Raw genomic sequence first — 171,946 nt, 5'->3', positions numbered from 1 at the left:
GTCACACTCTTCGCTCGACTCCCGAACGAGACGGCACGAAACGATCAGAAGATCATGTCGGGCTCATCACCACGGGGCTTCGAGGTGGAGTACCCATCCTAGACCATGAGGTCCTGTTCTCTCTAGGAGAGGTTTGGGATGGATTTGGTTCTCCGCTTGAGGGGGCTGGGAGGCCTTCCGGTCTCTCGCTCTTCCCTGTGGGGCGAACAAGTAATAAGTTACGCGGCGCTCCGGAGTCGGGCAAATCTGGCCCGCATCCCGGGCGTGTCGCCTGTGTTTCCGGGCGAACGCGAGAGGCCGCCCTCCCTCGTCGGGGTGGGCGGCCTCGGGAGACGTCGGTCGTCAGGAGACGAACACGCCGGCCATCGTCTTCTTGCCGCGTCGGAGGACGGAGACACCGCCGGGCAGCGATCCCGTGATGACGTGTGCCTCGTCGACGACTTTCACACCGTCGACGGAGACACCGCCCTGCGAGATCGCGCGTCGCGCCTCGCTCGCACTGGAGACCAGACCGGTGTCCAGAAGCGCTTGCACGACCGGGATCTCGCCGGCCGTCGCCACGTGCGGCAACTCCTCGAGCGCGGAGCGGAGCGTGGGCGCGTCGAGCGAGGTGAGATCCCCCTGCCCGAACAGCGCATCGGAAGCGGCGGCGACCGCAGTCGCGGCATCCACCCCGTGCACCGTCGTCGTCACCTCCATCGCGAGACGACGCTGGGCCGCGCGCCGGAAGGGTTCGTCGGCGACAAGGCGCTCGTACTCCTCGATGTCGGCGCGCGTCAGGAACGTGAACACCTTCAGGCGAGCGATGACGTCGGCATCATCCGTGTTGAGCCAGAACTGGTACATCCGGTACGGGCTGCACATGTCGGCATCCAGCCATACCGCGTTGCCCTCGCTCTTGCCGAACTTCGTCCCGTCGCTGTTGGTGATCAGCGGCGTGCCGATGGCGTGCACGGACGTCCCCTCGACGCGGTGGATGAGATCCGTACCGCTCGTCAGGTTGCCCCACTGGTCGCTGCCGCCGGTCTGCAGGACGCAGCCGTACTGCCGGTACAACTCGAGGTAATCCATCCCCTGCAGGATCTGGTAGCTGAACTCGGTGTAGCTGATGCCCGCATCCGAGTTGAGTCGTGCGGCGACGGCATCCTTCTTCAGCATCGTGCCGACCCGGTAGTGCTTGCCGACCTCGCGGAGGAAGTCGATCGCGCTCATCGGAGCGGTCCAGTCGAGGTTGTTGACCAGTCGCGCGGCGCTGTCGCCCTCGAAGCTCAGGAACCGTTCGACCTGGCCGCGCAGACGCTCGACCCACTCGGTGACGGTCTCGCGCGTGTTGAGCGTCCGCTCCGCCGTGGGCCGCGGATCGCCGATGAGGCCGGTGGACCCGCCCACGAGCCCGAGCGGCTTGTGTCCGGCGAGCTGCAGACGCCGCAGGAGGAGCAGCTGCACGAGGTTGCCGAGGTGCAGGCTGGGCGCGGTCGGGTCGAAGCCGCAGTAGTACGTGATCGGCGCTCCGGAGAGGAGTTCGCGAAGCGACGCTTCGTCGGTCGACACGTGCACGAGACCACGCCAGACGATCTCGTCCCACACATTCGCGAAGGACGGGTCGTTGGCGGGCGCGAGAGCCGTCAGTTCGGCACTCGATACGGATTCAGACACGCCCTCCAGGCTATCAGCGGGGCTCCGGCCGATCAGTCCGGCGACACCTCGTCGTACAGGCCGATGATGTTGCCCTCGGAGTCCCGCAAGTACACCCACCGCGAACGCTCATCGAGGGGCTGGATCTCGCCCATCTGCTCCCCGCCCGCGGCGACCGCGAGCGCGACGGTGTCTTCGATGCGGTCGACCGTGAAGACGACGGTGGGATGCGGCAGCACGCCCCGCACGTGCAGATCGCCGTTCGTCCCCTCGCCGTCGGGCTGCGTGATCGTCCCCATGTCGTCACCCCAGGGGGTGTAGTCGAAACCGAGCACGTCCTTGTAGAAGGCCTGCGCCCTCGGCATGTCGTCGACCGGGATCTCGAAGTGTTCCATTTTCGCCATGACCAGAGGCAAGCAGACCCCGGCATCCGCGGCAAGGGCTCAGGCGGCGGTGCCCCACCACAGGAGGAACGCCGCGCCGAGGGCAGTGACCCAGCTGACGAGACTGCCGATGAGGAAGTACTCCGCTCGCGTGCCGAGGTCGGTGTCTCGTGAGATCTCGGGGAAGCGCACGATCCCCTTCGCCGCGAGCACGGCGGCCAGGAGCGTGAACGCGCCGGTGACCGTCAGCGCGAACACGAGGACGCGCTCGAGCGGACCGATCAGACGCCCGCCCTTGAGCGCGGTGGGCGCATCGGGGGCGACCTCCCCGCCCCGGAGGGCGGCCCGGACGACGACGTTGCCGGACTCGGTCAGGAAGACGAGCGAGCCGAGCACGAACACGCCGACGTCGAGGCTCACGGCGCCGAGCGGTGACGTGACAGGCCACAGTTCGCCGAGAGGCCCCTGATCTTCGCGCACCCCTTGGAACGCGACCGCGCCGAGTGTCACGAGTCCCACCGCGACGAGCGGCCACAGCCCCGCACGGCCGCCGGCGGAGCCCGGAGTGGCGAGGATCCACATCGCGGCGGTCCCGGCAGCGACGAAAGCCCATACACCGGCATCCGCTCCCGACGCCACGATCAGCACAGCGAGCACGGCGACGACGAAGAACGCTGCCCGTCCGCGAGCCGGCGCGTGGAGTCGGATGAGATCCGCCAGACCCACGCCCAGGAGGACGATCCCGGCACCGATCATGCGAGGTCCTCGCGCAGGTCGGCGAAGCCCGCGACGAGAGCGGCCGAACCCGCACTCGCCAGAGCCTGAGACACGGCAGGCTGCGTGATGCCCTCGGCATCCGCCAACTCGCGCTGGGTGCGACCGAGGCACCGGCCGTAGGTGAGGCGGCGAGCGCGCTCGCTCATCGACGCGACGAGTTCGTCCCTCGCGAGGAGGTAGGCGTTGGCGAGTGCCATGCGTTCGACCATGGCGGCATCCTCCCCCTGTGCTGCCGCAACACGCGTGCGCGCGTGCGGCACGGCGCGGTCTTGCAGCCGATGCGCCTCGTCGATGGCCGCCCGGGCCGCCCACCAGCCGGGCCCGTCCGTGATGTCGCCGCCGACGGGATCGACGGCGCCGACACCCAGCCCGAATCGCAGTCCGATGCCCTCCGGCAGATGCAGCTGGATCAGCAACAGCGACGTCAACGCGGCGGCGAGTCCGGGGAACACCGCCTGGAACTCGTCGCCGACCGTCGGCTCGAGAGGGGACTCGGCCACGGGATGATCGTCGTGCACCTGGCGCGACGTATCGATGATCGCTCGCTGCGCGCCGGCACGGTCGGCGAGGGTACGGGATCCGACGATGTCGGCGATCACCGCGACGCGAGAAGTCATGCCCCGCAGACTACGTCGGTTATGACTCGGTATCAATAAGCTTTTTGCTTATTTGAGACGGGGCATAAGAACAATCGGGTCAGAGTTGCAGACTCCGAGCGAGCTCCTGAGCCCGCGCGACGAGATCCGCCCGCTGCTCGGCGACCCGGACGGGCGCGGTTCCCCCCGCGCCGTCGCGACTCGCGACCGAGCCCTCGACGGTCAGGACGTCACGGACTGCGGGATCGAGATGCGGCGACACCTCTGTCAGGAGCGCGTCATCCGCCTCCTCGAGTCCGATCCCCCGCTGCTCGCACGCCTGGACCAGTGCCCCCGAGATCTCGTGGGCGTCGCGGAACGGAACGCCCCGCTTGACGAGCCAGTCCGCCACGTCGGTGGCGAGGGAGAACCCCTCCGGCGCGGAGGCCACCATGCGGTCGGTGTGGAACCGCAGCGTCGCGATCATGCCCGCGAACGCCGGGAGCAGGACCTCGAGAGTCGTCACCGAGTCGAAGACGGGCTCCTTGTCCTCCTGCAGATCGCGGTTGTAAGCGAGCGGAAGAGCCTTCAGGGTCGCGAGGAGTCCCGTGAGGTTGCCGATGAGACGACCCGACTTGCCTCGCGCGAGTTCGGCGATGTCGGGGTTCTTCTTCTGCGGCATGATGCTCGAGCCCGTCGAGAAGCCGTCGTCCAGACGCACGAAGGAGAACTCCCGCGTGTTCCAGATGATGATGTCCTCGGCGAAACGCGAGATGTCGACCCCGATCATCGCGGTCACAAAGGCGAACTCGGCGACCACGTCGCGTGCGGACGTGCCGTCCATCGAGTTCTCGGCCGGACGAGCCAGTCCCAGATCCTGCGCCACCGCCTGCGCATCGAGACCGAACGTCGCGCCCGCGAGCGCTCCCCCGCCGTACGGCGAGACGGATGCCCGCGCGGTCCAGTCGCGAAGACGCTCGAGGTCGCGGACGAGAGGCCAGGCGTGCGCCTGCAGGTGATGGGCGAGGAGGACGGGCTGAGCGTGCTGGAGATGCGTGCGTCCGGGCATGATCGCGGTGGGGTTCGCCTCGGCCTGCGCGACGATCGCGTCGATGACCCTCAGCAGGTCCCGCGCGATGACCCGCGAGTGATCGAGGAGATACAGACGCACGAGCGTGGCGATCTGGTCGTTGCGGCTGCGACCTGCGCGGAGCTTGCCCCCGAGTTCGGGGCCCACCTCCCGGATCAGAGCCGCCTCGAGGGCGCCGTGCACGTCCTCATCCGATTCGGCGGCGACGAGGTCGCCCGAGCGCACGGCATCGCGCAGGGCGTCGAGGCCCGCGTGCATCCGAGCCTCCTCGTCCGGCGTGAGGTATCCGGCGGACGCGAGTGCACGCGCGTGCGCGTGCGAACCGGCGAGATCGTATTCGGCGAGCGACCAGTCGAAGTGCGTGGAACGGCTCAGCGCGACGAGCTCCGGAGAGGGGCCCGTCGCGAACCGCCCGCCCCACAGTGCACCCTGATTCGTCGCCTCGCTCTTGCTCTCGCTCACGAGACCACCCTATCGGCGCCGGATGCCTCCTCCCGAGGCACCAGCCGGCGCGACAGCGACGCGAGCGCCCGCTCGAGCGGGCCCTGGCCGAGGGTCGCCGCCCACGCGGAGCAGAGGAGCACGGCGCCCAGGCAGAACCACCAGAAGAGACCGAGGTCACGGAACGCCCGGAGGTCGGTGGTGTCCCCGAAGACGGCGAGAGCGACGAGCGCCCACGCGAGGACCTGACCGACGTACGCCGTCAAAGGCATCGATCCGACGGCACGCAGCGGCGCCACGAGCCAGGTCACCGGCGTCCGGCAGAGCAGCAGACACGCGCCGATCACCGCGACCGCAAAGCCGCCTGACGCGATGACCTCCACGAGGCCGCCGCTGTGGGCCTCGGCGGAGAAGACCGCTTCCTCGTAAGAGCCCGGCGCGACGCCGCCGGCCCCGACGACGGTCGAGAGGCCTCCCCCGACGACCACCGCCGCCACCCCCGAGGCCAGGATCGTCACCTGGATCGATGCGCTCCCGAGATCCGATCGCCCCAACGCCATCCCGGCGACCACGAAGGCGATCCAGAGGGGGAACGGGTAGGCCCACCCCGTGAGGAAGAAGAGCGTTCGGCCCGCGTCGGACCCCCAGACCGGCAGACCGTCGATGAGCGGCAGCACCCACGGCACGGCCAGGGCAACGGATGCCGCGATCGCCCAGAGCGCGCGAGCGGAGAGGGCGAGCAGCGGAACGGCGAGGAGGAACAGGATCCCGTACGCCTGCAGGATGACGTAGATCGGGACGCCCGTCTGCGTGAGCAGCAGACCCACCGCCCACACGGCGCCCGCACGGACGGCGAGTCGACGTCGGTCGACCCTCAACAGTCCGCCGCGGTGCGGCATCCGTCCACCCGTCATCAGCGCGATCGAGACACCCGCGAGGACGGCGAAGAGGATCGAGGATCGCCCGTTGACGAGATCGATCCACGTCGACGGGTCGGACAGCACGACGTCCTGCTCGATCGTCAGGAGATGCGCCGCGAGCATGCCGAACACGGCGAGCGCCCGGGCGAGGTCGATGCCGTGGAGCCTGGCGGGGCCGTTCCAGCTCCGCCAGGCATCCCTCACTGCTGTCGCAACAGCCACACCAGCAGCGCCTTCTGCGCGTGCAGGCGGTTCTCGGCCTCGTCCCAGACGACGCTCTGCGGTCCGTCGATCACGTCCGCGTCCACTTCGTATCCGCGGTCTGCGGGGAGGCAGTGGATGAAGACGGCGTCCTCCTGGGCCAGCGCCATCGTCTCCTGCGTCACCTTGTAGGAGCCCAGGTCCCGCAGGCGCGCGGTCTTCTCCTCTTCCTTCCCCATCGACACCCACGTGTCGGTCACGATGACGTCCGCACCGGCGGCTGCCTCGTTCGGATCGGTGAAGAGGGTGAGGGACCCGCCCGTCTCAGCGGCGCGGCGGTCGGCGTCGGCGACGACGTCCTCGCGGGGTGCATAGTCCTCGGGCGAGGCGATGCGCACGTGCATCCCCGCGGTGACACCCGCCAGCGCGTAGGAGTGGGCCATGTTGGAGAGCCCGTCCCCGAAGAAAGCGAGAGTGAGACCCTTCAGCTCGCCCTTGTGCTCGCGGATCGTGAGCAGGTCGGCGAGCAGCTGGCAGGGGTGGAAGTCGTCGCTCAGCGCGTTGACCACGGGGACGCGCGTGTCCCTCGCCATCTCCTCGAGCCCGGCCTGCGCGTAGGTGCGCCAGACGATCGCGGCGACCTGGCGCTCCAGCACCCGGGCGGTGTCGGAGGGGGTCTCCTTGCCGCCGAGCTGGCTGTTCGCGGTCGAGATGATGAGCGGGGAGCCGCCGAGGTCTGCGATGCCGACGGCGAACGACACGCGCGTCCGGGTCGAGGACTTGTCGAAGATGACGGCGACGGTCTGCGGACCCGCGAGCGGCTTCTCCTTCCAGCGGTCGGCCTTCAACTCGAGCGCGAGGTCGAGGATCTCGGCCTGCTCAGCGGGGGTCAGGTCGTCGTCGCGCAGCAGGTGGCGGGTCATGCTGAGGCCTCCGAGGTGTCGTGGGTCGTGTCATCGAGAATGAGGGCGTCCTCGACGGTGGCGAGGGCCCGGGCGAACAGGGTCTGGAACTCGTCGATCTCGACGTCGCCGATCGTGAGGGCCGGAGCGAGACGGATCGTCGAGTCGTTGGCGGCGTTGACGATCAGGCCGTGCTGCTGGGCAGCGGCGACGACGGCTCCGGCGACGGGATGCCGGAGCGCGACACCGATCAGCAGCCCCTGGCCGCGGCATCCCTCCACCAGAGGGGAGCCGATCGCGCCGACCGCGTCGCGGACCTGGCGGCCGCGTTCGGTCGCCGCATCGACGAGGCCGGCGTTCTCGATCTCGTCGAGGACCGCGGACGCCACGGCGGTCGCGAGCGGATTGCCGCCGAACGTGGATCCATGGGTGCCGGGGTAGTAGAGGTCGCTCGCGGCACCGAAGGTGATGAGCGCGCCGATCGGGATGCCGTTGCCGATGCCCTTGGCGACCGTGATGGCATCCGGGGTGATGCCGGCGTGCTGGAAAGCGAACCACGCTCCGGTGCGCCCGGCGCCGGTCTGGATCTCGTCGATGATCAGCAGCGCGCCGTGACGACGGGTGATCTCCCGCGCGGCGACGAGGTAACCCTCGGGCAGCTCGAGCACCCCCGCCTCGCCCTTGATCGGCTCGACGAACAGCGCCGCGACGCGGTCGTCGATGGCCTCCTCGAGAGCCTCGATCGTCGAATCGAGGAACTCGACTCCCGGGACCATGGGCTCGAAGGGCTGCTGCATGGCGGGCTTGCCGGTCAGGGCGAGCGTCCCCATGGTGCGGCCGTGGAAGGCGTTCTTCAGCGCGAGGATGCGGGGGCGGTCGCTGCCGCCGTGCAGCCGCGCGAGCTTGAAGGCGGCCTCGTTGGCCTCGGCGCCGGAGTTGCCGAAGAAGACCCGGCCGGAGTCCCCCGTGCCGGCGAGCCGCTTCAGCCGAGCCGCGAGCCCCAGCTGGGGCGGCGTGGCGAAATAGTTCGAGACGTGCCCCAGGGTCGCGGCCTGCTCGGCGACGGCGTGCACGAACACGGGGTGGGCGTGACCGAGGGAGATCACGGCGATGCCGCCGAGGAAGTCGAGGTAGCGCGTGCCTTCGTCGTCCCACAGGTGCGCGCCTTCGCCGCGCACGAGCAGAGCGAACCGGTCACCCGAGTTGAGGACGAGGTCGCGTGCGGCGTCGTCCTTCCAGCTCACCGTCGTCTGCACGGTCATCCCGCCACCACCTCTGTTCCGATTCCGCGTTGTGTGAAGAGTTCGACGAGCACTGAATGCGGCTGGCGCCCGTCGATGATCGCCGCACGGTCGACGCCGCCGTCGACCGCGTCGAGGCAGGCCTGCATCTTGGGGATCATCCCCGACTCGAGGCTCGGCACCAGGGCGCGCAGCTCCGTCGCCGTCAGGTGCGAGACCAGCGAGTCGCGGTTGGGCCAGTCGGCGTAGAGGCCGGCGACGTCGGTGAGGATGACGAGCTTGACCGCGCCGAGAGCGACGGCGAGCGCCGCAGCCGCGGCATCCGCGTTGACGTTCAGGGAGCTGCCGGGCTGATCGACGTCCGGCGCGATCGACGAGACGACCGGCACCCGATCAGCGGCGAGGTGGTCGAGGATCGCCGTCGGGTCGACGCCGACGACGTCGCCCACGTGCCCGAGGTCGTGCTCGGCTCCGTCGACGACGACACCGCGACGGCGGCCCCGGAAGAGTCCGGCGTCCTCCCCCGACATCCCGGTCGCGAACGATCCGTGCGCGTTGATGCGCGACACGAGCTGCGGGTTGATCTGCCCCGCGAGGACCATGCGGACGACCCCGATCGCCTCGGTGCTCGTGACGCGGTAGCCGCCCTTGAACTCGCTGGGGATCGCGAGGCGGTCGAGCATGGTCGAGATCTGCGGTCCACCGCCGTGCACGACCACGGGCTTCACCCCGACGTGGTGGAGGTACGCGATGTCCTCGGCGAAGGCGGCCTGCAACTCCTCGCTGACCATCGCGTTGCCGCCGTACTTGATGACGACGATCTGATCGCGGAAGCGCTGGAGCCAGGGCAGGGATTCGACGAGGACCGCGGCCTTGCCGGCGGCCTCTTCGGGCGTGGTCTGCTGGATATCGGTCATGACGAGTAGGCGCTGTTCTCGTGGACGTAGTCGTGCGTGAGGTCGTTGGTGAGGATCGTCGCCGCGGCCCGGCCGACCCGCAGATCGACGAGGATGTGCGTCGCGCGCGGAGTCAGGTCGACCTCCTCGCGGGGGCGGTCGGGACCGCCGGCCGTGCAGACCCGGACCCCGTTGAACGACACGTCGACGTCGTAAGGGTCGAAGGCGGCATCCGTCGTCCCGATCGCCGCCAGCACGCGCCCCCAGTTGGGGTCGTTGCCGAAGATGGCGGCCTTGAAGAGATTGTTGCGCGCGATCGAGCGGCCGACCGTGACGGCATCCTGTTCGTTCTCGGCGCCGACGACCTCGATCGTGATGTCGTGGCTCGCACCCTCGGCATCCCCCTGCAGCTGCGCGGCGAGGTCGAGGCAGAGCTCGGTGAGGGCCAGCGCGAACGCGGCCGGCTCGGGACGGATGCCGCTGGCTCCGCTCGCGAGGAGCGTCACCTGGTCGTTCGTCGACATGCACCCGTCGGAGTCGAGCCGGTCGAAGCTGACCCGCGTGGCCTCGCGGAGCGCGGCGTCTGCGGCCGCGGCATCCAGGTCGGCGTCGGTCGTGATGACGACGAGCATCGTCGCCAGGCCCGGGGCGAGCATGCCGGCGCCCTTGGCCATGCCGCCGATCGTCCAGCCGTCCTGCGAGACGACGGCGCGCTTGGGACGGGAATCGGTGGTCATGATGGCGAGGGATGCCGCGTCTCCCCCGTCGGCGGAGAGGGCGGCGACACCCTTCGCGACACCGTCGAGGACCTTTCCGCGGAAGACCTCGTCACCGGTGCCGATGAGACCGGTCGAGCAGACGAGCACGTCACCTGCGCCGATCCCGAGGAGCTCGGCGGCCTTCTCGGCGGTCTGGTGCGTCGTCTGGAACCCGAAGGTCCCGGTGAAGCAGTTCGCTCCCCCGGAGTTGAGGACGATCGCCTCGACCACGCCGTCCCCGATGACCTGTTGCGACCACAGGATCGGGTTGGCCTTGGCGCGGTTGGTCGTGAAGACGGCCGCACCGACCTTCTTGGGCCCGCGGTTCACGACGAGGGCGACGTCGTTCGCGCCCGTCGACTTGAGGCCTGCGGCGACGCCGGCCGCCTCGAATCCCTGTGCTGCCGTGACGCTCACGGTGCCACCCCGTTCACGCTCAGGCCCGTCGACTCGGTGAGACCGAGGGCGATGTTCATCGATTGGATCGCGGCACCGGCGGTGCCCTTCACGAGGTTGTCCACGGCGGCGACGACGACGACGCGTCCGGCGGCCCGGTCGATCGCGAGTCCGAGGAGCGCCGTGTTGGCGCCCAGCACGTCGGCCGTCCGCGGGAACGACCCCTCGGGCAGCAGGTGCACGAACGACTCGTCGGCGTACGCCGATTCCCACGCGCCCCGGATCTGCGCATCGGTGACACCGGGCGCAATGGGGGCCGTCGAGGTGGCGAGGATGCCGCGGGCCATGGGGACGAGGACCGGCGTGAACGAGATGCGGATGTCCGTCTCGGCCGGAGCGGCGGCGGCGAGCGCCTGCCGGATCTCGGGGATGTGCCGGTGCGTGCCGCCGACCGCGTACGGGTTGGCGGTGCCGAGGATCTCGGACGCGAGGAGGTTCGTCTTGAGGCTCTTGCCCGCCCCCGAGGGTCCGACGGCGAGCACCGTCACGATGTCGCCCGGGTCGATGACGCCGGCGGCGACACCGGGGGCGAGGCTCAGGGAGACGGTGGAGGCGTTGCACCCGGGCGCCGCGATGCGCCGCGCGCCGACGAGGGCGTCGCGCTGCTTCGCGGTTCCGGTGGGGAGTTCGGGGACCCCGTAAGCCCACGGCTCGGAGAACGCACCCCCGTAGAACGCGTCCCACGCGGCGGGGTCGGTGAGCCGGTGGTCCGCCCCGGCATCGATGACGAGAGGAACGCCCTCGAGCATGTCGGTGTACTGCGCGGACTGACCGTGCGGCAGGGCGAGGAAGACGACGTCGTGACCGGCGAGGATGTCGGGGGTCGTGTCCTGCAGCGTCAGGTGCGCGAGCGACCGGAGGTGCGGCTGGTGGTCGATGAGGGGCTGTCCGGCGTTGGAGTGCGCCGTGACGGTGCGGATCTCGACGTCGGGATGCGACGCGAGGAGGCGGAGGATCTCTCCACCCGCATAGCCGGAAGCGCCGGAGACGGCGACCGAGAAGGTCATGGATTCAACCTTATTGTCTGGAGTGAGCGGGGCCGAAGACGGCGACACCTGCGGCTCGATCCGCCGTGCGCGGAGAGCGGGAGGGGTCGCCTAGCGTCGGCGGTCGCCCAGACGTCGACGCGCGCGGACCACCGTCGAGACGGTGAGGGTCGCGGGCGAGGACATACCGCGACGGTAGCGCCGCGGCATCCGTCGTCGCAAATCGAGCTCAGCGCCCAGGCGGGAGCGCATCGATGAGAGCGAGCTCCTCGGCGCGTTCGAGACCCGCTGCGCGGGAACGGGCGACACCGCGTGCGCGCTCGTCCGCGAGGACGCGGTCGACCGTCTCGGAGAGGGGACGGATGCCGCCGCCCGCCGCCCGATAGGCGGCACCGCTCCGCGCGGCGAACCCGGGTACGTCGGCCGGGAGCCACAACGGGAGCGACCGGGGCCCGGACCAGAAGGCGACGCCGTGACGCTCGAGCCAGTCGGTCGGCGCGGCGTGCATCTCGCCGGTGTGGCCGGCGGTCTCCCGCGCGACGGTGAGGACGTCCGCGAGGGGGTGCGAGTGACCGACCGCATCGACGACACCGTCGAACCCGCGCGCCCCCGATGCCACGACGAACGAGACCAGGTCGTCCACGTCGATCACCTGCGCGCGCAGCTCGGCGGCCTCGGGGACGAGGACGGGCTCCGCCCCGGCGGTGGCGAACCGCGCCGGCCAGTAGCCGAACCGATCCGTCGGGTCTCCGGGGCCCACGATGAGCCCCGGACGGACGATCGCCACGCGGGCGCCGAGCCCAACGGCAGCCTGCTCGCCGGCGACCTTGGCGCGGGCGTAGTCGTCCGGGTCGTCCTCGCCGAGAGGCTCCACCAGGCCCGCGTCCTCGTCGGCGCCCGGGGTGCTCGCGTCGGCATAGACGGACACGCTGGAGATGTACGTCGCGTGCGCGGCACGGTCACCGAGCGCGGATGCCGCGTGGGCGACGTGCGCCGGGACGGAGGAGACATCGACGATCTCATCCCAGTCGGTTCCGGCGAACGTGCGATACGCGTCCGGTTCGGCGCGGTCGAGCACGACGAGCTCGGCACCCTCCGGTGCCGTCCGACCGCCGCGACCGCTGACCGTCACGCGGGCGCCGCGGTCGAGCCAGGCCGCGGCGACCCGCCGGCCCACCCATCCGGTGCCGCCGAGGACGAGGACGCGGTCGCTCATGTCGTCGGGAGGGACCGGATGCGGTCGAAGAGCTCGGGTCCGGAGCGGTCGAAGGTCCGCCCACCCAGGAAGACACCGAGGACGGCGGCACCGGCTCCGACGATGAGGCCGACCGCGAGGGTCGCGAAACCCCAACCCGCCGGGCCTTGGACCATGCCGGTGACCGCGATGACGAGGACGGGGAGCGACAGCACGCCGATCACCGCCCACACGACGAAGACGAGGAGTCCGCTGACGAAGGTCTGGCCGGGAACGCTCTTGAACGGACTGTCCCCCGGCGCCGCAACGGGCGCGATGATCATCGCCGACGTCACCGCCGACACCCCGTATCCGACCAGGAGGACCCCCAGGGATGCGCCGAGCACGAGTGCAAGACGCCCGGCATCCCCACTGAGGACGCAGCTCACGATCGAGACGATGACGACGAGAGGGATGCCGAGGCTCGCCGCGCCGAGGAGACGTCCAAGACGGTCGTCTCGGCCGCGGATGCCCGTCGCGAGGACCGTCGCGTACGCCGTGCCGTCGTAGGAGATGTCGGCGTATCCACCGATCGCGAGCATGAAGGCCACGAGGACCGGGGACGCCGCGAACCCGAATCCGTCGACGCCGCCGATGAAGGCGAACAGGATCGGGAAGATCGGGACCACGAGCAACTGCCGGAGGTACCGCGGGTCGCGGAGCCACGCGTTGAGCGAACGGGCCCACGTCGCACCGACACCGCCGGTGGGCATGACGCCGAACAGACCGAGCTTGCCGGCGGCCACCTGCCGGCTCGACTGCCGCGGCGGGGCGGATGTCGACCGGTCGACGGCGCGGGACCAGGCCCACCCGAGGACGGCGAGGGTCGCGAGTGCGATGGCCACCCGAGCGAGCGCGAGCACTCCCTCGCCCGCGGCGAGCGCCGGCGCCACACCCCAGGCGGCGCCGAGCGGCGTCCAGGGCAGCACGGCGGCGGCGGCGCCGAAGCGATCGCCCAACGACCCCGTCCCCCCGTCGAGAAGGGCGAGGATGCCGGTGATGAGCGGGCCCGAGAGCATGATGACCACGAGCACGATCGTCCCGATGAGCTCCCGACCGCGCCGATTCCCGCCCATGCCGCCGGAGAGCTCTCCCACGAGTCGCGAGGCGACGACGCAGATCGCGACCCCGATGAGCGCGGCGGGGATGCCCGCGAGCGCCGCCAGCGGCCAGCGCAGCCACAGGATGACGGAGATCAGGGCGACGAGCGTCGTGACGACGCCCGGGATGCCGGTGATCCCCGTACCGGCGAGCGCGAGCATCGTCTGTCGTCGCGTGAACGGGAAGGGGGCCAGGCGACGCGCATCGATCGAAGTGTCCATGCCGGTCGCGACGATGGGGGCGACGACCCATCCGAGGATCAGTGCGCTCCCCCCGAGGATGCTGACGCTGGCCGCGGCGTCGAGGGAGCCGAAGATGCTGAGCGAGATGATGCCCGCCGTCACGGAGGCCAGGATCCCGAGACCCCACAAGGCGCCGAAGATGAACCCGACGAGCTGCCAGGGCCGTCGGGCGAGCGTGTTGAAGAGCGCCCGGTACCGGAGCTTCAGGACTGTCGCAACCACTGCGGCCCCTCACTCGTGTGACGGCCGCCGACGAGCTCGACGAAACGGTCCTGCAGGGTCTGCCCCGCGCGGACCTCGTCGACCGTACCCGCGGCGAGGACCCGTCCGGCCGCGATGACCGCGACGTGGTCGCACATGCGCTGGACGAGGTCCATCGAGTGGCTCGAGACGATCACCGATCCGCCCGACGCCGTGTACCCGCGCAGCACGTCTTCGATGTTGGCGGCCGAGACGGGGTCGACGGATTCGAACGGTTCGTCGAGGACGAGCAGTCGTGGTGCGTGCACCAGTGCGCACGCGAGGGCGACCTTCTTGGTCATACCGGCCGAGTAGTCAGCGACGATCGTCCCGGCCGCGGGGCGCAGATCCATGAGGTCGAGGAGGTCGGAGACACGGGGCGCGATCTCCGGGCGCGGAAGCCCGAACATCATCGCCGTGTAGGTGATGAGCTGCTCCCCGGTGAGACGGTCGAAGAGCCGAATGCCGTCGGAGAGGTTGCCGATCACGCGCTTGGCAGCGACCGGGTCGCGCCACACGTCGATCCCGTGCACCCAGGCGCCGCCCGCATCCGGACGCAAAAGCCCCGTCGCCATCGACAACGTGGTGGTCTTGCCCGCCCCGTTCGGGCCCACGAGGCCGTAGAACGAGCCGGACGGTACGACCAGATCGATGCCGGCGACCGCCGGAGTCGACCCGAACTGCTTCACCAGGCCGGAGAGATGGAGGGCGGGGACGCTCTGTTGCTCGCTCACGCGGCGAGCCTAGCGAACGGGCGTGTCGCGATGTCCACCCCACGTGGCAGGGTGAGGGGATGCTGCGCACGCTCGCCGTCTCCGGTTACCGATCCCTCCGCGACATCGTGCTGCCCCTCGAAGCGCTCACGGTCGTGACGGGTCCGAACGGCTCGGGCAAGTCCAACCTCTACCGCGCGCTGCGTTTACTGGCATCCGCTGCGCGCGGCGACCTCGTCGGAGCCGTCGCACGCGAGGGAGGTCTGCCGTCCCTGCTGTGGGCGGGACCGGAGGAAGGTGGCGATCAGGGCACCGTGCGTCGGGGCCCGATCGCGGTGCAGCTCGGGTTCGCGTCGGACGAGCTCGGATACCTCGTCGACCTCGGCATCCCCCAGATCTCCCAGGAGAGCGTGTTCGCCCGTGACCCCGAGATCAAGCGGGAGCAGGTCTTCGCCGGCCCCCTGGCCAAGCCGGCGACCCTTCTGATCGACCGGCTCCGAACGCAGACGCGCGTTCGGGACGGCGCGTGGGTGAGTCTCGACCAGAAGCTCGCTCCGTTCGAGAGCATCATCACGGACCTGGCCGACGGCGACACCGCCCCGGAGCTGCTGGGGCTCCGACGGATGATGAACGGCTGGCGCTTCTACGACCACTTCCGGGTGGATGCGGACGCCCCCGCCCGCCGTCCCCAGGTCGGTACGCGGTCGCCGCTCCTCGCCCACGACGGGTCGAACCTCGCGGCGGTCTGGGCCACGGTCCACGACATGGGCTTCGGGCATCACCTCGATCGCGCCGTCGACGACGCGTTCCCCGGCAGTCGCGTGCGCGTCGAGGCGACCGACGGCGTGCTGCGACTCACCGTCAGGCAGTCGGGGCTCCTGCGACCCCTGGACGCGGCCGAACTCTCGGACGGGACCCTCCGTTACCTGCTCCTGTGCGCGGCGCTCCTGCCCGCCAGGCCCGCACCCCTCACGGTCCTCAACGAGCCGGAGTCGAGCCTTCACCCGAGCCTGCTCGAACCGTTGGCGCATCTCGTGCGGGCGGCATCCGAGCAGACGCAGGTCATCCTGGTGTCGCACGCGTCCGGGCTCGTCGACGCGATACCCGATGCCAACCGGGTCTCTCTCGAGCGGTACAGCAACGGCACGGCCGTCGAGGGACGGGGCCGATTGGACGGCCCGCCGTGGAACTGGGGCAAGCGCTGAGCAGCCCCCTCGACGGATAGCGTTACGGGATGCCGCCACTCGCCGTCCCCGGTCCGATCCCGACGCGCTCCGGGCCCGTCACGGGCCTCCGCGACGGCGACGTCATCCGCTACCGGGGAATCCCCTACGCGACCGCCGCCCGCGGGGAGGCGCCCGTGGCGGCGCCGGCCGGACGCGCAGTGCTCAGCGCGGTGACCCCGGCGCCTGCCTGCCCGCAGCCGTCGTCGCGGATCCTCGACACCCTCCTGGAGGGCGCCCTCGACGGTGTGAGCCAGTCCGAGGACTGCCAACGCCTGTCGATCACGCTGCCGGCGGACCTCGATCCCGGTGAGGTCGTTCCCGTCATCGTCTGGTTCCACGGCGGCGGATACACGACGGGTGCCGGCGACCTCGAGATCTACGACCCCCGCGCGCTCGTCGTCGAGCAGCGCGTCATCGTCGTCGCCGTGACCTCGCGGTTGGGGCTGCTGGGGTTCGGCGGCGGCGGATCCGGCCCGAGGCATCCGCAGGACGGACCGCCCGCCAACCTGGGCCTGCTGGATCAGATCGAAGCGTTGCGCTGGATCCACGCGTCGATCGGCGCGTTCGGTGGGGATCCGACAACCCTCACCGCGATGGGCCAGTCCGCGGGCGCCGACGCGATCCTGCATCTCCTGATCAGCGAGGGGGCGCGCGGACTCATCCGCAGGGCCATCGTGCAGAGCCCGCCCCTCGGCGTCACCGGCGGACGGGAGCGCATGTTCCGAGCGATGGCGCGCGTGACGCGGGCGCTCGCCCCCGACGCCGCGACCGATGCGGTGCTGCGGCGGCAGTCCGGGGCGGAGCGCGCCTCCTGGCCGTTCGGCATCCGTTCGGGGCTTCCGTGGGGTCCGCGCTACGGTCACACTCCCCTTCCGACCGAAGCGCAGCGGGATGCCGCGTGGCAAGCCGTCGCATCGGACGTCGACCTGCTCATCGGCACGACGCGCGAAGAGATCGCGATGTACCTGCCGGCGCTGCCCGTGGTCGCGCCGCTCCTGCGGGCTCCCGTCCTGGGGCGCGCTCTCCGAGCGCTGCTCATGCGCGCGATGGTGGGGCCGCTGACCCGCGTCGTCTACACGCGGCCCGTGCGGGCATTCGTCGATCGCCACCGAGCGGCGGGCGGTCGCGCCGTGCGGTACCTGCTGGAGGCAGCACCCGCGTCCAGTCCGATCGGAGTCGGACACACCGTCGACGTCCCGCTGGTGCTCGGAACCCGCGATGCCTGGACGCGGACGAGCCTCGTTCCGCCCGACGCCTGGGCCGAAGTCGACGCGCGCGGGCGCGCGGTGCGGCGTGTCTGGGCTGACTTCGCGCGGACCGGCACCGTCGCACCCGACGCGGATGCCGATGCCTGCGATATGCGCTTCGATCGCGGCTGACCGCAGCACACCCCGCAGGGTGATCGGGTCAGTCGCGGATCGCGGCTCCATGCCGCTCGGCCGCGACCGCGACGCCCGCGAGCTTCGCGTCCGTCGCCTCCGCGGCGGTCAGCGTGCGGTCGTCGGCACGAAAGCGCAGGGCGAACGTGAGGCTCTTCGAGCCGTCCGGCAGACCGGTACCCCGGTAGTCGTCGACGAGGCGGATGTCCTCGAGGAGGGGGCCGGCCCCGTCGACGAGCGCGTCGCGCACCGCGCCGGCGGCGAGGTCGGCGGCCACGACGAGCGAGACGTCCTGCGTCGCGGCCGGATAGGTCGCGAGCGAGGGCGCGGCATCCGGTGCTGACGTGAGTGCGAGCACCGCGTCGAGGTCGAGCTCGGCGACGAAGGCACGGCCGTGCAGGTCAGCGGCCTCCGCGACGGCCGGGAGCAACTCGCCGACGTAGCCGACCTCGGTGTCCCCGACGAAGAGCGAACCGGCGCGTCCGGGGTGGAGCGCCGCACGCTGGGACTGGCGGACCTCGATCGCGACCCCGGCCGCCGCGGCGACCGTCTGGACCGCACCGAGCGCATCGGCGAGGTCGAAGGCGACCGCCGACTGGCCGGGGCGCTTCACCAGGGCGTTGCCGTGCAGCAGGACGGCGACGTGCCGGGGCTGCGGCGGGATCGATGCGTGCAGTGCGGCGAGCGTGGCCTCATCGGGCAGCTGCGCGAGCGGCGGCACGGTGGTGGTGCCGTACTCGACGCCCTCGACCGGTGCGAACACCGTGCCGGTCTCGAAGAGGGCGACGTCGGTGAAGCCACGGGAGACGTTCCGGTGCGCGATCTGCAGAAGACCGGGAAGAAGCGAACGCCGCAGGAAGGGCGCCTGACCGTCGAGCGGGTTGGCGAGCCTGATGGAGGGCAGGTGCTCTCCCGCCGCCGAACCGTGCAGGTCGTTCTGATCCTCGGTCGTGAACGGGAACGCGACAACCTCGACGTGACCGGAGGCAGCCAACGCGTTTGCGACGCGACGACGTCCGCGCTGCGCAGCCGTGAGACCGCGTCCGGAGGGAGGCGTCGGGAGGATGGACGGGATCCGATCGAGCCCGTGCAGGCGCGCGACTTCTTCGGCGAGCGTCCATCGGTCGGTGAGGTCGGGGCGCCAGGAGGGCGGGATGACCTCCCAGCCGCCGTCGGCGTCGATGACCTCGCACCCGATGGTCTCGAGCGCGCCGACGATCTCGTCGGTCGTGTAGTCGACGCCGATGAGGCCGCTGACGAACGACTCGGGGAGGTCGACGGACGGGACGAAAACCTCGGCGAAGAGTGCGCCGCCCGTGGTCGTGTCGAGCGTGCCGCCGGCGAGTTCGACCATCAGGTCGGCGACGCGGCGTGCCGCGACGAACGGGATGAGCGGGTCGACGCCGCGCTCGAAGCGCCGGGACGCCTCGCTGGGCAGCTTGTGCCGACGCGCCGTGCGGGCGATCGACACCGGGTCGAAGATGGCCGCCTCGATGAGGACGTTGCGCGTGGCATCCCCCATCTCGGTCTTGCCGCCGCCCATGACGCCCGCCAGGCCGATGGGGCCCGACTCGTCGGTGATGAGCAGGTCCTCGGCGTCGAGGGTGCGCTCCTTGCCGTCGAGGGTCGTGAGCTTCTCCCCTGCCGAGGCGCGGCGGACGGTGATGCCGCCGGTGAGCGTGTCGAGGTCGTAGCCGTGGATCGGGTTGCCCAGTTCGAGCATCACGTAGTTGGTGATGTCGATCAGGATGCCGAGCGAGCGGATGCCGGCGAGCGACAGACGCGCGGTCATCCAGGGCGGCGTCGGCCGGGACCGGTCGACGTCGCGGACGATGCGCACGACGAATTCGCTCGCACCGGGCTTGCCGTGGATGGGAGCCGCATCGTCGACGGTGATGTCGAACCCGCCGGTGGGCTGCTCGAGCTCCTCGAAGGGGCGCAGGCCGGGGTCGATGAAGCGGGCCCGGGTCGCGTGTGCGTACTCGCGTGCCGCACCGCGGATCGAGAGCGCGTACCCGCGGTCGGGCGTGACGTTGATGTCGACGGCGACGTCGTCGAGGCCGAGGAGGGCGATCGCGTCGGTCCCGACCTCGGGGTCGAGGCCGAGTTCCGTCAGGCGGAGGATGCCGGAGTGCTCCTCCCCCAGGCCGAGTTCCTTGGCGGAGGCGATCATGCCGTCCGAGACATGGCCGTACGTCTTCCGCGCCGCGATCGGGAACGGGCCGGGCAGGACTGCCCCCGGCAGCGTCACGACGACCTTGTCGCCCTCGAAGAAGTTGCCGGCGCCGCAGACGATGCCGCGGACGCCGCCGTTCGCCTCGCCGACGTCGACCTGGCACCACCGGATGGTCTTGCCGTTGGACTGCGGCTCGGCCTCGAACGAGACGACGCGTCCGACGACGATCGGACCGGTGAGGTCGAACGCGTGGACGTCCTCCTCCTCGAACCCGACGGAGACGAAGGAGGCGAGGACATCCTCGGGGGTCGTGCCTTCGGCCACATCGACGTACTCGCCGAGCCAAGAGAGCGGGACGCGCATCAGACCACCATTCCGAACTGCTCGCTGAAGCGGACATCGCCCTCGGCCATGTCGCGCATGTCCTGCACATCGCTGCGGAACATCAGCGTCCGCTCGATGCCCATGCCGAAGGCGAAGCCCGAGTACACCTCGGGGTCGATGCCGGCGGCGCGGAGGACGTTGGGGTTCACCATCCCGCATCCACCCCACTCGATCCAGCGCGCGCCACCGGGGAAGGTGGGGTGCCAGAGGTCGAGCTCGGCGGACGGCTCAGTGAAGGGGAAGTAGTTGGTGCGGAACCGGGTCTTCGCCTCGGCACCGAACAAGACCTTCGCGGCGTGGTCGAGGGTGCCCTTGAGGTGCGCCATCGTGATGCCCTTGTCGATCACGAGCCCCTCGAACTGCGTGAAGGCAGGGAGGTGCGTCGCATCGAACTCGTCGGTGCGGTAGACCCGGCCCGGGCAGAGGATGTAGATCGGCACGTCGCGCTCGAGCATCGAGCGGACCTGCACCGGGCTCGTGTGCGTGCGCATGACGAGGTGGCGGGCGACCGGGTCGACGAAGAACGTGTCCTGCATCTGCCGCGCCGGGTGATCGGGCGCGAAGTTGAGGGCGTCGAAGTTGAACCACTCGTGCTCGAGTTCGGGTCCTTCCGCGATCTCCCACCCCATGCCGACGAAGAGGTCGGCGATCTCCTCTTGGAGGAGGGAGATGGGATGCCGCGCCCCGACCCGTCCGCGCGGGGCGACCGCCGTGATGTCGACGCGTTCGGCTTCGAGCTTCGCTGCGGTCTCGGCGGCGGCTAGCTCGGCCTCGCGAGCCGCGAGCGCCTGGTTGACGCGACCGCGAGCCTGACCGACGAGCTTGCCCGCCGCGGCCTTCTGGTCGTTCGGCACGTTCCGCAGCTGCGCGTTGAGCCGCGCGAGCGGGGAACCCTCAGCGCTGTGCGCGGATCGGGCCGCTTTGAGGGCAGCCGTGTCGGGTGCGGCGGCGAAGGCTGCCAGCGCGTCAGCGACGGCGGCATCCACCGCCTCGGGGGTGATCTCGGGTGCGTCGGACACGAGAGACGAGTCTACCGGCGGGCCGGAGTGCGGCCCGCCGGTGAGTCGTCAGATCCCGTGGGAGTCGAACTTGCCGGCGCCTTTCTGCGCTGCGATGAGCTCGGTGTCGGTGGTCTCTGCAATCGGTCTGGCCGGCGCCGCCACTGCGGTGCTCGGCGATCGCCGAAGCCGCTTCTCGACGCGATTCGCGACGAGCGACAGCAAGAGGCACAGGACGATGTAGATCGCCGCGACGATGAGGGTGGCGGGGACGATCGGCGATCCGTACGTCGACTGCGACCCGATGAAGCGCGCGTAGAAGAGGAGCTCCTCGTACGTGATGATGTAGCCGAGCGCGGTGTCCTTCAGCGTGACGACGAGCTGGGCGATGATCACCGGCATCATGGCACGCACGGCCTGCGGCAGGAGTACCAGCCGCATGACTCCGCTCTTGCGCAGTCCGATGGCGTATCCCGCCTCCTTCTGCCCCCGAGGCAACGACTCGACGCCGGCACGGATGACTTCGGCGAGAACCGACCCGTTGTAGGCGATGAGCGCGATCACGACCGCCCAGTAGGGCTCGAGGCGCACACCGGCGGCAGGCAGGCCGTAGTACAGGAGGAACATCATGACGAGGACCGGGATCGCCCGAAGGACCTCGATGACGGCGGTGAACGGAGCCCTCACCCACGCGTGATCGGAGAGGCGCCCGATCGCGAGGACGAATCCGAGGACGAGCGCGCCCGCAGCCGCCGCGCCGAACGCGAGCAGCGTGTTGCCGGCGGCCTTGGCGACGTTGATCCACACGTTGGTGAACGTGAACGCGTACCACTTCTCCCCGGTGAACTGACCCGTCGCGACGAGCCGCCAAACGAAGAAGCCGATGACCGCGGCGACGAGCAAGACCGTGACGCCCGCGATGATGCGGTTGCGGGCGATGGCCTTCGGACCGGGGACGTCATAGAGAACGCTGCTCATCGCGTCACCTTCCAACGGAGCTCGAGTCGTCGCTGCAACCACGACAGCAGGAGCACGAGAGCGATGAAGATGATCATCACCCAGAGGATCACGACCATCTGGCTCTCGCCTCGCTCACTCAGGTAGGCGCGGATTGAACCGAGGTTCACGACGGAGAAGCCGGCGGCGACCGTCGTGTTTTTCAGGAGAGCGATGAAGACGCTCATCATCGGGGGGATCACGGAACGGAACGCCTGCGGCATGACCACGAGCGACATGACCTGTCCGAACCTGAGCCCCAGCGCACGCGCGGCCTCGGCCTGACCGACCGGAACCGTGTTGATGCCGGACCGGATGGTCTCGGCGACGTACGTCGCGGTGTAGATGCCCAGAGCAGCGATGCCGAGCTGGACGGGGTCGATCCGCAGCTCGAGGAGCGGGGGCAACGCGAACGCGAATCCGAAGAAGACGAGGGTGAGCGGAGTGTTCCGGATGGTGTTGACGTAGAGCGTGCCGACCGCACGGGCGATCGGTACCGGGGAAACGCGCATCGCCCCGACGGTGATGCCGAGGACCAGCGCCAATGCGCCGCCTCCGAAGAACAGGATCAGGGTGCCGACCAGGGCATCGCGCCAGAGGTCGAGGTTGTCGGTGATGACGCCCACAGGCGTTCCTTCCGGTGGATCGGGATCGGGGGCGGCTCGTGCCGCCCCCGATCGTCGTCAGTTCTCGACTGCAGGCTGAGTCGCAGTGATGCCTGCGGGCGCGAGGTGCTCGTCGAACAGCGCGGTCCAGACATCCCCACCGTCGGTGAACAGGGTGTTGATGTGATCCTTCAGCACCGTGTCACCCTTGGGCAGACCGACTCCGTAGTTCTCCGTGCTGAACGGCTCGCCGGCGATCTTGAGCTTGTCGGGCTGCTGCGCGACGTATCCGGCGAGGATCGCCTCGTCCGTCGTGATGGCGTCGACCTGCCCCTGGAGGAGCGAGTCGATGCACTGGGAGTAGGTGTCGTACTCACGGGTGTCACCCGGGCTGTACTCGTCACGGATCCGCTGGAGCGGCGTCGAGCCCGTCACCGAGCACACGACCTTACCGGCCAAGTCGTCGGGCCCGGTGATGTCCGTGTTGTCCTTCGCAACCAGCAGACCCTGCCCCGTGACGAAATACGGACCGGCGAAGTCGATCTGTTCCTTGCGAGAGTCGGTGATGGAGTACGTGCCGACGTAGTAGTCGATGTCGCCGTTCACGAGCGACTGCTCACGGTTGGCCGACGGAATCGACTTGTACTCGATCTTGTCCTCGTCGAATCCGAGAGATGCGGCGATCCAACGCGCGATGTCCACGTCGAAGCCCGTGCGCTCGCCGGATGCCGCATCCTCGTAGCCGAGGCCCGGCTGGTCGCTCTTGACGCCGATGACGACCTTGTCCCGCTCGCTCATCGCGTCGAATGTCGGGCTACCGTCGAGCTTCACGTCGCTCGCGACCTCCCAGAGGGCCTTGGTGTCGTCGTCTCCGCCGGCAGCGCCGCCGGGTGCGGTGGGGCTGCCGCTGTTGCAGCCTGCGAGTGCGAGTGCCGCGATCGCGATGCCGGCGAAGGCGCCGGCAAGTCGTGTCTTACGCATGTGATCCTCCTGGTTTCGTGTCGTTCGTCGTTCGTCGCGCCGGTGCAGGGCGCGGACGTCTCAGTGGGTGATGAGCTTGGAGAGGAAGTCCTTCGCGCGGTCGCTCTTCGGGTTCGTGAAGAACTCCTGCGGCGTCGCTTCCTCGACGATCAGCCCGTCGGCCATGAAGACCACGCGGTCAGCAGCCTTGCGGGCGAAGCCCATCTCGTGGGTGACGACGATCATCGTCATCCCGTCCTGGGCGAGGCCGACCATGACGTCGAGGACCTCGTTGATCATCTCGGGGTCGAGGGCCGAGGTCGGCTCGTCGAAGAGCATGACCTTCGGCTTCATCGCCAGGGCGCGAGCGATCGCGACGCGCTGCTGCTGACCACCCGAGAGCTGGGCGGGGAGCTTGTCGGCCTGGTGGCCGACGCCCACGCGGTCGAGGAGCTCACGGGCGAGCTTCTCGGCAGCCGCCTTCTTCATGCCCTTGACCTTGATCGGGCCGAGCGTGACGTTCTCGAGGATCGTCAGATGCGAGAACAGGTTGAACGACTGGAAGACCATGCCGACATCGGCACGGAGCGCCGCGAGCGCCTTCCCTTCGGCGGGGAGATCGGCGCCGTCGATCGTGATCGACCCGCTCGTGATCGTCTCGAGCCGGTTGATCGTGCGGCAGAGCGTCGACTTGCCCGACCCGGACGGGCCGACCACGACGACGACCTCGCCGCGGTTGACCGACAGGTCTATGTCGGTGAGGGCCTGGAAGTCGCCGTAGTGCTTCTGCACGTTCGTCAGGACGACGAGCGGCTGGCCGCGGCGGACGTCGATGTTCGACGTGCGCGGCGCAGGATCGGCAGCAGGAGTGGTCATGCTCCGACCCTATGGGGGATGACGCCCGGAGACCCGCCTGGTTGCGCGGGGTTTACAGTTCCGTAATCATTCGGCGTCAGTTGCCCGCACGCTGGGCGAACGCCGACTCGTACAGGCAGACGCTCGCGGCGGTCGCGAGGTTCAGCGATTCCGCTCGACCGTAGATCGGCAGTCGCAGCGACAGGTCGACCAGCGCCAGTGCATCATCGTCGAGGCCCCGGGCTTCGTTTCCGAACACCCACGCGGTCGGCTCGGCCAGAGTCGCGCGGTGGGCGACGAAGTCCTCTCCCCCGACGTCGGCAGCGACGATCCGCAGGCCCGCCGAGCGGGCACGGCCCGCGGCATCCGCCAGTTCGATACCGACGGCCACCGGAAGGTGGAATAGCGAACCGGTCGTCGCGCGGACGACCTTAGGGTTGAAGGGATCGACGGTACGACCGGTGAGGATGACCGCGTCGGCACCGACGGCATCCGCTGCTCGGATGATCGTGCCGAGGTTGCCGGGATCGCGCACCTCCTCGCAGATCACGATGAGCTTCGGGTCATCGGCGAAGATGTCGCGCACCGACGTCGGCACCTGCCGGGCCACCGCGATGATGCCCTGCGGGGTCACGGTGTCGGCCATCGCCTCGATCACCGCCTCGCTCGCGAACTCGACATCGACGTCCGCGTCGGATGCCGCATCGCGAATGTCCTGGTGCTTCTCCCATGCCGACGGAGTCGCATACAACTCGATGAGCGTGTCGGGCCGCCAGACGAGGGCCTCCCTCGCCGCCTGCGGACCTTCGAGCAGGTAGAGCCCGGTCTCTTGACGGGCTGCACGCTTGGTCAGCTTCGCAACAGCGCGGACACGCGGCGATCGGGGGTTCTCGAGCACGTTCTCAGTGTAGGGCGCGGGTACGGCGGGCACGCGAAAGGGCGCCCTCCGAAGAGGACGCCCTTTCTGAAAGGTGACGCGGTCAGGCCTTGGGGGCGTTGACGTCAGCCGGCAGCGCAGCCTTGGCGGTCGCGACGAGCGACGCGAAGACGGCGGGCTCGTTCACCGCGAGCTCGGCGAGCATGCGACGGTCGACCTGGACACCCGCGAGGCCGAGGCCCTGGATGAAGCGGTTGTACGTGACACCGTTCTGGCGGGCAGCGGCGTTGATGCGCTGGATCCAGAGGCGACGGAAGTCGCCCTTGCGCTTGCGACGGTCCCGGTATGCGTAGACGAGCGAGTGGGTGACCTGCTCCTTCGCCTTGCGGTAAAGGCGCGAACGCTGTCCGCGGTAACCGGAGGCGCGCTCGAGGATGACGCGACGCTTCTTGTGGGCGTTGACAGCCCGCTTGACTCTAGCCATTTCTTCTACTTCCTAAATCTGCGTCGGCGATCAGATGCCGAGGAGCTTCTTGGCGACCTTGGCGTCACCCTTGGCCAGGACCTGCTCCTGGTCGAGGCGACGGGTACGACGGGTCGCCTTGCCCTCGAGGTTGTGGCGCAGGTTGGCCTGCTGCTTCATCAGCTTGCCGCTGCCGGTGACCTTGAAACGCTTCTTGGCACCCGAGTGGGTCTTCTGCTTCGGCATATCTCTTCCTTCGTTGGGGATCCCGCGGACGGGAGTCTGTGGTGCGCTTACTCCGCCGGAGCGGAAGCGGGGGTCTGTTCGTCGTCGGCCTGACCACCGCGCGCATCGCGCGCTGCTTGCTTGGACGCCGCGCGAACGGCGTTCTGCTCGGTCTTGACCTCGGACTTGTTCTTGTGGGGCGCGACGACCATGACCATGTTGCGTCCGTCGATCGTGGGGTTGGATTCCACGGTGCCGAACTCGGCCACATCCTCGGCGAACTTGCGGAGGAGACGGACACCCTGCTCGGGGCGCGACTGCTCGCGACCGCGGAAGAGGATCATCGCCTTCACCTTGTCGCCCGCCTGGAGGAAGCCCTCGGCGCGCTTGAGCTTGGTTATGTAGTCGTGCGCCTCGATCTTCAGACGGAACCGGACCTCCTTGAGGACGGTGTTCGCCTGATTGCGCCGCGCTTCCTTGGCCTTCTGCGCAGCCTCGTACTTGAACTTGCCGTAATCCATGATCTTGACCACGGGGGGCTTCGAGTTCGGGGCTACCTCGACGAGATCGAGGTCGGCCTCCTGGGCCAGGCGCATGGCCACCTCGATGCGGACGACGCCGACCTGCTCACCCGCGGGTCCGACGAGGCGGACCTCGGGGACGCGGATGCGGTCATTGGTGCGGGGATCGCTGATGCGGAACTCCTCTTCGTGCGGTGGACGGCCTCCGGTGACACGGAAAATGTGTCGCCGGGCGGAAGATCGTCACGTCCACCCCGCACGATGCATGCATCGGCGTTCTGTTCTGCACCCTGGACAACCTCGACGAGCGAGGCGGAGTGCGAGACCCGGTAGCCTAGAGCGGCAAGCGCGGGTGGGATGTGATCCTCTTTCGACACGGAGCAGAACACTCCGGTGCCCGCAGAAGTCTAGCAGAGAGCAGCACGTGAGTACTATTCCGGCCGACCACAGTGATCACGACCCCGAGCGCCTCTCGCGCTGGGAAGAACAGGAGCGGGTCGCACAGTCCGCCACGCGCGACATCGCGGACGTCCCGGCCGTCGAGGTGATCACCACCACGTCCGTTCACCTCATGAGCGCCGCCGCCGTGAAACTCGGTCTCGCCGACGACCCCGACCAGCAGAAGGACCTCGACGAGGCACGGAAGCTCATCAACGCACTCGCCGGCCTCATCACGGCGGCAGCCCCCGAGGTGAGCGACATGCACGCGCGCTCGCTCCGTGACGGGCTGCGGACGCTGCAGCTCGCGTTCCGCGAAGCATCCTCGATCCCCGACCCGATCGGCAAGGGCCCGGGCGAGAAGTGGACCGGTCCCGTCAACTGACACCGATACGAAGGGGGGATGCCGTGCGGCATCCCCCCTTCGTTCGTATCAGGCGCGGACGAGTTTGACCGTCAGGGCGTCCACGAGGACGGCAACGCGATCGTCCGCCGCCCATCGGGATGCGAGTCGCTGCAGGATGGCGTCGAGCGCGGGCTGATCGAGACCGTCGACGAGGTGCAAGTTGACGACGAGCTCAGGCCCCCGCAGACGCGAGTGGGGGTCCCCCGTCGCGACCGACAGATCCAGGACACCGAGCTCGGTGCCGATCGACTCCTGCAGGCCGGCGAAGACCTCCGGCGACACGTGCGGAGCCTCCCACGGCAGTCCCTGCCCGATCGCCCACACCGCGGGACGACGCAGGACGAACTCCGTTTCGCTGCCGGGGTCGATGACGATGAGATCCGTGTCGTCCGCCGCGGCCGAGAGCGCGGTCCGGATGCCGTCGGCGGGGACCGGGCGGGCCGCGGCATCCCATCGCGACATCGCTGCGACCGACGTGAACACCGGCAGCACGCGACGGCCGTCGGGAGCGGCGACCGTGACGATCGAGAGTTCCTGCGTCTTGTCGACGATCAAGCCGGTCGGCCCGACGCCCTCCTCGCCCTTCTCGGCGACCAGGGGGATGAGGAGGCGAGCCGTCCGGTAGGCGTCGACCACGGCTCCCGCCGAGCCCTCACCCGCGTGGAAGGCGGTCAGCGCCGCGAGCAGCGCCGGATCAGCGCTGCCGTCGTCTCCGCTGTGGGGGTTCGGCTGGAAGCTCCGCCCCTCCCAGGGGACGCCGGCGGAATCGGCCGCGCCCCCCGAGTGGGGGTCAGTGTCCGGCGACATCCAGCGCCTCGGCCAGCGTGAACGCGCCGGCGTACAGGGCCTTCCCGACGATCGCGCCCTCGACGCCCAGCGGGACGAGTTCGCGGAGCGCCGCGATGTCGTCGAGGCTCGAGATCCCGCCGGATGCGACGACGGGCTTGTCGGTGCGGACGGCGACCTCGCGCAGTAGCTCGATGTTCGGCCCCTGCAGCGTGCCGTCCTTCGTCACGTCGGTGAGCACGTAGCGGCTGCACCCGGCATCCTCGAGACGGTCCAGGACCTGCCACAGGTCGCCGCCGTCACGGGTCCACCCGCGGGCTGCGAGGGTCGTCCCGCGGACGTCGAGCCCGACGGCGATCGCCTCGCCGTAGCGGAGGATGACGTCGGCCGCCCATTCGGGGTTCTCGAGAGCCGCGGTGCCGAGGTTGATGCGGGTCGCACCGGAGTCGAGCGCCGCGTCGAGGGATTCGTCGTCACGGATGCCGCCCGAGAGCTCCACCTTCACGCCGCGGAGCGATTTGATCACCTTGCGCAGCAGTGACGCGTTCGAGCCGCGACCGAAGGCCGCGTCGAGGTCGACGAGGTGGATCCACTCCGCGCCCTGGCGTGCCCACTCCTGCGCTGCGTCGACCGGGTCGCCGTAGCTCGTCTCGGTGCCGGCCTCACCCTGCGTCAGTCGGACGGCCTTGCCGTCGGCGACGTCCACAGCGGGCAGCAGGGTCAGTTCGGGCGTGGATGCGAATTCGTTCATGGCTCCGGGTGGGATGGGGTGCACGCCGGGCGCGCGCACAAGGGGACAGGTTACTCCGACGCAGGGAGCGAGGAGATCCAGTTGGAGAGCAAGCGGATGCCGGCGGTCCCCGACTTCTCAGGGTGGAACTGCGTCGCCGAGAGCGGGCCGTTCTCGACGGCCGCGAGGAACGGCCGGCCGTAGTCGCACCAGGTCAGCACCGGCTCGCGGAACGGCTTGATGACGTCGAGCGTCCAGTCCTGCGCACCGTAGGAGTGGACGAAGTAGAACCGCTCGTCCTCGAGACCGGCGAACAGCGTGGAGCCCTCGCCCGTGCGGACGGTGTTCCACCCCATGTGCGGAAGCACCGGCGCCTGGAGTTCGGTGACCGACCCCGGCCACTCCCCCATCCCCTCGGTGTCGACCCCGCGCTCGACGCCGAGTTCGAACATGACCTGCATCCCGACGCAGATGCCGAGCACCGGCATCCCGCCCGCCAGGCGGCGACCGATGAGCTCGTCACCGCGACTCGCGCGGAGTGCGGACATGACCGCGGAGAACGCGCCGACTCCCGGGACGAGCAATCCGGCCGCGTCCGCGATGAGGCCGCGATCCTTGGTCAGTCGCGCATCGGCGCCCGCCTCGATCAGCGCTTTGACCGCCGAGTGGACGTTGCCGGAGCCGTAATCGAGAACCGCGACGACCGGTGCTGCGGTCACAGGGCGCCCTTCGTGCTCGGGATGCCCTGGACGAGCGGATCGAGCGCCTTCGCCTGACGGAAGGCGCGCGCGAACGCCTTGAACTCGGCCTCGGCGATGTGGTGGGGGTCGCGTCCGCCGAACAGCGTGACGTGGACGGTCAGACCCGCGTGGAACGCGATCGCCTCGAACGCGTGGCGGACGAGCGAGCCGGTGAAGTGGCCGCCGATGAGGTGGAACTCGTACCCCTCGGGCTCTCCGGAGTGAACCAGGTACGGACGCCCGCTGATGTCCACGACCGCCTGGGCGAGTGCCTCATCGAGGGGAACGAGGGCGTCGCCGTAGCGGGAGATGCCCGCCTTGTCGCCGAGCGCCTGACGGATGGCCTGCCCGAGGACGATCGCCGTGTCCTCCACCGTGTGGTGAGCGTCAATGTGCGTGTCGCCCGTCGCGCGGACGGTCAGATCGGTGAGCGAGTGTTTCGCGAAAGCCGTGAGCAGGTGGTCGAAGAACGGCACCGTCGTGTCGATCGTGCTCTGGCCGGTGCCGTCGAGATCCAGCTCGAGCTCAATCGTCGACTCGCTGGTCGCACGCCGGACGGAGGCGGTGCGGGACGCGGGGGTGCTCATGCGTCGAGTCTATCGACGCGCGGCATCCGTCCCGCCGCCCGATGTCGCGGTGCGACTCAGAGCGAGGCGAGCGCCTCGAGGAATGCCGTCGACTCCTCTTCGCTGCCCGCGGAGACGCGAAGGGTGTGCGGTAGCCCGACGTCCCGGACGAGGATGCCGCGGTCGTACAAGCCCTGCCACGTGGCCTGCGGGTCATCGACGCCGCCGAAGAGGACGAAGTTCGACCAGCTCTCGTATGGCGAGTACCCGAGGGCGCTGAGGGTGGCGGAGATCCGGTCGCGCTGGGCGACGATGTCATCGACCATCCGGAGCATCGTGGGCGCGTGCCGCAGGGCAGCGGTCGCAGCCGCCTGCGTGAGCGCGCTCAGGTGGTACGGCAGGCGCACCAGCCGGAGTGCGTCGATCACCGCAGGGTCGGCGGCGAGGTACCCCACCCGCGCACCGGCGAAGGCGAAGGCCTTGCTCATCGTCCGGGAGACGACGAGACGCTCGCGCCCGTGGAGAAGAGTCAGCGCCGAGGGCTCGTCGTGCGGCGCGAACTCCTGATACGCCTCGTCGACGATCACGATGCCCTGGGACGCGTCGTAGACCGCCTCGATGACATCGAGGGAGAGGGGCGTGCCCGTCGGGTTGTTCGGCGAGCAGAGGAACACGACATCGGGCTGTGCACGCTCGACCTGCTCGGCGGCGTCGGCCGCGGTGAGCGTGAAGTCCTCGCCGCGGGAGCCGCTGACGTACGTGGCGCCCGTCGCCCCCGTCAGCAGCGGATACATCGAGTACGTCGGCGAGAACCCGAACGCCGTCCGCCCCGGGCCGGCGAACGCCTGCAGCAGGTGGTGGAGGACTTCGTTCGACCCGTTCGCCGCCCAGATCTGCTCCGGTTCGAGACCGTGGCCGAGGTAGTCGGCGAACCCCTCTCGTAACACCGTGAACTCGCGGTCGGGGTACCGGTTGATGTCGCGGAGCGCCTGAGCGACAGCATCCAGGATGTCGTCCGCGACGTCTTCGGGAACAGGGTGGGTGTTCTCGTTGACGTTCAACGTCACCGGGAGGGAGGCCTGCGGGGCTCCATATGGGATCTGACCGCGCAGGTCGTCACGGAGGGGTAGGTCGTCGAGACTCGCACTCACCCCGCCATCGTAGGACGTCACGACGCCTTATTCGGCCGCCTGAGCACTGTAGGAGGCGGGGATCGCGAGGGACTCGCCGGCGTCGACGGCAGTGGACGGGAGGGCGTTGAGGCGGACGATCTCGTCGATGACGTCACGCGGGTCGCTGTCGGGTGCGATGTCCTGGGCGATGGTCCACAGCGAGTCGCCGGGCAGAACGGTCACGGTGCTGAAGGAACCCGCGGGCGTGCCCGCATCGCCACTGGCGAGTGCGCCGCCACCCGAAAGGATGCCGACACCCAGGGCGACGACGGCAGGCAGAGTCGCAACGGTCATGAGGACGCGGCGCCCACGCGTCGTGAGACGCAGACGGGTGCGGACAGCGACCGGACGGGCGGGGGTGATGGTGGTGATCGAGTTCATGGTGTCCTCCTCGGGGCAACCCCGGTCAGATGAGATCTTCGCCCCCGCCCATCGGCCGGGACGGGCGGGTGCGAAGTTCTCTTCCGAATCTATCTTCGATATTCGTACACTGTCAAGAGAGCGGTTATCCGCAGATCGATCGAAGACGACACGCGGTCGGCTACGGGACGATCCCATCGACACCGGATACGGTTTCGATGAACAGAGCCCATCACCAACCTCCGACATTCGAAGGCGAGTGCCCCCGGCTCGACGTCCGACGCCCGGAAAACCGGCGGGGACGCAGGGCCGTGAAAGGAACGACATGAGCGACAAGCCGCAGACCCGCCGGCGCAAGAGCCTGAGCGACAAGCAGCTCGCGATCCTCGAGGTGATCCAGCGGTCGATCGCTCGCTACGGGTATCCGCCGAGCATGCGTGAGATCGGGGATGCGGTCGGCTTGAAGTCGCTCTCGAGCGTCACCCATCAGCTCAATCAGCTCGAGCTGAGCGGGTACCTCCGTCGCGATCCCGGCAAGACCCGGGCTATGGAGGTCCTCATCGACCTCCCGGGCGCCGCGGGGGAGAACCCGGCCGATGCCGCGCCCGCCGTGGGCGACGCCGCCATGGTCCCCCTGGTCGGACGCATTGCCGCGGGGGTGCCGATCACAGCCGAGCAGCAGGTCGAGGAGATCTTCCCCCTTCCCCGTCAGCTCGTCGGCAAGGGCGACCTGTTCATGCTGAGGGTGTCGGGGGACTCGATGATCGACGCCGCCATCTGCGATGGCGACTGGGTCGTCGTGCGCTCGCAGGCGGATGCGTCCAATGGTGAGATCGTCGCGGCGATGCTCGACGGCGAAGCCACCGTCAAGACGTTCCGCCAGCGCGACGGACACACCTGGCTCCTCCCCCGCAACTCCGCGTTCGAGCCGATCCTCGGCGACGACGCGGTCGTCCTCGGGAAGGTCGTCGCTGTCCTTCGAGCCGTGTGATCCGGGTGGGCGCCACCGCGTAGCGTGAGGGCATGACGACGGTCGCTCCTTACGGTTCGTGGATCTCGCCCCTGTCCGCTGCGGACGCCTCCGCCGCTGCGCCGCGTTACGACGGTGCACGTTTCGTGGCCGACGAGGTCTGGTGGGGAGAGTCGCTGCCCGATCAGGGCGGTCGCTCGTCGATCCGGCGCTCGGTCGACGGCGAGGTCGAGGATCTCCTCCCCGCCCCGTGGAGCGCGCGCTCCCGCGTGCACGAGTACGGCGGCGGGTCGTGGACGACCGATGAGAACGGCCGGCTCTACTTCGTCGAGAAGTCCGATCAGCGCGTCTGGTCGCTCCGCAGAGGAGAGGAGCCGACGCCGCTCACCCCCGACGACCCGCAGGCCCGTCACGGCGGCCTGCGGTGGCAGCACGGGGTGCTGCTCGCGATCCGGGAAGTGCACGACGGCACCCCCGTGCCACGGCGATCGATCGTGTCCATCCCCCTGGACGGCGGCGAGGCGCGCGAGATCGTCGGGGGAAGCGACTTCCTCGCGCAACCGGCACTGTCGCACGACGGCAGGCACCTCGCCTGGGTGGCGTGGGACCACCCGGAGATGCCCTGGGACCGCACGCAGATCCGGGTCGGAGACCTCGCCCACGGCACCGTGACGACCTGGCGCCCGATCACGTCCGGCGAGACAGCGGCACTTCAGCCGGAGTGGGATGCCTCCGGCCGGCTCATCTGGCTCGACGACCCCTCGGCCGGTCCGAACGCCGGTCGGTGGAACCTGTGGCGGCGGGACGTGGCATCCGATCTTCCGGCGGAGCCGATCGCCCCCGCGGACGCCGACACCGGAGGCGGACTGTGGGTGCTCGGCGTCCGGTGGTACGCACTCCTGCCGGACGGCGGGATCGTCGCGGTCCGGACGCACGGCGCCGACGAGGTGGTGCGCATCGACGCGGAGGGGACCGCCCGCGCGACCGGCATCCCCGTCCGATCGCGCGCGGTCGTCGAGGATACCCTCGGATCCCGCGTGCTGGTGTCGGGGATGGCGCCCGGGGTCACCGGCATCTGGCAGCTCGACGAACACGGCGACGTGACGCTCGTCGTGGGCTCGCGCTCCGACCTCGGCGACGAGTGGATCCCCCCGGCGCGCCCCTTCACGGTGCACAGCCGCCACGGCGACGTCCACGCGTTCGATCACCCGCCCACCAACCCGCACCACACGGCGCCCGAGGGCGAACTTCCGCCGTACATCGCCCTCGTGCACGGCGGCCCGACGGCCCACGTCGGCGGTGTGGCCGACAGCCGGATCACCTTCTTCACGAGCCGGGGCATCGGCGTCGTCGAGGTGAACTACGGCGGCTCGACCGGCTACGGGCGGGCCTATCGCGATCGGCTCCGCGGGCAATGGGGCGTCGTCGATCGCGACGATGTCGCAGCCGCGGCATCCGGTCTCGCCGCGGAGGGACGAGCGGATGCCGCGCGCCTGGCGATCGCGGGGAGCTCGGCCGGCGGCTGGACCGTGCTCGCGGCCCTCGTCGGCACCGACGTCTTCGCCGCGGGGATCTCCCGCTACGGCGTCGGAGACGCGCGCCTGCTCGCCACCGACACCCACGACTTCGAGGCCCGCTACCTCGACGGTCTCATCGGGCCGCTCCCCGCGGCGGAGGCGTTGTACCTCGAGCGCTCACCGCTCAGCCACACGGAGGGCTTCCGCGTGCCGGTCCTGCTCCTGCAGGGATCGGACGACGCGGTCGTGCCGCCGACGCAGGCGGAGGCCATCCGCGACGCCCTGGCCGAACGCGGCGTGCCGCACGCCTACGTCCTGTACGACGGCGAGGGGCACGGGTTCCGACGAGCGGAGACCGTCGTGCACGCGCTCGAATCCGAGCTGGCCTTCCTCGGTCAGGTGTTCGGCTTCGAGACCCCCGGGGTCCCCGCGATCGCGCTCAGCTGAGTCCGAGCCGATCGGTCAGCGCGCGTACGGCGCGAGCTCGGCCGCCAGCCGCTCCGACACATGGGCGTGGACGGCGGTGCCGCCCTCCTCGTGACGGGTCGACAGGATATGACCGGACTCGTGGACGGCGCTGACGAGATCGCCGCGGTCGTACGGGACGAGCGCGTGGACCTCGACGGCCGGCAACGGCAGAGCGTCCTCGATCGTCGCGCGCAGCTCGACGATGCCTTCGCCGGTGCGCGACGAGACGAAGTGCGCCTTCGGCTCGAGGCCGCGCAGCACGAGGCGCGTGTCGGGGTCGATCAGGTCGGCCTTGTTGAAGACGACGATCTCGTTCGTCGAGCGCGCCCCCACATCGCCCATGACGTCGCGGACGGTCGCGAGCTGTGCGGCCGGGTCGGGGTGCGACCCGTCGACGACGTGCACGATGACGTCCGCGTCGCCGACCTCCTCGAGCGTCGAGCGGAACGCCTCGACCAGCTGGTGCGGGAGGTTGCGGACGAACCCGACGGTGTCGGTGAGCGTGTAGACCCGACCGTCGGCCGCCTGCGCGCGACGGACGGTCGCGTCCAGGGTCGCGAACAGCGCGTTCTCGACGAGGACGCCCGCGCTCGTCAGCTTGTTGAGCAGACTCGACTTGCCGGCGTTCGTGTACCCGGCGATCGCGACCGACGGGATCGTGTTGCGCTTGCGCTCGGCACGCTTGGCCTCACGGGCCGGCTTGAAGTCGCGGATCTGACGGCGCAGCATCGCCATGCGCGTGCGGATGCGTCGGCGGTCGAGCTCGATCTTCGTCTCACCCGGACCGCGCGAGCCCATACCGGCGCCGCCGGCGCCGACCTGGCCACCGGCCTGTCGGCTCATCGAGTCACCCCAGCCGCGCAGGCGCGGAAGGAGGTATTCGAGCTGGGCGAGTTCGACCTGCGCCTTGCCCTCTCGGCTCTTCGCGTGCTGGCTGAAGATGTCGAGGATGACGGTGGTCCGGTCGATGACCTTGACCTTGACGACGTCCTCGAGGGCGCGTCGCTGGCTGGGCGCGAGCTCGGTGTCGGCGATGACCGTGTCGGCACCGACGGCGACGACCAGGTCGCGGAGTTCCGCCGCCTTACCGCGGCCGATGTACGTCGCGGGATCGGGATGCGGACGACGCTGCAGCACGCCGTCGAGGACGACGGCCCCGGCTGTCTCGGCGAGTGCGGCGAGCTCGCGCAACGAGTTCTCGGCATCCTCCGTCGACCCCTGGGGGTAGACGCCCACGAGCACGACGTTCTCTAGCCGCAGCTGGCGGTACTCGACCTCGGTGACGTCCTCGAGTTCGGTGGACAGCCCCGGGACGCGGCGGAGCGCGGCGCGCTCCTCGCGGTCCCACTGGTCGCCGTCCGTGTCGCCGTAGGCGACGGTGCTCTCGTCCTGCAGCGCCTGTGCGGCGCCGAACACGCGCACCCCCGAACGCGACTCCGCTCGCGCCAGCACGCGGTCTACCGGGTCCACCGGCTCGTCCGTCGCGGCAGGGGTGGTGGTGTCTGTCATGTGATCCTTTCGCGGCCTCGCGGCCATCCGTGAACTCTAGCTTCCCGCGGCTTCCACCGCCTCCGCTACGCTCGTCGCATGGGGAGCGACCATTACTTCAGCGCGTCCCCGTCCAGCTCCGAGAACCTCCGCCGCATCCGTGTGTCCCTCGCCGGTCGCGACGTCGAGGTGACGACAGCGGGCGGGGTCTTCAGTCCCGACCATGTGGACGGGGGGACGGCGGTGCTCCTGGCGAACACGCCTCCGCCCCCGGGGGGCGGTCATCTTCTCGATCTCGGATGCGGCTGGGGTCCCATCGCGCTGTCGCTCGCCATCGACGCGCCTCACGCGACGGTGTGGGCCGTCGACGTCAACGAGCGAGCCTTGGACCTCGTCCGCCGCAACGCTGCGGAACTCGGCCTCGATAACGTCAACGCCGTGCTGCCCGAAGATGTTCCGAGCGACGTCGCCTTCCGCACCATCCGGTCCAACCCGCCGATCCGTGTCGGCAAGGATGTCCTGCACGGACTGCTCGAGACGTGGATTCCCCGGCTCGCCGAGCGCAGCGATGCCTGGCTCGTCGTGCAGCGCAATCTCGGTTCCGATTCGCTGCAGCGGTGGCTCGCGGCATCCCTCGACAGAGGCTATTCGGTCACCCGTGCCGCGACCGGGCGAGGATTCCGGGTGCTGAAGGTCCGCCGGCACGGCACGCCCGCGACGGGGACGATCACCCTCCCCTGAGCGACGTCAGGCGAGCGTGATCTCGCCCGAGAAGACGAGCGACGCGGGACCGGAGAGCAGGACGCGCTCACCGGCATCCGTCCGCACGACGCGCACCCCGAGACGGCCGCCGGGGACGTCCACCGTCCACCGGTCCGGGGCACCGGCCCCCGCCCAGTGACGCACGGCCAGAGCGGATGCCGCTACCCCGGTCCCGCACGAGAGCGTCTCCCCGACGCCCCGCTCGAACACGCGCATCCGGATCGCGCCGACGCCGTCGGTGATGAGGGGTTCTTCGGGGACGACGAACTCGACGTTCGCGCCGGCTGCCGGGACGGGGTCCAGGATCGGCTGGACCGTCAGGTCGAGCCCGTCGAGCTCGGCGATGCTCGAGAGGGCGACGACGACATGGGGGTTCCCGACGTCGATGCCGAGACCGGGGCGCGCGATCTTCAGACCGTGCGCCCGCACGAGGACCTCGTCGGAGGTCGGACGCCACAGGCCGAGGTCGACTTCGAATCCGTTGTCGGCGAGCGTGACGGTCTTGGTTCCGGCGCGTGTGCCGATGCGCAGGGTCTCGCCGGCGCCGAGCGTCGCGTAACCCGCACTCAGGAGGTACTTCACGAAGACGCGGACACCGTTGCCGCACATCTCGGCGATCGAGCCGTCGGCGTTGCGGTAGTCCATGAACCACTCGGCGTCGGGAGTCTCAGAGCCCGCAGCGATGGCGGCTGAGCGGACGACCCGCAACAGCCCGTCGGCTCCGATCCCGAAGCGTCGGTCGGTCAGCGCGGCGATCTGCTCGCCGGTCAGATGCAGCGACCCGTCGGGGTCGGCGACGACGACGAAGTCGTTGCCCGTCCCGTGGCCCTTCGTGAATGCGATCGTCGACACCCGCCCAGTCTAGGTGCGGGTGGATGCCGCTTCGCCGGTCAGCGCGGCGGAGTCGACCCCGCTGCGCGGAGTCCCGCATCCATGAGATCGAGGGACCACGCGACGCTGTCCTCGACATCGATATCCATCCGGAAGCCGTGCGCGGCATCCAGGACAGCGAACCCGTGGAGCACGCTCCGGAGCATGCGGATGGCGTGGACGTGCTCCTGTCTCGGCAGTCCGTAGCTGTCGAACACTCCGCCGAGGGCGTCGAGACTGTCGTGGAGCGCGATCGCGAGCGGGTCGTCATCACCGGACGGCTCGGCGGCGGCGGTCGCGGCATACCGACCCGGGTGCGCCTGTGCATAGCGCCGGAAGGCGACAGCGACGTCGGTGAGGGCGGCGCCGCGGTGTTCCGACAGCGTCGCACGGAACACCCCCGCGAGGTCCTGCGCGGCCAGGGTCGCCACCCGATGGGTGAGCTCGACGAGCCCGCCCGGCACATGCTTGTAGAGCGACGGCGGACGGACGCCGACCCGCTCCGCCAGCGCCGTCATCGTCAGGGCGGCGAGCCCCTGCTCGTCGATGAGGTCGGCTGCGGCGCGCGTCACGGCGTCGACGTCGAGGCCGGCCCTAGGCATCCGCCGCCCCCGTCCCGATCGAGAAAGCCGATCGCAGGAACGGGACGGCGAGGTCGACGACCTCCCCCGGCCGTTCGACGTGCGGGTAGTGTCCGGCACCCTCGATGACCGCCAGCCGGCCGATGCCGGGCCTAAGCGCGGCGATCACCCCTTCTCCCTCAGCCCGCGGGTCCGCCCAGTCCGGGTCGGCCGTGCCCATCACCACGAGGACCGGCACGGTCACGTGCGGGAGCTGCTCCCCCGCATCCGCGGGACTCGTCTGCCCCATGGCCCGGAGCGCGGCCATGCGCGCGGGATCGGCGAGATGACGGGCGATGCCGGCCTGCTCCTGCGCCCAGTCGGCGGGCTTCTGCGGAATGGCGAGGTCGAGGTAGCGGAGCCACGCGGGCACACTCCCGCGGAGCATCATCGTCGCCAGGCGGGTCATGCCCTTCCGATGACGGGCGTGCCGGATCAGGCCGACCGGGTCGAATCGCTGCGCGCGGGTGAACGGGGCGAGCTCGACGACCCCGACGACGTCGTGCGGGGCGCGCGCTGCCGCGACCGTCGCAGCACCTCCGCTGATCGACTGGCCGACGATGACCGCGGGACCGCCGAGATGACGGATGACGGCGAGCAGATCACCGGCTATGTCGCCGCGGCTGTAGCTCGCCCACGTGGCACTCGACTCGCCGCATCCGCGGATGTCGACGTTCGCCACGCGGAACCCAGCCTCGACGAGGGCCGGCACGACGAAGCGATAGGAGCGCCGGGAGTCGCCCATCCCGTGTGCCAGAACCACGAGTGGACCGTCCCCGACCACGTCGAACGCGATCTCCCCGCCTTGCACCTGGATCTTCTCGACCATCGGCGTCTCCTTCGCATCGTGTTCGATACGAGAAGGCTACGGCTATTAGCTTTAGCTTGTCAAGGATTCGAGGAGGTGGATGCCGGGGGTCCCGGCATCCACCCACCGAAGGCCGGGGTACCTCTTGAACCACGAGACCTGACGCCGCGCGTACCGGCGCGTGAGCGCCTGGGTCTCGGCGACGGCCTCTTCTTCGTCCATCCGGCCACCGAGCTGCGCGAGTGCCTGCGCGTAACCGATGGCGCGAGGCGCGGTCGGACCGGACTCGAGACCCCGGGCCCGGAGGCCCTCGACCTCGGCGAGCAGACCGTCCCGCCACATCCCCCTGACCCGCTCATCGAGGCGCTCGACCAGCTCTGCACGGTCCAGGTGGACACCGACGAGTTCGGTGGCGGGATGCCACAGCACGGGCGCCTCCGGGAGCGCAGCGCCGTGGGTGTCCGCGCCCTGGAGGAGCACCTCGAGAGCCCGGACGACACGCCGACTGTTGCGCGGATCGAGGCGATCTGCTGCTCCCGGATCGAGGTCGCGGATCCGCTCGATCAGCGCCGCGGCTCCGAGCTCGTCGAGATCCGCCTCGAGCCGGGCGCGCAGCGCCGGGTCGCGGGGCGGGAAGCGGAAGTCGAAGACCACGCTCGACACGTAGAGCCCTGAGCCCCCGACGAGGATCGCGTCGGCCCCGCGATCGAGGATGCCGCGGATCGTCGCGCGCGCCCTCTCCTGGTAGACGGCGACAGCGACGTCCTCGGTCACATCGAACTCGTCAAACAGATGATGCGGGATGCCGCGCCGCTCTGCCAGGGGGATCTTCGCGGTCCCGATGTCCATGCCGCGGTAGAGCTGCATGGCATCGGCGTTCACGATCTCCGCCGCGCGGCCGCGACGGATCAACTCCTCGGCGAGGTCCAGCGACAGCGACGTCTTACCCGTCCCGGTCGCTCCGACGATCGCCCACAGGCGCTCCGCGCCCACGAGGTCAGAGTCCGGGCGTCGCGGTGCGGATCATCGGCAGGCCGAGCGACACGGCGCGCGGACCGGCGTCACCGGTCGGGGCCGGGACACCGCAGGAGTCGGCCTGCGCACGATCCCACGCGTCCCCGGCGCGCGTGCGGCGGATGCGCAGCGGCGCGCCGTCCGGGCTGTCGGCGAGGAGGTGGAACGGCGCGGCGTGCGTGACGACCGTCGTGACCACGTCGCCGGGACGCGGCGTCGGGGAACCCTCGGGCACCTCGAAGTGGACGAGGCGGTTGTCCTCGGCGCGGCCGGTCAGGCGGCGGGTCGCGGCATCCTTCTTCCCCTCACCCGTCGAGACGAGAACCTCGACGGTGCGCCCGAGCTGGGCCTGGTTCTCCTCGAGGGAAATGCGCTCCTGCAGGGCGACGAGGCGGTTGTACCGCTCCTGGACGACCTCCTTGGGGACCTGATCGGGCATCGTCGCAGCGGGTGTCCCCTCGCGGATCGAGTACTGGAAGGTGAAGGCCCCCGCGAATCGCGCCTGCTCGACGACGCGCATGGTGTCCTCGAAGTCCTCGTCGGTCTCGCCCGGGAAGCCCACGATAATGTCGGTCGAGATCGCCGCGTGGGGCATCTTCTCGCGCACGCGGTCGAGGATGCCGAGGAACCGTTCGCTGCGGTACGACCGCCGCATCGCCTTGAGGATGCGGTCCGACCCGGACTGCAGCGGCATGTGCAGCTGCGGCATGACGGCAGGGGTCTCCGCCATCGCGTCGATGACGTCGTCGGTGAACGCAGCGGGGTGCGGGCTCGTGAAGCGCACGCGCTCGAGGCCCGGGATCTCGCCCGCCGCGCGCAGGAGCTTGCTGAACGCCTGGCGGTCGCCGAACTCGACGCCGTAGCTGTTGACGTTCTGGCCGAGGAGGGTGACCTCGATCGCGCCGTCGTCGACGAGCAGACGGATCTCGTTCAGGATGTCACCCGGGCGGCGATCCTTCTCCTTGCCGCGCAGGCTGGGGACGATGCAGAACGTGCAGGTGTTGTTGCACCCGACGGAGATCGAGACCCAGCCGCTGTGCGCCGAGTCGCGCTTGGTGGGGAGCGTCGACGGGAACACCTCGAGAGACTCGAGGATCTCGAGCTCCGCCTCGCCGTTGTGCCGCGCCCGCTCGAGGAGGCTCGGGAGCGAGCCCATGTTGTGGGTGCCGAAGACGACGTCGACCCAGGGTGCCTTCTGCTGGACGGCGTCCTTGTCCATCTGGGCCAGGCAGCCGCCGACGGCGATCTGCATGCCGTCGTGCTTGTCCTTGCGGCTCTTCAGGTGCCCGAGGGTGCCGTAGAGCTTGCCCGCGGCGTTGTCGCGGACGGCGCACGTGTTGATGACGACGACGTCAGCCTCGACTCCCGCGTCAGCACGGATGTAGCCGGCCGACTCGAGGGAACCGGACAGACGCTCGGAGTCGTGGACGTTCATCTGACACCCGAAGGTCCGTACCTCGTAGGTGCGGGAGCGGCCGTCGGCGGTGACGGCGGCGTCTGACGGGGCGATGAGAGTGGGGGCAGCGGAAGGGCTGGTCATGATCAGGCCATTCTACGAGCCGCGTCGCCTCGGGACGCCCCGGGCGGTGTCAGCGCAGGAGCGAGCGGATGCGGGCCGCAGAGATGGCGCTGAAGGTGACGGCGACGGCGACGAGAACGGTGACGGCGAGCCACACGGGGACGACGCTCGAGCCGACGAAGAGATCGATCCCGTAGATCTCCTTGAGGTCCCTGATGGCGCCGGCGTCCCCGCCGGCGAGAGCGGCGATCGTCTCGTCGGTGAACGGCAGGCGCAGGAGCATGGCTCCTTGGGCGAACGGGAGGGCGTTGATGGTCGACGCGACGCCATCGGGGAGAGACCCGACCGGGATGTAGGAACCCGCGACGAATCCGAGGACGGTACCCACGACCGTCGAGAACGCGGAGTAGGCACCGGTCGTCTTCAGGAAGGAGGCCCCGAAGGCTCCGAGGGAGGTGAAGGCGACGCAGCAGAGCACCATCGCACCGATCGCCCGCAGGATTTCGAGAGGACCGAGCCACGCGCCGCGGACGAGTCCGAGTTCGAGCACGGTGAGGATGAGGATGATGCCCGACATGACGACCGCGACGGACACCGAGGACAGCAGGTAGCCGAGCACCAGCTGCGATCGCCGGATGGGGGCGACGAGGAAGTCGGCGAACCGGCCCGAGGCGCGATCGTCCACGAACACGGAGATCGCTCCGATCCCCGAGGTGACGGTCGTGAGCAGGACGATGCCCGACAGCATCCAACTGTCGACGAAGGCCTCGATGTCGGCGCGCGATGCGCGCGGGAGGGTGCGCTCGAGACCATCGACCTGCAGCCGGGAGAGGAAGAGCGTGTAGAGGAAGAAGAGGATGAGCCCGCTCAGCAACGAGAAGAAGACGTTCATCCGATCGCGGAAGAACAGGGTCAGATTGCGGCGCACGATGGCCGCGATGATGCTCATACGGCGTCCCCGACGAGCTCACCGCGGCCGGTGAGGGCGAGGAAGACGTCGTCCATCCGACCGTGCCGGAACTCGAAGTCCAGAACGTCCTCGTCGTGCTGCGCCAGCAAGGTCCGTGCCGCCCGCGCGTCGGGCACCTCGATCGTGAGGATGTCGCCGTCGCGAGTCGCGGTCAGTCCGCCTCGGGTGGCGAGGGCGGACAGCGTGTCCGGATCTCGTGTGGTGACGGTGAGCACGCTGCGACTGTGGCGTGCGCGTAGTTCTGTGGGCGTCCCGCTCGCGACGACGCGGCCCGCGTCGATGATGGTGACCTGATCCGCCTCTTCGGTCTCGGCCATGTAGTGGGTCGTCAGGAAGACGGTGAGACCCCGCTCGGAGCGGAGCCGATCGATCGCCGCCCACACCGCCACACGACTCGCGGGGTCCAAGCCCGCGGTCGGCTCGTCGAGGAAGAGGATCGACGGCTCGTGCATGAGCGCACGGGCGATGTCCGCGCGGCGACGCTGTCCGCCCGACAGCCGGCCGTAGGGACGGTCGAGGAACTCGTCGAGTTCGACGAGGAGCGAGAGTTCGTCGAGTCTGGCAGCGAAGCGCCGACGGTCGATGTGGGAGAGCGTGGCTCGCAGGGCGAGGTTTTCGCGGACGGTCAGACCGTCATCGAGCAGTGACCGCTGGAACACGACGCCGATCCGCGACCGCACCCGTTCGCTCTCTGCCGACACGTCGTACCCCGCGACGCGGACCGTCCCGGCGTCCGCTCGGAGCAGCGTCGTGAGGCATCCGATCGTCGTGGACTTCCCGGCACCGTTCGCTCCCAGGAAGGCGAATAGCTGGCCGTCCGGCACCGCGAAGGAGACCCCGTCGACTGCGGTGACGGTCTTGTAGGACTTCACGAGACCGTCGACCTCGATCGCCATGCGCACACTCCTCCGGCCGCGCCGGGCGCGGGTAGGGCGAGTCTGTCAGATGGACGCAACCGTGGTCACGGTTCGAAGCGAACCCCATGCCGCGGGGGTGCGCTCGCCTCGTCGAGCGCACGACGCGCCACCGACAGGGCGACGGAGCCGTACCCGCGCCGGGCCAACTGACCGGCGAGGCGCCGGAGGGCCGTATCGCGATCGAGCCCTTCGAGCCCCCGCGCCTTGGACCGTGCGAACTCGAGAGCCCTCTCGGCCTCATCGTCGGGAAGTTGATCGAGCGCCTCGTCGATCACGTCGCGAGGGATGCCGCGCTGCGCCAGGCCCTGCGCGATCGCCATGCGACCCTGCGCCTTGCGGGACGTCGCTTTGTCGATCAGCTGCTCGGCGAGGGCGGCGTCGTCGAGGTACCCGAGCGAGACGAACCGATCGATGATGCCCTCGAGCTCGGCCTCGTCGAGATCGTGCTCGCGGAGCACCGACCGCGCCTCGCGAAGTGAGAGGGATCGCGTCCGGAGCTTGCGCAGGAGGATCCGCTCAGCCACGGCTGCGGGCGCATCCTCACCCGCCGGAGCCACGACGGGCACGGTGCCCGTCGCCGGGTGAGCGGCACGGGCCGCGGACCTCTCGGATGCCGCACGCTCGGCGATCCACGTCGCATGCCACGGCTGCGGATCATCGCCGTTTCCGGTGGCCTCGCCCGCGTCGGCCGTGGCCTCCGTCCGGCGTCCGAAGAGCGGGATGACGGGGGCGAGCGAGTCCCGCTCGCCCCCGTTCGAATCCGTCATGATCAGGCCGGGCGGCGAGCCGTCAGCTCGTCCGACACCGCGGCATCCTCGGCGACGGCCTTCGGCTGGCCGATGCCGAGCTTCTGCTTGATCTTGTTCTCGATCTCGGCAGCCACATCGGTGTTCTTCAGCAGGAAGTTGCGCGAGTTCTCTTTGCCCTGGCCGAGCTGCTCACCCTCGTACGTGTACCAGGCACCCGACTTCTTCACGATGCCGTGCTCGACACCGAAGTCGATGAGGCTTCCCTCTCGCGAGATCCCGACGCCGTAGAGGATGTCGAACTCGGCCTGCTTGAAGGGCGGCGCCATCTTGTTCTTGACGACCTTCACGCGGGTGCGGTTACCGACCGCCTCGGACCCGTCCTTCAGGGTCTCGATACGGCGGATGTCCAGTCGCACCGAGGCGTAGAACTTGAGCGCCTTACCACCCGCGGTGGTCTCGGGCGACCCGAAGAACACGCCGATCTTCTCGCGGAGCTGGTTGATGAAGATCGCCGTAGTCTTCGTCTGGTTCAGGCCACCGGTGATCTTGCGGAGCGCCTGGGACATCAGGCGGGCCTGGAGACCGACATGGGAGTCACCCATCTCACCCTTGATCTCGGCCTCGGGGACGAGAGCGGCGACGGAGTCGATGACGACCAGGTCGATGGCACCGGAGCGGATCAGCATGTCGGCGATCTCGAGCGCCTGCTCACCGGTGTCGGGCTGCGAGACGAGGAGAGCATCGATGTCGACGCCCAGCTTCTCGGCGTAGCCGGGATCCAGCGCGTGCTCGGCGTCGATGAAGGCGGCGATACCGCCGGCCCGCTGCGTGTTCGCGATGGCGTGGAGCGTGAGGGTCGTCTTACCCGAGGACTCGGGACCGTAGATCTCGACGACGCGGCCGCGAGGGATTCCGCCGATACCCAGGGCGACGTCGAGGGCGATCGATCCGGTCGGGATGACCTCGACCGGCGCGCGCTCGTCGCTTCCGAGTCGCATGATCGACCCCTTGCCGAACTGGCGGTCGATCTGGGCGAGGGCCGATTCGAGGGCCTTCTCGCGGTCTGCAGGTGAGGGCATGTCGTACTCCTTGATACTCGCGGTTCCGTCGCCCGTAGGCTGTCGCGCTCCTCACCGACGGATCGGATGCTGCGACAGGGCGTGGGTGTCATCTGACGACATTCACGTTAGGAGGGGGCTCCGACATCGCTGCCGGATCCGGCCCTTACGTGAACGACGTCTCTACGACACCCGTTGTGCAGGAGACTACGCCCGCATCGAACGCATCTTCGATACGACACGCCGACTCACCGGCGTGGATCGAGCCTTCCCGCGCCGTAACGGCGGTCCACGGGGACGTCCGTCTCGGCGCACAGGGCATACCAGACATCACGCGGAGCGACACCTGCGGCCAAGGCCTCGCGGGCAGTCCGATTGTCGACGCCGGTCAGCACCAGGTCCGAGACGAGGGACGCGCCTCCCGATCCGAACTCGTCGGCGACGGCGCGATCGAATTCGCTGTGACGCATCGAGCGGTCAGCGCAGCGACAGCTCGGGGGCCGGGACCTCGTCGCCCAGGGAGGCGAGGTCGTCGGGAACGACGTCGGAGAGGGAATGCAGTCCCTCGAGCACCGAGATCCGCTCGCCGACCTCGCGCATGATCGCGGAGATCGGGACGTCGAGGGCCTCGGCCACGGCGGCGAGGATCTCGCTCGAGGCTTCCTTCTGACCGCGCTCGACCTCGCTGAGGTACCCGAGTGCGACGCTCGCCTTGCCGGAGACCTGTCGGAGGGTGTGACCCTTTTGCAGCCGGAAGTCGCGGAGGACGTCACCGATCTCTTGACGAACCAGGATCATGCGTGGGCCCTCCCTCAGCTGCGATCCACCGAATCCCTTGCGGGGGAACCACGGTACAACACGTTGGATGTCACCCTAGACCCCGCGTGCTGGGGAATGAGTGGGAATTACCGAGTCGTAACGCGCTCGGAACAAGGCCTATTCCCGGCTCAGAGCGCTTCCACCGCGAGGGCGATCGCACGGGCCGCTGCGGCCGTCCGGATCTCGTCCCGATCGCCCTCGAGCGTGAGGGACTCGACCCGCGAACCGAGCGGGGTCGAGACGGCGATGTGGACCGTGCCGACGGGCTGGCCGTCCGAGGAGACCGGTCCGGCGATCCCGGTCGTGGCGATCCCCACGTCGGCAGGCTCCCCCTCGCCGACGACACGACGGATGCCGTCCGCCATCTGGCGGGCGACACGGGGGTGGACCGGACCGTGCGCCTCGAGGAGGGTCCCGTCCACGCCGAGCAGCCGCTCCTTCAGATCCGTGGCGTACGCGACGATCGCGCCGCGGAACACCGAGGACGCCCCCGGGACGGACACGACGGATGCCGCGACCAGACCCCCGGTCAGCGACTCGGCGACGCCCAGAGTCCAGCCCAGTTCCCCGAGCCGTTCGACCAGTCGCTCCGAGTCCGATCGAGGACCGCGGGACACCGCGGTCTCCTCGAGCTCCTCCGGCAGTTCGCTGACGGTGCGGCGCATCATGCTCGGCGCGACGTGCGGGAACGGATGGCCGTGACGACGTAGTCGAGACCACTCGCAACGGTCAGCAGAACGGCGATCGTCATCGTCACCGTATTGACGACGTGGATCCACTCCCCCACGACCGTCCACAAGGGCAGGAGGGCGAGGGAGAGGGCGACGGCCTGGGCGAGGGTCTTGAGCTTGCCCATCCACGCAGCCGCCACGACGTGGTCCGTCGCGACCACGAGGCGATGGACGGTGATGCCCAGTTCGCGCACCAGCACCAGCACGACCACCCACGGCGGGAGTTCACCGAGGATCGAGAGGACCACGAACGCGGCGCCGGTGAGCACCTTGTCGGCGATGGGGTCGAGCAGCTTGCCCAGATCCGTGACGATCTCATGGCGACGCGCGAGGTAGCCGTCGATCCCGTCGGTCGCGATCGCGACGATGAACAGGACGCCTGCCCACCAACGGAGCGCGCCGTCCGATCCGCCGTCGGCGAGCAGAAGCCAGACGAACACGGGTGCGCAGAGGATGCGCACGATCGTGATGGCGTTGGGCAGCTGCCTCGGAATCGTCACGTCTTGAGCCTACCGAGCCCCGCAGCCGACGTCAGTCGCGGCCGGTGAGACCCCAGGCATCCTCATCGCCCTCGGACTCGACGACCTCGTAACCCTCGAACTGCTCCGTCACCGCGTCCGGCCCGTAAGGGTCGGTCGCGACGGCCGCAGCCGCAGGGGCGGCGGCGGGCGCGGCATCCTCCGGCGGCTCCTCTCCGCGCAGGCGCGCGAGAACGGCGGGGAGCTCGTCGGGCGTCACAAGGACGTCACGGGCCTTCGAGCCCTCGGAAGGGCCGACGATCTCGCGCGCCTCGAGGAGGTCCATGAGGCGTCCGGCCTTGGCGAAGCCGACCCGGAGCTTGCGCTGCAGCATCGAGGTCGAGCCGAACTGAGTCGTGATGATCTGCTCGGCAGCCGCCAGGAGGAGCTCGAGGTCGTCACCGATGTCGGCGTCGATCTCCTTCTTCTCGATGACCGCTTCGACATCCTTGCGGTACTCGGGACGCGCCTGGTTCTTGACGTGGTTGACGACCTTCTCGATCTCTTTCTCGGCGACCCATGCCCCCTGCACGCGGACCGCTTTGGAGGCACCCATCGGCAGGAAGAGACCGTCGCCCTGACCGATCAGGCGATCGGCTCCGGGCTGATCGAGGATGACGCGCGAGTCGGTGACACTCGTCACCGCGAAGGCCAGACGCGAGGGCACGTTCGCCTTGATGAGACCGGTGACGACGTCGACCGACGGACGCTGCGTCGCCAGGACGAGGTGGATGCCGGAGGCACGGGCGAGCTGCGTGATGCGGACGATCGAGTCCTCGACGTCGCGGGGCGCGACCATCATGAGGTCTGCGAGCTCGTCGACGACCACGAGGAGGTACGGGTAGGGCTTGAGGACGCGCTCACTGCCCGCGGGGAGCTGGATCTCGTTGGCGACGACCGCCCTGTTGAAGTCGTCGATGTGGCGGAAGCCGAACGACGCGAGGTCGTCGTACCGCATGTCCATCTCCTTCACGACCCACTGCAGCGCCTCGGCCGCCTTCTTGGGGTTCGTGATGATCGGCGTGATGAGGTGTGGCACCCCGGCGTACGACGTGAGCTCGACGCGCTTCGGGTCGATGAGGACCATGCGGACGTCCGACGGCTTCGCCCGCATCAGAAGGCTCGTGATCATGGAGTTCACGAAGCTCGACTTACCCGAGCCGGTGGAGCCGGCGACGAGCAGGTGGGGCATCTTCGCGAGGTTGGCGACGACGTACCCGCCGCCGACGTCCTTGCCGATGCCGATCGTCATGGGATGCGTCGCCTGCTGCGCGTTCGGCGAGCGGAGGACGTCGCCGAGGGTGACGATCTCGCGGTCGGTGTTCGGGATCTCGACGCCGATGGCGCTCTTGCCGGGGATCGGCGCGAGGATGCGGACCTCGTTGGAGGCGACGGCGTAGGCGATGTTGTTCGTGAGCGCCGTGATGCGCTCGACCTTGACCCCCGAGCCGAGCGAGATCTCGTACTGCGTCACGGTCGGGCCGCGGGAGAACCCGGTCACCTTGGCGTCGATGGAGAACTGCTCGAAGACACCCATGATCGCGCGGACCATGGCGTCGTTGGCCTCGGAGCGCGCCTTGTGGGGCGTCCCCGCCGCGAGCGCGTCAGCGGAGGGCAGGCGGTAGTCGGCGGCATCCGGATCGACGGAGTCGAGGTTCGCGGCCACGAAATCGGGCAGCGGCGGAACCGGCGGCGCCTCGGGCACGGCGTCGCGCTTGCGGCCGGGCGTGCGGGGAGCGGCGGGCGCGATGATCTCGGTGACCGCGTCGGGCACGACCTCGGGGGTCGGCGTCGTGACGGGGTTGTCGAAGCTGCCGTCACCGCTCGCCTCGAGGAGGGCCGTGAGGTCGTCCGCTCCGAGGCCGCCGTCGGCGTCCTCCTCACGGCCGGACTTGTTGCGGCGCCACCAGGGCAGGGAATCGCTCTCGTCCTCGGGAGCGTCGAACGCGACCGTCGGGCCGGTCTGTCCCTTCGCCGGGGCGGCGTCGGGATCGGGCCGCTCGGCGTCGAACATCCAGGCGTAGAGGTCGCCCAGGCGACGCCCGATGCGGTTGGGCGGCGTCTTGGTCAGGATGAGCACGCTCAGCAGGGCGAGCAGGCCCATGACGATTCCGGCGCCCACCTCGGTCAGCACCGTCAGGGGCTCACCGATCGCCCAGCCGAACAGTCCACCCGCGGCGCTCAACGCCATCAGACCCTCGCTGGGCTTCGGCCGGTCGGCCACGACGTGGCAGAAACCGGCCACCGCCAGGATGAACAGCCCGGCACCGATGCCGATGCGCCCGTTGTCGTGGACGGACGGCGGATGCCGGAACAGCCACCCGGCCAGGATCAGCAGGATGACGGGGAAGATGAAGGCCTCGCGGCCGATGAGCGCACCAACCGAGTAGGCGCTGATGTTCGTCCCGACCTCGGTACCGATGAGGAACCACTCCACGACCGCACCGGCGACGGCCATGAGCACCAGGAGGAACGGGAACCCGTCGCGGCGCTGATCCTTCTCGAGGGACTCGGATCCGAACGCCCGGAACATGCCGCCCGCGATGTGCGCGAGGCCCAGCCACGCGCGGACGACGATCGGCGGCCGATCGGCGTCATCGACGTAGTGGCGCGGTGCGGGTTCGGCCTTGCGGCGGGGGGCCGGATCGGCCTTCTTCGCGCGCGCCGAGGAGCCCGACGCGGACGCGCGGGGTTTGCTGGTCGGACTGCTACTCCTGGGCATACTCTCCACGGTAAGCCGCGGGACCGACATGTCCCAGGATTGACGCGACCCCGCGACCGTCGGGACTCAAGAGAGGCGCTTGATCATGGTGTCGCGCCCGAATCCGCTGCGGGTCACCGCGAACCCCTCCGAGCGATAGAGGACCTGCGCGAAATTACCTCGCTCGACGGAGAGGCAGATGCGCGCGCGGCCCTCGGCTCGAGCGGCCTCGCACAGCCGGCGCAGCAGAGTGCGACCGACGCCGTGCGAGCGCCAGAGCGCCTTCACCCCGATGATGAGCTCGGGCACCCCGGTCCCCACGTAGCCGAATCCGGGGTCGGTCCGAGGGAGGGTGCGGTACCAGGCCGCGCCGATCAGTTCCGACCCGGCGACGGCGACGAAACCGACGTCCCCCGGGCGCATCCATCCGGCGAGGTACCGACCGTGATCGGGATCGGCCAGGATCTCATGCCGCGGTCGCGGGGCGCCGGCTCGCCAGTTGGCGGCCTCGACGACCATGTCGCCGAGGAACACGCCGTCCGCCTGCGTGGCAGGACGAAGCGACCACGACTCGGGCATGCCCGAATGCTAGCGCCCGGGTCAGGCCTCGATCACCATCGGGACGATCATCGGACGGCGACGCAGCGACTGGTTCACCCAGCGGCCGATCGTACGACGGACGACCTGCTGCAGGGCGTGCGGGTCGCGGACGCCCGACTGGGCGGCTTCGGTCAGCGCCTGGGCGATCTTCGGCTTCACCGAATCGAACACGGCGTCGTCCTCCGCGACTCCGCGCGCGTGGATCTCAGGCCCCGTGACGATGCGGCCGGTCGCGGCATCCACCACCACGATGACGGAGATGAAGCCCTCCTCACCGAGGATGCGGCGGTCCTTGAGGTCGGCATCCGTGATCTCGCCGACCGACGATCCGTCGACGTAGACGAAGCCCAGGTCGAGCTGACCGACGACCGTCGCGACGCCGTCCTTGAGGTCTATGACCGTGCCGTTCTCGGCGATGATCGTGTTCGCCGCGGGGACGCCGCTGTCCTGGGCGAGCTTCGCGTTCGCCATCAGGTGCCGGTACTCGCCGTGGACGGGGAGCACGTTCTTCGGCTTCAGGATGTTGTAGCAGTAGAGCAGCTCGCCCGCGGCGGCGTGGCCCGAGACGTGGACCTTCGCATTCGCCTTGTGGACGACGTTGGCGCCGAGCTTCGTCAGGCCGTCGATCACGCGGTACACCGCGTTCTCGTTGCCCGGGATGAGGCTCGACGCGAGGATGACGGTGTCGCCCTCCCCCGGCTCGATCGCGTGGTCGAGGTTGGCCATGCGGGACAGGACCGCCATGGGCTCTCCCTGCGACCCGGTGGACATGTAGACGATGCGGTCGTCGGGCAGGTCCTTGGCCTTCTTGTAGTCGATCAGCACACCGTCGGGCACGTGCAGGTACCCCAGCTGCTCGGCGATCGTCATGTTCCGGACCATCGAGCGGCCGAGGAACGCGACGCGGCGACCGTGCGCGGCGGCCGCGTCGATGACCTGCTGGACGCGGTGGATGTGGCTCGAGAAGCTCGCGACGATGACGCGACGCGGCGCCTTGCCGATGACCTGGTCGAGCACCGGGCCGATCGCCCGCTCGAGCGGGGTGAACCCGGGCACGTCCGCGTTCGTCGAGTCGACGAGGAACATGTCGACGCCCTCTTCGCCGAGACGCGCGAAGGCGCGGAGGTCCGTGAGGCGGCCGTCGAGCGGCAGCTGATCCATCTTGAAGTCACCGGTTGCCAGCACAAGTCCGGCAGGGGTGCGGATGCCGACGGCGAGCGCATCGGGGATGGAGTGGTTCACCGCGACGAACTCGAGGTCGAACGGTCCGACCTGCTCGCGCTGCCCCTCCTTCACCGTCAGCGTATAGGGCTTGATCCGGTGTTCCTTGAGCTTCGCCTCGACGAGCGCGAGGGTCAGCTGCGAGCCGATGAGGGGGATGTCGCCCTTGCGCTTGAGCAGGTACGGGACCGCACCGATGTGGTCCTCGTGGCCGTGCGTGAGGACGACGCCGACGATGTCGTCGAGGCGTCCGCGGATCGCCTCGAAGTCCGGGAGGATCAGGTCGACGCCGGGCTGGTGCTCCTCGGGGAAGAGCACGCCGCAGTCGACGATCAGCAGCTTGCCGTCGAACTCGAAGACGGTCATGTTGCGACCGATCTCACCGAGTCCGCCGACGGGGGTCACCCGGAGCGTTCCGGGAGCGAGCTTGGCGGGGGCGGAGACGGTATTTGTCATCGAGTGGTTCCATGCACCTTCGGAAGGGCGCCGCCGGCAGCGGCATTGCGATCAGGTCGGAAGTTGGAGAAGTCGGCGCCCTCGATGTCTTTCACGAGGTCGAGCTCGTCCTCGATGAGGGCGGCCTCCCACTCTTCGGGTCCTACGAGCGGCAAGCGCACGCGCGGACTCGAGATGCGGCCGAGGCCGTGAAGGATGTACTTGGCGCTGACCGTCCCCGGGACGTGCGTCATGACGGCACGGACGAGCGGTTCGAGCTTCTGGTGGGCGGCGGTCGCCGTCGTGAGGTCTCCCCGGTTGACGGCATCCACGATGGCCCGGTACGGAGCCGACGTGATGTTCGCCGTGACGCCGATGAGACCCGCGGCGCCGATCGACAGGTGCGGGAGGACGTTCGCGTCGTCGCCGGAGAAGTAGAGCAGGTCCGTCTGGTTGAGGACCCGGCTGACCTCGCTGAAGTCCCCCTTGGCGTCCTTCACCGCGAGGATGTTCGGGTGCTTGGCGAGGCGGAGGATCGTCTCGTACTTGATGGGCACGCCGGTGCGACCGGGGATGTCGTAGAGGATCACCGGCAGGTCGGTGGCGTCCGCGACGAGGCGGAAGTGGGTCAGGATGCCGGCCTGGGTCGGCTTGTTGTAGTACGGCGTGACGATCATGATGCCGTCCGCGCCGGCCTTCTCGCTCGCCTTGTAGAGCTCGATCGCGTGCGCGGTCTCGTTGGAACCGCCGCCCGTGATGATCTTCGCGCGGCCGGAGGAGACGGACTTGCCCACCTCGACGAGCTTCAGCTTCTCGGCATCCGTCAGCGTGCTGGTTTCTCCGGTCGTGCCGGTCACGACGATGCCGTCGGCACCGCCGGTGATGACGTCGTCGATGTGCTTCTCTACGGCCGGCCAATCGACCTCGCCGTCGGCCGTCATCGGAGTGACGAGCGCGACGAGCACCTGACCGAACGGATTGGCGGAGTGCGTCATGGTTCCCAGGGTACCGGTCGGGGTCCGTCGGCCGCGTCGTGGGTTCGTTGGGGGTGGGTGGCGGGGCGGTCGCGGGGCGACCGGTATCGCAGAGCAGCGGCGAGTCGCGCGGCGGAGCGGTCTTCTGCGTCAGCGGCCGCGGGAGGCGGCGGCGACCACGAGGCGATCGGGCAGCAGCCGCGACAGGGCGACGAGCATCTTGTACCGGAGTGACGGGATGCTGACGGCCCGGCCGCGCGCGGCATCCTTCAGCGACGCGCGCACCACCTGCGGGGCGGTCAGCCACATCCAGCCGGCGACCCCCTCCTCCCCCGGCGGCAGGCCGAGTCGCTCGTGGAAGTTCGTGTGGACGTAGCCGGGACAGACCGCCGTGACGGTCACTCCCCTCGGGGCGTAGACCGCGTTCGCCCACCGGCTGAAGCTGACGACCCAGGCCTTCGCCGCGCCGTAGGTGCCACGCGGGACGAGGGCGGCGACCGAGGCGATGTTCAGGATGCGGCCGCGTCCTCGCGCGAGCATGCCCGGCAGGGCGGCCCGTGTCAGCCTCATCGTGACCTCGACGTGCAGTTCGAGGTGCCGGGCCTCGTCTTCGATGTCGCCCGAGGCGAACCCGAGCGAGAGCCCGTACCCAGCGCTGTTGACGAGAAGGTCGACGCCCCGTTCGAGTCGCTCCTCGACGAGCCGTCGCTGAGCGGGGTCCAGCAGGTCCGCGACGAGGATCTCGGCACGTCCACCGCGGCCTTCGATCTCGTCGGCCAGGACCTGCAGGGCGCCGCGGTCCCGTGCGACGAGGACGACGTCGGCGCCGCGCGCCGCCAGCTGGCGGGCGTACTCCGCTCCGATACCGGAGCTCGCTCCCGTGACGAGTGCAGTGCGGGTCATGCGCGTCAGCCTAGGACGCGCCGGAGGTCAGGGGGCGACGCGACCGTTCGCGTTGAAGGCGGCGTACGTGAGCGGCATGAGTTCGCGCCACACGTTCTCCATCTTCTCGGCGCACATCTCGATCTCGCGCTGCGGGAACGACGGGAAGTGCGTGCCCTCGCGCATCGTGCGCAGCGACAGGAAGTTCATGAGCGACCGGGCGTTCACCGTGACGTACATCGACGACATGATGTTGAGCGGCAGGACGATGCGGGCGACTTCACGCGCGACGCCGGCATCCAGCATCCGCTGGTAGCTCTCGAAGGCGGCGATGGATGCCTCGCGCGTCTCGCGGGCAACGAGCTCGACCTGCTCCTCGGAACCGGGGAGGAACTGGTACGCGCCGGGCTTGCCGACCTGGACGAGGTTCCGCTCGGGCGCGGGGACGTAGAACACGGGACGGAGCTCGCGGTAGCGGCCCGACTCCTCGTTGTAGGACGCCATCCGGTGCCGCATGAACTCGCGGAAGACGAAGATCGGCGCCTGCACGTAGAAGGTCATCGAGTTGTGCTCGAACGGCGAGCCGTGCCGATCGCGCATCAGGTAGTTGATGAGGCCGCGGTCGCGGGCGGTCGCCTCGGAGCCGTCGGCGGCCGAAGCGAGGGTCTGCTCGCCCTGCGTCGACACGCGCGCCGCGAACAGCACGTCACTGTCCGCTGCCGACGAGCGCACCAGCTCGACCGTGACATCGCTGCGGAACTCGATCTCGGGGCTCTCGGGGCGCTCACTCACGGCTCACACACTACCCGCCGGGGCCGTCACGAACGACGCGGGGCGAACCGCACCACAGCGCGCAGGACTACTGTGGAGCGGTCATGGAACTCCTCCCCGCCATCCTCGTGCTGACCGCGCTCCTCGTGGTCACCATCGGCATCGGTCTGACCCTGCGGTGGCGGCAGAACCGGCCCCGTCCCTTCGACCCGCGCGAGATCGTCGAACCGACCCGTCTCGGGGCCGAACGACTCGGCGAGACGGCGACGCTGCTGCAGTTCAGCACCGAGATGTGCAGCCGGTGCCCCGGCGTCCACCGCACGCTCCGCGAGATCGCCGACGACCGCGACGGCGTCCTGCACCTGAACGTCGACCTCACGCACCGCGTCGACATCGCCCAGCACTTCCGCGTCCTGCAGACGCCCACGACACTGATCCTCGACAAGGACGGCATGGTGCGCTCCCGCTTCGGCGGTGTCCCGGGCCGCCAGGTCGTCGAGATGGAGCTCGACCGCGTGACGGCGGGAGCCGATCGTGGCTGAGGTGCGAGGGATCGACCCCCGAGGCCCGCGCTTCGCGGCATCCGTCACCGCAGTGTTGCTCCTGGTCGCGACGCTGCTGGCTCTCGTGGGCATCTCTACCCAGGGCTCCGCGTCGTTCGGTTGGTTCGCCTACCAGCCCGTCGGGGACTTCGCCTTCGTCGCGGGGAGGGCCTGGGCGATCGAGATGGCTCCGGTCGGAGCCCGCGTCGCAGACCCCGGCTTCCTCGCCGTCCTCGTCATCGCGCTCCTGTTCCTCTGGGGCGTCGTCTCGCCGCGCACCGCACCGTGGGGCGTGCTGTACCGCCGGGTGATCCAGCCGCGCCTCGCTCCCCCGACCGACCTCGAGGATCCCCGCCCGCCCCGCTTCGCGCAGGGCGTCGGTCTGTTCGTGACGACCGTGGGCCTCGCCCTGCACGTGCTCGGCGTCCCGCTCGCCCTCCCCATCGCGGCGGCGCTCGCCTTCATGGCTGCGTTCCTGAACGCGGCGTTCGGCCTGTGCCTCGGATGCCAGTTGTGGCTCCTCCTGCAGCGCGTCGGTCTCGTCGGCCGCACCGCCTGACGGTCGGCTCGGTCCGCGTCAAGTCATATCCCGCTCTGAATCGCGAGGCATATGCTCGGCAGCGATCGGTCACGACCACGACAGAGGAGACACCATGAGCGTCACGAGCGAAGCCACCACCAGCTGGAAGGGCACCCTGTTCGAAGGGTCGGGCGAGGTCGCCCTGGAGAGCTCCAACCAGGGACCGCTTCCCGTGAACTGGAAGGCGCGCAGCGAGGGATCGACCTCGGTGACGACCCCCGAGGAACTGATCGCAGCGGCCCATTCGTCGTGCTTCAGCATGGCCCTCTCGAATGCCCTGGCCGAGAACGGCACCCCTCCCGAGAGCGTCGAGACGACGGCATCCGTGACCTTCATCCCCGGGACCGGCATCACCGGCTCGCACCTGAACGTCAGCGCCACCGTCCCCGGCCTGTCGGCGGAGGACTTCGACCGCATCGCGAACGAGGCGAAGACGGGATGCCCCGTCTCGGCCGCTCTGTCGGGCATCGAGATCACGCTCGAGGCGACGCTTGCCTGAGCGCCGCGTCGTCGTCTCGGGCGCGTCCGGCCTGATCGGACGCGCCCTCATCGATTCCCTCGTCGCCGACGGCTACACCGTCACGCGGCTCGTCCGGCACCCCGCGCAGGGACCGGATGAGGTGACCTGGGCGCCCGGCGAGAAGCCGCTCGATCCCGCCGTGCTCGCCGGTGCGGAGGCCGTCGTCAACTTCAACGGGGCGACCATCGGACGCTTCCCGTGGACGGCCTCGTACAAGAAGCAGCTGGTCTGGTCGCGTCTGCGCCCGACGCAGACGCTCGCCCGCGCACTGCGGGAGCTCGGAGACGACGCGCCGCTGTTCGTCAGCTCATCGGCATCGGGGTACTACCCGCCCGATGGCCATGGGCGCACGTTCGACGAGTCCGGTCCGCGGGGCGACGCGTTCCTGTCCGAACTCTGCGGCGAGTGGGAGGCTGCCGCCGTCGCGTCGGGTGCGCGCACGGCGCTCCTGCGCACCGCTCCGGTCGTGCACCGCGACGGTGTGCTGAAGCCGCTCATGCTGCTCACCAAGCTCGGGTTGTCGGGGCCGCTCGGTCGCGGGACCCAGGTGTGGCCGTGGATCTCGCTCGATGACGAGATCCGCGGCATCCGTCACGTCATGGATCACGGCATCACGGGACCCGTGAACCTGACCGGGCCCGGGCGTGCCACGGCGAACGACCTCGGGTTCGCGCTCGCCCGTCGCCTGAACCGGCCCTACCTGCTGCGCGCACCCCTGTGGGCGATCCGGCTCGTCCTGGGCAAGGACGCCGTCGACGCGCTGCTCGCGACGGACTCGCACGTCGTGCCTGCGGTCCTCCTCGATTCAGGGTTCGAGTTCCACCACCCGACCGTCGAGGACGCGGTGGCCGCGGCCGTCTGAAGCCGCTCGGAGCTTCGTCAGCGGCGGCGCTCGGCGCGCTCGCGCGAGATCGCGGTACGGATCGCGCCGCGGGCGCGCCGACGGTCGCCGGCTCCGTCGTAGAGGAGCCCGAGCCGGTACCAGGCACGCCAGTCAGCCGGGTCGGCCTCGACGGCGTCGCGGTAGGCGGGGAAGAGGGCGTCGACCTCGGCCTGGACGGGCTTGCCGCTGGGGCGGAGCGTGAGCTCCTCCGCGGGCAGGGCGCCCTCGGCTTCGAGTCGCCGCCCCAGGCGCTCCGCTCCGGCACCGAAACTCAGCTCTCGCCACAGGGCCCAGATGGCGACGACGGGCAGCAGCACGAGGGCGACACCCATGGCGATGCCGACCGGATCACCGCTGGCCACGAGCAGCACCGCGCGCTGGCCGACCAGGTAGATGTAGAGCGCGAGGGTGACGGCGACGATCGCGACGCCGATCCGGGTCCTCATCGGGCGGTCGCCGCTGCGGCCTGGTCGGAGGCGTCGCCGTCGGCGACGGGCGCGGTGCGGGCGGGCTGCGGCATCCGGATGCCGATGTCGATCATCGAGTCGAGCCCCACGACGACGCCGGACGCGTCCCGCGCCGCCGCGAGGGCGACACGGATGCCGGGGGCATAGGCCGCGGCGGGGTCGATCGTGTCGTGGACGATCATGAGGGACTCCCCTGGTCCTGACAGGATCGTCTCCTGCCGAGCGACGACCCCCGGACGGCGCAGGGAGTGCACGGGGATGCTCGCGATCTGCTGGCCGCGGGCGCGCTGGTCGACGTGCGGTGCCTCGACGGGGCCGGCCTCGGAGCGGGCGGCGGCGATCAGCTCCGCGGTGCGGACGGCGGTGCCGCTCGGGGAGTCCACCTTCGTCTCGCGGTGGGTCTCGACGATCTCGATCGAGGGGAAGAACGGGGCGGATGCTGCGGCGAGAGCCGACCCGATGACGGAGCCGAGCGAGAAGTTGGGGATGAAGACCGCGCCGGTGCCCGCGGCATCCACCAGGGGACGGACGAGGGCGATGCGCTCGGCCGACCAGCCGGAGGTCCCGACGAGGACGTTCTTGCCCCGCTCGATCGCGGCGCGGACGACGTCGATCGACACGGCGGGGGTCGACGCGTCGACGACGAGGTCGGCGGCGTCCAACTCGGCCAGGTCACTGGCGGAGCCGAGCACGGCGACCGTCTCGAAGCCCTCCGTCGCGGCGATGACCCCGGCGATGATGCTGCCGAGCTTGCCGGTCCCGCCCACCAGGGCCACGCGCGTCGTCATGCGTCCAGCCTAGGCGGGGAGGACGGCGGCGACCGTGTCCCACGCGAGCTTCACGACCAGCAGACCCAGGACGACGAGGAAGACGATCCTGACGAATCCGTTGCCGCCGCGGGTCGCCATCCTCGCACCGATGAAGCCGCCCGTGATGTTCGCGCACGCCATGACGACACCGAGCGCCAGGATGATCTCGCCGTGGACTCCGTAGACGATCAGCGCGGCGAGGTTCGTCGTGAGGTTCGCGATCTTCGCGTTGACACTCGCCTGCAGGAAGCCGAAGCCGAGTACCCCGACGAGGAGGATCACGAAGAACGAGCCGGTTCCGGGTCCCAGGATGCCGTCGTAGAACCCCACGCCGAGTCCGATGACTCCCGAGCGCCAGACGATTGCACGACGCTCGGCATGCCGAGGCTCGTGATGCAGGCCCATCCGGGGACGCAGGAGCGTGTAGACGCCGACCGCCACGACGGCGACGAGGACGACCGGGGTCAGGACCTCGCGCGGGACGTACCTCGACAGCGCGGCGCCGACGGCAGACCCCGCGAAGGCGCCGACGACGAGTGGGATCAGGAGGACGAGGTGGACCTTCACCCGCCGCAGATAGACCCAGCTGGCCGACAGCGTCCCGAAGAACGAGCTCAGCTTGTTCGTTCCGAGGATGAAGGGGGTCGCGACGTCCTTCGGTACGCCGATGACCAGCGCCGGCAACTGGATGAGGCCGCCGCCGCCCACGACGGCGTCGACCCAGCCGGCGACTCCGGCAGCGACCACGAGGAACAGCAGCGCGCTCGCGGAGACGGGGAGCCAGTCGGCGAGCAGAGGACCGGTCAGCACCTCACACCGAGAGGATGTCGGGAAGGCCCGTCCGCAGCTCCACGGGGAGGTGTGCCAGGTCGTTGTGGGACACGAGCGACCAGGGGCGCCCCGGCCGCTGCGCGAGAACGGTCAAGCCGCAGTGGGCCTGGTTGATCGTCAGCCAGCGCCACTCGGGCGCCTGCAGGACCTCGCGGACGAGCCAGGCGATCACGAAGTTGTGGGTGATGAGCAACTCGTGCGCGTGGGGACGGTGCGCGAGGAACTCCGCCCCGGCATCCGCCATCTGCGCGGATCCCGCGTCGGCCTCGGCCTCGGTGACGCCGCCGAAGAACGGCTCGTAGACGTGCGGGGTGTCGGGCGTCATGCCGCTCGGCACGCAGTCGAAGAGGAGAGCCGTGGGCTCGGGGTCGACGGCCGGTAGCCGCTCGGCGACGGCTCGCGCGGTCTCGGCGGCGCGCAGCAACGGCGAGTGCCAGACGGCCGTGAGAGGGACCCCCGACAGGCGGTCGGCGAGGAGCTCCGCTTGACGACGTCCTCGCGGGGACAGCGGTCCGTCAGCGAGGCCGTGTTCGGCGTCGAGGTGTTCGCCGTGCCGCACCAGGTACAGATAGTGCGTCACGTGATTGCTCGCTTCGTCGGGGTGCACCGCGGGCTCCCCGGGCTCACTTCCACCCTAAACCAGCCTCAATCCGTCGCCCGTGCGATCTCGGCGAGGTGTGCGCGACTGAGGTGCACTCCGACGCCTTGGACGAGTTCGTCGACGTGCGAGACGGCGTAGGCGTTCACGATCGGGGCGGCGACGATGCGCTGCGCGAGAAGCCAGGCGATCGCGACGGCGGCCGGGGGGACGGTCAACTCCCCCGCGATCCGATCCAGCGCGCGGAGCGTGCGCGCGCCGCGCCGGTTCATGCTGGCGGCGAGTTGACGCCCGCGCACCGACCCTCCGACGCGGTCGCGCTCGCGGTGCACGCCCGAGAGGTACCCGTGCTCGAGTGCCTGCGAGGGCGTCACCGCGATGCCCTGGGCTCCGGCGACGAGGCGGAGGTCACCGTCGAACTCGTCGCGCCGGAGCACGTTGTAGGGAACGTCGAGCACGGTGAACCGGGGGTAGCCGGCAGCCGAGAGGATCCGAGCCTCCACGAGCTGGGTCGCGCGGTACCCGGCCGCTCCGATGGCCCGCACCTTGCCGGACTCGACGAGCCACTCGGCCGTCGCCAAGGTGTCCTCGAGCAGCGTCGTGCGATCGGCGGTGCCGTCGAGCGACAGGACGTCGATCCGATCCGTCCCGAGCCGGATGAGGGACGACTCGACGGCGCGCACGAGGTTGACGGGTCCGAGCCCGGGGTTGTCGGCGCCGCGTCCGACGCGGACCGAGAGGACGACGTCGTCGCGGTTGCGCCGCCCGGCCATCCATCGCCCGATGACGTGCTCGCTACGACCGGCGGCGTAGCTGTCGGAGGTGTGGACCGCGTTGCCGCCGCGCTCGACGTAGCGATCGAGGATCGCGTGGGCGGCGGCGATGTCGACGTGCCAGCCGAACTCGGCGCCGCCGAGGATGAGCGGGAACACGGAGAAGCCTGTCTCCCCCAACGGCACGCGGATCGCGCGCCCCACGGGTGCCCCGTGGACCGGGAGCGGACCGGAGGGGTGGGTACCGGGCGTCACCGTCGGCGACGTCTGATCCGCCGTCTCGTATGCTGCCATACCCGTCTCCTCGCGGAGCGCTCGGGGGTTTCACGTGCCCACGCACCCTCGGATGCGCTCACTCCGAGGGTAGAACAGCCCTCCGACACGGCGCGTCTGCAGGCACGACGGCGGGTGACGTTTCCATAACGGTTCGCGCACGTGCGGCCGGCGAATGCCCGGGCAACGGCGAACGCCCGCCCTCCGAAGAGGACGGGCGTTCGTCAGAGCGTGGCTCAGGCCTCGGCGGGTGCCTCTGCCGGCGCGTCGCCGGCCGGAGCCGACTCCTCGACGACGGGCTCGAGCGAGAGCTTTCCGCGGTCATCGATCTTCGTGATGCGCACGAGGATCTTCTGGCCGACACCGAGGACGTCTTCGACGTTCTCGACGCGCTTGCCACCGGCGAGCTTGCGGACCTCGCTGACGTGCAGCAGGCCGTCCTTGCCGGGAAGGAGCGAGACGAACGCACCGAAGGTCGCGATCTTGACGACCGTGCCCAGGAACTGCTCGCCCACCTCGGGGTTGGTCGGGTTGGCGATCGCGTTGACCTGTGCGCGGGCGGCCTCGGCCGAGGGTCCGTCGACAGCGCCGATGTACACGGTGCCGTCGTCCTCGATCGAGATCTGAGCGCCGGTCTCGTCCTGGATCGCGTTGATCGTCTTGCCCTTGGGGCCGATCAGCTCACCGATCTTGTCGACGGGGATCTGGACGCTGATGACGCGGGGCGCGGTGGGCGCCATCTCGTCGGGTGCGTCGATCGCCGAGTTCAGGACGTTCAGGATCGTGAGGCGAGCCTCCTTGGCCTGGGTCAGCGCGGCGGCGAGCACCGACGACGGGATGCCGTCGAGCTTCGTGTCGAGCTGGATCGCCGTGATGAACTCGCTCGTTCCGGCGACCTTGAAGTCCATGTCTCCGAGCGCGTCTTCGGCACCGAGGATGTCGGTCAGCGCGGCGTAGCGCGTCTGGCCGTCGACCTCGTCGGAGACGAGACCCATCGCGATACCGGCGACGGGGGCGCGCAGCGGCACACCCGCGTTCAGCAGCGAGAGGGTCGAGGCGCAGACCGAGCCCATCGAGGTCGAGCCGTTCGAGCTCAGCGCCTCGGAGACCTGACGGATCGCGTACGGGAACTCCTCGCGGCTGGGCAGCACCGGCACGAGGGCGCGCTCGGCGAGGAAGCCGTGCCCGATCTCGCGACGCTTGGGGCTGCCGACACGGCCGGTCTCACCGGTCGAGTAGGGCGGGAAGTTGTAGTGATGCATGTAGCGCTTGCTCGTCGTGGGCGACAGCGAGTCGATCTGCTGCTCCATCTTGAGCATGTTCAGCGTGGTGATACCCATGATCTGGGTCTCGCCGCGCTGGAAGACCGCCGAGCCGTGGACGCGCGGGATGACCTGCACCTCGGCGTCGAGCGGACGGATGTCGGCGAGGCCACGACCGTCCATGCGGACGCCCTCGGCGAGGATGCGACCGCGGACGACGATCTTGGTGACCGACTTGTATGCGGCCGAGAACTCGAGCGGCGCACCGGCGGGGAGCTCCTCCGCCTCGACGGCGGCGATCAGCTCGGCCTTGACGCGGTCCTTGACCTTGTCGTCGGCAGCCTGACGCTCCTGCTTGTCGGCGATCTGGTACACGTTCACCAGGTCGTCGTACGCGCGGCCGGCGACGAAGTCGTAGACCTCGGAGCTGTACGGCGCGAAGACCGGGTAGACGCCGGGCTCGCGCGACGAGGACGCGGCCATCTGAGCCTGCGCCTCGACGAGCTGCTTGAGGAACGGCTTGGCGGCCTCAAGGCCACCGGCGACGATCTCTTCGCTCGGCTTGACGGCGCCGCCCTTGATGAGGTTCCAGCTGTTCTCGGTGGCTTCGGCCTCGACCATCATGATCGCGACGTCGCCGTCAGGGAGCACGCGACCGGCGACCATGAGGTCGAAGACGGCTTCCTCGACCTGGGCCTGGTTCGGGAACGCGACCCACTGGTCGGCGTGCTCGCCATGGCCGGGGATGAGCGCGAGGCGCACGCCGGCGATCGGGCCCGAGAACGGCAGACCGGAGATCTGCGTCGACGCGGACGCCGCGTTGATCGCGAGGGCGTCGTAGTACTCGCCGGGTGCGATCGAGAGAACCGTGACGACGATCTGGACCTCGTTGCGGAGGCCGTCGACGAACGACGGACGCAGCGGCCGGTCGATGAGGCGGCAGACGAGGATCGCCTCGGTGGAGGGACGTCCCTCGCGACGGAAGAACGAACCGGGGATCTTGCCTGCTGCGTACGAACGCTCTTCGACGTCGACGGTCAGCGGGAAGAAGTCGAAGCCCTCACGGGGGTGCTTGCCGGCGCTGGTGGCCGACAGGAGCATGGTTTCTTCGTCGAGGTAAGCGGCAACGGCGCCCTGCGCCTGCTGTGCCAGTCGTCCGGTCTCGAACCGGACCGTGCGGGTGCCGAAACGGCCGTTGTCGAGAACGGCTTCGGCGGCGGTGATTTCTGGACCTTCCAAGAGGTCTCTCCTTCTTTGTTTAGACTCGCACGCGCGTTTCGCGCACGAGATCATGCGAAGGAACAGGAACAGGCAGATATGGGCGCGCGGAGACATCCGCGAAGTCCGCCTGCGCTGGCCACCAGTCGAAGACCACCATCCGCCGGAAACGGGATGGGAATCCACCACAGGGGACCAGCTTCCTGCCGGGCCTGCTCCATGAGCTCACTGTGAAGTTGAGCGGATGCCGCGATGAGAACCGCGGGCAACCCGACCCAGCCTAACAGCGGACCCCCTTCTGTGCGTATCGTGGCGGGATGAGCGACGACGAGAAGACCGCGGACGCGGCATCCGATGACATGAAGCGGAAGTTCCGCGAGGCGCTCGAGAAGAAGAACTCGCGGAGCCGTCAGGGTGAAGCCCACCTCGACGGAGACTCCTCGGTGCACGGGACGCACGGCGCCGTCACCAAGCGCGAGTTCCGACGCAAGAGCGGCTGACCCCGAACGAACGAAGGCCCGGATGCCGAGTGGCGTCCGGGCCTTCGTCGTACGGTCGCGTATCAGCTGCCGAGCTCGGCGCGACGTGCGCGCGCCCGGTCCTCCTTGGCCTCCGCCTCGGCGAGCGCCGCGTCGTTCAGACCCGAGGTGTCGACGGCACCGGTGTCGTCGGAGACCCCGTGGGCCGTCAGCGTCGCCTCGTCGAACGGGCGACGACCGGCGAGGACCGCCGCCACCTGCTCGCGGTCGATCTGCTTCGTCCACGTGCCGATGAGGAGCGTGGCGACGGCGTTCCCGGTGAAGTTGGTCAGCGCACGACCCTCGGACATGAACCGGTCGATCCCGACGATGACGCCGACGCCGTCGACCAGGTCGGGACGGTAGGCCTGCAGGCCGCCGGCGAGGGTCGCGAGACCCGCTCCGGTGACGCCCGCCGCACCCTTCGAGGCGATGATCATGAAGACGAGGAGGCCGATCTGCTCGGGGATCGACATGGGGGCGCCGAGACCGGTCGCGATGAACAGCGAGGCCATCGTCAGGTAGATCGCGGTGCCATCGAGGTTGAACGAGTAGCCGGTGGGCACCGTGATGCCGACGACGGGCTTGGAGACGCCGAGGTGCTCCATCTTGGCGATGAGGCGCGGCAGGGCCGACTCGCTCGAGGACGTGCCGACGATGAGGAGGTACTCGCGCCCGAGGTACTTCATGACCTGGAAGATGTTGACCCGGGCGACGGCGTACAGGATCGTGCCGAGCACGCCCACGATGAACACGATGCACGTGATGTAGAACGCGATCATCAGGATGCCGAGGCTCACGATCGCCGCGAACCCGGTCTTGCCGACGACGGCGGCGATGGCCCCGAAGGCGCCGATCGGGGCGAGCCAGAGGATCATGCCGAGGATGCGGAACACGAGGGCCTGGAGGTGCTTGACCGCGGTCATGATGGGCTCGGCCTTCGCGCCCATCTTCTGCAGGGCGAAGCCGACCAGCAGCGCGATGAAGAGCACCTGCAGCACGCTCTCGCCGGTGAAGGCGGAGAAGAACGTCGTCGGGATGATCCCGAGGATGAACTCGGTCGTGGTCTTCGCCTCGGTCGCGTCGCCCGCGTCGTACTGGGCGTTCTGCATGTTCAGGCCCTCACCCGGGTGGATGATGTTGCCCACGATGAGACCGATGGCGAGTGCGAACGTCGACATCGCCATGAAGTACAGCAGGGCGAGGCCGCCGATGCGACCGACCGTCGCCGCCTTCGCGATCGATCCGACGCCCACGACGATCGTGCAGAAGATGATCGGCGCGATCATCATCTTGATCAGGTTCACGAACGCCTTGCCGACCGGCTCGAGGGACTCCCCGAAAGCTGGCCAGATGAGGCCGACGACGCAGCCGAGGACCACGGCGATGATGACCGAGATGTAGAGCCACGTGTGCTTGTCCCACGCCTGCTTGCCCCTGCGCGGGTTGTATCCGGGAAGCCGGAACGAGGATGTGAGGGCCATGATCTCTCCTGGGTGACAGTCGTTGTCGGAGTCGACGGCGGTGTCGACGAGGATCAGCGTGCCGGGTGTGCACGCGCCCCGGCAGTTGTGGTCGTATTGGTCGCAGAGCGGCGAGAGGAGGCGATGTGGCCCGTTCCGGCGCCGCGAGCGCGGCATCCCGCGTGTTCCTGGCCGTCGCGGCGGCCGTCGTCGTCCTGTCTCTGGCGATCGCGGGCATCCTCCTCTGGGAGGGACAGCGCGCCGCCCGGGCCGAGGCGGAGCGCGTCACCCGTGCCGTCGCCGAGACGATCGCCGACAGCACCGGGGTCGCCGATGCCCTTGCGCGCGGCGACCGCGCCGCCGCGACGCGCCTCCTGCAGCCCGAGATCCAGGCGGTCACGGCGGATGCCGACGTCGATTTCGTCACGATCATGGACCCGGCCGGCATCCGCATCACCCACCCGGACCCGGCGCGCATCGGTGAGGCCTACATCGGGACGATCCCGACCGGCACCGCATCGCTCACCGAGGAGTTCACCGGCACGCTCGGACCCTCGGTCCGAACGATCGTGCCCGTCCTGTCCGAGGGCGGGGTCGTCGGACGGGTATCGGTCGGCGTCACGATCGGCTCGATCACCGAGGCCCTCGGGCCCCGCGTCCTCGTCGCCGTCGCGATCGCCGTCGTCCTGGCAGCGGCGGGACTCGCGGGGGCTCTCCTCGCCCGACGCGCGACGCGGCGGGTCGCCGGCGACCTGCCGGCGGGGGCCGTCCGCGATGCTGTCTCCTCGTACGAATCGATGAGGACCCTCGGCGAGGCGCTCCGGTCGCAGACGCACGAGCACGGCAACCGGCTGCACACCGCGATCGCGCTGCTCGAGCTCGGGCGCACGCGCGAGGCGATCGGCATCCTCTCGGAGGACGCACGGCAGAGTCAGCTCCTCGTCGACCAGGTCGCCGCCCGCCGCGAGGGCGATCCCACCGTCGGCGCGCTCCTGCTCGGCAAGGCGTCGCAGGCGGGCGAGCGCGGCGTCGAATGGCGGGCCCGCATCGACGCCGATGCCCCACGCTCGGTCCTCTCCCCCGTCGACGCCGTCTCGGTCGTCGGCAACCTGATCGACAACGCACTGGATGCCGCGGCATCCGGTCCCGCTCCTCGGTGGGTCGACGTGAAGATGACGCGGACGACCGAGGACGAACTGGCCCTGGAGGTCGCCGACAGCGGAGCCGGGATCCCGGCCGAGATCGTCGACCGCATCTTCGAGCACGGGTTCTCGACGAAACCCGCGGGCGCCGCGGGGCGCGGCGTCGGGCTCGCCCTGGTCCGTGCCATCGTCGACGAGGCCGAGGGGACGATCTCCCTGCGGTCCGACCCCACCACCTTCCGCGTGATCCTTCCTCGGCGGGACGCATGATCGGTGTCTTGATCGTCGACGACGACGCCCTCACCCTCGAGCTCCACCGCCGGTACGTCGAGCGGCTGGACGGCTTCGAGGTCGTCGCCGAAGCCACCGGGGCGCGCGCGGCGGTCGCTGCCCTCCTCGACAGCCCGAGGGCGCCGGAGATCGACCTCGTGCTCCTGGACATGACGATGCCGGACGGGTCTGGCCTCGACGTCCTCCGCCACCTGCGCGCGCATACAGGGACCGTCGACGTGATCGCCATCACCTCGGTGCGGGAGGCGGACGTCGTACGGCAGGTGATCGCTCTCGGCGCCGCGCAGTACCTCGTGAAGCCCTTCACCTTCGGCGACTTCCAGGAGCGGATGCGGCAGTACCTCCACTTCCGCGAGCAGGTGATGCAGTCCGCCGGCGCGGCGACGCAGGCCGAGATCGACGCGATGCTGGGGGCTCTGCGCACCTCGCCCGCCCCCACCCTGCCCAAGGGGCTCTCTGCTGACACGTTCGACCGCGTGAGCGCCATGCTGCGGACCGGACCCGTCTCCGCACGGGAGGCAGCTGATCGGCTCGGGATGTCGCGGGTCGCCGCGCGGCGTTACCTCGAGCACCTGGCCGACGCCGGACGCGCCGAGCGGGCGCAGCGCTACGGGACGCCGGGGCGTCCCGAGACCGAGTACCGCTGGGCCCGATGAGCGGTCACGACCTCGGCAGACCGGCCCGCCCCGACGCTCGACCGACCAGCACGTAGTCCGGCACCTTCGCGGTGAGACCGTCCCCGGCCGTGCGCCCCCGCAACCGCCGCCACATCCACGGGAGTGCGTCGCGACGCAGCCACGAGCCCGGCGACGTCGGGTCCTCGTCGACGTGGAAGGCCTCGTCGAGGTCGGCGAGCGCGTCCGCGTGCGGCACGCCGAGCGCTTCCGCCGCGCGGTACGCGACGTAGCGGTGCCCACGGGAGCGCAGGTGCACCTTGTCGTCGGCCCACAGGTCGACGCGCGCGAGCTCCGTCTCGTCGGCGAGGTCGAGGAGGATCGCGCCGGTGCGCGCGGCGACCTGACGGAGGCGGGCGTTGTACATCGCGAAGCGGCGCGTGAACACGCGTGCGGCGACCCGGTCGGGCAGGAAGACGGTGGCCAGCAGGACGTCGGACCCGGCGTCGCGCAGCCGGGTCACGGCATCCTCCACCCGGGCGGCGAGCGCGACCGGGTCGCAGGTGATCCGCACGAGGTCGTTCGCGCCGATCAGGACGGACACCAGGTCGGGGCGCATCCCGAGGCACCGCGGCAGCTGCTCGTCAACGAGGTGCGCCACACAGCGGCTCCGGACGGCGAGATTGGCGTAGCGGAACGGGCGGGCATCGCCGCCGCTGAGGGCCAGCAGGTGCGCCAGCCGGTCCGCCCATCCCCGGAACGCACCCACCGGCATCCGCGACGTGTCGCAGAGGCCCTCGGTGATGGAGTCGCCCAGCGCGACGTACCGGGACCACCTGCGTCGCGGGACGGGAACCGCCGCGTCCGGGCGGGGCCACGCCACGACTCGACGCCCGGCATCCCGCCGGTTGAGGACGGCGGCCCGGTCGTAGTGCTCGAGCAGGCGATCGGCCAGTGCGTCCCAGGTGCGTCCCGAGACCGCCGACCGCGCCGCCTGCGCGAACGCGCGCCGCTTCGCATCGTCGCCGACGAGGTCCACGACGCGGGCACGGAGGTCGTCGGCGTCACCCGGGCGGTACAGCCAGCCGTCCACGCTGCTGCGGACCAGGTCGACCGGCCCGCCGATCCCGGTCGCGACCACGGGGACACCGCTGGCCTGGGCCTCCTGGATGGTCTGCCCGAACGTCTCGCTCTCGCCGGGGTGGACGAACACGTCGAACGACGCGAGGGCTGTCGCCAGCGCTTCCCCGTCGAGATGCCCGAGGAACACCGCATCCGGCAGGAGCTGTTCCAGCGCCGGTCGAGCGGGGCCGTCGCCGACGATGACGAGGCGGATGCCGGGGGTCCCCTGCAAGGCGACGAGATCCTCGACCTGCTTCTCGGGAGCGAGTCGGCCGACGTACCCCACGATCACCTCGCCGGGGGCGATGCGCGCACGCCATGCGTCGTCACGGCGCTCCGGGGTGAAGCGCTGCCCGTCGACCCCGCGGCCCCACAGCGCGACGCGGTCGATCCCGAGCGCGTGGAGCTGGGAGTGCGCCGCCGCAGAGGGTGCGAGGGTCAGCGTCGCCCGCCGGTGGAGCCGTCGCACCTGCGCCTCGGCGAGCGCGGTCGCCTGGGGCAGACCGTATCTCGCGGCGTAGGCGATCACGTCGGTCTGGTACACGGCGACGCTCGGCAGCCGCCGGGACTCTGCGGCGAGCACGCCCTGCCACCCGAGGAGGAACGGCGAGGCGAGGTGGACCACGTCGGCGCCGAACCGCGCCAGGTCGCGGGCGATCGACGCCGCGGGCGGCACGGCGACGCGGACCGCCGGGTAGCGGGGCAGCGGGAAGGAGGCGACGGCGCGGCCCGGCATCCCGAGCTCGTGGCGCCGGACCCCGGGAGCGACGACGAACACGTCGTGCCCGCGACGCTGGAGGTGCTCCCGGATCTGCAGGACGGATCCGGTGACCCCGTTCATGTGCGGGAGGAAGGACTCGGTGATGACCGCGACTCTCACAGGACCAGGGTGCCGGTGCGGAGGACTCCGCCGGGGCTTCGAAGGGCCTGATCGCGGAGTGTTCATCCGCCCCTCCCGGTACGGTCACCGCCGCGTCGCCATCCGTCCCCCGTTCGCGCGGCGTTCACCGGACGCTGGTACGCAGAAGCCTGTGATCGGCGATCTCCTGACGAGTCTGGCCTCGAGCCCGTGGGCCCTCCCGGCGCTGTTTGCCCTCGTCCTGGCAGACGCGGTTCTCGTCGTGATACCCGGTGAGGTGGCCGTCACGGCGACCGGAGCGCTCGCCGCGGCGACCGGCACTCCCCCGCTCGCCGCCGCCGTGGCTGTCGCCGCCCTCGCCGCCTTCTGCGGGGATGCGCTGTGCTACGCCGTGGGCCGTGTCGCGGGAGTGGAACGGTGGCGGTGGATGCGGCACCCCCGCATCCGATCGGCGTTCGCCTGGGCGGGGTCGCGTCTCGCGAGAAGCACGGCGACCGTGGTGTTCACGGCCCGGTTCATCCCGTTCGCGCGCCTGGCCGTCAACCTCACGGCCGGCGCCACCCGGGTGCCGATGGGCCGTTACTTCGCGGCGGTCGCAGTGGCTGCCACCGCGTGGGCGCTCTACCAGGCCGTCGTGGGCGCCGCGATCGGCGCGCTCCTGCCCGGAGACCCGGTGATCGCCGTCATCGTATCGATCGTCGTCGCGATCGCCCTCGGGATGGTCATCGACGCCGCGGCGGCCCGCCTGTCGGGCCGCCGCGCGCGTCGGTGAGGTCACTCGCCGGACAGACCGCCCAGCAGGTGTCCGAACGATCCGCCCTTGCCGAGGTAGGACTCGGGATCGAAGGGGTCGAGAGCGTCCTCCGCCGGGCGCCGGGTCACGGCATCCGCCAGTTCCCGGGCGCCGCGCTCGATGCGCGCCGACAGCGGCGACACATCGTCCGCGCGCGCGCCCCAGTCCGACGACGCGGCGAAGACACCGGTGGAGACGGCCTCGGCGTGCAGATAGGCGAACAGCGGCCGGATCGCGTAGTCGATGGCGAGCGAGTGACGGGCCGTGCCGGCGTTCGCGCCGATCAGTACGGGCTTCCCCTGCAGCGCGTCGGGATCGAGCACGTCGATGAACGACTTGAACAGCCCCGAGTAGCTCGTAGAGAAGATCGGCGTCACGACGATCAGCGCGTCCGCCGAGACCACCGTGTTGATCATGGTCTCGAGCGCGGGCGGCGCGAAGCCGGTCAGCAGGTTGTTCGTGATGTCGTGCGCGTACTCGCGCAGCTCGAACGTGTCGACGGATGCCTCCACCCCCCGCTCGCGCAGGTCCGCCAGCACGGCGGCCGAGAGCTTGTCGGCCAGCATGCGCGTCGACGAGGGGTTCGAGAGCCCCGCCGACACGACGGCGATGCGACGGGCGGTCATCGCGCACCACCCAGACCGAACGCGGCACCGACGGGCGTCGGGGTGTCCTGGTAGGGGCTCGGGCCCGACAGGTTGTCGCCGCGGTTGGCGCGGGGACGTGCGTCGCGTGCGGGACCGTCGCCGTACGTGGCCGCGACGCGCGCGGCGTGCGTCGGCGCGTCGGGCACGATCGCCGGGCGATCCTTCGCGAGCTCCTTCCGGAGGACGGGGACGACCTCGCCGCCGAGGAAGTCGAGCTGCTCGAGGACCATCTTGAGCGGGAGTCCGGCGTGGTCGACGAGGAACAGCTGCCGCTGGAAGTCACCGAACAGGTCGCGCATCCCCGCATAGCGGTCGATGACCTGCTGCGGCGAGCCGACGGTCAGCGGCGTCATCTCGGAGAAGTCCTCCATCGACGGACCGTGGCCGTAGACGGGGGCGTTGTCGAAGTACGGGCGGAACTGCGCCTTGGCTTCCTGCGAGTTCTTCGCCATGAACGCCTGTCCGCCGATGCCGACGATCGCCGTCTCGGGGGCGCCGTGACCGTAGTGCTCCCAGCGCTGGCGGTACAGACCGATGAGGCGCTGATAGTGCTCGGCGGGCCAGAAGATGTTGTTCGCGAAGAATCCGTCGCCGTAGTAGGCCGCCTGCTCTGCGATCTCGGGCGTGCGGATCGAGCCGTGCCAGACGAACGGCGCCACTCCGTCGAGGGGACGGGGTGTGGAGGTGAAGCCTTGGAGGGGGGTGCGGAACTTGCCTTCGAAATCGACGACGTCCTCGCGCCACAGCTTGTGCAGCAGAGCGTAGTTCTCGATCGCGAGGGGGACGCCCTGACGGATGTCCTTGCCGAACCAGGGGTAGACCGGGCCGGTGTTGCCGCGGCCCAGCATGAGGTCCATGCGGCCGCCCGAGAGGTGCTGCAGCATCGCGTAGTCCTCGGCGATCTTCACCGGGTCGTTCGTGGTGATGAGCGTCGTGGAGGTCGAGAGGATCAGGCGCTCGGTCTGCGCGGCGATGTACGCGAGCGTCGTGGTCGGCGAGGACGACCAGAACGGCGGATTGTGGTGCTCGCCGATCGCGAACACGTCGAGGCCGACCTCTTCAGCGTGCTTGGCGATCTCGACGGTCGCCGAGATGCGCTCACGCTCGCTTGGCGTGTGACCCGTGGTCGGGTCCTGCGTGATGTCGGTGACGGTGAAGATGCCGAACTGCACCCCGGGCCAGCTGGCGGCGCTGCTGGTGTCGCTCACGATGTCTCTCTCGATTCCCGGACGGTTCGCGCCCGATTCATGCAAGTGAATGTACCGGAGTCAACGTCTCAGTGTCCACGTTATTCCCGCCGGTACGCTGGCCCGAATGAGCACCCCCGGCCGCACCCGCCGCGTGCCCATCTGGGACAACGCCCGGGCCGCCTGCATCCTCCTCGTCGTCCTCGGTCACGCGATCCAACGCCTGACCTACGACTCCGACATCGCGCAGAGCATCTACTACCTGATCTACGCGTTCCACATGCCGGCCTTCGCGCTGATCTCCGGGTACTTCTCCCGGTCCGATCCGCCGAGCCGGCGTCGGATGGTCCGCATCCTCACCGACATCGTCCTCCCCTACGTCATCTTCGACGGGCTCTGGACCCTCACGAAGCTCGTCGTCGAGGGACGCACCGACCCGAACCTCACGCAGCCGTCGTGGACGCTCTGGTTCCTGCTCGCCCTCGCGATCTTCCGCCTCGTGCTCCCCTACCTCGCACTCCTCCGGATGCCGCTCCTCTGGACCCTCGTCGTCTCGATCTCGGTGGGGTACCTCCCGAACGTCGATTCCACGCTGTCCCTCTCGCGGACCCTCGGCCTGCTGCCCTTCTTCACCCTCGGCTGGTGGCTGCACCAGCACGGATTCCTCGAGCGGCACCGACTCCTCGAGCGACGGCGCACGTCGCTCCGCCTCGCTGCCAGCGCCACCCTGGTGGCGGCCGGCGTCTGCGCGTGGCTCTTCGTCGACGATTTGAGGACCATGGGACTCGGCCGATGGCTCTTCTATGAGGAGGACTACGCCGACCTCGGCGGCACGCAGTGGTGGGCGGGCGGCATCCGCCTGCTGCTGATGGCGGCCGCACTCGTGCTGAGCGTGGCGTTCTTCGTCCTCATGCCGCGTCGGGAGTACCGCTGGACGGCCATCGGGCGCGCCACCATGTACGTGTACCTGCTGCACTCCTTCGCGCTGTATCCGCTGCGCGAATCGGGGATCCTCCGCGGCCTCGACCCCACGTGGCTGTGGCTGCCCCTCGTCGCCGTCCTGTCGGTGGCGATCACGGCAGCCCTCGCCTCGACGCCGGTGCGCCGCATCTTCCGGCCGCTCGTCGAACCGCGGCCAGGATGGCTCTTCGCCGATCCCGGCCTCGTGGGGCCCGAGGGCAGCCGGCGCGACCCGACAGGATCGCGCCGCCCTCAGACCGCGACGACCGCCGGCTCGTAGTCGAGCCCGAACGCCGCCGCGACGCCCTTGTTGGTCACGCGACCGCTTCGGACGTTGAGACCTTTGGCCAGAGCGGGGTCGGCGGCAGCAGCGGCATCCCAGCCGCGGTCCGCGAGCGCCGTCAGGTAGGGCAGGGTCGCGTTCGTGAGTGCGCGCGTCGACGTCTCCGGCACCGCCCCGGGCATGTTGGCGACGCAGTAGTAGACCGCGTCGTGCACCGCGAACGTCGGGTCGTCGTGCGTCGTGGGCCGCGAGCCCTCGAAGCACCCGCCCTGATCGATGGCGATGTCGACGAGCACCGCGCCCGCCTTCATACCGGCGACCATGTCGAGCGTCACGAGCTTGGGCGCCGCCGCCCCCGGGATGAGGACGGATCCGATGACGAGATCGGCGGATGCCACCTGCTCGGCGACCTCGAAGCGGGTGGAAGCGCGAGTGTGGAGGCCCGCGTAGCGCTTCTCCAGTTCACGCAGACGCGGCAGCGAAAGGTCCAGGACGGTGACGTCGGCTCCCATGCCGAGAGCGTTGGCCGCCGCATGCTCGCCGGCGACACCGCCGCCGATGACGACGACCTTCGCCTTCGGTGTCCCGGCGACACCGCCGAGGAGCGTGCCGCGGCCGCCGGCCGCGCTCATGAGGGTGTGCGCACCGACCGTGATCGAGATGCGACCCGCGACCTCGCTCATCGGGGAGAGCAGTGGGAGTGCCCGGTCCGCCGTCTGGACGGTCTCGTAGGCGACGGCGGTGGTCCCCGCGGCGATGAGGGCGTCGGTCAGGGGCCGATCCGCGGCCAGGTGGAGGTAGGCGAACAGGGTGAGGTCGTCGCGCAGGTGCGGGTACTCCGCCGCGATGGGCTCCTTCACCTTGACGACGAGCTCCGCCCGCCCCCACGTCGACGCCGCATCCGGGGTGATGACCGCACCGGCGGCGGCGAACGCCTCGTCCGCGATCCGCGACCCGGCGCCGGCGCCCGACTGCACGAGCACCTCGTGACCGCGCGCGACGAGCGCGTCCACCCCCGCGGGGGTGATGGCCACGCGGTTCTCGTTGTTCTTGATTTCCGTAGGGATGCCGATGCGCATGGCGTCACGCTCCTCGTCAGCGAGTGATGTGCGAAACATCCTGCAGAAGACTCGTTACGAGGAGGTGACAGTCGAAGATCCTTCGGCGAGAATGCTTCCGAGCCCCCGAAATGAGGATGAATCCCCGTGAGCACGTCTGATCCGACGAAGAATCATCGGCCTCCCGCCGACCTGGACGATGTGGACCTCGCCATCGTCGACGAGCTCGCGGCCGACGCCCGGCTCACGAACGCCGAGGTCGCCGCGCGAGTCGGAGTCGCGGCATCCACCGCCCATGCGCGCACCCGCGCGCTCGTGGAGCGCGGCGTGATCACCGGCTTCCACGCGAGCGTGGACCAGCGGGTCGCGGGCGCGGGCCTGCAGGCGATGGTGCACGTGACGCTGCGCCCGGGCTCCCGTCACGAGAGCATCACCGAGTTCGCACACGAGGTGCGCGGTCTCCCCCAGGTGATCCAGATGTTCTTCCTCGGCGGATCCGACGACTTCCTCATCCACATCGCCGTCGCCGATTCCAGCGATGTGCGCGCCTTCGTCGTCGAGCACCTCTCAGCGCAGCGCAGCGTCGCGAACACGCGCACGAGCATCATCTTCGACTACCACCGCAACCGGGTCGCGGCTCCGTTCCACTGAGTCGGTAACCGCTTGAAACAATGCGCCGACCCCCTGAAACCTCTGCTTATCCTCGGACCATGTCTGTCCAGAGCCTCCCCGTCCTCGACCTGTCCCGCCTCGATGAGGGGCCGGATGCTGCGGAAGAATTCCGAGCCGATCTGCGCCGCGCGACCCACGAGGTCGGCTTCTTCTATCTGACCGGGACCGGGGTCTCGCCCGAGCTGGAGGAACGCCTCCACCGCGCGGCGCGCACCTTCTTCGAACTCCCCGACGAGGCGAAGCTCGAGATCGAGAACATCAAGAGCCCGCACTTCCGCGGCTACACGCGCATCGGCGGCGAGCGGACGCAGGGGCTCGTGGACTGGCGCGAGCAGATCGACATCGGACCCGAGCGCCCGGCGGTCGAGGACCCCGACGCCCCCCCCTACACCGCCCTCGTCGGACCCAACTTGTGGCCGAGCGCCCAGCCCGAGCTCCGTGAGATCGCCGAGGAGTGGACCGCGATCCTGTCGGCGGTGGGACGGAAGCTGCTCCGCGCCTGGGCAGAGGCCCTCGGCGCACCGGAGACATACTTCGACGACCACTTCGGCGAGGCGCAGACCCTGCTGAAGATCGTCCGCTACCCGGGCTCCAGCGCCCCGGAGCCTCAGCAGGGCGTCGGAGCGCACAAGGATGCCGGCGTCCTCACCCTGCTGTGGGTCGAGCCGGGGAAGGGCGGCCTGCAGGTCGAGAAGGACGGCGACTGGATCGACGCTCCCGCGGTGCCCGGATCGTTCGTCGTCAACATCGGCGAACTCCTCGAGCATGCGACCGGCGGCTACCTCACGGCGACGAACCACCGGGTCGTCTCACCGCGCGCCCCCGAGGATCGCATCTCGGTGCCGTTCTTCTTCAACCCGTCGCTCGACGCGGAGCTCCCCGCGATCGAGCTGCCCGCCGAGCTCGCGGCGCAGGCCCGCGGGATCTCCAACGACCCCCGCAACCCGATCCACGGTCTTCACGGCGAGAACGCCCTGAAGTCGCGGCTGCGGGCGCACCCGGACGTCGCAGAGATCTGGCACCCCCACCTCGTCAGCGCGCGCGTCTGACCGGCAGAGACCGTCCGGGAACGATGAAGGCCGCCCCACACCGTGGGGCGGCCTTCTCAAGAATGTTCTGCGCGATTGAACGCTGGCAGCGATGCCTTATCGACGGAGGCCGAGGCGCTCGATGAGCGAGCGGTAACGGTTGATGTCGACGTCCTGGAGGTAGCCCAGGAGACGGCGGCGCTGACCGACGAGCAGGAACAGCCCACGACGCGAGTGGTGGTCGTGCTTGTGCTCCTTGAGGTGCTCGGTGAGGTCCTTGATGCGCTGCGTCAGCATCGCGACCTGCACCTCGGGGGATCCGGTGTCACCGGGGTGCGTCGCGTACTCTTCGATGATCGCCTTCTTGACGTCTGCTTCCAGTGCCATAGGTGATCCCCTTCCTCTTCGTTGCGCGGCGCCCGACGCCTGATGCGAGGGCTCTCTTTATCCGCGGCCGATCGAACGGCAACCACAGGAGTCTACAGGACGAGGCGCCCCGCAGACGACCGAGGGCCCGGCCGCCGAAGCGACCGGGCCCTCGTGTGCGATGCGTCTCAGCCGACGGCGAGCAGATCGATGATGAAGATCAGCGTCTTGCCGCCGAGGAAGTGGCCACCGGCGGGACCGTAGGCCAGGTGCGGCGGGATGACGAGCTCACGACGTCCACCGACCTTCATGCCCGGGATGCCGTCCTGCCAGCCCTGGATGAGGCCGCGGAGCGGGAACTGGATGCTCTCGCCGCGGTTCCAGGACGAGTCGAACTCCTCGCCGGAGACGTATTCGACGCCGACGTAGTGGACGGTGACGGTGTCACCGGGCTTCGCCTCGGTGCCGTCGCCCTCGATCAGGTCGCGGACGACGAGGTCGGAGGGTGCGGCTCCCTGAGGAGCGTCGATCTCGGGCTTGGTGCGGTCTGCAGTCATGAGTCCATCCAAACCGAGCGGCATCCGGTGGTCAAACGCACTCAGGCCTGGATCGAGCCCTGGAGGTCGAGCTCGATCGTGACGTCCTTGCCGACGAGCACGCCGCCGGTCTCGAGCGCGGCGTTCCAGGTGAGACCGAAGTCCTCGCGGTTGATGACGGTCTTGGCCGTCGCGCCCGCCTTGTAGTTGCCCCACGGGTCGGTGCCGAAGCCGCCGAAGTCGACCTCGAACGTGACGGGCTTCGTGACGTCCTTGATGGTCAGGTTGCCGTCGACGAGGAAGTCGCCGTTCTCGATGCGCACACCGGTCGAGGCGAAAGTGATCTCGGGGTAGGTCTCGACATCGAAGAAGTCGGCGCTGCGGAGGTGACCGTCACGGCCCTCGTCCTTGGTGTCCAGCGACGCCGCGTCGACCTTGGCGTCGAGCTTGGCCTCGAGCGGGTTCTCGGGGGCGATCAGGGTCGCCTCCTTGACGTTGAAGTGGCCGCGAACCTTGGAGATCATCATGTGGCGGACACTGAAGCCCACCTCGCTGTGCGACGCGTCGAGGATCCAGGTACCGGCCTTGTAGCCGGGGATGTCGAGGGTGGCGGTGGAGTCGGTCATGATCGTCCTTCGTGGAGGGGTTCCGGCACACGCCGGCGGTCAAGAGGGCGAAACGTCGCCGCGTCCGATCCTATTCCCGTGAATGAAGATTCGCCGGTGCGCGACCCCTCTTGACACCGCGAGGAGGCGGCGGGATCATTTCTGTACACCAACTCAGCGCCCGGAAGACTCGCAGGCATCGCCGCGGCACCGGGCGCTGAGTCTTTCTCCGGCCGCTGGTTCCCTGCGGGCGTTTCAGCCGACGAGCAGATCCCGCCGTGCCCGGGTAGCGCGTTCGAGGTAGACCCTCTCGTCCGCCGCGGCGCGCGGATCGCGTCCGCCGATCACCCGGTGGCGGGCGGCCGCGAGCGCGGTCGCCTCGACGATGAAACGCCGCATCGCTGCTGACCGGTCGCCGGGCAGGGAGCGCGCCCACGTGACGGCTCGCGAGCGTCCACGTCCGGTCGCGAGCATGTCGACCTCCGCCGGTGAGAACCATCCCGCGACCGCGTAGTCGCCGAGGCACGTGCGAGTGAGCCGCGCCTCTTCGCGCCGAAGCAGCACGACGCCGACGATGAAGAGGATGAACAGAGGCATCTGGAAGGTCGCGTAGAGCACGAAGAAGTCGGCGAACACCGCCGATCCGTTCCAGAGCGCGTGCAGTCCGATGGCTCCCCCGAGACCCACCGCCCACGGTCCGAGCGCCGCCGCGCCCCACACGCCCCGGCGTGCGGCGCGCCCCAGCGCGTACCCCGTGACGGCCGTGAACATCACGTGCGCGAACGGCGAGAGGATGCCGCGGAGGAAGAACGTGTAGGCCGCGCTCTCGGCCCCACCCGTGACGAGGCTGTCGGCGAAATAGAGGATGTTCTCCGTGAACGCGAAGCCCGCACCGACGAGCGCCCCGTAGACGACACCGTCGACAGGGCCGTCGAAGGCACGCCTCGCGGCGACGAAGATGAGCAGGACTCCCGCGCCCTTGGCCACCTCTTCGACGATCGGCGCCTGGAGGACGGCGGAGACGGTGTCGGGAAGGCCCGGCGCGACCAGCGTGATGACGAGGTCGACCCCGAGCGCGATGACGACGGATGCCACTGCTCCCCATGCGAGCGCGAGGACGACGAGGCCGCGGGGTTCCGGCTCCCACCGGTCGATCATCCTGATGGCGACGAGGACGAGGACCAAGGGGATGAGGGCGAGGAGCCCGGAGACGATGGAGGCCGCCGCACCGAGGAACGCCAGGAAGTAAGCCGCCAGGCCGAGCGACGCGACGGCGAGGACGGCAGCGACGATCCAGAGGATCACGCGGCCGCCCGTCGGTGCGGGGACGGGGAGGTCGGTCCGCGGTGGGGCCGGCGGCGGAGCGGCGGGCGTCGCACGCGCCGGTTGTGCGAGGGGCGACGGGAACGACATGCGCTCAGCCTAGGGGCGGCCCCCGATCGTGCCCCGCCGCAGTCGAGGGCGATACCCTGGACCAATGCGCTTCGCCCACGTTGTCCCTGACGGAGTAGACGAGCCGCAGCTGGTCCTGGTCGAAGGGGACCGTGCCACCCTGGTGTCGCAGCTCTTCGACGGAGCACCGTCGCGTCTTCAGCCGCTCATCGAAGGAGGCGACGCCCTCCTCGACCGCGTTCGGGAGAGCGCTGCGACCGCCGAGTGGATGCCGCTCGGCGACCCCGTCTTCGCCTCGGCGGTACTCGACACCCCCATCACCATCGCGATCGGGCTGAACTACTCGGCACACTCGAGCGAACTCGGCCTCAAGGCCGACGCGGCGCCCACGGTCTTCATCCTGTGGCCGGGCTCGCTCTCGGGTCACCGTCAGACGACGACCTGGCCGCGCTCGCTCAGCCAGTCCGTCGACTACGAGGCGGAGCTCGGCGTCATCATCGGGGCGCCTGCCCGCGACGTCGCCCTCGAGGATGCCCTCGACCACGTCTGGGGCTACACCGTGGTCAACGACATCACGGCCCGCGACATCCAGTTCTCCGAGGCGCAGTGGTCGCGCTGCAAGTCGTTCGACGGCTTCACCCCCACGGGGCCGTTCGTCGTCACCGCGGACGAGATCCCCGACCCGCAGGATCTGCACATCTGGGCGATCGTCGACGGGAAGATGGTGCAGGACGCCTCGACCGACCAGATGATCCACCCCGTGGCGAAGCTCGTTGCGTTCCTGTCGCAGTCCGCGACCCTTCTGCCGGGAACCCTGATCTCGACCGGCTCCCCAGGTGGCGCGGGCTATTCGCGCGACCCGCAGATCTTCCTCCGCGACCGTTCCACCGTGACCGTCGGAGTGGACGGGATCGGCGAACTGACGACCTTCTGTCGCATCACCGACTGAGACAACGCGAGACAGCACGAAGCGGCGGTCACCCGAGGGTGGCCGCCGCTTCTTGTCGCGCAGGTCAGTTGTTGAGCTGCGACTGGTCGAGCTGGTCGCAGGGGATGGTCTGGCCGAGGTACTCGACGACACCAGATCCACCAGCGACACAGTTGGTCTGGTACTGCTGGTACAGATCCGCGGTGGAGTTCGCGAAACTCGCGACGACGACCACGATGATGATGATCGCGATGATCATGAGGACGATGCTCACGATGATCGCGGCGATCGCGAGACCATTCTTCGTGCCGGCCTTGCGGCTCTGCACCAGCGCCACGATGCCGAGGATCAGACCGATGAGCTGGGTTCCGGGGATGATCGCGAGGATCAGGGCGACGATCGCCATCGTGCGCCCCGGGACGGGGCCGGCAGCCGGAGCGCCGGCGTTGTACTGCGGTGCGTTGCCGTAGGCCGGCGCCTCATATGCCGGCGGCGCGGGCGGGATGTTCTGCGAGTTCGGCTGGTTGGGGTCGGTCATGTGAAGTCCTTCAGGTCGCTGATGGGCCGGGATACGACCCCGACGCTAGCGTCCGGCGTTCTCTCAGACAACCCGCAATCACGGACCCTCCACGGCACCCGGTTTTGTGATAATCGGAATCGCTCGGGTGACCGCCTGAAGCCCCGACAACCGTGCCGGCGAGAGCTGCTTGTCGACCTCGTCACGCGACATGAGCCCCGCCTCCACGACCAGGTCGCCCACGTTCCGCTTTGTCAAGAGCGCGGTCTTGGCGAGCGCGGCCGCGGCGGTGTAGCCGATGAACGGCGTTAGCGCCGTGATGACGCCCACGGACGACCCGACCATCGTGCCGAGGCGTTCGCGGTTGGCGGTGATGCCGTCGACGCAGTTGACGCGAAGGGTGCGCATGCCGCGCCGCATCCATGTGATCGACTGGAAGATCGAATGCGCGATGACCGGTTCGAACGCGTTGAGCTGCAGCTGTCCGCCCTCGACGGCCATCGTCACCGTGAGGTCCGCACCGGCGACGGCGAACGCGACCTGGTTGACGACCTCGGGGATGACGGGGTTCACCTTGCCGGGCATGATGCTCGACCCCGCCTGTCGAGGCGGCAGGTTGATCTCGCCGAAGCCCGCCTGCGGCCCGCTCGAGAGCAGGCGCAGGTCGTTGCTGATCTTCGACAGCTTGATCGCGTTGCGCTTGAGCGACGACGAGAACGACATGAAGGCGCCCGTGTCACTGGTGGACTCGACGAGGTCTTCGGCCGTCTCGAGGTCGAGCTCGCTGATCTCGCGCAGGTGCCGCAGCACGGCACGTGAGTAATCCGGGTGGGTCGTGATCCCGGTGCCGATGGCCGTCGCACCCATGTTGATCTCGTAGAGGAGGTGCGCGTTCTCGCGGAGACGGTGGTGGTCCTCCCCCAGCGTCGTGGCGAAGCCGTGGAACTCCTGCCCGAGGGTCATGGGGACGGCATCCTGCAACTGGGTGCGTCCCACCTTGAGGACGTCGTGGAACTCGTCGGCCTTCTTCAGGAAGGACTGCCGCAGCAGGTCCAGCTCCTCGAGCAGCGACTGCAGGTCGAGCCCGAGCCCCACCTTGATCGCCGTCGGATAGACGTCGTTGGTGGATTGGCTGCGGTTGGTGTGGTCGATGGGCGAGAGGAACGCGTAATCGCCCTTCTCGCGGCCCGCCATCTCGAGCGCGATGTTGGTGATGACCTCGTTCGCGTTCATGTTGGTCGAGGTTCCGGCGCCGCCCTGGATGACGCCCACGACGAACTGGTCGTGGAACTCGCCGTCGATGACGCGCTGGGCCGCCTGGTCGATGAGATCGGCGCGGGATGCGTCGAGCGCCCCGATCTCCTTGTTGGCGCGCGCGGAGGCCTGCTTGACCATCGCGAGGGCGACGACGAGGTCGCGGTAGACCGAGATCGGTCGCATCGAGATGGGGAAGTTCTCCAGCGCTCTCGCCGTGTGGATGCCCCAGTAGGCGTCGGCGGGGATCTCCATCGATCCCAGGGAGTCGGATTCGGTGCGCGTCGTCGCGTCAGATGCCATGTGCGGTGTCCTCGTGGGTCACAGGGGTGCAGGGATGGATCGAGCCTATCCCCGCACCCCTGGACCTCAGCGGTTCACGCTGGACATGTCGGCATAACGATCCCCGACCGCGGGCGCGACGTCGCCGAGACGGCGGAGCTGGTCATCGCTCAGCGTCAGATCGGCGGCGGCGATGTTCTCCTCGAGTCGCTCGAGCTTGCGCGTACCGGGGATCGGGACGATGTCCTCCCCTTGGGCGAGCAGCCACGCGAGGGCGACCTGTGCGGGTGTCGCCTCGACCTCGGCGGCGACGCCCTCGATCACGTCGACGATGCGCAGGTTGGCGGCGAGCGCCTCGTCCTCGAACCGCGGGTTGCTGCGACGGAAGTCGTCGTCGTCGAGCTGATCGGCCGACCGGATGGCGCCGGTGAGGAAGCCGCGTCCGAGCGGCGAGTACGGGACGAAGCCGATGCCGAGTTCGCGCAGTGCCGGCAGCAGTTCGGCCTCGGGATCGCGGGTCCACAGGGAGTACTCGGTCTGCACCGCTGTCACGGGGTGGACCGCGTGCGCGCGACGGATCGTGGCGACGGATGCCTCCGACAGCCCGTACCCGCGGATCTTGCCCTCCTGCACGAGCTCGGCGAGCGCGCCCACGGTCTCCTCAATGGGGACGGCGGGGTCCATGCGGTGCTGGTAGTACAGGTCGATGCGGTCGGTCTGCAGACGCTGCAGCGATCCCTCGACCGAGCGCCGGACGTTCTCGACGCTGCCGTCGACCCCGGAGCGGCCGTCCGGGTGACGCACGATCCCGAACTTCGTGGCGAGCACGACCTCATCCCGGCGGCCCGACCGGGCGAGCGTCTTCCCGAGGAGCTCCTCGTTCGTGTGAGGTCCGTACATCTCCGCGGTGTCGAGCAGGGTCACACCGCGGTCGAGGGCGCCGAGGATGGTCCGCTCGCCCCCGGCGTCATCCTGGCCGGCACCGGTGTAGAACGCGCTGATGCCCATGAGGCCGAGGCCGATGCGGCCGACCTGCGGTCCGTGGGCTCCGAGAATGGTGGTCTTCATGAGGGGCTGATCTCCTTGTCGTAGATGTCGATCTTGTGGTCGATGGCGGCGAGGCTCAGGGTCACCTCGTCGAGCTGGCGGCGAACGACCTCGCGATGCTCCACCAGCAGTCGTCGCCGCTCGGCGACGGTCGATTCCCCATCGCGCACGAGCTCGGTGTAGCGGCGCATGGTGGCGATCGGCATCCCTGTCCACCGCAGCCGCGCGAGGAAACGGATCCAGGCGAGATCCGCGTCGGAGTAGCGCCGGTGGGATGACGAGGCCCGGTCGACGGGCTGGAGCATCAACCCGGCGCGTTCGTAATAGCGCAGGGTGTGTGCGCTCACGCCGGTGGCTTCCGCGGCCTCGGCGATCGAGGCGCCGGCGGAGCCGGAGAGGAGGGTCATGCCTTCACGGTAGAACTTCGAGCGCGCTCGAAGTCAAGCGGGCGCTCAGGAAGGTTTGCGCGAGAACGCCTCGAGCCGCTCCTGGGGGCTCAGAGCGGCCATCTTCTCGACCCACTCGGCGGAGAAGTAGTCGCCGGTCGGGGCATCGACGACGGGCACGACCGTGTGGGTGATCGTGTCGTCGTACACGTGGACGAGGTGGAAGGACTGCGCGGCATCCATTCCGTTGACCTCCGTCGCGGGACGCTGCAGATTCATCGTGTAGCAGGTCGCCGATGCCACGCTGACGGGGATGCCGGCGAAGGTGCCGTTCGTCGAGTAGTGGAGGTGGCCGGCGAGGATGCCGCGCACGTCGGTTCCCCCGATGATCTCGGCGAAGGCGTCCTGGTCGCGGAGCTCGAGGATGTCGAAGAACGGGATATGGCTCGGCAGCGGCGGGTGATGCAGCGCGAGGAGCGTGCCGAGCGGGGCGGGCTCGGCGAGGACGCCGCGGAGCCACTCGCGCTGCGCCGCATCGATCTCGCCGTGGTGCCATCCGGGCACCGTCGAGTCCAAGACGATGAGCCGCAGCCCGTCGAGGTCGTGCACGGCGGTGATCGGCTCGAGCGATCCGGGTTCGTCGAAGAGTCCCTCTCGCATTGGCGGCCGTTCGTCGTGGTTGCCTGCGACCCAGACGACGGGCGTGCCGAGCCGTTCCGCCACGGGCTCCACGAGCTCGCGCAGCCGTCGATACGCGTCGGGCTCGCCGAGGTCCGTGAGGTCACCCGTCACGACGAGGGCATCGGGGCGGATGCCGGTGCGCTCGATCGCCGCGAGGGCGGCCGCCGCTCCTCCGGTCGAGTCGTACGCGCCGCCGAGCCGACGGTCGCCGGCCAACAGGTGCGTGTCGCTCAGATGGACGATCGAGCGGAGGGCGGGCGCGTGCCGGCCGAAGGAGACGGACTGCATGCCGTCAGCCTATTGACCGCCGCGGACGGCGCGCGATCAGTGGTTGAAGAGGATGAGCAGGAGGCCGCCCAGCACGACGAGGCCGCACACGGCGAAGGACGCGTAGGCGCCGATCAGGGCGACACGCTTCTGCGCGACGCTGAGCGGGTTCTTCCGGGCCGCCTTCTTCGCGGCCTTCGCGGCGCGCTTCTGCTCCTTCGGCGTCATCACCGTCAGCGCGTCCGTGAAGGTCGCCGGGATGACCACCGGAACCCGTCCGGCGCGCACGAGCAGGCGCAGCCCGACGGCGTAGAACGACACGACGACCGACGCCGCGAGGAGCGCGGCGACGAAGACCTGGACGAAGGCGAGCCAGTCGATGGTGAGGTTCATCGGGCGTTCTCCTCATCGGATGCGGCGGCCGCCTGGGCGACGCGCTGCTGGCGGCGGGTGGGCGGCGGTTCCTCGGTGAGGTCCACGGCGGCACCGGAGTCGGCGACCTCGCTCATCGCGTTCGCCGCGGTGATCTCGTTGCGCCGCGAGCGCAGGAAGATCGCGAGGACGATCGCGACGGCGATGACCGCGCCGATGATGACGCCGATGAGTTCGCCGACGCCCTGGCCGAACAGGTTCTCGAACCCGACGATGAGGAACGCGGCGAGCGCCCCGACGATGCCGGCCGCGGGGAGGGTCAGCACCCAGCCCACGGTGATGCGCCCGACCGTCCCCCAGCGGACGATCGCGCCGCGGCGTCCGAGACCCGAGCCGATGACGGAGCCCGAGGCGACCTGGGTCGTGGACAGTGCGAAGCCCAAGGCGCTCGAGGCGAGGATCGTCGAGGCGGTGGATGCCTCCGCCGAGAAGCCCTGCGCCGGCTTCACGTCGGTGAGGCCCTTGCCGAGGGTGCGGATGATGCGCCAGCCGCCCATGTAGGTGCCGAGGGCGATCGTGAGCGCGCAGGCGAAGATGACCCAGAGCTGCGGGTCCGACTGGGTCTGCCAGCCGACCGTGATGAGGGCGAGGGTGATGACACCCATCGTCTTCTGCGCGTCGTTCGTGCCGTGGGCCAGCGCGACCAGCGAGGACGTGAAGATCTGCCCCCAGCGGAAGCCGTCGCGTCCGTCGGGCTTGTTGTCGTAGCGGCGGGTCACGACGTAGGCGATCTTGGTCGCCACGAACGCGATGATCCCCGCGGTGAGGGGTGCGATGAGAGCCGGCAGGACGACCTTCGAGAGCACGACCCCCGTGTCGATCGCACTGATCGAGGCACCGACGATCGTCGCTCCGATGAGGCCGCCGAACAGGGCGTGCGACGAGCTGGAGGGGAGACCCAGGAGCCACGTCAGCATGTTCCAGGTGATGGCGCCGATGAGGCCGGCGAAGATGATGGCCGGGAAGATCGACTGCGAGAGCTGATCTTCGCGGATCATGCCGCCCGAGATCGTCTTGGCGACCTCGGTGGACAAGAAGGCGCCCACGAGGTTCAGACAAGCCGCGAGGAGGACGGCGACCTTGGGCTTCAGGGCACCCGTCGCGATGGGCGTGGCCATCGCGTTCGCGGTGTCGTGGAAGCCGTTGGTGAAGTCGAAGAACAGTGCCAGTGCGATGACCAGGACGACGATGAGTGCTGCGGTTTCCACAGTTCGCTTTCCGTCGGGAATCGGGGGAACGGGGTGCCGCGGCGATCGGCGTTGCGAACGAAAAGTTCACCCAGACGTCATCAGCAGTTCAGTCGGGCCTGGAAAATCCTCGCACAGGTTCCGCCACGGCATAACCCGCGCGCGCCCGCGAGGGTCGGTTAGCGTGGTCGGGTGACTTCCGAAGCCGTGACGCCGCCCGTCGCCGACCGCCGCCCCCTCACCCGGACCCACCACGGCGACGCCGTCTCAGATCCCTACGAATGGCTGCGCGCAAAGGACGACGAGGACGTCATCGGCCACCTCGAGGCCGAGAACGCCTACACCGACGAACGAACCGCTCACCTCGAGGAACTCCGGGGTCGCCTCTTCGACGAGATCAAGGGACGCACCCTCGAGACGGATCTCTCGGTCCCCTCGCGGCGCGGCCACTGGTGGTACTACGGCCGGACGGTCGAGGGCAAGCAGTACGGGATCAACTGCCGAGCGCCGATCAGCGACCCGGACGACTGGACCCCGCCCGTCCTCTCCCCCGAGACCGAGGTCCCCGGCGAGCAGGTCCTCCTCGACGGCAACGTCGAAGCGGACGGGCACGACTTCTTCTCCCTCGGCAGCCTCGACGTCTCCAACGACGGCACGCGCCTGCTCTACGGCGTCGACGTCGCGGGCGACGAGCGCTACACCCTCCGCATCCGCGACCTCGCGACCGGCGACGACCTCCCGGACGTCGTGGAGAACACCTCCTCCGGCGCCGTGTTCTCCCCCGACGGTCGTCACGTCGTCTACACGACGGTCGACGACGCGTGGCGTCCCGACACGGTCTGGCTGCACGAAGTGGGGACGGATGCCGCATCCGATCAGGCGATCTTCACCGAGCCCGATGAGCGCTACTGGGTCGGAGCGGGCTTCACGAGAAGCGACCGCTACCTGGTGATCGGGGTCGGCTCGTCGATCACGTCCGAGGAGTTCCTGGTTCCCGCCGACGACCTCACCTCCGAGCCGCGCTCGGTGTGGCCGCGGCGCGAGGGCGTCGAGTACTCGCTGACCCACGCGGTCGTCGACGGCGAGGACGTCCTCTACATCCTCCACAACGACGGCGCGCTCGACTTCGAACTCGTCCGCGTCGCGGCATCCGACCCCACCGGCGACCGTCACGTCGTCCTGCCCCACCTGCCGGGCCGGCGCCTGCTCGACGCCTCGGCCTACCGGGACTGGGCGGTCGTTGAGTACCGGCGTGAGGGCCTGGCGCGGGTCGGCATCCTGGATTACGCCACCGACGAGGTGCGTGAGATCGGCTTCGACGAGCCGCTGTACGCGGTCGGCGCGAGCGGGTCGTCGGAGTGGGCACCGCCGGTCATCCGACTGGGCTACGCCTCGTTCACCACCCCCGGCACGGTCTACGACCTCGAGGTCGCCACGGGCGAGCTGCTGCTGCGCAAGAGCCAGCCCGTGCTGGGCGGCTACGACCCCGCGGATTACGGCCAGGAACGCGTCTGGGCCGTCGCCGACGACGGCACCCGCATCCCCGTGTCCCTCGTCTGGAAGCGCTCGTTCGGAGAGCCCGGCGGCTCACCCCGACCGCTGCACCTGTACGGCTACGGGTCGTACGAGCACTCCATCGAGCCCGGATTCTCGGTGGCGCGCCTGTCGATGCTCGACCGCGGTGTGATCTTCGCGATCGCCCACGTCCGCGGCGGCGGGGAGATGGGCCGGCAGTGGTACGAGGAGGGCAAGCTCCTCCACAAGCGCAACACCTTCACCGACTTCGTCGCCGTCGGGCGCCATCTCGTCGCAGAGGGCTACACGTCGCCCGACCGGCTGGTCGCCGAGGGCGGCTCCGCCGGCGGACTCCTCATGGGCGCCGTCGCGAACCTGGCCCCGGACCTCTTCGCGGGCATCCTTGCCGGGGTGCCCTTCGTCGACGCCCTCACGACGATCCTCGACCCGTCCCTCCCCCTCACCGTCATCGAATGGGACGAGTGGGGCGACCCGCTGCACAACGCGGACGTGTACGCCTACATGAAGTCGTACACGCCGTACGAGAACGTGCAGGAGGGGGTCCGCTATCCCCGCATCCTCGCGGTGACATCCCTCAACGACACCCGTGTTCTGTACGTCGAACCGGCGAAGTGGGTGGCGCGTCTGCGCGAGGTCGGTGCGGACGCGCTCCTCAAGTGCGAGATGGTCGCCGGACACGGCGGAGTGAGCGGTCGGTACAACTCGTGGCGCGAGCGCGCCTTCGAGCTCGCCTGGCTCCTGGACGTGATGGGACTCGCGGAGAACGACTGATCGTCGCGATTCCGGCGGCCCGCTGGGTACGATGCCGCCATGCCCACTGATCCTCATTACCGCGCGTCGGTGAGAATCGATCTCGACCTCGTCTGCGCTCATCCCGACGACCTGGTGAACGGTCCGGACGACGCATCCCGGATGTCGGCGTCGGCCCTGACGGCCGAGGACGCGCTGCTGTCGATGATCGGGGTCTCCATCGCACCGGGCGCCGACGACCTCGTCCGGATCGAATCGTCGAACGTCGCGATCGTCGACTCGCAGTGGCAGGGGACGTCGGGCAGCGTGCCGGCCGGGTCCTCCGACACGGCGAAGGTCGCCCGGGCCGGCGCACGACTGGCGGGCATCGACTGGGCCCTGAACGAGCTCTTCGGCGGCGCGACCGGCGACGCCTCGGCATCCGAGCTGCGTCAGCGCACCATCATCAAGGGTCTCGTCTGGAACGCGTCCGTCATGGTGGTGGACTGCCTGTTCGACGACGTGATGCAGTTGGCGGATGCCGCGGACGACCGCTCCGCGTGGCGCGAGACCCACGTGATCTCGCAGCTGCCGCCCCAGTACGCGACCCACTACGACCGGATGTTCGCTCAGAAGTTCCTCGCCGCGACGATCGAGGTGACGTCCCGCTTGAGCGCCTCGCCCGTCTACCCGCCGACCGTCGCCCACGAACTCGCGCTCAAGCTCGTGCTCGACGAAGCACAGCGCAACGCCGACCGCCTCGGCAGCGACCTGCCCTCGGGCTGGCGTGAGCACCTCGACACGGTCCTCTTCCAGGACCTCGACGTGGAATCGCTCTTCGCCGACCAGGACGAGACCACGAAGCGGGATGCCGCGGCCGCCACGCCTCCCCTGGATTTCGCGAGCTGGTTCATCCCCTACGCGCACGCCCCCGCTCCGGCTCCCTACGCCAGCGACGACCTCAAAGAGCCCGCCGGCCGCTAGCACGACGGACCGCGTCGAGGCAATTGTCAGTTTCCGCGTCCGGCATCCCATAAAATCGGAATCCCCAGGGGGAGTACTCCGCTACGGTCGGTTCGTCATTACGGATGTGAAGGCGCATCCCGGACCACCGGTCTCGAATGTTCGGGATGGAGAAGACTCTGGCGTCATTCGTTCACGCCATCGAGGAGACTCCTGTGGAAATCACCCCCCTTGTCTGGGGCATCACGATCGCTGTCACGATCGCATTCTTCGTCTATGAATTCTTCGCGCACGTGCGCAAGCCGCACGAGCCGTCGGTCGGTGAGTCCGCCCGCTGGTCGGCCTTCTACATCGGGCTCGCTCTGTTGTTCGGCGTCGTCATCGGTTTCGTGCCCGGCTGGGGATGGGTGTACTCCGGCGAGTACTTCGCCGGGTACCTGACGGAGAAGGCGCTGTCGATCGACAACCTCTTCGTCTTCCTCATCGTGATGGCCGGGTTCGCCGTGCCGAAGATCTATCAGCAGAAGGTGCTGATGATCGGCATCGTGATCGCCCTGATCATGCGCGGTGGATTCATCGCGGTGGGCGCCGCCCTCATCGAGAACTTCTCGTGGATCTTCTACATCTTCGGGGCGTTGCTGCTGTTCCTGGCCTACCGTCAGGCGTTCGCCCACGGCGACTCCGACCCGGCCAACGGCAAGTTCATGCAGTTCGTCCGCCGCATCCTGCCCGTCAGCGACGAGTACAACGGCGACAAGCTCACGGTGAAGAAGGGCGGCAAGCGCTTCGTCACCCCGATGCTGCTCGTCATCGTCGCCATCGGATTCGTCGACCTGATCTTCGCGGTCGACTCGATCCCCGCCATCTACGGCCTCACGAACGAGGCGTACATCGTCTTCACCGCCAACGCCTTCGCCCTCATGGGTCTGCGTCAGCTCTACTTCCTCATCGGCGGTCTGCTGGAGCGTCTCGTTTACCTGGCTCAGGGCCTGGCGGTCATCCTCGCCTTCATCGGCGTCAAGCTGCTCTTCCACGCTCTGCACGTCAACGAGCTTCCCTTCATCAACGGCGGCGAGCCGCTGCTGTGGGTCCCCGAGATCCCGATCTGGCTCTCGCTGCTGTTCATTGCGGCCACGATCGTCGTGGCGACCGTCGCGAGCCTCGCCAAGACGCGTCGCGACGACGCGAAGGCTCTCGCGAACGGAACGCCCACGTCGACCCCGGAGCAGAAGAAGGAGCACAGCTGACCGATGGACAGCGACCATACGCGGACGCCCCTCACTGAGGCCGCAGACATCGAGGAGACCCGATGACCGACCTCGCCCTGAACATCGCCCTCGTCGTGGTGTTCGTCCTGGTGGGGGGCGTCTTCGCAGCCACCGAGATGGCGCTCGTCACGCTCCGCGAGAGCCAGATCAACGCGATCGCCGCACGGGGCAAGCGAGGAGCGAAGGTGGCGGGTCTGGCCCGCAACCCGAACACCTTCCTCTCCGCCGTCCAGATCGGTGTGACCGTGGCGGGCTTCGCGTCCGCCGCGTACGGCGCCACCTCGATCGCCCCGTCGGTCGCCCCCCTCATCGAGTCGCTGGGGGCCGATCCGGGACTCGCCCTGACGCTGGCGACGCTCCTCCTCACGCTGCTGATCGCCTACCTCTCGCTCGTGCTCGGCGAACTCGTGCCGAAGCGGCTCGCGATCCAACGGAACGCCCAGTTCGCCTACGCCGTCGCGCCCGTCCTCGACGGGTTCGCAAAGGTCATGCGGCCGGTGATCTGGCTGCTCTCCGTCTCGACGAACGCGCTCGTCCGTCTGCTGGGCGGCGACCCGCACAAGACGGGTGAGGAGATGACCGACGAGGAAGTCCGAGACATCGTCGCCAGTCACGAAGGGCTGCCCGACGACGAGCGCCGCATCCTCGAGGACGTCCTGTCGCTGCGTGGCCGTCAGCTCAGCGAGGTCATGCGCCCCCGCCCCGAGGTCACCGCGCTCGACGACACCGCGACCATCGGCGAGGCGGTCGCGCACGCCCGAGAGCTGCCGTTCTCGCGCTACCCCGTCGCGGACACCTCGATCGACGACATCGTCGGGTTCGTGCACGTCCGTGACCTCTTCGAGGCGGTCGCCGAGGGTCGGGATGCCCCCTTGTCGGGCATCGTGCGACCGATCCCCTACTTCCCGTCGACGGCGCGCGTCCTGCCGACACTCACCAAGATGCGCGCCGAAGGGCACCAGATCGCGGTGGTGGTCGACGAGTACGGCGGGACGGACGGAATCGTCACCCTCGAGGACCTCGTAGAGGAGGTCGTGGGCGAGATCTTCGACGAATACGACACCGCGGTCGCGCCCGACGCGGACCGCGAGATCATCGACGGACGTCTAAACCTGCAGGACTTCTCGGAGGCGACGGGCATCGTGCTTCCCCGCGGAGCGTCCGACACGGTCGCCGGATTCGTCATGGAGCGGCTCGGCCGCCTCGCCGTCGTCGGCGACGCGATCGAGGTCGACGGCGCGACCATCGAGGTCACGGCGCTCGATCGTCGACGGATCGCCGAGGTCCGGGTCACGACGCGCGAAAGCGCCGACCCCGACCCGGACTGACCGAGCGGCTGTGCCACCCGCGACGAGGTGAGCATGTCCCGGACGCGCAGATCTACTGAGCCGTCGCACGAAGAGAGCCCCCGCATCCTGAACAGGAGCGGGGGCTCTCTCGCATTACGTGTCGACGGTGCCGGCTACAGGACTTGAACCTGCAACCCCCGTATTACAAGTACGGTGCGCTACCAATTGCGCCAAGCCGGCAGAGGGCCCAGTCTAACCGGGCCGCGGGGTCAGCCTTCGGGCGTGGCGGGTGCGGCGGGGGTCGCCGGAGCGGTGGGCGTCGGGGTCGGGGTCTGGTCCGTGTAGAACGCGTCGCTGGCGCTCGTCAGCACGAACTGCGAGAACTCCGCGGCATCCTTCAACGCGCCCATGTACGGCTGGCCGTTGACGAGGATCATCGGGGTCCCGGTGAGCTGCAGTCCGTCGGTGTCGGGGATCCCGGCGATGGCGCGCTCGGTGGCGTCCTTCGCCCACTGGACGTAGTCGCCGTCCTCGATGCACGAGCGGAGGGTGTCGGGGTCGCCCGCGCCCACGGCCTGTGCGAGATCGGCGAGCTCGACGTCCGAGAAGCCGTCGGTGTCCATGGCGGGCTGCCGCGTGAGCAGCTCGGTGTTGTAAGCGAAGAACACGCTCTCGTCGTGGGTCGCGACGCAGGCGGCGGCCGCAGCGGCACGCAACGAGTACTTCGTGCCGTTCGACTTGGCCGTCAGCATCGAGACGGGGTGGTAGCTCAGCGTCGCGGCTCCCTCGTCGACCCACGTCGTCAGCTGATCGACGTTCGCGAGCTGCCATTCACGGGCGCCCGGCGAGAGGTAGTCGACGTAGACGCGGATGTCGACGGGCGCCGTAGCGGATGCCGTCGGTGCCGGCGTGGCCGCCTTGTCCGAACCCGGCGTGGCTTCGACGGCGCTGTCGTCGATGGCACCCTGCTCGGATGCCACGCCGGTGACGTCGCTCACGGCGAACCCGTCGGAGCTGGCCGTCTCGGGCGTCAGGTCGCGCCCGCCCATCGTCGACGTGACCGACCACACGACCACGGCGGCGACGGCGGCGACAGCACCCGTGGCGAGGACGCCGAGCGAGATGCGGCGAGCCAGGCGTGCGCGCGACTGTCGGACGTGAACGCGCTTCGCCTTCTCGCGCACGGCTTCGCGACGGTCGGTCGCGGATGACGGAGTGTCGCCGGAATCGGTGGACATGAAACCTCGGGAAAGTTCTGTGGTGCGGCCAACGGGCCCGGCGCCCGGGGGTGGCGCACGCTCCGATGTTAGTCAGACGCGCTGGAAAAAGGCTGACGAGACCGCATCCCTCCCCTGGCCGCGACCGTGGCATACTGAACACGCACCCGATGATGGGTGTGCGGGGAGTCCCCCCGCTCGCTTCACTACGGATCGTCCGGCACGTACCTGCCGGTGAAGGAGAAGAAACGATGGCGTCCGTCACATTCGACAACGCAACCCGTCTGTACCCCGGTGGCACCCGCCCGGCGGTCGACAAGCTCAACCTCGAGGTCGCCGATGGCGAGTTCCTCGTTCTGGTCGGCCCTTCCGGTTGCGGTAAGTCCACCTCGCTCCGCATGCTCGCGGGCCTCGAAGAGGTCAACTCCGGCTCGATCCGGATCGGCGACCGCGACGTCACCGACGTCCCGCCGAAGGACCGCGACATCGCGATGGTGTTCCAGAACTACGCGCTCTACCCGCACATGACCGTCGCCGAGAACATGGGCTTCGCGCTCAAGATCGCCGGTGTCGGCAAGGAGGAGCGTGCATCGCGTGTCCTCGAGGCCGCCAAGCTTCTCGACCTCGAGGAGTACCTGACCCGCAAGCCGAAGGCACTCTCGGGTGGTCAGCGTCAGCGTGTCGCCATGGGTCGCGCAATCGTGCGTCAGCCCCAGGTGTTCCTCATGGACGAGCCGCTGTCGAACCTCGACGCGAAGCTCCGCGTCCAGACCCGTACGCAGATCGCGTCGCTCCAGCGTCGCCTCGGCGTCACCACGGTCTACGTCACCCACGACCAGACCGAGGCCCTCACGATGGGTGACCGCATCGCGGTCCTGAAGGACGGCCTCCTGCAGCAGGTCGGCACCCCGCGTGACCTGTACGAGAAGCCGAACAACGTGTTCGTCGCCGGCTTCATCGGCTCGCCCGCCATGAACCTGTTCCCGGCGGACCTCGCCGAGGGCGGCATCCGCTTCGGTTCCGAGGTCGTTCCCCTCGACCGCGACACGGTCGGCCGCGCCAACGGCAGCCAGGTCACGGTCGGCGTGCGCCCCGAGGACATCGAGGTCGGTCCCGCCGACGGCAAGGGCCTCGCGGTCCAGGTCGACCTCGTCGAGGAGCTCGGCGCCGACGGCTACCTCTACGGCCACGTCGACATCAACGGCAAGCGCACCGACATCGTCGCTCGCGTCGACGGCCGCAACCACCCGAACGCGGGCGAGACGGTCACCCTGGCCGCCAAGCCGGGCCACGTGCACGCGTTCGACATCGAGTCGGGCGAACGCCTCAACGACAAGCCGGTCGTCTCGGCCTGATCGTCATCATCAGCAGGACCGCGGCGCGGGTGGGTCTCCGGACCTCCCGCGCCGCGGTGCGTGAGTCGGAGGTTCCCGCGTGGTCCATTCCCTGAGCATCACCGCCAGCAGCGTCGACGCCGGGCTTCTCGCCCTGCCATGGTCGACGCCGCTCGGCGAGTGGCCGAGCGACGCGATCGTCTCACTCCCCAAGGGACTCTCCCGTCACCTCGTGCGCTTCGCGAGCCTGTCGGGCCGCGTCGTCGCGGTGAAGGAGACCACCGCCGAGATGGCTCGCCGCGAGTACGAGATGCTCGGGTCGCTCGGGCGTCTCGATGTCCCCTGCGTGAGTCGCGTCGCCGTGATCGACGGTCGGCGGACCTCCAAGGGCGAGCCGCTCCCGGCTGCCCTCGTGACAGCGCACCTGCGCTTCTCCCTCCCCTACCGAGCCCTCTTCACCCAGACGCTGCGCCCCGACACCGCGACGCGTCTCGTCGACGCGCTCGCAGCGCTCCTCGTCCGTCTTCACAACGTCGGCTTCTTCTGGGGCGACGTGTCGCTGTCGAACACGTTGTTCCGACGGGATGCCGGGGCTTTCGCGGCGTACCTCGTCGACGCCGAGACGGGTGAGCTGCACGAGGGCGGGCTGACTCGCGGTCAGCGCGAGCATGACCTCGACGTCGCGCGCACGAACATCGCCGGCGAGATCATGGACCTCGAGGCCGGCGGCCGACTCGAGGGCGGCGTCGATGCCGTCGCGATCGCCGACGGCATCATGTCGTCCTACCGGTCGCTGTGGAGCGCCCTGACCGAGACCGAGACGTTCGCGGCGAACGAGACCTGGCGCATCATCGAACGCGTGCAGCGCCTGAACGGCCTCGGCTTCGACATCGGCGAGATGTCGATCGACGAGACCGCCGACGGCACGAAGGTCCTCATCCAGCCGAAGGTCGTGGATGCCGGCCACCACCAGCGTCGGCTGCTGCGACTCACCGGACTCGATGTCGAAGAGAACCAGGCCCGGCGGCTGCTGAACGACCTCGACGAGTTCGCGGCGCGCGTCTCACGTCTCGGCAGCGACGAGGAGATGGTCGCCCACGAATGGCTCACCCGCGTCTTCGAGCCCGTCGTCAAGGCGATCCCCTGGGAGCTGCGCAGCAAGCTCGAGCCTGCCGAGGTGTTCCATCAGGTGCTCGAGCACCGGTGGTACATGTCGCAGGCGCGTGGGCGCTCGATCCCGATCGCGGAGGTCCTGTCCTCCTACATCGACGGCGTGCTGCGGCACCGCCGGGACGAGGCGACCGTGATGGGCCCGCCGACCGAGACGACGGCGCTCCCGGTCATCACGTCCGACGTGCCCGTCAGCGACGACGACGAGGACGAGGTCGACTGGCGCGATCTCGTCTGACCGGCGTCAGTACCCGACGGTGAACCGCTCCCGTACGTGCGCGGGCGACTCGATCTCGTCGAGGACGGCGACGGCGAAGTCGGCGCCGGAGATGAAGGACTCTCCCTTGTCGTCGGTGACGATCACGTCGCCCCCGGTGCGGTACGAGCCCGTGCGCTCCCCCGGTGCCCAGGCACCGAAGCCGCCGGCCGGGTGGATGTAGAACCAGTCGCGGCCGCTCGTGTCGGCCTGGAGGTCCTCGAGGATGCCGATGGCTTCCATGGCCTCGGGCTTGATCTCGTCGGGGAAGCCGCTGTCGATGACGCGCGGCCCGCCCGGGGCGACAAGGCTGCCGCCGGCTCCGCCGATGACACCGACGCGCACGGACAGCGGCAGGGCCGCGATGACGCCGTCGACGGCCTCGCGCATCTTGCCGACCATGTCACCACGGGGCGAGGTCGCGAAGACGACGACGTCGACTCCGTCGAGCTCGGCCGCGAGGGCCGGGGCGTCGAGCATCGTGCCCTCGATGTAGGTCGCCCCCTCGATCCGATCGGCGGGGACCTTGCGCGCGACGGAGACGACGGTGTGCCCTCGACGGACACCCTCGGCGACGATGTTGCTGCCGGCGTAGCCGGTGCCTCCGATGACGGCGATACGGGTCATGATGGTTCCTCTCCTGCGGTTGGACAGTCGAGTGCCAGTCTTACCCGTCTCCCTGTGGTCGCGCTATCCGTCCGCCCAGCGGCGGCGGAGATGCGTCACTCGCTCGCGGCCCGGAGGGTGGACACCTGGTACAGCGCGACGGATGCCGCGATCCCGGCGTTCAGCGATTCGGTCGCCGCGTTGATGGGGATCGACACGATCTGGTCGCACGTCTCGGTGACCAGGCGCGAGAGCCCCTTGCCCTCGGAGCCGACGACGATGACGACCGGACGGTCGGCCAGCTCGAGCGCGGGGAGCGACACGTCGCCGCCGCCGTCGAGACCGAGGATGAAGACGCCCTGCTTCTTGAACTCCTTGAGCGTCGTCGTCAGGTTCGGGGCGATCGACACCGGGATGCGGGCGGCAGCACCGGCGCTGGTCTTCCACGCGGCGGAATTGACGCCCGCCGAACGCCGCTGCGGCAGGATGATCGCCTGTCCGCCGAACGCGGCCGTCGAGCGGATGATCGCGCCGAGATTGCGGGGGTCGGTGATGCCGTCGAGGGCGACGAACAGCGGAAGCTGGCCGCGCTCGATGACCTGCTCGAGCAGGTCCTGCGGGTGCGCGTACTCGTAGGGCGGGACCTTGAGCGCGACGCCCTGGTGGACGCCGTCGAAGCCGGCCATGCGGTCGAGCTCCTGTCGGGTGACCTCGAGGACGGGGATCTCGCGGTTCGTCGCGATGGAGAGCATCTCCTTGACGCGGTCATCCATCTCGACGCGCTGCGCGATGTAGAACGCGGTCGCCGGGATCTTGGCGCGGAGGGCCTCGAGGACGCTGTTGCGCCCGGTCACGGTCTCGGTGTCGTCCCCGGACTTCGCCTTGGGCGCGCGGCCGCCCGTGGTCTGGCGGATCTGCGGCTTGCCGCCCGCCGCGACGAAGCGCTCCTTGGCGGCCTTGCGCTTGCCGGCGGGGTGCCAGGCGCGGTCCTCGGCCTTGGGGGTCGGGCCGCGCCCCTCGAGCGAGCGCTTGTTCTTGCCGCCGGTCCCCTTCGTGGGGCCCTTCTTGCCGCGTCCCGCGGAGGGGTTTCCAGGCTTAGCCATTGTTCAGACTCCAATGGGTCCCCGAGGGACCGTCTTCGAGGACGACACCGGCCGCCGCGATCGCGTCGCGGATGCGGTCGGCTGCCGCCCAGTCTTTCGTCGCGCGGGCGTCCGCGCGCTGGTGGATCATGGTGGTGACGAGGCGGTCCAGGGCGGTGGCCATGGACTGCGCCGTTGCCCCCGACCACTTCGCATCCATGGGGTCGATGTCGAGGAGGCGGGTCATCGCCGTCACCTGGCGGAGCGCGTCGTCCGCGGCGGCGGAATCCTCCGCGTCGAGGGCCGCGTTGCCGCGGCGGACCGTCTCATGGAGGACCGCGAGAGCCTGCGGCACGCCGAGGTCGTCGTCCAACGCGGCCGCGAACTCGGCCGGAAGGTCCGCTCCCGCGAACCACCCGACGGATCCGTCCCCGGCGCGGATGGCGCGCTGCAGGAACGAGCGGATGCGGCCGAGCGCAGCATCCGCTTCGGCGAACGTCGACTCGGTGATGTCGAGGTTCGAGCGGTAGTGCGCCGAGATGAGCGCATAACGGACCACGAGCGGGTCGGTGTCGCGGAGGACGTCGTCGGCGAGGAGGAAGTTGCCGAGCGACTTCGACATCTTCTGGTCGCCGACGGTGACGAGACCGTTGTGCACCCAGTAACGGGCGAAAGCGTCACCGGCCGCGGTCGACTGTGCGAGCTCATTCTCGTGGTGCGGGAAGCGGAGGTCCAGGCCACCGCCGTGGATGTCGAACTCCGGGCCGAGGTAACGGCGGCTCATCGCCGAGCACTCGATGTGCCAGCCCGGTCGTCCTGAGCCCCAGGGAGAGTCCCATGCGGCATCCGCGGGCTCGTCGGCCTTCGTCCCCTTCCAGAGCGCGAAGTCGCGCGGGTCCCGCTTGCCGCGCGGATCGGCGTCGGCGGCCGACTCCATGGCGTCGACCGACTGGTGCGTGAGGGCCCCGTACTGCGGCCAGGAGCGCACGTCGAAGTACACATCGCCGGCGGCGGCGTACGCGTGCCCCGCCTGGATGAGGCGCTCGATGAGCTCCTGCATCTGCGGGATGGATGCCGTCGCCCGCGGCTCGTACGTCGGGGGCAGGATGCCGACCGCGGCATACGCGCGCGAGAACTCGAGCTCCATCCGGTAGGCCAGTGCCCACCACGGCTCGGCGTCGCTCGCGTTCGCGAGGACCTTGTCATCGATGTCGGTCACGTTCCGCACGAAGGTGACCCGGCCGAACCGGTGCGCGAGCCACCGGCGGAGGATGTCGAAGCTCAGCGCCGCGCGGACGTGGCCGATGTGCGGGCCGGATTGCACCGTCGGCCCGCAGACGTACATCGTGACGTTCTCGGGGTCGGCGGGCGCGAAGTCGCGCAGCGCCTGAGCCTGGGAGTCGTAGAGCCGAACCGTCACCGGTCCATGCTACCGGGGGGTGGCATCCGAGCCCGCTCCGAGACGATAGAAAGGACGGGTGCTGCACGTGTTCGCCGTCTTGGCCGCCGCCCTCCTGTTCGGGACGACGGGAACCGCCCGAGCACTCGGCCCCGACGGGGCGTCCGCGCTCGCGGTCGGCGTCGCGCGCTCGGTGGTCGGCGGGACGGCGCTCGCCGTCCTGGCCTTCGGGCTCGCCGCCGCCCATCGCCGCCGGGCGCCCCACGGGCCGCGGCCCGCCCCGTCCTGGCGACCGCTCACTCTGATGGCCGTCACCGGAGTGGCTCTCAGCCTCTACCAGCCCCTCTTCTTCCTCGGGACGCAGACGAACGGTGTCGCCGTGAGCACGGTCATCGCGCTCGGCTCCGCGCCCGTGCTGGCCGGCATCCTCGAATGGATCCTCTCGCGCCGTGTGCCGTCGCCGCTGTGGATGGCCGCGACCGCCCTCGCCGCGGTCGGGGTGGTCCTGCTCGGCGTCGGAGGCGGAGGCGGCACGGGCGGTGTCGACGCGCTCGGCCTCGCCGCCGCCGTCGGCGCGGGCGCGTGCTTCGCGGTGATCGCGAACGCCCAGCGTCGTCTGCTCGACGCCGGCTGGGACGCCTTCACCGTCGTCGGCGCCATGGGGGTCGGCTCTGCGCTCGTGTGCGCGGCCGTCATCCCGTTCGTGGATCTGTCGTGGGCCCTCACGCCCCCCGGCATCGCGATGGCGCTGTGGCTCGGCCTCGCGACGATCGCCGTCGCCTACGCGCTCTTCACCTGGGGACTGCAGGGTCTGACGGCGGCGACCGCGGCGACACTGACCCTCGCCGAACCGCTCACGGCGACCGTGCTGGGCGTCACCGCGCTCGGCGAGACCCTGTCACCGCTCGCCGTCGCCGGCCTCGCGGTCCTCGCCGTCGGACTCGCGACGCTCGCGTGGGGGTCCCGCCGCCCTCGCGACCCTCGACCGTACGCCGTGGAGGCCTGAGGTGGCCGCGCCCGAGGATCTCGACATCCGCGTGGACGACCTCACCGGGGAGGCATCCGTCGCACTCGTCCGGCACCACCTGGCGGGCATGCACGAACTCAGCCCCGCCGAGAGCGTTCACGCGCTCGGTGTCGCGCAGCTGCAGGAGCCGTCCGTCACGGTGTGGTCCGCCTGGCGCGGCGAAGAACTCGCCGGGATCGGTGCCCTCGCACTCCTCGGCGAGACCGACGGCGAACTGAAGTCGATGCGCGTCGCCGCCGCCCACCTCGGCACCGGTGTGGGTCGCGCGATCCTCCGCCACATCCTCACCGATGCTCGGGCGCGCGGGCTCACCCGGGTGTGGCTCGAAACGGGATCGGATGCCGGTTTCCTGGCCGCGCGCACGCTGTACGTCAGCGAGGGGTTCATCGAGTGCCCTGCGTTCGGCGACTACCTGCCCGATCCGGCATCGACGTTCATGACGCGGGCGCTCTGATCCGTCCGCTCAGGCGGGGAAGACGACAGCCACCGCGAAGGCCGCGACACCGTCGCCGGTGCCGGTGAAACCGAGCCCGTCAGTCGTGGTCGCCGACACCGAGACCGGTGCCCCGAGGGCTTCGGAGAGCACTCGCTCGGCTTCGACCCGGCGGGCGGCGAAGCGCGGACGATTGGCCTGCACCTGCACACTGACGTTGCCGACCACCCACCCCGCCTCGGCCGCGAGGACGCGCGTCCGCGCGAGGAACGCCGCCGCGTGCGCCCCGGCGTACTCGGGCTGAGCCGTCCCGAAATGCGTGCCGATGTCGCCGAGCCCGGCCGCGGCGAGAACCGCGTCCACGATGGCGTGGGCCACGGCATCCCCGTCGGAGTGCCCCTTGAGCCCGGGCTCGCCCGGCCACTCCAGACCGGCCAGCCAGAGCGTGTCGTCACCGCCGAACGCGTGCACGTCCGTCCCCATCCCGACGCGCGGGATCGAGGGCGAGGCCGGCGACGCGGCGCGAGGGACCGGCTCGACGAGCGCGCGGGCGCGGTCCAGGTCGGCGGTCGTCGTGATCTTGAACGCTCGCTCGTCCCCCGGCACCGTACGCACCTGCGTGCCGGCGGACTGCAGGAGGGCCGCATCGTCGGTGTGGTCGGCTGCGGCATCCCGATACGCGCCGTCGAGGACCGCGCGTCGGAACCCTTGGGGTGTCTGCGCCGCGGCGAGGACGGAGCGGTCGACCGGCTCCACGACGACATCGTCCGCGACGCGCTTGAGCGTGTCCACGACCGGGAGGACCGGGATGACCGCGTCCGAACCCTCCGCGACGGCGTCGATCACGCGCGCGAAGACGTCCGGCGGGGTGAGCGCCCGCGCCGCATCGTGGACCAGCACGATCTCGACATCCGCCCAGACCGCGGCGAGGCCCGCCGCGACCGATTCCTGACGCGTCGCCCCGCCTGCCACCACCGACACCAGATCACGGCGCCCACCGGCCGTGCCCAGGGCCTCCGTCGTGGCGTCGCCGACGCGGTCGTCCGGGGCGACGACGATCACCTGCGCCTCGGGAGCGTCGAAGACGCCGCGCAGGGCGTGACGGAGGATCGTGTGCGCGTCGATGCCGACGAAGGCCTTCGGCGACCCTGCTCCGAGACGCGTCCCCGATCCCGCCGCGACGACGATCACGGCCACACGCGGAACGGGGATGATGCTCATGCCTTCGAGCGTACCGAGCGATCGGGCGACGGACGGCGGCGCAGGAGCAGGACGGCGACGCCCAGGAGGAGTGCGCCGACCGCGGCGATCGGCAGATCGAGGAACCACTCCATGACCGCGAACGGCGGAAGGAAGGCGCACACCCAGGCGAGGCCGACGACGATCGGATGCGGGGTGGGACCGAGCGTGCCGAGAGCCTCCCACTTCGCGATCGCGAGCGACAACGCCAGGAGCACCCCGAGCACCGCGACGAACAGGACCGGTCGCGACCACCACCACTCCGCGGAGGCCGGAGTCGGAGCCGCGCCCGGGATCAGCAGACTGAGACCGGTCAGAGCGAGCATGACGGGCAGGTGCCACAGGTAGATCGTCATGAGGCGCGACCCCAGCACGAAGACGACACCCTGCATCGGCCGGAGCGACATGAGGCGGGTGAGGAGCGGTTTGAGCAGCCTGAGCAGGCATGCCTGCGCGACGCCCAGCACGACCAGCGGCACGGTGGGAGGGTTCAGGTTGCCGAGCATGCTCGCCGAGTACGGCCCGATCGCGGTGAGCGGCCAGAGCGCCGCGTAGCACGCGGCCGCGACGCCGACCAGGACGAGCGAATGCCGACGGTCGAACCATCCGTCCGCGTACCAGAACCCGAGTTGCTGGACGAGCGGCCACACGAAGAGCAGGTTGAGGAGACCGATCTCGGGGATGCCGATCGAGAAACGGGCCGCATCGACGAGGACGACCCCGGCGGCGAGGACCGCGAGGGTGAGGACGGGACGACGCGCGTGGCACGCGGCGAGGAACGGAACCGCGGCCTGGCACAGCAGATACGCCGCGAGGAACCAGAGGGGCGATCCCGCGCCGATCGCGGCGTCGGCCACCAACTGCGGCGGCAGACCGGCAGCGGTCGCGACGCCGAGGACGATCGCGAAGAAGAGGAACAGCGGTAGGGCCGGCTGAGCGAGTCGGAGCGTGCGGGTGCGGATGAAGCCCGCGGCATCCCCGCCCTTCGTCGTCCACGACCGCCATCCGGTCGCGGCGGCGAAACCCCCGACGACGAAGAACAGCGGCATGATCTGCCCGACCCAGGTCGCGGCGTTGAACCAGGGCTGTTCCTCGGCGGGACGGGATGCCGCGAGGCCGCCGTCCGGTCCGGGGCCGATCCCCACCTGCACGAGGTGGACGACGATGACGAACAGGACGCACACGACCCGCGCGAGATCGAGCGTGAGATCGCGGCGTGAGAGGTCGACGGCGGCGGGCGCGGCGCGGGTGGTCACCGCCTCATCATGCCGGTCTCCTGCTCACTCCGCATCGGAATGCGCCCGGACAACGAAGAACGGCCGGCTGGTGGGCCGGCCGTTCTGTCGATGTCTCAGGAGGCGAGGACCTCGTCGAGGACGGCGGATGCCTTCTCCTCGTCGGCCTTCAGAGCCAGGGCGATCTCGGAGATGAGGATCTGCCGCGCCTTCGCGAGCATCCGCTTCTCACCCGCGGAGAGACCGCGGTCCTGATCACGGCGCCAGAGGTCGCGCACGACCTCGCTCACCTTGATGACATCACCCGACGCGAGCTTCTCGAGGTTCGCCTTGTAGCGACGCGACCAGTTGGTCGGCTCCTCGGTGAAGGGAGCGCGGAGGACGTCGAAGACCTTCTCGAGCCCGTCCTTCCCGATCACGTCACGGACGCCCACGAGATCCACGTTGTCCGCGGGGACCTCGATGATGAGGTCTCCCTGGGTGACGTTGAGCTTCAGGTATTTCTTCGTCTCGCCCTTGATGACGCGATCCTTGACCTCGATGATGGTCGCAGCGCCATGGTGCGGATAGACGACGGTTTCGCCAACCTCAAAAAGCATGCAGTTGTGTCCTTTCGGCAACCTCCAGAATACCACAGGCGACATACGCTAGAGTTCGCCACCCTCCTGCCCGACGGCCTCGCCGCGACCCCATAGGATGAGAGGGTCGCCGTTCGTGTCATCTGGAGGATCCGTGAAATCGCGTCTCATCGCGTCCCTCGCCCTGGGCGCTGCTGTCGTTCTGGGCACCACCGGCTGCAACATGCTGGCACCGCAGGCGACGACCATCCAGTACTCCGCGTCCGACGGCGTCAACGTCCCCGACTCCGGCCCGCTCACGGTGCGCAACGCTCTGATCATCGCGAACGAGGACGGCACGCTCGGCAACCTGGTCGCTGCCGTCGTCAACAGCACCGACGACGACCTGACGCTGAACGTCTCGATCGACGGCCAGGCGCAGAAGCTCGAGGTCGGTGCGAACTCGTCCGTCTCGCTCGGCGTCGACTCGGCCGCCATGCTCTTCGACGACGTGGGCAAGCCCGGCGCGAACGTCGACGTGTCCTTCCAGTCCGGCGAGGGTGAAGGCGTTCGCATCAGCGTGCCGATCCTGGACGGCACGCTCCCCTACTACACGCAGTTCGTGCCGACCCCGGCCGCGACGGCGACGCCCGCGAGCTGACCCGCGCGCGCACATGAAGAAGGCCCCCACCGCTGCGGTGGGGGCCTTCTTCATGTCGAGCGGTCAGGACTCGAATCGGTATCCGAGGCCGCGTACCGTCAGAAGCATGACCGGCTCGCTCGGGTTCTCCTCGATCCGCGATCGGATGCGTTTGATGTGCACGTCGAGCGTCTTCGTGTCGCCGAAGTAGTCGCTCCCCCACACTCGGTCGATGAGCTGCCCGCGGGTGAGGACACGGCCGGCGTTGCGCATGAGGAGCTCGAGCAGCTCGAACTCCTTCAGCGGCATGGAGATCTCCTTGCCGGCGACGGAGACCGTGTGACGGTCGATGTCGAGGCTCACCCGACCCCCCTCGATGACCCGATCGTCGACGTCGAGGTCGTCGCTCTCGCTGCGGCGGAGGACCGCTCGCATGCGCGCCAGCAGCTCCCTCGAGGAGTAGGGCTTCGTGATGTAGTCGTCCGCCCCCAGCTCGAGACCGACGACGATGTCGACCTCGCTGTCCTTGGCCGTCAGCATGATGATCGGCACCTTCGAGGTGGATCGGATGACGCGGCACACCTCGGTCCCCGGCATCCCGGGGAGCATCAGATCGAGGAGGACTATGTCGGCGCCCCGAGACGTGAAGGCGTCGAGGGCCAGGCCGCCGTCCTCGGCGATCTCCACCTCGAAACCCTCCCGACGGAGGAGGTAGGCCAACGGGTCGGCGAGGTCGGGTTCGTCTTCGACGATCAGGACTCGGGTCATGGTGCGTTCCTTCTGGCGGGCGCCTTCGCGCCGGTCTTCTTCGGTTTCTTGTGCTTGCGGGGGATGGTGAGCTCGGAGGTGGCGACGAGAGGCAGGCGGATGGTGAAGGTCGACCCCCGTCCGGGGCGGGACCACAGTTCGACGGAGCCGCCGTGTCGCTGCACGGCGTGCTTCACGATCGAGAGACCGAGGCCCGTCCCGCCCGTGCGGCGGGATCGTGCCTGGTCGGCGCGGTAGAACCGCTCGAAGATGCGCTGCTGATCGCTTTCGGGGATGCCGATGCCGTGGTCCGCCACGGCGATCTCGACCGCTCCGTCCGCCGTGCGGACCCCGACGCCCACCTGCGCTCCCGCCGGCGAGTAGGCGATCGCGTTGGCGAGGAGATTGCTGACGGCCTCGGTGAGGATCTGCGGATCGCCGCGGACGAACAAGCCCTTGTCTCCCCCGCGGGCGACCGTGATGCCGGCGGATTCGGCGGTGACCGCCTGCGACTCGATCGCTGAACGCACCACCTCGTCGACCGAGACGTCGCGCATCTCGGCGATCTCGTCGGCGGACTGCAGGCGGGACAGGTTCATGATGCGGGAGGTGAGCTGTCCGAGGCGATTCGCCTCGGCGCTGAGACGGCGCGCGAAGTGACGCACCTGCTCCGGGTCGTCCGAGGCCGACTCGATCGCCTCGGCCAGCAGCGTCACCGCGCCGACCGGCGTCTTCAGCTCGTGGGACGTGTTCGAGACGAAGTCGCGCCGCATCTGCTCCACACGTTCGCGCTCGGTGATGTCGCGGATGACGATGAGGGTGAGCCGCGGGGTGATGACACTGGCGCGGGCAGCCACGACACGCGGCTCGACGCCACGCTTGAGCGTCATGTTCTCGGAGGCCGGAAGACCCGTCTGACGGGCGTTCCGGACCAGCAGGCGCAGTCGATCCGAGTCCAGGCTGTCGTTCACGCGCAGAGAGAAGACCTCGGCGGTCGCCGACGCGGCGAGGACGAGCATCGACGGATCGACGACGACGGCCGCGTCATCCATCCCCTGCAGGACCGAGGCCGTGCCCTCCGGCAGATCCGTCGACGTCACCAGTCGGGTGCGCTCCCGCGCCCGTACGGCGTAGACGACGAGGCCCACGGCGCCGGCGCCGACCAGGAGCCCCACGACGAGCGCCAGCAGCTCGAGCTGCGTCGAATCCATGCCCCCAGCGTAAGGTGGTCGCACCCCCGCAATCGGACGGATATCGGGCCGTGCGCCCCGCACCGCCGACTGTTCACCGTGTCGGCACCGACCGTTAACCTGAGCGCGGGAGGATCGCCGAGGTCTCCGCGCGACAGGTCGCGCCCCTCACCCGCCCGCACGAAGAGAAGGTGCTCCATGCGCGAAGTTTTCCACCAGTCCCTCGAGGACGTGCAGACCCGTCTCGTCGAGATCTCCGACCTCGTCACCGTCGCGATCGAGCAGGCGACCCGCGCCTTCGCGACGAGCGACGTCGCCCTGGCCGAAGAGGTCATCGACAACGACAAGGTGATCGACGACCGGGCCATCGAGCTCGATGAGCTCGCCATCGAGATCCTCGCCCGCCAGCAGCCGGTCGCGCGCGACCTGCGCATCGTCGTCGCCGCGCTCCGCGTCAGCGCGTCGCTCGAGCGGATGGGCGACATCGCGGAGCACATCGCCCAGCTGACGCGCATGCGCTTCCCAGAGCGCGCCGTCCCCAAGGGGCTCAAGAACACGTTCACGAAGATGGGCGAGATCGACACCGAGGTGGCCCGCACACTGGCCGATCTCCTCCGCACCGAGGACCTCTCGCTCGTGAACCGCCTCCACGAACTCGACGACCAGCTCGACGCCCTGCACCTCGCCGTCTTCGAGAAGGTGCTGAGCGACAACTGGCAGGGCGAGGCCTCCGCGACGGTCGACGCCACCCTGGCCTCGCGCTACCACGAGCGCTTCGGCGACCACGCCCTCTCCGTCGCCAAGAAGGTCTCATACCTGGCGACCGGCACGTGGGCGGCCGACCCTGAAGGCGTCGACGCCGAGGTCTGATCTCGCTCCGGGTCCGCCCGGACGACGAAGAGCGGATGCCGCGAGGCATCCGCTCTTCGTGTCTTCCGAGGTGTGCGGCTTACTTCTTGCCCTGCGAGGCGACCGCGGCGGCGCCGGCGGCGGCGGCCTCGGGGTCGAGGTATTCGCCCGGCCCGAGGGGCTCGAGGTTCTCGTCGAGGCGGTACACCAGCGGGATGCCGGTGGGGATGTTCAGCTCGGCGATGTCGTCGTCGCTGATGCCGTCGAGGTGCTTCACCAGTGCGCGCAGCGAGTTGCCGTGGGCGGTGACCATGACGGTCTTTCCGGCCTTCAGGTCGGGGACGATCTCGCTCTCCCAGTAGGGAAGCAGTCGGTCGATGACGATCTTGAGCGACTCGGTGCGCGGAACCTCGCCGTCGATGCCGGCGTACCGGACGTCGCCCACCTGCGTGTAGGGGTCGTCGTCGGAGATGTCCGGCGGCGGCACGTCGAACGACCGGCGCCACAGCATGAACTGCTCCTCGCCGAATTCGTCGAGGGTCTGGGCCTTGTCCTTGCCCTGCAGCGCGCCGTAGTGACGCTCGTTGAGACGCCACGAGCGCTTGACCGGGACCCAGAGACGGTCGGCCGCGTCGAGCGCGATGTTGGCGGTCTGAATGGCTCGCGACAGCACCGACGTGTGGAGGATGTCGGGGAGCAGGCCCGACTCCTTCAGCAGCTCGCCGCCGCGCTGGGCCTCCGCTTTGCCCTGGTCGGTGAGGCGGACGTCCACCCAGCCGGTGAACTGGTTGGACTTGTTCCACTCGCTCTGACCGTGCCGAAGAAGGATCAACGTGTAGGGGGCTGTCATGCTCGCAATCCTACCGGCGCGGGCGATGGGATCATGGGGTCATGACGCGTTCCGAGCCGGTCGTGGGGCAGGTGACCCGAGGGACGACGAACACCAACCGGCTTCGCCGTGTGGACCGCTGGATCGCGCGGCATCCGATCCTGCGACGGACGGCGGATCCACTCGTGGTCGACCTCGGCTACGGGGCGAGCGGCGTGACCGCGTTCGAGCTCGAGGCGAGGCTCCGCCACGCTCGGCCCGACGTCGAGGTGCTGGGGCTCGAGATCGAACCGGCGCGCGTCGCTCGGGCGCGGGAGCAGCTCGCGCGCGTGCGAGCCGGCGACGGGGTGTTCGCCCCGGACGCGCGGGTGTCGTTCGCGCGCGGCGGCTTCGAGGTGCCGGTGCCGGGAGACCGTCGGCCCGCCGTCATCCGAGCGTTCAACGTGCTGCGGCAGTACGACGAGCAGGACGTCCCCGGGGCGTGGGCGCGGATGGCGGCGCGACTGCGTCCCGACGGCATGCTCGTCGAGGGGACGTGCGACGAGCTGGGGCGCATCTCGACGTGGATCGAGGTGGGACCGGATGCCGCACCCCGCAGCCTCACGATCTCGTTGCGACTCGCGGAGCTCGACTCCCCCGCGATCGCCGCCGAGCGTCTGCCGAAGGCGCTGATCCATCGGAACGTCCCCGGCGAGCGCGTGCACGAGGTGATCGATGCGCTCGAGCGGGAGTGGACGCGCGCCGTCGCGGCCTCGTCGTTCGGTCCCGTCCAGCGATGGCGCTCGACTCTCGAGGCGTTGGCCGGCGCCGGCTGGCCGATCGGCTCGCGCTCGCGCTGGCGGCTGGGTGAGTTCACCGTGCCCTGGGAGGCCGTCGCACCGCGGTGACGGGGTGCGGGAGGCCGTCGCACCGCGGTGACGCGGTGTGCGTGTCACACTCGCGGGAGCAGCGCCCTCGCGTCGGCCGGGCTCAGCCCGGCCGCGCACAGGAGATCGGTCGCGAGAGGGCGAAGCGCGGTGACGAGAGTCTGATCGCCCAGCGAACCGTCGGGCACGAGCGCCACCGGGTCGAGGCGGGCGGCGACGGCGGTGAGCAGCTCGCGCGCGGCGGGCTCGAAGGTGATGTCGGTCAGGGAGGACTGCAGGAGATCGGCGCCACGCGTGAGGTCGAGGAGCAGATCCGCTGCGACGTCGCGCGTGCGACCGTCGTCGACGAGGTACACCGAACGACGCGCGACGACGCGGAGGTTTCGCACCGCGAGGTCCATGCTGATCCGCATCCGCTCGTAGCGTGCGAGTTCGAACCGCTGCCGCCGGAGGAACGGCGAGATGCGCGCGATGGCGATGCCGGATTCGACGGACGTCCGCCAGTCGTCGACGAGCGTCTGCAGACTCCGCGCCTTCTCGAGCCCGCGCTCCGCGCGCACACGACTGCCGCGACGCAGCCCCTGCGCGACGGTGCCCGCCGCGCCCTGGAACGCGTCGAACAGCCGGGCCGCGTCGGTCAGCGCGGTGCGGACAGGGCTCCGCGGGATGAGGGCGGTCACCAGAAGGGCCATCGCCCCGCCGATGAGGGCGTCGAGAAGACGGAGGAACGGCACCTGCGCCGGTACGACGACGACGATGATCGACTGGATCGCCGCCGCGATCGCGAACCCCGCCTGCGGAGACACGAACCGGGCGATCGACAGACTCACCGCGAGCGTCAAGGCCAGCTGCCACCAGCCGCTCCCGGCGGTGACGACGACGAGCTCCGCGACGAACACGCCGAGCACCATCCCGATGACGGTCTCGAGCACCCGCCACGGCCGGGCGTCGCGGACCAGGCCGAGGCTCGAGATCGTGACGGTCGCCGCGATCAGCGGGGCAGGATGCCCCAGCCCGTAATGCGCGATCGAGAACGCAGCGCTCGCGGCGACGACCAACTGCACGATCGCGACGGCCGACCCGCGCAGGCGCGCCCAGCCCTCCCGCGGATACTTCCGGACGGTGGGCACCGGAGCCGTGACGGTCGGTTCCCCCGTCATCGTCAGCGGCGCTGGGAGAGTCGGGGCAGACGAGGGACGGATGCCGCGCGCCCCGCATCCGGTGGCACGACGACCTCCTGAGCGGCAGCGACCTCGCCGTCGCCGACCTCGACGGTCAGTGCGGAATCGACGGGCACCGAGCGCTTCACGATCGCCAGGGCGATGGGACCCTCTTCGTGGTGACGGGCGACCGAGGTGATCGCGCCGACGTCGGCACCGTCGAGGCGGACGGCGCTGCCGACGGTCGGGAGCTCGGCATCCGACCCGTCGAGCTGGAGGAAGACCATGCGACGCGGCGGATGCCCGAGGTTGTGGACCTTCGCCACCGTCTCCTGCCCGCGATAGCAGCCCTTGTCGAGGTGGACGGCGGTGCGCAGCCAGTCGACCTCGTGCGGAAGGGTGCGTCCGTCGGCTTCGGCGCTCGCGCTCGGGCGCCAGGCCGCGACGCGCAGCGCGTCGGCCGCAAGGTAGCCGGCCAGTCGGACGTCGCCGCGGACGGCCGCCGCGGCGAGATCGTCCCAGGCGGCGCGCGGGACGACGGCTTCGGCCCAGTCTCGGTCCGCCCCGGGATGCGGCTGCGTCGCCGCGTACCCCCACCCGCCGACGCCGACGTTCGGCCATGGGTCACGCCAGACGACCGCGGCACCGAGCACGCCGACCGCTGCACCGGTACCCGCCACGACGCCGAAGTCGGCCGACGCATCCTGCGGGTCCACGCGCAGCCGGAACCGCATGCGCGTCAGCCAGGTCAGCAGCCCTTGGGCGCGGTCCCGGTCGACGATGAGCCACGTCCGCTCGCCGTCATCGACGACGGATGCCGCGTGCTCCACGTGCCCCTGCGGGTCGAGCACGAGCAGCTCGGTGCCGACGGCGGGGGCCAGCGAGGTCAGCGCCTGCGAGGTGATCGAATCCAGCCACGAGAGCCGGTCCTCACCGGCGACGGTCAGGACGACCCGGTCTGCGAGGGGCACGATCGCCGCACCGGCGGCGAGCTCGCGCTGCTCGCGGACCGGGTTCCCGAGGTGGGCGAGGCCCCGGTCATCGACGACGGCGCCGGGGACGGCCGCGAAGGCGTCGCTCATCACTGGACCTTCGCGAGCCGAGCGGAGGCGTGCGACGACAGTGCGGACCCGAGGGCGGCGACGTCCCACGCCCAGAGCAGGTGCCCGTCGACGAGCCCGTACATCCGGGTCGCCGACGCGTACTCCTTGGCGCCGGCGGGGCGCACGATGGCGTCCGTCGCGATGTCGATCCGAGGTCCGCGGACCTGACCGAGGTAGAGCTCGCTGATCCCGTCGGAGTGGACGAGGGCCACCGTGATCTCGAAGCCGCCTGCCTCGGTGCGAAGCTCCTCGACGTCATGGACGGAGCGCGGCTCGGAGCGAGGGGCGAGGGCCGGAAGGAGCGCGGGACCGGCGTCCGCCTCGGTCGCAGGACGCGAGAGGCGCCAGTAGCCGGTCTCGGCGACGAGGTCGGTGCGGTTGCCGTCGGCATCCTCGAACCAGGCAGTCGCCGAGTAATTCAGGGCATCGCCGCCGTCGTGGCTGAAGCTCACGCGGTGCGAGAACTCACCCGACATCGTCCGGCCCTGCGCGTCGTACTCGAGAACGCCGGTGCCTTCCCAGACACCCAGCAACCAGGAGAGCGGGACCAGATCAGCCGGAAGGTCCGTCGGCAGATCGATCACGAGCTCAGCGCTGACCGCGGTAGAGGTTCCAGACGACGACGCCGGACACGAACGCGATCGCGAGCGATGCGAGGCCGAGCAGCCCGACGAAGAAGAGTTCGAGTGCGACGAGATCCATGCCGTCCACTTTAGCGGCCGGATGCGGCCCCACGGTCGGCGGACGACGCGGTCACGCCGAGGCGAGGAGTTCGGCCAGCGCGAAGCCCGCGCCCAGCAGCCCCATGACCACCAGCGCGCCGAGCACACTGGCCGAGATCCTGAGGATGAAGCCCTGCGAGCGCCCCGTCGCCAATTGGACGGCGAAGGCCAGGAAGAAAGAGAGTCCGAGGCCCACGAGGAGCCATGCCCCGCGCCAGTCCGGTTCGACGAAGATCCCGATGGCCAGGGCGATGAGAGCCGCCGCCACCCAGACGGCGATGACACCGGCGGCCCGCGAGCGGGGAAGGATCTCGGGCGAGGTCATCCCCCCATTGTTGCGCACGTCCCGGCGGTGCGCAGGGACGCGGCGCAGGCGGCACCGGGGCTACCCCTAAGATGAGACGCGGTTCCGAGTCCGCACCGGAGGGTCCCCCTTGGCACAGTTGCTCGTCCTGAGCTCCGCCGCCGGCGGCGACTCCGTCCTGCCCGCTCTCGAACTGCTGAGCCACCGCGTCCGGCAGATCCCCGCAGAGGCGGCGCAGCTCGTCAACGCCCCTCACGCAGACGTCGTCTTCGTCGACGCGCGCCGAGACCTCGTCGGAGCGAAGTCGCTCTGCAAGATCCTCACGACCACCGGGCACGACGCACCGCTCATCCTTGTCGTGACCGAGGGCGGATTGACCGCCGTCTCGCCCGACTGGGGCATCGACGACGTCATCCTCGTGGCCGCCGGCCCCGCTGAGGTCGATGCCCGGATCCGCCTCGCCGTGGGGCGCGTGTCCAAGGAGCAGGTCTCGACCCGCATCCAGACCTCCGGCATCACGATCGACGAGTCCTCCTATTCCGCGAAGGTCCACGGCCGACCGCTCGACCTCACGTACAAGGAATTCCAGCTCCTGCACTTCTTCGCGACGCATCCGTCCCGCGTCTTCACCCGCGAACAGCTCCTGAGCGAAGTCTGGGGCTACGACTACTTCGGCGGCACCCGGACCGTGGACGTCCACGTGCGGCGGCTGCGCGCCAAGCTCGGCGACCTCGAACAGCTCATCGGGACGGTCCGCAACGTCGGCTACCGCTTCAACGTGTACGAGGACGAGCAGCTGCCGGGCTCCCCCGCCTGAGCGCGACACAGCGGCATCCGCTCGTCGTGTTCACGCACGGGACACGTCCCCCTGCAATGATGTGGGGATGATCGACACCCAGGTTCACGACTCCGGACTGGGCGACGCGGACGACGACGACTTCGATGACGTCGTCGAAGCGTACGACTCGCAGCTCCCCGACAACCGCTATCTCGACCGCGAGCTCAGCTGGCTCGCCTTCAACCAGCGGGTTCTGGAGTTGGCGGAGGATCCGAACCTGCCGACCCTCGAGCGCGCGAACTTCCTGGCGATCTTCGCCAGCAACCTCGACGAGTTCTTCATGGTGCGGGTCGCCGGACTGAAGCGCCGCATCCTCACCGGACTCGCGATCCCCACCAACGTGGGGCGCGCACCGCTCGACGTGCTCACCGACCTCGCGACCGCCGCACACGCCCTCCAGGAGCGACACGCCGCGGTCTGGTCGGAGCAGGTGCGTCCCGCGCTCGCCGAGTCCGGCATCGAGGTCGTCTCGTGGGCCGACCTCTCGGACGAGGAGCGCGAGATCCTCTACGACTACTTCTCCTCGCAGGTGTTCCCGGTCCTCATGCCGCTTGCGGTCGATCCGGCGCACCCGTTCCCGTACATCTCGGGACTCTCGCTCAACCTCGCGATCCGCATCCGCAACGCACGTACCGGCCGCCAGGAGTTCGCGCGTCTCAAGGTGCCCCCGATGATGCCGCGACTCGTCGAGGTCCGGAAGGACGGCAACACCGTCCGGTACCTCCCCCTCGAAGAGCTGATCTCCGAGAATCTCGGCGACCTCTTCCCCGGCATGGAGATCCTCGAGCACCACACGTTCCGCCTCACCCGCAACGAGGACGTCGTCATCGAGGAGGATGAGACCGAGAACCTCATCCAGGCGCTCGAGGCCGAGTTGCTGCGTCGCCGGTTCGGCCCGCCGATCCGCCTCGAGATCACCGAGGACATGGACGATGTGACGCTGTCGCTGCTGCTCGACGAGCTCGACATCACCGACAACGACGTCTACCGTCTGCCCGCCCCGCTCGACCTCCGCGGCCTGTTCTCGCTGTCGCAGATCGAACGGCCCGACCTGCGCTACCCGGCGCACGTGCCGAAGACGGCGACACCGTTCCAGCCCGCGGAGCAGAACGGCCGGGCGGATCTGTTCGCGGCCATCCGCAAGGAGGACATCCTCGTCCACCACCCGTACGAGTCGTTCACGACGAGCGTCGTCTCGTTCCTGCAGCAGGCCGCGCGCGATCCGCACGTGCTGGCGATCAAGCAGACCCTCTACCGGACCTCGGGCGACAGCCCCATCGTCGAGGCGCTCATCAACGCGGCCGAGAACGGCAAGCAGGTGCTGGCCCTGGTCGAGGTGAAGGCGCGCTTCGACGAGGCGGCGAACATCGGCTGGGCGCGCACGCTCGAGAAGGCCGGCGTTCACGTGGTCTACGGCCTCGTGGGCCTGAAGACCCACTGCAAGCTGCTGCACGTCATCCGAGAAGAAGACGGCGCGCTCCGCAGCTACAGCCACATCGGCACGGGCAACTACAACCCGAAGACGAGTCGCATCTACGAGGACTACGGCCTGTTCACCGCGAACGAGCAGGTCGGTCGCGACCTCACCCGTCTGTTCAACGAGCTCAGCGGGTACGCGATCGAGAAGAAGTTCAAGCGGCTCCTCGTCGCTCCCCTCCACCTGCGCAAGGGGCTGCTGCGTCTCATCGACGCCGAGCGTCGCAATGCGCTCGACGGCAAGCCCGCGTACGTGCGCATCAAGGTCAACTCGATGGTCGACGAGCAGATCATCGACGCCCTGTACCGCGCCAGCCAGGCGGGGGTGAAGGTCGACGTGTGGGTGCGCGGCATCTGCTCGCTGCGCACCGATCTGCCCGGGGTGAGCGACAACATCACGGTCCGCTCGATCCTCGGTCGCTACCTCGAGCACTCCCGGATCTTCGCGTTCGGCCACGGCGGCGAGCCGCAGGTCTTCATCGGCAGCGCCGACATGATGCACCGCAACCTCGACCGCCGCGTCGAGGCGCTCGTACGAGTGACCGCGCCCGCCCACGTGAACGAGCTCATCGAGCTGTTCGACCTCGCGATGGACGACTCGACCAGCTCGTGGCACCTCGGCTCCGAGGGCGAGTGGACGCGTCATCACCTGGCCGCCGACGGCACGCCGCTGGTGGACCTGCAGGAGAAGACCATGGCGGCGGTGCTCCGTCGGCGACGCCAGCGGGCGGTGCGATGACGGAAACCGCGGTCTACGCCGCAGGCGGCGTGGTGTGGCGGATGCTCGACGGCAAGCTCCTCGTCCTCGCCATCCACCGCACGAAGTACCGCGATGTGACGTTGCCGAAGGGCAAGGTCGATCCCGGCGAGACGCTCGCCGAGACTGCCGTGCGCGAGATCCACGAGGAGACCGGCATCCGCGTCAACCTCGGGGTCCCCGTCGGCGTCTCGACGTACCGCATGCCCAGCAAGCGGACGAAGATCGTGCACTACTGGAGCGCGCAGGCCACCGGGAAGGCCATCCGCGAATCGGCGTTCGTCCCGAATCGCGAGATCGCCGCAGTCGAATGGATGCCGGCGCGAAAAGCCCTCGCGAAGATGAGCTACCCGGTCGACGTGGAGATCCTGGAGAACTTCCTGCGCCTCGTCGACGACGGCGTGCTCGAGACCTTCCCCCTCGTCGTCCTCCGTCACGCGAAGGCGACGCCGCGGGAGGAATGGTCGGGGGCGGATGCCGAGCGTCCCCTCGCCGCTCGCGGCAGGAAGCAGGCGCAGTCGATCGTCGGGCCGCTCCGCGCGTTCGGCGTGCGGCGCGTGTACTCGAGCGACGCGGTGCGCTGCGTCGACACCGTCGGACCGCTGGCGGAAGCATTGCGCCGCGACATCCACCGCACCTCGACGATCTCGCAGGACGCCTGGGATGCCGGCGATGCGGATCCGCGGACGCTGGTCGGCAAGCGGGTGCGCGCGCGCAAGTCCGCCGTGCTGTGCTCGCACCGGCCCGTCCTGCCCGAGCTGATGCACGAGATCGCCCTCGCGACGGGCACGGTGAAGGGCTCGTATCTGGGCGAGTCCTCCGCCCTCGAGCCGGGTGCGTTCTCCGTGGTCCACCTCTCTGCCACCAATCCCGGATCGGGGATCGTGGCGATCGAGACACACGCTCCCCAGGTGTGATCGGGCAGACGAATCCGTTCGGACCGGGTTCGTTCACCTGTCGTTCACCTCTGGAGCGGAACCTGGTCACCGGCGGCTCTTAGCGTCGAGCCAGCCCCGCACCCGGGGTGTCCCGATCACCCGAAGGAAATCACACGTGAAGCTCAACCGCATCGCCCGCGTGGGCGCTGTCGCAGCAGTCGCCGTTCTGTCGCTCTCCGCTTGCGCGGCGAACGAGGGCACCCCCGCTGGCGGCAGCCAGCCCTCCGACGGCGGAACCGCTCTGTCGGGCACCGTCAAGGCCACCGGCGCGTCTTCGCAGGGCGCCGCGCAGCAGGCATGGACCGCCGCCTTCCAGACGGCGAACTCGGACGTCACGATCAACTACCAGCCGACCGGTTCGGGCACAGGCCGCGACAACTTCATCGCCGGTTCCAGCAACTTCATCGGCTCGGACCGCGCGTACAAGACCGACGAGATCGCCGCCGGCAAGTTCGGGGCCTGCGCAACGTCGGACATCATCGAGGTGCCCGCCTACATCTCGCCCGTCGCCGTCGTCTTCAACCTCGACGGCGTCAAGGAGCTGAACCTGACCCCCGAGGTCATCGCCGACATCTTCAACGAGAAGATCGAGAAGTGGAACGATCCGGCGATCGCCGACCTCAACGAGGGTGTCGAGCTTCCCGACCTGGCCATCACGCCCGTCTTCCGCGGCGACGAGTCGGGCACCACCGGCACGTTCACCGCTTACCTCGCATCCGTCGCTCCCGACGCGTGGCCCTACGAGGACGACGACGCATGGCCCGTCAAGACCACGCGTTCGGAGGCCGCCCAGCAGACCTCGGGTGTCGAGGCCACCGTCAACGGCGGCAAGGGCACCATCGGGTACATCGACGCCTCGCGCGTCGGCGACCTGGGCTCGGCCGCGGTCAAGGTCGGCGACGAGTACGTGCCGTTCTCTTCCGAAGCCGCCGCTGAGCTCGTCGCCTCGTCGCCCCTCGAGGAGGGCCGCGCCGACGGAGACCTCGTTTTCGACGTCGACCCGGCCAAGGCACCCGCCGGCTCGTACCCGATCGCTCTCGTGAGCTACCTCATCGGATGCGCGCAGTACGAGGACGCGGCCACCGCCGACATCGTCAAGGCGTACTTCTCCTACATCGTCAGCGAAGAGGGCCAGAAGGTCGCCAACGAGGCCGCCGGTTCCGCTCCGCTGTCGACCGAGGTCGCCGAGAAGGCCCAGACCGCGATCGACATGATCAGCGCCAAGAAGTAAGACCCTCGCTGCTGGTGGCTCCCGCTCGTCGGGAGCCACCAGCAGCACTCACGTCCGCCCCGCTTCCGACCCGAGGACTGCGATGCCCCCCACCACCGATCTGGTCGCCGACCAGGACACCGCCCGGCGACCGGTGCGCCGACGCGGCGATCTCGTCTTCTCGAGCACCGCGCTGGGCGCGGGCATCATCATCCTCATCGTCCTCGCGGCCGTCACGCTCTTCCTCATCGTGGAGAGCATCCCGGCCTTCACCGCGAAACCCGATGAGACGCAGTTCCTGAACGGCGAACCGTTCTGGCAGTACGTCTGGCCGTTCGTCTTCGGCACCCTCTGGGCCTCGGTCATCGCGCTCGTCGTCGCGACGCCGCTGGCGATCGGCATCGCCCTCTTCATCTCGCACTACGCACCGCGGCGGCTCGCCTCGGTGCTCGGCTATGTCATCGACCTGCTCGCCGCCATCCCCTCCGTCGTGTACGGACTCTGGGGTGCGCTGGTGTTCTCGCAGCTCCTGCAGCCGTTCTACGTCTGGCTGAACGAGAACTTCGGCTGGATCCCGTTCTTCGCCGGCGCGGTCTCCCCCGGCGGCCGCACGATCCTGACGGCATCCCTCGTCCTCGCGGTGATGATCCTCCCGATCATGACCGCCATCACGCGCGAGGTCTTCCTGCAGACTCCCGTCCTCCACGAAGAGGCGGCACTCGCCCTCGGCGCGACGCGCTGGGAGATGATCCGGATGGCCGTGTTCCCCTTCGCCCGCGGCGGCATGGTCTCGGGCGCGATGCTCGGCCTCGGCCGTGCCCTCGGCGAGACGATGGCCGTCACGATGGTCCTCTCGGCCACGGGCGCGGTCACCTTCCAGGTGCTCAACTCGAGCAACCCGACGCCCATCCCAGCGAACATCGCCCTGAACTTCGGTGAGGCGTACGGCGACGGCGTCAACGTCCTCATCGCGACGGGCCTCATCCTCTTCATCGTGACCTTCGCGGTCAACGCGATCGCCCGGTGGGTCGTCAACCGCCGTGCCGAGTTCTCTGGAGCGAACTGATGACCACCCTCACCCGCTCCGAGACCCGCACGCCCGTGGGCAACTCGCTCACCGCGGGACAGCTGCCGAAGTGGATGCCGTGGGTGCTGCTCGCCGGCGCGCTCGTGCTCTCCGGCATCCTGTTCGCCATCATGAACAGCAGCGGCGACGTGGCCGAGTTCAACATCGCGGGTGCCACCTTCGTGGGTGTCGTGCTGTTCGCGATCGTCCTCGTCATCCTGTCGAGCGTCGTCGAGACGCGGCGCCGCGCAGCCGACCGGCTCGCGACCGTGCTGGTGTCGGTCGCCTTCACGATCGCGCTGCTCCCACTCATCTCACTGCTGTTCACCGTCGTGGTCAACGGCATCGCCCGGTTCGACCCGACCTTCTTCTCCTACTCGATGCGCAACATCGTCGGTGAAGGCGGCGGCGCCGTGCACGCGATCTGGGGCACGCTCATCGTGACCGGCTGGGCCACCGTCATCTCGGTGCCGATCGGTCTCATGACCTCGATCTACCTCGTCGAGTACGGGCGCGGCCGGGTCGCGAAGCTCATCACCTTCTTCGTGGATGTGATGACCGGCATCCCGTCGATCGTCGCGGGTCTGTTCATCGTCGCCGTCTGCGCGCTGCTGTTCGGGCCGGGCCTCAACACGGGCTTCATGGGCTCGCTCGCCCTGTCGGTGTTGATGATCCCCGTCGTCGTGCGCTCCAGCGAGGAGATGCTGCGCCTCGTCCCGAACGAGCTGCGCGAGGCGAGCTACGCCCTCGGTGTGCCGAAGTGGCTGACGATCGTGAAGGTCGTCCTCCCCACCTCGATCGCCGGCATCACGACGGGCATCATGCTGTCGATCTCGCGCGTGATCGGTGAGACCGCGCCCCTGCTGCTGACGGCCGGGTTCACCCAGTCGCTGAACATGGACGCGTTCGACGGCCCCATGATGACGCTCCCGGTGTTCGTCTACGACCAGTTCCAGAACCCCGGCACGAACATTCCCGCCGCGCTCGAGCGGGCCTGGGCCGGAGCGCTCACGCTCATCATCATCGTCATGGCGCTCAACCTCATCGCACGCTTCGTCGCGAAGAAGTTCGCCCCCAAGTTCGGCCGCTGACCCGCGGCATCCGACAGAAAGCACCCCGAAGTGTCCAAGAGCATCGAAGTCAACGACCTCAACGTCTACTACAGCGAGTTCCTCGCCGTGGAGGGCGTGTCCCTCGACATCGAGCCCCGCAGCGTCACCGCCTTCATCGGGCCGTCCGGATGCGGCAAGTCCACGTTCCTGCGGACGCTCAACCGCATGCACGAGGTCATCCCCGGCGCCCGCGTCGAGGGCGAGGTGCTGCTCGACGGCGAGGACCTGTACGGTCCCGGCGTCGACCCCGTGCTCGTGCGCCGTCAGATCGGCATGGTCTTCCAGCGTCCGAACCCGTTCCCCACGATGTCGATCCGCGACAACGTGCTCGCCGGTGTGAAGCTCAACAACTCGCGCATCTCGAAGTCCGACGCCGACGCCCTCGTCGAGAAGTCGCTGCGTGGCGCGAACCTCTGGAACGAGGTCAAGGACCGGCTCGAGAAGCCCGGCTCGGGCCTGTCGGGCGGTCAGCAGCAGCGCCTGTGCATCGCGCGTGCGATCGCCGTGTCGCCCGACGTCCTGCTGATGGACGAGCCCTGCTCGGCCCTCGACCCCATCTCGACCTTCGCGATCGAGGAGCTCATCCAGGAGCTCAAGAGCGAGTACACGATCGTCATCGTCACGCACAATATGCAGCAGGCGTCGCGCGTCTCGGACAAGACCGCGTTCTTCAACATCGCCGGCACCGGCAAGCCCGGCAAGCTCATCGAATACGACGAGACCGGCACCATCTTCACCAAGCCGTCCGTGCAGGCCACCGAGGACTACGTCTCGGGTCGCTTCGGGTGATCCCGTAGTTCGGGGACGAGGGATGCTGCGCGGAGGCGCGGTGTCCCTCGTTGTGGTTTGTGGGGGTGCGGGCGGCGTAGCGTTCGGGCGTGGCGTGGCGTGGGCGGCGTGGCGTTCGCGGATGCAATATGTGGCGGGCGACACGCGGCATCCCGAGCCTGAACGGCGGGGTGTCGCGGCGGGACTATTGCATCCGCGGACTTCTCCCCCGCGGGGGTGGGATTCCGGTTCTCCCCGACCAGCGCTGGGTGAGGCATGGGTGGGTCGGGCGCGGGCGAGGCTCGCGGGTATGTGCGAGCTCCGGCATCCGATCGTCCGTCTGCGGCAGCTGCTGGATGCCGGGTGGTCGCAACGGCGAGTGCAGCGAGCGCTGCGTTCCGGCGAGCTCGTGCGGGTGCGGATCGGCGTGTACGCCTGGCCCGAGACGTGCGCGGAAGCCCGCCTGGCTGGGAAGCACGGCGGGGCGCTGGCGTGCGTGACGGCGGCGCGGCACCGCGGGCTCTGGGTGCTGGACGACGATCGGATGCCGCATGTCTGGATGCGGCCCGGGCAGCGCACGTACGACGACTCCTGCGACTGCACCGAGCATTGGGATGCCGCCGACCCTGGGGAGGACCGGCGGGAACCGTCGTTGGCGAGGATCCTGCGACAGATCCTGACGTGCCACGGCGGTGAGGCGTTCTTCGTCGCGCTGGAATCCGCGCGACGGCAGGATCTGCTCGACGGCGACGACATGCGCTGGCTGAGCCGGAACGTGAATCAGGACGGGCGGGATGCGCTGGCGCTCAGCCGGGACGACGCCGACAGCGGACTCGAATCGATGCTGCGCTGGCGGCTGCGGGAGCTCGGGCTGCGCGTGCAGACCCAGGTACGCATCGCCGGCGTCGGCGTGGTCGACGCGCTGATCGGCGACCGACTGATCATCGAAGTCGACGGTCGCGACAACCACGACGGGCCGCCGCTGCGCCACAAGGACCTCGTGCGCGACGCCAACGCGGCGATGTGGGGGTACGTGACCCTGCGGTTCGACTACGCGCTGATCGTGCACGACTGGGACATTGTCGAGCGCGCGATCCTCGGGGCGCTCGCGGGGTTGTGAGCGACCGGGCCGCCGGGTGCGGATGCAATCGATCGGCGGCGACACGCGGCATCCGAGGCCCGCCGCGCGGCGTGTCGGGGCGGGACTATTGCATCCGCGAACCCGCTGACGGGGCCGACGGGTCAGTCGCGCGGGCTGAGCAGGTACTGGTTGAAGGATGCCGTGAGTTCGGCGTCCACGGGCAAGGACCGCTCGTCGACGGCCGTGATGGGCGCGGCGAGGCGGACGCTCGAGACGAGCCAGGCGGCATCCGCGTCGTGGAGCGCCGACACGGGCAGGGTTTCGTACGCGGTCTCGAAGCCGCGCTCGGCGAGGTGGTCGAACAGGCTCAGCTGGGTGGTCCCGTGAAGGATGCCGCCGTTCGGCGCCGGCGTGACGAACGTGTCGCCTCGCCGGATGATGAGGGAGGCGGTCGGCGCCTCGAGCACGAAGCCATCGGAACTCACGAACACCGCGTCATCGGCACCGCGGCGCTTCGCCTCGCGGATCGCCGCCATGTTCACGGCGTACGACAGCGTCTTCGCGCCGAGCAGGAGCCAGGGCGCCCGCCCGGGCAGGTCGATGCTGTATCCGCGATCGAGGACCGCCACGGCGATCCCCTCGGTGCGCGGCTTCGTGAAGTCCGCCGCCGGCGCGACCGTCACCCACGCAGTCGGGGTGGGGCCGTGCTCCACACCACGGCTCAGGATCAGCTTGATGACCGCCTCGCCCTCCCCAGACGCCGCCTGCGCGCGGATGATCGCCTCGCGCCACTGCCCGAGGTTCGGCGCGGGCAGCTCGCAGATCTCCGCGGAATGAGCCAGCCGCGCGAGGTGCGGCTCGACCTCCTGCGCATGACCGTCGACGACGCCGATCGACTCGAAGATCCCGTCGCCGCGCTGCGTGCTCAACTCCCCCACGGTGAGCGCCGGAGCTGAGGGATCGATCTCGCTGAACGTGTCTGCAAAATCATTGCGCGCATCGTCGGATGCCGCGGGGTCGATCATGAGAGCGAAGCGCCAAGCCATGCCACGAAGCCTACGCGGCGGCATCCGTGTCCGCGGATGCAATGGCATCCGCGCGCCTTGAGCCGTACCCCGACACGCGCGGCCGCACGAAAATTCTCGGCCGACCGGAATACCTCGGGAGCCCCTCCGTTACACTTTTCTAGCCGGGCCGCAGTAACCCCGGGCTCCATCTTCAGCCGCTGCGAGCGGCCACGCGCCGAGAGGCGTTCTGCGGCCCGGCACTTTCATGCCTACGTGAGGCCGTCCCGGCGCCAGAGCGCCGCGGCCGCCGCCAGATCACTCGCATACGTGTCGAGGCGCAGGGCCCGCGTCGTGAACGCCGACGCCCGCACCGGCTCGCTCTCGTCGTAGTCGTCGGCGAGATCGGTCGCCCCCGCCGACACGACGCGTGAGAAGGATGCCGCCCGCTCGAGCGCGAGCGCGAAGTCACCCGCGAACACTCCCCGCAGGATCAGGTCGATGAGCGAGACGAGCTCGTCGGGGCTCGCCGGAGCGGGCGCCCCCGCGATGACGACATCCGCCGACGACAGCTGCGTGCGCCCGCGCTCATAGAGCAGCGCCGCCGTCGTCGGGTCGTCGTGGATCATCAGCTGCAGCAGGTACAGCCGCCACAGCGCGCCAGGCAGAGACCGTGCGGGCGAATGCGCCCAGAGCTCCGCGATCGTCGCGATGCCGTGCGCATCGGTGAAGGTGACGAGCCGGTCGATGACCTCATCGTGCGGCTGCTCCCGCACACGGGACAGCAGAGCGGATGCCGTGGCGTGAGCCACGCGGCTGGCTTCAGCGGGATCGTCGGCAGCGAAGTTCCGGTCGAACGAATCGGGTGAGCGGCGGACCGGCTTGTGGAAGTCGCGGGACGCGTCGGACATCGTTCCAGGCTACCCCCGCAACGACGAACCCCGCCCGGGCGGAGCCGAGGCGGGGTTCGTGATGCGCGGGGGCGATCAGGCGGTGGGGATGGCGATGATCGGCTTCGTCGTCGGCTTGCCGTCGGGCGATCCGCCTGCCTGCTCGACGGTGACGGCGATCACGTCGCCCGGCTTGAAGTCGCCGTCGAGAAGTGCGGTGACATCTTCGGACGGGTCGAAGGTGCCGGCGGCGATCGGTTCCTCACCACGGACGAACCACAGCTCGAACGTGCGGTCGTCGGCGATCTTGGGGGCGTCGTCGGTGGTCAGCACGACCTTGCCGAGCTCAGCCGACCAGTGGAGCTCAGCCTCGCCGCCATCGGCGAACTGTCCGGTGACGGTCTGACCGTCGGGAGCGGACTCGATCTGTTCGAGAGCCTGGACCTCGAGCGGAGTACGGGCCTGCTCGACGAGCGAGCCCACTCCCCAGCCGATCCCGACGAGGAGAGCGGCAGAGGCGACGAGGGCGAACAACCCACGGGTCCAGTTGCGTCGTTCCACGGTTTGGACGGCCTCGGTGGGGGGTCCGGCTGGAACGGTCTCGCGCTCCGGCTCGCGCTCGGGTACGGATGCCTCTGCAGGGGCCACCGGCATCCGCTGCGGCATCGCGCTGATCTGGTCGAGGAGACGTGCCCGCAGCTCGAGCGGCGGGGCTTCTTCACCCATGCCTTCGGCCAGGAAACCGGCGACCTGCGCATCGGAGTCGGCGAGGGCCTCCCACTCGGGGTGAGCGGCCAGAGCCTGCTCGTACGCCTGCTCGTCCTCAGCAGACAGCGCATCGAGCGCGTGCCCTGCCGAGAGTTCGGCGAACTCCTTCTCGTTCACAGTGTCACCCCCATCTCCTGTCGTAGGCGGTTCAATCCATCGCGCATCCGCGTCTTGATCGTTCCGAGCGGTGCTCCGAGGAGCGCTGCGATCTCGCTTTGGCTGTACCCCCCGAAGTACGCGAGGGTCAGTGCTTCACGCTGGGCATCGGGCAGAGTCCGGAGTGCGCGCACGACGCGACGTCCTTCGATCCTCAGCTCGACTTGCTCGGCGATGCTCTCTTCTTGTGTGTACGCGTCACGGGCTCCGATACGCGCATCGCGATCCGAACTGGACTGCGATGCGCGAACCCGATCCACGGCCCGACGATGTGCCATCGTCAGGATCCAGCTTCTTCCTTGACCCTTGTTCGGAGCGAAGGCCGAAGCGGATTGCCAGATCTCAAGGAACACCTCCTGCAGGACCTCCTCGCTCTGGGAGGGGTCGACGAGGACCCGTCGGATCAGACCGAAGACGCGGGAGGACAGCATGTCGTAGAGCTCTGCGAAGGCCGCCTGGTCGCCACCGGCGATGCGGACGAGGAGCTCACCGGCATGATCTGCCGTCTGCCCGTCGTCGGGGACTTCAACACCGTCGATAACCATTCCGACAAGCATGCCATTGCGCGCGCACGCAGACGCGCAGGCGCGAGTGGGAAGTCCTGGTGAGACGTGCAGATCGAGATGGATCCGTGACCCCTGGACCCCCGGAACGGCCGCTCGGGAAAAAATCTCGGCAGATGTGCAATCCGTTTGTCTAGTGGTTCCGAAGACCTGTTATCGCCGCCGCAGAGGGCGGTCCCAACACATGGAGGAAATCATGCTCAGCACGAAGAAGAAGATGACCGCAGCACTCTCTCTGACGCTGGCCGGCGCCTTCGCCCTGGCCGGTTGCTCGTCGAGCGCGACGCCCGAGGCCGGGAACACCGACGACGGCATGCAGTCGCAGGCTCCGATGGAGTCGGCATCGCCCGAGGCCACCGACGGCGGCATGGACACCGCGTCGACCCTCGTCGGCCCCGGCTGCGCGGACTACGCCAAGGCTGTTCCGGACGGCGCAGGCTCGGTCGAGGGCATGTCGAAGGACCCGGTTGCGACCGCGGCATCCAACAACCCGCTCCTCAAGACGCTCACCGCTGCTGTCAGCGGCCAGCTGAACCCCGACGTCAACCTCGTCGACACGCTGAACGGCGACAAGTTCACCGTCTTCGCTCCCGTTGACGACGCGTTCGCAAAGATCCCGGCCGACACGATCGATGGTCTGAAGACCGACTCGGCCACGCTGACCAAGATCCTCACCTACCACGTGGTCCCCGGTGAGATCGCTCCGGCTGACATCGACGGCACCCACAAGACCGTCGAGGGCCAGGACCTGAAGGTCACCGGCTCGGGCGACGAGCTCATGGTCAACGACGCCAAGGTCATCTGCGGTGGCGTCGAGACCGCGAACGCAACCGTGTACCTCATCGACTCGGTGCTGATGCCCCCGATGTAATTCACGGTCTCCTGACCGGCGGCGTCGTCGAAGCTCTGCGGGCCTCGGCGGCGCCGCCTCCTTTTGTTTCCGCCTCACGGGGGATGCCGGTAGCCGGGGCACTGCGTGGCGTCGAGACATGGCGAAGAACAACATGCGGGGAATGTCGTTCGGTCTGTGGATCGCGTTCGGGATGCTCGGAGGCACGGTCGTCGGGATGCTCTTCCTCGACAACATCGGACTCGGCGCCGCGTTCGGTCTCTCGTTCGGCATCATGTTCGGCATCATCTTCGGCTCGCAGAAGGACACGAAGTGACGGATGCCGCCGCCCTCGCCCATTAGGCTGGGTCGCTGAGGGCCTCTAGCTCAGTCGGTAGAGCATCGGACTTTTAATCCGCGGGTCGTGGGTTCGAGCCCCACGGGGCCCACCTCATTGCAACCCCGCGATCCCGACTCCGGACTGGGGTCAGCGATTCGCGACTCGCCAAAATGGCACCTCGACAGCAGTTGACAACGTTCCTGCGGGCTCAGCGGAGCGTTTCTCCGTCATAGCGACCGATTCCCCGCCGACGCGATAGCACCGCCTCAGAAGCGGTCCGTCCGCGCTAGCGATGTCGGCGACCGTCGATAGCGTGTCCGCGTCGGCGCGCAACGGCGCCGCATGACGCACAAGGAGCCTACCGATGGCAATACACACCTCGCCTTACCACTCGACTGACCAGCGTGATCCGCGCGTTTGGCACGACTACAGCGACTGCCCCAACGGCCAGCAGATCTCCTCGACGAACCGCGCCGTCGGCAAGGGCGGCCTGCCCCGTTGCGGAGGTTGTGAGCGACTCGACTGATAGAGAGGGAGCGACGGCCAGCGGTTCGCCGCTTCCTCACCAATCAACGGCGCTGCTCTCATCGGCGTCGATCATGTTTATCCCGTGCACGAACCTCGAGCGGCTGAAGGAGTCAGACGAGCGCTCGACTGAGTGACGGGCGACTGCCTGCGCTCGCAGCTGCGGTCTGTCCGAGCAAGAAGAAAGCCCCGACTGTTACCACACAGCCGGGGCGAGACGAATGAGAAGTCCGCCTATCGATCCCAACGATACCGCGGGAACCTGGGAGTCGACCCGGCGCCCCCCTGCGTCCGGAGAGCACTGCAGGAGCGTTACGGTTGCGGAATGCTCCGCCTCGTCGCCCGGGTCTATTGGACGTTCAGCAGATGGACGCTCGCAACCGAGCCCGCGCCGACCCGACCCACCGTCGTCCTCGGGGCGCCGCACACCTCCAACTGGGACTTCGTGCTCATGCTGGCGATCGCGTGGCGCCTGAAGATGCGCTTCCGTTGGCTGGGCAAAGAGAGTCTCTTTCGCGGCTGGCGAGGCCCGCTGATGCGGGCCATTGGCGGGCTCCCTGTCGACAGAGCCAACCCCGCCGGGGTGGTCGACGCTCTCGTCCGCCGCATCCGTGACGGCGAGGTCTTCGGCCTCGTGGTGACACCCGAAGGCACGCGCGGTGGCGTCGAGCATTGGAAGTCAGGCTTCTACCGCATCGCCCGAGACGCCGGCCTTGCCGTCACGCTGGGATACGTGGATCGCACCACCATGACGACCGGGCTGGGGCCGACGCTCACGCTCACCGGCGACGTCGGCGCGGACATGGACGCCATCCGCGCGTTCTACTCCGACAAGTCGGGACTGCGCCCCTCTCGACGCGTCGAGCCTCGCTTGCGAGAGGAGGGCGACCCTCGGCCGGCAACACCGGCTTAGCCGCAGCGGGGTTCGGCGCTACTCCGCTGTCTCCGCAGCGTCCGACGTCACATACCAATCGGTGAACGACCTCGCGCGGCCGTCGTCCGCCAGACGGATGACCATGAGGTTGTCGTACAGCCGACTCTTCGTCGTTGCGCCCGGGTAGCTGGTCCGGCCCCGGATGATCGCGATGTCGCCGTCGACCGCGGTGAGCTCATGCTCGAATGACCACGTGCCGGGCTCATCCTTCTGACCGAGCCAACCCGCGAGGATGGCGTCGTGGCCGATCCATGGCGCGGTCGAAGGGCCGTCGCGGTACTCCGCGTCCGGCGTGAACAGGGCCCGGATGTCGTCCGGGTCGTTGGTCCCCCACGCGCGGACGTATCGGCCGATCCAGTCGTCGGCAGCTGCCGCTGCTGCGTCGCGATCCCACATGGCCCCAGGGTCGCTGACGCGTGCGGCGAGCGCAAGGTGCGCCGCACCGCGAACGGCTGAACCCCGACCCCGCAGACGGGGTCGGGGTCGCGGTCGCACGTCGTCGGACTACGCCATCCGGCCGAACGTAGCCTCGATGTCGGCCATCTCCATCGCAGCCGTCGCTTCGATGAGGGCCCGGAGCTCCTTGTCGGCTCCCGGCGAGAACTCTTCCGGACGCTCCGGCGAGATGGTCATGGGTGAACCTACCGGTGCCTGCTCACTGGCATCCAGCTGCGTCCCGTCATTCGACGGCGACGCCCCCTGGAAGATGCGACCGGCTTCGGACTGGTTACCCAGATCGAACGAGTACTGCTTGCTCTGCAGCCCGAGGTCGACGAGACGCTTGACCTCCGGGAACTGCTCGGCATTCGTCTTCGGAATCGGCAACGAGGTGCGCCAATTCACCCCGAGGGTCTCGAGGGCTTTGGCGTAGGCGTTCTCGTGCGCCTGGTCCCGCACGATGAGGTACGAGATCGTGCTCCGCGCCATCTTGTTGTCCGTCATCTCGTAGAGGCGGCACTTCTGCAGGCGTCCCGTCGACTCCAGCATCAGGTTGTACAGCAGGTCGAGCACGAGGTTGCCGGAGTTGTAGACGTAGCTGCCCATCCACGGGTTGCCCGCGGCATCCACCGGCAGCGCACCCTGCGCGCCGACCAGGTAATGATGGATGTTGCTGTGGTCGACGGCGATGCTGAGCGGCGTCGCACCGCCCGCGCCGGGCTCGTCGACGGGATCGGTGGGCTTGCCCTTGTACCTGGGCGAGCCGTCCAGCAAACGGGAGATCGTCGTGCCGATGAGCTCGACGTGGCTGATCTCCTCGGTGCCGATGCCCTGGATGAGGTCCTTGTACGGCTTCCCGGACGGGCCGCGGAAGTTGATGCTTTGGAACAGGTACTGCATCATCGTGCGCATCTCGCCGAACTGTCCGCCGAGACCCTCCTGCAGTGCGTTGGCGGCCGCGGGATCGGGCTCGTCCTGTGCGATCTCATTGATGAACTCTTGAACGTGGAAGTACATGGTTCCTCCGGGGGTTGGGGAGCCCGACGATCCGCCTGTCTCCCCGCCCCGCCGCGCCCCTTGCCGACCTCGACGACACCCGCTACCTTCCGGCCCGTGAGTCGATTCAGCCGACCCCGGCGATGCGTTCATGGGTTGCGCGGACGAACGCGGCGTACCCTCCGGGTGTGCGCCCCTGGAAACGGCCGGACGTGACCACCTCGTTCTCGTCCGTCGCGACTACACGCGCGCCGAGCGAGCGTGCGGCGCGAACGAGCGCGACGTCCTCGTGCTCGTCGAGATCGGGGAACTCCCCCGCAGCGACGTACACATCGGCACGCAGTCCGAGGTTCGCGCCGTGCACGTTGCCCGCAGGACGACCCCGCGGATGCGTCCGCAGCCAATGCTCCGCATGATCGAGAGTGAGGTCCGCGAAATCCGGACGGACGGTGCCGAGGACGACGTCGGCCCCCGCCGCGCGGAGGTCGAGCTGATGGCTGAGCCAGGTGACGGGGACGACGGAGTCTCCATCCGTCGTGCCGATCCACACGTCGTCGGATGACCCCAGTTCGGCGAGGGCGGCGGCCACGCCGAGGCGTCGAGCCGTCCCCACGTTTCGCGCGTCGATCTCGATCGTGCGTACCGGCCAGCACAGCGCGATCCGGGCCGAGGCATCCGTGCACGCATCGAGGACGACGACCGTCACGATCCGCGCTCCCGGGTGCGTCCGCCGAGTGTGCTCGACGGCCGCGGTGAGCGCAGCGAGGCAGTCGCCCAGGAGCTCGGCTTCGTCGTGCACGGGGACGACGATCGCCACCGCGGGGCTACCGGGCGTCACGGGACAAGCCCTGTCTCTGCGGCGACCGACCGAGCGCCGCCGAGTCCGTAGACCTCGAGGACGAAGTCCTCCTCTTCGTGCAGCATCAGGCGGACGAACCCCTCGGCCGCACGCAGTGCCGCGTGCACGTCGTCACCGGACTGCGGATATTCCGTGACGGGATGCCGCCAGTGGCAGGCGATGAGGTGGCCACCGGCATCCATGGCACCTCGTATGCGGTCGATGGCGACAGTCAGGTCGGCGGGGTTCCAGTAGTAGCCGACCTCCGAAAGGACGACGAGGTCGAACGTTCCGGCGGGCCACTCCCCCGGCAGCCCGAGGCGCTCGAGACGAACGTCGTCCCGACTGCCGAGGCGACGCCGTGCGATCTCGAGCGGAGCATCCGCGATGTCGACCGCGAGCACGGCGTCGCACCGGTCGACGAGGAGGTCGGTCAGGACACCTGTCGAGCAACCCAACTCGAGGGCGGAGGCGTATCGTTCGCGGGGCAGGCTCGCCAGCGTCACGGCGCGCTTGCGCTGCTCGTACCAGCGCGACTCGAAGCCCCACGGGTCGTCGCCGTTGCGACGGTAGAAATCCTCGAAGAATCCCCCCGCCAGGCTGGGCCCCGCCGGCCGGACGAAGACCTCGAACGGGCGGTCGAAATGCGCCTGCATCCTCTCGTGGAGCATCACCTCGTCCCCCGGCGCCGACGACAGCGGGGTGATCTGGCTGCGATGGTGACGCATCGCCGTGCGCTTGAGCTCGGCCGTCAACTCATCGAGCGTGACCACCTCGAGGTCGTCCCACGGCAGGTCGTCCGTCGATCCCCAGTGCCAGAGCCAGATCGGATACTCCCGCCACGGGACGCCGAGCTCCGTACACACCTCGGCGGTCACTTCCGCAGCGACGCGGTGATCGCGGTGACTGTCGCCTGACCAGGGCACGACGACGAGATGCGCTCCCTGTCCCTGCAGCAGCGCGCGGAGTGCCTCCGCGATCGCGTCGCGATGGTCGTCCGTGCCGCCGTCCGGCAGACCGAGGAATCGAACGTCGATCGACGGGCTCAGGTGATCGAGCGCTGCGGCGACCTCGCGCCGTCGCACCGCGGCCAGGTCGGCGGGAGTATGCGACGGCGAGTCGGGGTGAGATCCCTCGCCGTCCGTCGCGATGAGAACCGTCACCTTCGCGTCACGGCTGACAGTGCGCGCCATCAGCCCCGCGACGCCGAGGGTCTCGTCGTCGGGGTGCGCCGCGACGACGACGAGGTGCTCGAAGGTCTCATCCAACGACGGAAGCGCGCGATCGGCGAACGCCTCACGCCAGACCGCTTCACCTGTTCCTGGATCGCGGTGACTGAAGCTCACCATGCGCCGCGCCCTTCCGCGATGTCGGCGCCGATGCGCGCGAGGTCGCGTTCGCCGTGGTGCTGACGCACATAGATCTCGAGGTCGGCCACCCGGCGGGCGTGAGCATCGTCAGCCACGAGGGGCAACGGCCCGAGGGCTCGGGCGGATTCGGCGAGCGCCGTCTCGACCGCACCCGCGACGACAGCTCGGACGCGTGCGGCGATGGCGCCGGGGTGGGATGCCGCCGGCAGCCCTTCCGTCTGGTGCGCGGCCGATCGCAGTGCCAACCTCGCGGTCCACAGCGCGGCATCCACCCTCCCGAGGTGGACGCGCGACAGCTGATCGGCGCCCTCGCGCTGCGCTGCCTCGACGAGGGCGTCGCGGATCGGCAGGACGCCGCCCCACCAGCACGCCGCCACTCCGACGCCGCCGGCGGCGAAGCCGGGGCGACGCTGGTACCACCCCGGTTCACCGACCGGCGCGGCGGGAGCCGCCGCGAAGTCAACCGGCGCGCTGACGACCTGCGGGAGCCCTCGCGCGTGCCAGGGCCCCGTGCGAGCTGTCACCTCGGGGGTCTGCAGGGCCACGGCGAACAGGCGACGCTCGCCGCCGACCCACGCGGTGACGAGCGCGTGGGTCAGGTGCTGCGCCAGCGAGCACCACGGCTTGGTCCCCGTCAGCCGCCACCCGGAACCGTCGTCGCGCGCCTCCAGCCGAGTCCCGGCACCCTCGGCGGCGAACACCCCCCACGAGGATCCGGAGTCGGCCTGGATCGAGGCGAGGTCGAGGTCGTGCCCGTCGCGACGGGCCTGGTCGAGGATGTCGAGCGCGTCGAGGTGGGGTTCGAGGATGCGTGCCGCACCGACATCCCGGCTCGCGACCGCAGCGAGGAACGACCAGTCGTCGGCGAGCGAGCGCTGGTTTCCGCGCGCGGCGCCTGCGCCCACCGCCCAGGCGAGCGTGGCGGCAACGTCTGTCCCGAACGCGTCGACCCGGTCAGCCTCGGCGAGCGGCCCTGCGGCCGCATCACCGAACGGGCCAGCGCTGAGGTGGAGGTCGGACGAGTGTTCTCGCAGGCGGGTCACCCCCGCAGTGTGCGCGCGGAGCGAGCTGTGAGGCAGAGCCTTGCGGTTCCGGCGACGTGTCAGGTACGGGACGCCGTCCGATTCCGCGACAGCCATGTCCGCTGCAGCCGTTAGGCTCACCCAGGCCGGGTATCCGGCGATCACTGGGGGGAAAATGAAGATTCGTCACGCGCTCATCTCGTTCACTGCCGCTGGAGCACTTCTACTGGCGGGTTGCGCGGCTGTCGACGGTGAGGCGACAGCCAGTCCACCCGCCACGCCCGCCGCGGTCGAGGTCGACGAAAAACTGACGACGGTCGACGTCCGCGTGGCGAAGTCGATGCTCGACCCGGAAGGCGCGCTGTCCGACGATGAGATCATCGCGAGCGCGAAGGAGAACGGCCTCTCCGCGGTCGTCGAGGGCGACACGGTCGTCTACACGATGACGAAGTCTCAACGCGACGAGATGCTCGCCGGCATGCGGTCTTCAGCGCGGGAATCCGCCGATGATCTCGTCGCCGATGACGCAAACTCGGTCACCGCCGTCGACTTCGACGATGAGATGACGTCCTTCACGGTGTCGGTCGATCCCGCGAAGTACAGCGCGATGGAAGGATTCCTCGTGCTCGGCTTCTACATGCAGGGCGCGCTCTTACAGCAGTTCCAGGGAATCTCCGCCGACGACATCGACGTGACCGTCGACTTCGTTGACGACTCGACGGGCGAAGTGCTCGACTCTGGCTCGTTCCAGGACATGCGCAAGAACCTCGACCAGTAGGTCACCCCGTACGCCGGTCCGCCAGCGCTCAGCCTCCGATGGCGTTCATCCCTCGCGCGGGTTGCAGGAACGACGGGTCGTTGATCGCGTGACCCGGCAACTTGCCGAGCACGCACGCGTGGAGCGTCTCGGCGATGACACGGCGACGGTCGTCGGGCGCGGCGGCCACCGGCATCCCGCGCACAGCGCTCGTGACGTCGTACTCCGTCAGCGAGAAGAGGCAGTTGCGGAACTGACCGTCGGCGGTCAGGCGCAGGCGATCGCACGCTCCGCAGAAGGGTGCCGTCACCGACGCGATGACGCCGACCTCGTGCGGGCCGCCGTCGATCCGCCACTTCTCGGCGGGAGCACCGCCGCGGCCGGGGACCGGCTCGAGCGTCCATCGCTCCGACAACGCCTCGAGGATCTCCTCGCGCGTCACCATCGCGCTGCGGTCCCAGGTGTGCCCGGAATCCAGCGGCATCTGCTCGATGAAACGCAGCTGGGCCCCGACCTCCATCGCGAACGCCACGAGGTCCGAGAGCTGGTCGTCGTTCACGCCGCGCATCGCGACGGCGTTCAGCTTCAAAGGCTTCAGGTCGGATGCCGCGGCTGCCGCGATTCCCTCGAGCACGTCGTCGAGCCGGTCACGACGCGTGAGCGCGGCGAACCGCTCGCGGTCGATCGTGTCGATGCTGATGTTCAGCCGCGTCAGACCCGCATCGATCAGGTCGGGAAGCACCTCGGCGAGTCGGATGCCGTTGGTCGTCATCGCGACCTCGACCGGTCCGTCGGGTCCCGAGATCGCGGCGACGCGACGCACCACGTCGACGATGTCGGTGCGGAGCAGAGGCTCGCCGCCGGTGAGCCGGAAGGTGCGGATGCCGAGGCTCGCGGCCACCTCCGCGATCTCGACGATCTCGTCGGTCGTCAGGATGCTCGTGCGCGCGAGCCACTCGTTGCCCTGCTCTGGCATGCAGTAGGTGCAACGCAAGGAACAGCGGTCGGTCAGCGAGATCCGGAGATCGCGGTGGACTCGCCCGTGGGTGTCGACGAGGCCGACGGCGGGATCCGGGACGGCGCCCGGCGGGATCTGCGGCGCGGCGCGACCCAGCGAGATCGGAACGGCCGTCACCGCTCTCTCCCCCTGTGGCATCCCATTGTCCGAGCCTAATCGCCGCCACCAGCCGCCGGGGCGAGGAGGGCAGTCGCGGGCTGTGAAGTCGGCACCAATCCCCGGCCCGGTGCCAGATCGCACGCTAGTTTTCGGCACATGAGCCTCCGCCGCACCGCGCTGCCACTCCTCGCGGCGACTGCACTTCTCCTGACCGCCTGCTCGCCGGCGGAGTTTGGCCGAGAGCAGACCGCCGCGGACCGACCAGACTCCGTCGTCACCGGAGCGGAAGGAAAGCTCGACGTCGCGACACTGCGCTACGTCGGCAAGGCCGACGCTTACGACGTCTACCTCGCGCGCGCGGCGGATGACGGAGACTCCTTGTGCCTGTCGCTCACCCTCGACGACGTCTGGCAGACCACCGAGTGCGAGAGGGACTACGTGTCCATCCCGATCAGCGACAGTGCCAGTGTCGCCGCCGACCTGAGCTACCGCAGCGGGGAGGTCCGAGACATGATCTCCGACAACGTCTGGGTCACCCGCAAGTAGCCGCGCGCCTCATCGCCACGAACAGCTTCGTAACAGCTCCCGACGTCTCACCGCCGCTCCAGCCGTCAGGGCCGGATGCTGAAGAAGAGAACGAAGGTCGTCGCACTCGCGATGATCGCAACACCGAGTCCGAGAATCGTCCAGACCGCGATGCGACTCGCGCGCGACGGACGCTGCCCGCCCAGACCTGCATACGCCGCGGCGCACGAGAGGCCGACCCAGCCCAGGAGGCCGCCCACACCCATCGCTATCCCCAACGCACGTTCTGTGTCATCCGAATCGGACAGCTGCGCGACGACGAGACCGCCGTCCCAGTGGACGCCCGCCAGACCGAGCATGAGAACGCCGAGGAGCCCGATGATGGTGGCGGCGAGAGCGAGGAAGAAGCTCCCGATGATGCGCATGACCCCATCCTTACGGACCGAGCGTTGCACGGAAGCTCAGCGCGATGCGGCGAGGACGACCGGGTCCTCGCACCCCCTCGCAAAGCCTCGGATGCGCCGGTCCATGTCGCGCTGCAGCACGAACGCGCCGATCCGTTCGGCGAGCGGAGCGAGCCAGGCGGGGCGGCATGCGAAGTTGTACCGCCAGACGGCGAGCGTGCTGTCGGGCTCTTCGGCCACCGGCGTGAACTTCCACCCACCGGCGAGACGCTCGAAGAACCAGGAGCCCTTCGTCATCTTCATCCCGACGTTCGACGGCGGGTTGTAGGAGACGTATTCGCTCTCCATCCGGAAGCCGAAGCGCTGCACGGTGAACGTGCGGACGCCCTTCCCCGGGGCGGTCGCGCCGTCGACGAAGTACTGACGGCGGATGAACGGATCCCAGCGCTTGCGGGTCTCGCCCGTGGTTTGCGACACCGCGAAGGCGACCTCCACCGGGACCGGCACGACGCAACGGGACTCGATGACGCGCATGGACTCATCGTTGCAGGTTCGACGGGCATGCCGGGACCGACGTCGTCACCCCCTGCCAGGATGAGCGCGTGAACACACTCGCGGGGTCTCGATGGGTCGTCACCGGCGCTGCCGGCAACATCGGAGTCGCCCTCCGCCGAGAGCTCCGGGCCGCAGGCGTCGAGCTCGTCTCGACCGACGTCAGAGACGTGGAGCCCGTCGACCGGACCGGCGATCGCGTCACCGTCGCCGACCTGGCCGACCTCGCTGCGCTCACGGCGATGTTCGAGGACGCCAACGGCGTGATCCATCTGGGCGGGTTGTCCGATGAAGCCGACTTCCACGACCTCGCGCAGGTGAACATCGTCGGCACGTACCACGTGCTCGAAGCCGCTCGTCGGTCGGGTGTCCGCAGGGTCGTCAATGCGAGCAGCAACCGGGTCACCGGAATGTATCCCACGGACGCACTCGTCGACCCGGACATGCCCCCGCGACCCGACGGCTTCTACGGTGTGTCGAAGGTGGCGGGCGAGGCACTGTGCCGCCTCTACTCCGACAAGTTCGGCCTCAGCACGATCTCGCTCAGGATCGGGAGCTACGAAGAGGAACCCCGAACCCCCCGCGAGCGTGCAACCTGGCTCAGCCATCGAGACGCGATCGCCGCGTCCACCGCCGCGATGACGACCGACGAGCATTACGCCGTCTTCTATGCTGTATCGGCGAACTCGGAAGTCTGGTGGGATCGGGCGGCCGGGGAGCTCGTCGGTTTCCGGCCCACGGACGACGCCGCGGAGTGGAACCTTCCCGGCGCCACGATCGAGCCGCAGGGCGGATCGTTCGCGTCGCCGTCGTACTCGCTCGATCGCATGCGTGACTGACGCCCCTACTCACGACAGCCGCACGAACCGCACCCGCGACGGGTCGACCTGCAGCCAGACCGACTCTCCAGGCGACCACGACACAGTCGCGTGTGACACGTCCACCATCCCAGCCGAGGTGTGCACCCGCATCCCCGCCACCGTCGGCTCCACACGGACGACAGTCGCAGCCCACGCGTTCGACCCTGCCCCACCTACGATCCGCACGTCGCCCGGCCGGAACACGGCGGCGAGCGCGACGCCCTCACGCGCGGCGGGTGCGGCCTCCGCCCCCCTCAGCATGCGGCCCGCGGCATCCGTCAACCCACCGCCCGCCGAGACGCCCGGCATCCGATTCATGTCGGCAACCGATGCGACGAAGGCGGATGCCGGAGCCGCCAGCACCTCGCGCACGGGACCGCTCTGCACCACGGCGCCCGCCTCGATCACGAACAGCCTCTCGGCCAGCGCGACCGCGTCGCCGGCGTCGTGCGTCACGGCGACCGTCGTCACCCCGACGAGCTGCTCCCGCAGCATCCCGCGGATCTCGGACGCGGTCACGGGATCGAGCGCGACCAGCGGCTCGTCGAGCAACACCACCCGCGGCGACGCCGCCAGAGCCCGCGCGATCGCGACGCGCTGCTGCTCTCCCCCCGACAGTTCGCGCGGCATTCGTGTACCCAGCCCGCCGAGGCCGACCCGGGAGAGCCACGCGTCGGCGTCGGAACGGGCCTGCGCGGCGGGTGTTCCGGCGGCACGCGGCCCGAAGGCGACGTTCTCGCGCGCGCTCAGGTGCGGGAAGAGGCGCGGGTCCTGACCGAGCAGCACGACTCCGCGATGCATCGGCGGCGTGTGCACCCGGGGTGCGGCCACGCGCTCCACGGTCCGTCCGGCCACGACGACCTCGCCGCCGTTCAGCGGCACGAGTCCGGCGAGCGCGTCGAGCAGCGTCGACTTGCCGGCTCCGCTCGGACCCATGATCGCGACGGTCTCCCCCGCGGCCGCGTCGAGCGCGACGTCCACCCGGAAGCGCGCCCGGTCGACGACGACACGTGCCTGTAGCCCGCTCATCGGGCCGCCCCGGGTCGCCAGCCGCGCACCAGCATTAGGACGAGGACGGCGGTCGCCAGCAGCAGGAGTGCGAGGGCCACCGCGGTGCCCTGCGTCACGCCGGCTCCGTTGAACGCCGTGTAGATCGCGAGCGGCATCGTCTGCGTGACACCGGGGCGGTTACCGGCGAACAGGGCGGTCGCACCGAACTCGCCGATCGCCCGGGCGAAGCACAGCACGACACCCGCGACGATGCCGGGGGCAGCGAGCGGCAGCGTGATGCGCCGGAGGATCGTCCACCGACCGGCTCCCAGCGCGGCGGCGGTCCGCTCGAAGTCCACCCCGGTCGACCGCACCGCGCCCTCGACGGCGAGGACGAGGAAAGGCAGCGCGACGAATGTCTGCGCGACGACGACCGCCGGCGTGGTGAACGACAGCCCCCACCCGCCCAGCCACCCCTGACGACCGAACAGGTACAGCAGTGCGATCCCGCCGACCATCGGTGGAAGCACGAGCGGAACGGTCACCGCGGCACGCAGCACTGCCGCCAGGCGCGGGCCCGAGCGGGCGATCAGCAGCGCCAACGGCACACCGATCACGATGCACGCCGCAGTCGCCGCCGCCCCAGAGCCGAACGACAGTCCCAGGGCTTCGAGTGCCGCGGGCGAGGTCACATCGGCGACGAACGTCGACCAGTCCACCCGTGCGATGAGAGCCAGCAGCGGCAGGATCAGGAAGGCGAGACCGACGAGCGCGGGGAACGCGAGGCTCCGCGGAACGTACCCGCGAGCAGAGCTCACGGCGCCCCGAAGCCGTGGCCGGCGAGGATCTTCCGCCCGGCCTCGGACCGCACGAACGCGATGAACGCCGCAGCCGCGTCGGGATTCGCCGCATCCTTCAGCGCGGCGATCGGATATCTGTTGACGACCTCGTCTGCGCCGTCGGGCGCCACAGACGCGACGTCGCTCCGCCCGACCACATCGGTCGCGTACACGAGACCCGCATCGGCTTCACCGGCCGCGACCTTCGTCAGCACCGCCGTGACGTTCTGCTCGAGGCTCGCGGCGTCGAGCGTGACGCCCCCCGCGCTCAGCAGCTTCGCGGATGCCGCGCCGCACGGCACCTCGGGAGCGCACAGCACCGTCACGGCATCAGCCAGGTCAGCCAGCGTCGAGACCTTCTTCGGGTTGCCCGCCGGGACGACGATCACGAGCGTGTTGGAGGCGAACACCGCGGGCTCGAGCGCGAACTCCGACACCTTCGCCATCGTGGCCTCGTCGGCCGACGCGAACACGTCCGCCGGCGCCCCCTCGGAGATCTGGGTCGCGAGCGTCGACGATCCGTCGTAGACCGGACTGATGGCGACCCCGGGATGCTTCGCCGTGAACGCCTCGTCGATCTCGTCGAACGACCCCTTGAGGGATGCCGCGGCGTAAACCGTCAGCGACCCGCCGAGCTGATCGCCCAACGTGGGGGGTGCCGGTGCCGCGCACCCCGTCAGCAGGAGCGCGAGTGCCCCGAGGGCTAGCGGCCGGAGCAGGGAACGCCGCATGTCACTCCCCCGCCAACTCGACGACGACATTGGTCGCCTTGACCGAGGCCCGGGCGAGGGTGCCGACCTCGAGCTCCAGCTCGCGCACCGCCTCGGCGGACAGGAGCGAGACGACACGGTGCGGGCCGGACTGGATGTCGACCTGCGCCATGACGCCGTCGACCTGCACCCGCGTCACGATCCCGACGAAGCTGTTGCGAGCGCTGGAGCGGTGCTCGTAGCCGTCGCCCGGGTCGTTCGCCATCGAGACCGCGAAGGCGGCGAGCGCCTCGCCCGGGATCTCGGCGGGCACGGCGTCGGTCACCGGGAGCAGCCCCTGGTCGATCCAACGCCGCACCGAATCGTCGCTCACGCCCAGAAGGCGGGCGGCTCGCGCCACGCGGTAGGTCGTCATGCGTCAATCATGCCGCATGCGCGGCTCTCGGCCGCGTAACGAGCCGTATCTGCGGTTTCCTAACCTGCAGCGAATCCGATCCCGCGGCATCCGGACCCCCGTAAACTCGGGACATGCGCCCCCTGGTCGATCCCGTGTCCGAGTTGGATCCCGACGAGCGCAGGCGGACCGCTCGCCACACCGTTCTCAAGGGCATCGGCGACGAGGGGCAGCGGCGTCTCGCGAACACGCGCGTCGCCGTCGTCGGCGCCGGCGGCATCGGGTCGCCCGCGATCCTGGCCCTCGCCGCCGCGGGCGTCGGTGCCATCACCGTCATCGACGACGACACCGTCGAGCTCCACAACCTGCAGCGCCAGATCGCGCACCGCATCGAGGACATCGGCGTCCACAAGACCGAGAGCACCGTGCGCGCCGTCGCGGCACTGTCGCCCGTCACCGTCGTCACTCCGGTCACCGCTCGCCTCGATGACGACAACGCGCAGGAGTTCTTCGCGGGTGCCGACATCGTGATCGACACGAGCGACTCGTTCGCCACGCGTCGCGCCGTCGCGGCCGCCACCGAGGCGATGGGGCTCCCTCTCGTATGGGGAGCCGTCCGCGAGTGGCACGCGCAGATCACGGTCTTCTGGTCGCGGCCGCCGGAGGGCGATCCGGTCGTTCTCAACGATCTCTTCGCCGTCGGCACCGAGGGCGACCCGCCCACCTGCGCGCAGGTCGGCGTGCTCGGTGCCCTGTGCGTGCAGGTCGGCGGCATCCTCGCCACCGAAGTGGTGAAGCTCGCGATCGGCGTCGGCACGCCGCTGCTCGGTCGCATGCTCGTCCTCGACGCGCTCTCGAGCCGTCAGCACGAGATCCCGCTGCGGTCGGCCGCAACGGCTGCGGCGGCGAGCGCATGAGCGGGCTCCGCAGCGTCGAGGAACAGCTCGCGCGCGTCCTGGCCGCGGTCCGAACGCTTCCCACCGAGGTCGTCCCCGTCGGGACATCTGCCGGCCGCACGCTTGCGGCACCGGCCGTCGCTGCGCACGACATCCCCCTCTTTGACAACTCCGCCATGGACGGCTTCGCCGTGCGCGCCGCGGACGTGGCGCCGGCCGGGCCGGGGCATCCCGTCTCGCTGCGGGTCGTCGCGGATCTTCCCGCCGGGGTGGCGGACGACCCGGCGCTCTCGGAGGGCGAGGCGGCCCGGATCATGACGGGATCGCCCACGCCCACCGACGCGGACGCGATCGTGCCGTTCGAGAACACCGCCGGCGGGCTCGCCGACTCGCTCGACATCGTCGAGGTGCTCGAGGCTCCCGCCGCCGGCGCGTTCATCCGTCGCCGCGGCGCGGACCTGCACGCCGGTGACGTCGTCATCACCGCCGGCGAGCGCATGGGACCGTTCCAGGTCGCCGCCGCCGTCGCCGCCGGGATCGACGAGGTGACGGTCGTCCGCGCGCCTCGCGTCGCCGTCGTCTCGACCGGCAGCGAGCTGACCGGGCCGGGCGAGCCCGTGCGCCGGGGGCTCATCCCCGACTCGAACGGGCCGCTCCTCGAGCATCTCGTCCCCGCGTCCGATGCCGAGGTCGTGATGGTCGCCCGCGTCCCGGACGACGGCGACAGGGTCGCAGGGGCCACGGCCGCTGCGCGCACCGCAGGGGCGGACGTCATCATCTTCACCGGCGGTGTCAGCGCGGGAGCCTACGAGCCCGTGCGCGCCGCCTTCGACGGCCACGGCGAGGTCGAGTTCGCCAAGGTCTCGATGCAGCCCGGCAAGCCGCAGGCCTTCGGCACCGTGGGTGACGGATGCCTCGTCTTCGGCCTCCCCGGCAACCCGGTCAGCGTCGCCGTATCGTTCGAGGTGTTCGTGCGCCCCGCTCTTCTCGCTCTGCAGGGCCGGTCGGTCATCCACCGCGCCCACGTGACCATGACCGCGGCGGAGGCGTGGACCACTCCGCCCGGACGACGGCAGTACCTGCCGGCCGTCGTCGATCTCGCCGCAGGGACCGTGCGCCCCGCGACGGCGGGCGGCTCGGGCTCGCATCTGGCCGGCGGGCTCGCACAGGCATCCGCGTTCGCCATCGTGCCGGGCGAGGTCGCGAGCGTGGCCGTCGGCGACGTCGTAGATGTCATGCTGGTCTGATGAGCTTCCCCCACCTCGACTCGGCCGGCCGGGCGCACATGGTCGACGTCACGGCGAAGGCCCCGACGGTCCGCACGGCCACCGCACGGGGCTTCGTCCGGTGCAGCGCCGAGGTCGTCGCCGCGCTCCGCGACGGCACCGCCCCGAAGGGTGACGTGCTGGCTGTCGCGCGCATCGCCGGCATCCAGGCGGCGAAGTCTACGGCGACGCTCCTGCCGCTCGCCCACGTGATCGGTGTGCACCGGGCATCCGTCGAGCTCGACATCACCGACGACGGCGTCGAGATCGAGGCGACCGTGGGAACCGCGGACCGCACCGGCGTCGAGATGGAGGCGATCACCGCGGTGTCGGTCACCGCACTCGCCGTCGTCGACATGATCAAGGGCCTCGACCGGGCCGTGGTGATCGAGAACGTCCGCATCGTCGCGAAGTCGGGCGGACGCTCGGGCGACTGGGTACGTCCCGGAGAAGAGGACCGCTCATGACGCTCGTCCGCTACTTCGCAGCCGCTGCCGAGGCTGCCGGGACCGAGAGCGAGGAGCGCCCCGAGGCGACCCTCGCCGAGCTCCGCACAGCGATCCTCGACGAGCATCCCCAGCTGTGGTTCGTGCTGCCGGACTGCGCCGTGCTCGTCGACGGCGTGCGTACCGACGGCGACACCCCCCTCGCAGATGCACGCATGATCGACGTGCTGCCGCCCTTCGCCGGCGGCTGATCCGAGGCTGAGCCTCAGCCGCCGATGCCCTTCCACGCCGTCGTGCCGTCGACTTCGAGCTGACGCTTCCACACCGGCAGGTCGGTCTTGATCGTCTCGATGATGGCGCGGCAGACCTCGAACGCCTCGGCCCGGTGCTCCGACGCGACGGCGATGACGACCGCGGCATCGCCGACGGCGAGATTGCCGACACGGTGGCTGACGGCCACGACGGCGCCCGACGCATCACCCGCTTCGGCGGCGATCCGGTGCAGGGTCGACTCTGCGTCGGGGTGAGCGCTGTACTCGAGGCCGACGACGGTGGTCGCGGCATCCGGATCGTTGTCGCGCACCCGACCGATGAACGTCGTCACCGCACCGTATTTCGGGTCCTCCACCGCGCGCAGGTGCGCGTCGAGGTCGAGGGCGGTCTCTTCGAGCCGGGCGATCCGAACAGCGTTCACGAGTGGTCTCCGCCTCTCACCTGGTCGACCACGTGTGTGGCGACCGACACGATCACAGGGATGCCGGAGCTCACCGCACGCGGCGACCCCGGCAGATTGACGATCAGAGCTCCCTCGGGGTCGGCGACACCTGCGACGCCGCGGGAGATCACCGACAGCGGGGTGTCGGCGAGGCCGACGCGGCGGAGCTCCTCGGCGATGCCCGCCAGCGGCCGGGTCACGACGCGCTCCGTACCCTCGGGCGTCTGATCGCGCGGGCCGACACCGGTGCCACCTGTCGTGACGACGAGACCGGCGCCGGTGGCGAGGGCACGGCGCAGCACCGATTCGACGGAATCCGCGCCGTCGGGGACGACCTCGAGTCCGATGACCTCGATGCCCGCGTCTTCGAGCAGCTGCACCGCGAGCGGCCCGCCGCGGTCCTCGCGCTCGCCCGAGGCGGAGCGGTCGGAGACCGTGATCACGACGGCGCGAAGGGATGTCACGTGCTCACCCTAGGCCGTGCGTCACGAAACGGTGACGAGGGAACGCTGCCAGCCCGACGAGCCGTTCGGGGCGATCGCGGCGCGCTCCTCGACCTGCATGTCGCCGTTCTTGTTGATCGCGCGGACCGCTACGTAGTGGGTGCCGGGCGTGGCATCCCATTCGAGGACCCACTGCACCCAGGTGTCCTTGTTGATGGGGTTGGACAGCTTCGCCGGCATCCACTCGCCGTTGTCGATGCTGACCTCGACGCGCTCGATGCCCACGGTTTGCGCCCACGCCACTCCGGCGATGGGGACGGTGCCCGCCTTGACGGGTGAGCCGCTCTTGGGGGTGTCGACGCGCGACGAGAACTTAATCGGCGCCTCGGCGCTGTAGCCACGCGGCGTCCAGTAGGCCTGGTCGTCGGCGAACGTCGTGATCTTCAGCTCGGTGACCCACTTGGTCGCCGAGACGTACCCGTAGAGACCCGGGATGACCATGCGGACGGGGAAGCCGTGCTCGGGAGGGAGGGGCTCGCCGTTCATCGCGACAGCGAGGATCGCATCGATGTTCTCGTCGGTGCCCGCCGAGAGGGGCGTGCTCGCGGTGTAACCGTCGATGCTGGTCGAGAGGATCATGTCGGCGCCCGCCTTCGGCCCCGCCATCTTGAGGACTTCGCGCAGCGGCACGCCCTGCCAGATCGCATTGCCGACGAGGTTGCCGCCGACCTCGTTCGAGACGCAGGTGAGCGTGATGGCGTACTCGTCGAGGCCCATGTCGAGGAGGTCCTGGAACGACAGTTCGACGCGCTTGTCGACCATGCCGTCGATGACCAGGCGCCAGGTCGACGGGTCGATATTCGGAACGGTGAGAGCGGTGTCGACCCGGTAGAAGTCGGCATTCGGGGTGATGAGCGGGCTGATGCCCTTCACGTCGAGCTCCGCGCCCGACGGGATCGTGACCTTCGACTTCGGGGCGGGCAGCTTGAGTGCACGGCGGATCGCGTCGGCGGAGGCGGTTGCCGCGCTGACCGTGCGCGCTGCGACCCCCACGACGAGAGCGGAGACGCCCGCGATGCCCGTCATCAGCAGGAAGCGTCGACGGTCGAGGCCGTCCTCGCGCGCGTCGGCGTCTGAGAGGTGCGCGTCGCGCCAGGCCCGCAGCCGGCGACCGAGGAAGAAGAGAATCGCCGCGCCGGCCAGTGTGCCGAGGAGCGGCGGCAGGAACGCGAGCGCCGTTGCTTCGGCGCGCGTGAGGATGGCCGCACCCGACAGGATGCCGGCGAGCACCAGCGCGATGACGCCCAGGGGCGGCCGGATGTACTCGAGGACGCCGGCGATCGCCGACGCGATGACGACAGCGAGACCGAGACCGGCGAGGAGCGCGATCTTGTCGTACTCGCCGAACGTGCTGATCGCGAATTCCTTCAGCGGACGCGGGACGATGTCGATCACGAACGACCCGACCGCGAGGATCGGACTCGAGGTGCTCGAGAACAGCAGGGCAGCCAGCTCGGCGATCGCGAGGAAGACGGCGCCCCCGACCAGGCCCGAGACGGCCGCCCAGAAGAAGAACCGCTTGCCTGTGGTGTGAGTGCTCATGTCATCCCTTCCGAGCTTGTTCGTAGCGAACACCGAATCGGATGCACCGAGGCTGCGGCGATGTCATGCGTGACGGGCTTGCGTGTCCCACTGTGACGCATCACGGGAGCGGAATCTCCCTCTTGCGGATCCGGGGCGGATCGGTCAGCTCACCCGGCGAACGGCCACGCCACCGTCAGCCGCAGCGGCTCGTCGTCGCGCGGCGAGTTGTGCCAGATCTCCCGCGGCGGGCCGATGGGGGTGCGACCGGCATCCGTGATCCAGGCGTGCACCTCGTCGTACAGCGCGAGGATCTCGGGGAAGTCCGTCTCGTGTCCTTCCGCGTGACGGAGGGCGACCTGGCCGCCGGTCATCCGGTAGCTGCGCACGTCGTCGGCGCCGTCGATCAGGCCGTCGACGGGCACGACGATCTCGAGCGGACCGTCGGAGTCATCGGTGACCGGCGCATGGAAGACCCCGAAGGCGTCCCCGGTCACCTGCAGTCCCGCGCCCTCGGCGATCTGCCGCAGGTGGTGGACCCCGTCGTGGATGATCTGGTCCATCTCCTGCGGCGCCATGCGGCGCATGACGCTCAGGACGGGGCGATCGGCCTCGATCGCGGTTTCGACAGCGGACATCAGCGTCTCCTTCGTGAGATGAAGCCGCGCTCGAGCGAGCACGACATGGTGAGCCTGCGTTCGACGATCCATCGCTGCTGTCGCCTCATCGATCAGGGCGACAGCGGCATCCGGATCCGTGTCGGACAGGTCGACGATCGACGCGATCTGATCCAGTGAGAGGTCGGCCGAGCGCAGGAGTGCGATGAGCCATCCCGTCGGCACCTGATCGCCCGAGTAGTAGCGGTACCCGGTCTCGGCATCCACCCGGCGCGGTACGAGCAGTCCGCGATCCGCGTAGATCCGGAGCGCCTTCGCCGACAGCAGGGTCGACGCGCCGAACCGGCCGGCGGTCATCCACTCTTCGTCTTGTGCAGCCACGAGTTCAGCATCGACCCGGCCCCAGGGGCGAGGTCAAGCACCTCTTGACCATCGGTGCGATTGGGCCATGGCACAGCGAGCGGCTGACCGGCACGGGTAGCGTGGGCCGCGGCGAACTCGCCGACCGGTACCGCGCGGGGGGCGTAGGACATGAACACAGGCGCACGGCGTGTCCGTAAGGATCGGTTCACGCCGCTCCTCCTCGTCGGGGCGGCGATGATCGCTGTCGTCGCCATCGTCTATCTCGCAGGCCGGGAGTTCGGCCTGCTCGCGCGATGGTGGTTGTTCAGCGGAGCGCTCGCCTTCCCCGGCTTCGTGTTCGCCGGGATGCTCGCCGGATCCCTCATCCTGACCTTCCTCGCACTGATCCTCCGGCGAAACAGGAAGATCGCGCTGCTCGGCACCGGTGTCGTGAGCACCGGCCTGCTCGTCGCCCTGCTCGTGACGGCGTTCGCGATGCCCGCCACCGTCACCCCCGACGCCGTCCCGGCTCGTCAGGACGGTCAGCTGCGAGTCCTGGGCTGGAACGTCCTGCAGGGCGCGGAGGATGCGGCATCCCGCGCCGCTCTCATCGGCGCGCTCCAACCCGACATCGTCGTCCTCAGCGAGCTTTATCAGGGCAACCTCCTCCGGGACGGTGATGTACCGGCGGGGTACGTGAGCTATGGCGTGCGCGGCATCGCGGTGACCGTGCTCGTCGCGGACGATCTGCCGCGCTACCGGGTCGTGGACGCGGACGAATCTGGCCGCACGTCCGGTTTCGTCCTCGCTCCCGAGGTCGACGGTGCTGCGCCGCGCATCGTCGCCGCGCACCTCGTCGCTCTCAGCTTCCGTGGCGATTCGTCGGGACGCGACTTCGGCCTCGACTGGATCTCGTCGCACTGCGGCTCCCCCGACACGATCGTCGCGGGCGACCTCAACGCCGTCCCCGCGAACATGCCCGGAAGACGACTCGGCTCGTGCCGCACCGTCGGCGCCTTCGCTCCGTCATGGCCCTCGATGGTTCCACCGTTGTTCGGCGCCGCGATCGATAACGTCCTCGCGACGCCAGAGTGGGATGCCGCGCGGGTCGCCACACTCGATGTCGCCGGCATCGCGACGGACCACCGCCCCATCGTCGCCGACCTCGTCCGCCGCTGACCCTGCGGACGGGCATAGCCTCGAACGGTGCCCGACCTCGAGATCCTCCGTTACGCCGCCTTCACCACGCACTCCGATGGCGGCAACCCCGCCGGCGTCGTGCTCGACGCGTCCGCCCTCGACGAGGCGTCGATGCAGCGCATCGCTGCGGACATCGACTTCTCCGAGACGGCGTTCGTCACAGGGACCGACAGCGACTGCGCCCTGACGATCCGCTACTTCTCCCCCATCGCCGAGGTGCCGTTCTGCGGTCACGCGACCGTCGCCACCGCCGTCGCTCTCGCCGATGCCGACCGCGTGGGGGCGGGCGCGATCCGGTTCGCGACGCCGGTAGGTGCCGTCGAGATCCGGGTGAGCACGGATGCCGCGGGCACACGCGCCTCGTTCACGAGCGTCGAACCGTCGGTGTCGCCGATCACCGCAGACGATCTCACGGCGGTCCTCGACGAGATCGGGCTCGAAGCGTCGGACCTCGATGCGGATCTTCCACCGCGGATCGCGCACGCCGGCAACCCGCATCCGGTCCTCGTCATCGCCGACCGTGCGGCGTTCGACGGCTTCACGTTCGATGCGGCGCGCGTGCGCTCTCTCATGGACGACCGCGCATGGCCCGCGACGATCACGGTCGCCCACCGTCTCGGGCCGGACCGCTTCGCCGCACGCAACCTCTTCCCCGTCGGACGCATCACCGAGGACCCTGCCACTGGATCGGCCGCGGCGTCGTTCGGCGCCTACCTGCGGTCACTTGCTGCCGTCGCACCGCCCGCTCAGGTCGTCATCGAGCAGGGCGCGCACGTCGGACGGGCCGGCGAGCTGATCGTGGACATCCCGGCCTCGGGTGGCATCGTCGTCACCGGCCACGCCGTCCGCATCGACTTCTAGTTCGTCGCGCGGCGCATCAGCCGAAGGACCTCGGCCGGATGCTCGACCGCTGCGAAGTGGCCGGCGTCCGGCAGCACCACCTCGTCGAAGTCCTCGATCAGTGCCGCGAGCCCGGCACCGTCATCCGTGCCCACGAACACGTCGCGGGCACCGCGGACCGACCTCACCGAGCAGCGGATGCCGCGCCACGACGACTCGTCGTAGGCTGCGGCGGCACGGGATGCGGCGACGAAAGCCCGCGGCCGGATCTCGTCGGCGAGCGCGTGCACGACGGAGGGGTCGATCCGGCGGGACAGCGCGAAGAGGGGTGCGCTCAGGGGTCGCAGGAGACCGCCGCGCTCGAGGGTGCGGAGCAGCGGAGCGGACGCGTCGCCGAGACCGCGGAGGATGCGCATGGCCAGGAGCATCCCCGCGAAGGCGGGCAGCCCGAGCCCGCCTCGGAGCGGCCGTCGCACGGCGTCGAACACGGCCGGTCCCGACGGCGAGACGAGGAAGACGGAATCAGTCCTCTCGGGAAAACGGGCAGCCAGGTCGAGGGCCAACGCGCCGCCGAGCGAGTGACCGACGACATCCCATCGCTCGTATCCCAGGGCCATGACGACCTCGCGGATCGCCTCGCTGAAACGCCCGATGTCGATCCCGTCGGACGGGAACGGGCTCTCGCCCCAGCCGGGCAGGTCGAGCGCGACGACGTTGCGCACCGGATCGTCGCATCGAGCAGCGGCTCGCAGCAGCGGGGTCCAGCTCGTCCACGATCCGGCGGCGCCGTGCAGCAGGACGGTCGCCACGGGGCTGGCGGCGACCCCCACGCGTGCGACAACCGTGCCGATGGTCGTCGGGATCTCGACCCGACGCAGGCCGAGGGCAGCGGCATCCGTCTCCAGTCGCGTCCGAGCGTGCGCGGATTCGGGTTGCCAGGTGATCGTCACGGAGGGTGTTCGTCGCCGACCGCGCATCGGATCGGGCGGCGCGCCGAGCTCAGGCGGACTGATCCACCGTGGGGCAGAATCACCACGTGAGCACCGATTCCCGCGCCCGGCGCGTCGCCGTGGGTCAGGACGCTGAGATCCTCGTCAGCATGACGCAGCCGGTCGCGGTGATCCGGGCGGCCGGCGAGGATGACCGGGTCGTCTCCTGGCCGGATCTGGAGGTCGGCGACGTCGCGGTCGGTGTGACCGTGTACGCCGCTCCGGACGGTGCGTGGGTCGTGTACGCGCCCAGCGAGAACGATGAGGGCGATCTGCACCGGCCGATCACCGCCGTCCACGTTCGCTGGGCCGGCGCGGTCGCCCAGACACACGCGGACGCCAGCAGGTACGCCGTCGGAGCGACCCGCCACGGGCTCTGGCTGCGCGAGCGCCACGACCCGGATCCCGACGACCGAGCAGCGTGGTCGACGGACACGGAGCTCATCGTGATCGCCGGCGGGACGCGCACGACGCACACGATCGATCGACGCGTCCTCATCGTCGAGGACGCTGGCGACGCGCCGCGCATGGTCTTCTCGCCCGACGCGCCCGATGTGCGCGCGGAGCACGGCGGGACCTCCTCCCACTACCGGTACGCGACCGCTCTGCTGCCCACCGGTCCGCTCCCGGAACGACTCTTACCGATGAGCGATGCGGTACCGCTGTCCGAAGAGGAGTTCCTCGCCGTCCTCGACCGGTTCCGACCCGATGAGGTCGTCGACACCACGCCGGACGTGCCCTGGCAGCGCATCCATCTGCCGATGGAGCGACGGGATGCCGCGATCACCGCGCTCGTCGACGAGTTCGGCGACCTCGCCCAGTACTGGCGGGGACCGGATGGGGAACGTCAAGCGCTGACTCCGGGGCTGAGCGAGCCCCGCATCGACATCGTGGGCGAATGGCCCGACACCCGTGTCGAGGTGACGTTCCGGCATCCGCTTCTTCCCGGTGGCCTCCTGCGGCGCGCGCTCCGCGTCTTCGACGACGCGGGTCGCATCACCCCTCATCCGTATGCGTCGATCCACCTCATGGAGGATCTCGACACCCACGCCCCGCTGCCGCCGGCGAACCCGGGCGAGGTCCGCGCCTTCTGACGGGCGTCAGGGCACACCGGAGCGCGGGGCGGGCCTCGGGAATGCTTCTATGCTGACGGATACGACTGACACCGACCGGCGGGGGACCATGAAGGTGCGAACAGACGCGATCGAGGCGTGGGAGCAGCACGTCGCCCTGTTCGCGATCGTGAAGCTGGACTCGAGCGGCTTCGTGCGGGGATGGAACGTCGGGGCCGAGGACCTGAAGGGCTACTCCGCCGACGAGATCATCGGACAGCACTTCTCGCTGTTCTACCGCGCCGTCGACCGCGAGAACCGGCTCCCCGACACGCTGCTCGACAGGGCGCATTCGGATGGGAGCGTCGAGGATCACGGGTGGCGGGTGCGCAAGGACGGCTCGCAGTTCTGGGCTCACGTGACGATCACCGCGATCCACGACGACACGGGCGTCGGCGGGTTCGTGAAGATCGTGCGCGACATTACAGCGGAGAAGCAGGCCCAGGACGAGCAGGTGTCCCTGCAGCGCACCTTCGCCCACGACCTCATCTCCCCTGTCACTGCCCTCCGTGGCTACCTCGACCTACTCGAGGACGAGATCGGTACGGACAACCGCTACCTGCGGCTCGCCCTCGAGACCAGTGAGCACCTTGCGGCGATGGCGGGCGCTTTGATGGCAGATGCCGTAAGCGGCATGCGCGACGACGAGCGCACGTTCGACGTGTCGCTCGTCGTGCGCGGATCGGCGACCGTCGTCCTCCGCCCCGGCGCGGAGGAGCGCATTCACTTCGACCGACTGGACACGGCGACAGTGCGCGGCGACGTCCTCGCTCTGCGCCGCGCGTTCGCGAACGTCCTCGAGAACGCGGCCCGCTACTCCGATGAGGACATCCACGTCGAGGTCGTTCGCGGCGACGACACAGTCTCCGTGACGGTGCGGGATGCGGGCCGCGGCATCCACCCGGATGACATCGACACCATCGCGGCGCCCGGCGAACGCGGACGTCTCGCTGAGCCCGAGGACGGCGGCACCGGGCTCGGGCTCGCCAGCGTCGTGGCCGCCGTCGCCGAGCACCACGGCGCACTCGAGATCGACAGCGCCATAGGCGTCGGGACGACCATCACCATCACGCTTCCGCTGGCAGGCTAGGGCCCCTCCTCATCCTCCGCCCCACAGTCCGGGGCGAGCCGGAACCGGGCTGAACTCGTCGTCTCGTAGGGCCGTCCGTCGATCGAATACCGCGCGGTGTATCCCTCGGAGCCATGGGTGTCGCCCCCACCGACGGCCTCGACGACGAACAGCACGGTCACCTCCTCTCCGGGCGAGATTGCGGTCCCGGGGACGGCGACTCGCCGATCCCAGAATTCCGCCGCCGGCGGGAAGGCGTCCGCACCCAGGCTGACCTGGTTCTGAATCGGCACGAGGTAGACCTCGCGCAACGCGAGCCCCTCGGCGCCCTCCAGCTCGATGGACTCCATGACGACCGTGCCGGCTGCGGATGCCCGCGCCACGTCACCGAACGTCACCGGCTCATCGATTTCGGAGCTGCAGGACTCGTATCCCCCGCCCAGCGAAAGCGGCGGCCCACCCGCGCAGGCCGACAGACCGAGGACGAGTAGGAGCAGCGCAGGAACGACGAGGCGACGGTGCGTCATGCGCCCACCCTGGCACAGGGTCAGCCGATGCGGGTGCGAAGGACCTCGGCATCCGTCTCACCGTCGACGAGGACGGCGCGCGCGAGGTCACGGGCATCCTCGACGTTCCACAGCAGCACGCCGACGGGCGCGCCGGACTCATCGCGGTAGTAGACGACGGTGCGATCCTCGTCGAGGTCCACGACGAGCGGATTCTTCTCGGGATCGAGCGAACCGACCGCCTCCCATCGCACGCCGAAGACAGCCGAGTAGAAGTACGGCGTGTGGGTGTACGGCAGCCGCTCCCCCGCCATCGACCGGCCGACGGCCGCGCCCTGCTCGTTCGCGTTGTCGACGTGCTCGACGCGCGTGCGTCCGAGGATCGGGTCGGGGTAGGACGCGATGTCGCCCGCTGCCCAGATCGCGTCGTCGCTCGTGACGAGGTGCTCGTCGACGACGACACCCTCGTCGACCTCCAGCCCCGCCTGTTCGGCGAGGTCGGTCACAGGGTCGACGCCGAGTCCGAGCACGACGATGTCGGCGGGGCGCTCCTCGCCGCCCTCGAGGGCGACGTGCAGGCGGTTGCCGGCAGTACGGACCTCCTCCACGCGGGCACCCGGAACCAACTCGACGCCGGCGTCACGGAAGAGCTGCTCGTAGCGCGTCGCGAGCTCGGGCGGGAACGTACCGTCGCCGAGGACGTCGGACGGGAACACGAGCTCGGTCTCGACACCGTTCTGCACGAGCGCCGCGGCGATCTCGGCGCCGATGTAGCCCCCGCCGATGACGACCGCGCGACCGCCGTCGGCAGCGAGGTCCCGGAGGCGCCGATAGTCGTCTGCCGAGCGGAAGAACAGGATGCGGTCGTCCTCGGGCACGGGGATCTCGCGCGGCCGGGAGCCGGTCGCGAGCAGCAGCCGGCGGTAGCCGAGGTCGTTGCCCTCGCCGATCGAAACCGTCCTCGCCTCGCGGTCGATACCCGTCACGAAGGTCTCGAGCCGGATCTCCGCGCCCGTCTCCTCGGTACCCAGCGGAACCTGATCCCACGTGAAGTCCGGGTCGGTCCACAGCTTCTTCGACAGCGCCGGACGCGTGTACGGCGGGTCGACGTCTGCGCTGAGGATGCCGATCGTGCCGTCCGGATCCAATTCCCGGATGCCGCGGGCCGCCGCATCCGCCACCATTCCGCCACCGACGATCAGATAGTCGTACGTCCGCATCACACGCTCCGTTCGCATCGTTTCGGCCACGCTATGTCGGGGTGCCGCGACGTGGCTCGGGGTTGCGGGATGCGGCCGAGGCGGTTAGGTCGTGAGGATGAGGGGATGCACACCGACGTGATCTTCATCGGCGGGCGCTCCGGGGTGGGGAAATCGTCCGTCGCGGCCGAGGCCTCTCACCTGCTCGGGCTCGCTGACGTTCAGCACGCCGTGATCGAGGGCGACAACCTGGACCAGGCGCATCCGCCGCCGTGGCGCAGCGGCATCCCGCTCGCGGAGCGGAACCTCGCCGCGATGTGGGCCAACTATCGCGAGGCCGGGTACTCGCGACTCATCTTCACCAACACGGTCAGCGGAGCGCCTTGCGAAGCGCGAGATCGGGACGGCGCTCGAGGAGCACGTGACCCGAAGCGTCGCGGCCGCTCGGCGCTTGGACGAGGGGGCTCCGGATGCCGTACGGGTCGCGACGGACTGGCGAGCGGTGGCCGAGATCGCGCGTGAGGTGCTGGAGCGAGCGGGGTGGATCTAGGGACCGCCTGCGGGTGAGAGGTTTCTCATTCTTGACCTGGTCGCAGGGCGTGATTCCCGCCGTTCTCGGGGTTTGGATGTCGGAGGTTGGTGCGATAGTGCAGGTATGACGGATGCAGCGGAAACCCCCGGTGGCGAGGCGTATCTCGCCGCCATCGCGGGGATCGTTGCGGACGTCGAGGACGTGGAGCGGCGGATGGCCGCGGTGCAGATCGCGCAGCTCCGTACGCTGGCCGCGGCGGGCCGGTTGGCGGAGGAACAGGGCGCGCCCCCGAACGCGAAAGTCACCCTGCACGACATGGTGCTCCGGTCGATTTCGGCCGAGGTCGCCGGGGTGATGCGGACGACCGATCGGACGGTGCAGCGTCGGATCGGCGAAGCGCGGCTGACGATCGAAGGATTCCCCGCGGCGGTCGCTGCGTGGGAGGCGGGGCGGATCGTGCAGGCGCACGTGAGGGCGATCGTCGACGCTGGGGTGAACCTGCCGGCTGAGTTGTGGGCGGAGTTCGAGAAGGTCGCGATCGAGCGGTGCGACGGTGAGACGCCGAATCGGGTGCGAGGTGAGCTCGAGATCCTCGCACACCGGATGCACCCCCGGACCTTCGCGGAACGACACGAGGAAGCTGCCGCGGGGCGGTGCGTCCGGTTGATCCCCGGGCGGGACGGGATGTCGGACCTGATCGCGACCCTCCCAACAGTGATCGCCGAGGGAATCCAGGACCGGCTCACCCAGCAGGCTCGGGCGATCATCGACACCCGGGACGAACGCAGCACGGGCGAGAACGCCGACGCCGTCGCGACCGATGCGCGCTCGACCGATCAAGTGCGGGCTGATGTGTTCGCCGACCTGCTCCTCGCGGGAACCCCGGCGTTGGATGACACGCGCGACACGACGGCCGGGCCGCTGGGCGCGATCCGTGCGCGGGTTCAGGTGCTGGTTCCCGCGGCGACACTCACCGGCGCCGACGACGGTCCGTGCGACCTGACCGGCCGCTCCCCCATCGATCCCGCCACCGCCCGGATCCTCGCCGGCGACACCGGGGTCTGGGAGCGCCTGTTCCACGACCCCACCACCGGGGTGACCGTGTCGACGGATTCGTACCGCGTGCCCTCCGGGATGCGACGATTCCTGCAAGCCCGCGACCAGCACTGCCGATTCCCTGGATGCCGCGTCGCCGCCATCCGGTGTGAGGTCGACCACACGCACGATCATGCGCTCGGCGGGCGGACGGAACTGTCCAACCTCGCCCACCTGTGCCAACGGCATCATTCGATGAAGCAGTTCACCGCCTGGAAAGTGCGACAACTGAAGGGTGGAGTCCTGGAATGGACCTCACCCCTCGGCAGGACCTACAGAGAAGACGCACCCACCCCGGCCGTCGCCTTCACACCTGCCACCACACACCCCGGAGACCCGGCACCGTTCTGAACCGCTCGTCCGCGCCCGGATCGCATCCGCGGACAGGTGACCAGGTCGCGCGCTCACGCGCTCTACTCTGCGCGCCAGCCCTTTTCCTTTTCGATGTACTCGTTGTCGGCGAAGTCCGCGAAGTCGGTCTCGTCGGTCACCCGCCGCACCTCCAGCTTGCTGCCCGGCGTCAGCGGTGCGCGCTTCGCCCACTCGAGCGCCTCTTCGGCGGTCGCCGTCTGGACGATCCAGAACCCGTTGAACAGCTCGTGAACCTCGCCGTAGGGTCCGTCGCTGACCACCGGCGTCTCGCCGTCGAAATCCACGACGTACCCGGGCTCGGGCGCGAGACCGTCGCCACCCACCAGCACACCGGCGGTGATCATCGACTCGTTGTACGCGCCCATGGCGTTGATCACCGCCTCGACATCGGTCTCAACGAAGGCCTCGGCCGAGGCCGGGGTGCTCCGCATGATCAGCATGTGCTTCATGGTCATCTCCTGAGTTCCGGGGGACGTTTCCCGTCCCTCCCACTATCGCGCCGAACGGGCGCGACGGGAATCGACGTCGATGCAGAAGAACTCAGGCGGGTTCCGCCAGGACCGACGGACGCGGCTCGATGACGGCGGCCACGATCGCCTCGATCGCGAACTCCGACGCCCTCCCGAGGTCGACGGCCGTCGGATCGAGGAGCCACTGCACCTGCAGCCCGTCCATCACGGCGAGGATCGCCGCCGAGCCGTGCGCGATCGACCCGGGGTCGGTGATCCCGCGCTCCTGACAGACGCGCTCGAAAGCCTCGCGCAGGTCCTTCCGGAGCACGGTGTACCGGTGCTCGAAGTACGCCCGCCCGGGGTGATCGTCGGTGACCGACTCCGCCGACAGAACGGCGTAGGCCTGCACGATCCCGGCGCGCTGCATGTTCATGATCGCGGTGCGCACCAGGTGGCGGAACAGCTCCATCCCGCCCGGGATGCGCCCCCCGTCAAGATCGACGACGTCCGTCTGATCACGATGCTCGAGGACGTCCAGCAGCAGCTGATCCTTCGACCCGAAGTGATGGAGGATGCCGGCATGCGTCATCCCGACCTGCTCGGCGATGTCCTGCAGGGTGCCGTTCGCGAAGCCCTTCGATCCGAAGATCTCCTGCGCCGCGTCGAGGATCTCTCGGCGTCGGACGAGAGTCGCCGGGCGCGACTTCGTCTGGTGTCGACTGTCGACCATGATCTGCCTTCTTCCCCGGATGCGGATCAGATCTTACGCAGGTCGCGCGGCCCGCATCATCGGAGGGTTGTGAACTTACTTACTTGATTGTAAGTTTTCCATGCAATCACACTCAGCGCCGAGTGGCACTCCTTCGGAGGTCTTTTCGCGGCGCCGGGACCACAGATGAAGGAGAAGCAATGAGGCTGAAGACCTCCCTCGCCGCCGCCGGTCTCACCGCGGCACTCATCCTCACCGGCTGCGCCGCCGGCGGAGGAAACAACGACTCCGGGAGCCAGGGCTCCGGGGCCGCCCTGACGATCGCGAAGCCCGACGGCGCGATCACCACCGAATCCCACAACCCGTACCTGGGCGACTCGGCCGGCTCGCGCTACGGCTACTCGAAGGTGATCTTCGAGCCCCTAGCGCTCGTCAACCCGACGGGCGACCTCGGCACCACCCCGTGGCTCGCCGAGAAGGTGGAATGGAACGACGACTACACGCAGCTCACCGTCACGCCTCGCAGCGGCGTGAAGTGGAGCGACGGTGAGGACTTCACCGCCGACGACGTCGTCTTCACCTTCAACCAGTACCTCACCGGCAAGCTGACCGACACCGGCGCCCTCGGCGTCACCGACGTCACCGCCGACGGCGACACAGTCGTCCTGACCTTCTCGAGCTCGAAGTTCACCTCGCAGGGCCGCGTCCTGCACACCCCGATCGTCCCGGAGCACATCTGGAAGGACATCGAGGACCCGAACACCGACCCCCTCACCGACGAGGGCAAGCTCGTCGGCACCGGCCCGTACGTCATGTCGAACTGGTCGACCGAGTCCGTCTCCCTCAAGGCGAACCCCGACTACTGGGGTGGCGACCTCGCCGTCCCGCAGCTGAACTACGTCTCGTACGGCGACAACGCCGCGCTCACGACGGCCCTCGCGACAGGCGATGCGGACTGGGCCCAGGCCTTCATCCCGCAGGTTCAGCAGAGCTACCTCGACGCCGATCCCGACAACGTGTTCCTGGTCTCGCCCACCCCGGGCGCGGGCACGCTGTTCATGAACCTGCAGAAGAAGCCCTTCAACGACCCCGCACTGCGCGAAGCGCTCGCGTGGACGATCGACCGCGAGGCCTACGTCGACATCGCCCGCGAAGGCGCGAGTGAGGCGATCTGGAACAAGACCGGTCTCAGCTCCGTGCTCGAGAACGAGATCATCGACGAGTACAAGGACGACAACTACTCCGTCGACGTCGACAAGGCCAAGGAGATCCTCACCGACGCCGGTTACACCTGGAACAGCGGAAAGCTGACCGACCCCGACGGTGAGGCCGTCGAGTTCTCGGTGTCGGTCCCCGCCGGCTGGAGCGACTGGAACACCGAGCAGCAGCTCATCTCCGAAGAGCTCGACAAGGCCCTGGGCATCAAGGTGAACGTCGACCAGCCCGACTTCGGCGGCTGGGACGCGGGCAAGCAGGAAGGCAACTTCGACGCGATCATCCACTGGCTCGAGGACACCGGCAACGCGTACGGCCTGTACACGTCGACGATGGACCCGAAGTGGGTGGTCGACGGCAAGGCATCCTTCAACTTCGGCCGTTTCGACGACCCGAAGGTCACCGAGGCGCTGAACACGTACGCCAATGCGGCATCCGACGACGAGCGGACCGAGGCCGGCGCCGTCCTGCAGAAGGCGTTCGTCGAGAACGTCCCCGCCATCCCGCTGGGTGCGCACCCGCTGCTCGGCGAGTTCAACACGCGCAACTACGTCGGCTGGCCGTCGGAGGACGACCAGTACGCCGCGGGTGACCCGACGCAGCCCGGTGTCGTTCAGATCCTGACGAAGCTGAAGCCGAAAGAGTAATCCGACCGACGGTGGGACGGATGCCGCATGGCCCGCGGCATCCGTCCCACCACCCCTGCTCACCTCCACGAAAGCGAGCACGCACTGATGCGCGATTCGTTACTGTCCGTCGACGACTTCTCCGTCGTCTACGACGTCGACCCGCCGGTCGAAGCCGTCACCCACGTCAGCCTCGAACTGCGCCGCGGCGAGATCCTCGGCCTCGCCGGCGAGAGCGGCTGCGGAAAGACCACCCTCGCCTACGGTGTGCAGCGCCTGCTCAAGGCGCCCGCCGTCATCTCGAGCGGATCCGTCACCTTCCGCGACGTCTCCGGCGAAGACATCGACGTCAACTCACTCGATCCGGAAGAGATGCGCCGCTTCCGCTGGGACAAGATCTCGATGGTCTTCCAGGGCGCGATGAACGCCCTCAACCCCGTCGCCACGATCGGCTCGCAGCTCGCCGACGTCTTCGAGGTGCACCGCCCCGACATGAACCGGGCCGCACGACGCGACGCGGTCAACGAACTGCTCGAGATCGTCAAGGTCGGCGCCGCCCGCAGCCGGTCGTACCCGCACGAACTCTCCGGCGGCATGCGCCAGCGCGTCATGATCGCCATGGCGCTCGCCCTCCGACCGCAGCTGATGATCATGGACGAGCCCACCACGGCGCTCGACGTTCTCGTCCAGCGCGAGATCCTCAAGCAGATCTCGCAGTTGCGACACGAGTTCGGCTTCTCCGTCATCTTCATCACCCACGACCTGCCGCTGCTGCTGGAGATCAGCGACCGCATCGCCATCATGCGCAAGGGCGAGATCGTCGAGATCGACACCGCCGAGCGCATCTGGACCGCCCCGCAGCACGAGTACACGCGCACGCTGTTGTCCTCGTTCCCGCGACTGACCGGTGAAAGGGGGGTCGTCGTCCGATGACCACACTCGAGTTCGACAGCGTCACGAAGGTGTACCACGTCCGGGGAGCCGGCCAGATGAAGGCCCTCGACGACGTCTCGTTCACCCTCTCGTCCGGCCAGACGATCGGCCTCGTCGGCCAGTCCGGCAGCGGCAAGTCCACGATCGCCAAGATCCTCACCCAGCTCGAGACGCCCACGAGCGGCGAGATCCGCCTCGACGGGAAGCCCATCCCCCGCCGCGGCAAGGGTCTGCGCGACTACCGGCAGCAGCTGCGGATGGTGTTCCAGGACCCGTTCGCGTCCCTGAACCCTTACCACTCGATCCGCCACCACATCGAGCGACCCCTGCGCCTGGACGACGTCGTCCCGAAGAGGGAGGTCGAAGACGAGGTGCGCCGCCTCCTCGACCGTGTACGCCTCGAGCCCGACTCCGTCATCGATCGACGTCCTCACGAGCTCTCGGGCGGGCAGCGGCAACGCGTCGCGATCGCCCGGGCCCTGGCATCCCGCCCTCGCCTGCTCGTGGCCGACGAACCGGTGTCGATGCTCGACGTGTCGATCCGCATGGGCGTCCTCAACCTCCTCGCCGACCTGCAGCGCGAGGAGGGACTCGGGGTGCTCTACATCACCCACGACCTCGCGACCGCGCGCCACTTCAGCGACGAGATCCTCGTGCTCAACCAGGGCAAGGTCGTCGAGAGCGGCACCGCCGACGACGTGATCCTGCGTCCCCAGAACCCGTACACGCAGGAGCTCCGCGCTGCGTCCCCCGACCCCGAGAGCCACTTCGCGTCGGCTCCGGGACTCTCCGGAGGTACCCGATGACCGCCGTCGAACCCCAGCTCCCCGTCGAGACGCCCGACGCGCTCGAGGTCGGCACGACCGCGACCACGACCGTCAAGGGACGCTCCCGCATCCCGTGGCGCTTCCTCGGCAGTCGCGCCCTGTTCTACCTCTTCACGTTGTGGGCCGCGATCACGATCAACTTCTTCCTGCCCCGCCTCATGAAGGGCGACGCGGTCGACCAGTACCTGGCCCGCAACCGCAACGTGACGCCCGAGGCGGCCGACGCGCTCCGCGCCCTGCTCGGCATCGACACCGACAAGTCGATGTGGCAGCAGTACATCGACTACTGGGGCCTCATGCTCCGCGGCGACCTCGGCGTCTCGCTCCTGCACGGTCTCCGTCCCGTCGGCGAGGTCATCAGCCAGGCCCTGCCGTGGACGGTGGGACTCGTCGGCTTCGCCACGATCATCTCGTTCCTCGTCGGCACGATCGGCGGCGCCGTCATCGGGTGGCGCCGCGGCAGCCGCTCCGAGATCATGATCCCGATCACGACCTTCCTCAGCACCATCCCGTACTTCTGGCTGGGGCTGCTCGCCATCGCCCTCTTCTCGGTCAACCTCAAGTGGTTCCCGATCGGCAAGGCGTACGGCGTCGGCTACTCGCCCGAGTTCACTCCGGAGTTCATCGGGCAGGTGATCCACCACGGGACACTTCCCGCGGTGACCATCATCATCGCCTCCCTCGGTGGCTGGATGCTCGGCATGCGCAACATGATGCTCACCGTCCTCGACGAGGACTACATCACGGTCGCGCAGGCCAAGGGCATGCCGAACTCCCGCGTGCTGTGGCGCTACGCCGCCCGCAACGCGGTCCTCCCCCAGATCCAGAGCTTCGCCCTGTCGATCGGCTTCATCGTCGGCGGAACGATCGTCATGGAGATGGTCTTCAGTTACCCCGGCGTTGGAAAGCTGCTGCTGGATGCCACCAACGGCAAGGACTACGCACTCATGCAGGGCGTCTTCCTGGTCATCACGCTGTCGGTGCTGGTGGCGAACATCCTCGCCGACATCGCCTACGCGTTCCTCGACCCGCGCACCCGCCAGACGGAGGCCTGACCATGACCACCACCGCCACCATCCGCATGGCCCGCACCGAGGACCCGACGCCGAACACGTTCTGGGCGCGGCTCGGATCGGCGTTCGCGATGTTCCGCAACGCCAAGTCGATCACGGGACTCGTGATCCTCGGCTTCTTCGTCCTCGTCGCGATCTTCGCGGACGTGCTCGCACCGTTCTCGCCGACGCAGGTCGACAACACCGCGCGCTTCCAGCCGCCCTCCCCCGAGCACTGGCTCGGGACCACCCACATCGGCGAGGACGTCCTCAGCCAGGTCATCCACGGCACCCGCGGAGTCATCGTCGTCGGCTTCCTCGCCGCCATCCTCGCGACGGTCATCGCGATCGTCGTGGGCGTCGTCTCGGGGTACGTCCGGGGGTGGAAGAGCGAGGGCCTCTCGGCGCTGACGAACGTCTTCCTCGTCATCCCGGGGCTGCCGCTCATCATCATCGTCGCGTCGATGTTCGAGGAGCCGCCGCTCGTCCTCATCGCCGCCGTCCTCGGCATCACCGGCTGGGCCTGGGGCGCGCGCGTCCTGCGCGCGCAGACGATGTCGCTCCGCAACCGCGACTTCGTCCAGGCCGCGCGCGCCAACGGCGAGCCGCTGCGGCGCATCATCACCGTCGAGATGCTGCCGAACCTCATGGCGCTCATCGCCGCGAGCTTCGTCGGCACCGTGACGGCCGCGATCCTCGGCCTCACGACCCTGTCGTACATCGGCGTCATCCCGGTGAACACCTACAACTGGGGCACCATCCTCAACTGGGCGAGCGCGCAGGGCGCGTTCCGCCAGAACCAGTGGTGGTGGTATCTGCCCCCGGGCCTCTGCATCGCCGCCATCGGCGTGGCGCTGTCGCTCATCAACTTCGGCATCGACGAGTACGTGAACCCGCGCCTGCGCTCGGCCGGCGAGCGGGCCCGCGCGATGAAGAAGAAGGGCCTGAACGTCAACGACGCCGTCACCGCCGTCCGCGCCGTGGAGGTCCCCACAAGCCGCCGGGAGGCCCGCGAATGACGACCGTCGACACTGCTTCCGCCGCGTACCTGGATGCCTCCCTGCCGGTCGAGGAGCGCGTCGCCGACCTTCTCGAGCGCATGACGCTGCCCGAGAAGGTCGGGCAGATGATGCAGTTCGACGCCCGCGAGGAGCTCGAGCACATCGTGCTCGCGCGTCACGCCGGCTCGATCCTGCACACGTCCCCCGAGAAGGTGCTCCGCGCCGCGGAGCTGACCTCGCAGACGCGCCTGCGGATCCCGCTTCTCGTCGCCGAGGACTGCATCCACGGCCACTCGTTCTGGGAGGGCGCGACGATCTTCCCGACGCAGCTCGGGATGGCCGCGTCGTGGGATGCGGACCTCATCGAGGGCGTCGCGAAGGCGACGGCCGCCGAAGTGGCGGCCACCGGCATCCACTGGACGTTCTCCCCCGTCCTCTGCATCGCGCGCGACCTCCGCTGGGGGCGCATCGGCGAGACGTTCGGTGAGGACCCGTTCCTCATCGGCGAGCTCGCCTCGGCGATGGTGCGCGGCTACCAGGGCGACGGCCTCGACGACCCCGACGCGATCCTCGCGACCGCGAAGCACTTCGCCGGATACTCCGAGACGCAGGGTGGCCGCGATGCGAGCGAGGCCGACATCTCGCGGCGAAAGCTCCGCTCCTGGTTCCTGCCGCCGTTCGAGCGCGTCGCGCGGGAGGGATGCCGCACCTTCATGCTCGGCTACCAGACCACCGACGGGGTGCCGATCACGGTCAACGACTGGCTCCTCAGCGACGTGCTGCGGGGCGAGTGGGGATACACCGGCACGCTGATCACCGACTGGGACAACGTCGGCCGCATGGTGTGGGAGCAGAAGGTGCAGCCCGACTACGCCAGCGCCGCGGCCGCCGCCGTGAAGGCCGGCAACGACATGGTCATGACGACGCCCGGGTTCTTCGCCGGCGCCCTCGAGGCCGTCGAGCGCGGGATGCTGGCCGAGGCCGACATCGACCAGGCGGTCTCGCGCATCCTGTCGCTCAAATTCCGCTTCGGGCTGTTCGAGAACCCGCGCCTGCCCGACCGGGAGCGCATCGCCACGGTCATCGCGCAGGGTGCCCACGCCGACCTCAATCTCGAGGTCGCGCGGCGCTCCCTGGTCCTGCTCCGCAACGACGGCACGCTCCCGCTGGCTTCCACCACACGCCGGATCGCCGTCGTCGGCCCGCTCGCCGACGACGCGCAGACGCAGCTCGGCGACTGGGCGGGCTCATCCGGGCAGGTCGATTGGATGCCGGACGGCCACCCCCGCGCCCAGATCACGACGGTCCTCGACGGGCTCCGCGAGCTCAGCGGCGGCACCGTCGAGCACGCCCGGGGCGCCGGCATCCTGAACCTCACCGACGATCCCGCAGGTGTCTTCCCGGACGGGCAGCCCCGGCCCCCGATCGTCGCACCGCAGGAGCCCGACGCCGCCGAGATCGCCGAGGCCGTTGCGCTCGCGGAACGCTCCGATGTCGTCGTCGCGGTCGTCGGCGACCGCATCGAGCTCGTCGGCGAGGGCCGGTCCACCGCGACGCTCGACCTCATCGGCGGGCAACGCGCCCTGCTCGACGCCCTGGCCGCGACGGGCACGCCGCTCGTCGTCGTGCTGATGGCGTCGAAGCCGCTGATCCTGCCGGAGTCGGTGCGCGAGGCATCCGTTGTCTGGGTCGCGAACCCCGGCATGCAGGGCGGGCGCGCGATCGCGGAGCTCCTGCTCGGCGAGATCGAACCCGCTGGACGCCTGCCGATCTCGTTCGCACGGCACGCCGGCCAGCAGCCGACGTACTACAACCAAATCCGCGGCCAGCACGGCGACCGCTACGCCGACCTGACGCAGCAGCCGGCGTTCGCGTTCGGCGACGGCCTGTCGTACACGACCGTCGAGTACGGCGACGCGGAGGTCCTGACGCCCGTCGTCTCGGCCGGCCAGACCGTCCGCGCGCGGGTCACGCTGCGCAACACCGGCGAGCGCCCCGCGCACGAGATCGTCCAGGTGTACGTCCGCGACACGGTGACCTCGGTGAGCTGGGCCGACAAGGAACTGAAGACCTACCGGCACGTCGACCTCGCCGCGGGCGCGAGCGCCACGGTCGAGATCGACCTGCCGGCGTCGGACTGCACGATCGTGGATGCGGTCGGTCGCCGCATCGTGGAACCCGGGGAGTTCGAACTCCTCATCGGGCCGTCGTCCCGCGACGAGGTGCTGCGGGCGGTCTCGTTCGAGATCCGCTGACGCGACGGAACAGCGAGGGGCGGGTGTCGTGGTGTCACCCGCCCCTCGCTTCGCGTCAGCGACCTACTTGAGGCCGGTCATCGTGATGCCCTGCACGAAGTAGCGCTGCAGGAACAGGAACAGCACCAGAATCGGCGTGACCACGAGCACCGAGCCCGCCATCAGGAGGCCGTAGTACGTGCCGTTCGAACCGACCGAGTAGAGCGACAGGGCGACGGGCAGCGTGTACATCTGCTCGGTCTGAGCGATCACGAGCGGCCAGAGGAAGTTGTTCCACGAGCCGAGGAAGGTGAGGATCGCGAGCGTTGCGATGGGCGGCCCGCACTGCGGCAGCACAACCCGCAGGAAGATGCGCCACTCCCCCGCCCCGTCGATCCGCGCCGCCTCGATGAGGGCATCGGGGACGCCCATGATGAACTGCCGCATGAGGAACACCCCGAGAGGTCCCGCCAGGAACGGCAGGATCAGCGCCGGATACGTGTTGACGAGTCCCATGTTCGCCACGAGGACGAACATCGGCACGAGCGTGACGACACCCGGCACCATCAAGGTCAGGAGCACGAGCGCGAACAGCACCTTCTTACCCGGGAACTCCAGCTTCGCGAGCGCGTACGCCACCATCGAGCAGAACACGATGTTGCCGACGACCACGACGAGCGCGACGACCACCGAGTTCAGGAAGAACTGCCCGTAATCCAGCTGCGTCAGCCAGCGGGAGTAGTTGTCGAGCGTCGCCTGCTCGGGCCACCACGTGATGGGACGCTGCAGCAGCTCGCCCTGGGTCTTGAAGCTCCCCAGGAGCATCCACATGAAGGGGGCCAGCGTGATGATGAACCCGATCGTGAGCGCGAGGTAGGTGAGACTCCGCGACCACCCGGGCGAGCGCCGGCGCCGGCGAGGCGCAGCATCCGTCGACACCGCAGCCTTCTCGGGCTCGGTCACCGTCGTGAGTGCCATGTCAGTTGTCCTTCGATCGCAGCAGCCGGAACTGCACCGCCGACAGGGCCGCGATGAATGCGAACAACACATAGGCCGCCGCCGACGCAAGCGAATAGTCGCCGTACCCGAACTGGTTGTAGACGTAGTAGCTGATGGTGAGGGTCGAGTTGAGCGGCCCGCCCTGCGTCATGACGAACGGTTCCTCGAACACCTGCAGGAACCCCACCGACAGCAGCACGGCACCGAGCAACAGCGTCGGGCGCATCAGCGGGAGGGTCATGCTCGTGAACCGGCGCCACGCGCTCGCACCATCGACCTCGGCCGCTTCGTAGACGTCCCGCGGGATCGCCTGGAGACCCGCGAGGAAGATGATCATGAGGGTGCCCATGTTGCGCCAGGCGCCCATGAGGATGATCGAGGGCATCGCCCAGAACGAGTCGTTCAGCCAATCCGGTCCGTTGATGCCGACCCACGAGAGAACCGTGTTCAGCAGTCCCGAGTCCTGCAGGATGAACTTCCACACGACGGCGACCGCGACGATCGACGTCACGACGGGCGTGTAGAAGCCGACGCGGAAGACGCTGCGGAACTTCTCGATTCCCGAGTTCAACGCGACGGCGAGCAGCAGGCCGAGGGCCATCGTGAGCGGGATGCCGACGCCGACGAAGTAGAACGTGTTGACGATCGACTTCACGAAGAGCTCGTCCTGGAACAGCGCGACGAAGTTGTCGAACCCGATCACGTTGACCGAGAACGGCGAACGGAGGTCCCGCACGCCGAGATCGGTGAACGACATCGCGAACGAGCCCAGCAGCGGGCCCAGCATGAAGACCGCGAAGATGACGAGGAACGGAAGCGCGAACAGCCACGCCACCAGCGCGGTTCGGCGCCGCTGGGCGGCAAAGCCTCCGCGCCGCCCAGCCGCACTCGTGGAGACGAGCGCCACGACGCTTACCAGCCCGTGCCGAGGGATTCGGCTTTGGCGACGATGGCGGATGCCGATTCCGCCGCGCTGCTGCCGTTGGCGACCTTTTCCGCCTCGGTCTCGATGAACGCCGACATCTCGTTCCAGCTGGGTACCGACGGCGGTGCGACGGTGTTCTCGAGCTGCTCGTTGAGGACGGACAGCCGCGGGTCCGACGTGAAGGGCTCGGAGTCGAGCGCAGAGCTCACCGCCGGCAGGGCGTTCACCGTCTCGAACCACTTCTGCTGGGTCTCGGGCTCGGACAGCCAGCGGACCAGCTTCCAGGCACCGTCGGCGTTCTTCGCGTCCTCGAAAACGCCGAGGTGCCCCCCACCGAGGTACGAGTCGTTGTTGTCGGTACCCGCCGGGACCGGTGCGGTGCCCACGTTCTCATCGACCCACTCGGCCGACTCCTGGTCGCCGAGCACGCCCACCATCCACGGACCCGAGATGAACGTCGGGTTCGAGCCGTCGGCGAACGCGGCGGTCTGCGCATCGCCGTACCCCGACATCGGCGCGAGCCCGTCGGTGAAGAACGACCCGTAGTACTCGAGCGCGTCGGTCAGCGCCGCCTCATCCCACGCGTACGCGTCGCCTACGTCGTTCAACACCTCGCCACCGGCCTGCGCGTAGAACGGGAGAATCACCTGGGTCGAGTCCTCGGCGTCGCCCATGGGGAGTTGGATTCCGTAATCCGCCCCGTTCGCCTTCATCGCGGCCGCGAACGCCGTCAGGTCATCCCACGTCTTCGGCGCCTCGGCGCCGGCCTTCTCGGCCAGGTCCTCTCGGTAGTACATCACGCGCGTCTCGACGTACCACGGCACGGCGTAGGACGTGCCTTCGACCTCGGTCGACTCGAGAGCGGTCTCGTTGAAGGCGTCCTCATCGACCAGGTCGGCCGGCACCTCGGCGAGACCTCCGGCAGCGACCATCGCCGGCAGCAGCGATGATCCGATCATGATCGCGTCGGGCACCGTACCGGCGGCGACAGCCGTCTGGTACTTGGTCATGACGTCGGTCCACGGAATCGAGGTCACGGTGACCTTCGCGTCGGGGTTGTCCTTCACGAATCCCTCGGCGAAGTCGGCGAGGTTCTCGCCCTCTTCACCCATCGCCCACACCTCGATGGCACCCTTCGCCGGTGATTCGTCGACGGTCGCGGCCTCGCTGCCGCCGCGTTGGCCGGCGTCGTCCGTCCGACCGCACCCGGCGAGGGCGAGCATTCCGACCACACCGATGGCACCGAACGCGAGTGCCCTGTTCCGCATCTTCACGGGATCCTCCTCATCGAGTCTTGACGCCGCGGCAGGTGAAAGAAATGTAACTTAGCAACTGCTCGCTTAGTTTGTTGAGCCTAGACTGGCGCCACTCCACCTCGCAAGAGAGCAGGCCATGAGCAACGCATCCGAAGAGACCTCGCCCGACCTTCCCCCCCGCCCCGATCTGCGCCGGGTACGAGGCGACAAACGTCGGACCACGATCCTCGAGACCGCTGTCGAGGTGTTCGGGGAGCAGGGCTATCGAGGCACATCGCTCCGCGAGATCGCGCGTCGCGTCGGGATCTCGGATGCAGGCCTCCTCCACCACTTCGGGTCGAAGGTCGGGCTGCTCGCCGCCACGATCGCCGCGCGCGACGACATCGACCGAGCGCGGCGCGAAGAGGCGGAGTCCGCGGGCGTCAGCTTCGTCGACACGATGCGCGATCAGGTCGCCCGCAACACCCGCTCCCCCGGACTCGTCGCCCTCCACGTCGTGTTGTCGGCCGAAGCCACCGACCCCCAGCATCCCGCTCACGAGTCGTTCCGCGACCGGTACCGCGCGATCCGCCACCAGGACGACGAATCCTTCACGCGACTGCAGAACGAGGGACACCTTCGCGCCGACCTTGATGCGAAACGGATCGGTCAGCTCGTCACGGCGATGATGGACGGCCTGCAGCTGCAATGGCTGCTCGACCCCGAGGCAGTCGACATGCCGGGCCTGTTCGAGGACTTCTTGCGGCTTCTCGAGATCCCCGCACGCGACGACGACGGTGCTTGAGAAAGGGGGCCGCGCCGAGCGCCGCGCAGCGTCCTTCCCCGGCTGACGTTCCGATTCACCCCGGCGCGAGCCGGTACAGCACCTCGGGCCGACCGCGTTTGCCGTACCGGTGCGACACGACGATCGCGCCCGTCTCGGCGAGGTGCGTCAAGTAGCGGTGAGCGGTCGCGCGCGACATCTCGCACGCCTCCGCGACCTCGACGACCGAACGGCCCGTCCCGGGGTCCAGCGCCGTCAGGACCCGTTCCAACGTCGGCACCGCCAGCCCCTTCGGGAGCGCACGCGGCCCGCTCGACGACGCAGACACGGTGCGGATGCCGCCGGTCGCCAGCAACCGATCGATGTCGCTCTGCGCGAGGGGGCGCTCACGCCCGGCATCCGTGCGTGCCTGCCGCTCCTCGCGGTACCGCTCCAACCGTTCGCGGAGCGCGGCCTCCGTGAACGGCTTCACGAGGTAGCCGGCCACACGGGCGGCGAGCGCTTGGCGCACCGTGGTCTGATCCTGCGACGAGCTGATGACGAGCACGTCGGGACCGGCGTCACCGAAGGTGCGCAACCGGTGCAGCACCTCGATGCCGCTGATGTCGGGAAGACGCATGTCGAGCAGGACGAGGTCGATTCCGGCCGTGCTCTGCGCGAGCGCGTCGCGCCCCGTTCCGGCGGCGCCCGCGACGGTGAACCCCGGCACTGCGTCGACGAACCGGCAGTGCAGGGCGCGCGCACCCTGGTCGTCGTCGACGACCAGCACCCGGATCGGTCGATCGCTCACACGCGCTCCATCTCGAAAGCGAATCGCGCGCCGCCGAGTGCGGAGGCACCCACCTCGATCGTGCCGCCCCGCGACGACACGGTCCGTCGGACCGTGTCGAGTCCGTAGCCGCGACCGAAGCCCGACGCGTCGTCCTTCGTGGTGAAACCCTGAGCGAAGATCCGCGCCGCCGCGTTCGGGTCGATGCCGGGGCCATCGTCCTCGACGGCGCCGAACAGGCGCCCATCCGCATCGCGGAGCACGCAACGCACCCGCCGCGCTCCCGCCTCGCCGGCGTTCCGACACAGGTTCGTGACGACCGAGACCGCGCCGTCGTCCAGGTCACGATCGAGGGTGACGTCGAACTCGGCCTGCGCCCCGAGATCGAGCAGCTCCGCGCGCACCGCATGCATCGTCGCCGCCGCGACCGGCTCGCCGCCGTCAGGCGAGCCGGACGTCCGGACCGGCGTCACCTCCTCGATGTACCCGAGGGCCTCCGCCGCGTCTCCGCGCGAGACGAGCCCGTGGATCACGTGGAGCCGCGTGTCGAACTCGTGCGCCTGTTCGCGCAGGGCCACCGTCGTGCGACGCATCTGCGCGTTCTCGGCGGCGACGGCATCCGCTCGCCGGAAGCGGCGCTCGACCATCGCCGTCAGCGCAGAGCTGGCGAGGGAGGCCACGATGAGCGCGCCGATCCCCCACGGCAGCAGCGCGGCGAGGGCAGCGTCACGGTCGGCGGCGATGCTCGACTCGAGCACACCGACGGCGACCATGCCCACGACCGTCCCGTCGCTCGCGCGCACCGGCACCTTCGCGCGCAGCGACGGTCCCGAGGCGCCGCGCTCGGTGCCGAGGAAGGTCTCGCCCCCGAGGACCGAGGAGTTCGTCGTCTCGACCTGCACCCCGCGCTCCGACGCCAGCGGATGGGTGATCCGGACGCCCTCGTCGTCGGTGATGACGACGTAGTAGACGCCCGCGGACTCCCCCACGAGCTCGGCGATCGGTTGCAGCGCCGTCGTCGCCGCGGCGAGGTCGGCGGCGTCGGCGAGGTCGGCCGGGGTCCCGGCATCCGTCACCGTCGCGAGCGTCGTCCGGACGTCGGCGAGATCGGCGAGACTCTCGGCGACGCCCATGACCCGCTCGGCGGTCGCGTCCCGGATCGTGCGTTCCTGCACCGTCATCGCGACCGCGAGCGTCGCCGACAGTGCCGCGAGGGTGACGACCGAGGGCAGGACGAGCAGCACGAGCCGGAGCGCGCGGGGCCGCCGCGGAGACGCCATCGTTCACCATTCCCGTCCGTGCGCGATGCGTGAGCGTTTAAGAGAACAAGTGCCGGAGGATGCCGCCGCCGCACCGCGCGCTGTCATCCTATTTCGATCTCGCGGAGACGACGACGTCCGCGCGAAAGGGAGCGATGATGACCCAGACAGACAGCCCGCAGGCTCCGCCGAACCGGCGCAGGACCGTGATCGGCCGCGTCGTGGGCGGTGTGATCGCGGCCGCGGCCATCGGCACGGCGGCCGCCGGTTCGATCGCCTCGGCGAGCACCGGCAACGACATCAACGCGTCGATGACGATCGTCGCCCCCGCCGCCGCCGGCGGCGGCTGGGACGGCGTCGCCCGCGAACTGCAGCAGGCGCAGAAGGCGAACGGCCTGGTCAACAACGTGCAGGTCGTCAACATGCCGGGCGCCGGCGGCACGATCGCCCTCGGCAACGTCTCGGTCCTCGAGGGTCAGCCGAACAACATGCTCGTGGGCGGCACGGGCCTGCTGGCCGCGACGATCCAGTTCAACTCGTCCGCGACGCTCGACGACGTCACGCCTCTCGCCGTGGTCGTCGAGGAGTACGACGTCATCGTCGTCCCCGCCGACTCCCCGTACGAGACCCTCGACGACCTGGTGCAGGGCTGGAAGGAGGACCCGAAGGCCCTCCCCTGGACCGGCGGCGGATCGTTCGACCAGCTGGTCGTGACCGATCTCGCACTCTCGGCCGGTATCGACCCCGTCGACACCACGTACATCTCGTCCGACGGCGGCGGCGAGGCGATCCAGGCCCTCCTGAACGGCACCGCGAAGGCGGCCGCCGGCGGCTACCCCGACAACATCGATCAGATCGAGGCCGGGCGCCTGCGCGCCCTCGCCCTCGTCGCGAACGAGCCCGTCGAGGGGATCGACATCCCCACGGCCATCGAGCAGGGGTACGACGTCTCGCTCACGAACTGGCGGTCCCTCTCGGCACCGTCCGGCCTCGAGGACAGCGAGCGCGAAGCCCTGACCGAACTCGTCCTCGAGAGCGTCGCGACCCCCGAATGGGCCGACGCGATGGAGCGCTACCACTGGAACGAACGCATCATCACGGGCGACGAGCTCGACGCGTTCCTGAAAGACGAGGAGACGCGCATCCGCGGTCTCTACGAGGAGATGGGCCTGTGACCTTCCCCGCCAACCCCACCTCGGCATCCGCCGTCGTCGGCCAGCGCCTGCGTCTGGTCTCGGGCCCCGGAGCCGCCGCCCTGCTGAAGGGGCTCACGATGCCCCTCATCCTCGCCGCATTCGCGACGTACCTCGTCGTCGGCATCCTGACGATGCGGGTGCCGGAAGACACCGACTTCCCCGGTCCGCAGTTCTTCCCCGGCATCATCGCGGGGGGCCTCTACGCCTTCGCCGCCGTGCTCGCCGTCGGAGCGGTCCACGAGATCCGAGCGACGCCCGACGCCCTGACGGCCGAGATCGAAGCGGCGCGGGCCGAAGCGGCGGGTGAAGAGCCCGCGGCGACCCCGGTGCGCGTCGACATCCGCTCGTTCGCCTGGGTGGTCCTCCCGTTCCTCGCCTTCGCCTTCCTGCTCGAATTCCTCGGGTGGATCATCGCGGCGGGCCTGCTCTTCTGGTGCGTCGCAAAGGCGTTCGGAGCGACCCGGCCCATCCACAGTCTGATCGTGGGCTTCACGCTCAGTTCACTCGCCTACATCGGTTTCGACATGGCCCTCGGGATGCCCCTCCCGTCCGGCATCCTCGGAGGGTTCTGACATGGACGTCCTGACACTTCTCGGCGAAGGCTTCGCCGGCGCACTCACCCCCGCGAACCTGATGTGGGTCCTGATCGGATGCCTCCTCGGTACCGCCGTGGGCGTGCTTCCGGGGCTCGGATCGTCGATGGCCGTCGCACTCCTGCTCCCCATCACCTTCTCGCTCGACCCGACCGCGGCGTTCATCATGTTCGCCGGCGTCTACTTCGGTGGGCTCTTCGGCGATTCGACGATGGGCATCCTGATGAACACACCAGGTCAGGCATCCGCCATCGCCTCGACGTTCGAGGGGCACAAGATGGCGCTGAACGGTCGGGCCGCGCAGGCGCTCGCCACCGCCGCCATCGGCGCGTTCATCGGCGGCATGGTCGCCTCGATCGTGGTCGTCTTCGTCGCTCCCGCCCTCGCCGACTTCTCGAGCAGGTTCGGGCCGGCGGAGTTCTTCGCCCTCGCCGTCTTCGCGTTCGCCGCGACCTCGTCGGTGGTGGCCGACAGCGCCATCAAGGGGCTGACGGCGCTGTTCATCGGCCTCGGCATCGCCGTGATTGGCATCGACGGCGTCTCGGGCGCGCCCCGGTTCACGATGGACTCGCCGAACCTGTTCGACGGCATCTCGCTCGTCACCGTCACGGTTGCGATCCTCGCGCTCGGCGAGGTCATTTACGTCGCCTGCCTCGAGCGCCACATGACGAACAAGGCGCTCATCCGGCCGACGGGTCGCCCGTGGCTGAGCCGCCGCGAGCTCAAAGAAGCGACCCCCGCGTGGCTGCGCGGCACCGCGATCGGCCTGCCGTTCGGCGTCATCCCGGCCGG

Annotated in this window: 179 protein-coding genes and 2 tRNA genes (1 of these 181 only partly in view); 64 read left to right on the top strand and 117 right to left on the bottom strand. The window is 69.4% G+C overall.

Translation table 11 applies throughout. The annotated features are described in order from the left end of the window. Nucleotides 1–342 precede the first annotated feature (342 nt). The 14 genes from tyrS to MRBLMI1x_RS07575 all read right to left on the bottom strand — a co-directional run bounded on the left by tyrS (nt 343) and on the right by MRBLMI1x_RS07575 (nt 14,812). Nucleotides 343–1,656 carry a tyrosine--tRNA ligase gene (tyrS, locus tag MRBLMI1x_RS07640; protein WP_363457765.1) on the bottom strand — a complete coding sequence of 438 codons (1,314 nt, stop codon included), beginning with the start codon at nt 1,654–1,656 and terminating at the stop codon, nt 343–345. A 32-nt stretch (nt 1,657–1,688) separates the two neighbouring features. Beyond that, nucleotides 1,689–2,039: a VOC family protein gene (locus tag MRBLMI1x_RS07635; protein WP_231370949.1), complete on the bottom strand. Its 351-nt coding sequence runs from the start codon at nt 2,037–2,039 to the stop codon at nt 1,689–1,691. Nucleotides 2,040–2,078: 39 nt separating this feature from the next. Beyond that, nucleotides 2,079–2,774 carry a hypothetical protein gene (locus tag MRBLMI1x_RS07630; protein ID WP_018187250.1) on the bottom strand — a complete coding sequence of 232 codons (696 nt, stop codon included), beginning with the start codon at nt 2,772–2,774 and terminating at the stop codon, nt 2,079–2,081. Further along, a complete protein-coding gene (locus tag MRBLMI1x_RS07625) occupies nt 2,771–3,412 on the bottom strand; it encodes a SatD family protein (RefSeq protein WP_363457760.1) in 642 nt (213 codons plus the stop codon). The genes MRBLMI1x_RS07630 and MRBLMI1x_RS07625 overlap by 4 nt, the downstream gene beginning before the upstream one ends. A 79-nt stretch (nt 3,413–3,491) precedes the next feature. Continuing rightward, complete coding sequence (gene argH / locus MRBLMI1x_RS07620) at nt 3,492–4,922, bottom strand: argininosuccinate lyase (protein ID WP_311859534.1); 1,431 nt, start codon at nt 4,920–4,922, stop codon at nt 3,492–3,494. Next, on the bottom strand, nt 4,919–6,043 hold the full coding sequence (locus tag MRBLMI1x_RS07615) for a DUF418 domain-containing protein (protein ID WP_363457756.1): 1,125 nt from the start codon (nt 6,041–6,043) through the stop codon (nt 4,919–4,921). Before MRBLMI1x_RS07615 ends, argH begins: the two co-directional genes overlap by 4 nt. Continuing rightward, nucleotides 6,022–6,945, bottom strand: a complete 924-nt coding sequence (gene argF, locus MRBLMI1x_RS07610) for an ornithine carbamoyltransferase (protein WP_018187246.1) — start codon at nt 6,943–6,945, stop codon at nt 6,022–6,024. The genes MRBLMI1x_RS07615 and argF overlap by 22 nt, the downstream gene beginning before the upstream one ends. Next, a complete protein-coding gene (locus MRBLMI1x_RS07605) occupies nt 6,942–8,186 on the bottom strand; it encodes an acetylornithine transaminase (RefSeq protein ID WP_363457752.1) in 1,245 nt (414 codons plus the stop codon). The genes argF and MRBLMI1x_RS07605 overlap by 4 nt, the downstream gene beginning before the upstream one ends. Then, nucleotides 8,183–9,082, bottom strand: coding sequence for an acetylglutamate kinase (gene argB / locus MRBLMI1x_RS07600; RefSeq protein WP_018187244.1), 900 nt, complete (start codon nt 9,080–9,082; stop codon nt 8,183–8,185). The genes MRBLMI1x_RS07605 and argB overlap by 4 nt, the downstream gene beginning before the upstream one ends. Next, entirely contained in the window at nt 9,079–10,236 is a 1,158-nt protein-coding gene (gene argJ / locus MRBLMI1x_RS07595; protein WP_363457748.1) for a bifunctional glutamate N-acetyltransferase/amino-acid acetyltransferase ArgJ, read from the bottom strand. The genes argB and argJ overlap by 4 nt, the downstream gene beginning before the upstream one ends. Further along, nucleotides 10,233–11,282, bottom strand: coding sequence for an N-acetyl-gamma-glutamyl-phosphate reductase (gene argC / locus MRBLMI1x_RS07590; protein WP_018187242.1), 1,050 nt, complete (start codon nt 11,280–11,282; stop codon nt 10,233–10,235). The genes argJ and argC overlap by 4 nt, the downstream gene beginning before the upstream one ends. 208 nt (nt 11,283–11,490) lie before the next feature. Beyond that, on the bottom strand, nt 11,491–12,477 hold the full coding sequence (locus MRBLMI1x_RS07585; RefSeq protein WP_363457745.1) for an NAD-dependent epimerase/dehydratase family protein: 987 nt from the start codon (nt 12,475–12,477) through the stop codon (nt 11,491–11,493). Further along, entirely contained in the window at nt 12,474–14,060 is a 1,587-nt protein-coding gene (locus tag MRBLMI1x_RS07580; protein WP_363457742.1) for a hypothetical protein, read from the bottom strand. The genes MRBLMI1x_RS07585 and MRBLMI1x_RS07580 overlap by 4 nt, the downstream gene beginning before the upstream one ends. After that, a complete protein-coding gene (locus tag MRBLMI1x_RS07575) occupies nt 14,042–14,812 on the bottom strand; it encodes an ABC transporter ATP-binding protein (protein WP_018187239.1) in 771 nt (256 codons plus the stop codon). The genes MRBLMI1x_RS07580 and MRBLMI1x_RS07575 overlap by 19 nt, the downstream gene beginning before the upstream one ends. A gap of 59 nt (nt 14,813–14,871) precedes the next feature. On the opposite strand from MRBLMI1x_RS07575, the gene MRBLMI1x_RS07570 reads away from it, so the two are divergent. Together MRBLMI1x_RS07570 and MRBLMI1x_RS07565 are read left to right on the top strand one after the other, a co-directional pair. Further along, nucleotides 14,872–15,996 carry an AAA family ATPase gene (locus tag MRBLMI1x_RS07570; RefSeq protein ID WP_363457739.1) on the top strand — a complete coding sequence of 375 codons (1,125 nt, stop codon included), beginning with the start codon at nt 14,872–14,874 and terminating at the stop codon, nt 15,994–15,996. Between the two features lie 29 nt (nt 15,997–16,025). Further along, a complete protein-coding gene (locus MRBLMI1x_RS07565; RefSeq protein ID WP_363457736.1) occupies nt 16,026–17,396 on the top strand; it encodes a carboxylesterase family protein in 1,371 nt (456 codons plus the stop codon). A 28-nt stretch (nt 17,397–17,424) separates the two neighbouring features. On the opposite strand, the gene pheT is transcribed toward MRBLMI1x_RS07565, so the two are convergent. The 10 genes from pheT to infC form a co-directional block, all read right to left on the bottom strand. Further along, a complete protein-coding gene (pheT, locus tag MRBLMI1x_RS07560; protein WP_363457733.1) occupies nt 17,425–19,935 on the bottom strand; it encodes a phenylalanine--tRNA ligase subunit beta in 2,511 nt (836 codons plus the stop codon). After that, nucleotides 19,935–20,975 (bottom strand): phenylalanine--tRNA ligase subunit alpha, encoded by a 1,041-nt coding sequence (gene pheS, locus MRBLMI1x_RS07555; protein WP_363457730.1) that lies wholly within the window; start codon nt 20,973–20,975, stop codon nt 19,935–19,937. Before pheS ends, pheT begins: the two co-directional genes overlap by 1 nt. Nucleotides 20,976–21,023: 48 nt before the next feature. Further along, nucleotides 21,024–21,932, bottom strand: coding sequence for an amino acid ABC transporter permease (locus MRBLMI1x_RS07550; protein WP_363457727.1), 909 nt, complete (start codon nt 21,930–21,932; stop codon nt 21,024–21,026). Further along, nucleotides 21,929–22,576, bottom strand: coding sequence for an amino acid ABC transporter permease (locus tag MRBLMI1x_RS07545; RefSeq protein WP_018187233.1), 648 nt, complete (start codon nt 22,574–22,576; stop codon nt 21,929–21,931). The genes MRBLMI1x_RS07550 and MRBLMI1x_RS07545 overlap by 4 nt, the downstream gene beginning before the upstream one ends. 57 nt (nt 22,577–22,633) lie before the next feature. Beyond that, on the bottom strand, nt 22,634–23,536 hold the full coding sequence (locus tag MRBLMI1x_RS07540) for a glutamate ABC transporter substrate-binding protein (protein ID WP_018187232.1): 903 nt from the start codon (nt 23,534–23,536) through the stop codon (nt 22,634–22,636). 60 nt (nt 23,537–23,596) lie between these two features. Next, a complete protein-coding gene (locus MRBLMI1x_RS07535) occupies nt 23,597–24,391 on the bottom strand; it encodes an amino acid ABC transporter ATP-binding protein (RefSeq protein WP_363457722.1) in 795 nt (264 codons plus the stop codon). 76 nt (nt 24,392–24,467) lie between these two features. After that, nucleotides 24,468–25,268, bottom strand: a complete 801-nt coding sequence (locus tag MRBLMI1x_RS07530) for a TrmH family RNA methyltransferase (RefSeq protein WP_116228483.1) — start codon at nt 25,266–25,268, stop codon at nt 24,468–24,470. An 82-nt stretch (nt 25,269–25,350) separates the two neighbouring features. Beyond that, entirely contained in the window at nt 25,351–25,731 is a 381-nt protein-coding gene (rplT, locus tag MRBLMI1x_RS07525) for a 50S ribosomal protein L20 (RefSeq protein ID WP_018187229.1), read from the bottom strand. A gap of 30 nt (nt 25,732–25,761) precedes the next feature. Beyond that, complete coding sequence (gene rpmI / locus MRBLMI1x_RS07520; protein ID WP_018187228.1) at nt 25,762–25,956, bottom strand: 50S ribosomal protein L35; 195 nt, start codon at nt 25,954–25,956, stop codon at nt 25,762–25,764. A gap of 47 nt (nt 25,957–26,003) precedes the next feature. Next, nucleotides 26,004–26,678, bottom strand: coding sequence for a translation initiation factor IF-3 (gene infC / locus MRBLMI1x_RS07515; RefSeq protein WP_081626449.1), 675 nt, complete (start codon nt 26,676–26,678; stop codon nt 26,004–26,006). Between the two features lie 202 nt (nt 26,679–26,880). Here infC and MRBLMI1x_RS07510 point away from each other — a divergent pair, with 202 nt between their 5' ends. After that, nucleotides 26,881–27,279, top strand: a complete 399-nt coding sequence (locus MRBLMI1x_RS07510; RefSeq protein ID WP_018187226.1) for a DUF1844 domain-containing protein — start codon at nt 26,881–26,883, stop codon at nt 27,277–27,279. Between the two features lie 48 nt (nt 27,280–27,327). Here MRBLMI1x_RS07510 and MRBLMI1x_RS07505 read toward each other — a convergent pair whose 3' ends face one another. The 6 genes from MRBLMI1x_RS07505 to MRBLMI1x_RS07480 are packed head-to-tail and all read right to left on the bottom strand — an operon-like array spanning nt 27,328 to nt 31,675. Continuing rightward, the gene (locus MRBLMI1x_RS07505) at nt 27,328–28,107 is read right to left on the bottom strand and encodes an SseB family protein (protein WP_363457717.1); all 780 of its coding nucleotides are present in this window, start codon (nt 28,105–28,107) and stop codon (nt 27,328–27,330) included. Further along, on the bottom strand, nt 28,091–28,837 hold the full coding sequence (gene priA / locus MRBLMI1x_RS07500) for a bifunctional 1-(5-phosphoribosyl)-5-((5-phosphoribosylamino)methylideneamino)imidazole-4-carboxamide isomerase/phosphoribosylanthranilate isomerase PriA (protein WP_018187224.1): 747 nt from the start codon (nt 28,835–28,837) through the stop codon (nt 28,091–28,093). The genes MRBLMI1x_RS07505 and priA overlap by 17 nt, the downstream gene beginning before the upstream one ends. A 50-nt stretch (nt 28,838–28,887) precedes the next feature. After that, complete coding sequence (gene hisH / locus MRBLMI1x_RS07495; protein WP_018187223.1) at nt 28,888–29,535, bottom strand: imidazole glycerol phosphate synthase subunit HisH; 648 nt, start codon at nt 29,533–29,535, stop codon at nt 28,888–28,890. Next, nucleotides 29,532–30,143 (bottom strand): imidazoleglycerol-phosphate dehydratase HisB, encoded by a 612-nt coding sequence (gene hisB / locus MRBLMI1x_RS07490; protein WP_018187222.1) that lies wholly within the window; start codon nt 30,141–30,143, stop codon nt 29,532–29,534. The genes hisH and hisB overlap by 4 nt, the downstream gene beginning before the upstream one ends. A gap of 56 nt (nt 30,144–30,199) precedes the next feature. Beyond that, on the bottom strand, nt 30,200–31,273 hold the full coding sequence (locus MRBLMI1x_RS07485; RefSeq protein WP_018187221.1) for a histidinol-phosphate transaminase: 1,074 nt from the start codon (nt 31,271–31,273) through the stop codon (nt 30,200–30,202). A 27-nt stretch (nt 31,274–31,300) separates the two neighbouring features. Continuing rightward, the gene (locus MRBLMI1x_RS07480; protein ID WP_020098310.1) at nt 31,301–31,675 is read right to left on the bottom strand and encodes a LysM peptidoglycan-binding domain-containing protein; all 375 of its coding nucleotides are present in this window, start codon (nt 31,673–31,675) and stop codon (nt 31,301–31,303) included. 304 nt (nt 31,676–31,979) lie between these two features. Between MRBLMI1x_RS07480 and lexA the strand changes: the two genes are divergently transcribed. Together lexA and MRBLMI1x_RS07470 are read left to right on the top strand one after the other, a co-directional pair. Then, nucleotides 31,980–32,645: a transcriptional repressor LexA gene (gene lexA / locus MRBLMI1x_RS07475; protein WP_020098309.1), complete on the top strand. Its 666-nt coding sequence runs from the start codon at nt 31,980–31,982 to the stop codon at nt 32,643–32,645. Between the two features lie 32 nt (nt 32,646–32,677). Next, complete coding sequence (locus tag MRBLMI1x_RS07470; RefSeq protein ID WP_363457710.1) at nt 32,678–34,588, top strand: prolyl oligopeptidase family serine peptidase; 1,911 nt, start codon at nt 32,678–32,680, stop codon at nt 34,586–34,588. Between the two features lie 15 nt (nt 34,589–34,603). Here the strand turns inward: MRBLMI1x_RS07470 and hflX are convergent, their stop codons facing one another. Further along, a complete protein-coding gene (gene hflX / locus MRBLMI1x_RS07465) occupies nt 34,604–36,118 on the bottom strand; it encodes a GTPase HflX (protein WP_020098307.1) in 1,515 nt (504 codons plus the stop codon). 78 nt (nt 36,119–36,196) lie between these two features. Between hflX and MRBLMI1x_RS07460 the strand changes: the two genes are divergently transcribed. After that, nucleotides 36,197–36,838 (top strand): class I SAM-dependent methyltransferase, encoded by a 642-nt coding sequence (locus MRBLMI1x_RS07460; RefSeq protein ID WP_363457707.1) that lies wholly within the window; start codon nt 36,197–36,199, stop codon nt 36,836–36,838. A gap of 6 nt (nt 36,839–36,844) precedes the next feature. On the opposite strand, the gene dapF is transcribed toward MRBLMI1x_RS07460, so the two are convergent. From dapF to thyX, 19 genes are all read right to left on the bottom strand, one after another. Then, the gene (gene dapF / locus MRBLMI1x_RS07455) at nt 36,845–37,711 is read right to left on the bottom strand and encodes a diaminopimelate epimerase (protein WP_018187215.1); all 867 of its coding nucleotides are present in this window, start codon (nt 37,709–37,711) and stop codon (nt 36,845–36,847) included. Nucleotides 37,712–37,749: 38 nt separating this feature from the next. Then, nucleotides 37,750–38,331 carry a TetR/AcrR family transcriptional regulator gene (locus MRBLMI1x_RS07450; RefSeq protein WP_311869589.1) on the bottom strand — a complete coding sequence of 194 codons (582 nt, stop codon included), beginning with the start codon at nt 38,329–38,331 and terminating at the stop codon, nt 37,750–37,752. Beyond that, complete coding sequence (locus MRBLMI1x_RS07445; RefSeq protein ID WP_018187213.1) at nt 38,324–39,178, bottom strand: alpha/beta fold hydrolase; 855 nt, start codon at nt 39,176–39,178, stop codon at nt 38,324–38,326. Before MRBLMI1x_RS07445 ends, MRBLMI1x_RS07450 begins: the two co-directional genes overlap by 8 nt. Before the next feature lie 51 nt (nt 39,179–39,229). Then, the gene (gene miaA / locus MRBLMI1x_RS07440; protein WP_363457702.1) at nt 39,230–40,150 is read right to left on the bottom strand and encodes a tRNA (adenosine(37)-N6)-dimethylallyltransferase MiaA; all 921 of its coding nucleotides are present in this window, start codon (nt 40,148–40,150) and stop codon (nt 39,230–39,232) included. Nucleotides 40,151–40,154: 4 nt separating this feature from the next. Further along, nucleotides 40,155–41,711 (bottom strand): tRNA (N6-isopentenyl adenosine(37)-C2)-methylthiotransferase MiaB, encoded by a 1,557-nt coding sequence (miaB, locus tag MRBLMI1x_RS07435; protein ID WP_311859491.1) that lies wholly within the window; start codon nt 41,709–41,711, stop codon nt 40,155–40,157. A 49-nt stretch (nt 41,712–41,760) separates the two neighbouring features. Beyond that, on the bottom strand, nt 41,761–42,639 hold the full coding sequence (locus tag MRBLMI1x_RS07430) for an ABC transporter permease (protein ID WP_363457698.1): 879 nt from the start codon (nt 42,637–42,639) through the stop codon (nt 41,761–41,763). Next, entirely contained in the window at nt 42,636–43,556 is a 921-nt protein-coding gene (locus MRBLMI1x_RS07425) for an ABC transporter ATP-binding protein (protein ID WP_363457695.1), read from the bottom strand. The genes MRBLMI1x_RS07430 and MRBLMI1x_RS07425 overlap by 4 nt, the downstream gene beginning before the upstream one ends. Before the next feature lie 65 nt (nt 43,557–43,621). Next, on the bottom strand, nt 43,622–44,344 hold the full coding sequence (locus MRBLMI1x_RS07420) for a regulatory protein RecX (protein WP_363457692.1): 723 nt from the start codon (nt 44,342–44,344) through the stop codon (nt 43,622–43,624). A 2-nt stretch (nt 44,345–44,346) separates the two neighbouring features. Next, nucleotides 44,347–45,405: a recombinase RecA gene (gene recA, locus MRBLMI1x_RS07415; RefSeq protein ID WP_018187207.1), complete on the bottom strand. Its 1,059-nt coding sequence runs from the start codon at nt 45,403–45,405 to the stop codon at nt 44,347–44,349. 227 nt (nt 45,406–45,632) lie between these two features. Then, the gene (locus tag MRBLMI1x_RS07410) at nt 45,633–45,854 is read right to left on the bottom strand and encodes a DUF3046 domain-containing protein (protein ID WP_018187206.1); all 222 of its coding nucleotides are present in this window, start codon (nt 45,852–45,854) and stop codon (nt 45,633–45,635) included. Between the two features lie 7 nt (nt 45,855–45,861). Beyond that, on the bottom strand, nt 45,862–46,182 hold the full coding sequence (locus tag MRBLMI1x_RS07405; protein ID WP_018187205.1) for a helix-turn-helix domain-containing protein: 321 nt from the start codon (nt 46,180–46,182) through the stop codon (nt 45,862–45,864). Between the two features lie 149 nt (nt 46,183–46,331). Beyond that, on the bottom strand, nt 46,332–46,868 hold the full coding sequence (locus MRBLMI1x_RS07400) for a CinA family protein (protein ID WP_363457848.1): 537 nt from the start codon (nt 46,866–46,868) through the stop codon (nt 46,332–46,334). Then, nucleotides 46,868–47,434 (bottom strand): CDP-diacylglycerol--glycerol-3-phosphate 3-phosphatidyltransferase, encoded by a 567-nt coding sequence (gene pgsA / locus MRBLMI1x_RS07395; RefSeq protein ID WP_363457687.1) that lies wholly within the window; start codon nt 47,432–47,434, stop codon nt 46,868–46,870. Before pgsA ends, MRBLMI1x_RS07400 begins: the two co-directional genes overlap by 1 nt. A 31-nt stretch (nt 47,435–47,465) precedes the next feature. Next, nucleotides 47,466–50,174 carry a DNA translocase FtsK gene (locus tag MRBLMI1x_RS07390; protein ID WP_363457684.1) on the bottom strand — a complete coding sequence of 903 codons (2,709 nt, stop codon included), beginning with the start codon at nt 50,172–50,174 and terminating at the stop codon, nt 47,466–47,468. Between the two features lie 66 nt (nt 50,175–50,240). After that, entirely contained in the window at nt 50,241–50,732 is a 492-nt protein-coding gene (locus tag MRBLMI1x_RS07385) for a GNAT family N-acetyltransferase (protein WP_018187201.1), read from the bottom strand. A gap of 21 nt (nt 50,733–50,753) precedes the next feature. Then, complete coding sequence (locus MRBLMI1x_RS07380) at nt 50,754–52,430, bottom strand: ribonuclease J (RefSeq protein WP_026302895.1); 1,677 nt, start codon at nt 52,428–52,430, stop codon at nt 50,754–50,756. After that, on the bottom strand, nt 52,427–53,404 hold the full coding sequence (gene dapA / locus MRBLMI1x_RS07375) for a 4-hydroxy-tetrahydrodipicolinate synthase (RefSeq protein WP_018187199.1): 978 nt from the start codon (nt 53,402–53,404) through the stop codon (nt 52,427–52,429). The genes MRBLMI1x_RS07380 and dapA overlap by 4 nt, the downstream gene beginning before the upstream one ends. 129 nt (nt 53,405–53,533) lie before the next feature. Further along, a complete protein-coding gene (locus MRBLMI1x_RS07370; RefSeq protein WP_363457679.1) occupies nt 53,534–54,286 on the bottom strand; it encodes an SDR family NAD(P)-dependent oxidoreductase in 753 nt (250 codons plus the stop codon). 27 nt (nt 54,287–54,313) lie between these two features. Beyond that, nucleotides 54,314–55,057 carry an FAD-dependent thymidylate synthase gene (gene thyX, locus MRBLMI1x_RS07365; protein ID WP_020098293.1) on the bottom strand — a complete coding sequence of 248 codons (744 nt, stop codon included), beginning with the start codon at nt 55,055–55,057 and terminating at the stop codon, nt 54,314–54,316. An 83-nt stretch (nt 55,058–55,140) separates the two neighbouring features. On the opposite strand from thyX, the gene MRBLMI1x_RS07360 reads away from it, so the two are divergent. The 4 genes from MRBLMI1x_RS07360 to MRBLMI1x_RS07345 all read left to right on the top strand — a co-directional run bounded on the left by MRBLMI1x_RS07360 (nt 55,141) and on the right by MRBLMI1x_RS07345 (nt 57,540). Continuing rightward, nucleotides 55,141–55,578, top strand: a complete 438-nt coding sequence (locus tag MRBLMI1x_RS07360) for a TlpA family protein disulfide reductase (RefSeq protein WP_336123371.1) — start codon at nt 55,141–55,143, stop codon at nt 55,576–55,578. Continuing rightward, nucleotides 55,571–56,137, top strand: a complete 567-nt coding sequence (locus tag MRBLMI1x_RS07355; protein WP_363457674.1) for a DUF4395 domain-containing protein — start codon at nt 55,571–55,573, stop codon at nt 56,135–56,137. Before MRBLMI1x_RS07360 ends, MRBLMI1x_RS07355 begins: the two co-directional genes overlap by 8 nt. A gap of 94 nt (nt 56,138–56,231) precedes the next feature. Continuing rightward, entirely contained in the window at nt 56,232–56,657 is a 426-nt protein-coding gene (locus MRBLMI1x_RS07350; protein WP_018187194.1) for an OsmC family peroxiredoxin, read from the top strand. Further along, complete coding sequence (locus MRBLMI1x_RS07345; RefSeq protein ID WP_363457671.1) at nt 56,650–57,540, top strand: TIGR01777 family oxidoreductase; 891 nt, start codon at nt 56,650–56,652, stop codon at nt 57,538–57,540. Before MRBLMI1x_RS07350 ends, MRBLMI1x_RS07345 begins: the two co-directional genes overlap by 8 nt. A gap of 17 nt (nt 57,541–57,557) precedes the next feature. Here MRBLMI1x_RS07345 and MRBLMI1x_RS07340 read toward each other — a convergent pair whose 3' ends face one another. From MRBLMI1x_RS07340 to MRBLMI1x_RS07315, 6 genes are all read right to left on the bottom strand, one after another. Further along, nucleotides 57,558–58,007: a tetratricopeptide repeat protein gene (locus MRBLMI1x_RS07340; RefSeq protein ID WP_363457668.1), complete on the bottom strand. Its 450-nt coding sequence runs from the start codon at nt 58,005–58,007 to the stop codon at nt 57,558–57,560. Further along, entirely contained in the window at nt 58,004–58,816 is an 813-nt protein-coding gene (gene dapB, locus MRBLMI1x_RS07335; RefSeq protein ID WP_018187191.1) for a 4-hydroxy-tetrahydrodipicolinate reductase, read from the bottom strand. The genes MRBLMI1x_RS07340 and dapB overlap by 4 nt, the downstream gene beginning before the upstream one ends. Before the next feature lie 9 nt (nt 58,817–58,825). After that, nucleotides 58,826–59,647 (bottom strand): sulfite exporter TauE/SafE family protein, encoded by an 822-nt coding sequence (locus tag MRBLMI1x_RS07330; protein WP_363457664.1) that lies wholly within the window; start codon nt 59,645–59,647, stop codon nt 58,826–58,828. Between the two features lies 1 nt (nt 59,648). Further along, nucleotides 59,649–60,248 carry a histidine phosphatase family protein gene (locus tag MRBLMI1x_RS07325; protein WP_363457661.1) on the bottom strand — a complete coding sequence of 200 codons (600 nt, stop codon included), beginning with the start codon at nt 60,246–60,248 and terminating at the stop codon, nt 59,649–59,651. 65 nt (nt 60,249–60,313) lie between these two features. Next, entirely contained in the window at nt 60,314–61,333 is a 1,020-nt protein-coding gene (locus MRBLMI1x_RS07320) for an aldo/keto reductase (RefSeq protein WP_363457658.1), read from the bottom strand. A 215-nt stretch (nt 61,334–61,548) separates the two neighbouring features. Next, nucleotides 61,549–63,813, bottom strand: a complete 2,265-nt coding sequence (locus tag MRBLMI1x_RS07315; protein WP_363457655.1) for a polyribonucleotide nucleotidyltransferase — start codon at nt 63,811–63,813, stop codon at nt 61,549–61,551. 296 nt (nt 63,814–64,109) lie between these two features. Here MRBLMI1x_RS07315 and MRBLMI1x_RS07310 point away from each other — a divergent pair, with 296 nt between their 5' ends. Continuing rightward, nucleotides 64,110–64,292, top strand: a complete 183-nt coding sequence (locus MRBLMI1x_RS07310) for a DUF5302 domain-containing protein (protein ID WP_018187186.1) — start codon at nt 64,110–64,112, stop codon at nt 64,290–64,292. A gap of 62 nt (nt 64,293–64,354) precedes the next feature. On the opposite strand, the gene MRBLMI1x_RS07305 is transcribed toward MRBLMI1x_RS07310, so the two are convergent. Continuing rightward, a complete protein-coding gene (locus MRBLMI1x_RS07305) occupies nt 64,355–65,794 on the bottom strand; it encodes a C4-dicarboxylate transporter DctA (protein ID WP_020098285.1) in 1,440 nt (479 codons plus the stop codon). Nucleotides 65,795–65,919: 125 nt separating this feature from the next. On the opposite strand from MRBLMI1x_RS07305, the gene MRBLMI1x_RS07300 reads away from it, so the two are divergent. Continuing rightward, nucleotides 65,920–67,185: a sensor histidine kinase gene (locus MRBLMI1x_RS07300; protein WP_018187184.1), complete on the top strand. Its 1,266-nt coding sequence runs from the start codon at nt 65,920–65,922 to the stop codon at nt 67,183–67,185. Then, nucleotides 67,182–67,862, top strand: a complete 681-nt coding sequence (locus MRBLMI1x_RS07295) for a response regulator (protein WP_363457651.1) — start codon at nt 67,182–67,184, stop codon at nt 67,860–67,862. The genes MRBLMI1x_RS07300 and MRBLMI1x_RS07295 overlap by 4 nt, the downstream gene beginning before the upstream one ends. Nucleotides 67,863–67,866: 4 nt before the next feature. Here MRBLMI1x_RS07295 and MRBLMI1x_RS07290 read toward each other — a convergent pair whose 3' ends face one another. Beyond that, nucleotides 67,867–69,822, bottom strand: a complete 1,956-nt coding sequence (locus MRBLMI1x_RS07290; protein WP_363457648.1) for a GDSL-type esterase/lipase family protein — start codon at nt 69,820–69,822, stop codon at nt 67,867–67,869. A 151-nt stretch (nt 69,823–69,973) separates the two neighbouring features. Here MRBLMI1x_RS07290 and MRBLMI1x_RS07285 point away from each other — a divergent pair, with 151 nt between their 5' ends. Further along, nucleotides 69,974–70,573 carry a DedA family protein gene (locus tag MRBLMI1x_RS07285; RefSeq protein WP_363457645.1) on the top strand — a complete coding sequence of 200 codons (600 nt, stop codon included), beginning with the start codon at nt 69,974–69,976 and terminating at the stop codon, nt 70,571–70,573. A gap of 2 nt (nt 70,574–70,575) precedes the next feature. On the opposite strand, the gene MRBLMI1x_RS07280 is transcribed toward MRBLMI1x_RS07285, so the two are convergent. Together MRBLMI1x_RS07280 and MRBLMI1x_RS07275 are read right to left on the bottom strand one after the other, a co-directional pair. After that, nucleotides 70,576–71,220, bottom strand: coding sequence for an FMN reductase (locus tag MRBLMI1x_RS07280; protein WP_018187180.1), 645 nt, complete (start codon nt 71,218–71,220; stop codon nt 70,576–70,578). Then, nucleotides 71,217–72,413, bottom strand: a complete 1,197-nt coding sequence (locus MRBLMI1x_RS07275; protein ID WP_414685570.1) for an LLM class flavin-dependent oxidoreductase — start codon at nt 72,411–72,413, stop codon at nt 71,217–71,219. The genes MRBLMI1x_RS07280 and MRBLMI1x_RS07275 overlap by 4 nt, the downstream gene beginning before the upstream one ends. A 142-nt stretch (nt 72,414–72,555) precedes the next feature. Here MRBLMI1x_RS07275 and MRBLMI1x_RS07270 point away from each other — a divergent pair, with 142 nt between their 5' ends. Further along, complete coding sequence (locus tag MRBLMI1x_RS07270) at nt 72,556–73,668, top strand: acyltransferase family protein (protein ID WP_363457638.1); 1,113 nt, start codon at nt 72,556–72,558, stop codon at nt 73,666–73,668. Here the strand turns inward: MRBLMI1x_RS07270 and ald are convergent. Further along, nucleotides 73,641–74,750, bottom strand: coding sequence for an alanine dehydrogenase (ald, locus tag MRBLMI1x_RS07265; protein WP_363457635.1), 1,110 nt, complete (start codon nt 74,748–74,750; stop codon nt 73,641–73,643). The genes MRBLMI1x_RS07270 and ald overlap by 28 nt on opposite strands. A 126-nt stretch (nt 74,751–74,876) precedes the next feature. Between ald and MRBLMI1x_RS07260 the strand changes: the two genes are divergently transcribed. After that, entirely contained in the window at nt 74,877–75,380 is a 504-nt protein-coding gene (locus MRBLMI1x_RS07260; protein ID WP_018187176.1) for an Lrp/AsnC family transcriptional regulator, read from the top strand. A gap of 59 nt (nt 75,381–75,439) precedes the next feature. Then, nucleotides 75,440–76,450: an isopenicillin N synthase family dioxygenase gene (locus MRBLMI1x_RS07255; RefSeq protein ID WP_363457632.1), complete on the top strand. Its 1,011-nt coding sequence runs from the start codon at nt 75,440–75,442 to the stop codon at nt 76,448–76,450. 96 nt (nt 76,451–76,546) lie between these two features. On the opposite strand, the gene rpsO is transcribed toward MRBLMI1x_RS07255, so the two are convergent. From rpsO to MRBLMI1x_RS07235, 4 genes are all read right to left on the bottom strand, one after another. After that, nucleotides 76,547–76,816 (bottom strand): 30S ribosomal protein S15, encoded by a 270-nt coding sequence (rpsO, locus tag MRBLMI1x_RS07250; protein WP_018187174.1) that lies wholly within the window; start codon nt 76,814–76,816, stop codon nt 76,547–76,549. Between the two features lie 167 nt (nt 76,817–76,983). Beyond that, complete coding sequence (locus tag MRBLMI1x_RS07245) at nt 76,984–77,352, bottom strand: FKBP-type peptidyl-prolyl cis-trans isomerase (protein WP_018187173.1); 369 nt, start codon at nt 77,350–77,352, stop codon at nt 76,984–76,986. Between the two features lie 41 nt (nt 77,353–77,393). Further along, a complete protein-coding gene (locus MRBLMI1x_RS07240; protein WP_018187172.1) occupies nt 77,394–77,957 on the bottom strand; it encodes a YceI family protein in 564 nt (187 codons plus the stop codon). Between the two features lie 234 nt (nt 77,958–78,191). Then, nucleotides 78,192–79,349 (bottom strand): PrsW family intramembrane metalloprotease, encoded by a 1,158-nt coding sequence (locus tag MRBLMI1x_RS07235; RefSeq protein ID WP_363457627.1) that lies wholly within the window; start codon nt 79,347–79,349, stop codon nt 78,192–78,194. Between the two features lie 64 nt (nt 79,350–79,413). On the opposite strand from MRBLMI1x_RS07235, the gene MRBLMI1x_RS07230 reads away from it, so the two are divergent. Next, on the top strand, nt 79,414–80,277 hold the full coding sequence (locus tag MRBLMI1x_RS07230) for a fumarylacetoacetate hydrolase family protein (protein WP_363457624.1): 864 nt from the start codon (nt 79,414–79,416) through the stop codon (nt 80,275–80,277). Nucleotides 80,278–80,341: 64 nt separating this feature from the next. Here MRBLMI1x_RS07230 and MRBLMI1x_RS07225 read toward each other — a convergent pair whose 3' ends face one another. The 7 genes from MRBLMI1x_RS07225 to MRBLMI1x_RS07195 all read right to left on the bottom strand — a co-directional run bounded on the left by MRBLMI1x_RS07225 (nt 80,342) and on the right by MRBLMI1x_RS07195 (nt 86,330). Then, nucleotides 80,342–80,794: a DUF4190 domain-containing protein gene (locus tag MRBLMI1x_RS07225; RefSeq protein ID WP_018187169.1), complete on the bottom strand. Its 453-nt coding sequence runs from the start codon at nt 80,792–80,794 to the stop codon at nt 80,342–80,344. Between the two features lie 78 nt (nt 80,795–80,872). Further along, entirely contained in the window at nt 80,873–82,330 is a 1,458-nt protein-coding gene (locus tag MRBLMI1x_RS07220; protein WP_018187168.1) for an aspartate ammonia-lyase, read from the bottom strand. A gap of 66 nt (nt 82,331–82,396) precedes the next feature. After that, nucleotides 82,397–83,377: an aldo/keto reductase gene (locus MRBLMI1x_RS07215; RefSeq protein WP_363457620.1), complete on the bottom strand. Its 981-nt coding sequence runs from the start codon at nt 83,375–83,377 to the stop codon at nt 82,397–82,399. Next, a complete protein-coding gene (locus MRBLMI1x_RS07210) occupies nt 83,374–83,763 on the bottom strand; it encodes a MerR family transcriptional regulator (protein ID WP_116228388.1) in 390 nt (129 codons plus the stop codon). The genes MRBLMI1x_RS07215 and MRBLMI1x_RS07210 overlap by 4 nt, the downstream gene beginning before the upstream one ends. A gap of 45 nt (nt 83,764–83,808) precedes the next feature. Next, nucleotides 83,809–84,711, bottom strand: a complete 903-nt coding sequence (locus MRBLMI1x_RS07205; RefSeq protein ID WP_363457616.1) for a phosphodiesterase — start codon at nt 84,709–84,711, stop codon at nt 83,809–83,811. Between the two features lie 36 nt (nt 84,712–84,747). Next, nucleotides 84,748–85,083, bottom strand: coding sequence for a peptidase (locus MRBLMI1x_RS07200; RefSeq protein ID WP_363457613.1), 336 nt, complete (start codon nt 85,081–85,083; stop codon nt 84,748–84,750). Then, entirely contained in the window at nt 85,080–86,330 is a 1,251-nt protein-coding gene (locus MRBLMI1x_RS07195) for an inorganic phosphate transporter (protein ID WP_018187163.1), read from the bottom strand. Before MRBLMI1x_RS07195 ends, MRBLMI1x_RS07200 begins: the two co-directional genes overlap by 4 nt. 186 nt (nt 86,331–86,516) lie before the next feature. Here MRBLMI1x_RS07195 and MRBLMI1x_RS07190 point away from each other — a divergent pair, with 186 nt between their 5' ends. The 4 genes from MRBLMI1x_RS07190 (at nt 86,517) to MRBLMI1x_RS07175 (ending at nt 92,133) form a co-directional block, all read left to right on the top strand. Then, on the top strand, nt 86,517–88,616 hold the full coding sequence (locus tag MRBLMI1x_RS07190; RefSeq protein WP_414685569.1) for a S9 family peptidase: 2,100 nt from the start codon (nt 86,517–86,519) through the stop codon (nt 88,614–88,616). Between the two features lie 39 nt (nt 88,617–88,655). Continuing rightward, nucleotides 88,656–89,558 carry a hypothetical protein gene (locus MRBLMI1x_RS07185; protein ID WP_363457607.1) on the top strand — a complete coding sequence of 301 codons (903 nt, stop codon included), beginning with the start codon at nt 88,656–88,658 and terminating at the stop codon, nt 89,556–89,558. A 194-nt stretch (nt 89,559–89,752) separates the two neighbouring features. Beyond that, entirely contained in the window at nt 89,753–90,784 is a 1,032-nt protein-coding gene (locus tag MRBLMI1x_RS07180; RefSeq protein WP_181900418.1) for a TerC family protein, read from the top strand. 62 nt (nt 90,785–90,846) lie between these two features. Continuing rightward, complete coding sequence (locus MRBLMI1x_RS07175) at nt 90,847–92,133, top strand: hemolysin family protein (protein WP_363457604.1); 1,287 nt, start codon at nt 90,847–90,849, stop codon at nt 92,131–92,133. A 128-nt stretch (nt 92,134–92,261) separates the two neighbouring features. On the opposite strand, the gene MRBLMI1x_RS07170 is transcribed toward MRBLMI1x_RS07175, so the two are convergent. Next, nucleotides 92,262–92,334 (bottom strand) — tRNA-Thr (locus MRBLMI1x_RS07170). Nucleotides 92,335–92,363: 29 nt separating this feature from the next. After that, the gene (locus MRBLMI1x_RS07165) at nt 92,364–93,332 is read right to left on the bottom strand and encodes a DsbA family protein (protein ID WP_311859445.1); all 969 of its coding nucleotides are present in this window, start codon (nt 93,330–93,332) and stop codon (nt 92,364–92,366) included. Between the two features lie 230 nt (nt 93,333–93,562). Between MRBLMI1x_RS07165 and MRBLMI1x_RS07160 the strand changes: the two genes are divergently transcribed. Then, nucleotides 93,563–94,666 carry an ABC transporter ATP-binding protein gene (locus MRBLMI1x_RS07160; RefSeq protein WP_018187157.1) on the top strand — a complete coding sequence of 368 codons (1,104 nt, stop codon included), beginning with the start codon at nt 93,563–93,565 and terminating at the stop codon, nt 94,664–94,666. Nucleotides 94,667–94,745: 79 nt separating this feature from the next. Beyond that, nucleotides 94,746–96,053, top strand: a complete 1,308-nt coding sequence (locus tag MRBLMI1x_RS07155) for a DUF4032 domain-containing protein (RefSeq protein WP_363457600.1) — start codon at nt 94,746–94,748, stop codon at nt 96,051–96,053. A 6-nt stretch (nt 96,054–96,059) separates the two neighbouring features. On the opposite strand, the gene MRBLMI1x_RS07150 is transcribed toward MRBLMI1x_RS07155, so the two are convergent. The 3 genes from MRBLMI1x_RS07150 to cysS form a co-directional block, all read right to left on the bottom strand. After that, on the bottom strand, nt 96,060–96,698 hold the full coding sequence (locus MRBLMI1x_RS07150) for an NAD(P)-dependent oxidoreductase (RefSeq protein ID WP_020098266.1): 639 nt from the start codon (nt 96,696–96,698) through the stop codon (nt 96,060–96,062). A gap of 95 nt (nt 96,699–96,793) precedes the next feature. Then, the gene (gene rlmB / locus MRBLMI1x_RS07145) at nt 96,794–97,780 is read right to left on the bottom strand and encodes a 23S rRNA (guanosine(2251)-2'-O)-methyltransferase RlmB (RefSeq protein WP_018187154.1); all 987 of its coding nucleotides are present in this window, start codon (nt 97,778–97,780) and stop codon (nt 96,794–96,796) included. Next, the gene (gene cysS, locus MRBLMI1x_RS07140; protein WP_363457595.1) at nt 97,773–99,179 is read right to left on the bottom strand and encodes a cysteine--tRNA ligase; all 1,407 of its coding nucleotides are present in this window, start codon (nt 99,177–99,179) and stop codon (nt 97,773–97,775) included. The genes rlmB and cysS overlap by 8 nt, the downstream gene beginning before the upstream one ends. A gap of 58 nt (nt 99,180–99,237) precedes the next feature. Between cysS and MRBLMI1x_RS07135 the strand changes: the two genes are divergently transcribed. After that, nucleotides 99,238–100,164, top strand: coding sequence for a DMT family transporter (locus tag MRBLMI1x_RS07135; RefSeq protein ID WP_363457592.1), 927 nt, complete (start codon nt 99,238–99,240; stop codon nt 100,162–100,164). A 1-nt stretch (nt 100,165) separates the two neighbouring features. Further along, nucleotides 100,166–100,639 carry a GNAT family N-acetyltransferase gene (locus tag MRBLMI1x_RS07130; RefSeq protein WP_363457589.1) on the top strand — a complete coding sequence of 158 codons (474 nt, stop codon included), beginning with the start codon at nt 100,166–100,168 and terminating at the stop codon, nt 100,637–100,639. Between the two features lie 9 nt (nt 100,640–100,648). Here MRBLMI1x_RS07130 and ispD read toward each other — a convergent pair whose 3' ends face one another. From ispD to MRBLMI1x_RS07115, 3 genes are all read right to left on the bottom strand, one after another. Beyond that, the gene (gene ispD / locus MRBLMI1x_RS07125) at nt 100,649–101,839 is read right to left on the bottom strand and encodes a 2-C-methyl-D-erythritol 4-phosphate cytidylyltransferase (protein WP_363457586.1); all 1,191 of its coding nucleotides are present in this window, start codon (nt 101,837–101,839) and stop codon (nt 100,649–100,651) included. Further along, a complete protein-coding gene (locus tag MRBLMI1x_RS07120; RefSeq protein ID WP_363457583.1) occupies nt 101,836–103,113 on the bottom strand; it encodes an acyltransferase family protein in 1,278 nt (425 codons plus the stop codon). Before MRBLMI1x_RS07120 ends, ispD begins: the two co-directional genes overlap by 4 nt. A gap of 95 nt (nt 103,114–103,208) precedes the next feature. Next, complete coding sequence (locus MRBLMI1x_RS07115) at nt 103,209–103,691, bottom strand: CarD family transcriptional regulator (RefSeq protein WP_018187148.1); 483 nt, start codon at nt 103,689–103,691, stop codon at nt 103,209–103,211. 133 nt (nt 103,692–103,824) lie between these two features. On the opposite strand from MRBLMI1x_RS07115, the gene MRBLMI1x_RS07110 reads away from it, so the two are divergent. Next, nucleotides 103,825–104,310 (top strand): DNA modification methylase, encoded by a 486-nt coding sequence (locus MRBLMI1x_RS07110; protein WP_116228376.1) that lies wholly within the window; start codon nt 103,825–103,827, stop codon nt 104,308–104,310. 63 nt (nt 104,311–104,373) lie between these two features. Here the strand turns inward: MRBLMI1x_RS07110 and MRBLMI1x_RS07105 are convergent, their stop codons facing one another. Both MRBLMI1x_RS07105 and MRBLMI1x_RS07100 read right to left on the bottom strand, forming a co-directional pair. After that, nucleotides 104,374–105,057 (bottom strand): response regulator transcription factor, encoded by a 684-nt coding sequence (locus MRBLMI1x_RS07105; protein ID WP_311859434.1) that lies wholly within the window; start codon nt 105,055–105,057, stop codon nt 104,374–104,376. After that, nucleotides 105,054–106,247 carry a sensor histidine kinase gene (locus MRBLMI1x_RS07100; RefSeq protein WP_116228375.1) on the bottom strand — a complete coding sequence of 398 codons (1,194 nt, stop codon included), beginning with the start codon at nt 106,245–106,247 and terminating at the stop codon, nt 105,054–105,056. The genes MRBLMI1x_RS07105 and MRBLMI1x_RS07100 overlap by 4 nt, the downstream gene beginning before the upstream one ends. Before the next feature lie 177 nt (nt 106,248–106,424). On the opposite strand from MRBLMI1x_RS07100, the gene phoU reads away from it, so the two are divergent. Next, entirely contained in the window at nt 106,425–107,096 is a 672-nt protein-coding gene (gene phoU / locus MRBLMI1x_RS07095) for a phosphate signaling complex protein PhoU (protein ID WP_018187144.1), read from the top strand. Between the two features lie 79 nt (nt 107,097–107,175). Here phoU and MRBLMI1x_RS07090 read toward each other — a convergent pair whose 3' ends face one another. After that, complete coding sequence (locus MRBLMI1x_RS07090) at nt 107,176–107,925, bottom strand: phosphoglyceromutase (protein ID WP_116228374.1); 750 nt, start codon at nt 107,923–107,925, stop codon at nt 107,176–107,178. A 41-nt stretch (nt 107,926–107,966) separates the two neighbouring features. Here MRBLMI1x_RS07090 and MRBLMI1x_RS07085 point away from each other — a divergent pair, with 41 nt between their 5' ends. Continuing rightward, a complete protein-coding gene (locus MRBLMI1x_RS07085; RefSeq protein ID WP_018187142.1) occupies nt 107,967–108,791 on the top strand; it encodes a class I SAM-dependent methyltransferase in 825 nt (274 codons plus the stop codon). A 44-nt stretch (nt 108,792–108,835) separates the two neighbouring features. Here the strand turns inward: MRBLMI1x_RS07085 and MRBLMI1x_RS07080 are convergent, their stop codons facing one another. The 4 genes from MRBLMI1x_RS07080 to MRBLMI1x_RS07065 all read right to left on the bottom strand — a co-directional run bounded on the left by MRBLMI1x_RS07080 (nt 108,836) and on the right by MRBLMI1x_RS07065 (nt 112,080). Continuing rightward, nucleotides 108,836–109,930 carry an FUSC family protein gene (locus MRBLMI1x_RS07080; RefSeq protein WP_363457575.1) on the bottom strand — a complete coding sequence of 365 codons (1,095 nt, stop codon included), beginning with the start codon at nt 109,928–109,930 and terminating at the stop codon, nt 108,836–108,838. A 2-nt stretch (nt 109,931–109,932) separates the two neighbouring features. Next, nucleotides 109,933–111,012, bottom strand: coding sequence for a YgfZ/GcvT domain-containing protein (locus tag MRBLMI1x_RS07075; protein WP_363457572.1), 1,080 nt, complete (start codon nt 111,010–111,012; stop codon nt 109,933–109,935). Beyond that, the gene (locus tag MRBLMI1x_RS07070) at nt 111,012–111,617 is read right to left on the bottom strand and encodes an FABP family protein (protein ID WP_311869519.1); all 606 of its coding nucleotides are present in this window, start codon (nt 111,615–111,617) and stop codon (nt 111,012–111,014) included. The genes MRBLMI1x_RS07075 and MRBLMI1x_RS07070 overlap by 1 nt, the downstream gene beginning before the upstream one ends. A gap of 169 nt (nt 111,618–111,786) precedes the next feature. Further along, nucleotides 111,787–112,080: a hypothetical protein gene (locus tag MRBLMI1x_RS07065; RefSeq protein WP_116228369.1), complete on the bottom strand. Its 294-nt coding sequence runs from the start codon at nt 112,078–112,080 to the stop codon at nt 111,787–111,789. Between the two features lie 109 nt (nt 112,081–112,189). Here MRBLMI1x_RS07065 and MRBLMI1x_RS07060 point away from each other — a divergent pair, with 109 nt between their 5' ends. The 8 genes from MRBLMI1x_RS07060 to MRBLMI1x_RS07025 all read left to right on the top strand — a co-directional run bounded on the left by MRBLMI1x_RS07060 (nt 112,190) and on the right by MRBLMI1x_RS07025 (nt 121,344). Further along, on the top strand, nt 112,190–112,876 hold the full coding sequence (locus tag MRBLMI1x_RS07060) for a response regulator transcription factor (RefSeq protein ID WP_116228368.1): 687 nt from the start codon (nt 112,190–112,192) through the stop codon (nt 112,874–112,876). A gap of 67 nt (nt 112,877–112,943) precedes the next feature. Beyond that, a complete protein-coding gene (locus MRBLMI1x_RS07055; protein ID WP_018187135.1) occupies nt 112,944–115,112 on the top strand; it encodes an RNA degradosome polyphosphate kinase in 2,169 nt (722 codons plus the stop codon). Continuing rightward, nucleotides 115,109–116,047, top strand: coding sequence for an NUDIX hydrolase (locus MRBLMI1x_RS07050; RefSeq protein ID WP_363457567.1), 939 nt, complete (start codon nt 115,109–115,111; stop codon nt 116,045–116,047). Before MRBLMI1x_RS07055 ends, MRBLMI1x_RS07050 begins: the two co-directional genes overlap by 4 nt. Nucleotides 116,048–116,183: 136 nt before the next feature. Then, nucleotides 116,184–117,299, top strand: coding sequence for a phosphate ABC transporter substrate-binding protein PstS (locus MRBLMI1x_RS07045; protein ID WP_116228365.1), 1,116 nt, complete (start codon nt 116,184–116,186; stop codon nt 117,297–117,299). Between the two features lie 82 nt (nt 117,300–117,381). Continuing rightward, nucleotides 117,382–118,344: a phosphate ABC transporter permease subunit PstC gene (gene pstC / locus MRBLMI1x_RS07040; RefSeq protein WP_018187132.1), complete on the top strand. Its 963-nt coding sequence runs from the start codon at nt 117,382–117,384 to the stop codon at nt 118,342–118,344. Continuing rightward, nucleotides 118,344–119,435, top strand: coding sequence for a phosphate ABC transporter permease PstA (pstA, locus tag MRBLMI1x_RS07035; protein WP_363457562.1), 1,092 nt, complete (start codon nt 118,344–118,346; stop codon nt 119,433–119,435). The genes pstC and pstA overlap by 1 nt, the downstream gene beginning before the upstream one ends. A 30-nt stretch (nt 119,436–119,465) precedes the next feature. Continuing rightward, nucleotides 119,466–120,245 (top strand): phosphate ABC transporter ATP-binding protein PstB, encoded by a 780-nt coding sequence (gene pstB, locus MRBLMI1x_RS07030; RefSeq protein ID WP_018187130.1) that lies wholly within the window; start codon nt 119,466–119,468, stop codon nt 120,243–120,245. A gap of 289 nt (nt 120,246–120,534) precedes the next feature. Then, entirely contained in the window at nt 120,535–121,344 is an 810-nt protein-coding gene (locus tag MRBLMI1x_RS07025) for a type IV toxin-antitoxin system AbiEi family antitoxin domain-containing protein (protein ID WP_363457557.1), read from the top strand. Between the two features lie 122 nt (nt 121,345–121,466). Here MRBLMI1x_RS07025 and MRBLMI1x_RS07020 read toward each other — a convergent pair whose 3' ends face one another. From MRBLMI1x_RS07020 to sigK, 4 genes are all read right to left on the bottom strand, one after another. Further along, nucleotides 121,467–122,351 (bottom strand): aminodeoxychorismate lyase, encoded by an 885-nt coding sequence (locus MRBLMI1x_RS07020; protein WP_116228361.1) that lies wholly within the window; start codon nt 122,349–122,351, stop codon nt 121,467–121,469. A 230-nt stretch (nt 122,352–122,581) separates the two neighbouring features. Next, a complete protein-coding gene (locus MRBLMI1x_RS07015; RefSeq protein WP_363457554.1) occupies nt 122,582–123,220 on the bottom strand; it encodes a DNA-directed RNA polymerase subunit beta in 639 nt (212 codons plus the stop codon). Nucleotides 123,221–123,295: 75 nt separating this feature from the next. Then, nucleotides 123,296–124,084 carry an anti-sigma factor gene (locus tag MRBLMI1x_RS07010; RefSeq protein WP_336123328.1) on the bottom strand — a complete coding sequence of 263 codons (789 nt, stop codon included), beginning with the start codon at nt 124,082–124,084 and terminating at the stop codon, nt 123,296–123,298. After that, a complete protein-coding gene (gene sigK, locus MRBLMI1x_RS07005; protein WP_336123327.1) occupies nt 124,081–124,668 on the bottom strand; it encodes an ECF RNA polymerase sigma factor SigK in 588 nt (195 codons plus the stop codon). The genes MRBLMI1x_RS07010 and sigK overlap by 4 nt, the downstream gene beginning before the upstream one ends. A 214-nt stretch (nt 124,669–124,882) precedes the next feature. Here sigK and MRBLMI1x_RS07000 point away from each other — a divergent pair, with 214 nt between their 5' ends. The 4 genes from MRBLMI1x_RS07000 to MRBLMI1x_RS06985 all read left to right on the top strand — a co-directional run bounded on the left by MRBLMI1x_RS07000 (nt 124,883) and on the right by MRBLMI1x_RS06985 (nt 127,293). Continuing rightward, entirely contained in the window at nt 124,883–125,557 is a 675-nt protein-coding gene (locus tag MRBLMI1x_RS07000) for a fasciclin domain-containing protein (RefSeq protein WP_363457550.1), read from the top strand. 118 nt (nt 125,558–125,675) lie between these two features. Next, complete coding sequence (locus MRBLMI1x_RS06995; protein WP_311869505.1) at nt 125,676–125,852, top strand: hypothetical protein; 177 nt, start codon at nt 125,676–125,678, stop codon at nt 125,850–125,852. A 39-nt stretch (nt 125,853–125,891) separates the two neighbouring features. Next, a tRNA-Lys gene (locus tag MRBLMI1x_RS06990) sits at nt 125,892–125,964 on the top strand. Between the two features lie 741 nt (nt 125,965–126,705). Next, on the top strand, nt 126,706–127,293 hold the full coding sequence (locus tag MRBLMI1x_RS06985; protein ID WP_363457547.1) for a 1-acyl-sn-glycerol-3-phosphate acyltransferase: 588 nt from the start codon (nt 126,706–126,708) through the stop codon (nt 127,291–127,293). Between the two features lie 18 nt (nt 127,294–127,311). On the opposite strand, the gene MRBLMI1x_RS06980 is transcribed toward MRBLMI1x_RS06985, so the two are convergent. The 5 genes from MRBLMI1x_RS06980 to MRBLMI1x_RS06960 form a co-directional block, all read right to left on the bottom strand. Then, the gene (locus tag MRBLMI1x_RS06980) at nt 127,312–127,710 is read right to left on the bottom strand and encodes a nuclear transport factor 2 family protein (RefSeq protein ID WP_363457544.1); all 399 of its coding nucleotides are present in this window, start codon (nt 127,708–127,710) and stop codon (nt 127,312–127,314) included. 108 nt (nt 127,711–127,818) lie between these two features. Further along, entirely contained in the window at nt 127,819–128,769 is a 951-nt protein-coding gene (locus tag MRBLMI1x_RS06975; protein ID WP_311869500.1) for a manganese catalase family protein, read from the bottom strand. A gap of 106 nt (nt 128,770–128,875) precedes the next feature. Next, nucleotides 128,876–129,586: a glycosyltransferase gene (locus MRBLMI1x_RS06970; RefSeq protein ID WP_363457540.1), complete on the bottom strand. Its 711-nt coding sequence runs from the start codon at nt 129,584–129,586 to the stop codon at nt 128,876–128,878. Beyond that, nucleotides 129,583–130,935 (bottom strand): PIG-L family deacetylase, encoded by a 1,353-nt coding sequence (locus MRBLMI1x_RS06965; protein WP_363457537.1) that lies wholly within the window; start codon nt 130,933–130,935, stop codon nt 129,583–129,585. The genes MRBLMI1x_RS06970 and MRBLMI1x_RS06965 overlap by 4 nt, the downstream gene beginning before the upstream one ends. Beyond that, a complete protein-coding gene (locus tag MRBLMI1x_RS06960) occupies nt 130,929–131,999 on the bottom strand; it encodes an acyl-CoA dehydrogenase family protein (protein WP_363457534.1) in 1,071 nt (356 codons plus the stop codon). Before MRBLMI1x_RS06960 ends, MRBLMI1x_RS06965 begins: the two co-directional genes overlap by 7 nt. Before the next feature lie 154 nt (nt 132,000–132,153). On the opposite strand from MRBLMI1x_RS06960, the gene MRBLMI1x_RS06955 reads away from it, so the two are divergent. Continuing rightward, nucleotides 132,154–132,756, top strand: coding sequence for a hypothetical protein (locus MRBLMI1x_RS06955; RefSeq protein ID WP_065571251.1), 603 nt, complete (start codon nt 132,154–132,156; stop codon nt 132,754–132,756). A gap of 28 nt (nt 132,757–132,784) precedes the next feature. Here the strand turns inward: MRBLMI1x_RS06955 and moaA are convergent, their stop codons facing one another. Then, complete coding sequence (moaA, locus tag MRBLMI1x_RS06950; RefSeq protein WP_363457530.1) at nt 132,785–133,870, bottom strand: GTP 3',8-cyclase MoaA; 1,086 nt, start codon at nt 133,868–133,870, stop codon at nt 132,785–132,787. Between the two features lie 138 nt (nt 133,871–134,008). On the opposite strand from moaA, the gene MRBLMI1x_RS06945 reads away from it, so the two are divergent. Then, complete coding sequence (locus MRBLMI1x_RS06945; protein ID WP_363457527.1) at nt 134,009–134,398, top strand: hypothetical protein; 390 nt, start codon at nt 134,009–134,011, stop codon at nt 134,396–134,398. Nucleotides 134,399–134,463: 65 nt separating this feature from the next. Here the strand turns inward: MRBLMI1x_RS06945 and MRBLMI1x_RS06940 are convergent, their stop codons facing one another. Together MRBLMI1x_RS06940 and MRBLMI1x_RS06935 are read right to left on the bottom strand one after the other, a co-directional pair. After that, complete coding sequence (locus MRBLMI1x_RS06940; protein WP_311869481.1) at nt 134,464–134,802, bottom strand: hypothetical protein; 339 nt, start codon at nt 134,800–134,802, stop codon at nt 134,464–134,466. 36 nt (nt 134,803–134,838) lie between these two features. Then, a complete protein-coding gene (locus MRBLMI1x_RS06935; protein ID WP_311869478.1) occupies nt 134,839–135,315 on the bottom strand; it encodes an SRPBCC family protein in 477 nt (158 codons plus the stop codon). A 68-nt stretch (nt 135,316–135,383) separates the two neighbouring features. On the opposite strand from MRBLMI1x_RS06935, the gene MRBLMI1x_RS06930 reads away from it, so the two are divergent. Next, on the top strand, nt 135,384–136,172 hold the full coding sequence (locus MRBLMI1x_RS06930) for an NAD-dependent epimerase/dehydratase family protein (protein ID WP_311869475.1): 789 nt from the start codon (nt 135,384–135,386) through the stop codon (nt 136,170–136,172). A gap of 9 nt (nt 136,173–136,181) precedes the next feature. On the opposite strand, the gene MRBLMI1x_RS06925 is transcribed toward MRBLMI1x_RS06930, so the two are convergent. The 4 genes from MRBLMI1x_RS06925 to MRBLMI1x_RS06910 are packed head-to-tail and all read right to left on the bottom strand — an operon-like array spanning nt 136,182 to nt 139,147. Beyond that, nucleotides 136,182–137,222, bottom strand: coding sequence for an ABC transporter ATP-binding protein (locus MRBLMI1x_RS06925; RefSeq protein ID WP_363457522.1), 1,041 nt, complete (start codon nt 137,220–137,222; stop codon nt 136,182–136,184). Then, nucleotides 137,219–138,001: a molybdate ABC transporter permease subunit gene (locus tag MRBLMI1x_RS06920; RefSeq protein WP_018187102.1), complete on the bottom strand. Its 783-nt coding sequence runs from the start codon at nt 137,999–138,001 to the stop codon at nt 137,219–137,221. The genes MRBLMI1x_RS06925 and MRBLMI1x_RS06920 overlap by 4 nt, the downstream gene beginning before the upstream one ends. Beyond that, a complete protein-coding gene (gene modA / locus MRBLMI1x_RS06915; RefSeq protein ID WP_363457519.1) occupies nt 137,998–138,753 on the bottom strand; it encodes a molybdate ABC transporter substrate-binding protein in 756 nt (251 codons plus the stop codon). Before modA ends, MRBLMI1x_RS06920 begins: the two co-directional genes overlap by 4 nt. Nucleotide 138,754: 1 nt before the next feature. Then, nucleotides 138,755–139,147 (bottom strand): TOBE domain-containing protein, encoded by a 393-nt coding sequence (locus MRBLMI1x_RS06910; RefSeq protein WP_018187100.1) that lies wholly within the window; start codon nt 139,145–139,147, stop codon nt 138,755–138,757. Between the two features lie 113 nt (nt 139,148–139,260). Here MRBLMI1x_RS06910 and MRBLMI1x_RS06905 point away from each other — a divergent pair, with 113 nt between their 5' ends. Genes MRBLMI1x_RS06905 through MRBLMI1x_RS06890 form a run of 4 tightly spaced genes read left to right on the top strand, consistent with a single transcriptional unit; the run spans nt 139,261 to nt 141,984 of the window. After that, nucleotides 139,261–140,043 (top strand): HesA/MoeB/ThiF family protein, encoded by a 783-nt coding sequence (locus MRBLMI1x_RS06905; protein WP_020098234.1) that lies wholly within the window; start codon nt 139,261–139,263, stop codon nt 140,041–140,043. Continuing rightward, nucleotides 140,040–141,269, top strand: a complete 1,230-nt coding sequence (glp, locus tag MRBLMI1x_RS06900) for a gephyrin-like molybdotransferase Glp (RefSeq protein ID WP_363457514.1) — start codon at nt 140,040–140,042, stop codon at nt 141,267–141,269. Before MRBLMI1x_RS06905 ends, glp begins: the two co-directional genes overlap by 4 nt. Continuing rightward, the gene (gene moaC, locus MRBLMI1x_RS06895; protein WP_018187097.1) at nt 141,269–141,754 is read left to right on the top strand and encodes a cyclic pyranopterin monophosphate synthase MoaC; all 486 of its coding nucleotides are present in this window, start codon (nt 141,269–141,271) and stop codon (nt 141,752–141,754) included. Before glp ends, moaC begins: the two co-directional genes overlap by 1 nt. Continuing rightward, nucleotides 141,751–141,984 carry a MoaD/ThiS family protein gene (locus MRBLMI1x_RS06890; protein ID WP_020098231.1) on the top strand — a complete coding sequence of 78 codons (234 nt, stop codon included), beginning with the start codon at nt 141,751–141,753 and terminating at the stop codon, nt 141,982–141,984. Before moaC ends, MRBLMI1x_RS06890 begins: the two co-directional genes overlap by 4 nt. A 14-nt stretch (nt 141,985–141,998) precedes the next feature. On the opposite strand, the gene MRBLMI1x_RS06885 is transcribed toward MRBLMI1x_RS06890, so the two are convergent. The 4 genes from MRBLMI1x_RS06885 to MRBLMI1x_RS06870 form a co-directional block, all read right to left on the bottom strand. Then, on the bottom strand, nt 141,999–142,427 hold the full coding sequence (locus MRBLMI1x_RS06885) for a molybdenum cofactor biosynthesis protein MoaE (protein WP_363457509.1): 429 nt from the start codon (nt 142,425–142,427) through the stop codon (nt 141,999–142,001). After that, the gene (locus tag MRBLMI1x_RS06880; protein ID WP_116228339.1) at nt 142,424–142,912 is read right to left on the bottom strand and encodes a molybdenum cofactor synthesis domain-containing protein; all 489 of its coding nucleotides are present in this window, start codon (nt 142,910–142,912) and stop codon (nt 142,424–142,426) included. The genes MRBLMI1x_RS06885 and MRBLMI1x_RS06880 overlap by 4 nt, the downstream gene beginning before the upstream one ends. Before the next feature lie 21 nt (nt 142,913–142,933). Next, on the bottom strand, nt 142,934–144,493 hold the full coding sequence (locus MRBLMI1x_RS06875) for a molybdopterin-dependent oxidoreductase (RefSeq protein ID WP_018187093.1): 1,560 nt from the start codon (nt 144,491–144,493) through the stop codon (nt 142,934–142,936). 149 nt (nt 144,494–144,642) lie between these two features. After that, nucleotides 144,643–145,470, bottom strand: a complete 828-nt coding sequence (locus MRBLMI1x_RS06870; protein WP_363457504.1) for a MerR family transcriptional regulator — start codon at nt 145,468–145,470, stop codon at nt 144,643–144,645. A 150-nt stretch (nt 145,471–145,620) separates the two neighbouring features. Between MRBLMI1x_RS06870 and MRBLMI1x_RS06865 the strand changes: the two genes are divergently transcribed. Then, nucleotides 145,621–146,610 (top strand): endonuclease/exonuclease/phosphatase family protein, encoded by a 990-nt coding sequence (locus tag MRBLMI1x_RS06865; RefSeq protein WP_020098226.1) that lies wholly within the window; start codon nt 145,621–145,623, stop codon nt 146,608–146,610. A 27-nt stretch (nt 146,611–146,637) separates the two neighbouring features. Continuing rightward, nucleotides 146,638–147,492, top strand: a complete 855-nt coding sequence (locus MRBLMI1x_RS06860) for a PhzF family phenazine biosynthesis protein (RefSeq protein ID WP_363457499.1) — start codon at nt 146,638–146,640, stop codon at nt 147,490–147,492. On the opposite strand, the gene MRBLMI1x_RS06855 is transcribed toward MRBLMI1x_RS06860, so the two are convergent. Next, nucleotides 147,489–148,421, bottom strand: a complete 933-nt coding sequence (locus tag MRBLMI1x_RS06855) for an alpha/beta fold hydrolase (RefSeq protein WP_363457496.1) — start codon at nt 148,419–148,421, stop codon at nt 147,489–147,491. The genes MRBLMI1x_RS06860 and MRBLMI1x_RS06855 overlap by 4 nt on opposite strands. A gap of 86 nt (nt 148,422–148,507) precedes the next feature. On the opposite strand from MRBLMI1x_RS06855, the gene MRBLMI1x_RS06850 reads away from it, so the two are divergent. Continuing rightward, nucleotides 148,508–149,554: a hypothetical protein gene (locus MRBLMI1x_RS06850; protein ID WP_363457493.1), complete on the top strand. Its 1,047-nt coding sequence runs from the start codon at nt 148,508–148,510 to the stop codon at nt 149,552–149,554. A gap of 88 nt (nt 149,555–149,642) precedes the next feature. After that, nucleotides 149,643–150,662, top strand: a complete 1,020-nt coding sequence (locus MRBLMI1x_RS06845) for a PAS domain-containing sensor histidine kinase (protein WP_363457490.1) — start codon at nt 149,643–149,645, stop codon at nt 150,660–150,662. On the opposite strand, the gene MRBLMI1x_RS06840 is transcribed toward MRBLMI1x_RS06845, so the two are convergent. After that, nucleotides 150,659–151,168, bottom strand: coding sequence for a hypothetical protein (locus tag MRBLMI1x_RS06840; RefSeq protein ID WP_363457487.1), 510 nt, complete (start codon nt 151,166–151,168; stop codon nt 150,659–150,661). The genes MRBLMI1x_RS06845 and MRBLMI1x_RS06840 overlap by 4 nt on opposite strands. A 20-nt stretch (nt 151,169–151,188) precedes the next feature. After that, nucleotides 151,189–152,367, bottom strand: a complete 1,179-nt coding sequence (locus MRBLMI1x_RS06835; protein ID WP_363457484.1) for an NAD(P)/FAD-dependent oxidoreductase — start codon at nt 152,365–152,367, stop codon at nt 151,189–151,191. Between the two features lie 105 nt (nt 152,368–152,472). On the opposite strand from MRBLMI1x_RS06835, the gene MRBLMI1x_RS06830 reads away from it, so the two are divergent. Then, nucleotides 152,473–152,868 carry a hypothetical protein gene (locus MRBLMI1x_RS06830; RefSeq protein ID WP_363457481.1) on the top strand — a complete coding sequence of 132 codons (396 nt, stop codon included), beginning with the start codon at nt 152,473–152,475 and terminating at the stop codon, nt 152,866–152,868. Between the two features lie 133 nt (nt 152,869–153,001). Next, nucleotides 153,002–154,324 carry an HNH endonuclease signature motif containing protein gene (locus MRBLMI1x_RS06825; protein WP_363457478.1) on the top strand — a complete coding sequence of 441 codons (1,323 nt, stop codon included), beginning with the start codon at nt 153,002–153,004 and terminating at the stop codon, nt 154,322–154,324. Between the two features lie 62 nt (nt 154,325–154,386). Here the strand turns inward: MRBLMI1x_RS06825 and MRBLMI1x_RS06820 are convergent, their stop codons facing one another. Together MRBLMI1x_RS06820 and MRBLMI1x_RS06815 are read right to left on the bottom strand one after the other, a co-directional pair. Further along, nucleotides 154,387–154,794 carry a YciI family protein gene (locus MRBLMI1x_RS06820; protein ID WP_018187083.1) on the bottom strand — a complete coding sequence of 136 codons (408 nt, stop codon included), beginning with the start codon at nt 154,792–154,794 and terminating at the stop codon, nt 154,387–154,389. Nucleotides 154,795–154,885: 91 nt separating this feature from the next. Then, entirely contained in the window at nt 154,886–155,527 is a 642-nt protein-coding gene (locus MRBLMI1x_RS06815) for a TetR/AcrR family transcriptional regulator (protein WP_018187082.1), read from the bottom strand. A gap of 179 nt (nt 155,528–155,706) precedes the next feature. Between MRBLMI1x_RS06815 and MRBLMI1x_RS06810 the strand changes: the two genes are divergently transcribed. From MRBLMI1x_RS06810 to MRBLMI1x_RS06785, 6 genes are all read left to right on the top strand, one after another. Then, complete coding sequence (locus tag MRBLMI1x_RS06810; protein ID WP_311859337.1) at nt 155,707–157,368, top strand: ABC transporter substrate-binding protein; 1,662 nt, start codon at nt 155,707–155,709, stop codon at nt 157,366–157,368. An 87-nt stretch (nt 157,369–157,455) separates the two neighbouring features. Beyond that, nucleotides 157,456–158,280, top strand: a complete 825-nt coding sequence (locus tag MRBLMI1x_RS06805; protein ID WP_018187080.1) for an ABC transporter ATP-binding protein — start codon at nt 157,456–157,458, stop codon at nt 158,278–158,280. Beyond that, the gene (locus MRBLMI1x_RS06800) at nt 158,277–159,086 is read left to right on the top strand and encodes an ABC transporter ATP-binding protein (RefSeq protein ID WP_018187079.1); all 810 of its coding nucleotides are present in this window, start codon (nt 158,277–158,279) and stop codon (nt 159,084–159,086) included. The genes MRBLMI1x_RS06805 and MRBLMI1x_RS06800 overlap by 4 nt, the downstream gene beginning before the upstream one ends. Then, on the top strand, nt 159,083–160,162 hold the full coding sequence (locus tag MRBLMI1x_RS06795) for an ABC transporter permease (RefSeq protein WP_311859335.1): 1,080 nt from the start codon (nt 159,083–159,085) through the stop codon (nt 160,160–160,162). The genes MRBLMI1x_RS06800 and MRBLMI1x_RS06795 overlap by 4 nt, the downstream gene beginning before the upstream one ends. Nucleotides 160,163–160,164: 2 nt before the next feature. After that, entirely contained in the window at nt 160,165–161,178 is a 1,014-nt protein-coding gene (locus MRBLMI1x_RS06790) for an ABC transporter permease (RefSeq protein WP_018187077.1), read from the top strand. Then, nucleotides 161,175–163,415 carry a glycoside hydrolase family 3 N-terminal domain-containing protein gene (locus MRBLMI1x_RS06785; protein WP_363457470.1) on the top strand — a complete coding sequence of 747 codons (2,241 nt, stop codon included), beginning with the start codon at nt 161,175–161,177 and terminating at the stop codon, nt 163,413–163,415. The genes MRBLMI1x_RS06790 and MRBLMI1x_RS06785 overlap by 4 nt, the downstream gene beginning before the upstream one ends. Before the next feature lie 63 nt (nt 163,416–163,478). On the opposite strand, the gene MRBLMI1x_RS06780 is transcribed toward MRBLMI1x_RS06785, so the two are convergent. The 3 genes from MRBLMI1x_RS06780 to MRBLMI1x_RS06770 are packed head-to-tail and all read right to left on the bottom strand — an operon-like array spanning nt 163,479 to nt 166,586. Beyond that, the gene (locus tag MRBLMI1x_RS06780) at nt 163,479–164,372 is read right to left on the bottom strand and encodes a carbohydrate ABC transporter permease (protein WP_363457467.1); all 894 of its coding nucleotides are present in this window, start codon (nt 164,370–164,372) and stop codon (nt 163,479–163,481) included. Between the two features lies 1 nt (nt 164,373). Then, nucleotides 164,374–165,300 carry a carbohydrate ABC transporter permease gene (locus MRBLMI1x_RS06775; protein WP_026302884.1) on the bottom strand — a complete coding sequence of 309 codons (927 nt, stop codon included), beginning with the start codon at nt 165,298–165,300 and terminating at the stop codon, nt 164,374–164,376. A 5-nt stretch (nt 165,301–165,305) separates the two neighbouring features. Beyond that, a complete protein-coding gene (locus tag MRBLMI1x_RS06770) occupies nt 165,306–166,586 on the bottom strand; it encodes an extracellular solute-binding protein (RefSeq protein WP_363457845.1) in 1,281 nt (426 codons plus the stop codon). Between the two features lie 124 nt (nt 166,587–166,710). On the opposite strand from MRBLMI1x_RS06770, the gene MRBLMI1x_RS06765 reads away from it, so the two are divergent. Then, nucleotides 166,711–167,358 (top strand): TetR/AcrR family transcriptional regulator, encoded by a 648-nt coding sequence (locus MRBLMI1x_RS06765; RefSeq protein WP_018187072.1) that lies wholly within the window; start codon nt 166,711–166,713, stop codon nt 167,356–167,358. 55 nt (nt 167,359–167,413) lie between these two features. Here MRBLMI1x_RS06765 and MRBLMI1x_RS06760 read toward each other — a convergent pair whose 3' ends face one another. Together MRBLMI1x_RS06760 and MRBLMI1x_RS06755 are read right to left on the bottom strand one after the other, a co-directional pair. Then, nucleotides 167,414–168,127: a response regulator gene (locus MRBLMI1x_RS06760; RefSeq protein WP_363457463.1), complete on the bottom strand. Its 714-nt coding sequence runs from the start codon at nt 168,125–168,127 to the stop codon at nt 167,414–167,416. Beyond that, on the bottom strand, nt 168,124–169,386 hold the full coding sequence (locus tag MRBLMI1x_RS06755; RefSeq protein ID WP_363457460.1) for a sensor histidine kinase: 1,263 nt from the start codon (nt 169,384–169,386) through the stop codon (nt 168,124–168,126). Before MRBLMI1x_RS06755 ends, MRBLMI1x_RS06760 begins: the two co-directional genes overlap by 4 nt. 59 nt (nt 169,387–169,445) lie before the next feature. Here MRBLMI1x_RS06755 and MRBLMI1x_RS06750 point away from each other — a divergent pair, with 59 nt between their 5' ends. The 3 genes in view from MRBLMI1x_RS06750 to MRBLMI1x_RS06740 are tightly spaced (at most 1 nt apart) and all read left to right on the top strand, a layout consistent with a single transcriptional unit that may run on beyond the window. Next, entirely contained in the window at nt 169,446–170,540 is a 1,095-nt protein-coding gene (locus MRBLMI1x_RS06750) for a tripartite tricarboxylate transporter substrate binding protein (protein ID WP_020098210.1), read from the top strand. Continuing rightward, the gene (locus MRBLMI1x_RS06745) at nt 170,537–171,133 is read left to right on the top strand and encodes a tripartite tricarboxylate transporter TctB family protein (RefSeq protein ID WP_363457456.1); all 597 of its coding nucleotides are present in this window, start codon (nt 170,537–170,539) and stop codon (nt 171,131–171,133) included. Before MRBLMI1x_RS06750 ends, MRBLMI1x_RS06745 begins: the two co-directional genes overlap by 4 nt. A 1-nt stretch (nt 171,134) precedes the next feature. After that, nucleotides 171,135–171,946: the 5' portion of a tripartite tricarboxylate transporter permease gene (locus MRBLMI1x_RS06740; RefSeq protein WP_363457453.1), read on the top strand. It continues 718 nt past the right edge of the window; only the first 812 of its 1,530 coding nucleotides appear in the window; its start codon is at nt 171,135–171,137; its stop codon lies beyond the right edge, outside the window.

The organism is Microbacterium sp. LMI1x-1-1.1 (genome assembly GCF_040676205.1).
Lineage (GTDB): Bacteria > Actinomycetota > Actinomycetes > Actinomycetales > Microbacteriaceae > Microbacterium > Microbacterium aquilitoris.
The sequence above is the reverse complement of the archived record's forward strand: the minus strand, read 5'-3'. Positions and strand labels throughout refer to the sequence as shown.

Coding starts and splice junctions, on each gene's coding strand:
- MRBLMI1x_RS07635 (WP_231370949.1), bottom strand. CDS start 2,039: ATGGCGAAAATGGAACACTTCGAGATCCCGGTCGACGACATGCCGAGG.
- MRBLMI1x_RS07630 (WP_018187250.1), bottom strand. CDS start 2,774: ATGATCGGTGCCGGGATCGTCCTCCTGGGCGTGGGTCTGGCGGATCTC.
- MRBLMI1x_RS07625 (WP_363457760.1), bottom strand. CDS start 3,412: ATGACTTCTCGCGTCGCGGTGATCGCCGACATCGTCGGATCCCGTACC.
- argF (WP_018187246.1), bottom strand. CDS start 6,945: ATGACCCGCCACCTGCTGCGCGACGACGACCTGACCCCCGCTGAGCAG.
- MRBLMI1x_RS07605 (WP_363457752.1), bottom strand. CDS start 8,186: ATGACCGTGCAGACGACGGTGAGCTGGAAGGACGACGCCGCACGCGAC.
- argB (WP_018187244.1), bottom strand. CDS start 9,082: ATGACCGATATCCAGCAGACCACGCCCGAAGAGGCCGCCGGCAAGGCC.
- argC (WP_018187242.1), bottom strand. CDS start 11,282: ATGACCTTCTCGGTCGCCGTCTCCGGCGCTTCCGGCTATGCGGGTGGA.
- MRBLMI1x_RS07585 (WP_363457745.1), bottom strand. CDS start 12,477: ATGAGCGACCGCGTCCTCGTCCTCGGCGGCACCGGATGGGTGGGCCGG.
- MRBLMI1x_RS07570 (WP_363457739.1), top strand. CDS start 14,872: ATGCTGCGCACGCTCGCCGTCTCCGGTTACCGATCCCTCCGCGACATC.
- MRBLMI1x_RS07565 (WP_363457736.1), top strand. CDS start 16,026: ATGCCGCCACTCGCCGTCCCCGGTCCGATCCCGACGCGCTCCGGGCCC.
- pheT (WP_363457733.1), bottom strand. CDS start 19,935: ATGCGCGTCCCGCTCTCTTGGCTCGGCGAGTACGTCGATGTGGCCGAA.
- MRBLMI1x_RS07550 (WP_363457727.1), bottom strand. CDS start 21,932: ATGAGCAGCGTTCTCTATGACGTCCCCGGTCCGAAGGCCATCGCCCGC.
- MRBLMI1x_RS07540 (WP_018187232.1), bottom strand. CDS start 23,536: ATGCGTAAGACACGACTTGCCGGCGCCTTCGCCGGCATCGCGATCGCG.
- MRBLMI1x_RS07535 (WP_363457722.1), bottom strand. CDS start 24,391: ATGACCACTCCTGCTGCCGATCCTGCGCCGCGCACGTCGAACATCGAC.
- rplT (WP_018187229.1), bottom strand. CDS start 25,731: ATGGCTAGAGTCAAGCGGGCTGTCAACGCCCACAAGAAGCGTCGCGTC.
- rpmI (WP_018187228.1), bottom strand. CDS start 25,956: ATGCCGAAGCAGAAGACCCACTCGGGTGCCAAGAAGCGTTTCAAGGTC.
- MRBLMI1x_RS07505 (WP_363457717.1), bottom strand. CDS start 28,107: ATGTCGCCGGACACTGACCCCCACTCGGGGGGCGCGGCCGATTCCGCC.
- priA (WP_018187224.1), bottom strand. CDS start 28,837: ATGAACGAATTCGCATCCACGCCCGAACTGACCCTGCTGCCCGCTGTG.
- hisB (WP_018187222.1), bottom strand. CDS start 30,143: ATGAGCACCCCCGCGTCCCGCACCGCCTCCGTCCGGCGTGCGACCAGC.
- MRBLMI1x_RS07480 (WP_020098310.1), bottom strand. CDS start 31,675: ATGAACTCGATCACCACCATCACCCCCGCCCGTCCGGTCGCTGTCCGC.
- lexA (WP_020098309.1), top strand. CDS start 31,980: ATGAGCGACAAGCCGCAGACCCGCCGGCGCAAGAGCCTGAGCGACAAG.
- MRBLMI1x_RS07470 (WP_363457710.1), top strand. CDS start 32,678: ATGACGACGGTCGCTCCTTACGGTTCGTGGATCTCGCCCCTGTCCGCT.
- hflX (WP_020098307.1), bottom strand. CDS start 36,118: ATGACAGACACCACCACCCCTGCCGCGACGGACGAGCCGGTGGACCCG.
- MRBLMI1x_RS07460 (WP_363457707.1), top strand. CDS start 36,197: ATGGGGAGCGACCATTACTTCAGCGCGTCCCCGTCCAGCTCCGAGAAC.
- MRBLMI1x_RS07450 (WP_311869589.1), bottom strand. CDS start 38,331: ATGCCTAGGGCCGGCCTCGACGTCGACGCCGTGACGCGCGCCGCAGCC.
- MRBLMI1x_RS07445 (WP_018187213.1), bottom strand. CDS start 39,178: ATGGTCGAGAAGATCCAGGTGCAAGGCGGGGAGATCGCGTTCGACGTG.
- miaB (WP_311859491.1), bottom strand. CDS start 41,711: ATGACCAGCCCTTCCGCTGCCCCCACTCTCATCGCCCCGTCAGACGCC.
- MRBLMI1x_RS07430 (WP_363457698.1), bottom strand. CDS start 42,639: ATGAGCATCATCGCGGCCATCGTGCGCCGCAATCTGACCCTGTTCTTC.
- MRBLMI1x_RS07425 (WP_363457695.1), bottom strand. CDS start 43,556: ATGGCGATCGAGGTCGACGGTCTCGTGAAGTCCTACAAGACCGTCACC.
- MRBLMI1x_RS07420 (WP_363457692.1), bottom strand. CDS start 44,344: ATGACGGATTCGAACGGGGGCGAGCGGGACTCGCTCGCCCCCGTCATC.
- recA (WP_018187207.1), bottom strand. CDS start 45,405: ATGCCCTCACCTGCAGACCGCGAGAAGGCCCTCGAATCGGCCCTCGCC.
- MRBLMI1x_RS07410 (WP_018187206.1), bottom strand. CDS start 45,854: ATGCGTCACAGCGAATTCGATCGCGCCGTCGCCGACGAGTTCGGATCG.
- MRBLMI1x_RS07405 (WP_018187205.1), bottom strand. CDS start 46,182: ATGATCCTGGTTCGTCAAGAGATCGGTGACGTCCTCCGCGACTTCCGG.
- MRBLMI1x_RS07400 (WP_363457848.1), bottom strand. CDS start 46,868: ATGCGCCGCACCGTCAGCGAACTGCCGGAGGAGCTCGAGGAGACCGCG.
- MRBLMI1x_RS07390 (WP_363457684.1), bottom strand. CDS start 50,174: ATGCCCAGGAGTAGCAGTCCGACCAGCAAACCCCGCGCGTCCGCGTCG.
- MRBLMI1x_RS07385 (WP_018187201.1), bottom strand. CDS start 50,732: ATGCCCGAGTCGTGGTCGCTTCGTCCTGCCACGCAGGCGGACGGCGTG.
- MRBLMI1x_RS07380 (WP_026302895.1), bottom strand. CDS start 52,430: ATGACAAATACCGTCTCCGCCCCCGCCAAGCTCGCTCCCGGAACGCTC.
- dapA (WP_018187199.1), bottom strand. CDS start 53,404: ATGACGCACTCCGCCAATCCGTTCGGTCAGGTGCTCGTCGCGCTCGTC.
- MRBLMI1x_RS07370 (WP_363457679.1), bottom strand. CDS start 54,286: ATGACCCGCACTGCACTCGTCACGGGAGCGAGCTCCGGTATCGGAGCG.
- MRBLMI1x_RS07360 (WP_336123371.1), top strand. CDS start 55,141: ATGGAACTCCTCCCCGCCATCCTCGTGCTGACCGCGCTCCTCGTGGTC.
- MRBLMI1x_RS07350 (WP_018187194.1), top strand. CDS start 56,232: ATGAGCGTCACGAGCGAAGCCACCACCAGCTGGAAGGGCACCCTGTTC.
- MRBLMI1x_RS07340 (WP_363457668.1), bottom strand. CDS start 58,007: ATGAGGACCCGGATCGGCGTCGCGATCGTCGCCGTCACCCTCGCGCTC.
- dapB (WP_018187191.1), bottom strand. CDS start 58,816: ATGACGACGCGCGTGGCCCTGGTGGGCGGGACCGGCAAGCTCGGCAGC.
- MRBLMI1x_RS07320 (WP_363457658.1), bottom strand. CDS start 61,333: ATGGCAGCATACGAGACGGCGGATCAGACGTCGCCGACGGTGACGCCC.
- MRBLMI1x_RS07310 (WP_018187186.1), top strand. CDS start 64,110: ATGAGCGACGACGAGAAGACCGCGGACGCGGCATCCGATGACATGAAG.
- MRBLMI1x_RS07305 (WP_020098285.1), bottom strand. CDS start 65,794: ATGGCCCTCACATCCTCGTTCCGGCTTCCCGGATACAACCCGCGCAGG.
- MRBLMI1x_RS07295 (WP_363457651.1), top strand. CDS start 67,182: ATGATCGGTGTCTTGATCGTCGACGACGACGCCCTCACCCTCGAGCTC.
- MRBLMI1x_RS07280 (WP_018187180.1), bottom strand. CDS start 71,220: ATGACCGCCCGTCGCATCGCCGTCGTGTCGGCGGGGCTCTCGAACCCC.
- MRBLMI1x_RS07270 (WP_363457638.1), top strand. CDS start 72,556: ATGAGCACCCCCGGCCGCACCCGCCGCGTGCCCATCTGGGACAACGCC.
- ald (WP_363457635.1), bottom strand. CDS start 74,750: ATGCGCATCGGCATCCCTACGGAAATCAAGAACAACGAGAACCGCGTG.
- MRBLMI1x_RS07255 (WP_363457632.1), top strand. CDS start 75,440: ATGTCTGTCCAGAGCCTCCCCGTCCTCGACCTGTCCCGCCTCGATGAG.
- rpsO (WP_018187174.1), bottom strand. CDS start 76,816: ATGGCACTGGAAGCAGACGTCAAGAAGGCGATCATCGAAGAGTACGCG.
- MRBLMI1x_RS07245 (WP_018187173.1), bottom strand. CDS start 77,352: ATGACTGCAGACCGCACCAAGCCCGAGATCGACGCTCCTCAGGGAGCC.
- MRBLMI1x_RS07240 (WP_018187172.1), bottom strand. CDS start 77,957: ATGACCGACTCCACCGCCACCCTCGACATCCCCGGCTACAAGGCCGGT.
- MRBLMI1x_RS07235 (WP_363457627.1), bottom strand. CDS start 79,349: ATGTCGTTCCCGTCGCCCCTCGCACAACCGGCGCGTGCGACGCCCGCC.
- MRBLMI1x_RS07230 (WP_363457624.1), top strand. CDS start 79,414: ATGCGCTTCGCCCACGTTGTCCCTGACGGAGTAGACGAGCCGCAGCTG.
- MRBLMI1x_RS07225 (WP_018187169.1), bottom strand. CDS start 80,794: ATGACCGACCCCAACCAGCCGAACTCGCAGAACATCCCGCCCGCGCCG.
- MRBLMI1x_RS07220 (WP_018187168.1), bottom strand. CDS start 82,330: ATGGCATCTGACGCGACGACGCGCACCGAATCCGACTCCCTGGGATCG.
- MRBLMI1x_RS07215 (WP_363457620.1), bottom strand. CDS start 83,377: ATGAAGACCACCATTCTCGGAGCCCACGGACCGCAGGTCGGCCGCATC.
- MRBLMI1x_RS07210 (WP_116228388.1), bottom strand. CDS start 83,763: ATGACCCTCCTCTCCGGCTCCGCCGGCGCCTCGATCGCCGAGGCCGCG.
- MRBLMI1x_RS07205 (WP_363457616.1), bottom strand. CDS start 84,711: ATGCAGTCCGTCTCCTTCGGCCGGCACGCGCCCGCCCTCCGCTCGATC.
- MRBLMI1x_RS07200 (WP_363457613.1), bottom strand. CDS start 85,083: ATGAACCTCACCATCGACTGGCTCGCCTTCGTCCAGGTCTTCGTCGCC.
- MRBLMI1x_RS07185 (WP_363457607.1), top strand. CDS start 88,656: ATGCCCACTGATCCTCATTACCGCGCGTCGGTGAGAATCGATCTCGAC.
- MRBLMI1x_RS07175 (WP_363457604.1), top strand. CDS start 90,847: ATGACCGACCTCGCCCTGAACATCGCCCTCGTCGTGGTGTTCGTCCTG.
- MRBLMI1x_RS07165 (WP_311859445.1), bottom strand. CDS start 93,332: ATGTCCACCGATTCCGGCGACACTCCGTCATCCGCGACCGACCGTCGC.
- MRBLMI1x_RS07160 (WP_018187157.1), top strand. CDS start 93,563: ATGGCGTCCGTCACATTCGACAACGCAACCCGTCTGTACCCCGGTGGC.
- MRBLMI1x_RS07150 (WP_020098266.1), bottom strand. CDS start 96,698: ATGACCCGTATCGCCGTCATCGGAGGCACCGGCTACGCCGGCAGCAAC.
- rlmB (WP_018187154.1), bottom strand. CDS start 97,780: ATGGCTAAGCCTGGAAACCCCTCCGCGGGACGCGGCAAGAAGGGCCCC.
- ispD (WP_363457586.1), bottom strand. CDS start 101,839: ATGAGCATCATCCCCGTTCCGCGTGTGGCCGTGATCGTCGTCGCGGCG.
- MRBLMI1x_RS07115 (WP_018187148.1), bottom strand. CDS start 103,691: ATGCTTTTTGAGGTTGGCGAAACCGTCGTCTATCCGCACCATGGCGCT.
- MRBLMI1x_RS07105 (WP_311859434.1), bottom strand. CDS start 105,057: ATGACCCGAGTCCTGATCGTCGAAGACGAACCCGACCTCGCCGACCCG.
- MRBLMI1x_RS07100 (WP_116228375.1), bottom strand. CDS start 106,247: ATGGATTCGACGCAGCTCGAGCTGCTGGCGCTCGTCGTGGGGCTCCTG.
- phoU (WP_018187144.1), top strand. CDS start 106,425: ATGCGCGAAGTTTTCCACCAGTCCCTCGAGGACGTGCAGACCCGTCTC.
- MRBLMI1x_RS07090 (WP_116228374.1), bottom strand. CDS start 107,925: ATGACAGCCCCCTACACGTTGATCCTTCTTCGGCACGGTCAGAGCGAG.
- MRBLMI1x_RS07085 (WP_018187142.1), top strand. CDS start 107,967: ATGACGCGTTCCGAGCCGGTCGTGGGGCAGGTGACCCGAGGGACGACG.
- MRBLMI1x_RS07080 (WP_363457575.1), bottom strand. CDS start 109,930: ATGACGGGGGAACCGACCGTCACGGCTCCGGTGCCCACCGTCCGGAAG.
- MRBLMI1x_RS07075 (WP_363457572.1), bottom strand. CDS start 111,012: ATGAGCGACGCCTTCGCGGCCGTCCCCGGCGCCGTCGTCGATGACCGG.
- MRBLMI1x_RS07065 (WP_116228369.1), bottom strand. CDS start 112,080: ATGACCTCGCCCGAGATCCTTCCCCGCTCGCGGGCCGCCGGTGTCATC.
- MRBLMI1x_RS07055 (WP_018187135.1), top strand. CDS start 112,944: ATGATCGACACCCAGGTTCACGACTCCGGACTGGGCGACGCGGACGAC.
- MRBLMI1x_RS07050 (WP_363457567.1), top strand. CDS start 115,109: ATGACGGAAACCGCGGTCTACGCCGCAGGCGGCGTGGTGTGGCGGATG.
- pstC (WP_018187132.1), top strand. CDS start 117,382: ATGCCCCCCACCACCGATCTGGTCGCCGACCAGGACACCGCCCGGCGA.
- pstA (WP_363457562.1), top strand. CDS start 118,344: ATGACCACCCTCACCCGCTCCGAGACCCGCACGCCCGTGGGCAACTCG.
- MRBLMI1x_RS07025 (WP_363457557.1), top strand. CDS start 120,535: ATGTGCGAGCTCCGGCATCCGATCGTCCGTCTGCGGCAGCTGCTGGAT.
- MRBLMI1x_RS07020 (WP_116228361.1), bottom strand. CDS start 122,351: ATGGCTTGGCGCTTCGCTCTCATGATCGACCCCGCGGCATCCGACGAT.
- MRBLMI1x_RS07015 (WP_363457554.1), bottom strand. CDS start 123,220: ATGTCCGACGCGTCCCGCGACTTCCACAAGCCGGTCCGCCGCTCACCC.
- sigK (WP_336123327.1), bottom strand. CDS start 124,668: ATGGTTATCGACGGTGTTGAAGTCCCCGACGACGGGCAGACGGCAGAT.
- MRBLMI1x_RS07000 (WP_363457550.1), top strand. CDS start 124,883: ATGCTCAGCACGAAGAAGAAGATGACCGCAGCACTCTCTCTGACGCTG.
- MRBLMI1x_RS06995 (WP_311869505.1), top strand. CDS start 125,676: ATGGCGAAGAACAACATGCGGGGAATGTCGTTCGGTCTGTGGATCGCG.
- MRBLMI1x_RS06985 (WP_363457547.1), top strand. CDS start 126,706: ATGCTCCGCCTCGTCGCCCGGGTCTATTGGACGTTCAGCAGATGGACG.
- MRBLMI1x_RS06980 (WP_363457544.1), bottom strand. CDS start 127,710: ATGTGGGATCGCGACGCAGCAGCGGCAGCTGCCGACGACTGGATCGGC.
- MRBLMI1x_RS06975 (WP_311869500.1), bottom strand. CDS start 128,769: ATGTACTTCCACGTTCAAGAGTTCATCAATGAGATCGCACAGGACGAG.
- MRBLMI1x_RS06965 (WP_363457537.1), bottom strand. CDS start 130,935: ATGGTGAGCTTCAGTCACCGCGATCCAGGAACAGGTGAAGCGGTCTGG.
- MRBLMI1x_RS06955 (WP_065571251.1), top strand. CDS start 132,154: ATGAAGATTCGTCACGCGCTCATCTCGTTCACTGCCGCTGGAGCACTT.
- MRBLMI1x_RS06945 (WP_363457527.1), top strand. CDS start 134,009: ATGAGCCTCCGCCGCACCGCGCTGCCACTCCTCGCGGCGACTGCACTT.
- MRBLMI1x_RS06940 (WP_311869481.1), bottom strand. CDS start 134,802: ATGCGCATCATCGGGAGCTTCTTCCTCGCTCTCGCCGCCACCATCATC.
- MRBLMI1x_RS06935 (WP_311869478.1), bottom strand. CDS start 135,315: ATGCGCGTCATCGAGTCCCGTTGCGTCGTGCCGGTCCCGGTGGAGGTC.
- MRBLMI1x_RS06925 (WP_363457522.1), bottom strand. CDS start 137,222: ATGAGCGGGCTACAGGCACGTGTCGTCGTCGACCGGGCGCGCTTCCGG.
- modA (WP_363457519.1), bottom strand. CDS start 138,753: ATGCGGCGTTCCCTGCTCCGGCCGCTAGCCCTCGGGGCACTCGCGCTC.
- MRBLMI1x_RS06910 (WP_018187100.1), bottom strand. CDS start 139,147: ATGACGACCTACCGCGTGGCGCGAGCCGCCCGCCTTCTGGGCGTGAGC.
- MRBLMI1x_RS06905 (WP_020098234.1), top strand. CDS start 139,261: ATGCGCCCCCTGGTCGATCCCGTGTCCGAGTTGGATCCCGACGAGCGC.
- glp (WP_363457514.1), top strand. CDS start 140,040: ATGAGCGGGCTCCGCAGCGTCGAGGAACAGCTCGCGCGCGTCCTGGCC.
- moaC (WP_018187097.1), top strand. CDS start 141,269: ATGAGCTTCCCCCACCTCGACTCGGCCGGCCGGGCGCACATGGTCGAC.
- MRBLMI1x_RS06890 (WP_020098231.1), top strand. CDS start 141,751: ATGACGCTCGTCCGCTACTTCGCAGCCGCTGCCGAGGCTGCCGGGACC.
- MRBLMI1x_RS06875 (WP_018187093.1), bottom strand. CDS start 144,493: ATGAGCACTCACACCACAGGCAAGCGGTTCTTCTTCTGGGCGGCCGTC.
- MRBLMI1x_RS06865 (WP_020098226.1), top strand. CDS start 145,621: ATGAACACAGGCGCACGGCGTGTCCGTAAGGATCGGTTCACGCCGCTC.
- MRBLMI1x_RS06845 (WP_363457490.1), top strand. CDS start 149,643: ATGAAGGTGCGAACAGACGCGATCGAGGCGTGGGAGCAGCACGTCGCC.
- MRBLMI1x_RS06840 (WP_363457487.1), bottom strand. CDS start 151,168: ATGACGCACCGTCGCCTCGTCGTTCCTGCGCTGCTCCTACTCGTCCTC.
- MRBLMI1x_RS06835 (WP_363457484.1), bottom strand. CDS start 152,367: ATGCGGACGTACGACTATCTGATCGTCGGTGGCGGAATGGTGGCGGAT.
- MRBLMI1x_RS06830 (WP_363457481.1), top strand. CDS start 152,473: ATGCACACCGACGTGATCTTCATCGGCGGGCGCTCCGGGGTGGGGAAA.
- MRBLMI1x_RS06825 (WP_363457478.1), top strand. CDS start 153,002: ATGACGGATGCAGCGGAAACCCCCGGTGGCGAGGCGTATCTCGCCGCC.
- MRBLMI1x_RS06820 (WP_018187083.1), bottom strand. CDS start 154,794: ATGAAGCACATGCTGATCATGCGGAGCACCCCGGCCTCGGCCGAGGCC.
- MRBLMI1x_RS06815 (WP_018187082.1), bottom strand. CDS start 155,527: ATGGTCGACAGTCGACACCAGACGAAGTCGCGCCCGGCGACTCTCGTC.
- MRBLMI1x_RS06810 (WP_311859337.1), top strand. CDS start 155,707: ATGAGGCTGAAGACCTCCCTCGCCGCCGCCGGTCTCACCGCGGCACTC.
- MRBLMI1x_RS06805 (WP_018187080.1), top strand. CDS start 157,456: ATGCGCGATTCGTTACTGTCCGTCGACGACTTCTCCGTCGTCTACGAC.
- MRBLMI1x_RS06800 (WP_018187079.1), top strand. CDS start 158,277: ATGACCACACTCGAGTTCGACAGCGTCACGAAGGTGTACCACGTCCGG.
- MRBLMI1x_RS06795 (WP_311859335.1), top strand. CDS start 159,083: ATGACCGCCGTCGAACCCCAGCTCCCCGTCGAGACGCCCGACGCGCTC.
- MRBLMI1x_RS06790 (WP_018187077.1), top strand. CDS start 160,165: ATGACCACCACCGCCACCATCCGCATGGCCCGCACCGAGGACCCGACG.
- MRBLMI1x_RS06785 (WP_363457470.1), top strand. CDS start 161,175: ATGACGACCGTCGACACTGCTTCCGCCGCGTACCTGGATGCCTCCCTG.
- MRBLMI1x_RS06780 (WP_363457467.1), bottom strand. CDS start 164,372: ATGGCACTCACGACGGTGACCGAGCCCGAGAAGGCTGCGGTGTCGACG.
- MRBLMI1x_RS06770 (WP_363457845.1), bottom strand. CDS start 166,586: ATGCGGAACAGGGCACTCGCGTTCGGTGCCATCGGTGTGGTCGGAATG.
- MRBLMI1x_RS06765 (WP_018187072.1), top strand. CDS start 166,711: ATGAGCAACGCATCCGAAGAGACCTCGCCCGACCTTCCCCCCCGCCCC.
- MRBLMI1x_RS06755 (WP_363457460.1), bottom strand. CDS start 169,386: ATGGCGTCTCCGCGGCGGCCCCGCGCGCTCCGGCTCGTGCTGCTCGTC.
- MRBLMI1x_RS06750 (WP_020098210.1), top strand. CDS start 169,446: ATGCCGCCGCCGCACCGCGCGCTGTCATCCTATTTCGATCTCGCGGAG.